Annotated in this window: 207 protein-coding genes and 4 pseudogenes (2 of these 211 only partly in view); 99 read left to right on the top strand and 112 right to left on the bottom strand. The window is 57.4% G+C overall.

Annotation, left to right across the window (positions count from 1 at the left end; all coding sequences use genetic code 11):
• The 12 genes from JT51_RS11385 to JT51_RS11435 all read right to left on the bottom strand — a co-directional run.
• Positions 1–125, bottom strand: the 5' portion of a protein-coding gene (locus JT51_RS11385; protein ID WP_037312504.1) for a bifunctional enoyl-CoA hydratase/phosphate acetyltransferase. 1,270 nt of this gene lie to the left of the window's left edge; the window shows 125 of its 1,395 coding nt (coding positions 1–125); the start codon lies at positions 123–125; its stop codon lies beyond the left edge, outside the window.
• Positions 79–372: a hypothetical protein gene (locus JT51_RS21980; RefSeq protein ID WP_160175181.1), complete on the bottom strand. Its 294-nt coding sequence runs from the start codon at positions 370–372 to the stop codon at positions 79–81. The genes JT51_RS11385 and JT51_RS21980 overlap by 47 nt, the downstream gene beginning before the upstream one ends.
• 49 nt (positions 373–421) lie before the next feature.
• Entirely contained in the window at positions 422–637 is a 216-nt protein-coding gene (locus JT51_RS22425) for a hypothetical protein (RefSeq protein ID WP_152563338.1), read from the bottom strand.
• 108 nt (positions 638–745) lie between these two features.
• Entirely contained in the window at positions 746–1,201 is a 456-nt protein-coding gene (locus tag JT51_RS11395) for a CoxG family protein (protein WP_037312510.1), read from the bottom strand.
• Positions 1,202–1,396: 195 nt separating this feature from the next.
• Positions 1,397–2,176, bottom strand: a complete 780-nt coding sequence (locus JT51_RS11400; RefSeq protein WP_037312513.1) for an XdhC family protein — start codon at positions 2,174–2,176, stop codon at positions 1,397–1,399.
• Positions 2,173–3,354, bottom strand: a complete 1,182-nt coding sequence (locus JT51_RS11405; protein ID WP_037312516.1) for a vWA domain-containing protein — start codon at positions 3,352–3,354, stop codon at positions 2,173–2,175. The genes JT51_RS11400 and JT51_RS11405 overlap by 4 nt, the downstream gene beginning before the upstream one ends.
• Positions 3,351–4,226, bottom strand: coding sequence for an AAA family ATPase (locus JT51_RS11410; RefSeq protein ID WP_037312519.1), 876 nt, complete (start codon positions 4,224–4,226; stop codon positions 3,351–3,353). The genes JT51_RS11405 and JT51_RS11410 overlap by 4 nt, the downstream gene beginning before the upstream one ends.
• A gap of 43 nt (positions 4,227–4,269) precedes the next feature.
• A complete protein-coding gene (locus JT51_RS11415) occupies positions 4,270–6,699 on the bottom strand; it encodes an aerobic carbon-monoxide dehydrogenase large subunit (protein ID WP_037312520.1) in 2,430 nt (809 codons plus the stop codon).
• Positions 6,696–7,190: a (2Fe-2S)-binding protein gene (locus JT51_RS11420; protein WP_037314086.1), complete on the bottom strand. Its 495-nt coding sequence runs from the start codon at positions 7,188–7,190 to the stop codon at positions 6,696–6,698. Before JT51_RS11420 ends, JT51_RS11415 begins: the two co-directional genes overlap by 4 nt.
• Positions 7,191–7,202: 12 nt before the next feature.
• Positions 7,203–8,057 carry an FAD binding domain-containing protein gene (locus JT51_RS11425; RefSeq protein ID WP_037312522.1) on the bottom strand — a complete coding sequence of 285 codons (855 nt, stop codon included), beginning with the start codon at positions 8,055–8,057 and terminating at the stop codon, positions 7,203–7,205.
• Between the two features lie 117 nt (positions 8,058–8,174).
• Complete coding sequence (locus tag JT51_RS11430) at positions 8,175–9,299, bottom strand: MHYT domain-containing protein (RefSeq protein ID WP_037312524.1); 1,125 nt, start codon at positions 9,297–9,299, stop codon at positions 8,175–8,177.
• A 223-nt stretch (positions 9,300–9,522) separates the two neighbouring features.
• The gene (locus tag JT51_RS11435; RefSeq protein WP_037312526.1) at positions 9,523–13,974 is read right to left on the bottom strand and encodes a beta strand repeat-containing protein; all 4,452 of its coding nucleotides are present in this window, start codon (positions 13,972–13,974) and stop codon (positions 9,523–9,525) included.
• 354 nt (positions 13,975–14,328) lie between these two features.
• Here JT51_RS11435 and JT51_RS11440 point away from each other — a divergent pair, with 354 nt between their 5' ends.
• Entirely contained in the window at positions 14,329–16,425 is a 2,097-nt protein-coding gene (locus JT51_RS11440; RefSeq protein ID WP_037312529.1) for a tetratricopeptide repeat-containing sulfotransferase family protein, read from the top strand.
• Positions 16,426–16,515: 90 nt separating this feature from the next.
• On the opposite strand, the gene JT51_RS11445 is transcribed toward JT51_RS11440, so the two are convergent.
• The 3 genes from JT51_RS11445 to JT51_RS11455 form a co-directional block, all read right to left on the bottom strand.
• A complete protein-coding gene (locus tag JT51_RS11445; RefSeq protein WP_235216168.1) occupies positions 16,516–17,775 on the bottom strand; it encodes a YbfB/YjiJ family MFS transporter in 1,260 nt (419 codons plus the stop codon).
• Between the two features lie 127 nt (positions 17,776–17,902).
• Positions 17,903–19,462, bottom strand: coding sequence for a class I adenylate-forming enzyme family protein (locus JT51_RS11450; protein WP_037312532.1), 1,560 nt, complete (start codon positions 19,460–19,462; stop codon positions 17,903–17,905).
• Between the two features lie 558 nt (positions 19,463–20,020).
• Positions 20,021–20,731, bottom strand: a complete 711-nt coding sequence (locus JT51_RS11455; protein WP_037314093.1) for a GntR family transcriptional regulator — start codon at positions 20,729–20,731, stop codon at positions 20,021–20,023.
• A 232-nt stretch (positions 20,732–20,963) separates the two neighbouring features.
• Between JT51_RS11455 and JT51_RS11460 the strand changes: the two genes are divergently transcribed.
• The 6 genes from JT51_RS11460 to JT51_RS11485 all read left to right on the top strand — a co-directional run bounded on the left by JT51_RS11460 (position 20,964) and on the right by JT51_RS11485 (position 26,301).
• Positions 20,964–22,151, top strand: a complete 1,188-nt coding sequence (locus tag JT51_RS11460) for an ABC transporter substrate-binding protein (protein WP_037312535.1) — start codon at positions 20,964–20,966, stop codon at positions 22,149–22,151.
• 99 nt (positions 22,152–22,250) lie between these two features.
• Positions 22,251–23,120: a branched-chain amino acid ABC transporter permease gene (locus JT51_RS11465; protein WP_037312540.1), complete on the top strand. Its 870-nt coding sequence runs from the start codon at positions 22,251–22,253 to the stop codon at positions 23,118–23,120.
• Positions 23,121–23,139: 19 nt separating this feature from the next.
• Complete coding sequence (locus tag JT51_RS11470; RefSeq protein WP_037312543.1) at positions 23,140–24,111, top strand: branched-chain amino acid ABC transporter permease; 972 nt, start codon at positions 23,140–23,142, stop codon at positions 24,109–24,111.
• Entirely contained in the window at positions 24,108–24,890 is a 783-nt protein-coding gene (locus JT51_RS11475; RefSeq protein ID WP_037312548.1) for an ABC transporter ATP-binding protein, read from the top strand. The genes JT51_RS11470 and JT51_RS11475 overlap by 4 nt, the downstream gene beginning before the upstream one ends.
• Positions 24,891–24,902: 12 nt before the next feature.
• On the top strand, positions 24,903–25,616 hold the full coding sequence (locus JT51_RS11480; protein ID WP_419177307.1) for an ABC transporter ATP-binding protein: 714 nt from the start codon (positions 24,903–24,905) through the stop codon (positions 25,614–25,616).
• Positions 25,617–25,623: 7 nt separating this feature from the next.
• Complete coding sequence (locus JT51_RS11485) at positions 25,624–26,301, top strand: aspartate/glutamate racemase family protein (protein ID WP_037312554.1); 678 nt, start codon at positions 25,624–25,626, stop codon at positions 26,299–26,301.
• 376 nt (positions 26,302–26,677) lie between these two features.
• Here the strand turns inward: JT51_RS11485 and JT51_RS11490 are convergent, their stop codons facing one another.
• The 3 genes from JT51_RS11490 to JT51_RS11500 are packed head-to-tail and all read right to left on the bottom strand — an operon-like array spanning position 26,678 to position 29,738.
• Positions 26,678–27,721, bottom strand: coding sequence for an ABC transporter substrate-binding protein (locus JT51_RS11490; RefSeq protein ID WP_037312557.1), 1,044 nt, complete (start codon positions 27,719–27,721; stop codon positions 26,678–26,680).
• A complete protein-coding gene (locus JT51_RS11495; RefSeq protein ID WP_037312560.1) occupies positions 27,691–29,073 on the bottom strand; it encodes a sensor histidine kinase in 1,383 nt (460 codons plus the stop codon). Before JT51_RS11495 ends, JT51_RS11490 begins: the two co-directional genes overlap by 31 nt.
• The gene (locus tag JT51_RS11500; protein WP_037312562.1) at positions 29,070–29,738 is read right to left on the bottom strand and encodes a response regulator transcription factor; all 669 of its coding nucleotides are present in this window, start codon (positions 29,736–29,738) and stop codon (positions 29,070–29,072) included. The genes JT51_RS11495 and JT51_RS11500 overlap by 4 nt, the downstream gene beginning before the upstream one ends.
• Before the next feature lie 295 nt (positions 29,739–30,033).
• Between JT51_RS11500 and JT51_RS11505 the strand changes: the two genes are divergently transcribed.
• The 16 genes from JT51_RS11505 to JT51_RS11580 all read left to right on the top strand — a co-directional run bounded on the left by JT51_RS11505 (position 30,034) and on the right by JT51_RS11580 (position 46,167).
• Positions 30,034–31,008 (top strand): tripartite tricarboxylate transporter substrate binding protein, encoded by a 975-nt coding sequence (locus tag JT51_RS11505; protein WP_419177308.1) that lies wholly within the window; start codon positions 30,034–30,036, stop codon positions 31,006–31,008.
• Positions 31,009–31,074: 66 nt separating this feature from the next.
• Positions 31,075–31,557, top strand: a complete 483-nt coding sequence (locus JT51_RS11510; RefSeq protein WP_037312569.1) for a tripartite tricarboxylate transporter TctB family protein — start codon at positions 31,075–31,077, stop codon at positions 31,555–31,557.
• Position 31,558: 1 nt separating this feature from the next.
• Positions 31,559–33,073 carry a tripartite tricarboxylate transporter permease gene (locus JT51_RS11515; RefSeq protein ID WP_037312572.1) on the top strand — a complete coding sequence of 505 codons (1,515 nt, stop codon included), beginning with the start codon at positions 31,559–31,561 and terminating at the stop codon, positions 33,071–33,073.
• Positions 33,074–33,312: 239 nt separating this feature from the next.
• Positions 33,313–34,548, top strand: a complete 1,236-nt coding sequence (locus tag JT51_RS11520; protein WP_037312575.1) for an ABC transporter substrate-binding protein — start codon at positions 33,313–33,315, stop codon at positions 34,546–34,548.
• Positions 34,545–35,528 carry a GntR family transcriptional regulator gene (locus JT51_RS11525; RefSeq protein ID WP_037312578.1) on the top strand — a complete coding sequence of 328 codons (984 nt, stop codon included), beginning with the start codon at positions 34,545–34,547 and terminating at the stop codon, positions 35,526–35,528. The genes JT51_RS11520 and JT51_RS11525 overlap by 4 nt, the downstream gene beginning before the upstream one ends.
• Before the next feature lie 250 nt (positions 35,529–35,778).
• Positions 35,779–36,861: an ABC transporter ATP-binding protein gene (locus JT51_RS11530; protein ID WP_037312581.1), complete on the top strand. Its 1,083-nt coding sequence runs from the start codon at positions 35,779–35,781 to the stop codon at positions 36,859–36,861.
• Complete coding sequence (locus tag JT51_RS11535; RefSeq protein ID WP_037312585.1) at positions 36,858–37,727, top strand: ABC transporter permease; 870 nt, start codon at positions 36,858–36,860, stop codon at positions 37,725–37,727. The genes JT51_RS11530 and JT51_RS11535 overlap by 4 nt, the downstream gene beginning before the upstream one ends.
• Positions 37,728–37,729: 2 nt before the next feature.
• Positions 37,730–38,581, top strand: coding sequence for an ABC transporter permease (locus JT51_RS11540; protein WP_037312587.1), 852 nt, complete (start codon positions 37,730–37,732; stop codon positions 38,579–38,581).
• Complete coding sequence (locus JT51_RS11545; protein WP_037312590.1) at positions 38,578–39,300, top strand: SDR family NAD(P)-dependent oxidoreductase; 723 nt, start codon at positions 38,578–38,580, stop codon at positions 39,298–39,300. Before JT51_RS11540 ends, JT51_RS11545 begins: the two co-directional genes overlap by 4 nt.
• Complete coding sequence (locus JT51_RS11550) at positions 39,297–40,052, top strand: SDR family NAD(P)-dependent oxidoreductase (protein WP_037312593.1); 756 nt, start codon at positions 39,297–39,299, stop codon at positions 40,050–40,052. The genes JT51_RS11545 and JT51_RS11550 overlap by 4 nt, the downstream gene beginning before the upstream one ends.
• A 67-nt stretch (positions 40,053–40,119) precedes the next feature.
• Entirely contained in the window at positions 40,120–41,337 is a 1,218-nt protein-coding gene (locus tag JT51_RS11555; protein WP_037312597.1) for an ABC transporter substrate-binding protein, read from the top strand.
• Between the two features lie 82 nt (positions 41,338–41,419).
• A complete protein-coding gene (locus JT51_RS11560) occupies positions 41,420–42,526 on the top strand; it encodes an ABC transporter ATP-binding protein (RefSeq protein ID WP_037312600.1) in 1,107 nt (368 codons plus the stop codon).
• Between the two features lie 12 nt (positions 42,527–42,538).
• Positions 42,539–43,891 (top strand): amidase, encoded by a 1,353-nt coding sequence (locus JT51_RS11565; RefSeq protein ID WP_037312603.1) that lies wholly within the window; start codon positions 42,539–42,541, stop codon positions 43,889–43,891.
• 45 nt (positions 43,892–43,936) lie between these two features.
• Positions 43,937–44,839: a polysaccharide deacetylase family protein gene (locus JT51_RS11570; RefSeq protein ID WP_037312605.1), complete on the top strand. Its 903-nt coding sequence runs from the start codon at positions 43,937–43,939 to the stop codon at positions 44,837–44,839.
• A 56-nt stretch (positions 44,840–44,895) separates the two neighbouring features.
• Positions 44,896–45,192 (top strand): hypothetical protein, encoded by a 297-nt coding sequence (locus tag JT51_RS11575; RefSeq protein ID WP_037312608.1) that lies wholly within the window; start codon positions 44,896–44,898, stop codon positions 45,190–45,192.
• The gene (locus tag JT51_RS11580; protein WP_037312610.1) at positions 45,193–46,167 is read left to right on the top strand and encodes a CobW family GTP-binding protein; all 975 of its coding nucleotides are present in this window, start codon (positions 45,193–45,195) and stop codon (positions 46,165–46,167) included.
• Positions 46,168–46,187: 20 nt separating this feature from the next.
• On the opposite strand, the gene JT51_RS11585 is transcribed toward JT51_RS11580, so the two are convergent.
• Genes JT51_RS11585 through JT51_RS11605 form a run of 5 tightly spaced genes read right to left on the bottom strand, consistent with a single transcriptional unit; the run spans position 46,188 to position 50,448 of the window.
• Entirely contained in the window at positions 46,188–47,159 is a 972-nt protein-coding gene (locus tag JT51_RS11585; RefSeq protein WP_037312613.1) for a biotin-dependent carboxyltransferase family protein, read from the bottom strand.
• Positions 47,149–48,024, bottom strand: a complete 876-nt coding sequence (locus JT51_RS11590; RefSeq protein WP_037312616.1) for a 5-oxoprolinase subunit B family protein — start codon at positions 48,022–48,024, stop codon at positions 47,149–47,151. Before JT51_RS11590 ends, JT51_RS11585 begins: the two co-directional genes overlap by 11 nt.
• A 14-nt stretch (positions 48,025–48,038) precedes the next feature.
• Positions 48,039–49,406, bottom strand: a complete 1,368-nt coding sequence (locus JT51_RS11595) for an acetyl-CoA carboxylase biotin carboxylase subunit (protein ID WP_037312619.1) — start codon at positions 49,404–49,406, stop codon at positions 48,039–48,041.
• Between the two features lie 4 nt (positions 49,407–49,410).
• Complete coding sequence (locus JT51_RS11600; RefSeq protein WP_037312621.1) at positions 49,411–49,647, bottom strand: acetyl-CoA carboxylase; 237 nt, start codon at positions 49,645–49,647, stop codon at positions 49,411–49,413.
• A gap of 21 nt (positions 49,648–49,668) precedes the next feature.
• Positions 49,669–50,448, bottom strand: a complete 780-nt coding sequence (locus tag JT51_RS11605) for a 5-oxoprolinase subunit PxpA (protein WP_037312624.1) — start codon at positions 50,446–50,448, stop codon at positions 49,669–49,671.
• A 119-nt stretch (positions 50,449–50,567) separates the two neighbouring features.
• Between JT51_RS11605 and JT51_RS22430 the strand changes: the two are divergent.
• The 9 genes and pseudogenes from JT51_RS22430 to JT51_RS11645 form a co-directional block, all read left to right on the top strand.
• Positions 50,568–50,693, top strand: a pseudogene (locus JT51_RS22430) (LysR family transcriptional regulator); the annotation flags it as partial.
• A gap of 42 nt (positions 50,694–50,735) precedes the next feature.
• Positions 50,736–51,470: a LysR substrate-binding domain-containing protein gene (locus JT51_RS11610; RefSeq protein ID WP_419177309.1), complete on the top strand. Its 735-nt coding sequence runs from the start codon at positions 50,736–50,738 to the stop codon at positions 51,468–51,470.
• A 61-nt stretch (positions 51,471–51,531) separates the two neighbouring features.
• Entirely contained in the window at positions 51,532–52,446 is a 915-nt protein-coding gene (locus JT51_RS11615; protein ID WP_037314096.1) for an AEC family transporter, read from the top strand.
• Positions 52,447–52,678: 232 nt separating this feature from the next.
• Positions 52,679–53,848 carry a 4-hydroxybenzoate 3-monooxygenase gene (pobA, locus tag JT51_RS11620; protein WP_037312630.1) on the top strand — a complete coding sequence of 390 codons (1,170 nt, stop codon included), beginning with the start codon at positions 52,679–52,681 and terminating at the stop codon, positions 53,846–53,848.
• A gap of 93 nt (positions 53,849–53,941) precedes the next feature.
• On the top strand, positions 53,942–54,322 hold the full coding sequence (gene pcaC, locus JT51_RS11625) for a 4-carboxymuconolactone decarboxylase (RefSeq protein ID WP_037312633.1): 381 nt from the start codon (positions 53,942–53,944) through the stop codon (positions 54,320–54,322).
• A gap of 46 nt (positions 54,323–54,368) precedes the next feature.
• A complete protein-coding gene (gene pcaH, locus JT51_RS11630; RefSeq protein ID WP_037314098.1) occupies positions 54,369–55,097 on the top strand; it encodes a protocatechuate 3,4-dioxygenase subunit beta in 729 nt (242 codons plus the stop codon).
• Positions 55,097–55,717: a protocatechuate 3,4-dioxygenase subunit alpha gene (gene pcaG, locus JT51_RS11635; RefSeq protein ID WP_037312636.1), complete on the top strand. Its 621-nt coding sequence runs from the start codon at positions 55,097–55,099 to the stop codon at positions 55,715–55,717. Before pcaH ends, pcaG begins: the two co-directional genes overlap by 1 nt.
• Before the next feature lie 39 nt (positions 55,718–55,756).
• On the top strand, positions 55,757–56,596 hold the full coding sequence (locus tag JT51_RS11640; RefSeq protein WP_037312639.1) for a 3-keto-5-aminohexanoate cleavage protein: 840 nt from the start codon (positions 55,757–55,759) through the stop codon (positions 56,594–56,596).
• 103 nt (positions 56,597–56,699) lie between these two features.
• The gene (locus JT51_RS11645; RefSeq protein ID WP_037312642.1) at positions 56,700–58,013 is read left to right on the top strand and encodes a lyase family protein; all 1,314 of its coding nucleotides are present in this window, start codon (positions 56,700–56,702) and stop codon (positions 58,011–58,013) included.
• Between the two features lie 29 nt (positions 58,014–58,042).
• Here JT51_RS11645 and JT51_RS11650 read toward each other — a convergent pair whose 3' ends face one another.
• The 17 genes from JT51_RS11650 to paaG form a co-directional block, all read right to left on the bottom strand.
• Positions 58,043–60,115, bottom strand: coding sequence for a 3-hydroxyacyl-CoA dehydrogenase NAD-binding domain-containing protein (locus JT51_RS11650; protein ID WP_037312645.1), 2,073 nt, complete (start codon positions 60,113–60,115; stop codon positions 58,043–58,045).
• Between the two features lie 61 nt (positions 60,116–60,176).
• Positions 60,177–61,097, bottom strand: a complete 921-nt coding sequence (locus JT51_RS11655; RefSeq protein WP_051927516.1) for a helix-turn-helix transcriptional regulator — start codon at positions 61,095–61,097, stop codon at positions 60,177–60,179.
• A 64-nt stretch (positions 61,098–61,161) separates the two neighbouring features.
• Positions 61,162–61,608 (bottom strand): acyl-CoA thioesterase, encoded by a 447-nt coding sequence (locus JT51_RS11660; RefSeq protein ID WP_037312648.1) that lies wholly within the window; start codon positions 61,606–61,608, stop codon positions 61,162–61,164.
• Between the two features lies 1 nt (position 61,609).
• On the bottom strand, positions 61,610–62,800 hold the full coding sequence (gene boxA, locus JT51_RS11665) for a benzoyl-CoA 2,3-epoxidase subunit BoxA (RefSeq protein ID WP_037312651.1): 1,191 nt from the start codon (positions 62,798–62,800) through the stop codon (positions 61,610–61,612).
• 25 nt (positions 62,801–62,825) lie between these two features.
• Complete coding sequence (locus tag JT51_RS21985; RefSeq protein ID WP_160175182.1) at positions 62,826–62,990, bottom strand: hypothetical protein; 165 nt, start codon at positions 62,988–62,990, stop codon at positions 62,826–62,828.
• Between the two features lie 64 nt (positions 62,991–63,054).
• Positions 63,055–64,506 carry a benzoyl-CoA 2,3-epoxidase subunit BoxB gene (boxB, locus tag JT51_RS11670; protein WP_037312654.1) on the bottom strand — a complete coding sequence of 484 codons (1,452 nt, stop codon included), beginning with the start codon at positions 64,504–64,506 and terminating at the stop codon, positions 63,055–63,057.
• A 36-nt stretch (positions 64,507–64,542) separates the two neighbouring features.
• Positions 64,543–66,204: a 2,3-epoxybenzoyl-CoA dihydrolase gene (boxC, locus tag JT51_RS11675; RefSeq protein ID WP_037314103.1), complete on the bottom strand. Its 1,662-nt coding sequence runs from the start codon at positions 66,202–66,204 to the stop codon at positions 64,543–64,545.
• Between the two features lie 140 nt (positions 66,205–66,344).
• Positions 66,345–66,788, bottom strand: coding sequence for a DUF309 domain-containing protein (locus JT51_RS11680; RefSeq protein ID WP_081894668.1), 444 nt, complete (start codon positions 66,786–66,788; stop codon positions 66,345–66,347).
• Positions 66,785–68,323, bottom strand: coding sequence for a benzoate-CoA ligase family protein (locus JT51_RS11685; protein WP_037312657.1), 1,539 nt, complete (start codon positions 68,321–68,323; stop codon positions 66,785–66,787). Before JT51_RS11685 ends, JT51_RS11680 begins: the two co-directional genes overlap by 4 nt.
• A 24-nt stretch (positions 68,324–68,347) precedes the next feature.
• Complete coding sequence (locus JT51_RS11690; RefSeq protein WP_037312660.1) at positions 68,348–68,815, bottom strand: DUF4863 family protein; 468 nt, start codon at positions 68,813–68,815, stop codon at positions 68,348–68,350.
• Positions 68,816–68,911: 96 nt separating this feature from the next.
• Positions 68,912–70,408, bottom strand: coding sequence for a TRAP transporter large permease (locus JT51_RS11695; RefSeq protein WP_037312662.1), 1,497 nt, complete (start codon positions 70,406–70,408; stop codon positions 68,912–68,914).
• The gene (locus tag JT51_RS11700) at positions 70,405–70,965 is read right to left on the bottom strand and encodes a TRAP transporter small permease (protein ID WP_037312663.1); all 561 of its coding nucleotides are present in this window, start codon (positions 70,963–70,965) and stop codon (positions 70,405–70,407) included. Before JT51_RS11700 ends, JT51_RS11695 begins: the two co-directional genes overlap by 4 nt.
• 87 nt (positions 70,966–71,052) lie before the next feature.
• Positions 71,053–72,081 carry a TRAP transporter substrate-binding protein gene (locus tag JT51_RS11705; protein WP_037314108.1) on the bottom strand — a complete coding sequence of 343 codons (1,029 nt, stop codon included), beginning with the start codon at positions 72,079–72,081 and terminating at the stop codon, positions 71,053–71,055.
• Between the two features lie 88 nt (positions 72,082–72,169).
• Positions 72,170–72,766 carry a TetR/AcrR family transcriptional regulator gene (locus tag JT51_RS11710; protein ID WP_037312665.1) on the bottom strand — a complete coding sequence of 199 codons (597 nt, stop codon included), beginning with the start codon at positions 72,764–72,766 and terminating at the stop codon, positions 72,170–72,172.
• A gap of 3 nt (positions 72,767–72,769) precedes the next feature.
• The gene (gene paaK / locus JT51_RS11715) at positions 72,770–74,080 is read right to left on the bottom strand and encodes a phenylacetate--CoA ligase PaaK (RefSeq protein WP_037312667.1); all 1,311 of its coding nucleotides are present in this window, start codon (positions 74,078–74,080) and stop codon (positions 72,770–72,772) included.
• Entirely contained in the window at positions 74,077–74,517 is a 441-nt protein-coding gene (gene paaI, locus JT51_RS11720; protein WP_037312669.1) for a hydroxyphenylacetyl-CoA thioesterase PaaI, read from the bottom strand. Before paaI ends, paaK begins: the two co-directional genes overlap by 4 nt.
• 1 nt (position 74,518) lies before the next feature.
• Positions 74,519–75,304 carry a 2-(1,2-epoxy-1,2-dihydrophenyl)acetyl-CoA isomerase PaaG gene (paaG, locus tag JT51_RS11725; protein ID WP_037312671.1) on the bottom strand — a complete coding sequence of 262 codons (786 nt, stop codon included), beginning with the start codon at positions 75,302–75,304 and terminating at the stop codon, positions 74,519–74,521.
• A 96-nt stretch (positions 75,305–75,400) separates the two neighbouring features.
• On the opposite strand from paaG, the gene JT51_RS11730 reads away from it, so the two are divergent.
• A complete protein-coding gene (locus JT51_RS11730; protein WP_037312673.1) occupies positions 75,401–75,595 on the top strand; it encodes a hypothetical protein in 195 nt (64 codons plus the stop codon).
• A gap of 27 nt (positions 75,596–75,622) precedes the next feature.
• Here the strand turns inward: JT51_RS11730 and JT51_RS11735 are convergent, their stop codons facing one another.
• A complete protein-coding gene (locus JT51_RS11735; RefSeq protein ID WP_037312675.1) occupies positions 75,623–76,174 on the bottom strand; it encodes a recombinase family protein in 552 nt (183 codons plus the stop codon).
• A 125-nt stretch (positions 76,175–76,299) separates the two neighbouring features.
• Between JT51_RS11735 and JT51_RS11740 the strand changes: the two genes are divergently transcribed.
• From JT51_RS11740 to JT51_RS21235, 10 genes are all read left to right on the top strand, one after another.
• Positions 76,300–79,200 (top strand): Tn3 family transposase, encoded by a 2,901-nt coding sequence (locus JT51_RS11740; RefSeq protein ID WP_037312677.1) that lies wholly within the window; start codon positions 76,300–76,302, stop codon positions 79,198–79,200.
• 79 nt (positions 79,201–79,279) lie between these two features.
• Positions 79,280–80,059, top strand: a complete 780-nt coding sequence (locus JT51_RS11745) for an alpha/beta fold hydrolase (RefSeq protein WP_037312679.1) — start codon at positions 79,280–79,282, stop codon at positions 80,057–80,059.
• Positions 80,060–80,070: 11 nt separating this feature from the next.
• Positions 80,071–81,999 (top strand): phenylacetic acid degradation bifunctional protein PaaZ, encoded by a 1,929-nt coding sequence (gene paaZ, locus JT51_RS11750; RefSeq protein WP_327285363.1) that lies wholly within the window; start codon positions 80,071–80,073, stop codon positions 81,997–81,999.
• A gap of 184 nt (positions 82,000–82,183) precedes the next feature.
• A complete protein-coding gene (gene pcaF / locus JT51_RS11755; protein ID WP_037312681.1) occupies positions 82,184–83,389 on the top strand; it encodes a 3-oxoadipyl-CoA thiolase in 1,206 nt (401 codons plus the stop codon).
• A gap of 12 nt (positions 83,390–83,401) precedes the next feature.
• Positions 83,402–84,379 carry a 1,2-phenylacetyl-CoA epoxidase subunit PaaA gene (paaA, locus tag JT51_RS11760; RefSeq protein ID WP_037312684.1) on the top strand — a complete coding sequence of 326 codons (978 nt, stop codon included), beginning with the start codon at positions 83,402–83,404 and terminating at the stop codon, positions 84,377–84,379.
• Positions 84,376–84,669, top strand: a complete 294-nt coding sequence (gene paaB, locus JT51_RS11765; RefSeq protein WP_037312686.1) for a 1,2-phenylacetyl-CoA epoxidase subunit PaaB — start codon at positions 84,376–84,378, stop codon at positions 84,667–84,669. Before paaA ends, paaB begins: the two co-directional genes overlap by 4 nt.
• Complete coding sequence (gene paaC / locus JT51_RS11770) at positions 84,669–85,424, top strand: 1,2-phenylacetyl-CoA epoxidase subunit PaaC (RefSeq protein WP_037312688.1); 756 nt, start codon at positions 84,669–84,671, stop codon at positions 85,422–85,424. Before paaB ends, paaC begins: the two co-directional genes overlap by 1 nt.
• Position 85,425: 1 nt before the next feature.
• Positions 85,426–85,884, top strand: a complete 459-nt coding sequence (gene paaD, locus JT51_RS11775) for a 1,2-phenylacetyl-CoA epoxidase subunit PaaD (protein ID WP_037312690.1) — start codon at positions 85,426–85,428, stop codon at positions 85,882–85,884.
• A 12-nt stretch (positions 85,885–85,896) separates the two neighbouring features.
• Positions 85,897–86,970 carry a 2Fe-2S iron-sulfur cluster-binding protein gene (locus JT51_RS11780; protein ID WP_037312692.1) on the top strand — a complete coding sequence of 358 codons (1,074 nt, stop codon included), beginning with the start codon at positions 85,897–85,899 and terminating at the stop codon, positions 86,968–86,970.
• A gap of 70 nt (positions 86,971–87,040) precedes the next feature.
• Positions 87,041–87,817, top strand: a complete 777-nt coding sequence (locus tag JT51_RS21235) for a PaaX family transcriptional regulator C-terminal domain-containing protein (RefSeq protein ID WP_160175183.1) — start codon at positions 87,041–87,043, stop codon at positions 87,815–87,817.
• Positions 87,818–87,958: 141 nt separating this feature from the next.
• On the opposite strand, the pseudogene JT51_RS22435 reads toward JT51_RS21235, so the two are convergent.
• Together JT51_RS22435 and JT51_RS11790 are read right to left on the bottom strand one after the other, a co-directional pair.
• Positions 87,959–88,066 (bottom strand): annotated as a pseudogene (locus tag JT51_RS22435) (tyrosine-protein phosphatase); the annotation flags it as partial.
• Between the two features lie 216 nt (positions 88,067–88,282).
• A complete protein-coding gene (locus JT51_RS11790) occupies positions 88,283–88,795 on the bottom strand; it encodes a hypothetical protein (RefSeq protein WP_037312694.1) in 513 nt (170 codons plus the stop codon).
• Between the two features lie 102 nt (positions 88,796–88,897).
• Here JT51_RS11790 and JT51_RS21240 point away from each other — a divergent pair, with 102 nt between their 5' ends.
• The gene (locus JT51_RS21240; RefSeq protein WP_081894670.1) at positions 88,898–89,266 is read left to right on the top strand and encodes a cupin domain-containing protein; all 369 of its coding nucleotides are present in this window, start codon (positions 88,898–88,900) and stop codon (positions 89,264–89,266) included.
• Positions 89,267–89,641: 375 nt separating this feature from the next.
• Positions 89,642–90,057 (top strand): annotated as a pseudogene (locus JT51_RS11800) (DDE-type integrase/transposase/recombinase); the annotation flags it as partial.
• A gap of 181 nt (positions 90,058–90,238) precedes the next feature.
• On the opposite strand, the gene JT51_RS11805 reads toward JT51_RS11800, so the two are convergent.
• The 3 genes from JT51_RS11805 to JT51_RS11815 form a co-directional block, all read right to left on the bottom strand.
• Positions 90,239–92,410 (bottom strand): Tex family protein, encoded by a 2,172-nt coding sequence (locus JT51_RS11805; protein ID WP_037314124.1) that lies wholly within the window; start codon positions 92,408–92,410, stop codon positions 90,239–90,241.
• Positions 92,411–92,479: 69 nt separating this feature from the next.
• Positions 92,480–93,502: an Ldh family oxidoreductase gene (locus JT51_RS11810; RefSeq protein WP_037312697.1), complete on the bottom strand. Its 1,023-nt coding sequence runs from the start codon at positions 93,500–93,502 to the stop codon at positions 92,480–92,482.
• Between the two features lie 85 nt (positions 93,503–93,587).
• Positions 93,588–94,526, bottom strand: a complete 939-nt coding sequence (locus JT51_RS11815; protein WP_152563339.1) for a c-type cytochrome — start codon at positions 94,524–94,526, stop codon at positions 93,588–93,590.
• A 96-nt stretch (positions 94,527–94,622) separates the two neighbouring features.
• Here JT51_RS11815 and JT51_RS11820 point away from each other — a divergent pair, with 96 nt between their 5' ends.
• From JT51_RS11820 to JT51_RS11830, 3 genes are read left to right on the top strand one after another with little or no spacing between them, the layout of a single operon-like run.
• Complete coding sequence (locus JT51_RS11820) at positions 94,623–95,132, top strand: RNA polymerase sigma factor (protein ID WP_235216169.1); 510 nt, start codon at positions 94,623–94,625, stop codon at positions 95,130–95,132.
• A gap of 11 nt (positions 95,133–95,143) precedes the next feature.
• Positions 95,144–95,890, top strand: coding sequence for a hypothetical protein (locus tag JT51_RS11825; RefSeq protein ID WP_037312703.1), 747 nt, complete (start codon positions 95,144–95,146; stop codon positions 95,888–95,890).
• Positions 95,891–95,949: 59 nt separating this feature from the next.
• Entirely contained in the window at positions 95,950–97,029 is a 1,080-nt protein-coding gene (locus JT51_RS11830) for a hypothetical protein (protein WP_037312707.1), read from the top strand.
• A 37-nt stretch (positions 97,030–97,066) separates the two neighbouring features.
• Here the strand turns inward: JT51_RS11830 and JT51_RS11835 are convergent, their stop codons facing one another.
• Complete coding sequence (locus JT51_RS11835; RefSeq protein WP_037312710.1) at positions 97,067–98,371, bottom strand: UDP-glucose dehydrogenase family protein; 1,305 nt, start codon at positions 98,369–98,371, stop codon at positions 97,067–97,069.
• 148 nt (positions 98,372–98,519) lie between these two features.
• Here JT51_RS11835 and gmd point away from each other — a divergent pair, with 148 nt between their 5' ends.
• Together gmd and fcl are read left to right on the top strand one after the other, a co-directional pair.
• Positions 98,520–99,644, top strand: a complete 1,125-nt coding sequence (gene gmd / locus JT51_RS11840) for a GDP-mannose 4,6-dehydratase (RefSeq protein WP_037312714.1) — start codon at positions 98,520–98,522, stop codon at positions 99,642–99,644.
• Positions 99,645–99,655: 11 nt separating this feature from the next.
• Positions 99,656–100,633 carry a GDP-L-fucose synthase gene (gene fcl / locus JT51_RS11845; protein ID WP_037312717.1) on the top strand — a complete coding sequence of 326 codons (978 nt, stop codon included), beginning with the start codon at positions 99,656–99,658 and terminating at the stop codon, positions 100,631–100,633.
• A 33-nt stretch (positions 100,634–100,666) separates the two neighbouring features.
• Here the strand turns inward: fcl and JT51_RS11850 are convergent, their stop codons facing one another.
• From JT51_RS11850 to JT51_RS11880, 7 genes are all read right to left on the bottom strand, one after another.
• Complete coding sequence (locus JT51_RS11850) at positions 100,667–101,743, bottom strand: DUF2793 domain-containing protein (protein ID WP_037312721.1); 1,077 nt, start codon at positions 101,741–101,743, stop codon at positions 100,667–100,669.
• A 261-nt stretch (positions 101,744–102,004) separates the two neighbouring features.
• On the bottom strand, positions 102,005–102,898 hold the full coding sequence (galU, locus tag JT51_RS11855; protein WP_037312724.1) for a UTP--glucose-1-phosphate uridylyltransferase GalU: 894 nt from the start codon (positions 102,896–102,898) through the stop codon (positions 102,005–102,007).
• 303 nt (positions 102,899–103,201) lie between these two features.
• Positions 103,202–105,007 carry an ABC transporter ATP-binding protein gene (locus JT51_RS11860; protein WP_037312727.1) on the bottom strand — a complete coding sequence of 602 codons (1,806 nt, stop codon included), beginning with the start codon at positions 105,005–105,007 and terminating at the stop codon, positions 103,202–103,204.
• Position 105,008: 1 nt separating this feature from the next.
• Complete coding sequence (locus JT51_RS11865) at positions 105,009–105,938, bottom strand: ABC transporter permease subunit (protein WP_037312730.1); 930 nt, start codon at positions 105,936–105,938, stop codon at positions 105,009–105,011.
• Positions 105,939–105,948: 10 nt separating this feature from the next.
• Positions 105,949–106,872, bottom strand: a complete 924-nt coding sequence (oppB, locus tag JT51_RS11870; protein WP_037312733.1) for an oligopeptide ABC transporter permease OppB — start codon at positions 106,870–106,872, stop codon at positions 105,949–105,951.
• Positions 106,873–106,939: 67 nt separating this feature from the next.
• Entirely contained in the window at positions 106,940–108,568 is a 1,629-nt protein-coding gene (locus JT51_RS11875) for a peptide ABC transporter substrate-binding protein (RefSeq protein WP_037312735.1), read from the bottom strand.
• A gap of 401 nt (positions 108,569–108,969) precedes the next feature.
• Positions 108,970–110,205: a lytic murein transglycosylase gene (locus tag JT51_RS11880; protein ID WP_037312738.1), complete on the bottom strand. Its 1,236-nt coding sequence runs from the start codon at positions 110,203–110,205 to the stop codon at positions 108,970–108,972.
• Between the two features lie 202 nt (positions 110,206–110,407).
• Between JT51_RS11880 and JT51_RS11885 the strand changes: the two genes are divergently transcribed.
• Genes JT51_RS11885 through JT51_RS11910 form a run of 6 tightly spaced genes read left to right on the top strand, consistent with a single transcriptional unit; the run spans position 110,408 to position 116,905 of the window.
• A complete protein-coding gene (locus JT51_RS11885; protein WP_152563340.1) occupies positions 110,408–111,331 on the top strand; it encodes a ubiquinol oxidase subunit II in 924 nt (307 codons plus the stop codon).
• A complete protein-coding gene (locus tag JT51_RS11890) occupies positions 111,328–113,418 on the top strand; it encodes a cbb3-type cytochrome c oxidase subunit I (protein ID WP_051927521.1) in 2,091 nt (696 codons plus the stop codon). The genes JT51_RS11885 and JT51_RS11890 overlap by 4 nt, the downstream gene beginning before the upstream one ends.
• Positions 113,415–114,047, top strand: coding sequence for a cytochrome c oxidase subunit 3 (locus JT51_RS11895; RefSeq protein ID WP_037312741.1), 633 nt, complete (start codon positions 113,415–113,417; stop codon positions 114,045–114,047). Before JT51_RS11890 ends, JT51_RS11895 begins: the two co-directional genes overlap by 4 nt.
• Entirely contained in the window at positions 114,040–114,366 is a 327-nt protein-coding gene (locus JT51_RS11900; RefSeq protein ID WP_037312744.1) for a cytochrome o ubiquinol oxidase subunit IV, read from the top strand. The genes JT51_RS11895 and JT51_RS11900 overlap by 8 nt, the downstream gene beginning before the upstream one ends.
• A 35-nt stretch (positions 114,367–114,401) precedes the next feature.
• Complete coding sequence (locus JT51_RS11905) at positions 114,402–115,385, top strand: HlyD family secretion protein (protein ID WP_037312748.1); 984 nt, start codon at positions 114,402–114,404, stop codon at positions 115,383–115,385.
• Positions 115,382–116,905: a DHA2 family efflux MFS transporter permease subunit gene (locus tag JT51_RS11910; protein ID WP_037312751.1), complete on the top strand. Its 1,524-nt coding sequence runs from the start codon at positions 115,382–115,384 to the stop codon at positions 116,903–116,905. Before JT51_RS11905 ends, JT51_RS11910 begins: the two co-directional genes overlap by 4 nt.
• Here the strand turns inward: JT51_RS11910 and JT51_RS11915 are convergent.
• The gene (locus JT51_RS11915) at positions 116,902–117,264 is read right to left on the bottom strand and encodes a fluoride efflux transporter FluC (RefSeq protein WP_037312754.1); all 363 of its coding nucleotides are present in this window, start codon (positions 117,262–117,264) and stop codon (positions 116,902–116,904) included. The genes JT51_RS11910 and JT51_RS11915 overlap by 4 nt on opposite strands.
• Complete coding sequence (locus JT51_RS11920; RefSeq protein ID WP_235216170.1) at positions 117,261–117,668, bottom strand: fluoride efflux transporter FluC; 408 nt, start codon at positions 117,666–117,668, stop codon at positions 117,261–117,263. The genes JT51_RS11915 and JT51_RS11920 overlap by 4 nt, the downstream gene beginning before the upstream one ends.
• Before the next feature lie 218 nt (positions 117,669–117,886).
• Here JT51_RS11920 and JT51_RS11930 point away from each other — a divergent pair, with 218 nt between their 5' ends.
• The 3 genes from JT51_RS11930 to JT51_RS11940 all read left to right on the top strand — a co-directional run bounded on the left by JT51_RS11930 (position 117,887) and on the right by JT51_RS11940 (position 122,023).
• Positions 117,887–119,467 carry an FMN-binding glutamate synthase family protein gene (locus JT51_RS11930; protein WP_037312763.1) on the top strand — a complete coding sequence of 527 codons (1,581 nt, stop codon included), beginning with the start codon at positions 117,887–117,889 and terminating at the stop codon, positions 119,465–119,467.
• 61 nt (positions 119,468–119,528) lie between these two features.
• Positions 119,529–120,068, top strand: a complete 540-nt coding sequence (locus JT51_RS11935; protein ID WP_037314135.1) for an RNA polymerase sigma factor — start codon at positions 119,529–119,531, stop codon at positions 120,066–120,068.
• Positions 120,065–122,023, top strand: a complete 1,959-nt coding sequence (locus JT51_RS11940; protein ID WP_037312765.1) for a vWA domain-containing protein — start codon at positions 120,065–120,067, stop codon at positions 122,021–122,023. Before JT51_RS11935 ends, JT51_RS11940 begins: the two co-directional genes overlap by 4 nt.
• A 47-nt stretch (positions 122,024–122,070) precedes the next feature.
• Here the strand turns inward: JT51_RS11940 and JT51_RS11945 are convergent, their stop codons facing one another.
• Genes JT51_RS11945 through JT51_RS11960 form a run of 4 tightly spaced genes read right to left on the bottom strand, consistent with a single transcriptional unit; the run spans position 122,071 to position 125,981 of the window.
• Positions 122,071–122,721, bottom strand: a complete 651-nt coding sequence (locus JT51_RS11945; RefSeq protein ID WP_037312768.1) for an ABC-type transport auxiliary lipoprotein family protein — start codon at positions 122,719–122,721, stop codon at positions 122,071–122,073.
• On the bottom strand, positions 122,718–124,034 hold the full coding sequence (locus tag JT51_RS11950; protein WP_037312771.1) for an MlaD family protein: 1,317 nt from the start codon (positions 124,032–124,034) through the stop codon (positions 122,718–122,720). The genes JT51_RS11945 and JT51_RS11950 overlap by 4 nt, the downstream gene beginning before the upstream one ends.
• A gap of 5 nt (positions 124,035–124,039) precedes the next feature.
• Positions 124,040–124,855 (bottom strand): ABC transporter ATP-binding protein, encoded by an 816-nt coding sequence (locus JT51_RS11955; protein WP_051927522.1) that lies wholly within the window; start codon positions 124,853–124,855, stop codon positions 124,040–124,042.
• Between the two features lies 1 nt (position 124,856).
• Positions 124,857–125,981, bottom strand: a complete 1,125-nt coding sequence (locus JT51_RS11960) for an ABC transporter permease (RefSeq protein WP_037312774.1) — start codon at positions 125,979–125,981, stop codon at positions 124,857–124,859.
• A 360-nt stretch (positions 125,982–126,341) separates the two neighbouring features.
• Between JT51_RS11960 and JT51_RS11965 the strand changes: the two genes are divergently transcribed.
• The 4 genes from JT51_RS11965 (at position 126,342) to JT51_RS11980 (ending at position 132,620) form a co-directional block, all read left to right on the top strand.
• Positions 126,342–127,874 carry a sulfatase-like hydrolase/transferase gene (locus JT51_RS11965; protein ID WP_037312778.1) on the top strand — a complete coding sequence of 511 codons (1,533 nt, stop codon included), beginning with the start codon at positions 126,342–126,344 and terminating at the stop codon, positions 127,872–127,874.
• Between the two features lie 97 nt (positions 127,875–127,971).
• A complete protein-coding gene (locus JT51_RS11970; RefSeq protein WP_037312781.1) occupies positions 127,972–129,867 on the top strand; it encodes a PAS-domain containing protein in 1,896 nt (631 codons plus the stop codon).
• Positions 129,867–130,568: a response regulator transcription factor gene (locus JT51_RS11975; RefSeq protein ID WP_037312784.1), complete on the top strand. Its 702-nt coding sequence runs from the start codon at positions 129,867–129,869 to the stop codon at positions 130,566–130,568. The genes JT51_RS11970 and JT51_RS11975 overlap by 1 nt, the downstream gene beginning before the upstream one ends.
• A 381-nt stretch (positions 130,569–130,949) precedes the next feature.
• Positions 130,950–132,620 (top strand): ABC transporter ATP-binding protein, encoded by a 1,671-nt coding sequence (locus JT51_RS11980; RefSeq protein WP_235216186.1) that lies wholly within the window; start codon positions 130,950–130,952, stop codon positions 132,618–132,620.
• 128 nt (positions 132,621–132,748) lie between these two features.
• Here JT51_RS11980 and JT51_RS11985 read toward each other — a convergent pair whose 3' ends face one another.
• Genes JT51_RS11985 through JT51_RS12005 form a run of 5 tightly spaced genes read right to left on the bottom strand, consistent with a single transcriptional unit; the run spans position 132,749 to position 142,327 of the window.
• On the bottom strand, positions 132,749–134,059 hold the full coding sequence (locus tag JT51_RS11985) for an HlyD family type I secretion periplasmic adaptor subunit (protein WP_037312790.1): 1,311 nt from the start codon (positions 134,057–134,059) through the stop codon (positions 132,749–132,751).
• Positions 134,043–136,190: a type I secretion system permease/ATPase gene (locus JT51_RS11990; RefSeq protein ID WP_051927524.1), complete on the bottom strand. Its 2,148-nt coding sequence runs from the start codon at positions 136,188–136,190 to the stop codon at positions 134,043–134,045. The genes JT51_RS11985 and JT51_RS11990 overlap by 17 nt, the downstream gene beginning before the upstream one ends.
• Positions 136,187–137,530, bottom strand: a complete 1,344-nt coding sequence (locus JT51_RS11995; RefSeq protein WP_160175184.1) for a TolC family protein — start codon at positions 137,528–137,530, stop codon at positions 136,187–136,189. Before JT51_RS11995 ends, JT51_RS11990 begins: the two co-directional genes overlap by 4 nt.
• 7 nt (positions 137,531–137,537) lie before the next feature.
• A complete protein-coding gene (locus JT51_RS12000; protein ID WP_081894672.1) occupies positions 137,538–138,356 on the bottom strand; it encodes a SapC family protein in 819 nt (272 codons plus the stop codon).
• A 59-nt stretch (positions 138,357–138,415) separates the two neighbouring features.
• Positions 138,416–142,327: an Ig-like domain-containing protein gene (locus tag JT51_RS12005; protein WP_235216171.1), complete on the bottom strand. Its 3,912-nt coding sequence runs from the start codon at positions 142,325–142,327 to the stop codon at positions 138,416–138,418.
• A gap of 156 nt (positions 142,328–142,483) precedes the next feature.
• On the opposite strand from JT51_RS12005, the gene JT51_RS12010 reads away from it, so the two are divergent.
• Positions 142,484–144,535, top strand: a complete 2,052-nt coding sequence (locus JT51_RS12010) for a dockerin type I domain-containing protein (protein WP_037312796.1) — start codon at positions 142,484–142,486, stop codon at positions 144,533–144,535.
• 14 nt (positions 144,536–144,549) lie between these two features.
• On the opposite strand, the gene JT51_RS12015 is transcribed toward JT51_RS12010, so the two are convergent.
• The 10 genes from JT51_RS12015 to JT51_RS12060 form a co-directional block, all read right to left on the bottom strand.
• The gene (locus JT51_RS12015; RefSeq protein ID WP_037312798.1) at positions 144,550–145,866 is read right to left on the bottom strand and encodes an HlyD family type I secretion periplasmic adaptor subunit; all 1,317 of its coding nucleotides are present in this window, start codon (positions 145,864–145,866) and stop codon (positions 144,550–144,552) included.
• Positions 145,866–147,587: a type I secretion system permease/ATPase gene (locus JT51_RS12020; protein ID WP_152563365.1), complete on the bottom strand. Its 1,722-nt coding sequence runs from the start codon at positions 147,585–147,587 to the stop codon at positions 145,866–145,868. Before JT51_RS12020 ends, JT51_RS12015 begins: the two co-directional genes overlap by 1 nt.
• Before the next feature lie 173 nt (positions 147,588–147,760).
• Positions 147,761–148,642 carry a LysR substrate-binding domain-containing protein gene (locus JT51_RS12025; protein ID WP_037312801.1) on the bottom strand — a complete coding sequence of 294 codons (882 nt, stop codon included), beginning with the start codon at positions 148,640–148,642 and terminating at the stop codon, positions 147,761–147,763.
• Between the two features lie 93 nt (positions 148,643–148,735).
• Positions 148,736–150,091: a TRAP transporter large permease gene (locus JT51_RS12030; protein WP_037312804.1), complete on the bottom strand. Its 1,356-nt coding sequence runs from the start codon at positions 150,089–150,091 to the stop codon at positions 148,736–148,738.
• 3 nt (positions 150,092–150,094) lie between these two features.
• Entirely contained in the window at positions 150,095–151,426 is a 1,332-nt protein-coding gene (locus tag JT51_RS12035) for a TRAP transporter small permease subunit (RefSeq protein WP_037312807.1), read from the bottom strand.
• 74 nt (positions 151,427–151,500) lie between these two features.
• Positions 151,501–152,601, bottom strand: a complete 1,101-nt coding sequence (gene dctP / locus JT51_RS12040) for a TRAP transporter substrate-binding protein DctP (RefSeq protein ID WP_037312810.1) — start codon at positions 152,599–152,601, stop codon at positions 151,501–151,503.
• Between the two features lie 238 nt (positions 152,602–152,839).
• The gene (locus JT51_RS12045) at positions 152,840–153,613 is read right to left on the bottom strand and encodes an ABC transporter permease (RefSeq protein ID WP_037314153.1); all 774 of its coding nucleotides are present in this window, start codon (positions 153,611–153,613) and stop codon (positions 152,840–152,842) included.
• Positions 153,610–154,356 (bottom strand): ABC transporter permease, encoded by a 747-nt coding sequence (locus tag JT51_RS12050; protein WP_419177310.1) that lies wholly within the window; start codon positions 154,354–154,356, stop codon positions 153,610–153,612. Before JT51_RS12050 ends, JT51_RS12045 begins: the two co-directional genes overlap by 4 nt.
• 15 nt (positions 154,357–154,371) lie before the next feature.
• Positions 154,372–155,145 (bottom strand): transporter substrate-binding domain-containing protein, encoded by a 774-nt coding sequence (locus JT51_RS12055; RefSeq protein WP_037312816.1) that lies wholly within the window; start codon positions 155,143–155,145, stop codon positions 154,372–154,374.
• 24 nt (positions 155,146–155,169) lie between these two features.
• Positions 155,170–155,949 carry an ABC transporter ATP-binding protein gene (locus JT51_RS12060; protein WP_037312819.1) on the bottom strand — a complete coding sequence of 260 codons (780 nt, stop codon included), beginning with the start codon at positions 155,947–155,949 and terminating at the stop codon, positions 155,170–155,172.
• 258 nt (positions 155,950–156,207) lie between these two features.
• On the opposite strand from JT51_RS12060, the gene JT51_RS12065 reads away from it, so the two are divergent.
• Positions 156,208–156,993 (top strand): dimethylarginine dimethylaminohydrolase family protein, encoded by a 786-nt coding sequence (locus JT51_RS12065; protein ID WP_037312822.1) that lies wholly within the window; start codon positions 156,208–156,210, stop codon positions 156,991–156,993.
• 108 nt (positions 156,994–157,101) lie between these two features.
• On the opposite strand, the gene JT51_RS12070 is transcribed toward JT51_RS12065, so the two are convergent.
• Genes JT51_RS12070 through napF form a run of 8 tightly spaced genes read right to left on the bottom strand, consistent with a single transcriptional unit; the run spans position 157,102 to position 163,608 of the window.
• On the bottom strand, positions 157,102–157,359 hold the full coding sequence (locus JT51_RS12070; RefSeq protein ID WP_037312826.1) for a hypothetical protein: 258 nt from the start codon (positions 157,357–157,359) through the stop codon (positions 157,102–157,104).
• Positions 157,360–157,372: 13 nt separating this feature from the next.
• A complete protein-coding gene (locus tag JT51_RS12075) occupies positions 157,373–158,074 on the bottom strand; it encodes a NapC/NirT family cytochrome c (RefSeq protein WP_037312829.1) in 702 nt (233 codons plus the stop codon).
• A 29-nt stretch (positions 158,075–158,103) separates the two neighbouring features.
• Positions 158,104–158,541, bottom strand: coding sequence for a nitrate reductase cytochrome c-type subunit (locus JT51_RS12080; RefSeq protein WP_037312832.1), 438 nt, complete (start codon positions 158,539–158,541; stop codon positions 158,104–158,106).
• Positions 158,542–158,553: 12 nt separating this feature from the next.
• Complete coding sequence (gene napH / locus JT51_RS12085; RefSeq protein ID WP_081894673.1) at positions 158,554–159,471, bottom strand: quinol dehydrogenase ferredoxin subunit NapH; 918 nt, start codon at positions 159,469–159,471, stop codon at positions 158,554–158,556.
• Positions 159,468–160,286, bottom strand: a complete 819-nt coding sequence (gene napG, locus JT51_RS12090) for a ferredoxin-type protein NapG (RefSeq protein ID WP_037312835.1) — start codon at positions 160,284–160,286, stop codon at positions 159,468–159,470. Before napG ends, napH begins: the two co-directional genes overlap by 4 nt.
• A 27-nt stretch (positions 160,287–160,313) precedes the next feature.
• On the bottom strand, positions 160,314–162,806 hold the full coding sequence (gene napA / locus JT51_RS12095) for a nitrate reductase catalytic subunit NapA (protein WP_037312838.1): 2,493 nt from the start codon (positions 162,804–162,806) through the stop codon (positions 160,314–160,316).
• Positions 162,803–163,096 (bottom strand): chaperone NapD, encoded by a 294-nt coding sequence (locus JT51_RS21495; protein WP_081894674.1) that lies wholly within the window; start codon positions 163,094–163,096, stop codon positions 162,803–162,805. The genes napA and JT51_RS21495 overlap by 4 nt, the downstream gene beginning before the upstream one ends.
• On the bottom strand, positions 163,093–163,608 hold the full coding sequence (gene napF, locus JT51_RS21500; RefSeq protein WP_081894675.1) for a ferredoxin-type protein NapF: 516 nt from the start codon (positions 163,606–163,608) through the stop codon (positions 163,093–163,095). Before napF ends, JT51_RS21495 begins: the two co-directional genes overlap by 4 nt.
• A 1,228-nt stretch (positions 163,609–164,836) precedes the next feature.
• Between napF and JT51_RS12105 the strand changes: the two genes are divergently transcribed.
• From JT51_RS12105 to JT51_RS12155, 12 genes are all read left to right on the top strand, one after another.
• Positions 164,837–166,084 (top strand): branched-chain amino acid ABC transporter substrate-binding protein, encoded by a 1,248-nt coding sequence (locus JT51_RS12105; protein ID WP_037312844.1) that lies wholly within the window; start codon positions 164,837–164,839, stop codon positions 166,082–166,084.
• Between the two features lie 77 nt (positions 166,085–166,161).
• Complete coding sequence (locus JT51_RS12110) at positions 166,162–167,118, top strand: branched-chain amino acid ABC transporter permease (RefSeq protein WP_037312847.1); 957 nt, start codon at positions 166,162–166,164, stop codon at positions 167,116–167,118.
• Positions 167,115–168,401 (top strand): branched-chain amino acid ABC transporter permease, encoded by a 1,287-nt coding sequence (locus tag JT51_RS12115; protein WP_037312852.1) that lies wholly within the window; start codon positions 167,115–167,117, stop codon positions 168,399–168,401. Before JT51_RS12110 ends, JT51_RS12115 begins: the two co-directional genes overlap by 4 nt.
• A complete protein-coding gene (locus tag JT51_RS12120; protein ID WP_037312855.1) occupies positions 168,398–169,162 on the top strand; it encodes an ABC transporter ATP-binding protein in 765 nt (254 codons plus the stop codon). Before JT51_RS12115 ends, JT51_RS12120 begins: the two co-directional genes overlap by 4 nt.
• A complete protein-coding gene (locus JT51_RS12125; RefSeq protein ID WP_037312858.1) occupies positions 169,162–169,863 on the top strand; it encodes an ABC transporter ATP-binding protein in 702 nt (233 codons plus the stop codon). Before JT51_RS12120 ends, JT51_RS12125 begins: the two co-directional genes overlap by 1 nt.
• Entirely contained in the window at positions 169,848–170,252 is a 405-nt protein-coding gene (locus JT51_RS12130; protein ID WP_051927526.1) for a type II toxin-antitoxin system ParD family antitoxin, read from the top strand. The genes JT51_RS12125 and JT51_RS12130 overlap by 16 nt, the downstream gene beginning before the upstream one ends.
• A gap of 41 nt (positions 170,253–170,293) precedes the next feature.
• Positions 170,294–170,536, top strand: coding sequence for a type II toxin-antitoxin system RelE/ParE family toxin (locus tag JT51_RS21505; RefSeq protein ID WP_235216187.1), 243 nt, complete (start codon positions 170,294–170,296; stop codon positions 170,534–170,536).
• The gene (locus tag JT51_RS12135; RefSeq protein WP_152563341.1) at positions 170,523–170,774 is read left to right on the top strand and encodes a hypothetical protein; all 252 of its coding nucleotides are present in this window, start codon (positions 170,523–170,525) and stop codon (positions 170,772–170,774) included. Before JT51_RS21505 ends, JT51_RS12135 begins: the two co-directional genes overlap by 14 nt.
• A 75-nt stretch (positions 170,775–170,849) precedes the next feature.
• A complete protein-coding gene (locus JT51_RS12140) occupies positions 170,850–171,953 on the top strand; it encodes an efflux RND transporter periplasmic adaptor subunit (RefSeq protein ID WP_051927527.1) in 1,104 nt (367 codons plus the stop codon).
• A gap of 8 nt (positions 171,954–171,961) precedes the next feature.
• The gene (locus JT51_RS12145) at positions 171,962–175,078 is read left to right on the top strand and encodes an efflux RND transporter permease subunit (RefSeq protein ID WP_037312865.1); all 3,117 of its coding nucleotides are present in this window, start codon (positions 171,962–171,964) and stop codon (positions 175,076–175,078) included.
• A gap of 294 nt (positions 175,079–175,372) precedes the next feature.
• Complete coding sequence (locus JT51_RS12150) at positions 175,373–175,672, top strand: hypothetical protein (RefSeq protein WP_152563342.1); 300 nt, start codon at positions 175,373–175,375, stop codon at positions 175,670–175,672.
• Between the two features lie 267 nt (positions 175,673–175,939).
• Positions 175,940–177,577 (top strand): di-heme-cytochrome C peroxidase, encoded by a 1,638-nt coding sequence (locus JT51_RS12155; protein ID WP_152563343.1) that lies wholly within the window; start codon positions 175,940–175,942, stop codon positions 177,575–177,577.
• An 86-nt stretch (positions 177,578–177,663) separates the two neighbouring features.
• Here the strand turns inward: JT51_RS12155 and JT51_RS12160 are convergent, their stop codons facing one another.
• The 4 genes from JT51_RS12160 to JT51_RS12175 form a co-directional block, all read right to left on the bottom strand.
• A complete protein-coding gene (locus JT51_RS12160; RefSeq protein ID WP_037312874.1) occupies positions 177,664–178,806 on the bottom strand; it encodes a patatin-like phospholipase family protein in 1,143 nt (380 codons plus the stop codon).
• A 569-nt stretch (positions 178,807–179,375) separates the two neighbouring features.
• Entirely contained in the window at positions 179,376–180,851 is a 1,476-nt protein-coding gene (locus JT51_RS12165) for an NAD-dependent succinate-semialdehyde dehydrogenase (RefSeq protein ID WP_037314165.1), read from the bottom strand.
• Positions 180,852–180,912: 61 nt separating this feature from the next.
• Positions 180,913–182,025: a P1 family peptidase gene (locus JT51_RS12170; protein ID WP_037312877.1), complete on the bottom strand. Its 1,113-nt coding sequence runs from the start codon at positions 182,023–182,025 to the stop codon at positions 180,913–180,915.
• 36 nt (positions 182,026–182,061) lie between these two features.
• Positions 182,062–182,865, bottom strand: a complete 804-nt coding sequence (locus tag JT51_RS12175; protein WP_081894678.1) for a nitrilase-related carbon-nitrogen hydrolase — start codon at positions 182,863–182,865, stop codon at positions 182,062–182,064.
• A 250-nt stretch (positions 182,866–183,115) separates the two neighbouring features.
• On the opposite strand from JT51_RS12175, the gene JT51_RS12180 reads away from it, so the two are divergent.
• The 9 genes from JT51_RS12180 (at position 183,116) to JT51_RS12220 (ending at position 190,876) form a co-directional block, all read left to right on the top strand.
• Positions 183,116–183,736 carry a helix-turn-helix domain-containing protein gene (locus JT51_RS12180; protein WP_051927529.1) on the top strand — a complete coding sequence of 207 codons (621 nt, stop codon included), beginning with the start codon at positions 183,116–183,118 and terminating at the stop codon, positions 183,734–183,736.
• A 252-nt stretch (positions 183,737–183,988) separates the two neighbouring features.
• Positions 183,989–185,035 carry an ABC transporter ATP-binding protein gene (locus JT51_RS12185; RefSeq protein WP_081894708.1) on the top strand — a complete coding sequence of 349 codons (1,047 nt, stop codon included), beginning with the start codon at positions 183,989–183,991 and terminating at the stop codon, positions 185,033–185,035.
• Positions 185,035–185,958 (top strand): ABC transporter permease, encoded by a 924-nt coding sequence (locus JT51_RS12190; RefSeq protein WP_051927530.1) that lies wholly within the window; start codon positions 185,035–185,037, stop codon positions 185,956–185,958. Before JT51_RS12185 ends, JT51_RS12190 begins: the two co-directional genes overlap by 1 nt.
• Positions 185,955–186,755, top strand: coding sequence for an ABC transporter permease (locus tag JT51_RS12195; RefSeq protein WP_037312880.1), 801 nt, complete (start codon positions 185,955–185,957; stop codon positions 186,753–186,755). Before JT51_RS12190 ends, JT51_RS12195 begins: the two co-directional genes overlap by 4 nt.
• Before the next feature lie 12 nt (positions 186,756–186,767).
• Positions 186,768–187,790, top strand: coding sequence for an extracellular solute-binding protein (locus tag JT51_RS12200; RefSeq protein ID WP_037312883.1), 1,023 nt, complete (start codon positions 186,768–186,770; stop codon positions 187,788–187,790).
• A gap of 15 nt (positions 187,791–187,805) precedes the next feature.
• The gene (nthA, locus tag JT51_RS12205; protein ID WP_037312887.1) at positions 187,806–188,402 is read left to right on the top strand and encodes a nitrile hydratase subunit alpha; all 597 of its coding nucleotides are present in this window, start codon (positions 187,806–187,808) and stop codon (positions 188,400–188,402) included.
• Between the two features lie 12 nt (positions 188,403–188,414).
• Entirely contained in the window at positions 188,415–189,098 is a 684-nt protein-coding gene (nthB, locus tag JT51_RS12210; protein WP_037312890.1) for a nitrile hydratase subunit beta, read from the top strand.
• A complete protein-coding gene (locus tag JT51_RS12215; RefSeq protein WP_051927531.1) occupies positions 189,088–189,447 on the top strand; it encodes a nitrile hydratase accessory protein in 360 nt (119 codons plus the stop codon). The genes nthB and JT51_RS12215 overlap by 11 nt, the downstream gene beginning before the upstream one ends.
• 37 nt (positions 189,448–189,484) lie before the next feature.
• Positions 189,485–190,876: an NAD(P)/FAD-dependent oxidoreductase gene (locus JT51_RS12220; protein WP_037312893.1), complete on the top strand. Its 1,392-nt coding sequence runs from the start codon at positions 189,485–189,487 to the stop codon at positions 190,874–190,876.
• A 242-nt stretch (positions 190,877–191,118) separates the two neighbouring features.
• Here JT51_RS12220 and JT51_RS22230 read toward each other — a convergent pair whose 3' ends face one another.
• The 10 genes and pseudogenes from JT51_RS22230 to JT51_RS12265 all read right to left on the bottom strand — a co-directional run bounded on the left by JT51_RS22230 (position 191,119) and on the right by JT51_RS12265 (position 200,837).
• Positions 191,119–192,000, bottom strand: a complete 882-nt coding sequence (locus JT51_RS22230; protein ID WP_235216188.1) for an amidohydrolase family protein — start codon at positions 191,998–192,000, stop codon at positions 191,119–191,121.
• A 36-nt stretch (positions 192,001–192,036) separates the two neighbouring features.
• Positions 192,037–193,572 (bottom strand): annotated as a pseudogene (tnpC, locus tag JT51_RS22235) (IS66 family transposase); the annotation flags it as partial.
• Between the two features lie 55 nt (positions 193,573–193,627).
• Positions 193,628–193,981: an IS66 family insertion sequence element accessory protein TnpB gene (gene tnpB / locus JT51_RS12230; protein ID WP_037306766.1), complete on the bottom strand. Its 354-nt coding sequence runs from the start codon at positions 193,979–193,981 to the stop codon at positions 193,628–193,630.
• Positions 193,978–194,373, bottom strand: a complete 396-nt coding sequence (locus tag JT51_RS12235) for a transposase (RefSeq protein ID WP_037306764.1) — start codon at positions 194,371–194,373, stop codon at positions 193,978–193,980. Before JT51_RS12235 ends, tnpB begins: the two co-directional genes overlap by 4 nt.
• Before the next feature lie 249 nt (positions 194,374–194,622).
• Positions 194,623–195,090 carry an Hsp20 family protein gene (locus JT51_RS12240; protein WP_037312896.1) on the bottom strand — a complete coding sequence of 156 codons (468 nt, stop codon included), beginning with the start codon at positions 195,088–195,090 and terminating at the stop codon, positions 194,623–194,625.
• 122 nt (positions 195,091–195,212) lie between these two features.
• Positions 195,213–196,028, bottom strand: a complete 816-nt coding sequence (locus tag JT51_RS12245) for a trypsin-like serine peptidase (protein WP_051927532.1) — start codon at positions 196,026–196,028, stop codon at positions 195,213–195,215.
• Positions 196,025–196,816, bottom strand: a complete 792-nt coding sequence (locus tag JT51_RS12250) for a trypsin-like serine peptidase (RefSeq protein WP_037312899.1) — start codon at positions 196,814–196,816, stop codon at positions 196,025–196,027. Before JT51_RS12250 ends, JT51_RS12245 begins: the two co-directional genes overlap by 4 nt.
• Before the next feature lie 119 nt (positions 196,817–196,935).
• Complete coding sequence (gene glcF, locus JT51_RS12255; RefSeq protein WP_037312902.1) at positions 196,936–198,258, bottom strand: glycolate oxidase subunit GlcF; 1,323 nt, start codon at positions 198,256–198,258, stop codon at positions 196,936–196,938.
• Positions 198,259–198,262: 4 nt separating this feature from the next.
• Positions 198,263–199,363, bottom strand: a complete 1,101-nt coding sequence (locus JT51_RS12260) for an FAD-binding protein (protein WP_037312905.1) — start codon at positions 199,361–199,363, stop codon at positions 198,263–198,265.
• Between the two features lie 25 nt (positions 199,364–199,388).
• The gene (locus JT51_RS12265) at positions 199,389–200,837 is read right to left on the bottom strand and encodes an FAD-linked oxidase C-terminal domain-containing protein (protein WP_037312908.1); all 1,449 of its coding nucleotides are present in this window, start codon (positions 200,835–200,837) and stop codon (positions 199,389–199,391) included.
• An 81-nt stretch (positions 200,838–200,918) separates the two neighbouring features.
• On the opposite strand from JT51_RS12265, the gene JT51_RS12270 reads away from it, so the two are divergent.
• Both JT51_RS12270 and JT51_RS12275 read left to right on the top strand, forming a co-directional pair.
• Positions 200,919–201,617 (top strand): DUF599 domain-containing protein, encoded by a 699-nt coding sequence (locus JT51_RS12270; RefSeq protein WP_037312911.1) that lies wholly within the window; start codon positions 200,919–200,921, stop codon positions 201,615–201,617.
• Between the two features lie 35 nt (positions 201,618–201,652).
• Complete coding sequence (locus JT51_RS12275) at positions 201,653–202,000, top strand: hypothetical protein (protein ID WP_037312913.1); 348 nt, start codon at positions 201,653–201,655, stop codon at positions 201,998–202,000.
• A 2-nt stretch (positions 202,001–202,002) separates the two neighbouring features.
• Here JT51_RS12275 and JT51_RS12280 read toward each other — a convergent pair whose 3' ends face one another.
• The 4 genes from JT51_RS12280 to JT51_RS12295 form a co-directional block, all read right to left on the bottom strand.
• Positions 202,003–202,488 (bottom strand): flavodoxin family protein, encoded by a 486-nt coding sequence (locus JT51_RS12280; RefSeq protein ID WP_037312916.1) that lies wholly within the window; start codon positions 202,486–202,488, stop codon positions 202,003–202,005.
• Between the two features lies 1 nt (position 202,489).
• Complete coding sequence (gene rlmH / locus JT51_RS12285; RefSeq protein WP_037312919.1) at positions 202,490–202,960, bottom strand: 23S rRNA (pseudouridine(1915)-N(3))-methyltransferase RlmH; 471 nt, start codon at positions 202,958–202,960, stop codon at positions 202,490–202,492.
• A 44-nt stretch (positions 202,961–203,004) separates the two neighbouring features.
• Complete coding sequence (rsfS, locus tag JT51_RS12290) at positions 203,005–203,364, bottom strand: ribosome silencing factor (RefSeq protein WP_037312921.1); 360 nt, start codon at positions 203,362–203,364, stop codon at positions 203,005–203,007.
• 165 nt (positions 203,365–203,529) lie between these two features.
• On the bottom strand, positions 203,530–204,882 hold the full coding sequence (locus tag JT51_RS12295) for a mechanosensitive ion channel family protein (RefSeq protein WP_037312924.1): 1,353 nt from the start codon (positions 204,880–204,882) through the stop codon (positions 203,530–203,532).
• Between the two features lie 252 nt (positions 204,883–205,134).
• Between JT51_RS12295 and leuC the strand changes: the two genes are divergently transcribed.
• The 5 genes from leuC to JT51_RS12320 all read left to right on the top strand — a co-directional run bounded on the left by leuC (position 205,135) and on the right by JT51_RS12320 (position 209,964).
• Positions 205,135–206,538: a 3-isopropylmalate dehydratase large subunit gene (leuC, locus tag JT51_RS12300; protein WP_037312928.1), complete on the top strand. Its 1,404-nt coding sequence runs from the start codon at positions 205,135–205,137 to the stop codon at positions 206,536–206,538.
• A gap of 37 nt (positions 206,539–206,575) precedes the next feature.
• Positions 206,576–207,130, top strand: a complete 555-nt coding sequence (locus tag JT51_RS12305) for an HdeD family acid-resistance protein (protein ID WP_037312931.1) — start codon at positions 206,576–206,578, stop codon at positions 207,128–207,130.
• A gap of 42 nt (positions 207,131–207,172) precedes the next feature.
• On the top strand, positions 207,173–207,778 hold the full coding sequence (gene leuD / locus JT51_RS12310; protein ID WP_037312934.1) for a 3-isopropylmalate dehydratase small subunit: 606 nt from the start codon (positions 207,173–207,175) through the stop codon (positions 207,776–207,778).
• Positions 207,779–208,108: 330 nt separating this feature from the next.
• Entirely contained in the window at positions 208,109–208,939 is an 831-nt protein-coding gene (locus JT51_RS12315; RefSeq protein WP_037312937.1) for a hypothetical protein, read from the top strand.
• Positions 208,936–209,964, top strand: a complete 1,029-nt coding sequence (locus JT51_RS12320; protein ID WP_037312940.1) for an endonuclease/exonuclease/phosphatase family protein — start codon at positions 208,936–208,938, stop codon at positions 209,962–209,964. Before JT51_RS12315 ends, JT51_RS12320 begins: the two co-directional genes overlap by 4 nt.
• 15 nt (positions 209,965–209,979) lie before the next feature.
• Here the strand turns inward: JT51_RS12320 and JT51_RS12325 are convergent, their stop codons facing one another.
• Complete coding sequence (locus tag JT51_RS12325) at positions 209,980–210,507, bottom strand: redoxin domain-containing protein (protein ID WP_037312943.1); 528 nt, start codon at positions 210,505–210,507, stop codon at positions 209,980–209,982.
• Positions 210,508–210,598: 91 nt separating this feature from the next.
• Between JT51_RS12325 and leuB the strand changes: the two genes are divergently transcribed.
• On the top strand, positions 210,599–211,702 hold the full coding sequence (leuB, locus tag JT51_RS12330) for a 3-isopropylmalate dehydrogenase (protein ID WP_037312945.1): 1,104 nt from the start codon (positions 210,599–210,601) through the stop codon (positions 211,700–211,702).
• Positions 211,703–211,750: 48 nt separating this feature from the next.
• On the opposite strand, the gene JT51_RS12335 is transcribed toward leuB, so the two are convergent.
• Positions 211,751–213,964, bottom strand: coding sequence for a transglycosylase domain-containing protein (locus JT51_RS12335; protein WP_037312947.1), 2,214 nt, complete (start codon positions 213,962–213,964; stop codon positions 211,751–211,753).
• 257 nt (positions 213,965–214,221) lie between these two features.
• Here JT51_RS12335 and JT51_RS12340 point away from each other — a divergent pair, with 257 nt between their 5' ends.
• The gene (locus JT51_RS12340) at positions 214,222–214,560 is read left to right on the top strand and encodes a P-II family nitrogen regulator (protein WP_037312949.1); all 339 of its coding nucleotides are present in this window, start codon (positions 214,222–214,224) and stop codon (positions 214,558–214,560) included.
• 33 nt (positions 214,561–214,593) lie between these two features.
• Entirely contained in the window at positions 214,594–215,919 is a 1,326-nt protein-coding gene (amt, locus tag JT51_RS12345; protein ID WP_037312951.1) for an ammonium transporter, read from the top strand.
• A 71-nt stretch (positions 215,920–215,990) separates the two neighbouring features.
• Here amt and JT51_RS12350 read toward each other — a convergent pair whose 3' ends face one another.
• The 4 genes from JT51_RS12350 to JT51_RS12365 all read right to left on the bottom strand — a co-directional run bounded on the left by JT51_RS12350 (position 215,991) and on the right by JT51_RS12365 (position 218,971).
• On the bottom strand, positions 215,991–217,175 hold the full coding sequence (locus JT51_RS12350) for an aromatic amino acid transaminase (protein ID WP_037312953.1): 1,185 nt from the start codon (positions 217,173–217,175) through the stop codon (positions 215,991–215,993).
• A complete protein-coding gene (gene sseA / locus JT51_RS12355) occupies positions 217,175–218,029 on the bottom strand; it encodes a 3-mercaptopyruvate sulfurtransferase (RefSeq protein WP_037312956.1) in 855 nt (284 codons plus the stop codon). Before sseA ends, JT51_RS12350 begins: the two co-directional genes overlap by 1 nt.
• An 80-nt stretch (positions 218,030–218,109) precedes the next feature.
• Complete coding sequence (locus JT51_RS12360; protein WP_051927533.1) at positions 218,110–218,379, bottom strand: CBU_0592 family membrane protein; 270 nt, start codon at positions 218,377–218,379, stop codon at positions 218,110–218,112.
• Between the two features lie 28 nt (positions 218,380–218,407).
• Positions 218,408–218,971 carry a helix-turn-helix domain-containing protein gene (locus JT51_RS12365; protein WP_037314184.1) on the bottom strand — a complete coding sequence of 188 codons (564 nt, stop codon included), beginning with the start codon at positions 218,969–218,971 and terminating at the stop codon, positions 218,408–218,410.
• 106 nt (positions 218,972–219,077) lie between these two features.
• Between JT51_RS12365 and ilvD the strand changes: the two genes are divergently transcribed.
• The gene (gene ilvD, locus JT51_RS12370) at positions 219,078–220,910 is read left to right on the top strand and encodes a dihydroxy-acid dehydratase (RefSeq protein WP_037312958.1); all 1,833 of its coding nucleotides are present in this window, start codon (positions 219,078–219,080) and stop codon (positions 220,908–220,910) included.
• 159 nt (positions 220,911–221,069) lie between these two features.
• Here ilvD and JT51_RS12375 read toward each other — a convergent pair whose 3' ends face one another.
• Positions 221,070–223,100 carry a DEAD/DEAH box helicase gene (locus JT51_RS12375; RefSeq protein WP_037314186.1) on the bottom strand — a complete coding sequence of 677 codons (2,031 nt, stop codon included), beginning with the start codon at positions 223,098–223,100 and terminating at the stop codon, positions 221,070–221,072.
• A 341-nt stretch (positions 223,101–223,441) separates the two neighbouring features.
• A complete protein-coding gene (locus tag JT51_RS12380; protein WP_037314189.1) occupies positions 223,442–224,260 on the bottom strand; it encodes a sulfotransferase family protein in 819 nt (272 codons plus the stop codon).
• A 143-nt stretch (positions 224,261–224,403) separates the two neighbouring features.
• Between JT51_RS12380 and JT51_RS12385 the strand changes: the two genes are divergently transcribed.
• The gene (locus JT51_RS12385; RefSeq protein ID WP_037312961.1) at positions 224,404–225,981 is read left to right on the top strand and encodes a DUF5928 domain-containing protein; all 1,578 of its coding nucleotides are present in this window, start codon (positions 224,404–224,406) and stop codon (positions 225,979–225,981) included.
• 36 nt (positions 225,982–226,017) lie between these two features.
• Here JT51_RS12385 and JT51_RS12390 read toward each other — a convergent pair whose 3' ends face one another.
• The 3 genes from JT51_RS12390 to JT51_RS12400 all read right to left on the bottom strand — a co-directional run bounded on the left by JT51_RS12390 (position 226,018) and on the right by JT51_RS12400 (position 229,939).
• Positions 226,018–227,514, bottom strand: a complete 1,497-nt coding sequence (locus JT51_RS12390; protein ID WP_037312964.1) for an aldehyde dehydrogenase family protein — start codon at positions 227,512–227,514, stop codon at positions 226,018–226,020.
• A gap of 18 nt (positions 227,515–227,532) precedes the next feature.
• Positions 227,533–228,639, bottom strand: coding sequence for a saccharopine dehydrogenase family protein (locus JT51_RS12395; protein ID WP_037312966.1), 1,107 nt, complete (start codon positions 228,637–228,639; stop codon positions 227,533–227,535).
• Positions 228,640–228,763: 124 nt separating this feature from the next.
• Entirely contained in the window at positions 228,764–229,939 is a 1,176-nt protein-coding gene (locus JT51_RS12400) for a 2-aminoethylphosphonate--pyruvate transaminase (protein ID WP_037312969.1), read from the bottom strand.
• Between the two features lie 375 nt (positions 229,940–230,314).
• On the opposite strand from JT51_RS12400, the gene JT51_RS12405 reads away from it, so the two are divergent.
• Positions 230,315–230,686: the 5' end (the start) of a flavoprotein gene (locus JT51_RS12405; protein ID WP_037312972.1), read on the top strand. It continues 3,207 nt past the right edge of the window; only the first 372 of its 3,579 coding nucleotides appear in the window; its start codon is at positions 230,315–230,317; its stop codon lies off the right edge, out of view.

Below are 230,686 nucleotides of genomic sequence, written 5' to 3' on the forward strand. Positions count from 1 at the left end.
AGCGGATTGTGATCCCCCGAGGCCGAGGCAAAGGCATACAGGTCGTCCACAGTGCACAGCCGCGTCAGCTGCGCATTGTCACCAACTTTCAGCTGAGAGAAAGTTCGATTTTCGTGAATTTTCATTTGAAATGACCTTGTTTGGCGCAGCCGCATTGCGCGCCCCTACTTTGAAACTGGCAACCAAGTTCTGTTTCGGTTCACCGAGATCAAGCGTTTTGCACAGCGCACACACCTTGTCCATGTGACCCTCTGTCGGTTCCGGGCTCTTTCCCAGAATCCGCTGAATCAGATCACCCGGCCGGTTTCTGTACTTAGCTTTTGGCAGCAATCCCGACAGGGTATCGGCCGCCTTTTTTGTCACAGGTTTCAATCACGGCCTGTTCGCGCAACAAGCGTTGGCGTCGCATCCCGGGCAGCGATCACATGGCTTCGGGCACAGGCAGGGTCCGCTTTGCGGCATACCCCTGTCCGACCCAGGCGGGAATGGGGCCGCCCCAAAGCTTGCCATTGTCAGGATGGCCGAAGCGGTTGATCCACAGCCGTGTTGCTTTGCCGCTGACAATCAAGCCTCTCGCAGCCAACAGACCCTCAACGTCAGCGATGCGCAATGCAATGACAACGCTCAATCCGCACAAGCAATGACCTCATGAGGAAGGCGAATGCCCTTCAGACACAGCAAAAACGTTAGGATGTTAAGGCCGATCAGCCTGGCCAACTTGGCAATGGCAGTCTGACGCAGGTAGTCAGGCTGCGACATCCTCGTCGATAACCTCTGCGAAAGATTTGAAGAACTTGGCTGCCAGCTTTTTGGCGGTGCTTTGGATCAGGCGGCTTCCCAATTGGGCGAGTTTGCCGCCGATTTCGGCCTTTGCCTCGTACCGCAGAATGGTGGCGCCCGAATCTTGGGCGGTCAGCGTTACATCTGCGCCGCCTTTGGCAAAACCCGCTGGCCCGCCATTGCCTTGCCCGGTCAGTGAAATTGCATCAGGGGCGCCAGCCGTATCCAGTTGTACGTTGCCACTGAACTTGGCTTTGACGGGTCCGACCTTCAGGACGACTTTGGCCTCTAGTTCCGTGTCTGAAAGTTTGATCAACTCTTCGCAGCCCGGGATGCATTGCCTCAGGATTTCAGGGTCATTCAACGCAGCATAAACCCGGTCTTTTGATGCGTTGATGACGATTTCGTCTGCCAGTTCCATGGGGTGTCCTTCTTAACAACAGGGAAATTTAATTGTGGCCAGGTGTTCGGATTGTTCGGGTGTCAGCGCCCATTTGCGGCGCAAGCGGGCAGCGATCTTCCTGAGGGTTTTCATGTGCTCTCCTGTAAGAGGTATGTGTGCGGGTTCAGCGGCGGCAAAGCACGCAGACCTGCGGCCTGTATGATCGCCGGGCCTTCACACATTTTGCTGCTTTACCGTTGCGCGCCGTTCCTGCACGAGTTGCGCAAGGATCGAGAGGGCGATCTCCTCGGGGGTGACGGCCCCCAGATCAAGACCTGCGGGGGCTTGCACAGCATCAATCGCGGATTGCGCGATGCCCGCTGCGGCCAGTTTTTCCGCCAGAGCCGCGTATTTTCTGCGGCTGCCGACAAAGGCGACAAAGCTGGTTGAACGGCCGAGGGTTGATTTCAGCGCATCCAGATCACCCTGACCCTGTGTCGCGATCACAACAAAGCGGTGCTGATGCGGCTTCCTCTCACTCAGGCTGGCTGCGACCGACCACTGGAACTGTGGTGCCAGGGCGCTGAGCGCCTGCGCGACCGGCGACGCGCCCAAAACCACGAGTTGCGGTAAAGGCAGGCAGGGTTCAACAAAGATATCAACCGTGCCGCGCGATGGGCAGCCATTGCGGGCAAAGCGCGTGCCATCGACCTCATCTCCGGCGGTGACGCCTTTTTCGGCCAGCAGATCCTCGGGCGCGACCGATACCAGTTGCGGTGTGCCGTCCTGCAACGCCTGCAAAACCGCGCGTTTCACAGCCCCTCGTGTGCAACCGCCGCCCAACCAACCCTGCAATATCGTCCCATCAGCGCTAAGCAATGCCTTGGCACCCGGTTTTGCCGCCGTCGGCCCTGCTGTTCTTACGATGGTGGCAAAAGCGAACGGTTCGTCCTTGTCGCGCAGTTCCTGCGCGGCCTCGGCCAGATCAGATGAGAGGATTTCGGCAGGTGTCATAGCGTTGCCAGTTCCTGTTCCAGCGCAGCCAAATCGCCAAGTGTGTTGGCCGCCTTGAACAGATCCAGATACGGCATCGCCGCCGACATACCCGCCGCGACGGGAGAGTAATCAGCCCACCCCTTCAACGGGTTAAGCCAGATCACCTTGCATCCCCGCTTGCGCAGCTTAGCCAGCGCATCCGCGATCATCCGGGGTGCTTCGGTATCGTATCCATCCGACAGGATCAGAACGACACTGCGCCCGTCGACGAACCGTTTGGCGTAGGTATCGGCAAAGCGCATCAGGGATGGCCCGATCTTCGACCCGCCGCCAAACCCGTCAGCCATCAGTGACAAACGTCCGATGGCCCGCAACGCATCCTTGTCACGCAAAGCTTCGGTGATACGCACAAGGCGGGTGTGAAACAGATAGGCATCGGCGGCGCTGTCTGCCCGCATCAGCCCGGCAAGAAAGGCCAGAAATACCTGTGCATAAACGCTCATGGAGCCCGAAACATCGCAAAGCGCCACGATCTTGCGGGTTCTGTCCGGCCGTTTCCTGCGCAGCAGTCGCAGCGGTTCACCGCCGGTGGACAGGCTGTGCCTGATGATTTTGCGGAAATGCAGCCGGTCGCCCTTGCGCGCAGCAATCCGGCGGCGCGAGCGTTTGTCCCGCAAGGCAGCGCCAATCTGGCGGGCGACCTCTTCGGCGGCGGCAATTTCCTCGGAGCGGACCATGTCGCGCAAATCCCGGCGGCGCATATTGCGCTGATTGGTGGCGATCAGCTTACCGGTGCCATCGGCCTCGGCTTCGCCGCCTTCGATGTCAGGTGCCGTGGCAGACCCTGACGCCCCGGCATCCCCGCCATTGGCATCCCGCGAGGAATGCACATCATCGTTGGTCGGGCTTTTGGCTTTTGGCACCACCTTTTGCCGGACCCGGCCCATATCCATCCAATAGCTGTCAAAAAGGTCGTCAAACCGTTCGGCTTCTTCCTTGCATCCGGTGCAAACAGCCCGCAAGGCGCGGCGGCTGTCACCGGGCCGGATTGCATCGACATGGGTCAATGCGGCCAACGCGACATCCGCCTCTGCCACGCCAAGCCGCAGACCGTTTTCGCGCAGATGCGCAATGAAACCCGCCACGCGGGCGGCGGGGCCGGGATCGCGGCTGGCAAATTTTGTCACGCGGCTCATGCCGCGCGCCCCGCTATGCGGCCCGCGACCTCTGGTGTGATCCGGGCCTGATCGCTTTGGGTTTTGAGCAATGTTGTAAGGGTCGATTGCAGCACGGCAGGATCATCGGTGAGATCTGCAATACCAAGCCCCATCAAGGCCGCCGCAAAATCCAGCATCTCGGCGATGCCGGGCGATTTCTCAAGGTCTTCCTCGCGCAATTTCTGCACAAATCCCACGACCTGATCAGCCAGCCGCGCCTCAACCTCTGGACAGCGGGACTTGAGGATTGCCAGCTCAGTCGCGCGATCCGGGTAGTCCACATAGGTGTAAAGGCACCGCCGGCGCAATGCGTCCGACAGATCGCGCGTACCGTTAGAGGTCAGGATGACAACAGGCCGGGTGACCGCCTTGATCGTGCCAAGTTCAGGGATCGAGATTTGAAAGTCGGACAGGATTTCCAACAGATACGCCTCGAACTCCTCATCTGCGCGATCAATCTCATCAATCAGCAGGACAGGTGGAGCTTGTTGCGTAATGGCCGCCAGCAATGGCCGTTCCAGCAAAAAGTCGCGTGAGAAAATGCGATCTTCAACCGCTCTGCCCGTCTCGCCGTCTTCAGCGGCTGCACGAATGGTCAAAAGCTGGCGCTGGTAGTTCCATTCGTAAATGGCCTGCGCCGCATCCAGCCCTTCGTAACATTGCAGCCGGATCAGGCGCATATCCCGCGCCTGAGCCAATGTGCGCGCAATTTCGGTCTTGCCGACACCAGCCGCTCCTTCCAACAGCAGCGGGCGACCCAGCGACAGGGCAAGCTGCAGAGCAACGGCCAGATCGTCAGAGGCGACATAGCCTTCGGCGGCCAGGGCGGTTCTTAATTCGGTCCAGGTCATGTGTTTCTCCGGCGGGCGGGATGATCCCCGCCCGGCCATTGCCTCAGCCGTGCAGGCCCAGTTCGTTGGCGGTTTTCCAGATGCGCCAATGGTCATGCGGCATGTTGGTATGCGTGTTGCCAAAGGCGCGGAACGCATCCTGCACCGCGTTTGAAAAGCACGGCACACCGCCCACATGGGGGCTTTCACCGACACCTTTGGCGCCGATCGGATGATGCGGGCTTGGGGTGACGGTATAGTCGGTCTCGTAATTCGGGACCTCCCACGCTGTGGGCAGGAAGAAATCCATCAGCGTGCCGGTCTTGCAGTTGCCCATGTCGTCATAGGCAATCTCTTGCCCCAGAGCGACGGCAAGCGCCTCGGTCAAACCACCGTGGACCTGACCTTCGATGATCATCGGGTTGATCCGCGTGCCGCAATCATCCAGCGCATAAAAGCGGCGGATTTCCGGCACGCCTGTATCCACGTCAATGTCCATGACACAGACATAGGCCCCGAATGGATAGGTCATATTCGGCGGATCATAATAGCTGACCGCCTCCAGCCCCGGTTCGAGCCCTGGAATGGCCTGATTATAAGCGGCAAAGGCGATTTCCTTCATTGTCTTGAACCGCTCGGGCGCGCCTTTGACAACGAACCGATCCACATCGAAGGTGACGTCATCATCATGCACCTCCAGCAGGTAGGCCGCGATCATCTGTGCCTTGGCGCGGATTTTGCGACCTGCCATGGCGGTGGCGGCCCCGGCCACAGGGGTCGAACGGGACCCGTAAGTGCCAAGCCCGTAAGGTGCGGTGTCTGTGTCGCCTTCTTCAATCGTGATGCTGTCGGCAGGCAGGCCAATTTCCGACGCGAGGATTTGCGCGAATGTCGTCGCATGACCCTGCCCCTGAGAGATTGTGCCAAGCCGCGCAATCGCCGATCCGGTCGGGTGAATGCGGATTTCGCAGCTATCGAACATGCCAAGGCCCAGAATATCGCAATTCTTGACCGGGCCAGCGCCCACGATCTCGGTGAAGAACGACAGGCCGATCCCCATCAGCTTGCGGGTCTTGCCAGCCTTGAAATCCTCGACCCGCTGCGCCTGCTCGGCGCGCAGACCGTCGTAATCGACCGTCTTCAGCGCCTTGTCCCAGGCGGTGTGATAGTCGCCGCTATCATATTCCCAACCCAGTGCCGCAGTGTAAGGAAACTGGTCCTTCCTGATGAAATTGATCCGGCGCAGTTCAGCCGCGTCCATGTTCAGTTTGATCGCAAGAACTTCGATCATGCGTTCAATGAAGTAAACGGCCTCGGTCACCCGGAACGAACAGCGGTAGCTGACGCCGCCGGGGGCCTTGTTGGTATAGACGCCGTCAACCTCAAGAAAGGCAGTCGGGATATCATAGGACCCGGTGCAGATATTCATGAAACCCGCCGGGAACTTGGTGGGGTCCGCGCAGGCATCAAACCCACCGTGATCGGCTGTCACATGGCAGTGCAGCCCGGTGATTTTACCCTCTTTGGTCGCGGAAATCCTGCCCTTCATCCAATAGTCACGCGCAAAGGCTGTGGTCATCAGATTGTCCATCCGGTCCTCGATCCATTTGACCGGTTTCCCGGTCACGATCGAGGCAACGACCGAGCAGACATAGCCCGGATAAGCGCCAACCTTGTTGCCGAAACCGCCGCCGATATCCGGCGAAATCACGCGTATATTATGCTCTTCCAGACCAGAAATAAGCGAGACGATCGTGCGGATTGCATGTGGTGCCTGGAACGTGCCCCACAGCGTCAGCTTGCCGTTGACTTTGTCCATCGACGCGACGCTGCCGCAGGTTTCCAGCGGACATGGATGGGTGCGGTGGTAATACATCTCTTCTTCGGCGACGATGTCAGCGTTGGCGATCACCTCTTCGGTGGGGGCCTTGTCGCCCGCTTCCCACGTGAAGATATGGTTGTGATGTTTGCGGGGTCCATGGGCGCCGTCGGGAAGAGAGCCATCTTCGGCAACAAGGTCTTCGCGCAGAACAACGTCGGAATTCAGCGCCTCGAACGGATTCACAAGCACGGGAAGCTCTTCATAGACGACGTCTACCGCCTCGATACCATCAGCGGCGGCATAACGATCCTCGGCCACGACAAAGGCGACCTCTTGCCCCTGAAACAGCACTTTGCCGTCGGCCAGCACCATTTGCTTGTCACCGGCAAGTGTGGGCATCCAATGCAGGCCAAGCGGTTCCAGATCGGCGGCGGTCAGAACCGCAAGCACGCCGGGCACTTTCAGCGCGGCCGCTGTATCAATACTTGTGATGCGCGCGTGGGCGTAGGGCGAGCGGACGAAATCACCGAACAACATCCCGTCCAGCTTTACGTCATCAACGTAATTGCCCTTGCCCTGGGTAAAGCGGGCATCCTCGACCCGCTTGCGCGAGCAGCCCATACCCTTGAGGTTTTCAACACGTTCTTCGCGGCTTGTGACGTCGTCTTTCATTCTGCCGCCTCCTTGGCTGCATTCATCTCGGCCGCAGCCGCGCGAATGGATTTGACGATATTCTGATACCCGGTGCAGCGGCAGATATTGCCGGCCATGCCAAAGCGGATTTCCTCTTCGGTCGGGTCAGGGTTTTCTTCCAGCAGTTTGGTCGCCCGCGTGATCATCCCGGGGGTGCAAAATCCGCACTGCAGCCCGTGATGTTCCTTGAACGCAGTCTGCAAAGGGTGCAGCTCGTCCGCGCCACCGATGCCTTCGATTGTCGTGATCTCGGCACCGTCGGCTTGTGCGGCAAACATGGTGCAGGATTTCACCGACTTGCCGTTGATTGTAACGGTGCAAGCCCCGCAATGTGACGTATCGCAACCGATATGCGGGCCGGTGATGTTCAGCCGTTCGCGCAAGGTATAGATCAACAGCTCGCGCGGTTCGGCCAGGAATTCTTCGTCCTTGCCGTTCACGTTCAGCTTGATGTGCATCTTCTTTGACATGTCCATGCTCCGTTAAGCCCGCGACCAGGCGCGTTCGATGGCGCGGCGCAAAATCACACCGGCGACGTGGTTCTTGAAGGCAACCGGGCCGCGATTGTCCTCTGTCGGGTCGATGTCACCCAGCATCGCGGTGGCAGCCGCTTTCAACGCGGCGTCATCCACCGACGTTCCGACCAAAGCTGTGCCAGCCTCCTCGGAGTAGATCGGCGTATCGCTCAGGTTTGTCATTGCGATGGATGCGCTTGCACAAGTGTCGCCATCCCTGACGATCTGCACAGCCGCCGCCGCTGTCGCGTAATCCCCGATTTTGCGCTTTTGCTTTTCATAAGCGTACCCGCCCCTGGGCAGTGGGATCGTGACGGCGGTCAGAACCTCTTCGTCTTCGCGTGCGGTCATATAGGCCGCCTCGTAAAACTCGCGCGCAGGGATGTCGCGTTCGCCATCAGGGCCGATGACCGCGAAGGTGGCGTTGAGACATTGCATCAGGCCGGGCATGTCATTGCCCGGATCACCATTGGCCACATTGCCACCAACGGTACCCATGTAGCGCACTTGCGGATCAGCGATTTGCAAAGCTGCCTCGCGCAGGATCGGCGCGGCAGAGGCCAGCCCGGCATGATCAATGATGTCTGATTGCGTAACCATGGCCCCGATGCGGATGCTGTCAGAGCCGATGTCGATACCGGACAGGCCGCCCACATCCTGCAGATCAATCAGATGGGGCACGTCGGCCATGCGCAGCTTCATCAGGGGAATAAGGCTGTGCCCCCCTGCCATGACGCGCGCATCGTCCCCGTGTTCCTCAAGCAATGAAAGGACACCGGCCATGTCTTTGGGGCGATAATATTCGAATACCGCTGGAATCATCGGCTTTCTCCTCCCTTAAAGCGAATGTTCTGGCTAAGGAGGATGAGTGCATGCGACCGCATACGGCGGCACTAGAAAATCAATGAAACACGGGTGTTTTGCACGAAATGCGCGTGATTAAGCACGAATTGCGCTGGCCTGCGACGCAAGCGCATCTTGAATCGCCTTTAGCTTCGAGCGGCTCACAGGTGCGGGGGGCAAATCGGACCCATCAAAGATACATCGCCCCTTGTCTTTGGTGCGTTCAAAACGCGAGACGCGGGCGGGGTTGACCAGATAGCTGCGGTGCGTTTGCAGGAAGCCGACCGGCAACAACCGATCCAGGGCTTCCGTGACCGGCCAGGCGCAAAACAGACGTTCGTTGTTGGTGTAGACCTGCGTATAATGCCCATCCGCCCGCACGAATGAGACATCTTCTGACCGAATAAAGATTTTGCCGCCATCCCGCTCACATGGGATTTGCAGCCCACCGACAATCTGGACGGTCTCTGTCTCTTGTCGCTCGGTTTCTTCAGTTTTCCCCTGATCCGGGGAGATGAGATAGGTCACACTTACCCACAAGCAGGCCCCGAAAATCACAAAGCTGAAAAAGATCACTCCCAGGGCAAGGGTCTCGTTGCTCATGGATGGTCCGAAATCAGAGGTGTTCGGTTCTGACACAAAGTTGGTTCCCGCCATCGCCAGAAAATGAACAGAGCATACGGCCGCCGCAAAACATATCGTCCCCAGCAGGATGTTGCGATTGGTCCGTTGCCCATAGGCGATTCCGAAGGCCAGTACGCACAGGCCGATCGCAACGATGGAGGACAGCACAACGCCCGACGTTGTGTAAACGGCGCTACAAAGCTCCAGACCGGCCATGCCAATGTAGTGCATGACCAGAATACCCACGCCCACGATGCCACCGGCAGCCGCAATGATTTTTGGCGTACGTTCTGCAAAGTGCAGCAAGATCAGCGCGGCACCGACAATCAAGATAGCTGACAGAGCCGAGACAAGCGTAATCGCAGCGTCATAGTAAAACAGAATAGGCAGTTTCAGCCCCAGCATCGCAACAAAATGCATTGCCCAGATGCCGCCGCCCAGGGCGACCGCCGCAAGCGCGATGGATGCTTTTTTCTGAAACAGCGGCTTTTCCGACAAATCCCTGGTCAGCGAAAGACCGGTAAACCCGGCAACAAGCGCGACCAGGCAGGACATCGCGACCAGAAAACTGCTATGGTTGACGTTCAGGAATTCCATGGACTGCAAGATGACCAAGTCTTAGTCACTTTGCAAACATTGCTGGCCAGTCATCTTGGCCATTTCACTGTCAACGTGGTGAGGACCGACACAACATACCTGCTAGCCCTTTGTACGGCACGCCGCAGACGGCATGTATGCCAAAATTGCGGCAACCGGGATCAACCCAATGACCCCGGCACCATCGTTTTGGTTTTACCTCACTTTGTGAGGAAGCCGGTCCTTAGAAGGACCACCTCAGCCCGGCCTGAAAGAACGGGCCTTGCGCGTCATCACCGATTTCCTGCTCGGCCGTGACTTCCAACTGGATGCCTTGCTGAACCTCATGCTCATAGCCCAGCAGCACGCTTGCGCCGGTGAAATCGGTGGATGCAAAGGTCACGTTTTGCGTAGAAGAGAACACGGTGACATCTGTATCGTTGTCCCCAAGATCACGCCGCAATACGCCGCTCAGCTGTCCGACCACAAGGCCACCAGTGCCAACGGACATCTCGGCTTCGACCCCCAGACGGGCTTCGATAACTTCGGTCGTGGTATCTGCGACTGTGGCGTTCGCGATAGAGCCGGTTTCAGTGTAGCCATCGTTTTCCTGGCGCGTGTACCGAACGTCAGTAAAACCAAGCATGTTGACCGTGTCGCTGACCTCAAAGGTCCGTTCAACCCCGACATAGGCAGTCAGCAAGGTGCTGTCATAGTCGGCCTGTGCATCCGCGCTGCCTGTGATTTCACGGGTGCTGTCCGTCGACAACCAGCCATAACCCAGACCGGCCTCGAACGTGTAAGCCCCAAACTGACGACCCAAAGCTGCATCCAGATAGAACCCGTCCGTATCAAAGTCTGCGGCGTTGTCGCCGTCGGCTCTGAACACGCCCAGCCCCAGGGCAAGTGCAAGACCGTTTTCCAGTTGGCCAGAATAGCCCGCACTGCCGTTGAAGACCGTCACATCGGTATCGGAACCTGGCGCAGTCTCGAACCGCCGGGCAGAAGCATCGATCTGCACGAAGGGGCGGAAAGCATTGAAAGTGATGCCTCGCGCCGCGTCAAATGTGCCGGATCGCGTGACCTGATCCTGCGCCCCAAAGCTTAGTGCGCCACCCGAGCTTCCGACCAGGTCGCCATAAAAGGCAACCACATCCCCTGACACGGCAAATCCTGCGCTATCGACGACCGTATAGATCGGCGCGTCCCCGTTCTCGTCCTGCACGAACCATGCTGAGTTCGGGCTTGAAACGGTGGTGACAAAGTCTCCAACACCGGGTGCGGCATCTTCAAAGTTAAACACCGCGCTGCCACCGTTGGCATCCAGATTCACGTTGTGATCCTGTACGCGGATCAGGCCGGAAACGGTGTCCTGACTGTCAACATTCAGCGTACCTGCTCCGGTGCCCAAAAAGATGGCATAGGCGTCCCCATTGTCGGACGTCGCCGAAATCTGACCAACATCTGTAATCACACCGTCGAAGTTTTCGAAATACAGGCCGTAAGCGTTCGATGGTGCCCCACCTGTGGCAGACGCCGTGATCACCCCGGTGTTCGAAAACGTGCCCTGCATGTCCTCGGCCCAAACGCCAGCCGCAGTGGCCTTGGCATTGGATGTTCCGTTTGCGATCGCTGCCGTTGCTGTCAGCGTGCCGCTGTTTGTGACATTCGCAGAAACAACGCCGGTCAAATAGATGGCATATGCATCGGCCTCGGTTGCGCCCGTTGCCGAGGCAGTGACCGTATTGCCGTTCAATACGCTGCCGTCCACACCACTGCGCAGATAGATCCCGCGCGCATCGGCTTCTTCGGTGGTTGAAACAGACGTCGTGGTGATGACACCCGAATTGGAAAGATCACCATCATACCCGCCCCTGGCGTAAATACCATATGCGGTGGCATAAGCACTGGTGCGTCCTTCCGAGGTCACGGTGATCGATCCGCTGTTTCTGACATTGCCAGTCAGACCGCTGCTGACATAGATACCATAGGCTTCGGCTGAACTGGTTTTGTCCGTGGCGCTTACCGTGATCGAACCGGAATTCGAAACATCGCCGGTCAGACCACCAGAGATGTAAATGCCAGCCACCGTCGCTTCGGTAGACCCATCGCCACTGGCGGTGATCGAGCCCGAGTTCACGATGTTTCCGGTCATTCCACGGCTGACATACAGGCCATAGGCCTCGGCTTCGTCGGTCTGATCTGTTGCAACAGCGATGATCGAGCCGGAATTTGAGAAATCCCCTGTCAGCCCACCGGAGATGTAGAAACCAGCAACGGTTGCAGACGAATACCCATCGCCGCGAACGTCAACCACACCGGTATTGACAATGTTGCCGGCCATCCCGCTGCTGACGCTCAGCCCATAGGCATCGACTTCGTCGTCAACCTGATCGCTTGAACGAACGGTTATTGATCCGGTGTTAACAAAGCTCCCGGTCAGGCCACCATCCACTTCAAACGCAACCGCAGTCGCCGAAGATACACCAACTGCATTGATGCTGACGTTGCCGCTGTTACGAATGTCGCCGATCATGGCACCGTCGACGTACAGCCCATAGGCCTGTGCTTCGCCGTCCGTCGAATTGGCCGAAACTGAAACAGAGCCTGAATTGACGAAGGTTCCGTTCAGATCTCCGTCTACATAAACCCCTGCGGCGGTAACATTGTCTTCGGCCGAGGCCACTGCGTTGATTGCACCCGTAGTAACCATATCACCCGTGACGGTGCCATCGATATGGACACCGGCGGCCTGAGGGCTGGTCAGGAACGGCGGCCGCGACGGACCCCGAGGGCCGGATGGCGTAGAAGAAGAAGTGACGCTGCTGCTGGCGCTGATAACCCCTGAATTGATGAACAACCCGTCGAAAGAACCGTCTACTTCGATGCCTCGTGCGGTCGCTGAATCTGCACCAATTGCAGTGGCGGATATGCTTCCGGTGTTTACGATGTCCTCTGACATCTGATCACCAGAATAAAACCCGATAGCAGAAGCATCATCCTCAATTGCGGTGGCTTGCGCAGCAATTGTGCCGGTGTTGGTGAATGCTTCGGTAACACCGTTGGACGCATAGATTCCATAGGCATAAGCATCGGATTCCTGGGCGACAGACTGTACGTTGATGGTTCCGCTGTTTTGAACGGTACCATCCAAAACGTCGGACACATAAAGGCCATACGCCTCAGCTGATTCCGTTTGATCTGATGCAAACGCGGTAATTGAGCCGGAATTGACGAAGTTGCCCGTTAACCCATCGTTGACATAAAACCCGGCAACAGTGGCGGAAGAATACCCTTCGCCCCGCACGTTTACGGTGCCGGTATTGGTGATGTTTCCGGTCATGTCGCCTGAAACATACAGGGCAAAGGCTTCGGCCTCATCGTCCGTGACATCTATCCCGACGACGTCGATTGAACCTGTGTTGGTGAAATTTCCATTCAGGCCGCCCGTGACATAATAGCCGATTGCCGTCGCTGAGGATGCACCTTCCGCACGGATATTCATGCCACCCGAATTCAGGATGTTTCCGTTCAAGGTACCGCCGACAAACACGCCATTTGCTTCCGCATCATCTTTCGTCGACAGCGCCGTCACGTCGATGGTGCCTGAGTTGGTGACGTCGCCAGTCATTCCACCACGGATATAGAATCCTGCCGCGGTTGCGCTGGCGTCTTCGCTGTTTGAAGATGTCGCAGTCGCGATGATCGAACCGCCGTTCGACAAATTGCCGGTGACGCCGTTCTCAATAAATACGCCTGCGGCATCAGCCAGACCAGATTCCGCGCTTGCGGTTGCGGTCAGTGTTCCGTTGTTCGAAAAATCACCAACCAGGCCATCCTCTAGATGATATGCCCAGGCCTCGGCCGTTGTGAAGGCATTTGCGTTGACGGAAACAGTACCGGAGTTGTCGATAATCCCCGTCACCTGCCCTTCGATCCGGACGCCGATCGCTTCGGCAGATGTTGCATTATCCGTCGCGGTGGCCTGAATTGTTCCGGAATTGTTGAGGTTTCCGGTCAGCGCTCCCTCGACAAGAATGCCAAAGGCCGTGATCGAAGACCCGTTTCTGGCGGTTGCCCGGATCGTTCCGCTGTTCGTGATGTCTGTATTGACATCCAGATCGAACAACATCCCGATGGCACTGGCAAAGCTGGACGACGCGGCCGAGGCCGACGTAGTAATCATTCCGGTGTTGCGAACACTGGACGTCGCGTCCACGACGCTGTCAAAAACAGCCCCGATAGCGACCGCCCTGCCACTTGACGTCGAAGACGTGTTTACCGTGATCGTGCCGTTGTTTTCAAAAGCACCTGCGATGCGGCCGTCAAACACCAGCCCCGCCCCGATGGCGAAAGTGGACGCATCAACGTTGATCGCAATCGTTCCATTGTTCACAATCTGCCCGGTAACTTCGAGGTCGCTGTCAACAAGTACCCCAATGCCAATCGTGCTGGACGTGGCCGGGCCTGTGATCGTGCCATTGTTGGTGAACGTGCTTGAATAATCCGGTTCAATGACAACCGCCGGACCGCCGCTGGTCGTAAGATTAACGGCCCCTGTGGATGTTATCGTGTTGTCTTCATCGTTGGCAAAGACGGCCCGGGTATTCTGCGGTGCCGAGATAACCTCGGCTGTTGCGACCCCCACGGACAATGCGGCAACCGATACCGACGCAAGGAACAGCGACGGCGACATGCTTGCCACTTGTCCCTTCCATTTAACAACACGACCCCCGCGCGCCACACGACAACGTGTGCGCTTTGCTGCGCATTCACTCATATCCCGAAATCCCCCTGCGGATTTTACTAGTATTTTTTTCAAATTTGTTAGCTAGGCAGGAATTCGGGCGCAATTGTGGAGTTTGGGCATTATGACTAAATATATTGTGCTATTGCTTGAAAAGCACACAATATATCGATTTGATACTAACATGGCTTTAACAACACCAGTGGATAGACTGCGCAATCAGAATGCTCTACCACGGGTTCGGCCTGCGGCAATTCCGTTGGTATTCGTTCCAGAAAACAAGCCCTTTCAACGGTGGACTGCATGACAGATCAGCAGCGGCAGATTTCGGTACAGGACGCGTTTGCGCAGGGTATGTCGCATTACGAAGGCGGGCGGCTGAAACAAGCGGTCGGGTTGTTCTCAGAAATTGTCCGCGTGGCGCCACAACATGCGCATGCCCACCACATGCTTGGGCTCGTCGCCTTTCAGACAGGGCAGTTCGATCCGGCCGTGAACGCCGTTGGCCAGGCCGTGCGGCTGCAACCAGAGAATGTGAACTTTCTGACCAACTTCACCGAAATTCTGCGCGGCGCAGGACAATTGGAGCAGGCCCGCGAAATTGGCAAGCGCGCGGTGCGGCTTGCACCTGGTCACGCTGCGGCACATTCCAATCTGGGGTTGGTGCATTACGACCTGAAGGATCTGGCATTGGCGCAGGCTGCGCAGGAACGCGCCCTTGCGTTGGCGCCAGAGTTTGACCGGGCGCTCAACAACCTGGGCAGTATCGCGCGCGACAATTCGGACCGCGATCAGGCCGCCACATGGTATCGGCAGGCGTTGCGGATCAATCCGGCATCATCCGAGACAGCCAACAATCTGATTTCGGTTTTAATCGAAGCCGAGCGGATCGCCGAGGCCCGCACCGTGGCCCAGGCCCATCTGGAACGCGCCCCGCGCGATGCCGAACTGCACCGCAATTTTGGTCGGATCTTTATGTTGGAAAATGATCTCGACAAAGCCGAAAATGCGTTTCGTAACGCGATTTCCCTGAACGCGGACAAAGCGGAAAACTTTGTGGGCCTTTCTCAGGTCCTGTTCGAAAAAAACCATCCCAAGCTTGCTCTGATCGAAGCCGAACAGGCCCTGCGGCTTGATCCTGACAATGCGGCGGCGTGCCATCAGACGGCTATTATCAAAGCCCATCTTGGCGATGTCGAGACGGCGAAATCGCTTTACCAAAAGGCAATGGATCTAAAGCCTGACCTTACCGCCAGTCGTCTTGCCCTGGGGCATCTGGCGCTGGAGCAGGGCGATTTCGACACGGCCCGCGCGCATTTCAAGACGGCTGAGGATTCTGCCGATGATGCGCTAAGCGCCCAGATCGCCTTGGCCCGGCTGGACAAGATTACCAAAGACAGTCCGGTTTTTCAGGCACTCGAGGCAGCCTTGCCCGAGGCAAAATCCATGCTGCCGCAGAAGGCGACCGCCTTTCACTATGCTTTGGGCGATTGCTATGAAAAGCTGAAGCGCCATGATGAGGCATTCGCGCAGTTCGAAACAGGCGCGCGGATCAAAAGGTCGCTGGTGTCTTATGATCCGGCAGATACGGACCGCCTGACGGATGATCTGATTGCCACCTTCGACGCGGACATGATCGAACGATTGCGCGGTTCGGCCATAACCAGTGCTAAGCCGATCTTTGTCCTCGGCATGCCGCGTTCCGGTACGACGCTGACCGAATCCATTCTGGACGCGCATCCCGATGTCGTGGGCGCAGGAGAGTTGAATGATCTGCAAAACCTGTTCGGTCGGCTGGACAACGGTCAATCGAACGTGCCGCAAGCCCTTCGCACGATGTCCGATGACGTGTTAAGCCGCCGGGCCGAGGATTACATTCAGGTTCTGTCCGGTCATGCCCCGGATGCCGCACATGTGGTCGATAAAATGCCCGCGAATTTTCAGCAGATCGGCTTGATCCATAGCCTGATGCCCAATGCGCGGATCATCCATATCTCGCGCGATCCATTGGATATCTGCCTGTCCTGCTATACCCGCCTGTTCGAGCGCAGCCAGTTGCACAGCTACGATCAGGTCGAACTGGGCCGCTATTTCAACAATTATGTCCGGGTCATGAACCACTGGCAAACCACGCTGCCTGCCGGGGCGTTCCACAGTATCCGCTATGAGGCACTGGTGGATGACATAGACACGGTTGCACGGGGTATGATCGACTTCTGCGGTCTGGAGTGGAATCCTGCGTGTCTGGAGTTCCATTCGGGTCAGCGACGGGTCAGGACAGCCAGCGTGCAACAGGTGCGGCAGCCACTTTATACGTCATCGAAAGCAAAATGGCGGAAATATGAAAACCATCTGCAGCCTCTGATTGAAACCATCGGGAACAACCGTATCTCGTTTTGATTTCAAGCGGCTAACCCATACAGACGACTGGATGGTCCGGTCGGCACAGCACGCTGATGCAACATTTCCAAGTGGTTCTGCCAACGTGGGCTACGCCAACCCAAGCTTGAGCGGCTTTTGCGTCACGGCACAAAGAGCGCCCACCAGCAGGACGGCAGAGGCCACGATAAGGCTGTCTCCTATTTCTCCGGTTATGTCCCCTATGACGCCGGCCCCGATAGGACCCAAAGCCTGTGAGATGGCAAATACCACTGTAAAAAAGCTTATGGTTGCGCCCCAGTCCTGTTGGTCGACGTTCTGGCGAACAAAGCTGGTGACAGCAGTGGGTGGCATAAAGACCGACAACCCAAACACAAATGCCGACATGATCAACCCATAGCCGTTTGGAACGAGGATCGGCAGGGCAGAACCAAATGCGACCCCGGTCAGGATCAGCGCCATTGGTGTTCCGGATGCAAAGCGGGCCAGTATTCCGCGCCAAACAAACGGAGACGCCATAATACTGAACCCAAGGGCCATCCATGTTGCGGTGGTCAACAAGACACTAGAGTGTTGTTCTTTCATCCAAACAGAGATGAACGTGACATATACAATATAACCCATTCCAAACAGCGCGTATCCGCCAAGTTGGCCAAACATCCTGCGCACCGGAGGAAGAGAAGGAAGCGCGGCGTCGTGCTTTGTTTCGCTCAAACTTGTGGAAGCCCAAATAGAAAAGGGGCAAATGGCCAGAGCTGCCAATCCAATCCCGATCCACGCCCAATCCCAGGATTGCGGCCCGAAAACGTCCAGCATGGCCGGAAGGGTTGCGCCACATAGCGCGATGCCCAATCCACCGCCGCCGCCAAAGTACAAGGCGATGGCCAAGGCATTTCTTCGGGCGCAACTCTGGAACAGCGATGCCGCCAGAACGCCACCGGACACAAAAGAAAGGGCACCGAACAATCCCACCAAAGTACGACAAGCGGTTTGAAATACGAGGCTCTCATCAAACCCGGTCAGCAAAAGGCACAATGCGGTCGCCACTGTACCACCAGCAAATAGCCGCGACGGCGAAAAATGCCGGATCAGTAACAGTGTTAGGATTGAGCCCATGATGTAGCCAATCGAATTGGCCGTGTTTAGCCAACCCGACTGAGTGAGGCTCCAGCCGAGGCTACTTTTCATTGATGGCAGAATAAGACCGTATGCAAAGCGACCAAAGGCGTTGGATACGCTGACCCCAAGCGCAAGGCCCAGCAATATGAGCCAGGGGTTGGTAGGTTTTGTCGAGGCCATGAATATCCTTCCAGGTTGTACAATCACCGTGCCCCAAGGTTTGTGATCGTGCAATCCCAGCAAATCCGCCATAGCCGTTTACAGTCAGGCTTTCATAGAAAGTAAGCTGAAGGAGCCAGGTTCATAGTTCCGTTGCCCGTAACCGTTGCTTCCGAACTCAGGGCAGCAGCCCGCAACTATGGCTTGTTCGTCTACGCTGTCACAGCACGTGCGCGGCGCCGCTCTCTTCTGCGGCCATCTGTTTCAACGCCATCCGGTCCAACTTGCCGCCCATCGTAAGGGGTAGCGTACCTAAGACTCGAACCACGTCCGGCGCTTTGTAGCCAATCCGCTCTCTCACAAAGTCGATGATCTCTCCGGCGCGCACGGGTGGCAAGCCCTCGACCAAGCTCACGAACCCCCAAACATCCTCTCCGTGCATGTCGTCTCGTACGCCAACCGCCACAGCTGCCGCAACGGCTGGGTGCGCTGTCAGCGCATCTTCCACCTCTGCCGGGCTGATGTTCGAGCCATCATGCACAATGATCTGTTTCCGCCGCCCCCGAAACCAGAAATAGCCATCCTCATCCTGTCGCATCAAATCACCGGTATCGAGCCAACCATCCCGAAACGCCGCCGCCGTCTCCCCTGGGTCCTTCCAATATCCCGTCATCATGGTCGGGCTTTTCACCCAATGCCTGCCGTCCACCCCTATGGGCACCTCTGCCCCGGTCTTGTCGCGCAACGCCGAGGCATAGCCCGGATTGTTCAATCCCACAGCGCCAACTTTCGCAGCGTCCCCATGTGTGTTGGAGTGTGACGTCCCCATTTCTGTCATCCCGTAAAACGCCCCAATCGGCACACCAGCCAACGCGCCGAACGCATCGACCAACGTTTGCGATGGCTTATCCCCACCCGCCATCATCGTCTTTAGAGAGCCAAAGTCTTCGCGCACCGCCCCGTGCCCTGTGACCAGCGCCGTCAATGGTGCGGGCAAGATCTGCGCCACCGTTGGTCGTGTCTGCCGCAAGAGACCCAGCAGTTCGTCCGGCGTAAACCGCCGCGCTATATCCGTTCTGGCGCCAGCCCAAAGCCCTGCAAACGTCAGCCGCAACCCGGCAGTATGTGATATCCACGAAGCTGGCAGCACAACGTCCTCGGGCCCCAGCCCCAGCCCTTGCGCATTGCTCGCCACCATATACCCCATGCTGGCATGGCTATGCGTCACCCCCTTTGGCTTACCCGTGGTCCCAGAGGTGAAAAATATGAACGCCGGTGCCTCGGCCCTGACCGTCGGCAACGCCCCTTCACCTTCTCCGTCCAACAGATCCTCGAAGAGGACCGCCCCGTCCACTTCGCCTGCGTAGGTAATCACCCCCACTGGCAAACGCGCCACGCCGGGAACTTCGGCCACATCCTTGGCCCTCTCGCTATGCATCAACAAGGCCGCCGGTGTCGCCAGCCCCAACGCATAGTCAATATCCGCAGCCGTGTAGCGATAGTTGAGCGGCATCGCGATCAGACCGGCCCGCATACAAGCCAGATAGTGGATCACAAGTGCCGTCCGGTTCGGCATGATCGACGCCACCCGGTCACCCGGGATCAGCCCAAGGCTCAGATACCGCCGTGCCAGCCGCGTACAGGCGGCGTCCAGCTCCTGCCACGTCCAGGTTCCATCCAATGCGAAAAGCGCTGGTGCCTTGGGATTGGCCGACAACCCCTTACGAAACAAGTCCGTCAGATCAGCTGGTGCGTCCAGCGGCGGTCCGGATACCGGCATGCATTTCCCCCCAAAAACCAAGCCTGTCTATAGACTACAATACGCCGCCCGGACTAAAAAGAACTCCAGATACTCCGATGCAACTGCATCCGAAGATGCCCGTCAATTTTATTCGGCGGTTACGAATTAAGGGCCGACCAAATACCAATATAGTTGAACGAATATTCTGCGCTTGCACTCAGTGCCAATAACAGCGCTGTCACATGAACTTCCAGCCTGCACAGAAGTCCCGATGCCCGGGTTTCAAGCAGCTCGGGTAGCGGCAATCCAAGCGTCGAATATCTGGCGGCGATGGTAACGGATAGTTAAGGTGGAGCAGCGGTGAGCAGGCGGCGCCATAGGGCCGCAGTTTGTCCGTGATGATCCGCTTGGAATGAACCCAAGACGCTTCATAACGTTGCGCGAAAGCCGTTTTACAACCTGTTTGTCCCGTTTCAGTGGGAGTTTTTCGTCCAGCACGACGCCATGCTCATCGACGATAAATTCATCGATGTCACCTGCGTCCAATTCCAACCATGGGAACCGAACGACCGTAAGCGGGACGACAATTTCAAAACTTCACATTCGGCCGGTCAAAATCTTTGCAAGATCCGGCTCAGCTTTTTGGGATTGATTAAGGTCCAAACCGTTCTGAACATGCAGGATATGATGTCGGATGGTGTCTTCGGCTGACTGCGGGTCTCCGCTGACGATGGCATCGATAATCGAAGCGTGCTCATCATCCGGACAAGTTGAGGCTTGGTTTGTCCCAAACAACGCGACGATCAGCGAGGTTCGGGTAACCAGTTCTCGTACGACACGGATCAATACCGAATTTTCATGGCACTTTGCCAGTTCGACATGAAAAGCGCCCGAAAGGCGAATTATTTCGGGTCGGTCGTCAGTTCGGCGGGCGACCTCTTCTTTTTCAACATGAGAGCGCAGGATCTGAATGCCGTCGTCTCTGATGCCACGGGCCAGTTCGCGTACAATTCCAGTTTCGATTGTCAGCCGGGCAACAAATACATCGCGGGCCTCATCGGCACTGGGACAGGCAACGTACGCGCCACGGTTGGAGCGGAGATCGACGATCCCCTGACTGCTTAGCAACAGCAGGGCGCGGCGCACGCGCATACGACCGACACCGAAGGTTTCACATAGGGCCAGTTCGCTCAGCTTGGTTCTGGGCGCAAGTTTCTGCTCCATGACCGCAGAATAAATCCGGTCGACAATCATTTGCTCGTTCGGATCGGTGTGCAAGGTGTCCAGCTTCGGTTCAGCTTCGTTCATCATCTCGTTTCGTACCAATGGAAATGGCCTGAAAATCGTTATTAGCGGCCCGGTCAATTTCTGACAATATATCGGGTTTGTGTCGACAATATCAATCTTTGTGCCAACAAAAAATGTTGACACAAATTGTTAACAATGCAGAACTTGACGTGTTCGATGGGATTCGACCCGTGACACACCTTGTATTCCAAGCGCCCGGCAGAGGCGCCGAGATCTCAATAGGGAGGAAACAATGAAACGCAGAAACCTGATGAAATCATCGGCTGCCCTGGCGTTGGCCGCATCCGTACTTGGATCGGCAGCCTGGGCCGAAAATCCGGTGCTGAAGATCGGCTTTGTCGGAGTGACATCCGGACCCGCCGCAGCCTGGGGAATTTCCAACCAGCGCTCGATGGAAGCGCGGGCCGACTGGATCAACGAAGCCGGCGGATACAAGATCGGAGACACCACTTACGACATCGAGATCGTCTCGTTCGACGATCAGAAGGACCCCAAGCGCGCGATCGCGGGCATGGAGAAAATGGCGCAGGAAGGCATCCACTATGTGGTCGGCCCCAACGTCGATGACGGTGCCGCAGCGGTGCGCCCCGTAGCCGAGGCGCAGGGGATCATGTACTTCCCTTATGCTTTCCCCAAAGAGCTTTATTCCGCACCCGCGTCGAACGCGGTTCTGGGCATGGTCGCCAACTATCAGTCCGGGCCTGCGATTTATAAGCACCTGCGGGATGATAAGGGCGTAAAAACGGTTGCCTTTGTGGCGGCCAATGAATCCGATCCGCTCAGCCAGCGCGACGGCGGCATCGAAGCGGCCAAATCGCTGGGGCTGGAGGTTGTGTCCGACAACGTCACTTATCAGGTAGACACCACGGATTTTACCCCGGTGCTGACGCCTGTCATGCGCACCCAGCCCGATCTGCTGGTCTTGTCCGGTGTCTCCCCTGCCAATGCGCCGCAGCTGATCCGTTCGGCGCGTGAACTTGGGTTCCAGGGCCTTATCTCGACCGAAACCGCGCAGGATGCGACGGTTCTGCGCGAAGGCGCAGGGGATCTGGCGAATGGCTTCATTTCCGTTGGCGGTGCATCGACCCCCGAAATCGCGTCGGATGACATGAAGGAATTCGTAAAGCGCTATACCGATATGTTCGGAGAATATAACGACGAATCCAACACCAAGGTCTACGCGCTGGAATACATTCTGGCGACGCTGAACGCCAACCCCGCCGGGTTGGACGACGTCACCGCGTTCCAGACAACGATGGACACGTTCGAAGCCCCCAACCCCTTTATGAAAGGGGACGCTAAGATGCGCTATGTAGGCACGACCTCATTCGGACAAAAGCGTCAGCTTGCGGTGCCGCTGGTGGTAAATGTCTATCAGGACGGTGAGTTCCAGACGCTGTTCGTCGCGGAAGTGGACTGAATTCCCCAAGGGTGGCTCTCTCTTACAGGCAAAAACTGAATATCCCAATCCCGGGCGTGAAAAACCGCCCGGGATAATCTGCACAAACAAGGTTCGTAAATGGAACAGATACTTGCGAATGGCATCTATCTAGGCGCGCAATATGCGATGATCGCGCTTGGTCTGACGCTGATATTTGCGCTTATGAACGTACTGAACTTTGCCCATGGGCAGATGTATGTTCTGGGCGGTTTCGTCACCTATACCTTCTACGGACAGCTTGGCTGGCCATTTGTGCTGGCATTACTGGCATCGTGCATCACGTTGGCTGTTCTGGGCGCGCTTATCGAGCGATTTCTGTTTGCGCCGGTCATCCGGCGATCTTCGCGTGAGGAAAGCACGATGCTGCTGGCGGCAGGGCTTGCGTTCTTTTTCGATGCGGTGATCCTGCTGGTGTTTGGCGAAAAGCAGCGCGGCGTGCCCAAGATCGTCAACGGCGTGTTCAACTGGGATTTCAAGCTGATCATGCCTTATGACCGCATTTTGATCTGCGTTCTGGCCATTCTGTCGATCGTTAGCTTTATCCTTTTCATGCAATATTCGAAAACCGGCCGCGCCCTGCGGGCGCTGGCGCAGGATCGCACGGCGGCGCAGTTGATGGGTGTCAATGTCGCCCGATATTCGATGATCGGATTTGCCTTGGGCGCGATGCTGGCCGGGCTGGTCGGCGGGCTGTTGGTGACCATCACGGGCGTCAATCTGGGCATGGGCGGGCCGACCTCGATCAAAGCCTTCATGATGGTGATGATCGGCGGCGCGGGCGTGATTTCCGGTGCCATTGCCGGCGGGATCATTCTGGGCTTTATGGAGGCCATCGGGCTGGCGGTTCTATCACAATATGGCGACATCACCTATCTGCTGATCTTCGTCTCACTGATGATCTTCCTGGCCATCCGCCCGCAGGGGCTGATGGGCAAGCCGTGGGGTTAGTGCCGTGCCAAAATTGAACATGATCCAATGGGCCGGTCTGGCTGTGTTCCTGCTGGCGATCTTTGTCGCAGTTCCGGCTTTCATCGGGGCATCGGGGCGAACCGACTTCTACTATACTCTGACTTCGGTGGCGCTGTTGTCGATCGCCAGTGCGGGTGTCTGGCTGACCTTCTATATCGGCCGCATTAACATCGGTCAGGGGGCATTTGCCCTGATCGGGGCATATGTCTCGGCTATCCTGGTGACCAAGGCGGGCATGTCCTTCTGGCTGTCACTGCCGTTAGCGGGGCTATTCGCCGCCGGAGTGGCGGTCGTGATCGGCGTGCCGATCCTGCGGCTGCGTGGGGTCTATTTCGCGATGATCTCACTGGTGCTGACGCAGGTGGTGACGCTGACCGCGCTAGCGCTGCCGATCACCAACGGGGCCAAGGGCATCACCTCGATCCCTCTGCCGGGCGGGGTGTCCATCTTTGGCCTGACACTGATCCCGGATTTCGCGACGTTGGAAAACCCCAGGCTGGCCTTCTACTATGCGGCCTGCGTGCTGATGGTCCTGACCTTCGCGGCAATGTACCGGCTGGTGAATTCACGGCTAGGCCATCTCTGCCGGTCGATGCAGCAGAATGAGGAACTGGCCAGTTCCATTGGCGTCAACATCTCGTACATCCGGGTCATTGTGTTTGCGATTTCCTCCTTTCTGGGCGGCATTGGCGGGGCCATGTTCGGCTCCATCGCGCAATCGGTCTACCCGTCCAGCTTTCAGGTCGCCGACAGTGTGAATTTCATGCTGAACTGCTTCCTTGGCGGGCTTGGCTATGTCTTCGGCCCAATGCTGGGCACGTTGGTTCTGTATTTCGGTTGGGATCTGCTGTTCGAGCTCGGTCGGTTCCAGTTGCTGGCCTATTCCAGCCTGCTGATCATCCTGATGCTGGTGCTGCCCAACGGGTTGCTCAGCCTGCGGCTGCCCGGCCGGAAAGGAGCGGACAAATGAGCCATCTGCTGGAAGTCCGCCATGTCACCAAAAAGTTCGGCGGTCTGACCGCCAACAGCGACATCTCGTTCAACGTCAACGAAAATGAAATCCTTTCGGTGATCGGACCGAACGGCGCGGGAAAAAGCACGCTGTTCAAGATGATCTCGTCCTTCTTGCCCACCACAACAGGCGAGGTGCTCTACAAGGGCGAGCGGATTTCGAACCTGAAACCACATATTGTGGCACGCAAGGGCGTTGTCCGCACGTTTCAGGAAACAACGATCTTCAAGTCGATGACCGTGCGTGAAAGCATTATCGTGGCCCAGCATCTGCGCGCCCGCGCCTCGCTGGCGGGGTACTTCTGGGGCTCCCGCACGGCGCATGAAGATGTCAACAGTTTTGGCCAATATGCCGATGACCTGATCGCCTTTCTGGGCATGTCAGACATTGCCAATGAGCAGGCCTCGAACCTGCCGCAGGGCAATCTGCGCGCGCTGGGGATCGCCATTGGTCTGGCCACCGACCCCAAAGTTCTGCTGCTGGACGAACCTTTTGCCGGGATGAACCATGACGAGACCATGAAAATGGTCAACCTGGTGCGCAAGGTCCGCGATGACCGGGGCGTGACCGTGATGCTGGTGGAACATGACATGCCTGCGGTGATGAATATTTCCGACCGGATCGTGGTGCTGAACTTTGGCGAAATGATCGCCGAGGGCACGCCCGCGGAAATCCAGAACAACGAAAAGGTCATCGAAGCCTATCTGGGCAGCGCCGATGACGAGATCGGGATCTGAGCCATGAGCAAGATGCTGGAATTCAAGGATGTCGAGCTCTACTACGATCACGTCTATGCGCTGAAAGGTGTGTCGATTGATCTGGAACAGGGCGAAACCGTCGCCCTGATTGGTGCCAATGGCGCGGGCAAAAGCTCGATCCTACGGGCCATCACCGGGCTGGCCGGGATCAGATCCGGCTCGGTCGCCTTCGAGGGCGAGATGATCGCCGGTACAAACCCGGCCGGGATCGTCTCGAAAGGGATTGCGATGGTGCCCGAGGGGCGACGCGTCTTTCCCTATATGTCCGTGAAGGACAACCTGTTGATGGGGGCATTCACCCGGTCGGACAAGGCGGGCATTCAGCAAACACTGGATTCGGTGTTGGACCGGTTCCCGCGCTTGAAGGAACGCTATTCCCAATCCGCCGGAACGCTGTCGGGCGGCGAACAGCAGATGATGGTGATCGGGCGCGCGCTGATGGCGAAACCGCGCCTGTTGCTGCTGGACGAGCCATCGCTGGGTATTGCGCCCAAGCTGGTACAGGACATTGCCCGATCCATTGTTGCCATCAACCGCGACGAAGGCGTATCGGTTTTGTTGGTCGAACAGAACTCGCGCATGGCTCTATCGATCTCGCATCGTGCCTATGCGCTGACAACCGGCAATGTGGTCATCTCAGGAAACTCCAAAGAGCTTCTGAGCGATCCGCGGATCAAAGCTGCCTATCTGGGCGGAGAAGTGTGAGAACGTTGTGAAACTGCTTGTCGTCAATCCCAACACTACCGCTTCGATGACGCGAAAGATCGCGGCAGCGGCGCGTGAGGCCGCGCATCCCGAAACCGAGATCATTGCTACGAACTCTCAGGTTGGCCCGGCCAGTATTCAGGGTTATCTGGACGTATCGACCTGCGTGCCCGGATTGCTTGATGTCGTCAAAGACTACCCGGATGCGGATGCCATCGTGGTGGCCTGTTTCGATGACACCGGCGTCGATGCCGTGCGGTGCGTAACTTCGGCCCCGGTCATCGGGGTTGGGGAGGCGGCGTACCACGCGGCGTCCATGATCAGCCCAAAATTCAGCGTCATCACCACCTTGTCGCGCTCACTTGCCGGGTTAGAGGCCAATCTGTTGCGCTATGGTTTGGATCGTCGCTGCGTCAAGGTTCGGGCTTCGGACGTACCGGTTCTGAAGCTTGAGGAAAATGACCCCAAATCCGTCGACAAAATCCGCGCCGAAATCCGCGCCGCCATTGACGAGGACCGCGCCGAAGCCATCGTTCTGGGCTGCGCGGGGATGACAGATCTGATGTCGCACCTGTCCGAGGAATTCGGCCTGCCGGTGGTCGATGGCGTTGCCTGCGCCGTCACCTTTGCCGAGGCGCTGGTGAAGGCCAAGCTGAAAACCTCAAAGCTGTGTTCCTATGCTTGATAGACACCGCCAACGTAGCGCTTCAGAGAAACAGAACGCTTTGAACGATCAACAATTGCAAGTTCAAAAGCTATAGATCTGGGGTAACGTTCAAGAGTACCGTCACCGTAACTTCGCTGTCTGAGTGCGTTAAGCAAACCGCTAGACTTAACATTGCATAGGTTATCAATGCAGCGGGCTCCCGCGAAGACCAGAGCGCGTTGTCCTCAGCCTCTCCAAAGGAAATTAGCCATGTCACGCTTTAGTGCCGCCCATGGGTTTTCTTGTCTGCTATCGCTCTCGCAGCTACCGTTATGTTCTGGCTATGGAACAAAATGAATTCGGGACCTAAGCCACCTTTTTTTATCAAGATTTTCCCGGTTTTTTAGGCAGGAGCTCAGTGTTGTTCGATCGAACTCTCCCAAGCGTCGATAAAACGAAGTCTTTTTAGTTTATCCAGAAATACCAAAAGGTTGGGTCCAAGTTTGATCGTATTCAGGGATTCACCACCCGTCAGGTTCGACCCTTTGATCGAAGAAAACCCGGTTGCGTCAATAATGTCTGGATGCTTGTCGAGATTGGCCAGAAAATCGATCATCTTGCCCGAGACAGCAGCGTTTTTCGACGTCGCAGGAATGAGTGCCGTTCGCACCATGATCGTCGAGAAATCGGTGAGGCTTACAACCTGAACGTTTTGTTCAAGCGGGCTGGTTTGGGCGTTCGAATAGCTGCCGAGGACGTTGTAGGCGATTGCAAGTTCGCCACTTTCGACTCTCGCGATCATGTCTGAAGAGCAACAGAAAAGGCGCACGTCCAGTTGTCCCATAAGTTCCATCAACTGCCAGAAGCTCTCTGAGCTACGGGAATCCTGGGTGGCAAAAAGATAACCAAGTCCAGATGATCGTATGTCATAAGTGCCAATTTTACCCCGGAAACGTTCTGGGTTTTCTCGTAATATCCGGATCAGATCGGATCGGTTTGACGGGACAGGCAACCCATCCAAGGCCACCTTTGAAATCAACAACACGGCCGGTTCCATTGTGAATGCGAAAATCTGATTTCGCCAACCAGCCCAGTCCGGTAGCCCGGTAATCTGGCTAGAGTCGTACGACTGAGCATAGCCGTCATTGACAAGCTTGGTTTGCAGGTCCATCGCCGACGAAATCACCAGATCGAACCGGCCGCTATCCGTGTAAACGGCGTTAAACACTTCAAGGCTGCTTGCTACGGTATAATGCACTGATATTTCGGGGTTATCATGCTGAAACCCGGTGATGATCGGTGTAAAAATATCCAGGTCTGCAGTTGAAAGTATATGCAACTCTGCACCGTCAAAAACAGCGGGAAAGTGCTTTTCTGCCTCGATGTCAAGAGACTGCGCGGGGCGCGCCAACACGATAAGAACAACAGCTAGGAGGTTGGCAATATGATGGAAACGCATGCGCCCTCTCCTTCCTTGGAATTCTCGATTTCAAGCTGACCCGCATGAGCAACGAGAACATCTGAAACGATTGTTAACCCCAGGCCCGAACCGATTGTACCCTCGGCATTGGATCCCCTGGTGAACCGGTCTGCCAGCCCCTCGATTTCTGCCACTGGGAAACCTGTCCCTTCGTCCTCAACCGATATCCGAATCCAATCTCCGTCGCTTTCCGCTGAAACCGTGACACAGGTATCGTGCGGTGAGTATTTGATTGCATTGTCCAGAACATTGCCCAACGCGCTTTCCAACAGCACAGGATCACCGGCACATATCAGGTTCTCGGCTGGGCCTTGGAAGGAAATACCAATCCCCTTCATCTCAGCCACCGGTAAAAGCCGGTCGAGAACAGCTTCGATCAATGCTGTCACAGGAACTTCCTGGCGCTGCAAATGATCAGTTCGAAACCCGACGGTCGCATGATCGAGAATCTGGCGCGCCGAACGAGAGGTTTCTTCTGCAGCTTCAATGATTTCGCGAATTGCACGTCGGCTTTGCGTGGATTTGGTCGTGCGCAGCGCGATTTCCGCATTTGTTTGCACCAGCGCCATGGGCGTGCGGATGCGGTGCGCAGCTTCTGCAATGAAATCTTCGGACCGGTCAAGCGCCTTACTGAAGCGCACCATCAGGCGATTAAGCGCGGTAACCAGCGGTGCGATCTCGGAAGGTACTTTTTCGTTGACCGGGCGCAAATCCCGGGGGCCACGTCTTTCAACGGCAGTTGAAACGTCTTGCAATGGCCGTATGGCTGATTGTGCGGCGAGCAGCACCAAAACCACAGCAGTCGCAAAGAAGGCGATGCCCACGGCGGTTGCGATCGTGCGAACCCCCGAGGTTACCTCGTTGAACCCCGATCGTGTCTGGGCGACAGACACAACAGCGCCAACGGACCTTTCCAAGGTGCTAAGCGGCCGGATGACACTTGCAATCCGAATTTCCGCGCCCCGATATTGTGTCGACGAAAAGGACGGTTGGCCGACACTTTCCGGCACAAGCTCAACAGGTAGGTCTTCGTACCCGGTTACGGCTTCACCCCCGACATCAATACGATAGAACACACGATCATCGCTTAGCGCGCCAAGCATCGAGAACGCAGAATATGGGATGTCCACCACCAGTTCACCGCTTTCAGATCGGATCGCATCCGCGATTGATGTCGCAGCAGAGGCCAGAACCTGATCCTGGGTAATTTGCGCAGTGTTTTCGCCAATAACCTTGACCGAATAGGCAAATAAAACCGATAGAAGGGCCGCGACGATTGAAAGTTGAAAAACAAGCCGCCTGCGGATGGAATGTGTGGTCAGGATGTTCATTCACAAATGTTTAACCGATAGCCACGCCCGCGCACAGTTTCGATTTCCAGGTTGGACTGTGCCAGCTTTTTGCGCAGCCTGCCGATGTAAACTTCGACGGCATTGTCGGACCCTTCGGACCCGAAGGCAAAAAGCCTGTCCAGCAAAAACGACTTTGATTGTAACCTGCCGGGGGCAGAGAACAGCGCCTCGAAAAGACGAAGTTCCTGATTGCGCAGAGAGGTCGATTTTCCCTCGATGCTCAGCGTACCTTCCAGGGTGTCAAATTCGACATTGCCTAGCGCGGTTTTGTTTGATGCATCACCGCGCTTGCGCCGCAAGACCGCGCGGCAACGCGCCTCCAACTCGGCAAACGCAAATGGCTTGACGATAAAATCATCCGCACCAGCGTCAAGCGTTTCAATTCTGTCGGTCAGTTCCGAGCGAGCCGTGATGACAATGACGGGGCTTTTGTCGGCCCTCGCCCGAAGTGATTTCAGCAAATCCCACCCATGCCCGTCCGGTAACGTCAGATCCAGCAATATCATGTCATATTCGGTAGAGTGCAGCATCGCCTCGGCCGCGCCGATATCGGAAACGGAATCCACCACGTGCCCATCCAGCACCAAGCGTTCCGAGATTGCTCTGGATAGCTTTTCGCTGTCTTCGACCAGCAGGAACCGCATTTCTTTGCTCCAAATTTGTCAGATCAGAACGTCTGCAGGGCCACGCCTGGGTGGATACAAGCAATACTATCGCTGCATTCCATGCGCATGCCCGGGTTCTGTCAACCGTACACAATTGCAGGGTACATTCATCACCTGACAATTACCTGTCGCGTCGGTTCAACTCAATAAATTGACGAAATCAGGGCGCGACAGGAGTTTGTCAGGTTCCACACGTAAGATTAAGGCCTCGCGACTGAAACGCCATAGAATACAGACGTTTCATGATAACAAATGGGAGGAAACCGTGAAGAAAATTCACTTTACCCGGCGCATTGCTTTGGCCGCCGCAGCATCACTGGCGCTTGTGGCGCCCGGATTTGCAGATGATCAAAAGGTTTTGGACAGCATCCATTTCCTCATTCCCGGCGGCGCAGGCGGCGGATGGGACGGAACCGCCCGCGGCACTGGCGAAGCACTGACCAAATCCGGCCTCGTTGGTACGGCTTCCTATGAAAACATGTCAGGCGGCGGTGGCGGGAAGGCCATTGGGTTCCTGATTGAAAACGCCGACAGCAACCACGGAACACTCATGGTCAATTCGACACCGATCGTGATCCGGTCGCTGACAGGTGTGTTTCCGCATAACTTTCGCGACCTGACTTTGGTTTCGGGAACGATCGGGGACTATGCGGCGCTTGTTGTCGGTAAAGACAGCCCGATCAACTCGATGGACGATTTGCTTGCCGCCTACGACGCTGATCCATCCAGCACCGCCATCGGTGGTGGCTCCGTACCTGGGGGCATGGATCATCTTGTTGCGGCCATGGTCATGGAAGCGGCTGGCAAGGATGCACTTGGCGTCAAGTACATTCCCTATGACGCAGGCGGAAAGGCCATGGCGGCCCTTTTATCCGGGGAGATTGCGGCGCTTTCAACCGGCTTTTCCGAAGCGGTCGATCTTGCAAATGCAGGCGAAGTCAAAATCATCGGTGTGACATCGGATGAGCGCGTCCCTGCGGCACCAGACGCAATGACCATGAAAGAGCAGGGGATCGATACGACCTTTGTCAACTGGCGTGGATTCTTCGGGGCACCCGGGCTGCCAGCAGAACAGCTGGCCGAATATCAGGACGCGATCGCAAAAATGTACGACACACCTGAATGGGAAGAAGTACGTGCGCGCAACGGATGGGTGAACATCCACAATTCGGGCGATGACTTCCAGTCATTCCTGGAAGCTCAGGAACAGGCCATCGGCGACCTGATGAAAAAGCTGGGCTTTCTCTAAGATCGGTCAAATGTGAACTTGGCAAAGCGGCCCCCCCGCTTTGCCGCTTCTTTCTGGGAGGAAACGATGGCGCTGGATCGCTGGATCGCTTTGTTATTGCTCGGGGTTTGCCTGGTTTATGGGTATACAGCCTGGTTCACAATGGATGCTCAGCTTGCTCCTTTCATGCAGCGAAACCCAATCTGGCCCAGCACATTTCCAAAAGTGCTGTCGATTTTGGGCGTCGTAGCATCAACCGTAATTCTGTTGGGTTTGGAAAGCAGCGAGCAAAAGGTCGGTGACATCGATTACCGCCGTCTGGGTGATTATCACCTTGGGCAAGCCCTGCTTCTGCTGGGGTTGATGATAGTCTACGCACTTTCGTTGCGCCCCGTCGGATTTCTTGTCGCGACATCAGGATTCCTGATCTTGGGGTCATATATTTTGGGCGAACGTAAGTGGCATATCATGGTGCCGATAGCCGCCGTCGCGGCGGTTTTCGTCTGGTATCTTGTGCAGCAGGTTCTTGGCATCTATATGCGCCCGCTCCCCGGATTTGTTGGAGGCTGATATGTTAGAGGGACTATTAACCGGCCTGCAAACGGCACTTTCAGTGCAAAACCTGCTGATGGTCATCGGCGGGTGTCTGATTGGGACATTCATCGGCATGTTGCCGGGTCTTGGCCCAATGTCGATTATCGCGATCATGATCCCGGTGGCCATATCCATCGGCGATCCGTCAGCCGCACTGATATTGCTTGCCGGTGTTTACTATGGCGCGATCTTTGGCGGTTCCACCTCGTCGATCCTGCTGAATGCACCGGGGGTTGCGGGTACAGTCGCCAGTAGCTTTGATGGGTATCCGATGGCCCGAAAAGGCAAGGCGGGCAAGGCGTTGACGATTGCAGCGATCTCCAGCTTTGCCGGTGGCTCTATCGGGGCACTTTTGCTGCTGGTATTTGCACCGGCCTTGTCCTCGGTTGCGCTGCTGTTTCATTCCGCCGAATACTTTGCCTTGATGGTTGTCGGCCTATCGGCGATTGCCGCATTTGCCGGAACCGGTCAGGTGGCCAAGGCGCTGATGATGACATTGTTGGGCCTTATCATGGCGACGGTTGGCGAAGGGGCCCTGTTCAATCTGCCGCGCTTTACCATGGGGATTATGGATCTGCAGTCAGGTTTTGGTTTCATTACCCTGGCGATGGCGATGTTCGCATTACCTGAGGCGCTGTTTTTGGTGCTGAAGCCAAAAGAGCTTGGGGGAAGTGGCGACAGTGAGATCAAGGATTTGCGGATAAGCCGGTCAGAGGCGAAATCCATCGCACCCGTTATCGGACGTCAATCAATTCAGGGTTTCTTTATCGGCGTTCTACCCGGTGCTGGTGCAACCATCGCCAGCTTTCTGGGGTATGCGGTTGAACGAAACATCGCGACCAAGGAAGAACAGGAAGAGTTCGGCAAAGGCTCGATCAAGGGTCTGGCAGCGCCGGAAACGGCAAATAACGCGGCCTGTACCGGATCGTTTGTGCCTCTGTTGACCCTTGGCATTCCCGGCAGCGGCACGACAGCAATTTTGCTTGGCGCTCTGCTCGCTCTCAACGTTACACCCGGGCCACGCCTGATGATCGACGAACCGCAAATCTTTTGGGCGGTGATCATGTCGATGTTCATCGGCAATCTGGTTCTGTTGATCCTGAACCTGCCGTTAATCCCCTACATCGCCAAGGTTCTTTCGGTGCCGCGAAATTACCTGATCCCATTCATTCTGTTCTTTACCTTGATGGGTGCCTACATCGGCCAGAACAACGCCACCGAACTGTTGCTGCTGGTGGTGTTCGGTATCTGCGCAACAGCGCTGAAGTTTGCGGACTATCCGTTGGCACCGTTACTTATCGGCTTCATTCTGGGCGGCATGCTAGAGGACAACTTCTCACGCTCCATGCAGCTCTATGATGGAATAGCCTTTATCTGGGAACGCCCGATGACACTGGGACTGCTGGTAATCGCTGCGATCCTTGTCATCTTGCCAAGCTACCGCGCCCGCCGGGCAAGGGCGCGGGCAGAAGGCGTCGCAGACGGAGATTAAGTAATTCTTGGCTCGTCATGAGCAGCCCCATTTGAATGATCCAAATTGAAAGTTAGCGCATAGTGGCAACGGGCGGGTTCCAGAAATGGCAAACCCGTCCTGGTAAACTTGATCAGTGCCGCCAGCCTCCAGACCGCAATGCTGATGTGGGCCACAGTTCTCGGTGTTTACCTGCGAAACTCCGCCCGTTAGGTTTGAGCACTGGCTGCTTTCGCGTTGAATCGTTAACAGGATCCTGAATGCCCATTGATCTCTCCGTTGCGCATAGGCTTGCCGCTCCTCCGCGCGTCAAGCGTCGTACGTTGCGCGTTATCGGTACGGACGTCACCCTTTTGGAAGGTGTCCGGCAAGCGGCCATCGCAGACCTTCAGTTCGACATCGAATATGAATCTCTCGACTTTCTAACATGTCAGCGCCGGGCGGCGATGAACCCCGAGCATTATGACATTTACGAGCAGTGTTTTCATAACCTTGATATCGTCTGGTATTGGGGCGCACTTCAGCCCATTGATACGCAGCGTATCGCGGAATGGGACAATATCGGTGACCTGTCGAAACTTGGCGGTGTCAGTAAATATATGCGGCAGGGTTATGGCGACGCGCCGGTTCGCAAACTCTATGTGCAACCCGATGGTGTTTTGGGGCAGCAACCCATGCAGTTCATCTCGATGTTGCCCACCGCGCATAATGTGGATTCCTTTGGCTTTGATCGCCGGGTCTTTGGTGACGAAGGGCCAGAGGGCGCAAGCTGGGCCTGGCTTTTGGACAGGCGGGCCAAAGGACGTATTGCCATTGTGGATGAGCCTGCGATTGGGTTGTTCGATGCCGCCTTGTCGGCCGAGGCCAACGGCGATCTCAGTTTTTCCGATATAGGCAACATGACGGTCGATGAGATCGATAGCCTTATGGCGCTGCTGGAAACGCTCAGACAGCGGGGGTTCTTTTGTGACAGTTGGAAATCCGCACAAGATGCCGAGGCCCTACTGCACGCTGACAAAGTGTCCGCCCAAAGCATGTGGTCGCCCTCATACGGAAATCTGGGGCCGATGCAGGATCACTTTGTTGAAAGCGTACCGCGCGAAGGTTACCGCGCCTGGCATGGCGGGGCCTCGTTGGCCAGACATCTGACCGGGACCAAGCTGGGCATGGCCTATGAGTACCTCAATTGGTGGCTGACCGGGAAAGCCGGGGCGATCATGGCCCGGCAGGGCTATTACATGACGGTTCAGGAAAAGACCCGCCAGTATCTGAGCGAGAACGAGTGGGACTATTGGTATGACGGTCAGGTCGCCCGGTCGGACCTTGTTGGGACAGAAGGCCAGACAGTTGTTCGTAAGGGGCACCGACGTCCGGGAGGGGCCTACCATGAACGGGTAAGTCGGATTGCGCTTTGGAACACCGTGATGGATGAATACAATTACGCCGCCCGGTCGTGGAACCGATTTATTGCTGCCGTACGCGAGAACCGGTCATGAGCAAATCTGAGATAAAGCGGGGTCAGGAACCTCTGTATGAGGTGATCAGCGACATTCTGAAACGCAATATCCTGTCTGGTCGCCTGCCGGTGGGTCTGGTTCTGATCGAAGGCCCGATAGCAAACCTCATGAAGACAAGCCGCGCACCGGTTCAGGTGGCTTTGCGAAAACTGCACGAAGAAGAGTTAATTCATCGCTTCCGCGGTCGAGGCTATCTAGTGGGCGATGCCTCGGCAGACGCCGAGCCGATCCGGCAGCCGATTGATGAGTTTCAGCTTGAAATCCCCGACCAATCCAAATCAGCCCTTGCCGTACGCGGCACATGGTTGCGCGTCTACGATCAGGTCGAAGCGGATGTTGCGGCCTGCCAGGTGTTCGGCGAATTTCGCCTGGTCGAAACCGAACTGGCTGATTTTCTGGGCGTCAGCCGAACGGTCGCACGCGATGTTCTGAGCCGCCTGAACGAAAGGGGGCTGATCCGCAAGGGCGCATCTTCGCACTGGCTGGCCGGCCCGTTGACGGCACGTGTTCTGCGCGAAAAATATCAGCTGCGCGCTATCGTCGAACCCGCCGCACTGCTGTTGGCCGCCGATCACATTGAACCCGCAGAAATCACGAAAGTGCGCGAAGAAATCCGACATGGGCTGACCCGCGAAACCGACGCCTATGAGGCGGCATTCCAAAAACACTGCCTGGAACGCGCACCAAATGCCGCACTGGTCGAGATGATCCGCAACAACCGCCTGCTTCTTTCGTCAGTCAACGAAGCATTGAACCGCCTGGGTCTGCCGCCGGACCGGGTTGCTTTGGATCAGTATCAGATCCTGTTTGATCTGATTGGTTCACGTCAGATCAACGCAGCAGCAGAATACCTCAAGGAACATTTACGGCTTCTTGCGGACAAGAATTTGGCACGTCTGAAGATCGTCGCGCTGGTGCCAGAGGCAGAGGCGATTCCGCGCTACCTCTCTCCCTTATAAATGCATTAAGAACACATTAATCATTTTTAATCTTTAAAAAATTGAACGGAATTTATAATTCTGAGTAGTTTTGTTGATTTTTGACGTATTTATTAAAGAAAGATGGTTGTTGACCGCCATCTAAATCCAACTTTTCATACGATATACGTTTTTACAAGGCCGCACCCAGTGCGCCACAACATCCTTGTGAAAGCGTCTGCCGGGGCGTTCACGACGCATCCAGTTGTTTGAATATCGAGTGGGGACTTGAATGGCCAAGAATGAATCCATTTTCAGGCTAGAAAACATCACACGCCGCTTCGGCGCATTGACTGCGCTGGACAATATCTCGTTCGATGCACCGCGGAACGAATACATCTCTTTGCTTGGACCGTCAGGTTCAGGAAAGACCTCACTTTTGCGGGTCGTAGCCGGATTTGAAAAGCCTGATACCGGTCGGATCCACTTTATGGGCCGCGACATCACGGACTTGCCGGCACACAAACGCGGCATCGGTTTCGTGTTTCAGAATTTTGCGCTTTTTCCACATCTGACGGTGTTTGAAAACATCGCGTTCGGCCTGCGCAACGGAACAGATGACGTCACCGATGCAGAGATCAACAGCCGGGCCCAGGACATGGTTGAACTGGTTGGCCTTGAGGGGCTTGAAGATCGCGTCCCCGATCAGATTTCAGGGGGTCAGAAGCAGCGTGTCGCCCTGGCCCGAACGCTGATCATGCAACCCAAGTTGGTTCTATTAGACGAACCCCTGGGTGCGTTGGATGCTAATCTGCGCGGGCGGATGCAGACCGAGCTGCGCCAGATTCGCGAACGCCTCGACGTTACATTCCTGCATGTCACCGGCAGCGAGACCGAATCCCTGGCCATGGGCGATACCGTTGCCGTGCTGGACCGCGGGCGGATCATTCAGTCGGGCACGCCGGAACAAATCCATGACACCCCGTCCAGCCCGGATGTGGCCCTGTTTCTGAACCGGTTCAACCTGTTTGACGGAAGGCTGTCCGCACAGTCCTTTCAGGGCCCGTTTGGCACCGTGCCGGTAAGTTACGTGTGCCAAAACCCGAAAGATGTCTACGCCGTTCGATATGACCGCACCAAGGCGTTCAGAAAAGGCGATGCCCTGCCCGGCCCGGCCCTGCCAGCCAGATTTCTTGCCAGCGAATATCTTGGATCATCCATCATCTCATTTTTTGAAACCGCCGACCACAAACAGGTCGAAGTGGATCACCATCTGAGTTTCGGCGACCCCGATGATTACAACGTCGGAGAAGAATACATCCTGTCCTGGGATCCCCGTCACGCCATCGTCTTTGGATCGGAGGTTGCGGCATGAGTACCGGAAGCCCTTCGACCCAACGAAACACGTTCACCGGCTGGCTCTTGGCGCCCGGAGTGTTCTGGATGATCCTGTTTCTGGTCGCACCGATCATGATGATCGTCTACGTCTCCTTCTGGACGCAGACGACCTTTGCCATCAACTCGACCCTGACGCTGGACAGTTGGAAGAACTTCTTTAGCTCCGAGGCGTATGTGGGCGCTTTGTGGACCACGCTTCGATTGTGGCTGATCGTTCTCGCGCTGACCTTCATCATCGGCTATCCGGCAGCGCTGTTCGTCGGGCTTTTGGTCAAAAGCAAGACCGTCTCGACCATTCTGCTTGTGCTGTGTGTGATCCCGTTCTGGACGTCCTTCCTGATCCGCGTTCTGGCCTGGCGGCCGATGCTGGGCAAGGAAGGGGCGATCAACATCATCCTGCAAAAGCTGGGCCTGATCGACAGCCCGATCGAGGTTCTTTTGTTCTCGGAACTTTCGGTGATCATCGGCATGACACAAATCTATGTCGTGTTCATGGTCGGTCCCATCGCCTTTATGCTGGGCCGGATCGACCGAAACATAATCGAAGCAGCGCGCGACCTTGGCGCAGGTTTTGGCCGGATTTTCTGGAAGATCATCTTTCCGCTCAGCCTGCCGGGCGTAGTCGTGGGGGCCATTTTCGTCAGCGTGATGGTTCTGGGTGAGTTCGCGACATCCGGGGCGCTTTCGGGGCGCAAGGTAAATCTGCTGGGCAACATCATCGTTACCCAGGTCGGGTCGCTCAAATGGGCAATGGCCTCGGTCGTGGGCGTGATCCTCACCATACTTCTTGGCATCGTCGTCGCCGGTTTCCTGCGCATCGTCGACCTGAAAAACGAGCTGTGATCATGGAATCCAAAACTCTCAAACCCATCCTCGCAGTCTACGTCGCAGCGTTCATCCTGTTTCTGTATGGCCCGTTCATCGTGTTGGGCATCCTGTCCTTTCAGCAAGGACCCGAAGGCGGGCCACAATTCCCGATCATCGAATGGTCAACCTACTGGTACAAGCATCTTTTCGGCCTGACACCGCCATCGCGCATCGCGCCCTTACCGGTGGGAGAGGCCCTGCTGCGGTCGCTGACATTGGCTTTCATGACAATGGTCACGGCCACAGTGCTGGGCGTGATGGCAGCGCAGGCATTCCGTCGCCGATTCCGCGGGGCAGGCATCGTCTTCTATCTGATCGTTCTGGGCATGATGGTGCCGGGTGTCCTGACCGGGCTTGGTACATCCTTGCTGGCCAACAATGTCGTCGGCATTGAGCGCCACTGGTGGACCACCGCCTTTGTAACGCATGTCGTCTACACCTTTCCCTTTGCGTTCCTGGTAATGCTGGCAATCCTCAACCGGTTCGACGGCTCGGTCGAAGAAGCAGCCTGGTCCTTGGGTGTTTCACCGGCCCGGACATTCCGCAAAGTGACCTTCCCTCTGATCTTTCCGGGTGTTTTGTCTGCAATGCTGTTCGCCTTTACACTCAGCTTTGACGAATTCCCGCGAACGCTGTTTGCATCGGGCCGGGATCAGACGTTGCCGCTGGCGATTTACGGCACTTTCTCGGTCGAAATTCACCCCAATATCTTTGCCTTCGGCGTGATGACGACGCTGTTCTCATTCGCGCTGCTGACCGTCTACGGCATCCTGATGGGCCTGAGCGTGCGCAGAGCCAAAAAGATCGCCATGCAGGAAGACATCTCATGAGCATCGCGATCATCACAGGCGCCGGTTCCGGCATTGGTCAGGCAATCGCCGAAAATCTGGCGGCCAGCGGGTTTAAGGTTCTGGTCAATGATTTTGACGCCGACGCCGCCGCGAAAACAACCGCCCGGATCGGAGCAAATGCCGCCGCGCATCATGGTGATGTCTCGAACCCGGCGGATGTGGCGCAGATGATCGAACACTGCGCACGGGAATTTGGGGCCCCGACACATTTAGTGAACAATGCCGGTCACGTGCATCAGGCGGCGTTCACCGAGCTAACGGTTGATGAGTTCGACCGCATGATCGCGGTGCATCTGCGCGGCACGTTCCTTTGCACTAAGGCAGTTCTGCCGGGCATGTTGAACGCCGGTAAAGGCTGTGTGGTGAATGTCGCCTCGCAGCTGGGGCAAATCGGTGGCGTCGAGTTGGCGCATTATTCTGCCGCAAAGGCGGGCATCATCGGCATGACCAAGGCACTGTCACGCGAAGTGTCCGCCAAGGGCGTGCGCGTCAACGCCGTGGCACCCGGGCCGATCAACACGCCGTTGGTCCGGGCCCTGTCACCCGACTGGCAGGCGGCGAAGGCCGCTGAACTTCCACTGGGTCATTTTGGGGAACCCGAGGATGTGGCCGACACAGTCGCATTTCTGTGTTCGGATGCCGCGCGCCTTTACGTGGGACAGACCCTTTGCCCGAACTCAGGAGACGTGATGCTATGAGCGATATCGTGTTCATCACCGGGGGCAGCATCGGCATCGGCCGCGCCTGTGCGATCGCATTCGCGGCCCGAGGCGACACCGTCATCGTCACGGATGTGATGGAGGCTGAAGGACGCGCTGTTGTCGCCGAGATCGAAGATGCCGGAGGCCGGGCCGAGTTTCACAAATTGGACGTTCGATGCACGGACCAAGCCAACGCCGTGATTGCCGATGTCGAAACGCGCCATGGGGCCATCGACACAATCGTCGCCAACGCGGGTATCGCGCACCGGGTGCCGCTGGACCAGCTGACCGATGAGAAATGGGACCACACCTTCGACATTGACCTCAAGGGAATGTTCCGCGCGATCCGCCCGGCCCTTGCCGGGATGAAGGCGCGCGGCACAGGCAGCATCGTCTGCCTGTCGTCCATCATGGGTGTCGCCTATGGCTGGGACGAACACGTTCACTATTCAGCCGCCAAAGCGGGGGTCGTCGGGCTTGTGCGCGGGCTGGCCGTGGAACTAGCGCGAAGCGGGGTGCGTGTGAACGGTGTGGCACCCGGCTACATCCGCACTGCTCAACTGCTTTCCGAAGAACACTCGCTGGGGCCCAAAGGGGCTGAAACAGCGGGCGAAAACATTCCGATGGGCCGGATAGGAGAACCTGACGACATCGCCGATGTTGTTGTTTTCCTTGCCTCAAACGGGGCGCGATACCTCACCGGACAAGTGATTGCTGTAGATGGTGGCCTGTTGGTCGGACGGTACTGAATACAGCGGGGCCTGCCACCCCAAAACCAAGAAAAAGACACTCGACCTCAACAAGGAGTAAACAGAAATGAGTACGTATTCACGACGGAAATTCCTTCAGACAACCGCAGGCAGTGCAGCACTTGCTGCTGGTGGTATGCCGTTTTTGGGGGCACAACAGGCCTTTGCAGCGGACCTGGCCAACCAGGAATTGCGCACTGTCGGCCTGTCCGTGACGGTACAGGAACGCATCCTCAACGATTTCCAGCAAAGTTCGGGCGTTGGGGCCGTGAATGGCAAGGCGGATATCTTCCCCAACACTCAAACCGAAATCCTGTCTGGCACTGACGCATATGACTGCTGGGAAATCATCGGCGAACGTCTGGCCGCGATGGTTGCCACCGACAAGCTGGCGCCTGTGGCGGCAGCCGATCTGAAAAACTGGTCTGGCATCCGCGATACGTTTACCACGGCGTCGGATCGCTGGGATCGCAACCGTCAGATCGTCGGGCAGATCTGGGAAGACGAAAGCCAGACGCGCCTGAACATGGTGCCGACAGTCTATAACTATGACTCGATTGGCTATCGCCCGGACCTTGTCGATGCCGAGGAAGCCTCGACCTGGGCGGCGCTGTTCGATCCCAAATTCAAGGGCAAAACCGGTTTGAACGTCGATCCGCTGATCGCCTTTGGTCAGGCAATTCTGGCGATGAACGCTTTGGGTCTGCTGGAGGTTGAGAATCCCGGAAACCCGGATGCCGCATCAATCGAGGAAGCGTCTAAATTCCTGATCTCGAAGAAGAAAGACGGCCAGTTCCGCGCCCTTTGGGGTGACTTTGGCGAGCTTGTGAACCTTCTGGCCTCGGGCGAAATGGTCATCGCGGATGCCTGGCAACCGGCTGTGATGGCGGTCAAGGCACAGGGCGTTGAATGTTCCTATGCCACAATGAAGGAAGGTTATCGCGGTTGGTCCATCGGTGTATCGCCGCTCAAGACCTCGAACAATCTGGAAGCTGTCACTGCCTATGCCGATTACTGGCTGTCCGGCCCGCCAGCAATCGCGGTGTCCGAGCAGGGGTACTACTCGCCCACCGTGAACGTCAAAGAGGTCATGGACCCGGATAAATACGCCTTCTGGTATGAAGGCCAACCTTGGGTTGGCGCAACGGAACGCGGGATCAAGGAAGGCGATTTGCGTGATGGCGGATCACTGGAAACTCGCGCTGCCAATGTTGCCTACTGGCACCAGTGGCCGGATGAGTACGACTTGCTGATCCGCAAATGGGACGAGTTCCTGTCGGCCTGATCCCGTAGTGGTTCAGCCGGACCCGTTCGGCTGAACCACATCCCTGATCTTCAAAAACTCACATCAAAAGGATGCGACGTCCTTGGCCTACGATCTGCAACTCAAAAATGTCGGAAAAGTCTATGACAACGGCACACCAGCCGTCATCGACTTTGATCTGAACGTTGAAAAAGGTGAGTTCATCGCCTTTCTGGGCCCGTCCGGATGCGGAAAATCGACAACATTGCGCATGATCTCGGGGTTTGAGACGATCACAACCGGCGACTTGTTGATCCGGGGTCAACGGGTCAATGACCAGCCACCCGAAAAGCGCCCGACCTCGATGATCTTCCAGAACTACGCCCTGTTTCCGCATATGAATGTGCGTCAGAATGTGCGGTTCGGATTGGAGGTCAAAGGCCTGCCCAAGGCCGAAGCTGACCAGAAAGTGGACGGCATCCTGGACAAGCTGGGTCTTCTGGACATCTCAGAGATGCCCACAAACCGTTTGTCCGGCGGCCAACGTCAACGTATCGCATTGGCCCGTTCGCTGGTCGTCGAACCGGATATCCTGTTGCTGGATGAACCGCTTGGCGCGTTGGACGCAAACCTGCGCAAAAGCATCCAGAACGAGCTGAAATTGCTACAGCGCGATCTGGGCATCACCTTTGTTTTCGTCACTCATGCCCAGTCAGAGGCGTTGGCGCTGTCGGACCGCATTATCGTGATGAATGCCGGGCGGATCGAACAGATCAGCCCCCCGCATGAGCTTTATACCAGGCCCACCAACGAATTTGTTGCCCGCTTCATCGGATCGAACACCATTATTCCCGGCACGGTCAAAGCGACCCAGAAAAACACCGTCACTCTGGACACTCCGTTCGGCGCGATCTCGGGGACAAACCGGATCAATGCCGCCCATTCTCAGGGCGAAATGATGAGCATCGTGCTGCCCGCCGAAGCTGTGGAACTGATCCCCGGAGAGACTGACCTGGGTCAGCTGCGGGAAACATTCGGGCCGAACACCATTCCCTGCACGATAGAACGGCTGCAAGTGATCGGTCACATCATGCAAATGCTGGTGAGGCTCGAAAATGGCGAGACGATCAATATCGAAGGACACGTCGATAAATACCGGGGTCGATTGACCGTTGGTGCCTCTGCTTATGTTGCCTGGCAGTCCGCCGGGGCAACGATAATTGCGCAGTAAGGGCGGGTTGAGATGTCCTTGCAAACCGTCACCCAACTCGCCACTGATCTCAAGGCCGGACGCACCGATCCAGTTGAATTGGTCGAGGCCGTATTCGAACGGATTGAGCGGCACAATGACCCTGCGCTGTTTATTGATGTTCTTAAAAAACGCGCTCAGGCTGAGGCCCGCGCCGCTCACCTGCGGTGGCGCACAGGCACACCTGCAAGCCCGATCGACGGTGTGCCAATCGCATGGAAAGATCTGTTCGATTTGAAAGACCGCGTGACCACGGCCGGTTCGATTGTCCTGAAATCTGACCCGCCCGCCGGGGCTGACGCACCCATCGTGGCCCGCGCGGCGCAGGCCGGGATGACGTCGGTCGGCACCGTCAACATGACAGAGTTTGCCTATTCCGGAATTGGCCTGAATCCACATTACGGAACACCCCGCAACATCCATGCTGCCCCGGATGCACCGCGCAGTCCGGGCGGGTCGTCCTCGGGTTCCGGGGCCGTTGTTGCAGCCGGCATCGTGCCGGCGTCCATGGGGTCCGACACGGGCGGTTCGGTTCGTATCCCGGCCTCGTTCAATGGTGTGGTCGGGTATAAGACATCCATGGGGCGCTACCCGATGCAGGGTGTGTTTCCCCTGGCGCAGTCGCTCGACACAATCGGGCCACTGGCGCACACCGTTGCCGATTGCGTTCTGGTCGATGCAGTGCTGCGCGGGCGACAGCACCCCGATATTGAACCAGAGGATATCAGCGGTCTTTCCTTCGTGATCCCCGATCAGGTGATGTTCGATGACGCCGATGCCGACGTGGTGGCCAATTTCTATGCCACCGCCGCACGGTTAGAGGGTGCAGGCGCGCGCATATCCCGCATTTCCTTGCCTCAGCTTCAGGAAATCCTTGATCTGATGGCGAAACACGGGTTCCTTGCCGGGGCTGAAGCCTTGGCTATTCACCGTGACCGCGTGGATGGCCCGCAAGCCGAACACATGGATGCGCGGGTGGTGCGCCGCGTGTTACAGGCCAGCGCCATGACTGCGGTTGATCTGGTGATCCTGCAGCAAGCCCGAACGCGGTTGATGGCAGAAACCACTGCGCTGATCGGTGACAACGTGCTGTTGTGCCCGACCACAGCCACAACCGCGATGGAGATCGCCCCGCTCGAGGCCGATCAGGATGAGTTCTTCCGACATAACGGCCTGACCCTTCGCAACACATCATTGGGAAATTTTCTGGATTGGGCGGGCGTATCGATCCCCAACGGGACAGATCGAAATGGCCTGCCAACCGGGTTCCTGTTGTCCACACCGCATGGGCGAGACGAGGCCGTGTTGGCAGCGGCATTGGCGACCGAAGACATCATACGCGGCTGACATCCAATTCACTCAGCGACTTTGAATGCACAGAGGAGAAATATCATGACAAAGAAAATTCTATGCGCCTTTGGGACGGATATCGACTCCGTCGCGGGCCAGATTGGCTCTTACGGCGGTGGAGACTCTCCGAACGATATTCAACGAGGTATTTTTGCGACCGAGGTCGGCATCCCCCGCCTGTTGCGATTGTTCAAGAAATACGACATGCGCACGTCTTTCTTCATTCCTGGCCATTCGCTGGAGACCTTTCCCAAGGAAATGGACATGATCGTTGAAGCGGGCCACGAGATCGGCGCGCATGGCTATATGCACGAAAACCCTGTGGCGATGACACCGACGCAGGAAGAGGATGTTCTGGTCAAATCCATCGAACTGATCAAAGGTCTGACCGGCGAAGCGCCCAAGGGTTATGTCGCGCCCTGGTGGGAAATGTCCAATGTCACGGCCGCTTTGCTTGGCAAATACGGGTTCTCATACGACCACAGCCAAAGTTACCGTGACTTCCAGCCGTTCTATGCCCGTGTTGGCGACGAATGGAATGTCATCGACTACTCCAAGACGGCGGGCGAATGGATGCATCCCCTCAAACACGGGAAAGAGATCGACCTCGTCGATATTGGTGCCAATTGGTACGTGGATGATCTGCCGCCGATGATGTTCATCAAGAACGCGCCCAACAGCCATGGCTTTGTAAGTCCGCGCGATATTGAAGAACTTTGGAAAGATCAGTTCGACTGGGTCTATCGCGAAATGGAATACGGGGTGTTCCCGATCACCATTCACCCCGATGTTGCAGGGCGCCCGCAGGTACTGCTGATGCTGGAACGACTGATCGAATACATCAACGGTCACTCGGGCGTCGAATGGGTGGATTTCAACACTATCGCCGACGATTTCCGCGCGCGCTTCCCGTTCGATGGCGACGCCCGCCCCGAGGTCATCTGATCCGACCATCGGCCAGAGGGACCACCCCTCTGGCCCATTCCCAAGGAGAACGCGCGATGTGCAGTGCCTGTGGCTTCCCCACCAAACCGGGACATTGGACAGATGCCGGGGCAGATGCCGCCGGTGACAAATTGCAACTGAAATTTCGCCGCGCCAAAATCCTGAACAAAATCCTCAGCGGGTATGGCCTTGCGGTCCATGATGACGGCCTAACGCCCGGGCTCCAACTGCGATCCTTCACTGGGCGCACCGTGATTGTCCCCGATCTGGAGGCGGTGTGGTCAGAAGCAGAGGCGCAGACCGGGACGGCGCTTGATCCGCTGGATGCGCGATTCTTACGTGCCGCTGCTTAAATGGCAGGTCGAGAAACACGCACAGACAATCGGCTGCGACTAACCATATTGGGGGGTTATCTGGGATCGGGCAAAACAACCTGGCTGCGTCATCAGTTGTTTCATAGACGCTATGGTCGGGCCCATATTCTGGTCAATGAGGCCGCAGAGACACCTGTAGACGACACCTTGTTGCAGCAACACGCTGACGGATTGACCCTTCTGGCGGGGGGGTGTGCATGCTGCGTTGGGCGCGATGAACTACTTAGGTCGCTGCGACGCCTGTGCGATCACCGAAGTCAGCAGGCATCGCACACACCGCGTCTTGAAAGGATCATATTAGAGACCAGCGGCCTGGCCGATCCCGGTTCAATCGCTGAGGCCATTCAGGCGGACCCGATGCTGGTGCATCATATTTTGCTGGATGACATTATTGTACTGGCCGATGCGGCCAACATTATCCATCAACTTGGAACCGAGCAACTGGGACGCGCCCAGATTGAGGCCGCCGACAGGATCATACTGACCAAAGCCGATCTGCAATCCCACTCCATGCTCAGTACCGTCTACGCCACACTGTCACAACTCAATCCTGGTGCCTCTGTATCGGCGGCGATCAAAGGTGAGGAAATTGATCCTGCGTTTGACCCCAATGCCCCTCCGGTCCCTCTTCCGGCGTTGGGAGAATTGTCTGGTTTACCGGCCATTGAACCCACGCGCCTGAAAATTGACAACTCTGTCGACTGGGCCGCGTTCTCCGTCTGGCTGTCTGCTCTGCTACATGCCCGCGGGCACGATATCGTTCGGGTCAAAGGCGTGTTCGACACGCCCGCAGGGCTCTTGCTGCTGCAGGGCGTGCGCAATTCAGTACAGGCGCCAGAAATATTGCCCCCATCCTCGACCCAGCGCGCCAATGAAATTGTATTCATTGGCCGGAATTTCGCGAAGGAAGACCTTGGAAAGTCGCTCAGGTATTTTTCACTGAGCGACGGCTAAGGGCGCTCAGGACATTCTGGCTAACCCAGATGGGCGCGAACATCCCGTAGCATATTTTTCCGTGCGTGACGTGCCTCCAATGCCTGATCCATGTCGACCTGCCTGAACTTCACAGGTGTATGCGGTTGCAACTGCCCGATCAGGTCCATGTCCGCTGAGATGATCGCGCCCAGCGTAAAATACCCGCCGCCAGACACGGCATCGCGATGCAGCACAATCGGTTCCAGCCCGCCGGGCACCTGGATCGAGCCGTAGGAGTAGCACCCGTCAACAATATTGGATGGATCGGCACCCGCGCCAAAAGGCTGTGTGCGGTCGACAAATTCCAATGGCTTGCCACCTTTGAAACGATAACCCATGCGATCCGCCTCAGGCGCGACGGACCAGTCATCCGCAAAGAAACCTGCCTGCGCCTCTTTGGTCAGGCGGTGCCAGTACAGGCCCGGCAAAACGCGCAGCTCGGCAGGGGTGCCGATGCCACGGCGTAAACTTTCAGGCACGCTGAAGCCTGGCTCGATCGCGTCGGCTTCACCAATCGGTACCATATCCCCGGCTTGCACGGCGCGCCCATCGATACCGCCCAACGCACCGATCGGATAGGTGGACCGGCTGCCAAGCGCGGGCGGCGTATCAATGCCGCCGCTGACAGCGATATAGGCGCGCGCGCCGGACTTGAGAAAATCAAACCCAAGTTTCTGGCCCTTTTTGACGGGAAACGCGGTCCATGTCGGTTGCGGTTCGCCATCGACCTTCGGCGGCAACTCGGCGCCGGTGACGGCCACCAGCGCATCACGACCAAACTCGATCTCGGGGCCCATGAAAACAACTTCGAGCCCGGCGGCACCTTCGGGGTTGCCCACCAGCATGTTGGCGCATCGCAGTGCAAACCGATCCATGGCACCGCCAATCGGAATGCCCAAATGGAAAAACCCCGGGCGTCCCAGATCCTGAATAGATGTCGATAAGCCGGGAGAGAGTATCTTAAGCGTCATTGAGAGCCTCCATCAGCTTGGCGTTGGTTCCGGCCATGTCGGCATTGAATGCATCAAGATCGAAATCGACCTCGGCAATGCGTGGCGCATATGTGCCCGCTTCGACTTCGGCCAAGATGCGGTCGTATTCTGCCCGGTCGATCGGTTTCCATTTGACGATGTCACCGGGTTTGAAAAAGACCATGAAGTCGCGCAAATAACTGACCTTCTGCGTGGGATCGAAGATGGTCATCGGCGTGATACCGAACATCTGGTACCCCCCTGCCCCCCTGACCGAATAGATGCACGAAAAGCAGCCGCCATATCCGACGGTCTGCTTGGGCGTATCGGTTCGGGGTCGCAGGTATTTCGGCACCTGCAACTGCTTGTCCCGTTCGACCAGTTGATACAGAAAGGGCAATCCCGCAACAAAGCCAACCATTGAAACAAACCACGGCTGGGCATGGTGGGCTTCGATGAACGCATCGACGCTGTCAAACCCGTTGATCCGCGCGGCATAGTCCAGATCGGTTCCGTTCGGATCCTGATGGCGCTCACGAAACCGCATCACCGTTTCATGTGTCCAAGGGTCCTGATAAAAAACAGGGATTTCGATTATGCGGGTCTTCAGGCGCTTGTCGGCGTCTTCTGCCTTGTGTTCCAGGTTTTTTATCTGCTCCATCATCTGGGCCGGGCTGATCACATCGGGATCGTATTTCACCTGAAACGACGCATTGGCAGGGCAGATTTCGGTCACCCCATCGATCTTCGCGTCCCGCACGGCGTTGCTCATCGACAGGGATTTGAAGAAGGCATCCAGCGACATCTCATCATCCATTTCGACATAGATGTGCTCGTCACCCCCATAGGTATAGCGTGTTTTCACTGTGCGTCTCCTTGTTACGGTGTCGCTGTCAGATTGCCCGCATCCAACCAGGGTTCGAGCCATTGCGTGTGAAACTCGTCGGCCAGCACACTGGCGTCGGCGACCAGCGCTTGATGCAGGGGAACAGTTGTTTTCAATCCTTCGATGGACAGCACATCCAAGGCTGCCGCCAGTTTTGCGATGGCATCGGGACGTGTCTTGCCGTGGACGATGAGCTTGCCCAGCAGCGAGTCATAAAATGGCGGAATCTGATAGCCTTCGTACAGAAAGTGATCGAACCGGATGCCATCACCTGCAGGCAAGTGCATTTGGCCGACCTGACCGGGAAACGGCATGAATTGCAGCGCGGGGTCCTCGGCGTTGATGCGCACTTCGATCGCATGCCCGTTGCGCGCGATCTGATCCTGCGTGACCGACAGCTTTTCCCCGCCCGAGACCCGGATCATCTCCTGCACCAGATCAACACCTGTGATCATTTCTGTCACAGGATGTTCGACCTGAATACGGGTGTTCATTTCGATAAAGAAGTACTCTTTTGTTGCGCTGTCATACAGGTATTCCAGCGTTCCAGCGCCCACATAGTTGACGGCCTTGGCCAAGGCGACCGCGGATGCGCACAGCCTGTCGCGGGTCGCATCATCCAGACACACGGCCCCGGCCTCTTCCCAAACTTTCTGGCGGCGGCGCTGCATCGAGCATTCACGTTCAAAACAATGCACCGCGTCGGTGCCGTCCCCCAGAATCTGAACCTCGATATGTCGCGGTGACCGGATGGCGCGTTCCAGATACAAACCGCCATCGCCAAAGGCCGCCTTTGCCTCGGCCTGCGCCTGCGGTGCCAGCTGCGCCAGTTCATCGGCATTTTGTGCAACGCGAATACCTTTGCCCCCACCACCTGCCGAGGCTTTGATCATCACGGGATAGCCGATCTTGGCTGCGATACCCAAAGCGGCCTCGGGCGACCCGATACGCCCTTTTGAACCTGGCACGACCGGTACACCAGCGGCCTGCGCGGCCTCGCGCGCGGAGACTTTGTCGCCCATGCGATCGATTGTGCTGGCGGATGGGCCGACAAAGTTCAGGCCTGCGTCCTCGATGGCGCGCACAAAATCCGCATTTTCCGCAAGAAAACCATACCCGGGATGCACCGCGTCTGCGTCGCGGTCCTGTGCCGCCCGCAACAAAGCCTGGATATTCAGATAGGATTGCGCCGCTTGCGCGGGTCCGACACAGACCGCTTCATCCGCCATGCGAACCGCCAGCATATCTGCATCGGCTTCGGAATAGGCTTGAATTGTGTGAATACCCAATCCCTGAGCGGCGCGGATAACGCGTACGGCGATCTCACCCCGATTTGCGATGAACAAGCGCTTGATGGTCATGAGATCAACCGTCCAATTGCGCCAGTGTTTGACCGGCCATCACCGCCGCTTCGTTTTCTACGGAATATCCCGCGAACGTCCCGGCGACGTCCGATTTAATCTCGATGAACGTTTTCATGACTTCGACCAGTCCGATCACATCGCCCACAGCCACTGCATCGCCTTTGGTCTTGTAGACAGGCGCATCCGGCGTGGCCTGGGTATAGAACGTTCCGGGCACGGGCGATTTTATCTCTGCCATCAGTATTCTCCTGCATGTCGATTAAAGCGTCGCCGCGATTTCGTCGGCGGTTGCGATCCGAATTCCGTTGTCGGTCAGGCCCTTGCGAATGGCGCGTCCCATCTCCAACGCACCCGGCGTGTCGGAATGAAAGCAGATCGACTCAAAGTCGATCTGAAGCTGGTCGCCTTCTACCGTGGTCACTGTCCCGGTCTTGCATGCCTTGACGCATTTTGCCGCGATCTTTTCCGGGTCGGGCCGCCCTACCTGTCGGGCAAATACGATTGACCCGCTATTGTCATAATCGCGATCCGCAAAGAACTCTTGGATAACCGGGTGTCCAGCGCGCTTTGCGGCGGCGTAAGTCTTGGAAATGCCCATGCAAAACAACAGCGCATCCGGGCTGGTGACCCGCAATGTATCGACCAGAAACTGAGACAGATCTTCGTTCTCTGCCGCCTCCATATAAAGCGCACCATGCAATTTGATGTGCTGCAAAGCCACGCCATACCGGCGGCCAAATTCACGAATAGCACCGACCTGATAGATGACATCGTTGATCAGTTCGGCAGGCTCTGTTCTGATGTACCGGCGGCCAAAGCCCTTCAAATCCGCGTAACCGGGATGCGCGCCCAGCCCGACACCGTGGATCTTGGCCAGCTTGACCACGCGGTCGATGGAATTCGCGTCACCAGCATGAAAACCGGCCGCAATATTGGCGCTACTGATGATTTCCATGATCTTGTCTTCGGGCGCATCACCCAGCACCCAGTGGCCAAAACCCTCACCCATATCGCAATTCAGGTCGACGACCTCTCGCATCCGCCATCTCCTTTGTTGCAGACCGCAGCGCAATCATTGGTGATTTCACAAAAATTGGTATTTCTTTTTTTGGGTCATGCGTTATCAAAATTATTGATAATCTTAAGGGCGGTCGTGCCGTGAATTTCAAACATCTGAAATACTTCGTTGCCACAGCAGAAACCGGGCAAGTCAGCCGCGCGGCCAAGCTGCTGTCGATCTCACAATCCGCCGTCACCAGTGCCATCCGCGAACTGGAGGCCATTCTTGGCGCAACCCTGTTCATCCGCCGCGCACAGGGAATGCAAATGACCGAAGCCGGGCAGCAATTCTTGCAATCGGCCCGCGACATTCTGGAAAGGATTGATGCCGCACGCGTTCTGGACCAACGCGACTCCGACGTATCAGGGGTGATCAGGCTGGCCGCGACCTATACGGTGATCGGGTACTTCCTGCCCTACCATCTGGGCCGTCTGACACAGTTGTACCCGGGTCTTGATATTCAAATTGTCGAACTGAACCGCCAAAGCATCGAACAGCAATTGTTGACCGGTCAGATAGATCTGGCGGTGGCACTGACCTCAAACATCCAGAACGCAGCGATCGAAACAGTAACCCTGCTGAAATCCCCACGGCGGCTTTGGGTCCCGATTGGTCACCCGATGTGTGATGAAAACCAAGTGACCCTTCAGGACATTGCGCGTGAGCCGTATATCATGCTGACCGTCGATGAGGCCGCGCATACCAGCATGAAGTACTGGAACACCCACAATTGCACGCCCAACGTTAAACTACGGACCTCTTCGGTTGAGGCCGTCCGCTCGATGGTGGCAAACGGACATGGGGTGACGATCCTGTCCGATATGGTCTACCGTCCCTGGTCTTTGGAGGGGCGGCGTATTGAAACCGTGCAAACCAGCGTTGAGATCCCAACCATGGATGTCGGTTTGGCCTTTCAACGACAGGCTTCGATTTCCGAAGCAGCGCGGGTTTTGCGCGATTACTTCACCACCTCTTTCCTGTCGCCCACGCCTGCCTTCTGATCAAGCCAACATGGCTAACATGCCTTGCAGTCCGTTGGGTTTCTTGTAACGAATGGCGGCAATGATTGTTGGCCTCGGGCTCGTCGCGCCCTTTTTCGTCTATATTCTCGCAGGTATTGCCGCGCAAAAACTGCTCAGGCATTCGGCCGAAGGGCAGAAATGGCTGGACGCCTTTGTGTTCTACATCGCGCTTCCGGCCCTGTTGTTTCAATCGGTCCGGGAACTGCCCCCGGGGGTATCCAGCCTTATGGGGTTTCTGGCGCTGACAACGGCGGCGACCGGCCTGATGTTTTTGTTTGGGTGGTGTGTGGGCCGCAGCAGCACATCCACTCAATCTGCTGCGGTTTACGGTCTTTCGGCCAGCTATTCGAATATCGGCTATATGGGCCCAACCTTGACCGTCGCTGTCCTGGGCCCTGCCGCAGGTGCCCCGGCCGCCTTCATATTTTGCGCCGATGTCTTGCTGATCTTTACCATTTGGCCTGCGATGATCAGCGCCGATGGCCCAACGGTAAAAGGCTTGGGCAAGTCACTGATAAAGGTCATTCAACACCCGTTTATTCTGGCAACCCTTGCAGCGCTTGCGTTTGCCGCCAGCGGTCTGACGTTGCCGGGCTTTATCGATACACCTTTGGACGGGTTTCGGAATGCCGCTGCGCCAACAGCGCTTTTTTCTCTGGGCCTCACCCTGGCGCGCCGCAAAGCCAATCGCCTTGAATTACCCATGGGGGTGTGTTTGGCAGGCAAACTTGTGGTGCACCCCTTGCTTGTGGCCGGTTTCTTTCTGATTTTCCCCAATTTCGACCCGATCTGGATCGCCACCGCCATAATCATGGGTGCCCTGCCCCCAGCAGCCAACATCTACGTCATGGCCCGGGCAGAAGATATCAGCGTCCAACTTGCCGCACGGGCCGTCTTGTTCGGAACCGCGTTTTCCGCGCTTACTTTACCGATCGTGATTGCGATCATCGGATAGCCGATCACAATTCTTTGAGCCACTGGGGAACTCCTCGGCTTTTTTGGTCTCGATCCTCGTGTTCAACAATCCATTGACAAACCTGCCTATCGGGACTGGCGGCTACCGCGTGATCTCGACGCCATTTCGCAAACAAATTCCGAATGGTACCGGCTTTGCAAATTGAAAAGCTCATTTTACTTATCCCCAAAATAATTTCACTATCCGCCCAATGTTGAAGCGGAGATCATCCATGCGCACGCAAGTCGCCATCATTGGTGGAGGGCCATCGGGTTTGCTGCTGAGCCAGCTGTTGCACCGCAAGGGGATCGACACGGTGGTTTTGGAGCGCAAAACCCGTGACTATGTTCTGGGCCGTATCCGGGCGGGTGTTCTGGAAACCGGCATGGTCGTGCTGATGCGCGAAGCTGGTGTATCTGCGCGGCTGGATGCCGAAAGCTTTGTGCATGATGGTGTGATCATCTCTTACGCTGATGAGAAATTTGACATCAATTTCAAAGAACTCACAGGGACCAGCGTTGTCGTTTACGGCCAGACCGAGGTTACGCGCGATCTTTACGATGCGCGCGAGGCCATGGGCGGCAAGATTGTGTTCAACACAGAGAATGTACAGATCCACGCTGCGGAATCTGACGCGCCATACGTGACCTATCGGGTTGCGGGCACCGAGCATCGTATTGACTGTGACTATGTGGCAGGGTGCGACGGATTTCACGGCGTCAGCCGGAAAACCATTCCATCCACGGTGCGGCGCGAATATGAAAAGATCTACCCGTTTGGCTGGCTGGGCATCCTGTCCGAAACCCCGCCGGTGAATGATGAGCTTATTTATGTCAACTCGGACCGGGGATTTGCTCTGTGCTCGATGCGCAACGCAAACCTTAGCCGGTATTACATCCAGTGTTCGATGTCCGACAGCCCTGAGGATTGGACGGATGAGGCCTTTTGGGACGAGTTGAAGCACCGCCTTCCCAGCGCCGAGGCAGAGAAATTGATCACCGGCCCTTCCATCGAAAAGTCCAATGCGCCGCTCCGCTCATTTGTGACAGAGCCGATGCGATGGGGACGTCTGTTTCTATGCGGCGACGCGGCCCATATCGTTCCACCCACCGGTGCCAAGGGGCTGAACACGGCGGCAAGCGATATCCATTACCTCTATCACGGATTGATACAGATGTTTGAGACCGGCGACAGCGAAGGCATTGACCGATATAGTGAAAAGGCGCTGGCCCGCGTTTGGAAGGCAGAACGCTTTAGCTGGTGGATGACCAACTTGCTGCACCGTTTTCCGGATCAGAATGCATTTGATCTGAAGATGCAACGGGCAGAGATCGAGTTTCTGCGATCGAACCGGCAGGCACAGGCGGTTCTGGCACAAAATTATGTGGGGTTGCCCTATTGATGAACATCGTCCGGCCAGATCACTTCGCGCTGCTGCCGCAAACCCTCCGTTCTTGTGCTGGTTTTCTGACCGCATTTTTGAAGGATCTGAATTATGTCTGAACGATATGATCAAGGGATGAAAATGCGCCGCAAGGTCTTGGGGGATGAACATGTCGACCGCGCCGAAGCGAGCAAGACGGATTTTGACGCGCCGTTTCAAACCCTGATAACCGAAGGGGCCTGGGGGTCTGTCTGGGCCGGTGACGGTATCAGCCTGCGCGAACGCTCGATGCTGACCCTGGCCTTGCTGGCCGCGACGGGTAATTTCGAAGAGATCCCGATGCATATCCGTGCCACAGCCCGGACAGGGGCCAGCAAACAGGATGTGCTTGAGGCGTTTCAGCATGTGGCCATCTATGCCGGTGTCCCACGGGCCAATCATGCGTTGAAGCTTGCCAAACAGACCTATGCCGAAATGGAAGACCAAGACTGACAGCCGGGAGCAACCAAGCGTTGCCAACGTCTGAGAGGAGCCAATGATGCCAAAGCCAGGTAAATTTTATCAGCGCGACCGCGAATGGCACCCGCCTGCATTGACGCGGGACTACAAGACGTCGGTTACGCGCGCGCCGCAATATTCCCCGATCAGTCTGGAGAACTCGGCATCAGAACTCACCGGGCCTGTGTTCGGGCAAAACGATATCGACCCAATTGATAACGACCTGATCCGGAATTACGCCCAGCCCGGCGAGATGCCGATTGGGGAACGCATCATCGTGCACGGCAAGGTTCTGGATGAAAATGCTCGACCGGTTCCAAATACGCTGGTCGAGGTTTGGCAGGCCAATGCGGGCGGGCGGTATCGGCACAAGAAAGACACCTATATTGCGCCGATTGATCCCAACTTTGGCGGGTGTGGCCGCACAATGACCGATGATGACGGGTATTATTACTTTCGAACCGTCAAACCGGGTGCCTATCCCTGGCGCAACTGGATCAACAGCTGGCGGCCCGGGCATATCCATATCTCGGTTTTTGGCACTGGCTTTGCGCAGCGCCTGATCACCCAGTTGTATTTTGAGGGCGATCCGCTGATCGCTAAATGTCCGATTGTGAACACGATCCCCGATCCCCGGGCTATTGAACAGCTGACTGCGCGGCTCGACCTCAACGCCTCCATTCCGCTGGATACGATTGCCTATAAGTTCGACATTGTCCTTCGGGGGCGTCGTTCAACCTTGTTCGAAAACCGGCTGGAGGGGAACTGATGCCGCAAGAACTGGACTATCTCAAAGAGACCCCTTCGCAAACAGCAGGTCCTTACGTCCATATCGGGCTGGCCCCGGGTGCTGCGGGGTTCGATATCTACCGTCAGGAGCTGGGCCATGACATCGCCGGTCCCAACGCAGCCGGGGACCGCATCCGCGTCGAGGGGATCGTGATTGATGGCACCGGCAGCCCGGTCAAGGATGTCTTGTTGGAAGTGTGGCAAGCGAATGCCGCAGGGATTTATGCGCATCCTGAACATCCGGGCGAGGTCGAAGACGGCTTTCGCGGCTGGGGCCGTGTCATCACGGATTTTGAAACCGGGGAATGGGCCTTTGAAACGATAAAGCCGGGCCCTGTCATGGGGCGTGATGGCCGGATGATGGCACCGCATATTAATCTTTGGATCGTTGCACGGGGCATCAATCTGGGCCTCAACACGCGGCTGTATTTCGAAGACGAGGCCGATGCGAATGCCAGGGACCCGGTGATGAACCTGATCGAATGGGAACGCCGCCGGAAAACCCTGATAGCGACACGTTCAGATAGCGGTGGACAACAAGTCTATCGGTTCGACATTCGGCTTCAGGGCGAGGACGAAACTGTCTTTTTCGACATCTGAAGTTGAACGAAACCCGGCTTGTATTGCGAGACTGAGACCATGAGAAAACCTTGCATTATCTGTGTTGCGATCACCGGATCGCTGCCCACCAAGGCCAATAATCCCGCTGTCCCCATCACGGTTTCAGAGCAGATCGAAAGCACGCACGAGGCCTTTGAGGCCGGGGCCACCATCGCCCATTGCCATGTGCGAAATGATGATGAAACACCCTCGTCCGATCCCGGCAGGTTTGCGCGCCTTCTGGACGGGCTGCGATCCCATTGCCCCGGCATGATCGTGCAATTGTCGACCGGCGGGCGGTCCGGCGCGGGCCGCGAACGCGGGGGTATGCTGCCGCTGGCACCGGATATGGCATCGCTGTCCGTAGGCTCGAACAACTTCCCGACCCGCGTGTATGAAAATCCGCCCGATCTGGTGGATTGGCTGGCTTCGGAAATGCGGGTTTATGGCGTGAAACCGGAAATCGAGGTTTTCGATCTGAGCCATATCCATCAGGCCGCCCGTATGAACAGCGACGGGCGGATCGCGGGTAAGCTGTATGTTCAGTTTGTCATGGGCGTGAAAAACGCCATGCCGGTGGATCGGGACGTGTTCGATTATTACGTCAAAACCGTTCAGCGCCTGAGCCCCGATGCCGAATGGTGCGCCGCCGGGATCGGTCCGCATCAGCTTACGTTGAATGAATGGTGCGTCGCGACCGGCGGCCATTGCCGCACCGGGCTTGAGGATAACGTCCGCCTGGACCGCAACACGCTGGCCCCCTCAAACGCGGCGTTGGTCGAGCGGGTTACCGCGCTGTGTGATCAATATGAACGCCCTGTCGCCAACTGGCGGCAGGCACGTGAAATTCTCGGGTTGCCTCTGGCAATCACAGCCTGATCCGGCAATCCGGGCCGCGCTTTGATTAGGTCGTGGGCCAGTCTGCGGATGTGATATAGAACTCAAAACGCCCAAATCGTCCGGGCGAATTAAAGGCAAGAGCATGGTCAGAAATTTCCTTACAGAACCCGTGTTTGGCGATCCGGAACTTGAGGCACTGTTCAGCAGCCCGGCCCTCGCGCGGGCGCATGCAGACGTGGAAGCGGCGCTGGCGCGCGCGCAGGCCGGGTTGGGGATCATCCCGGATGAGGCTGCGACGGCAATTACCCTCGCCGCTGAACGCCTGGAGTTTCCGCCTGGTGCTCTGGCTCAGGGCGTGGCTGACACTGGTATTCCGGTCCCCGCGCTTGTCAAACTGGTGCGTGCGGAGGTCGGGGAACCGCACGCCGATTGGGTCCATTGGGGGGCGACCAGCCAGGATATTATCGACAACGCCATGACGCTATGCTCGCGCGCCGCGCTGCGCGTTTTGAGTGACCGCTTGTCCCAGTTGATCGGTGCGTTGTCGGACCAAAGCGCCAAACACGCTGACACGGTCATGGCGGCCCGCACGCGGGGGCAGTTGGCAACACCAACGACATTTGGATTGCGGATCGCGCAATGGGCGCAGCCCCTGATCGGATCAGAATCCGAGATTGAGGCTGTCAGCAAACATGCGTTTCGGGTGCAGTTTGGCGGTGCTTCGGGCAATCAGAGCGCAATTGCGCCGCACGGGCCGGATATTGCGGATCGTCTGGCGGCTCAGCTTGATCTGCCGCCAAGCCCGCCGTGGCACACGGACAGAACCGGAATTCGCGCTCTTTCAAACTGGTTGGTCGATGTCGCCATAGCGCTTGGCAAAATCGCCACGGACCTCATCTTGCTGTCACGCGGAGAGGTTGCTGAGGCCTTTGGCGGGTTGGGCGGCGGCTCTTCTACGATGCCGCATAAATCCAATCCGGTGACGGCCGAGGCCGTAGTCGCGCTGTCACGGATGGCAGTGATCTATGGCTCGGGGTTGACCGATACCGGCATTCACAGCGAAGAGCGGGATGGCCCGCATTGGACGCTAGAATGGAAACTGTTGCCCGATTTGTTCATCTGCTGCGGGCGCGCGCTGTCGCAAAGCCAAGTGTTGATCCAGACTCTGTCGGTGAACAAAAACACGATGGCTCAGCGCATAGAAAGCGCCCCGGAAATAATGGCCGAAGCGGCGGTATTTGCACTGGCAGAACGTCTAGGGCGGCAGAAGGCTGCGCAAGTTGTGGCGCAAGCTTTATCGCAGCCTGACCCCTTGCCGATGGCACTTGGTGCGGTAGCGCCGGATGTGGATTGGGCGCAGGTGCTTGACCCGAATAAGGTGATCGAGGCATCGCAGCGCGTTGCCGACGGTGTCTTTGCCCGCAGACGGAATTCCGACACAGACCACAAGTCGTAAATGAGCTGAACCCCAGGCCGGGGTTCGCCTTACTTCTTACCTGAAAAGTGCTGCGCGAAAGAGGTTCCTGTTTGGGCACAATCTCTTATGGCCTGTCTCGGCGACCACACAAGCGCGTCCTCTTTTGCCAGCTTTTCCAACGTGGCCAGAATATTCTTGGCCCCGATCTGGTCTGCATAATGCATCAGGCCACCACGCCAACGCGGGAAACCATAGCCAAACACTGTCACCAGATCGATGTCACTTGCAGAGGCGGCGATGCCTTCCTCCAGAATGCCGACGGCTTCGTTGATCATCGCGCACATCAACCGCTCGCGGATTTCAGACGGTGAATATTCACGGCGGGTGATTTTTGCGAAATGCGCCTCTTCAATGGCCAGATCCGCGACGATGGGGTCTTCGACCTTACCCGCGCCGCCGGGATATCGATACCACCCTGCCCCGGTCTTTTTGCCCAGTTTCCCAAGCTCGACCATTCTGTCGGCGATTTTGATATATCGCCGGTTTGGATCGCGCGTGGCGTCCAGACGGCGGCGATTGGCATGGGCGATGTCCAGACCGGATAAATCCTGAGTCTCATACGGCCCCATTGCATAACCGAACTCGACCATCGCCTCATCGATCTCCCATGGGGTCGATCCCTCCAGAAGAACGGTATCCGCAACCTCGCGGTAATGGGCCAGAATTCGATTGCCGATAAAGCCGTCGCAAACGCCCGACAAGACAGGCACTTTCTTCAGATGTTTGGCCAAGGCGAACCCTGTGGCAAGGGCGCGGTCGCTGGTCCTTTCGCCCTGAACGATCTCAAGCAGTTTCATGATATGTGCGGGCGCAAAGAAATGCAGTCCGACAACCCGCGACGGATCATCCAGTGTTGCGGCGATTTCATTGACATCCAGATAGGAAGTATTGGTCGCCAGAACCGCGTTTTTTGGCAAATGCTTTTGCAATGCGGTGAACACGGATTTCTTGACATCCATGCTTTCGAAGGCGGCCTCAACCGCAAGTGTTGCATCGCTGGCGCTGGCGTAATCAAAAGACACGTCAAGCCGCTGGCGACGGTCCGTCGCCCCGCCATCGGAAATCAGGCCGCGTTTAAGACTGGCCGCAATGATCCGCTCAACGTTGTCCTGCGCGCGCGCTGTGGCTTCGGCATCGGTTTCCAGCAATGTAACCCGCAGACCGGCATTCAGAAAGGCGTAGGCGATGCCCGCCCCCATCGTTCCGCCGCCAACGACGGCGACATGATCGAACGCGCCCGGGTCTGCCGTCAGGGAACGAGGGACCCGCGCCCCGCGTTCCGCAAAAAAAATGTGCCGCAGGGCCCGGGCCTGTTCACCCTGCCGAAGTTCTACGAAAGCCGCCCTCTCTTGCGCCATCCCATCCGGTAGATCTGTCGTGGTCGACAGGGTCACAAGATCAATGGCGCGCGCGGGTGCAATTTGATTGGTGGATTTACTGCGTACCAAAGTTCGCGCCTGTTCTACAGCAGTTTCATTTGGTTTGGGCCGTTCGAGGTTGCCGACCCGCGGCGACAGTTCGATCGTACCAAGATCCAGATGGTGTGCCGTCTCAACCGGATCATCTGCCCGACCATCGATCAGGCCCAGTTCCTCGGCGCGTTCGGCACTGACGGGTTTGCCGGTAGAGATCAGATCAAGCGCCGCTTTCAGCCCGATCAAACGTGGCAGCCGTTGTGTGCCACCGGCCCCCGGCACTACGCCCAGCGTTACCTCGGGTAGGCCGATCTGTACCCCCGGTTTTGCAATGCGATAACGGCAGGTCAGCGCCAATTCGCAACCACCCCCCAGGGCGACGCCTGTGATCGCCGCAACCCACGGCACGTCGCAGGCTTCGATCCGGTTCAAAACGTCGGGTAAATGAGGCGCGACGGGGGGTGCATCGAACTCTCTGGCATCCGCTCCGGCAGCAAAAGCGCGGTCCAGCCCGTGCAGGACAATGCGCGACAACCCGTCTTGTGCCTCGGCCCATTCCACCGCATCAATCAGGCCTTTCCGGGTATCCAGACCTATTGCATTCACCGGTGGGTTATTCAGCTTTACAAAGCCCACGGCACCTTCGCGCCAGACATCCACACTCATAGGAATCTCCTTTTGCGGTATAGTGCATACTGTGCGCTATTGTGCAATGCAGTGGGCCGCTTCAGGACTCAAAAAACCTTTGCAACTCCAACGTGGAGATCAGATCGTCCAGAGAATACTCGAGCGAGTGATTAGATGTATCCACCATCACGTCTGCCCGGGCATACAGCGCCTCGCGGCTGGTCAGGATGGATTTCAACTGCTCCATCGCGTCGGCATTGCCTTCCATCGGACGTTCATCCCCCTGCGCCCGCACGCGGTCCATATGTTCCTGTGGTGAGGCTTTGAGCCAAACGGTGTGAAACCGGGACAACAGTTTGTTGTAAGTCTCTGGCTCGGACACGATACCGCCCGCCACCGCCAGGATCACCCGGTCGTAGTTCTCGGTAACGCGGTCCAGCGAGCTGGCCTCAAGCCGGCGATACCCTTCCTGACCATAAAGCGCCAAAATCTCGTCCATCGGCATGCCGCCATACAGCGCAATTTCCTTGTTTAGTTCAAGAAACGGGATATCCAGCTTTTCTGCGGCCAGCTTGCCCAAAGTCGATTTTCCAGCCCCGCGCAGCCCGATCAGACAGACACGTTCGGCCCGCCCGGATTCGTGGGGTGCAGGGCCAAGGGCACGCAACACCAGTTCGCGGGTCTTTTTGTCAGCGCTTGAAAACAGTTCTGCAACACGCAGGCTGGTTGAATTCCAGGGGTCATTCTCGCCCACGAACCATTCGATCTTGTGATCAAGTGAATGGGCGACACGCAGCAATAGACCGATTGAGATGTTACCGGTTCCAGCCTCAAGCTGCGCCAGATACCGCTGAGACACGCCGGAGCTTTCGGACAGAATGCGGCGGGAAATCCCCTTGCGCTCGCGCGCGCTGCGCACCCGCTCACCGACCTGCACCATCAATTCCGATATGGTGCGCTCCATCTCGGATTCCGTGTCGATCTCTGTCGCAACCCCACCGAATGTCGTGATCTCGGCCATTTCCTGTAATCCCAATCATGTATAATAATGCATAATACTTTCTGTATATGAAAAAGGGAAATGCTTATGTGCCTAACTCTGCGGCATGTTCCAAAAATGGTTGAAGGAGACCTTTTATATCATCAGGCGGGGCGCGTTTGTTGAAGACGTCGGCGACAACAAAAACGCTTAAGGTTTGCGCTGAGAAGCATATCCTGCCGTCTTGTTCCCCATCAACGCGAAACCCGATGGAGCTTTGGCCGAGATTGCTGGGCCAGACATGACATATCAGCCTGTGGCGCGGGGTGACCGGGGCCTTGAAATCCATTTCCAGCCGGACAAACGGCGTTCCGATGTTGCGGTCCAGTTCAAGTTGGTACCAGCCCTGACCCAGATGTTCTTCCCACCAGGCGTTGATCGCGTCGAGTACAAAGCCCGGCAAGCGACCGGTATAGGCAATCTTTGCCGGATCGCAGTCGCCCCAGGTCACCCGAATGACATGTTCATAGGCTGACCCCGGCCGGGAAGGCATCTCAGTAGGTTTCAACGTGATATCGCCCCTCTTCACGCATCGTATTGCGCAGCTCATCCCAGTTCTGGCCAATCTCTTCGGCAATGCGGGTAAACGTGGCCTCGACCCCGCCCTCCATATCCCGCAGCCCGCAGATGTATACGTGCGTGTTCTTGTCCCGCAGCATGTCCGCGACCGAGGCTTTCTCGGTCCACATCCGGTCCTGAACGTATTCCTTTGGCTGACCCTCTTGCCTGCTGAACACCAGATGCCGTTCCAGCAGGGTTGTCGGAACCTTCTTCAATGGCCCGAAGTAAGGCAGGCTTTCCGGTGATCTGGCACCAAAGAACATGGTCATTCCGCCATGAACTGTTCCTGCCTTGCGATGGCGACGCATCGTAAATGCACGCATCGGGGCAGACCCAGTTCCGGTACAGATCATCATGATCCGGGCGTCCGGGTCGTCAGGCAGCAGGAAGGTCGCCCCAAACGGGCCGGTCACATGTACGGTGTCGCCTTTTTGAAGATCGCAAACAAAGTTCGAGCACAGGCCTTTGTCCTCGCGCTTGACCGTCAGCGAAACGTTGTTGTAGCCGGGCCGCTCGCCATCGCGCGGGCTTGAGACGGAATAGAGCCGCGGCAAATGCGCGTTTCCATCGGCATCGGTTCCAGGCGGTATGATCCCGATTGACTGCCCTTCCAAAACGGGCATCGGATGGCCCTGAAAATCAAGGATGATGTGGCGCACGTCACTATCGGCGCCCTCATCTGTAAGACGGTAGTTGCCCTGAACCACAGCTTCGATCGGTTTGCTCAGGCTATAGAGGTTGATGGTCGGTTTAGGCGCAGACACAGGAGCCTTTGACTTGCCCCCGGCCCCTTTATGCGCCTCTGCCAGCAGGGCGGCCACGGTTTCATCCAGCGCCTCAAGGCCGGTTTCCGCCTCATCCCCTCCCAGATCCTCCTGTTCCGGCAGTTCCGACCATGAGAATTGCTCCTCCATACTGTAGGCGTCGTTGACCACGCGCCATTCATCAATGGATCCGGTTGGGCAGACCGGAATACAGTCCATGCAGAAGTTACAGAGCTCGGCATTGACGACCACGTTGTTGTCATCGTGGTCGATGGCGTTCTCGGGGCACGTCATCTCGCAGGTGTAACAGCGGATGCAGATTTCAGGATCGATCAAATGCTGCTTCAGGGGCTTGTTCATTTTTCGGTCCTTTCGACTGCTAGGTTCAGGTTTTGCGCAAAATGACAGCCGGGGTCATCAGGGCCTCGATCAGCGCGCGACAAGGGCCATCGCACCCGCGACAGCCGAGGCAAAAATCTTTCATTTCGGCGATGTTCCGGGGCAGCGGTACGTTTTGCGCCCGGTATCCGACAATGCGGTCGACTTGCATATCCTGATCCTCCGTCTGGATTGTCCGGCAGCGCAAGTGGCAGGACCTGCGCTGCCAGTTTCGATCACGCCATGTGAAGTTTTACATATTCGTAATCACCGGGCTTGTTGTCGATGCCGACCTTCGGGGCAGCAATCCAACCGGCAAACTTGCCGGGCTCGTAACAGGGCACCATCAGCGACTGGATATAGGCGCCATCCTCTTTGGTGGGCAGCCAGTTGTCCACATTGGCCGACCACTCGGCCTCGGAGATGATATCGCCCGACGGGTTCGCCTTGATGGCAGCAAAAACGCCGATCTGACGGTGGAAAGCCTCGTGCGGCAGGGCCAGTGCAAAGTCGATGCCCGCCTTTTCCAAAATTTTGTTCCAGCGGCCAACGCCCCCGGCGGCGTCACGGACATAATCATCGCGCAGACGCATATTGATGGCGGTTAGGGCCGGGACTTCCTCGGCAACGATCTTGCCGTCGACAATATTACGCACAATGTAAGTGTCGCTTTGCAATTCGTGGTCGTCATCAATCCGATTTTCCATGTAACGACCCTTGATGCCAGCGTTAAACGCATTGGCGGCGTTGGTCGAAACCTCCTGCCCGAACAGGTCCAGCGACAGGGAATAGTGCAGGTTCAGTTTTTTCTGGATCGTTGGCAGATCAATGACACCCAGATCGCGCACCTTACCAATGTCGTAGGGGTCCGTCAGCCCGGCCTCATTCATGGCCTCACAAGTACGCTGGATCACGCGGCTGACGCCCGTTTCGCCGACAAACATATGGTGGGCTTCTTCCGTCAGCATAAAGCGGCATGTCCGGCTCAGCGGGTCAAATCCGGATTGCGCCAGACTCTCAAGCTGCATCTTGCCGTCGCGGTCCGTGAAATACGTGAACATGAAGAAAGAGAGCCAGTCCGGCGTATCTTCGTTGAATGCACCCAGCATCCGCGGCGCTTCTTCTGATCCGGACGAGCGGATCAGCAAATCATCCGCTTCCTCCCGGCCATCTTTGCCGAAGTACTTTTGCAGAAGATAAACCATCGCCCAAAGGTGACGGCCTTCTTCGACATTCACCTGAAACAGGTTTCTCATGTCGTAAAGCGAGGGCGCGGTCAGACCAAGGAACCGTTGCTGCTCGACCGAGCCGGGCTCTGTATCGCCCTGAATGACGATCAGACGCTTGAGCATGTTACGGTATTCGCCGGGCACTTCCTGCCAGGCTTTCTTGCCTTTGTGCTCTCCCATCGGGATGACACGGTCTTCGACCTGTGGGGCCAGCAGGACACCCCAACGGTATTCGGGCATCTTTACATAGTCGAACTTGGCCCAGCCCTTGGGGTCAACGCTGACCGCTGTGCGCAGGTACACCATGGATTCCTGAAAGTTCTGCGGGATCAGCCTGTTCCACCAGTCGATGTAACCGGGGTGCCATTTTTCCAGCGCCTTCAAGACCTTGCGGTCCTGGCTCAGACCTACATTGTTGGGGATCTGCGTGTCGTAACTAACGTTGATAACGTCGAGCATGTCTTTCTCCTGCTGAAGGGTCGCCGCCGGGGCCGGTCAGACCCGTTCCATGTTGTAGGTTCCGCGCACACCCGTGCCATACCGTTGCAGCGCGCCATCAGGGCCAACGGCGTTCGGGCGGTTGAAAATCCAGTTTTGCCAAGCGGTCAGTCGGCCGAAGATGCGGGTTTCCATGGTCTCTGGCCCGGCAAAACGAAGGTTAGCCTCCATTCCGGTCATAGCGTCCGGGCTGAACGAGGCGCGCTCTTCCTCGAAGATGCGGATTTCGTCCTCCCAGTCGATGTCGTCCAGGATCATCGTGACCAAACCCAGCTCGTTGGCCATTTCGGCTTCCAGCGCGGCGCCCTTTTCGGCTTCTGCTGCGCTTAGCGCCTCGGGCTCACCCAGAAAACGGGTTCCAAGCCGCGTCAGATCATTCCCCATCGGGAAGAGGCCAAAGTTCGCGTCAGTCAGCGTGATGGCCGCGGTCGGGCGGTTGTCGCCTTCAAACTCGTCCTCCATCATGTAAGTCCGATCGACGGCCCAAAGAAGCTCGGCCAGAACCCCGGTGAAGCAAGACCCGTGTTCGACCAGAGCGGACAGCGAACGTGATGTGACATCGACCCGTTTCAGCAGGCGCTTCCAGTATTTGAGCACCTCATTGGCCAGCCAGCTGTCCTTGTTGTTTATCAAAAGCGCTTCATGCGCCTGAACCTTTTCGGGGTCTCCCTGGCTGCGGAACACCAACAGGCCCAGCTCCATCTCGTTGAGACGCAGGTGCAGGATTGCGTCATCAAGCTCGCGCACAAGACGCAGCAAATATGCCTGATCCCCCTGCGCTGTGAATGCATCCATATCCGCAGGCGCATCGTCTTGCGGGCCATTGATCGTGATCGTGGCCTTGCGGGCATCGCGGTCAACGGACACTTCGACCAGGCTGTATGTGACCGAGCCATCTTTGCCGATCTTCTTGTCCAGCGGGCCAAGCGTGATCCCCCCCGCAACATCCGGCTTTGACGAACTGGTCGCAAATTCCCGAGCCCGCTGCTGCACGGTTTCGTCGAATTTCGAGTTTGGAATAACTTCGTCCACCAGCCGCCAGTCGACGGCCCGTTTGCCCTTCACACCCTCTTCGATCGAACAGAAGATATCTGCCAGATCCCGGCGCACTTTGCGCTTGTCCGTCACACGCGTCAGGCCGCCGGTTCCGGGGAGAACGGCCAAGAGCGGCACTTCGGGCAATGCAACAGACGAGGTGCTGTCATCGGTCAGCATGATATGGTTGCAGGCCAGCGCCAGCTCGTACCCGCCACCTGCGCAGGCGCCTTTGACGGCGGCTATATATTTCTGCCCGCTGTCATCCTCGGCCGCTTCGAATGTGTTTCGCGTCTCGTTCGTGAATTTACAGAAGTTCACCTTGTGACTGTGTTCCGCGCCGCCCAGCATGCGGATATTTGCACCCGCACAGAACACCTTTTCCTTGGCGGACTGCATCACGACCACTTTGACTTCGGGATGTTCGAACCGCATTCGCTGGACGATATCGGACAATTCAATGTCAACGCCCAGATCATACGAGTTGAGTTTCAGCTGATAGCCCTCAAACAACCCTGCATTCTCGTCGACATCCATGTAAAGATTGGCGATAGGCCCATCGTATTCTACACGCCAATGGCGGTACTTTGAGGGGTCGGTTTGAAAGTCAATGACCTTGGTCATGGGAAACTCCTGTAGGCTGATATGCATAATAATGCGGAATCGGGGTACGGTAAAGAAAAAGATGCATGATAATACATCTTTTTAAGATTATCGCAGTATTTCTGGGAATAATCCCATTTGAATTCTTCTTCTTGTGTATTTTATTGCATAATTTCTGAAGCGCAGCCCAACACGCGCCCACCGGCACGCTCGACAGCCTCACGGGCCAGATCACTGGACTGGGCCTCCAGACGCTGCGCCGCACGACCCATCCCCATCTTGGCCTTGAGCTTGGCATTCGCCTGTTGAATGACGGACTGAACCATCAGACGTTCGGGCGCGTTTGGTGGACAGGCCATCCAGACCGCTTCAAGAACCTCATGCGCCTCCCAGAAGAAACCTTCGCGCAGAAAAGCCTGACCATACGCCCAGGCCGGGGTTTCATTCAGGCGATGCGTGGGAACACCACAAAGACCGGTTTTCAGGTCCTCAAACATCCCTTCGGGGTGGCGTGGCGTTTGTCCGGGGACATAGGCATGGGGCGGACGCCACAAGATATCCGGGTCGGACCATACCGTATCAGAACTGCCACCCGGGTTGGTCATGCGCCTGCCCGCAGCTTGAAGCGTTGAATCTTACCGGTTGCGGTTTTGGGCAGATCATCGACCACATCCACCCAGCGGGGGTATTTCCACTTTCCGATCTTTTCCTTCACAAAGTCCTTCAGGTCAGTGATTGCCTCGCGGCTCTGACCCTCTTTCAGCACAACAAACGCCTTTGGTTTGTCCAGACCGTGTTCATCGGCATGCGCAACAATTGCCGCCTCAAGGATCGCCGGATGCTCGACCAGCGCCTGTTCGATCTCGAACGGGCTGACCCAGATGCCTGAAATCTTGAACATGTCGTCCGTTCTTCCGCAATAGACATAGCGGCCATCTGGCGTTCGTTCGTATTTGTCGCCCGTGCGCGTCCATTCCCCTTCGAAGGTTTCGCGCGATTTCTCGCGCCGGTTCCAATACCCCTCGGCGGCTGAAGGACCACGCACCAAAAGCTCGCCAACTTCGTTGTCGGCAACACTTTGGCCTTCTTCATCGACAAGACGCACGTCATAGCCGGGCACGGCTGTGCCGGAGGTGCCATAGACGATGTCACCGGGGCTGTTGGACAGGAAGATGTGCAGCATCTCGGTCGACCCGACACCATCCACGATTTCGACACCCATGCGTTCTTGCCATGCTTCGCCCACGTCACGCGGCAATGCCTCACCGGCGGACACACACAGCCTTAGGTTCGACTTGGGCCCGTTATCCACGCCATCGAGGCTGGCATTCATGGCCGCAAACAAGGTTGGAACGCCGTAGAAAACCGTCGGAGCATGTTCCCCGATAATGCCAAAAGCGGCGTCCGGGGTCGGGCGTCCGCCGAGCAGTATGGTGGTGGCTCCGGTTGACAGCGGGAAGGACATTCCGTTGCCAAGCCCGTAGGCAAAGAACAGCTTTGCCACCGAATAAACCACGTCATCTTGGCACATGCCCAGAACCTTGGCACCAAAGGTATCCGTTGTTGCCCTGAGGCTGGAATGGATGTGACGAACCCCTTTTGGCAAGCCGGTGGACCCGGACGAGTACAGCCAGAACGCCGTCTCGTCACCCCCGGCTTCAACCGCTTGCATGGGCGCGGCGCCTTCCACGAACCCGGCATAGCCGGTCGTGCTTTCCGGCGCGTCGCCGATCACGACGATGTTGCGCAAGAAGGCGTTGTCCCTGATAGCAGGTGCCACCGTCCCCCACAGTTCAGATGACACGACAAGCGTTGTGGCACGGCTGTCGTTCAGGATGGTTTCATAGACCGAAGTGGACAGAAGCGTGTTCAGGGGAACCGGGACGGCCCCGGTCTTGAGCGCGCCCCAGAACACGATGGGAAACTCGATCTGATCCAATACAATCATCGCCACGCGCTCTTCGCGCCGCACATCGCTGCGGATCAAGGCTCCGGCAAAACGGGCGCTGCCGTCGGCCAGTTGGCCATAGGTCAGATCGCGCTGCTGGCCATCCGCTTCACGAAAGGCGACTTTGTCGGCACGCCCCTCATCAATATGCCGGTCCACAAACCAAAGGGCCGCGTTGTGGTTTTCTGCCATTGGTTCCTCCTCCCGTCTTGGCGATTACTTGCCAGTGAATTCGATCGCCCCATCAGGCAGGAAATAAAGGATGTAAGCATCGCCGCCCTTAACAGTTGGGTGATGCTCCGAACCGGGTCCGTAAACATACCACCCTTCAGGTCTGTCATCGAAACGGGGCGCGCCTTCCAGCGGGAAGATCGCGCCAATCTCGCCGGTGGTATGGACATGGTGCGGGCCGCGAACGTCTTTCATCTGCACCACATCGACACTGAAGTTTCCGGCTATCATACCGGGCTTGACCGGGCGGCCGAATTTAATCCCACCTGCTTCGCGCGCCATCAGCCAACCATCCCTTTCCCCTTCGGCGCACAGGTTGCCCAGTGCTTTGAAGTCATCTGTCGAGGCCGAAAATTCCGTGTTCAGTTTAGCTTCCAAATCCGCATCCAGCGCATCATCTGCGATTGCACTGGCGATTTTGTCGACGAGTTGGATGAATTCCTGTTCCGGCATAGTGTGTTCCCTGGCGGTCTTATTTTGCGTTATAATGCATATTTTAGCGCTGCTTCACAACTATTTTTTAAGTTTTATGCATTTTTATGCAGAAAACTACCCAAAGGGGATCAAGAATAGGGTGATTGCGGGGAAGAGAACAAGCACTATAACGCGCACCAGGTCCGAGCCGACAAAGAAAAGCACGGCCTTGTATGTATCAAGCATCCGCGTACTGCGATCCATCGCGTTGATTACAAACAGATTCATTCCCACCGGCGGCGTGATCAATCCAACCTCGACCACGATCAGCACAAGAATGCCAAACCAGATGGCCGTCCGCTCCAGTGCGATCCGGTCCGCCATTCCCTGAGTGACGCGAATTCCGATTTCTTTTTGCAGATCCCTGCTGATTTCAGCACCGGAAGCGATCAGAGCTTCCACCTGCGCCCGTATGTCCGGTGCCAGATCGGCCGCCCCTGCCAGCGCAGTACGGGCTGCATCATGTTGCATTGCGATCAGATCGACCAATCCGAAATCCAGTACCGATATCACCGGAAAGAAGATCGGGATCGTCAGCAGGATCATACTCAGACTGTCCATGACACAGCCCAGAATCAGGTAGAAGATCAGAATAAGCGTGAGGATTGTCCACGGGCTGAAACCCTGATTCAGGACATAATTCGCCAGTTCCTGCGGCACGTTGGTCAATGCCAGAAACCCGTTATAGAAGCCCGCACCCAGAATGATGAAGAAGATCATCGCGGTGGATTTCGCGGTGACAATGAAACTTTCTTTGAGCGAACCCAAGGTCAGCCCGCCATTCACCAGCGCGATCAGCCCGGTTCCGGCAGCCCCGACTGCGGCCCCTTCGGTTGGCGTGAACCAACCGGCGTAAATGCCGCCGACGACGCCGCCGAAAACCAGCAGAACCGGCCAGACGTCAAACAGCAGTCGGAAGCGCTCGCGATATGGAATGGCCTCGCGCGTGCCCGCGCTGTTCGGATAAAGGCGCACATAAACTGATATGGCCAGAACGTATCCCAGCGCCGCCAGAATGCCCGGGATAAAAGCCGCCAAGAACAGTTTCGCAATGTTCTGCTCGGTCAAAATTGCGTAGATGACCAGAACAACCGAGGGCGGGATAAGGATGCCCAGCGTTCCGCCAGCGGCAAGTGTAGCGGTCGAAAACCCGCCAGCGTAGCCATACCGGCGCAATTCCGGCAGGGCCACGCGCCCCATGGTTGCTGCTGTCGCCAGCGATGACCCACAGATCGCGCCAAAACCAGCGCAGGCACCGACCGCAGCCATAGCGACACCGCCCTTGCGGTGACCCAGGAACCCTTCTGCGGCTTTGAACAAGGCCGTCGACATTCCCCCCAAAGTCGCGAAATGCCCCATCAGCAGGAACATCGGCACAATCGACAGCGAGTAGCTGGAGAAGGTGGTGTAAGTTTCGGACTTCAACCGCCCCAGAGGAATGTTGAAATTGCCGGTGACCATGAAGATGCCGACCAGCCCCGTCAGGAACATAGCCAATCCAATGGGCACGCGGATGAATATCAACAGAAGCAGCGCCGGAAAGGACAGCAACCCAATTGCCAGATCGCTCACAACAGAGTTTCCTTTCCCGTCACGCAATCACGAACGCGCGTGGCCGCAATGTAAAGCCCGACAATTGCGGCGACCGCCGCCGCAACCAGGCTGGCGGCATAGCCCCACCAGACTGGGAATTGCAAAATGAACGTGTTTTCACCAAATCGGAACTTCGACATCGTTCCCTGATACAACTGAACCGCGATCAGCAGCAGAACTGCGGCAAACAGAATCTCCGTCACCATGGACAGAAACCGGTTGATGCGGGGCGACAGGTTAGAGGTCAGGATATCCACGACAGCGTGTCCCGAAGTCAGCTGGCAAATCGGCAGAAAGGCAAAGATTGCAAAGGCGACTCCCGCCTCCACAATCTCAAAATCGCCGTTGATCGGGCCAATGCCCAACCCCAGAGCCCAACTTGAAAACCCGGGCATCACCTGCCCGAACCAGCCGTGAAGAATGGTGTTCATCGACCGGCCCAGCACAGACACACAGATCAGAATGATCAGACAGGTCAGAACTGCACCGCCCAGCAACGCCATGCCATAAGCCAGTCGTTCAACAATGCGGCGCATTCCGTCCCCCTAGACGATACACAGGCAGTATTATGTGTTCTGCCGCGCACGTCCAAAAGACCGCGCGGCAGATCGGTTCGGGCGAATTTAGCTGCCGTGTTCCGCCATAAGGGCCTTGGCGCGGTCGATCAGCGCCTGTCCGTCGATCCCCTTTTCGCTCATCTCTGCCAGCCATGCGTCATAGACCGGCTGGGAAGCAGTGGCCCAGACGGCGGATTGCTCTTCATCCAGGGTTACAATGTTGTTTCCCCGATCCAATGCGATTTCACGCGCGGGGTCATCGTTGGCTTGCTGAACCTCGCCTGCAAACACTGAAAATTCCAGGCCGGAATGCTGGTCCACCACGGCTTTCAGATCATCGGGCAGCGCGGCGTATTTGTCCTTGTTCATCGCCAGAACAAAGGTCACGGTATACATCATCGGCCCGCTGAATTCGGTATGGTTTTCAACCAGTTCCGGAACTTTCAACGCCTTGGTGACTTCCCATGGAATGGTCGTGCCATCGATCACGCCCTTAGACAGCGCCTCTGGGACGGCCGGAACCGGCATGCCAACAGGGGTGGCCCCCAAGGTGCTGAGCAATGCGTTCACCTGACGGGACGCGCCGCGGACTTTCATGCCGTTGAAATCATCGGGTGTGACGATCTCTTTGTTGGAGTGGATCACGCCGGGGCCGTGAACCCAACCGCCAAGGACTTTGACGTCGGAAAACTCACGCTCGGCAATATCTTCTTCCAGCAGGGTCCAGAAGGCAGCTGATGCCGGTTTTGCGTCGCTGACCAGGAACGGCAATTCAAAAACTTCGGTCGATGGGAAACGCCCCGGCGTATAGCCAATCACGTTCCAGGTGATGTCGATCACGCCATCAATAACCTGATCCAAAAGCTCTGGCGGCTTACCGCCCAGCTGCATCGAGGGGTAGCGGGTGATTTCGATGCGGCCATCTGAATCGGCCTCGATCTTGTCGGCCCAGACATCGATGATCTGTGCGGGAATGGTCGCCTGTGCCGGCAAGAAGCTTTGCAGGTTAAATTCATATTCCGCCGCTGTCGCGGTTGTACCCAGACTTAGGGCAACGGCGCTGAGCGCACCCATCACCTTTTTAGAGATGTACATGGTTTCCTCCTCCTCTGTCGCGTTGATGCGATTTAATGCATGTTGTGCAACATAATGCAACTTCTTTGTCTTTACATCCTCGGATCACCTACAAACCTTTGACACCATTAAGTGTAAGCCTTGCCACAAGGTCCGAGTATTCGCGCCTTTCGGTTTCGTTTGCACCACTGTTCCACATGTAGAACCAGTTCAGCATCCCAAAAACCGACATGGTTGCCGAGCGTAACTTTTCCTGATTCCCGGCAAACACATCGGGTGCAAGGTCGTTCAGAACTTCGGACAACAGCCGGACCATATCGCGCTGATAGCCACGCAATACGGTTTGCTGCTCGGGGGCGAGCAGCGGAATGCCCTCGGTCTGAATTTTGTGCTCGTTGTCCATACCTTCATAGGCCAAAAGAACCTCTGAAACGATCCGGTGCAGCTTTTCCCCCGCACTCAAGCCATCCAGCGGTAGTTCGCAGATTCGGCTGCGGAGCGCCGAAAGATATGTTTCCAGTATGTCGTACAGCAACGCATCCTTACTTTCATAGTAATGATAGATGTTCGCTTTGGAGATGCCGCATTCCCTGGCCACGTGATTCATCGACGCGCGTGCGACGCCTTCGCTGGCAAACACGGTGGCTGCCGTCTTCAGAATATGCCCCCGCTTTTCGCGGTGGTCTTTTGCAATCGTGCGTGCCACGGTCTACTCCTTGGGCCGATTGTCGATGACGCGCACGGCCTTCCCTTGGGACCGGGCCACGGTGCCGGGCATTTGCACATCGACCTGACAGCTGATCCCGACCATATCCTTGATGCGCTGGGTCAGGGCATTGCCGAGGGCTGATCGACCAACCTCGTCAACCGCGCTGCTATCGACCTCGACCATCACGCGCATCGCGTCCATGGGGCCAGCGCGGGCCAGTTCGATCTGATAATACAGGGCAAGGCCGCTGGTTGCCATGACCTGTTCTTCAATCTGTGTCGGAAAAACATTGACGCCCCGCAGGATGATCATGTCATCGGACCGGCCGGTGATCTTTTCCATCCGGCGCATACTGCGCGCGGTTCCAGGCAACAGCCGGGTCAAATCACGGGTGCGATAGCGGATCATCGGCATGCCTTCTTTGGTCAGGGTGGTAAAGACCAGCTCTCCCTCTTGCCCATCCTCCAGGACCTCGCCCGTTACCGGATCGACTATTTCGGGGTAGTAGTGATCTTCCCAGACATGGAGGCCGTCCTTGGTCTCGACACATTCGTTGGCGACGCCGGGTCCCATAATCTCTGACAGGCCGTAGATATCAACGGCGTGCATGTCAAAGGCGGCTTCGATTTCTTCCCGCATAGCGTTTGTCCAGGGTTCGGCACCGAACACACCCACCTGCAAGGGTGAGGTCCGGGGATCAACGCCGATCTTTTGGTACTGCTCAAGGATGTTGAGCATGTAGGACGGCGTTACCATGATGCCGCTGGGCCGGAAATCGGTGATCAGATTGACCTGCTTTTCGGTTTGCCCCCCACCCATAGGCACAACGGTCGCGCCAAGACGTTCGATGCCATAATGCGCACCCAAACCGCCTGTGAACAGGCCATAGCCATAGGCGTTGTGAATGATATCACCCTTGCGCAGACCTGCGGCACGCAGGCTGCGGGCCAGAGTGTCCGACCAGACGTCGATATCGTTACGGGTATAGACAACTACGGTTGGCTTTCCGGTTGTGCCGGACGAGGCATGGATACGAACTACCTGATCCTGTGGCACGGCGCGCAGGCCAAAGGGGTAATTGTCCCGCAGGTCGTCCTTGTACGTGAAAGGGAACTTCGCCAGATCACTGAGATCTTTGAGGTCATCGGGATGCACCCCGGCCTTGTCGAACCGGTTCCTGTACATCGGCACGTTCTCATAGGCATGTGACAGCGACCATTTCATCCGGCTTAGCTGGAGTGCTGCAATCTCATCCCGGCTGGCCGTTTCGATTGCGTCCAACTCATTCGGTTTCGGACCAAGATCCTTCATCCTTCCCCATCCCTCTCGTCGAAAAGCGTGCCGGGCACCGCGCGGGAGAACCCGCGAAATTCGGCAATCAACTCGTCGTTCTGATTTGTGACACGCACATCATAGATGCCGTTGCGGCCGTTCAGCGACACTTCGCGCGCTTTGGCCCGCAGGACATCGCCCAGCCGCCCCGGTGCAATGTAACTGATGACATTGTGCTGGGCGACGGTGGCCTGATTGCGGCTGTTGCAGGCAAAGGCAAAGGCGCTGTCGGCCAGTGAAAAGGTGATACCGCCATGGCAGATCCCATGCCCGTTGCAGTGATGCCGGGCGACCGCCAATTCCAGCGTGGCCTGCCCCTCGTCCACCTCGACAAGCGACATTCCCACCCATTGCGACGCTGCATCTTCGGACCACATCGCTTGTGCTGACGCTTCGGCTCTTTCCTTCGGGGTCATCTTAATGGCCTTTGAACGCCGGGGGCCGCTTTTCCAGAAACGCAGATACGCCTTCGGCATAATCCGCGCTTTCCCCACAGCGCTTCATCATATCGGCCTCCATCTCCAGGTGATCTGACAACGTGTCGGTCGCGGCGGCTTGAATGGCTTGTTTTGTCAATGCCAGCCCAAGCGTCGGTCCGCTGGCTAGTTGACCGGCCAGCTTGCGGGCCTCCGGCAGTAGATCTGCGTCCGGCAGGGACTTCCAGATCAAACCCCAGTCTTCTGCCTGTTTCGCCGTCAGCGGCTGCGCGGTCAGGGCCAAACCCTTTGCCCGGGCCTCGCCCAAAAGGCGCGGCAAATGCCAGCTGCCGCCAGTATCGGGGATCAGCCCGACCTTGGAAAAGGACTGAATGAACTTCGCGCTTTCAGCGGCCAAAACAATATCGCACGCCAACGACAAATTGGCCCCCGCACCCGCCGCGACGCCGTTGACGGCACAGACAACGGGACAGTCCAGCGAGCGGATCAACCGCACCAAGGGCGCATAGAATGTGCGTACCGTTACGCTCAGATCCGGCGGTCCGTCCAGCTTCGACGGATCACGGTCCCCCAGATCCTGCCCGGCGCAAAAGCCGCGCCCTGCCCCGGTCAACAGAACTGCGCGGGCCCCAGTGTCGCGGGCCGTTTCCAGTGCAGCGTACAGACCCCGATGCATTTCCTCATTGAAACTGTTGAGCCGCTCGGGGCGGTTCAGCGTGATCTCTGTCCAGTTCTCATGGGTATGTACAAGGATTGTCTCGGTCATGTCGGCGCGCGCTCTTGGGGACTTTAGTTGACGCTTGCATAAACCGACCGGTTGGTCAATGTTAAAGGATAAATCGATTCACCGAGAGGATTGGCAATGGGCCTTCTGGATGTAAGCAGCTTTGTTGGCGGAACCTGGATTGCCCCCGGCGATGGTGCGCGCGAGATCGAAAACGCTGTGACCGGCGAGATCATGGCGCGGGCCGGCAATTCCGCATTGGACACCGCCGCCATGCTGGCACATGCCCGCACCGTGGGGTCGAGTCCGGCTGAGTGCAGAATAGGGCGTTAAGCTCGGATTGGGCTTCTGTGATTGCGCTCAAGCCTCGTCTTCAGCGAGATATCGATAAATAGTGGCCTTAGAGAGGCTGTATTCAGCCATGAGGTCCTTGATTAAGGTGCCCTGCGCGCGTTTTGCGCGCAGTTCTACGATCTGATTGGTTGTAAGCGCAGGCCGCTTCCCAAACTGAACGCCTTGATCTTTAGCCTTCTTGATCCCGTCCATTTGGCGCTCGGCGCGGATTTCGGTTTCGAACTGACCGATGGCTCCCAGCATGTTGAATAGCAGTCGCCCGGTTGCGTCTGATGTGTCGATATTTTGATCAAGGACCACCAGATCAACGCCTTTGTCGCGCAGGGTCTCGGCGATCTGGCACAGGTGTAGAGTTGAGCGCGCCAATCGGTCGATGCGAGTCACGATCAGCTGGTCACCGTTCCGAACGTATCCCAGACACCGTTTGAGCTGAGGACGGGCATCGGTAGTGCCGCTGCGCTTTTCTTCGAACAGCTTGTCGCATTCGTTCAGCTTTTCCCGCTGTACATCTAATGATTGCCCGACTGAACTGACACGGGCGTATCCGACTTTGGCCATTGGGTCTCGAATAGATTAAGGGTTTTTGCGACAGCCATATTGAGACATTGAAAAAGACATGGCAAGTGGATGGTCTCAGTATGTCTACTTTCAGAGACCCCATCCCATAAAGAAAGAACAATCCGATGGCACACCGAGCGGTTCTGACCGCGCGACAACGCGCGGCGCTCTTTGATCTTCCAACTGACGAGATGGCGTTGCTTCGACATTACACCTTGGACGATGAAGACATCGAGAACATTCGAACGCGGCGACGGCCAGAAAACCAGATCGGCTTTGCCCTTCAGCTTTGTGCCTTCCGATATCCCGGTCGGTTGCTGAAGGCTGGCGAAGTGATCCCCGAGCCGGTGTCCCGCTTCGTGGCTGCACAGCTCGGATTGAAGACGAATGATCTACTGCCATATGCCACTCGGGAAAAGACCCGCCGGGAGCATCTGGATGCTCTGCGCAAGATGTACGGGTATAAGATGTTTTCCGGCAAGCGCGCCAAGAAAATGCGGTGCTGGCTGGACCAGAATGCTGAAGCGGCGCAATCCAGCGAGTTTCTGGTGCGCGGGTTCGTGGAAGAATGCCGCAGACGGCAAATCATTTTGCCAGGGATTTCAGTCATAGAGCGTCACTGCGCAGATGCGTTGGTCGCTGCTGAACGCAGGGTAGAAGCACGCATTGCGGCTCGTCTCGACGCAAAAATGCGTGTCCAACTCGACAACTTGCTGACCGAAGAGGTGGATGGTCGGCTCAGCCGGTTCATCTGGTTACGGCGGTTCGAGGTGGGCAAGAACTCCGCCGATATGAACCGTCAGCTCGACCGGTTGGAATTTCTGCAACGGATCGCGTTGTCTCCCGCAATCCTGGACGATGTTCCTGCACACCGGGTCGCGCAATTGCGCCGCCAAGGCGAAAGATATTTCACGGATGGGCTTCGGGACATCACCAGTGATCGTCGTTTGGCCATCCTCGCCACCTGCGTCGTGGAATGGTCGGCCGCCATCGCAGATACCGTTGTCGAAACACATGATCGGATTGTTGGCTCAATCTGGCGGGAGGCAAAGAGGATTTGCGATGCCCGTGTTGCCGAGGCGCAATCGGAGATCGCGGCGACCCTGGCCGGGTTCGAGACATTGGGTACGGCATTGTTGTTGGCCAAAGGTGATGAAGTGGCTGTTGCCGGTGCCGTGGATGCTTCCTGTGGTTGGGGTGTGCTGGAAAACCTCGTCGCAACGGCAGGGGCACTCGGTAAGACCGTCAAGGCGGATGCGCTGGCCTATGTCGAACAGGGCTATCATCGCTTCAAACTCTATGCCCCGCGAATGCTGACTGCGTTGGACATCACGGGAGCCAGTGTGGCTGAGCCTTTACTTGCGGCGGCCGATGTGATCCGCGACAGGCGGGATATTCCATGCCGCTCTGCGCCATTTCTTCAGCCGCAGTCAAAATGGCGGGGCCACTTGCGGAATCCCGAGAACAACCGAGACCGTCTCTGGGTTGTCGCGGTGCTGTTCCAACTGCGCGAAGCCTTCAGATCTGGTGACGTCTGGCTTGCTCATTCCCGTCGCTACAGCGACATGAAACAGGCTCTGGTTCCAGTTGAAGCGGCACAGACTATGGGCCTGTCGATGCCATTGGAACCGGAAGTCTGGCTTGCAGATCGCAAACAACGGCTGGAAGACGGGCTGCACAGGCTTGCGATGGCGGTCAGGAACGGGGCCCTTCCCGGTGGTATCATTGAGGGTGGTAGGTTGCGCGTCGAACGGCTTGAAGCAGATGTGCCCGCTGAAGCTGATAGCCTCATCCTTGATCTCTATCGCCGCCTGCCAGAAGTTCGGATCACGGATATTCTTATGGACGTGGCCAATGATACGGGCTTCACCGACGCCTTCACTCATCTGCGCACCGGGGCACCCTGCAAAGACAAGCTTGGTTTGCTGAACGTCATTCTGGCAGAGGGGCTGAATCTCGGCTTGAGCAAGATGGCTGCGGCCAGCAGCACGCATAGTTTTACTCAGTTGGCACGGCTTTCAAACTGGCACGTGGAAAGTGACGCCATCAATAGGGCCTTGGCCGCGGTGATTGAGGCACAGGCGCGGTTGCCAATGGCAAAATGCTGGGGTGCTGGCGAAACTGCTTCCAGTGATGGTCAGTTCTTTCCCACCACGCGTCAGGGCGAGGCGATGAATCTGATCAATGCGAAGTACGGCCACGAACCAGGTCTGAAAGCCTATACCCACATGTCAGATCAATACGGCCCATTTGCCACGCAGGTCATTCCCGCAACAGTAAACGAAGCCCCATATATTCTGGATGGGTTGCTGATGAACCTGACCGGGAACAAGATCAAAGAACAATATGCTGATACAGGAGGCTTCACCGATCTCGTATTTGCCGCTACTTCGCTGCTTGGCTATCTGTTCATCCCGCGCATCAGGGACCTGCCCTCAAAGCGGCTGCATGTCTTTGACCGTCGCAGCGTCCCGACTGAGCTGAAGGGCTTGGTGGGCGACAAAATCCGAGAAACCACCATCATCGCCAACTGGCCGGATGTTCTGCGCTGCATCGCAACGATGCTCTCAGGCAGATTGCAGCCCAGTCAACTTCTGAAGAAACTGGCCGCACGGCCACGACAACATGATTTGGCCGTCGCTCTTCGCGAAATCGGTCGCGTTGAACGAACGCTGTTCATCATCGAATGGCTGCTCGACACTGACATGCAGCGCCGCGCTCAAATTGGTCTCAATAAAGGTGAGGCGCATCATGCCCTAAAGAGCGCTCTGCGGATTGGTAGGCAAGGGGAAATCAGGGATCGCACGACCGAAGGCCAACACTTCCGGGTCGCCGGTCTCAACCTTCTCACTGCTATCATAATTTACTGGAATACTAAGCAGCTTGGCATAGCGGTCGCGCAGCGGAAAAAGGGCGGTTTGAAAACGCCAGGATATCTCCTATCGCACATATCGCCTCTTGGCTGGGCGCACATCATCCTCACGGGCGAATACAGGTGGCGGAAGATGAAGGCGGGAAATCCGTGAAGGCCACCCGGCGAAAGCTCCCAACATCCTTCGACCGTTCGATTTGACAAGGCTTTACTATGCAGGTGACGATCACAAAATGTCCAAGTTACTACAAGATGTTCGGCAATACGGCAAAACTCCCTCTCGCGTTGTCGTGCTTCACGGCGGGCCTGGCGGTGCCGGAGAGGCAGAACCGTTTGCGCGTGAACTTGGGCACATGGGCTATGATGTTCTTGAACCCTTCCAAACGCGCCAATCAGTGGGTGGACAGGTTGATGAACTCAGATCGCAGATCGAACAATATTGTGAGCCTCCTGTGCTTGTCATCGGTTGGTCTTGGGGTGCCTGGCTCGGATGTTTGCTTGCTGCGCAACACGAGGATTTGGTCCGTGCACTCATCCTTGTCGGGAGTGGACCACTCGAAGCGCGTTACACTGAAGCAATCCGAACCACAAAAAAAGTGCGCCTGTCAGACGAGGAGCAGGCCGAATTGCTGACTTTGCGCTCCATGGCTGAGAGTCCCACAGACGCCGCTCGCTTCATTGAACTCAGTGATATGGCAGACACCTACTCACGAGACACGTCCGCGCAACCCAATGTTGTTTTTGATGAAGTTATTCACAAGGCAGTTTGGCCCGAAGCTGATGGCATGCGCAAAGACGGCTCGCTTCTGGAAGCTATTTCCACCATCCGATGCCCTGTCCTGGCGATCCATGGTGATTACGACCCAAGACCGTCAGAAGGTGTGAGGTTGCCATTGCAGGCAGCACTTCCTTCTGCTGAATTTGTTGAAATCAAGCGGTGCGGACATAAGCCTTGGCAAGAGATATACGCCAAAGATGAATTCTATCGTTTGGTTGAGAAAACGATCACATAGGTGGCGGCAATATCGGACTCCGGGCTAAACGCCCTATTCTGCACTCAGCCGGACTCGACCCCACCGTGGGCGGCCCGGCCCTGCGCGCGCTGACTTTCCATGATCGCGCCCGCATGATCAAAGCGCTGGCGATGGCCCTGAATGCGCGCAAGCAAGAGCTGTATGATCTGAGCTTTTCGTCTGGCGGCACCCAGAATGACCACATGATCGATGTGGATGGCGGCATCGGCACCATGTTTGTCTTTGCCTCGAAAGGCCGCCGCGAGCTGCCGGATGGTCAAATCTATTTGGACGGTGAACCCGAGACGCTGTCCAAGGGCGGGAACTTCCTGGGCCAGCATATCTGCACCCCGATGCAGGGTGCCGCTGTCCACATCAACGCGTTCAACTTCCCGGTCTGGGGCATGCTGGAAAAGCTGGCGCCCACTTTACTGGCCGGGGTCCCGGCGATTGTGAAGCCCGCAACAGCGACTTGCTACGTTACAGAGCGCGCGGTCAGAATAATGCTTGAAAGCGGCCATTTGCCGGATGGCGCGTTGCAGCTTGTGGCGGGTGGCCTTGGCGACACGTTGGATCAACTGACCTGCCAGGACATTGTCAGCTTTACCGGCTCGGCCGATACCGCGCTGAAACTGCGCGCGGCCCCGGCCATCCTGAAGAACTCGATCCGCTTTGTGGCCGAACAGGACAGTCTCAACGCGTCGATTCTGGGACCTGACGCGGAACCCGGAACGCCTGAATTCGACCTGTTCATCAAGGAAGTTCAGCGCGAGATGACTGCGAAGGCCGGGCAGAAGTGCACTGCCATCCGGCGCATTCTGGCCCCACAATCGCAGGTCGATGCGGTAATCCAAGCCCTTCAGGGACGCCTTGCGAAAACAGTCATCGGTGACCCGCAGGCCGAAGGCACACGTATGGGTGCACTTGTGTCGAACGCCCAAAAGCGTGACGTGCTTGCAAAGGCTGCCCTACTCGCAACCGAGGCCGAGCGTGTCTTTGGTGACCCCGACAATTTCGAGGTCAACGGAGCCAGCGCTGAAACCGGCGCGTTCCTGCCCCCCATGCTGTTTCACTGTGCTGACCCGGACAAAGCACAACGTATTCACGATACCGAAGCCTTTGGCCCTGTCTCAACAATCATGGGGTATCGCGATCTGGATCACGCCATTCAGCTGGCCAACCGCGGCGAGGGATCTCTGGTGGCTTCCGTTATCACACATGACCCGCAAGTGGCGCGCCAGGTTGCCATGGGCGCGGCCGCCTATCATGGGCGCCTGTATTTCAACAACCGCGACAGCATGAAAGGGTCAACCGGCCACGGCTCGCCCCTGCCGCACCTTGTTCACGGCGGCCCCGGCCGCGCAGGCGGTGGCGAGGAAATGGGCGGCATACGCGGTGTCATGCACTACATGCAAAGAACTGCGGTACAGGGAAGCCCGGATCTGATCGCGGCGATTGGAGAGCAATGGGTGCCGGGCGCGGCCGAGATTGAAGGGCCTGCGCATCCGTTCAAGCGCAGGTTCCACGAACTGCAGATTGGCGAAACGCTCCATACCGCATCACGCGAAATCACGGTTGAGGATATCGAGCACTTCGCGGATTTCACCGGCGACACATTCTATGCCCATACCGATCCCGAGGCGGCAAAACGCAATCCGTTTTTCCCCGATCGTGTGGCCCATGGCTATCTGCTGCTAAGCTTTGCCGCCGGTCTGTTCGTTGATCCGGATGAAGGCCCGGTTCTGGCCAATACGGGCCTTGATAACCTGGCATTCATGAAACCTGTGGTCGCTGGGGACAGCCTCAAAGTGCGGCTGACCGTTAAGCAAAAAACTCCGCGCAATGACGAATATGGTGAGGTTCGGTGGCATGTTACGCTGAAAAATCAGGATGACGAACCGGTCGCCGAATACGAGCTTTTGACCATGAACGCATTCTAATGCTGCCATGACCTCAGATTGCCTGGCTTCCAGTGATCAGTTCCCCATATCGAAATCGGTGCGCTAAGCAGGCCAACTTTAAGTTACCGAAATCTATAACGTTACGATTATCTGTAACATGAAACTTGTTGGATAACCATTTTGGCCTATACTTACTTCAGGAACGAAAGCGGCGGAGACAGGTGTGACGGAAGCGTTTATTTGTGATGGCGTCAGAACGCCGATTGGACGATACGGCGGCGCTCTGTCGGCCGTGCGAGCAGACGATCTTGCCGCAGTACCAATTGCGGCGTTGATGCAGCGCAACCCGGACGTGGACTGGTCAACTGTGGATGAGGTGATCTTGGGCTCGTCCAATCAGGCGGGGGAAGACAACCGAAATGTCGCGCGCATGGCCGCCCTGCTGGCAGGCTTGCCCGAGGGTATTCCCGGCACGACCATCAACCGCCTTTGCGCCTCGGGCTTGGATGCCGTGGGCTTTGCCGCGCGCGGCATCAAGGCCGGTGATTATGAGCTGACGATAGCCGGTGGTGTGGAAAGCATGAGCCGCGCGCCCTTTGTGATGCCCAAGGCCACAAGTGCTTATTCCCGCGCGAACACGATTTACGACACAACATTGGGCTGGCGGTTCGTGAACCCCAGAATGAAGGCGCAATATGGTGTGGATTCCATGCCTGAAACGGCGGATAATGTTGCGGAAGATTACGGCGTCTCACGCGCGGATCAGGACGCCTTTGCCCTCCGCTCTCAGGAACGCTGGGCTGCGGCGAATGCAGCAGGCTTTTTTGCGGATGAGATAACGCCGGTTGTTGTGCCCCAGCGCAAGGGTGACCCAATCACCGTTGACGCGGATGAACATCCCCGTCCGGGCATGACGCTGGAAAAACTGGGTGGGTTGCGCGGCGTGAACGGCCCGGACCTGACCGTGACCGCAGGCAATGCAAGCGGTGTCAACGACGGTGCCGCCGCCTTGCTGGTGGCTAGTCAGTCGGCGGTAAATACACATGGATTGACCGCCAGGGCGCGGATCATCACGACGGCAAGCGCCGGTGTTGCCCCCCGCGTTATGGGTATTGGTCCGGTTCCCGCCAGCCGCAAGGCGCTGGACCGGGCGGGTCTGACCATCGACCAGATGGATGTGATCGAACTGAACGAAGCGTTTGCGGCACAGGGTCTGGCCACCCTTCGGGAACTGGGCGTCGCGGATGACGACCCTCGGGTCAACCCCAATGGTGGTGCGATTGCAATCGGCCACCCGCTGGGCATGTCGGGCGCACGGCTTGTGCTGACGGCGGCCAATCAATTGCAGCGGACTGGCGGGCGCTATGCGCTGTGCACCATGTGCGTTGGTGTCGGGCAAGGTGCCGCAATGATCATTGAACGTGTGTAGAGGAGATCGCCCATGTATGCTCAGATGGTAAAATCCGAAGCGTCACAGGAAGATCCCGAAAAACTGGCCGCGTTTCAGAAACGCATTGACGCGAATGAGAAAATCGAGCCCAAGGACTGGATGCCCGAAGGGTATCGCAAAACCCTGATCCGCCAGATTGGGCAGCATGCGCATTCGGAAATCGTCGGTCAGCTGCCCGAAGGCAACTGGATCACCCGCGCCCCAACGCTGGAACGTAAGGCCATTCTTCTGGCAAAAGTTCAGGATGAGGCCGGGCACGGTTTGTACCTGTACTGCGCAGCCGAGACCCTGGGCGTCAGCCGCGATGAACTGACGGAAATGTTGCTGGACGGGCGTATGAAATACAGCTCGATCTTCAATTACCCGACATTGACATGGGCCGATATGGGCGCGGTTGGTTGGCTGGTGGACGGGGCTGCGATCATGAATCAGGTGCCCTTGCAGCGCACGTCATATGGCCCCTATGCCCGCGCGATGGTGCGCATCTGCAAGGAAGAGAGTTTTCATCAACGTCAGGGGTTCGACATCATGATGAAGATGGCCAATGGAACTCCTGCGCAAAAGCAGATGGCGCAGGATGCGCTGAACCGCATTTGGTTCCCGGCCCTGATGATGTTTGGCCCATCGGACAAGGATTCGGTTCATTCCTCGCAATCCATGGCCTGGAAAATCAAGATGAATACCAATGACGAGCTTCGTCAGAAATTCGTCGATCAAACCGCGCCGCAAGCTGAATATCTGGGGCTGACCGTTCCGGATGAAACACTCGCCTGGAACGACGAGAAGGGTGGATATGACTTTGCCGAACCCGATTGGTCGGAATTCCACGACGTCATTCAGGGCAATGGTCCCTGCAACGCCGACCGGCTGGAAGCCCGCAACCGTGCCTGGAACGACAACGCCTGGGTACGCGAGGGCATGATGGCCCATGCCGCCAAGAAACGCGCACAGAAGGTAGCAGCACAATGAGCGATCCCAGAAATGAGTGGCCGCTTTGGGAAGTTTTCATTCGTGGGCAGCACGGTTTGAGCCACCGCCATGTTGGCAGCCTGCACGCGGCCGACGCTGAAGGCGCGCTGAAAAACGCCCGTGACGTTTACACCCGTCGCAATGAAGGTCTGAGCATCTGGGTGGTCGAGGCCGCACAGATCACGGCCTCATCTCCATCGGACAAAGGCCCGCTTTACGAACCAGCCGAAAGCAAAGTCTATCGCCACCCGACGTTTTTCGACATCCCCGACGAAGTCGGAGCGATGTAATGAACAACGCCCTGTTCGAAAGCTTGCTGCGCCTTGGCGACAACACTCTGGTCATTGGTCACCGTGTCAGTGAATGGTGCGGTGTCGCGCCGGTGCTGGAGGAAGATATCGCGCTGGCGAACATGGCGCTTGATCTGATCGGTCAAACCCAGATGTGGCTTGGCCTTGCCGCAGATGTCGAAGGTGAAGGACGCAGCGCCGATGATCTGGCGATGCTGCGCGATGTCTGGGATTTCCGCAATGTATTGTTGGTCGAGCAGCCCAATGGCGACTTTGGCCAGACCATCATGCGTCAGTATCTTTTTGATCAGTTCCACCTGCTGCAATTACAGCACCTGACCCAAAGCACCGAGGATCGGATCGCCGCCATTGCCCAAAAAGCAGTGAAAGAGGTGACGTACCACGTCGACCGTTCCCGTGATACGGTCGTCGCGCTTGGCGACGGAACCGAGGAAAGCAATCGGCGTATGCAGGCCGCGCTGACCAAACTGTGGCCCTACATTGGCGAGATGTTCGCAGCCGATGCGATCGATCTTGAAATGGCTACTGCCGGTGTAATCCCCGACCCGGCCAGCCTGCGCGCGGATTACGATGCCGCCACACGCGTGGTTTTTGCCGACGCAGTGCTTACCCCACCCGCCGGTGACTTTGCGCATGGCGGTGGGAAGACGGGCTTTCGCCACTCGGAACATCTGGGCCACCTGCTCACGCAGATGCAATGGCTTCAGCGCGCCTACCCCGGGGCACGGTGGTAGGATGACGGTCAGCGTCGCGCAGGTATGGCAATGGCTGGACGAGGTTCCGGATCCGGAAATCCCCGTAATCTCGGTGGTCGATCTGGGCATCGTACGCGACGTGAAATGGGATAATGAGACGCTGGAGCTGGCGGTAACCCCGACCTATTCGGGCTGCCCCGCCACCAGAGTCATCGCGATGGATATCGAAACCGCTCTGCGGGACCACGGGCTGTCCGACATTCGGATCAAAACCCGGATCTCACCGCCCTGGACCACAGATTGGTTGACCGAAAGCGGGCGCGCGAAGCTGGAAGAATATGGGATTGCACCGCCGTCCCCTGCGGGAGGCCCCGAAAAATGCCCACAATGTGGGTCAGGAAATCTAAGCAAAATCAGCCAGTTCGGATCAACACCGTGCAAGGCGCATTGGCGGTGCGACGATTGCCTGGAACCGTTCGACTATTTCAAATGCCTCTGAGGGGATCGCCCGATGCCGCGTTTTCATCAACTTACAGTCACCGAAGTTCGCAAGACCATCCGCGATGCGGTTGTGGTCAGCCTGAAGCCGGAAAACGGCGGGAATTTTGACTTTATACAGGGTCAGCACCTGACTTTTCGCCGCGATTTTGACGGTATTGAAGTCCGGCGCTGTTACTCGATCTGCACCGGCAAGCACGAGGGTCTCCTGCAGATTGGTATCAAAAAGGTTCAGGGCGGCGCGTTTTCAACGTGGGCCAATGAAGAGTTGCGACCGGGAATGCGCCTTGAAGCCATGGAACCCACCGGGGCGTTTCACATCCCGCTGACGCCGGAAGACCCCAAATCCTATCTCGGGTTTGCCGGCGGCTCGGGGATCACGCCGGTACTGTCGATCCTTAAAACCACGCTGGTCGCCGAACCGCAGTCGAAATTCACACTGGTCTACGCCAATCGCGGGGTCAGTTCGATCATGTTTCGCGAGGAATTGGAGGACCTGAAAAACCAGTTCATGCATCGCCTCAACATCATCCACGTTCTGGAAAGCAACGCGCAGGAAATCGAGCTGTTCCAGGGTCGTGTGGACGCCGAGAAATGTAAGGCGTTGTTCGATCACTGGGTCGATGTCGAAAGCGTCGCGACCGCATTTATCTGCGGACCAGAGCCCATGATGCTGGGTATCGCGGCGGCGCTGAGAGATCACGGCCTGAGCGACGAACAGATCAAGTTCGAACTGTTCGCATCCACCCAACCCGGGCGGTTGGAGCGCCCCCAAAGTACAACGGCCGATGCCGCAGAAGCGGAAGGATCGGTCAAAGCCACAATCACCGTCGATGGCGCGACACAGACCTTTGATATGTCGCGCAACTCGACCGTTCTGGATGCTGCGCTGGACAACGCACTGGGTGCGCCCTTTGCCTGTAAAGCAGGCGTATGTTCGACCTGTAAATGCAAGCTGTTGAAGGGCCAGGTGGAAATGGTCGCCAACCACGCGCTTGAGGATTATGAGGTTGAGAATGACTTTATCCTGTCCTGTCAGTCCTTCCCGTTAACGGACGAGATTGTCGTTGACTATGACCAACACTGATGCACCCGGCCCATCGCCCAGATCGTCGAAGGCGATTGGCAATTTGGCAGGTGCAGCATACCCTGACCCGATGACTGACGCAGCCATCGACACATTCCTTTCCGAGTACCTTGCCGATAAACCACCCCGGGTCTGGTCCCTGGTAGTGACATTGTTCGGAGATCTTGCGCAGGATCCCGGCGCAAACCTGTCGGGGGCGCTGCTGACCCAGATGTTCGAGGCAATCGGCATCAAGCCTGATGCCTTGCGGGTCGCCCTGTTTCGGTTGCGCAAGGACGGGTGGATTGTCAGCGCACGAACCGGACGTGCCAGCAATTATGCCCTGACAGATTGGGGGCGTGCGCAGTGCGTCACCGCGAACCCCCTTATATACGGGACACCGTCTGCAACCCAAAAAGCCTATCTGGCCATCGCGGATCCGGCCGTTCCGCTGGATCACAAAAAGCTGGGCCTGCATCCGGTTAGTGGCACGCTGTACCTGTCCGACAAACCCCTGTCATCTTCATCCGCTCTTGTGGTCGAACTGACGCGCGAACAAGCCATTCCTGAGTGGGTTTCGGATCGGTTGTGCCCGCCTTCACTGGTGCAGGCGGCGGCTGAATTTCTGGACCGGCTAGAGCTCATCGAAACGCGTTTGGCGGTCCTCAAATCTGCCCCGCCGCTTGAGGTGGCGCTGATCCGTGGGCTAATTGTCCACGACTGGCGCCGGATCGCACTGAAGATCCCCCAGATCGGAGAGTTTCTGCTGTCCGAGAAATGGAAGGGGGATCAATGCCGCAGGCGCGTTCATAAAATCCTGAAAGAGTTGGAGCTGCCACCGGCGGCCAGCCTTAACCAGTGCATTTGAACCCTCTCGCCACCAAGTTTGAGTGAGAACGCAAAGGGTTAGTCGAGATCGTGACGACAGTGCGGGACGAAGTTAACTTTCGCCGCATTTGCCCCAAGGTCTGCTTTCTAAAGATGGTCAGTGGGCATATTGCCCGACCACTTAGCCGCCTATCAGAAGGTTTTGGCGGATTGCGGCAACTTCTTCATCCGAAACCGCAAGAACGTTGCGGCGATAGTTCTCAAACGATCCATACTGATCCTTAAGCGTGACAACGGCACCCCTCGGAAGCTTCTACACATAGTTTGCCAATAATTTATATTGACGATCGAAAAAACAACTTAGCTCTTTGACATCGTTAATATTTTTTGCAGCCGAGTAGTCCACACCTCTGCTGGTCGTTGTGGAAATGCGTACATTCGCCATCAATTGATGCGATTACTTCTTCCGCCTTAAGTAAAGTCAAATTTGCTTCGTTGAATAAATCTATCCGATGAGTTCTGGCAGATTCTTTTGTCGTTCAGTCTTCAATCTCGGCCGCAGATCAAGAAAGTGGACTGTTATCGACAAGGCACCTACCGACGCATTTTCTATCCGTACCGCTTCCTCACGGAGGAGGAGAAACAATTCGTCGACATTGATCCGGCAGCTTTTGTCCGGGTGATCCCACTTCCGATCTTTCGAAAGCGTCACCATTAAGGCTCCAGATCGACTGTGCTCTGCTGCCATGTACTTATTCACGAGCTGGCTTTCGATCGTATCGCGCAAGTCTTTAGCTGTACGTCTATCGCCTAACTTGAGCTCGATCACTGCTTCATGGGGCGAGTTTACCGAACGCAATCTGATATCGGTTTCCTTTTCGTCTGCTGTAACAGCCTCTTGGTCCACCGTGTATATCGAGTTCGCCGAATGGCTTAGCTCGCGGGCGATTTTCGAAAAAATCTGTAAGGAGAAGTCCGCGACGTCTATGATCTGACCTGAATCAACAATATGAAACACATACCCCGCTCACACGGGCAGTTTGTCGGGGCAATCATCATCGGCAGCACCCACCCGCCCCTGATTCCGCGGGTCACCTACACAACTACATGAGGACGATACATGACGCTGACACCAATTCGAATGACTGCTGAAGGTGATCCCAAAAAGGGATTTGTTCCCGGCGACGCCGTCGCGAAAGAGGATTTCCTCACGGACGACAAAACCGAGATTTTCAGCGAGCTATACACCTCGGACGACAAATACGTCACTGCCGGTGTCTGGGAATGCGCCCCTGCGCGCGAAGCGTTCGACGCCTATCCCGTCGATGAGATGATGACTGTCATTTCGGGCTCAGTCACTATGACCAGCCATGACGGAACCAAGCAGACCTTTTCCGCGGGTGATACGTTTTTTATCGGCAAGGGAACGCCGTGCGTGTGGGAGAACACCGAAACCATGCGCAAGTACTATATGATCGTGGAGCGTTGATTATTTGAGGCCATGAATGGCACCTGTCAGGGAAGATCAGCGCGCTCGCGTGACCGGACGCGAACGATCTGCGCATGTCGCCCGCTTGGCGCGTGCGATGCCACACCTCGGATATGGCATGACAACGGTAATCTTGTACACGCCAAAACGTCGGCTGCTGCCTTGTCCGAGGGGTACATTAAAACTGATATGTAATGCGGCTAGATCCCGATGATCGGCAGAAAGCATGCAAAGGCAAAAGCGGAGGTGTGCAGGCCAAAAGCGTATGTGATGGACGCGGTTGTTATCGGTCGTTTGAAGTCCGATTTGGCGAAGACCCAGCCCTGGATTTGGGCGATGATGGCAAAGCAGAGGAAGGTGGGCAGGCCTGATGGCGCGGTCGATCAGCATGGTGCCGTGCTGGACGAAATACTCCAACCGAAACGGGACAAACGGGCCGCAAAACGGCTGTTGCGCCGCCTGATAAAGCGTCTTGGGTTCATTCCAAAGCGGATCATCACGGACAAGCTGTGTTCTTATGGTACTGCCAAGCRAGAGGTTGCACCGGGCCTGGATCATTGGTCGCACATGGGCCTCAACAACCGTACCGAGAATAGCCATCTGCCGTTCCGCAAACGGGAAAGAGCGATGCAGGGATATCGGTCTCCGGGCGGATTACAGCGGTTTGTGGCCACCCACTCAGCCGTCCGTAATTGCTTCAGCGCCCCCGCTCACGCCGATCCGCCGCAACAATCCGATATCACCGTCTCGAGGCATTTGACGCTTGGAATGCCGTCACTCAAGTTGCTTGAAATCCGTAAATCAACATTCCCTGGTCGACCGGAAGTTAACGTGACAACACCCCCTCGGGAAGTGCGCGCCTTTAAAGGAGATCATGAGCTGGCTTTCGACTGGATGTGACCGGTGGTCATTCACGCGCTAACTCTTCCAGCGTCAATGGTCAAATTTTTGCAACAAAACCCCGGCACGATCCTAGCGCGCTGACGTACCCCCATCCTTGCGCATTGTCAGGCCAATCCGCTTGCGCGGCACGTCCACTTCCACCACGGTGACTTTGACGACCTGCCCGGCCTTGACCACCTCATGTGGGTCCTTGACGAAACGATCGGCCAGTTGGCTGACATGAACCAACCCGTCCTGATGCACGCCCACGTCCACAAATGCGCCAAAAGCCGCGACATTGGTTACGGTGCCCTCTAATACCATGCCGGGTTTCAGATCCGTGATCTGTTCGACGCCGTCGGTAAAGGTAGCGGTTACAAAACTTGGGCGCGGGTCCCGGCCGGGTTTTTCCAGCTCTGAAAAGATGTCCAAAACAGTCGGCAGCCCAAACTTGTCGTCGACGAATTGCTCAGCCCGCAGTCCTTTCAGCGTCCGGTCATCACCCATGATCTGGCGAACATCCCGCCCGCAGGCCGCAACGACCCGGCGGGCAACGTCATATGCTTCGGGATGAACCGAGGATGCATCCAGCGGTTCTGTTCCGCCCCGAATGCGCAAAAACCCTGCGCATTGCTCAAAGGATCGAGGGCCAAGGCGTGCAACACCCAGCAGATCCTTGCGCGATTGAAAGGCGCCCTTCAGCTCACGATGTAGAACAATGGCTTCTGCCAGCCCCGGCCCCAACCCCGAAACACGGGACAGCAAGGGGGCGGAGGCGGTGTTCAAATCCACGCCAACGGCGTTCACCACATCCTCGATGACCGAGTCCAGCGACTGCGACAGACGGTGTTGGTCCACGTCATGCTGATACTGGCCGACGCCGATGGACTTGGGCTCGATCTTGACCAGTTCGGCCAAAGGGTCCTGCAATCGGCGGGCGATTGAGACCGCGCCGCGCAAGGACACGTCCAGATCGGGAAACTCGCGCGCGGCAAGCTCGGACGCGGAATAGACCGATGCGCCGGCCTCGGACACCACAACCTTGGTTGGGGCTTTCACGGTTTTGGGCAGCAGTTTCAGGGCATCGCCGACCATCTTTTCGGTCTCGCGGCTGGCGGTGCCATTGCCGATAGCAATCAGCTCGATCTTATGCGCTGCGATCAGGTTCAAAATAGCCGCCTCTGCCCCGCGCAAATCCTTCCTGGGTTGGAAAGGGTACAGCGTGTCGGTGGCCAGAACCTTGCCCGTGCCATCGACAACTGCTGCCTTCACGCCGGTGCGAATACCCGGATCCAACCCCAGAGTTACGCGCGTCCCCGCAGGCGAAGAGAACAGTAAATCTTTGAGGTTGCGGGAAAAAACATGAATTGCATCGTCCTGCGCACGGCTGCGCAGGTCTGCCATCAATTCGACCATCATTGCCAAAGACAGCTTTACCCGCCAGGTCCAGCCTGCCACCTTGCGCAGCCAGATATCACCGGGGGCATTGCTGCGGGGGTGTAGATGGGCCGCCACGATGGACTCGGCCCGGGCGGCCCCGGTTTCGGGTTCGGGCGCAATGTCCAGCGTCACAATCCCTTCTTTTGACGCGCGCAACATCGCCAATGCGCGGTGCGACGGGGTTTTCGTCCACAATTCGGAATGTTCGAAATAGTCGCTGAATTTCGCACCTTCCTGTTCCTTGCCTGCGATTATCTTGGATGTCAGCACCGCCTCGCGCTGCATAAAGCTGCGCAGCTCACCCAGCAGCGCGGCATTTTCTGTCAGACGTTCGGCGATGATGTCGCGCGCCCCGTTCAGCGCATCTTTTGGTGTCGGAACGGCCTCGCCCAGATACCCCTGGGCAAGCGTTTCGGGGTCAACGGTCCGATCCGACAGGATTGCGTCTGCCAGAGGTTCCAGCCCGTTTTCCCGCGCGATCATCGCCTTGGTGCGCCGCTTGGGTTTGTACGGCAGGTAGATATCTTCCAGCTGGGCCTTGGTATCGGCCTGCGCAATGGATTTCGTCAGATCATTGGTCAGCTTGCCCTGATCCTTGATCGAGTTCAGGATCGTTTCGCGACGTGATTCCAGGTCACGTAGATAAGTCAGGCGGTCGGACAAGGTCCGCAATTGCGTGTCGTCCAACCCGCCCGTCACCTCTTTTCGATAGCGGGCGACAAAGGGAACTGTCGCCCCTTCATCCAACAGTTTGACTGCGGCGCCGACCTGTTCCGGGCGGGCGTCAATCTCGGTGGCGATGGTGCGGGCGATGCGGTCCAAGGGGGCCTCCTGACGATGGTTGGAGGGACTTCTTAGCCACCCGTATCCCCGAGGGGAAGGGGGGAGCGATTACCCCTGTTTACCCAACGCCCTCAAATCATCGTGCAGCGGCTTTGCGATCTCAACATATCCTCGTGCGGTGTTCCGGGCGCGGGCGGCAAACCGTCTTTGTGAGGGCAGGCGCGCGCCCTGATCAATGATATCGGAAAACAGACGTTCGGCCCGGGCGTCATTTTCAACCACCCTGCCACCGCTGAACTGTTCCGGATCAAAGGCCAGAATGACCTCACCATGATAGGGCGCGCCGCCTGCGCCGGCGGCGAACTCCATGCTTTCAAGGCTTGTCAGATCGTCGATCAGCGGTCCGGCCAGAAGTTCGATCATGATGGACAGGGCCGATCCCTTGTAGCCGCCGAAGGTCAACATCGCGCCATCCAGCGCAGCCTGCGGATCGGTTGTCGGATTGCCATCCCTGTCGATGGCGACACCCTCGGGCAGGGGTTTGCCTGCACGGTGGTACAGCTCGATCTCGCCGCGGGCAAAAGCGCTGGTGGCAAAATCAAAGGTGAACGGGTCCTTGCCCCGGCGCGGCCAGCTAAAGGCCAAAGGGTTGGTGCCCAGACTGCCCCGCGTTCCCCCGGCGGGCGCAACCCAGGAATGACTGGGAACCATGGCCATTGCGGCCAGACCGGCAGCGGACAGGCGTTCGACCTCGGGCCAAAGCGCCGAGAAGTGAAAGCAACGGTTGATCGCCATGGCCGCGATACCGTGGGCGCGGGTCTTTTCGATCAGTACCGGCAAGGCCTCCTGAAATGCCAACAGGGACATTCCGCCCTGCGCATCGACCCGGACAATGGCGTTGTCCGACGGGGTAACAACGGGCGCGGCGTGCCCGTCGATTTTTCCCGCCTGCATGGTTTGCACGCACATGAACAGGCGGAACAGGCCGTGGGACTGGCAGTCATCAATCTGACAGGTGGTCAGCATATCGGCGATGGCGGCCGCATGGTTCGCGCCGAACCCGGAATTTGTCAGAACCTCCAGGCTCAGCGCGCGGACCTCATCCAGTGTCAGTTTGACCGTTTCGCTCATGACCCGTTTCTCCCTGTTGGGTGTCACCATAAGGGATAGCGTGGCCGCCCGGGGAAAGGGAACCCGGTTTGCAGCGGGGCGGGCATCAGCCCTGTGCTTCGGCTTGCAGATAGGCGATGACGTTGGTGATGTCCTTGTCCTTTTTCAAGCCAGGGAACTGCATCTTGTTGCCCGGAATCGAACCTTTGGGGTCGCTCAGAAACGCGGCCAGAGTTTCGGCGTTCCAGACAATGCCAGAATCCTGCAGCGGGCCAGAGTATTTGAACCCGTCCGCCTGTCCGGCAGAGGCACCGATGATCCCGTGCAGCGACGGGCCGACCGTGTGACGGCCTTCTTTCAGCTGATGGCAGGCTTTGCATTTGCGAAAGACCTTTTTGCCTGCTTTGATGTCGCCCTCAACAGCGGCCACAGCAACGGGGGCCGTTGGCGCGGCCTCGGCTTTCTTGTCGTCCATATTGAACATCAGCCGCGCCGTGATCGGCACTGACCGGGTGATGCCCGGCAGACTGGCCAGTTCCATCAGCTTGTCGACGCCCGCATTCACGCCCGCGTCTTCGGTGCTGAGGAACACCATGTCGTTGGTCGACACCATCACCGAAGTTTCGGACACGCGCAGAACAAACATTTCGGCATCAAACTCGATATCCGTTCCCGCCAGCGACAGAACGGCTTCGGCATCAATGATGGCGCTTTCGCCGATTCCCAGCCCCGAGGCTTCCTCCATTTCGAAATCTGCGGTCAGCGAGGCGGTGCCCGCGTTGCGGAACACGTATTCGATCATGCGTTCGTTGCGAATGTCGATGTTGGTCTCGACCGAAGACAGGTCGATTTTGATCTCGGCCTTGCCATCCGGGCTGACATGGCCGGACAGGCCAGAGAACGAATTGACCTCACCCACTGTGTCTTTTTTGATCGTACCATAGGCCAGATGAGAGCTCTCGGGTGCAAGGGTCCAGCTTTCGGCCAGGACCGGAGTTGCAACAAATGCCGACGCAATTGTGACCGCTTTCAACAGAAGTTTCATTTCTTTCCTCCAAAGTTTGTGCCAGTCCTGACCTCGCGGGCCCGGTCCGTGAATTGCAAACACACACAGGTCGCGATTTATTCGATGGGTGTTGAAATGAGTTCCGAACAAGCCGTGCGCGGCGCGATCCAGACGTATTCCAAACGCGTCTGGCGGTTTGGCCTTGCCCTGTCGGGTGCCTCAGACGTCGCCGACGATCTGATGCAGTCTACGTGCTTGCGTGCGCTTGAGCGTCACCATCAAGTGACGTCGCATGACCGACTGGACAGTTGGTTGATGACGATTTGCCGTTCAATCTGGCTGAACGAAGTGCGCGCGCGTTCAGTGCGCAAGGCGCAGGCGCTGTCAGTGACCCCCGAGGCGGAATTAATTTCGACCGGATCGGATTCAGAAACGAATATTTTCGCCACTGAAGTGTTTACACAAGTAATGCAGCTGCCAGAAGCGCAGCGGGAAACGGTAATGCTTGTGTTCGTTGAGGGCTACAGCTACCGCGAAGCCGCCGCGCTGCTGGAGGTGCCGATTGGAACTATCATGAGCCGGTTGTCCAACGCCCGGCAAAAACTGAAAAACGTGATGCAGCATGATGCGGCGGACGCCGTTTGACGGAGTGGCAAATGAAGTTTTCCGACGAGACGCTAAGAGCGTATCTGGAAGGCAATGTGGATGAGGCTGAGGCAACCGCGATCGAACACGCGGTTGAGGCTGATCCCGATCTTGAACAACGCCTGATGGCGCTGGACCCGTTTGCGCCTGTGGTGCAGACAGTTTTTGAGGCAATCCCGGCCGAGGCGCCGCAGATAAATCTACCTGACGCCCCGTCGGAAGCCGCAGTTCACCCTGCGGGTGGGGCTTGGCGTTTGCTGGCCGTTGCGGCGTCGGTCGCGGTTGTGGCCGTATCGGCGACGTTCTGGGCAACCCGTCCTGCGCCGATGGGTTGGGCCGAGCAGGCCGCGATTTACCAATCGTTGTATGTGCCGGACACGATTGCGTCGCTGGATAATTCCAACCAGGTTCTCGACACGCAGTTCGCGTTGGCCGAGGAGCAGCTTGGTCGTTCGTTGAACCGCGATGCGCTTGAGACACTTCCGGGGATGGAGTTGAAACGCGCGCAGGTTTTGTCGTTTAACGGCAAGCCGCTGATTCAGATTGTCTTTGCTGATGAACAGGGTCAGCCTTTTGCCTTTTGCGTTATCCGTCAGGGGGCAGGGGCCTCGGACAAGGACGTGAAACAAGCAGTTCTCAGCGGGTTGGCCACTGCGTCCTGGTCGCAGGATGGGTATGGTTATATGTTGATCGGCAGCAGCGATCAGTCTGAACTGGACGGCAACCTCGATATCCTGACCGCGACTTTTGCAGGTTGATGGCGCAGGGCGCAGAAAACGCCTTGTGATCCGGTCAAAATGCCCGAATTATAGCGGGCATGATATCGAAACCTGTGACGTCTGATCCGGATGAGGACGCCGATACGGTTGGTCCTCCCAGTATCTATGACACCGACCCCCCCGAGGATGAGGATCTGTGGTTTCTGCCCCCCGAGGGGGAAGAGGCACAGGATGTATTCCTGCCGCCCGGACCGATGGCCGACCAACGTCTGTTGTTTGATCCGCGAGACTGGCGCGCGGCTCAGTCGGATTTGTCCCTTGAATTGGCCGATCTTGCCGTCACGTTTGGTGCATTGGATGAACGTCTGCGCGCGGGGCCCAAAGGCTGGACCCACCGGTTGGCATTGATGGACGTGTCCGATCTGGGCTGGTGGACCGGGGACCGGATCAGTGTCGATCGCCTGGCTTTGTGGACGGGTCTGCGGATTGGGGCCACCGGTGACGATGTGCAGGCCTTGTTTCGCGCGGGTTGGGCGGTACGTCGGCTGATTGGCGGCGCAGGCCCCACAGAAGGCGGATGGGAGGCCGGGTTGACCGCGTTTCTGGATCGCATGGCGCAGGGCATCGAAGAAGTTCCCGAAGCGGTCGCCGATCTGGCCGAAGTAATGCGCAACGCCGACGGTCTGCATCCCGTGACACAGGCGGCGATTGGGTTTCACGCGTGGCGAGCTTTGTCCCAGGGGATCGGTCAGGACACTGAGGCGGCAATCATAGCCGCGCGCCACGCTGCGACGATGGGGCGGGGTGGGGCGAAGTTCATGCCTTTGGCATTGTCCGGTCCGGGCGCGCTGCGCGGGGCAGGGACACCGAATGAAAAGCTATCGGCCTGGATCAGAGGCGCAGGGCAGGCCGCGCTTGCCGCCCTGCTGCATCTGGATCGCATCAATGCCTGGGAGCAACGCGCGCATGAGGCGACCCGCGATCTGAGCGGGCGGACGCCCCCTCATCTGATTGATGCATTTACCGCATGGCCGATGATTTCGGCCCCGCTGGCCGAGGATTTGACCCATGCCTCGCGGGCAGCGGTGCAACGCAACATTGACGGGTTCACCCGCCGTGGCCTCATCCGCGAGGTGACGGGGCAGGGGCGTTACCGGGTCTGGACAGCGGCGCTGTAATACAGAAACCGGTTGGCGGGTTCAGGCCGTCCCGCGTTTAACGTCCAACCCCCACGTATGTATCGAACCCCGATTTCAAGACTGTGCTTTCGGAATATATGTTGCGCAGGTCAACCATTCTGGGCGTTTTCATCAAACCGGCAAGATCGCTGAGGTTCAGGGCACGGAATTCGTTCCATTCTGTCAAAAGCACAACCGCATCCGCGTGTTTTGCCGCCGTGTATGGATCGGTTTCCCATTCGACGCCCGGCAACAGGGCTTCGCCTTCGGTTTTGCCCTGTGGGTCGACGACGCGAACCCTGGCTCCTCCTCCGATCAGCGCCGGAACAATTGTTAGCGACGGGGCGTCGCGCATATCATCTGTGTTCGGCTTGAAGGTCACACCAAGGATCGCAATTGTCTTGCCGTTAAAGCTGTCGTCGCAGGCGTCACGGATTTTTTCGATCATCCGCTTCTTGACCTCGTCGTTCACACGAATGACGGTTTCGGTAATCTGCATGGGATGGGCGTGCTCCTGCCCAATCCGGGCCAGGGCTGCAGTGTCTTTTGGAAAACACGACCCGCCATAACCGGGGCCTGCGTGCAGGAACTTGTTTCCGATACGACCATCCAACCCGATGCCACGGGCCACTTCCTTGACGTCCCCGCCCACCCGTTCGCACAGACCCGCGATTTCATTGATAAAAGTGATCTTGGTCGCCAAAAATGCGTTTGCCGCATATTTGATCATCTCGGCGCTTTCCAGATCGGTGGTCAGGATCGGAAAATCACGCAGATATAAAGGGCGATAGACTTCTGCCATGACCTCAGCCGCGCGATCGTTTTCGATACCCACAACCACGCGGTCAGGGCGCATGAAATCGTCGATGGCTGCACCTTCGCGCAGGAACTCGGGGTTTGATGCCACGTCGAACTCGGCGTCAGGGTTGGCGGCGGCGATGACGTTTTGAACCTTGCGGTTGGTTCCCACCGGAACCGTCGATTTTGTTACCACCACGGTATAGCCGCTTATGGCATGTGCAATTTCTTCTGCTGCGGCCATGACATAGGTCAGATCGGCGTGCCCGTCGCCGCGCCGGGTCGGGGTGCCGACGGCAATAAAGACCGCATCCGCATCACGGACTGCGGCGGCAAGATCGGTGGTAAAACTTAGGCGACCGGCAGCAACATTTTTTGCCATAAGGGCATCCAGACCCGGCTCATAGATCGGGACTTCGCCAGCCTGAAGTGTTTGGATCTTCTGCTCGGCCTTGTCGACGCAAATGACGTCGTGACCAAAGTCAGAAAAACAAACACCCGACACCAGACCCACGTACCCGGTGCCAATCATAGCAATACGCATATTCTAAATCCTTCCTGCAAATAGTTGCCCATACATTCAAGAAAGTTTCGCCGGATTCAATGCTTGTAACGAGCCTTGGGTTGCATTCCAGAGATTCTTGCTGTTTTTGAGACGTCAATCAGACACACAGGGTTTTGTGGGAAGAATTATGACAAAAAAGGCATTGATTACCGGAATTACCGGGCAGGACGGATCATACTTGGCCGAGTTTCTGCTTGAAAAAGGGTATGAAGTTCACGGGATTAAGCGCCGTGCGTCATCCTTTAACACACAGCGGATTGACCATATCTATCAAGATCCGCATGATCGGAACCCCAAGCTGCACCTCCACTACGGTGACCTGAGCGATACGTCGAATCTGACGCGAATCATTCAGGAAGTGCAGCCGGACGAAGTTTACAATCTGGGCGCGCAGTCTCATGTGGCCGTCAGTTTTGAATCGCCAGAGTACACGGCTGACGTGGATGGCCTTGGGACTTTGCGGTTGCTGGAAGCGATCCGTTTTCTGGGTTTGGAAAAGAAGACACGGTTCTATCAGGCCTCGACATCCGAGCTGTATGGTCTGGTGCAGGAAACCCCACAGCGCGAAACAACGCCGTTTCATCCGCGTTCACCCTATGCGGTGGCCAAGCTGTATTCCTACTGGATCACAGTGAATTATCGCGAAGCCTATGGCATGTATGCCTGCAACGGCATCCTGTTCAATCACGAAAGCCCGCGTCGTGGCGAAACCTTCGTGACCCGCAAGATCACCCGCGGTTTGGCGAATATCGCGCAAGGTCTGGAAGACTGCCTGTACATGGGCAATATCGACAGCCTGCGCGATTGGGGTCATGCAAAAGACTATGTTCGGATGCAGTGGCTGATGCTGCAGCAGGACAACCCCGAAGATTTCGTGATCGCGACCGGCGTCCAATATACTGTCCGTCAGTTCATCGCATGGTCGGCGGCTGAATTGGGCATCACGCTAGAGTTCTCTGGCGAAGGCGTCGATGAAACCGCGACGGTCAAGTCGATCGAAGGTGACAATGCTCCGGCCCTGAAACCGGGGGACGTGATCATGCGCATTGATCCGCAGTACTTCCGCCCGGCCGAGGTGGAAACGCTGTTGGGTGATCCTACAAACGCCAAGATCAAGCTGGGCTGGGAGCCCGAGCTGACCGTGCAGGAAATGTGCGCCGAGATGGTGGTCGAAGACCTGAAAACAGCCAAACGTCATGCCCTGTTGAAAGAGCACGGGTATGACTTGCCAGTTAGCCTTGAAAACGGTTGAGGGGAACGACCATGCGTAAAATCTATGTTGCCGGTCACCGTGGCATGGTTGGCGGCGCGATTCTGCGCCGTTTGAAAGAACGGCAGGCAGCGGGCGAAGCGTTGGAGGTGATAACCCGTACGCATTCCGAACTAAACCTGACCGATCAGGCCGCCGTACGTGATTTCATGCAGTCCGAACGCCCGGACGTGGTCATTTTGGCTGCTGCCAAAGTGGGTGGCATTCACGCCAACAACACCTACCCGGCTGATTTCATTTACGAAAACCTGATGATCGAATGCAATGTGATCCATCAGGCCTTTGCCGCCGGGGTCAAGAATTTGCTGCAACTGGGCAGTTCCTGCATCTACCCGCGCGCGGTGCCGCAGCCGATGCGCGAAGATGCCCTGCTGACCGGGGTGTTGGAGCCCACAAATGAACCCTATGCGGTCGCTAAAATCGCCGGGATCAAACTGTGTGAAAGCTATAATCGGCAGCATGGGGTTGATTATCGTTCGGTCATGCCGACCAACCTCTATGGGCCGGGTGACAATTTCCATCCGGAAAACAGCCATGTGCTGCCGGCGCTGGTCCGCCGCTTTCACGAGGCGCAGCGCGATGGGCTGGACGAAGTGGTGATCTGGGGTACCGGCAAACCACGCCGCGAATTCCTGCACGTGGACGACATGGCCGAGGCATCGCTGTTCGTGCTGGACCTTCCGCGCGACATCTATGAGGCAAACACCCAACCGATGCTGAGCCATATCAACGTCGGCTGTGGCGAGGATGTCTCGATCGCCGAACTGGCAGCGCTTGTTGCGAAAACGACCGGTTTCACCGGGCGGATCACGCAAGATGTCAGCAAGCCGGATGGCACTTTGCGCAAGTTGATGGATGTATCTCGTCTGGCAGATATGGGCTGGCGTGCCCGCGTCGGGCTTGAAGACGGTGTTCGGGAAACCTACGCTTGGTTCCTTGACCAGACGGATGGGGATCTACGCGCCAAGTGACCGCCCGGACCGAAGCCCGGGCAGTATAATGGATCAGAACCAACGGCCGATTGCCATGGCCGTTGGTTCGCGCGTCGTCGTATCGCTTGCGGTGGACAGCACTTTGAAACCCACCTGAGAATGAGTTGGTGCATCGAAGCCCATAAACCGGGTGCTTGCGCCGCCGCCGCCACTGATGGCAACCGGTGTGCCGGTGGCAAAAGCGATCGGGAAATCCCAAAGCGCGGCATCGCTGGCGAACAGCGCGCCTTCGGCAGTGGTACACCCGGTTGCGGGTAAAGTGGCCGTGCAAATTTGCGTGCCGTCGGCAAAGCGCACGTAATCCCCATTGGCTGTTGATCCGCGTTCGATCACAGCACCACTCGGCGTGCCGCCATTCTGCGCCACAGACCCCAACAGGTTGCCGGGGCCATACCCATAATCTGCACGCATCAGGCGCCCGGCGGTTGTATCGTCGGCGCTGATCTGAACGGCCGAACCGCTTGCGGTTCCAGTTGCCGGATCAAAGCTGAGCGCATCGGTCCAGGAACTGCCGTCAGGTGACACCTTGATGGAAAAGCCGGTGTTGCCGGACAATCCCATCTCGGCATGACCGGTCCAGTTGGATTGAAACAGCAAAGATGCGGTGTCGCCCGCGTTTGCCTTGTTGATTTTCAACTGGTGGCCATTGCCCTCATGGCTGAGCAATGTTGCCGGAGACCGCACCGACAGACGGTTTGTACTGTCATAGCCGGTGGCAACGCCGACCCCGTCCAAATTCTGTGTGGCAACTGGCGGATCAATCCAAGTGCCGCCATCCCAGATTTTCATTTGTCCGGTGCTGTCGTCCCATGCACGCCAGCCCGTATCAGGTGTTACAAAATGCCAGGCGTTGTCCAGCCACGCGGCAAGCTGTCCGGCATGTCCGGCCCAATCACCGGTTGGAGAAGCGCCAAGCGCGTGAACTTCGCCGGCGTCCGGAACTGGGGGTGGGTTCGAGGCATTTGTTGAAGCGACGCTGAGCTGTACAACCAAATCCAGATGGCGCAAGGCTTCGTTATGGGTCACATGTTTCTGGGCCTGCGACGGCTGAATATACGGCAGGTTCAATCGGGGTGAGTTCTGGTTCACGGGGCGTCCTCCAATAGCTGTCGGTCCGACAATTGCATTGCGCGCAACATTGCCGTGACGCGCATAAAGCTTGTCTGACCGGGGCGGACGCCTGTGAAATTGTTTGCTAACTTTCAGCCCTCAAACCGACCACAAGACGTTGAGATTGTGGAACTGGTTTGCCATTGGCTCTGATTGAAAGTCACAGCCACAGGACCTTTATGCCCCCCGCAAAGAACAGGGGGGCAGGGTCTATTGTTGGTGGCTGAAAAAGGTGGGCTGCTATTGAGCCGCCTGATCGGTGGCAATGATATCATGCAGGTACTGGCTCAGATCTTCGCGCAGATCATCCCGGGCCAGCGCGAATGCCACGGTGGCTTGCAGGAACCCTGCTTTTGATCCGCAGTCGAACCGCTGACCGTCGAATTTATAGCCAAACACCGGCACGCCGTTGCCGATATCCTCGGCTATCGCGTCAGTCAGCTGAATTTCGCCACCGCTGCCTTGTTTCTTTTGATTGAGGTTATACAGGACCGACGGGCCAAGAACGTAACGGCCGATAACGGCCAGGTTGGACGGCGCCTCCTCAGGCTTTGGTTTTTCGACCATGCCTTTGGCACGAACAACCGTACCGATGTTTTCGCCCACATCCAGTACACCATAAGCGCTGGTCTTGTTTGCCGGAACTTCCATGGCGGCAACCATATTGCCACCTGTATCTTCATAGGCTTCGATCATCTGCTTAAGACAGGGTTTGTCCGCTGCGATGACATCGTCGGGCAGCATAACCGCGAATGGCTCATCCCCGATCAGGCGGCGTGCGCACCAGACTGCGTGCCCCAACCCCAGGGCTTTGTGCTGCCGGATGTAGGCAATCGCCCCGCTTTCCATATTGGTCGCATTCAGGGTTTCCAGAAGGTCGTCTTTACCCTTGGACTTCAGCTCCTGCTCAAGAACGAGATTGTGGTCAAAATAATCCTCAAGCGCGGATTTGCCGCGTGATGTTACAAAGATGAACTCTGTAATGCCTGCTGCGCGGGCTTCGTCGATGGCGTATTGCACCAATGGGCGATCAACCAGAGTCATGATCTCTTTCGGGACCGATTTTGTTGCTGGCAAAAATCGGGTGCCCAACCCCGCAACGGGGAAGATCGCCTTTGTGACCTTGCGTGCCATGTTACCTCTCAAACTAAATAATGCTTGGTAATTTTACGTTCGTTGGGTTTTTTCATAGGCGCTGTTGGCCAAACAATCAACGTCGATGGACAATCGACGACAAACCCGGAGGAATGGTGCCGTCCAAAGGGCAGCGATGTCAAAATTTACCGGCTTCGCGTTACAGAACGTTGTGGTATTTGGTCCTGATCCGAGGGGCAAACCAAGGTCTGGTTTTCCTATTGGCATCACAAAAGGTCGGTCATGGTTCACGCGATGGTGGATTCGCCCCAAAGCCAGCCAACTGGCTTTGGGGTCATGATATCAGCCCCCGGCCATGATGGTCTCAAGCGGGTCATGCTCGGCCACGAAATGGTCAGGCTTTACCTCGCTTAGCTGGGGTATGTAATCCGTCTGGCCTGCATTTAACCGGCTGGGCAGAAACCGCAGCGCGGCTTTCGAATCCATGGGCGAGGGTAACTCGCCGGGGATCTTAAGCCGCGTGCGACTGCGTTCGACATCTGGATCAGGGATTGGTACGGCCGAAATCAGGGACTTGGTATAGGGGTGGATCGGATCAGAACAGATCACCTCTCCGTCACCAAGCTCCACGATTCGGCCAAGATACAGAACCATGATCCGGTTCGAGACCGCCCGCACCACCGACAAATCGTGGCTGATGAAGATCATCGACAGGCCAAACTCTTGCTGCAACTCGCGCAGCAATTCCACGATCTGCGCCTGAATCGACACGTCCAGGGCCGACACGGCCTCATCACAGATGATCAGCTTGGGTTTGTTGATCATCGCCCGCGCAATACCGACCCGCTGGTTCTGACCGCCGGACAGCTCGTGCGGATAGCGGTTGATCATGTTGGCCTTCAGGCCGACCCGCTCCATCATTTCGGCGACCATCTCTTTGCGCTCACGCTCGGTCAGGTCCGGGCGATAGGTTTTCAGCGGTTCGGCGATCGAGGCTGAAATCGTCATCCGCGGATCAAGGCTGGCCAGTGGGTCCTGGAACACGATCTGCAGGTCCTTGCGGTATTTGTTCAGCTCGGACCGCTTCAGGCCGACAATCGGATGCCCCAGCCAACTGACATTGCCGCCACTGGGTTCGATCAACTGTAGAACAGCCCGCGCCAATGTGGATTTGCCGCAACCGGATTCCCCCACTACGCCCAGCGTTTCACCCTTTCGGATGTCAAAGCTGACGCCATCGACTGCCTTAAGCGGCACCTTGCGCCCAAACAGCCCGCCTTTGACGTGGATTGGGAAATGCACCTTGACGTCATCAACCCTAAGCAGCGGCTCCTCGACCTTGTCCAGCGCCTTGGGTGCGTCACCTGCATCAATTCGGGGCATCGCGTCCAGCAGAGTGCGGGTATAGTCGTGCTGCGGCGCGCGGAAGATTTCGCGTGTGTCTCCGGCCTCGACAAACGCGCCCATGCGCATGACCTGAATGCGGTCGCACATGCGCGCCACCACGCCCATGTCATGGGTGATCAGGGCAATCGCGGTGCCCTCATCCTTTTGCAGGCGCACCATCAGGTCCAAAATGTCGGCCTGAACCGTCACGTCCAACGCGGTCGTGGGTTCATCCGCGATCAGCAGCTTGGGATTGCACAGCATCGACATGGCGATCATCACGCGCTGGCGCATGCCGCCTGACAATTCGTGCGGGTATTGATCCAGACGCCGTTTGGCCTCGGGGATGCGCACACGATCCAGCCACTCCAGACAACGCGCTCGCGCGGCTGACCCTTGCAGGCCCTCGTGTACCTGAAGAACCTCGCTCATTTGCTGGCCAACCCGAAGATGCGGGGTCAGGGCGGTCAGCGGGTCCTGAAAGATCATGCCGACATCGTCGCCACGGATCTGGTTCAGCTTGCTTACCGGCAGGTTAAGGATTTCCTGACCGTTAAGCGTGGCGGACCCAAGCGCCCGCCCGGCAGGCGGCAGCAACCCCATCGCGGCCATGAAGGTCTGGCTTTTACCCGACCCGCTTTCGCCGACGATACCCAGGCATTCACCCGGATGGATGTCAAAGCTGATGCCTTTGACCGCCTCGACGACGCCATCGGGTGTATTGAACTGGACGCTCAGGTCCTTAACAGAGAACAGGCTCATATCAGCGATCCTTCGGGTCCAGAGCGTCACGCAGACCATCTCCGATAAAGAACATCGAGATGATGATGGCGACGTAGATTGTCAGGGGGTACATCAACTGCCACAGGGTGCCGTAGCCCATCGTGCCTGCGCCTTCGGCGATCAGTCGACCCAGCGAGGTATAGGGTTCCGAAATCCCAAGACCCAGGAACGAGATGAAGCTTTCAATAAGGATCATTTCAGGCACAAGCAGAGAGGCATAGACAATCACTACGCCCAGCAGATTGGGTAGAACATGACGATACATGATGGTGAATTCGCTGACACCTGCAGCACGCGCGGCTTCGATGAACTCGCGGTTTTTCAGGGTCAGGGTCTGTCCGCGCACGATCCGCGCCATGGTCAGCCAGCCGACCGCGCCAAGGGCGATGAAAAGCGTGAAAAAGGACCGTCCTGCCACGACCAGCAACAAGATGATGATCAAGGTTGTGGGGATCGCCAACAGGATATCGACGAACCGCATCATGATGCTGTCAGTGCGCCCGCCGATGTAGCCGGCTGCGATGCCGTAACATGTACCCACGATCAGCGCGGTTGCAGCCCCGATCAGACCCACCAGCAAAGATATGGTGGTGGCCTGAATGACGCGGCTGTAAAGGTCGCGCCCCAGATCATCGACCCCAAAGAAATGCCCGGTTTCAATCGAAGGCATCCCCATGCCACGTACGTCACCCATGACGTTCCAGTCGATTTCCTCGTTGCTCCAGACGGCAAAATACGGGCCGATGATCGTGAACAGCACGATCAATCCCAGAATGAACACGCTGACCATCGCGGCCTTGTTGCGGACAAACCGGATACGCGCATCCTGCCAGAGTGAGCGCCCCTGAATGACCGTGAAGTCAGTGATTTCTTCGGCCAGCTGGGTGGTTTTTTGTGAATTTCCAAACATTGCCAGCCCCTCAGTACCGGATTTTCGGATCGAACCAGGCATAAGCCAGGTCGGTCAGCAGGTTCACGACAACGGTCAGCGCGCCATACAGGATCGTGACCCCCAACAGCACCGCATAGTCCCGCGACAGGGCCGAGCCGACGTAAGCCTGACCCAGACCACCGGTCGAGAAATAGATGTCGACAAAGACCGAACCGGTCAGCACATAGACAAAGACCGGACCCAGATAAGACACGACCGGCAGCAGCGTGGGTTTCAGCGCATGACGCCAGATCACGGTTCTTGTCGGCAGCCCCTTGGCCCGTGCGGTGCGGATGAAGTTCGAGTTCAGAACCTCCAGCATCGACGACCGGGTGATCCGCGCGATGGACCCCATGTAAGATGTCGCCAGGGCAATCACCGGCATGATCAGATACGGCCACTGGCCGCCATTCCATCCGCCACCCGGCAGCCATCCCAGCCACAGGGTGAAGGTCAGGATCAGGATTGGACCCATGATGAAGTTCGGCAGTGCCTGCGCCGCGATCCCCAGACCAACGGCGAAATAGTCGATCCAGCTGTTGTGCCGGATCGCCGCCGCAATCCCCAGGCTAACTCCAACCACAGTCGCCACCAGAAACGAGAGCGATCCGTAGGTCAGTGAAATCGGGAAACCCTGCGCGATGATGTCATTCACGTCCCGGTCCTTGAATTTGAAGGACGGGCCGAAATCGAAATGCACAACGATGTTGTACAGGTAATCCCACAGCTGCTTCCACAGCGGTTGGTCCAGCCCATACCGCGCCTCGATATTGGCCAGAACCTGCGGCGGCAACGGCCGCTCCGAGGTAAAAGGCCCGCCGGGCGCGTAGTGCATCAAAAAGAAACAGGCGACGATCAGCAACAGGATCGTCGGAATGGCGACCAGCAGTCGCCGCAGACTATAGGCAAGCATTTCATGCCCCCGTGTTTATTGGCCTTGCCCCAGGGTGGCCCCGGGGCAAGGCGCGATCCAAAGATGATTACTCGGCGGTTTTGTAAAGGTTCCGAGAGTACCAGTTCTGCTCGACGTTATCGACCGGCCAGTTTCCGACATCGGTGTCCATCATGTAGACGCCAGCATAGTGATAGATCGGGATAACAGGGGTTTCCTGCGCAATAATGCGTTCCACCTCGGTATACAGAGGGGCCGGATCATCCGAGGTCTTGGCTTCCGCCAGCAACTCATCAACGCGGGCGTTGTTGAATTTGCCATCGTTGTACCCGGACTGGGACTGCAGCAGATCGAGGAAAGTCGAGGCTTCGTTATAGTCGCCACACCACGCGCCACGGGCCAGATCAAAGTTCTGGTTGCCGCGCTCTTCCAGGAATACCTTCCACTCCATATTGGCCAGCTCGACCTGAACACCCAGCTTTTGCTTCCACATCTGGCTTAGCGCAACGGCGACTTTCTTGTGGTCTTCGTTGGTGTTGTAAACCATGTCAAAGCTCAGCGGATTGTCTGGGCCAAAACCGGCAGTCGCCAGCAGTTCCTTGGCCAGCTCATCGCGTTCCGCCTGGGTCATGGATGCCATTTCGACCTCGGGAACGGTGAATCCTGCGGTTGCTTCGGGGGCAAAAGTATAGGCTTGGGGTTGGCCACCAGCCATCACTTTTTCAGTAATGATATCGCGATCCACGGCAAGCGACAGGGCCTGACGGACGTTTGGATCCTTAAAGGCTTCGGGGCCGCCATCAGACAGGTTGAATGTGTAGTAATAGTTGCACAGACGCGGGAAGCTGATGGCCTCTTCCGGGTGTTCCTGGCTCAGGCGGGGGAACTGGCCAGCGGGAACTTCGGTGCGGTCCAGCTCACCAGCCAGATAGCGGGTCAGGGCCACGTTTTCGTCGTTGATGATCAGCGCGACAACTTTGTCGAGAATGGTGTTCTCGTTGTCCCAGTACATTTCGTTGCGCTCACGCACCGAACGTTCCTGCGGCAGATGTTCGGTCCAGATGTAGGCACCGTTCGAGACAATGTTCTCTGGCTTGGTCCAGGCGTCGCCGAATTCTTCGATGACCTTTTGCGGGGCCGGGAAGGTGGTCGAATGCGTGGTCATCTGTGGGAAATACGGCAGCGGTGCGCTCAGGCGAACCTCAAGTGTATGATCGTCGATGGCTTTGACGCCCAGATCATCAATTGGCGCGTTACCCGCGATGATCTCTGCCGCGTTTTCGATCGACATCAGTTCCATGAACCATGCGTAAGGAGAGGACAGCGCCGGATCGACTGCGCGCTTCCATGCGTATACGAAATCACCTGCCGTGACCGGATCGCCGTTGGACCATTTGGCGTTGTCGCGCAAGGTAAAGGTATAGACGTCTTTGGTGTCGTTGGCGGTGTACCCAGTGGCAACGCCGGGGACCAGATTACCTGCTTCGTCCTGATTCATCAGACCTTCAAACAGGTCGCGCACGATTTCGGCGCCGTATGTGTCTTCGACAACCTGCGGATCAACCGAGGTGTGCTCGTCTCCAAGGCGATAGATGAAGGTCTGGTCATCCGCCAGCGTCTCGCCGGTTTCCGGATGGGTGCCTGCGGCAAAGGCGGCACCGGTGATCATGGTCGAGGTCAGCAACCCCGCCAGAGATGTCCGAATGTGTTTGTTCATGTTTTATTACTCCCGTTTTTTGGGGCTAAATACGCGCATCCTGTCAGGATGACCGTTGGCCACCATGTTTGTCCGACCCTGAACAAGACCGGGGCTGGTTCAAATTTTGCTTTTTCAGATCGCAATGAACACCGCGTCGCAGTCTTTCGGTTTGCAGTCGGGAACGTGTTTGCGAAAGTCGCCTTTCACTGACGTCGAAGGTGGCACTAATTCAAAAAAGGATAAAGCCTTTGCCTGTAAATTGGGCAGTCAGGGTAGGATTACGCATGAATTCGGGATCGCCGTGGAAATATAATAATGAAACCTGGCGGCTCTATGACACTTTTGTGAAGGTCTGTTAATTGCGCATGGCTGCAAAAGGTGAATCAACGACGCTGTCGGGGCTGAAACAGGGCGAATCGCTATTGGTTCAGGGTGGCTTTCAGACCTGCATCAGGGAAGCAGGTCGGCGCAAAACCCGAAGCTTGTTGCCAGCGTCCAATCGAGCGCCGGGTCTTGAACCCCGGCAACCCGTCGGCGCCGCCGACGTCATGGCCCTGGCGCTCAAGCGCGCGCTGCATGGCGGCGATATCCGACCTGTACAGCGCGCCAATCTTGTCCCAGCGGGCTTTGAAATTGCCCACGCCATATTGAATGCGATCGCCGACATGGCCCACGAACAGGGCGTAGAGGTCACTTTTGTTATAGTCTTTGAGAACGTAGAAATTCGGCGTTACGACAAAAGCGGGCCCGTGACGTCCTGCGGGCATCATCAAATAGCCCTCGCCTGCCAGTTCATGCTTTGGGAAAGGCTTGCCCGAAACCCGAGTGATTCCCATCGCGGCCCATTCCTGAATCGGCTTGCCCTGATCTGGACCCTCCAGTGCGCAAGAAACCGATGCGGGAACGTGAACTTCGAACCCCCAGTCCCGCCCGGTGATCCAACCATGCTGGGCAAGATAGTTCCCGATTGACGCAATCGTGTCATCCTCTGATGCCCAGATATCGGCGCGCCCATCGCGGTTTCCGTCCGCCGCGAAAGTCAGAAAGCTGGACGGCATGAACTGCGGCTGACCCAACGCGCCAGCCCAGCTGCTTTTCATCGTGCCGGGTGGGGCGTGGCCGGCTTGGGCAATTTGCAGGGCGGCAATCAGTTCTTTGGTGAAATAATCCGCGCGTGTACTCATGAAGCCTTTGGTTCCCAGAACCCGAAAGACGTTATGAGGGATGGGAACCTGACCATAGCCGCTTTCGCGTCCCCAAATGGCCAGAATGATGCGCGCGGGCACGCCGGAGTCCGCCTCGACACGGTTCAATGTCGCGGCATGACGGCGGGCCATCTGGCGGCCGACAGAGGTGGCCCCTTGTACCGAGCCTGCATTAAAGTAACGGCCGGACGATCCGAATTCCGCCTGTTTTTGCTGTTTGGGTGTTTGTGCGGCGCTGCCCGGTGGCACCAGATCCGGCAGCTTCCAGTTCAGGGTGATCCCGTCAAACGCCTGCGTCATCGTCTGACGAGACACGCCTTTGGCTTTGGCTTGCGGCCAGACTGTATCCTGCAGCCAAACCTGAAACTGCTGTTCCACCGCAGCACGGTCTTGCGCGCTTGCGGTTGTTGAAAAGACCAAAAGGCCCAAGGCTATAATTATCCAGTGCATCGTCAAAATGTCTCGCCTGCAGTCGATGACAAGTCAACAGCGCCTTATGCTAGGGTTGAGTAGGCACTGCGGCAGACAATTCCCGGTTCCGGAAAAAACCTTGTGAAATTCCGTGACTCTGCCGATAGTTGGCCAAAAGCGAAAGCATAAGAGGACATCTGGTTTGACCCTGTCGCGCAAGTCACCTGGGATACGGTCGTTTATGGCAGCAATCGCAATTGTTGCGATGTCGGCGCAGGTCGTGGTCGCAGGCGACAGTTTCATGGACCCGCAGGGACCAATTGCTGCGATTCAGAAAACCCACCTGTTTCGCGCAACGCTTCTGATCCTGATTGCGGTTGTTCCAGTGCTTGTTTTGGTGCCCCTGATTGCGCTGCGCTATCGGCGGCGCAAGGGAACACACGCCAGCTATCGGCCCAAATGGGATTTCTCGGCCAAGTTGGAATTCGTCATGTGGGGGGTGCCGGTTCTGATCGTGGCGATCTTGTCGTTCTATCTTTGGAAGGCGACGTATCGGCTTGATCCGTATACTGCACCATTTGGGGATACACCCGCGATGAAAGTTCAGGTCGTCGGGTTGGATTGGAAGTGGCTGTTTATCTACCCGGACCTCGGCATTGCCAGTGTCGGAGAGTTGGGGATTCCCGTCAAACAGCAGGTCGCACTGACGCTGACGACAGATACGGTGATGCAATCTTTTATGATTCCCGCGCTCGCCGGTCAAATCTATGCCATGCCGGGCATGACAACAAAGTTGCACATCGTGGCGGATGCGCCGGAAACGATGCTGGGTGAAAATACACAGTACAACGGGCGGGGTTTCACCAAACAGAAGTTTGAAGCAAAGGCCATGTCACCCGAAGAATTCGACGCGTGGGTTTCGGACGTTCGCGCAAATGGTATTCCGCTGGATCAGCCGACCTATCGCACATTGGCCATGCGCACTGACCGGGATGAGGTTCAGGCCGCACTGGGAACGTCGCAAATGCCGGACGACGCCCTGTATTTCACTTTGGAGGACAGCGCCCTGTTCCATACCATTCTGCACCGGTATCACGGCGGTAAGCCACTGTCAGCGGATCAGCAACCGGGAACCACCGGATACGGGCAGGAGGGCGTCCAATGACAACGGCCGAGACTGGTTTCTTTGGCCGCCTGAGCTGGGATGCATTCCCGATTGCAGGTCTGATTCAGACACCAAATGCAAATGAAATCGTTGCGAACTCGGCTGCGGCGGTGGTGCTTGTCGGCGTTGTTGCCGTTGTCGGCTTGCTAACATGGTTCCGCTTGTGGGGGCCGCTGTGGCGGGATTGGCTGACTAGCGCAGATCACAAGAAGATCGGCATCATGTATATCGTCTTTGCCATCGTGATGCTGGCGCGGGGCGTTCTGGAAGGCGTGGTCATGCGCGCCCAACAGGCGGCGGGGCCGGGTGACGGCTTTCTGGAGGCCGAACATTTTGCCGAACTGTTCAGCACCCATGGCACCATCATGATCTTTTTTGTTGCCGTGCCATTTGTCTTTGGCCTGGCAAATTTCCTGATCCCGCTGATGATCGGTGCGCGGGATGTGGCCTTTCCGGTAATGAACCAGATCAGCCTTGGGCTGACCGTCTCGGCGGGGATGATGCTGATGGTGTCGCTGGTGGTCGGAGAGTTCTCGACCGGTGGGTGGACCGCCTATCCCCCTTATACCGGCGCGGCGTTCAATCCAGGTGTTGGGCCGGACTATTGGATATGGGCCATCGTCGTATCAGGCATCGGCACGACGCTGACGGGCATCAACTTTGCGGTCACAATCTATAAGCTGCGCGCGCCGGGCATGAAATTCATGCGGTTGCCGATGTATTGCTGGACGATCATCTGCAGCTCAATCCTGATTGTCTTTGCCATGCCGCCACTTGGGGTTGCCGCTCTGATGCTGGCCGCCGACAGGTATCTGGATTTCCACTTTTTCACCAATGATCTGGGCGGCAACATGATGAACTATGCCAACCTGTTCTGGCTGTTCGGCCACCCCGAGGTCTATCTGCTGGTGCTGCCCGCCTATGGCATCTATTCCGAGGTATTCTCGACGTTTTCGGCCAAGCGGCTGTATGGCTATAACTCTCTGGTGATTGCCACCATGTCGATTGCGGTGCTGTCTTTTACCGTCTGGCTGCACCATTTCTTTACCATGGGGCAAAGCGCGCTGATCAACGCGGTGTTTGGGATTGCCACCATGCTGATTGCGATCCCGACTGGCGTAAAGGTCTATGACTGGATGGCCACGCTGTACCGGGGGCGCATCCGGTTTTCGGTTCCTATGCTTTATGGTCTGGCCTTCCTGATGCTTTTTGTCATCGGCGGTCTTTCGGGTGTGATCCTGGCCAACCCCACTGTCGACTATCAGGTGCACAACACCTTGTTTCTGGTGGCGCATTTCCACAATGTTCTGCTGCCCGGCGTGTTGTTCGGCCTGCTGGCTGGGTACAACTATTGGTTCCCCAAGGCCTTTGGTTTCCGTCTGAACGAATTTTGGGGGCGGATCACGGTCTTGCTTTGGACCTTTGGGTTCATGCTGACTTTCCTGCCGCTGTACTTCGTGGGCCTCATGGGGATGCCGCGCCGGTCGTTCAGTTGGGAGAACCCCGATTTTCACCCCTATATGATTGTTGCGGTTTTGGGCGCGCTGGTTATCCTGCTGGCCTTGTTGTCGGTGATCGTGCAGCTGTGGATCAGCATCCGCGACCGCGAAAAGACCCGGGTTCCGGTCGGGGACCCGTGGGATGCGCATACGCTGGAATGGTCCATCCCCGCACCGCCGCCGCCCTATAATTTCGCTATTATCCCACAGGTCACTGATCGGGATGACTTTGCCGCCGCAAAAGAACGGGGCGCGGCCTATCCGACGCCGGACGCGTATGAGGATATCGCGATGCCGCGTAACACCGGGATCGGCTTCTTGCTGTGTGTGCTCAGTGGGATATGGATGTTCGCGCTGGTCTGGTGGATTTGGTGGCTGGCCGCGCTGATGACGGTTCTTATCATCCTGTCCTTTATCGCATGGACCTTCCAGACCGATACAGAAGAGGTCATCCCAGCCGACGAGGTGCGCAAACAGCACCAAGCCTGGCTGGACCTTGTCCACAATTCGACACCGGTTGATCGCGATTATGAAGCCGCCCCGGAAAATCGCGGCCTTGCCCGCCCTGATCTGGAGGCGGCGACATGAAACGTGCACCGACGCACAGCTATCCGGGCCTGAACCTGGGCAGGCGGCACGCAAGCGCGGATAAAGCCAGCGAAGTCGTCACCTTCGGCTTCTGGGTCTTTCTGATGAGCGATCTGGTCTATTTCGGCCTGATGTTCGCGATCTATATTACCATGATCGACGCGCAGGCAGGTGGGCCGGGGCCGCATGAGCTGTATGATCTGAAAAGCATCTTCGCCCAAACCCTGATCTTGCTGACCAGCAGTTTGACCGTGGGGCTGGCAATGCTGGCGCTGAAATACAACCTGCCGCGCGCGCGAATTGTGCTGTGGTTCGGGGTGACTTTGGTGCTTGGGCTCAGCTTTCTGGTGCTGGAAATCCGTGACTTTATGGCCATGGCGGACAAAGGCGGCATTCCCCAGCGCAGTGGGTTTCTTTCGGCATTTTACGGATTGGTGCCGCTGCATGGTTTGCATGTTGCGACTGGTTGTATCTGGTTGATTGTGTTGGGTATTCAGCTGCGGCTGTTTGGTCTGACCGATCGGTTGATGTCGCGCGTGGTGCGGTTAGCGTTGTTCTGGCATTTTCTGGACCTGATTTGGATTGGCATCATCACCATCGTCTACTTTGGGGGGCTGTCCTATGGATAAGCGCAGCGAGATGCACCGGCGTGAGCGACGTCGTTATATCGTCGGCTATGGCGGCTCGCTGCTGCTGACGCTGGCGGTGTTCACGATAGCCTATAAATACGGCATCCAGACCAAAGGGGTCTATCTCTCGATTGCTCTGCTGGGGTTGGCGCAACTGATCGTACAATTGGTCTATTTCCTGCATATCGACCGCCGCCGCAGCAGCCGTGAAGATCTGGACCTAGTCCTGTTTTCCACGCTTGTACTGTTGATCATCATACTGGGAACGGTGTGGATCATGGGCAATCTGGCGGTGCGAATGCACACATATCCAATGTGATGACGGGTCCGCGCGAAACATAAAGGTCCAAGCCTATGAAATCCCTGAAAACCGTCGCCGTTATTGTAATGCTGGGCGTCATCGCGATTGGTCTGTTCCTGTATTGGCGTCATGAAGAGCGGTTCCCATCGACCAAAGACGCGTATGTCGGGGCGAACATAATTTATGTGGCTGCCCAAGTGACGGGTCAGGTTGCGGATGTACCGATTTCAGAAAATCAGCAGGTAAAGGCCGGTGATCTTCTGTTTACGATTGACGACACGCAATTCAGCGCCTCGGTCGATCAGGCCAGTGCCGATCTGGACAGCGCGAAACAGCAGGCTCAGGCCTATTCCACCCAGATTACCGCGGCTGAGGCGGCGGTGAAATCCGCGCAGTCGGCTTTTGATACCGCGAAAAACAACCTGGAGCGGGCCAAGGCGCTGTTTTCGGATGGGGATCTGGCACAGGCGTCCCTGGATCAGACGACGTCGGAATTCGCGCAGGCCTCGGCCCGGCTGACCGCCAGCCAGTCCAGCCTGTTGGCATTGCAAAGTGGGTTGGCCGCGAAACAGGATGATGTCCTGTCTGCCCGCGCCCAGCTGGAGATCGCCAGGGCGGATCTGGCGTGGACCAAGGTTTACGCAACCGCTGATGGCTGGATCGCCAATCTGACCCTGCGACCCGGATCGGCGGTGGCGGCGAATGCACCGCAGTTTTCGATCGTGGAATCTTCGGATTGGTGGGTGGATGCGAATTTCAAGGAAACATCGCTGCCGCGAATTCGCCCGGGTCAGCCGGTCACGATGCAGATCGACATGTTGCCAGGGGTGACCCTGACGGGCAAGGTGGCCTCAATCGGGCGCGGGTCCGGGGACACATTCTCGCTTTTGCCGTCCGAAAATGCCAGCGGCAACTGGGTCAAAGTCACCCGCAGGTTCCCGGTTCGCATCGCACTTGATCCAACAGACGCACCCTTGCGCGTGGGGGGCAGCAGCAAAGTGACAGTGGACACCACAGCGACCCAGGCTGGGAAATGACAGCTACGGCCGCAAGCCGCATCAATCCGGTGATTGTTGTCGCCGTTGTTCTCAGCGCCATTCTTGAGGTGTTGGACAGCACCATCGTCAATGTGGCCTTGCCACATATTCAGGCCGCGTTTGGGGCGACAACCGATCAGGCCACATGGATTTTGACCAGCTATATCGTTTCAGCTGTGGTGGTCATGCCGCTGACCGGCTTTGTGGCCCGCCGGGTCGGGCGGCGTCGGTTGATCCTGACCGCTGTGACCGGCTTTGCCACCATGTCCATCATGTGTGGACTGTCCTGGAGCCTTGAGACCATCGTCATCTTTCGGCTGGCGCAGGGTATGTTCGGGGCGTTCCTGATCCCCTTGTCGCAGTCCATCCTGTTCGATGCCTTCCCGCGCGAAAAACGAGGGCAGGCGATGGCTGTTTTTGGTCTGGGTGTGGTGGTCGCCCCTGTGCTGGGTCCAACGGTCGGGGCGATCCTGACCGAGTACTTTTCATGGCGGATGGTGTTTTTCGTCAACCTGCCGGTGGCGGCAATGGCGCTGTTGCTATTGGCCGGAGAGCTGCCCGAGGACAAAACCGAAGACGTCCAGATCGACTGGAAAGGGCTGGCGTTGCTGGCGATGGGGATCGGTTGTCTTCAGTTCGTTCTGGATCAGGGTGAAACCAAGGACTGGCTGTCATCGCATGGCATCCAGCTTGCGGTGATCGTATCCGTTCTGGGTGCGCTGGGGTTCATTATTCATGCTCTGACCGCCAAGCGCGCGATTGTTGACCTGCACTTGTTCGCGGATCGCAACTTTGCCCTGTGCAATCTGGTGATTGCGGGTTTTGCCATCTCACTGTTCGGCAGCATCGCCATATTGCCGACTTTTGTGCAAAACCTGCTGGATTACCCGGTTATCGATTCCGGTCATTTGTTCATCCCGCGCGGTATCGCTGCGGGTGGGTCGATGGTCATTACCGGTACGGTGCTGGTGACGCGGTTTGACCCGCGGGTACTGGCCGGGTTGGGGATGCTGTTGACGTCCGCTGGGAATTTCATGCTGGGCGCGCTGAACCTGAATGCAGGGTTCTGGCAGCTGGCCTGGCCTGGGGCGATCAGCGGTTTGGGTATGGGCCTGGTGTTTGTGCCAATGTCGATCCTGGCTTTTGAGAGCATCTCGAAAGCAAAACAGGACGAAGCATCGGGCCTATTCAACGTGACCCGGCAGCTTGGTTCATCCGTCGGAATCTCACTTGTGGGCACATGGATCGTGCGTGGGTTACAGACGAATACTGCGGTTCTCAGCCAGAATGTGACACCTTATAATCCGGCAGCACAGGCTTATTTGCAGCCGCTTGGCCTGACACCTGACAGTGCGCAAGGCGCGGCCATTCTAGGACAAGAGATCGCGCGGCAGGCCGAGTTGATTTCGTACCTAACCGTCTTCAACAACTTGGGTCTGCTGGCTCTTTTCACCATTCCGCTGCTGTTTTTCTGCAAGGCCCAAAAACCGGGAACACAGGCCGCGGTTCAGGCCCATTAGCGCATCAGAATAAGGCCCAGTCCCAGCGCGCCCCAGCACAAAACAAGGCTGACTAGGATGTTGCCGGCCGCCAGCGCAATCGTGCGTTCGCGTCTGAGTTCGAGCGATTGATAAGCAAAGCTGGAAAATGTCGTAAACCCGCCGCAAAAGCCAAAGACCAGTTGCTTTTCCTCTTCTCCCATCTCCACCGGTCCCCCAAGAAAGCCGATCCACAGGCCCAGCAGCAAACTGCCAAGTAAATTCACGATCAGGGTGGACACTGGCAGGTCATGATTGATCCGTAATGCAATCCAATGGCGCATTATCGCGCCCAATCCGCCACCCAGCCCGAACATGGCGTGCAGGAAAAGCGCGCTCATTCCAGCGACCTTGTCGAATGCAGCCGCCGCCCGATGGCTTCGCCAAGGATGGCGGCGGCAAGGCCAAAGGTGATTTCCAGCCCGGCTGCCGAACCCGCAGCCCAGAGGTCGACGCCAGCCAGACGCTGCAATTCGGCAACGAACGACGAAAATGTGGAAAGCCCGCCACAAAAGCCGACAGCCCCCAGATGCAGCACGTGGACATGAACACGGTGCCGAACGGAATACAGCCAGCCCAGTACAAAACACGCCACGACATTGATGCCAAAAGTTGTCGTCAGCACTGCATGCCCGGTGATTTCGACCGAAAAGCTCTCGCGCAGCAAAGATCCCGCCGCGCCGCCGAAGAATACGACCGTGAACATCATGGCAGTGTTTCGGACTGTGGGTCGGGACTTTGTCACAGCCTTTGATCCTGCCTGTGTTCACCTTTCCTTTGGAATACAGACTGCTGCCGTTTCGATCAACCTTGGCCTGAACTGCGGAGTGGATCAAAATTACACCCGATTGCGTGAAGGTTGGCACAAATGCTTGCAATCAAAAGCCGGAATGCTTCACCTATGGCACTGGGAAATTCTGCCCGAACCGGTCATGTAAGCTGACACTCAGAGGAGAGCACGAAATGGTTATACGCAGACTCTATTATTTTCTGAGCTATGTGTGCCTGCCACTGACCCTGTTGTGGGGTTTTTTCTGGCCGCCAGCACATTGGTTGCTGATCGTTCTCATCCCTTATGCGATTATCGGCCTCTATGATATGCTGACCACAAAACACAATGTGCTGAACAACTATCCTGTGTTGGGCCATTTCCGGTACATGCTGGAATTCGTCAGCCCGGAAATCCGGCAGTATTTCGTGGAAACCAACGAAAGCGGCCGTCCCTACAACCGGATTATTCGCGGGTTGGTTTACTCTCGCGCCAAGGGGCAGGTGGATACGCAGGCCTTTGGCACGCAGTATGACATCATGACCGTCGGCTATCACCGGGCCAACCATTCACTGGCACCCAAGGAGGTCGCCGAAAGCGAAGAGCGCGTGATGCTGGGTGGGCCGCAATGCACACAGCCCTATAGTGCGTCGCGCCTGAATGTGTCCGCCATGAGTTTCGGTGCCCTCAGCGCCAATGCGATCCGGGCCCTGAACGGTGGGGCCAAGGACGGAGGTTTTGCGCATAACACCGGCGAGGGCGGTCTTTCCCCGCATCATTTGGCCGAAGGTGGCGATATTATCTGGCAGATCGGAACAGGGTACTTCGGTTGCCGCACGTCCGAGGGTGGCTTTGACAAGGATCTGTTCGCCGAAAAGGCCAGGAAGGATGTGGTCAAAGCGATCGAAATCAAACTGTCCCAAGGTGCGAAACCCTCGCATGGCGGGGTGCTGCCTGCGGCCAAGGTGGACGAAGAAATCGCGCACATCCGCGGTGTGCCCGAACATCAGGACGTTATTTCCCCCCCCACCCATTCCGCCTTTGACGGCCCGACCGGGTTGCTGCATTTCGTGCAGCATCTGCGTGAAATGTCGGATGGCAAGCCCATCGGGTTCAAACTGTGTATCGGCCGGCCGTCCGAGTTCATGGCGATCTGCAAAGCAATGCTGGAGACGGGTATTCTGCCTGACTTCATCACCATCGACGGTGCCGAAGGAGGCACGGGTGCGGCTCCGGTCGAATTTACCAATCGCTTGGGTATGCCCCTGAACGAGGCGTTGATTTTCGTCAACAACTGCCTGCGCGGCGTGGGTCTGCGTGACAAGATCCGCATAATATGTTCGGGCAAGGTGGCCACCGGATATGACATGGTCGAGAAATTCGCCCTGGGTGCGGATATGTGCAACGCAGCCCGGGCGATGATGTTCGCCGTGGGCTGTATCCAGGCCTTGCATTGCAACACAAACCGTTGCCCGTCGGGTGTGGCCACTCAGGACCCAATCCGGGGGCGCGCGGTGAACGTGCCGCAAAAACGTCAGCGCGTGCATCGCTATCATGACGCTACGCTGGAAAGCTTTCGCGAGCTTCTGGGCGCAATGGGCAAGGAAAAAGTATCCGAACTGCAGCCTGTCGATATTCGCCGCCGCACAGCGGATGAGAGCGAGCGATCCTATGCGGAACTCTACCCCTTTGTTGCAGAGGGCGCTTTTCTTTCGGCAGACATACCAGATCAGTTCGCCGCTGACTGGAAAATGGCGGCAGCAGACCGGTTCTGATTTTTTTCATGCCGTCGCCAAGGATTGACCATTTCGATCCGTCTTACCAATTGTGATGCGCATGAAGACATCGGATGAGGATCTGGCAAAAGCCGCCGCTAAGGGGGACGTGGATGCGTTCACCACGTTGCTGGCGCGTCATTATGATCGGGTCTATCGGCTGGCCTTCCGTCTGACAGGGCGGGCTGATCAGGCCGAAGATCTGACCCAGGACATCTGCGCGGCCTTGCCTGCCAAAATCGCGGGATTTCGGGCGCAGGCCAGATTCACGACCTGGCTGTACCGGGTGGTTGTCAACGCGGCCGAGGATGCCCGTCGCCGACACGCCAGCCACAGTCGGGCTGCTGCCGGGTGGGGGGATGTCGAACAGATGCGCCGGGCCGAGGCGGCAGAAACGGCAGAGGCGATGGATTGGTTGCACCGCGCCATGCGATCCCTGCCACAAGAATTGCAGGACACGCTGGCGCTGACCCTTGAGGACGAGATGACCCATGCCCAGGTCGCCGAAGTGCTGGGCGTTTCTGAGGGCACGGTATCGTGGCGAATGTCAGAAATCCGCAAACGCCTGCGTGCCCATCGGCAAGAGGAGCTGGCAGAATGACAGACGATCTTGAACAGTTGAAAACGCTGATGGACGCGGCCACGCCTGCGTCGGATGCGCGGCGGCGGGCGGAAAATCTGGCTCTGGCCCGAAATAATTTCGCGCGCGCCCAAGGATCAGGCGACCAGATGCGTCCGACTGTTAAGCGAGGCCCGATAGCCCGCCTGACAGAAGGAGCGAAATCCATGTTGAATGCCCTCTCCCATCGCGGAGCGTTGACTGCGACCACTGCGATTGCCGCCGTGGCACTGGTGATGATCGTGCCGCAAACGCGGGATTATGTTGTGAATTCGAACGGTCGAACGCAAAGCCGGGTCACAGAGCCTCAGGTTCAGACAGCCGAAGCGGATCAGGATGCAGCCACGCTTGAGGAACCCGTCGTTGAAGCCCCGGTTGCAATTGAAGAGGCGATCACCTCTGAGCTGCCTTCGGCGCCATTGCCCAAACTACGTTCTTATGGCTTGGTGCCCGAGGGCGCAGCCCCGTCTGGTGATGCAAGCGCGGGATTATATGGCGCGACATCCGCGCCGGTTCAGCGCGACTTTCAAGCTGAGCCAGAGCAGAATACCGAGGCATTTGCCAACGCCGATACCAATCTATTGAAGATCACTGCCAATGACCCGGTTTCGACTTTCTCGATTGATGTCGATACCGCATCCTATTCGATTGTCCGGTCTTCGCTGATGCGTGGCCAGTTGCCGCCCAAGGATGCCGTCCGGATCGAAGAGATGGTGAATTACTTCCCTTACTCTTACCCGGCGCCCCAGGGGGATGCGCCGTTCCGCCCGACCATCACGGTTACGCCGACCCCGTGGAATACGGGCACGCAGCTTGTTCATATCGGCGTTCAGGGCGCGTTGCCGCAGGTCGAAGACCGCCCGCCACTGAACTTGGTGTTTCTGATCGACACCTCCGGTTCGATGCAGGACGCCAACAAGCTGCCGCTGCTTAAGCAATCCTTCCGCCTGATGCTTTCCGAGTTGAGGCCCGAAGATCAGGTCTCGATTGTCACCTACGCAGGCAGCGCCGGTCAGGTTCTGGAGCCCACGTCAGCCTTGGACCGCAGCAAAATTCTGTCCGCACTGGACCAGTTAGAGGCCGGAGGGTCAACAGCCGGGCAGGCCGGTTTGCAACAGGCCTATCAGGTTGCTGAAAACATGGCCGCAGATGGGGAAGTGACGCGAGTGATCCTGGCGACGGATGGTGATTTCAACGTTGGCCTGTCGGACCCGGATGCGCTGAAAGACTTCATCTCTCGCAAACGCGACAGCGGTACGTTCCTAAGCGTGCTGGGCTTTGGTCGGGGCAATCTGGATGACGCGGCAATGCAGGCGCTGGCGCAGAACGGGAACGGGCAGGCCGCCTATATCGACACGCTGGGAGAGGCGCGCAAAGTGCTGGTCGATCAGCTAACGGGCGCACTGTTTCCAATAGCCAATGACGTCAAGATACAGGTTGAATTCAATCCGGCGCAAATCGCCGAATACCGCCTGATCGGGTATGAAACCCGCGCGCTGCGGCGTGAGGATTTCAGCAACGACAAAGTGGACGCAGGCGATATCGGGGCGGGTCACACCGTCACTGCCATTTACGAGGTCACCCCGGTAGGTTCGGACGCGATCCGGAATGGCCCACTGCGTTACGCGCAACAGCCGGGTTCGGATGGGGCCGAGGAAATTGGGTATTTCAAGCTACGTTACAAAGCCCCCGATGCGGACCAAAGCCAGCTGATCGAACAGCCGATCCTGCCTGCGCAGGGCGAGGTGTCGGATGATGTTCGGTTTTCCTATGCAATCGCGGGTTTCGGGCAAGCGTTGCGCGGGGGTGAGTATCTGGTGGATTGGTCATATGAGGACGCGATTGAACTGGCCACTTCATCCCGGGCGGCCGATCCGTTCGGCTATCGGTCCGAGGCCATCACTCTGATGCGACTTGCCGCGTCGCTTGCCCAATGACGCCTGTATCGGGCGCAGCTGTCATGCTGCGCCCACAGGTCATCGGATCAATACGATCTTGGGTTGTTGGCTGTGTGCGTGTGTATTTTTCGAATGCTCCATTCCACGGCGTCTCGCATGGTCTTTCCCAATGCGTCGTCAAACGCGGTGACCAGATCAGGGGTCTGATCACTGGCGGCGAGGATGCTTTCCTGGAATGAGCTTGAGGCGATGATCTTGTCTTCAATCTCGTCAATGATCTTGATGTTCATGCGAACTTCGACCCGTACGGTCGACGACGTTCCGGTGTTGTTGACCACCATTCCCTGAAATTCGCGCAAATCTGGCACAATCACGTAATCAGCACGTAGACCAACAGTAGACCGACCCACAGCGGCCACCTTGCCGCTGTTTTCATAGCTTTCGACCATCAATGTTTGCACAATCAACGGCGCCCGATCGACCCACCGTGCCCGGGATAGGTATTGCACCTGCAACGGTGTTGGCTGCACAGCTATCTGGTCGGTGTTGACCGCGGCTGTTGCCGTAGGTTCCTGTACGACGATTTGTTTTTGAACGCGTGGCAATGTCGACGAAAACGTGCTTTTCGGCGTCAACAGGTACAGGTCATTCGGTTTTGAGGCCTGCCTAAGCGTTTCCAGCCCGGTACAGCCCGTGATGGTTGAAACAGCCAGAGCCGCAAGTAAAAGCCGTATCATTGGCGGAACTCCGATGCTTGTGTTCCCAAAAGAAAGCGCGCGGGGTCACGTTCGACGCGGTCCACCAACCGGTCCAGATTGATAACCAGGCGCTGGGATTCCTCGATGAAGCGTGTGAACTGCGGCAGGCCGACACGCATGAAATCTGACAGCTGACGCCGGTTCTCCTGAACAATTCCGTCGATTGTGGCCAGCAGGTCCGAGGCGGATTTGGATGCGCTGAGGATATCGCTGGAAATCGCATCCAGCCGTTCCGTGACCTGTTTGACAGTTGTGGCGACCTGATTGGCCGCATTCCGAATGTCGGTGACCACTGCGCCGACGTCTTCGTTTATGACACGATCAGCCGAGTCAAACGCCCGCTCTGCGGATTGTAATGTGCCTTTTGCAGTTTCCATCGCCCCTGTGATTGACCCAAGCGTCTTGTTGGCATTCAGGAAGGTTTCGGTAATGGTTGCCAGCGCCACGCTGCCCTCGTTGGATAGGCCGGTCACGTTTTCGGCCAGCTGTGACGCCCGGTCGATAAAGGGCTTCACATCCTGCTCAATAACTTGGTCGACGGTTTCAATTGTGCCCCTTGCGCTGGTCAGGGCGGTGGTCGCGGTTTCGGAAGCCGTCTTAATGCTTTTAAGGGTGTCCGTACCGGTTGTCAGAGTGGTCTCGGCCGTATCCGCCAGTTGATCCAGCCGGCTGGTAAAGTCACCGATTTTTTTGGCTGCGCCACCCAAATCCGACGAAAGGCCTTCGAAATCTGTCAGTGTTTTGTCCAACCGACCTGATGCAGAGGCAAGGTTGTCCAGAATATCGCTGACGGCTTTGCGGTTCTTGTCGTCGACAACGGAATTGAGGTTTTCGAGCAGGGTAACCGCCTCATCCAGCACTTTTGGGGCGCCTTCAAACAGCGATTGAATGGTGCTGCGTTTGCTTTTTATCACGCTGTCCTGCGGCAGTTTTTTACCCTTGGACGAACCACCGGATAATTCCACATAGCTGACCCCTGTAACGCCAAGGGATTGCAGCTGGGCGATCGTTTCTTCGGTCACGGGGATATCGGCGTCTACTTCAAGTTTTACGCGTACTTTTGAGGGGTCGTCATCATCCAGCCTCAGGGAAATGACCTGCCCGACGGGCAAACCATTGTAACTGACGCCGCCAGCAGCTGACAGGCCCGACACGTTGTCGAACAGAACGTCGTAATAGGCGTACTGCCGCGATACCTCGAATTTCGCCAGCCATAGGAAAAAGCCGAACGCCCCGAGGATACCCGCAAGGGTGAATGCGCCGATCAGGATGTAATTTGCCCGGGTTTCCATAGCCTCTACCTATCCTGCCCCTTCTCTTGCGCCGCACGCGCCCGGGGGCCAGTGAAATATTCCTGCACCCAAGGATGATCGACTTTGGTCATTTCTTCAATCGGACCTTCAACCAGCACGCGTTTTTCTGCAAGCACTGCGACGCGATCGCAAATCGCATAGAGGCTGTCCAGATCATGCGTGACCATAAAGACCGTTAGGCCAAGGGCGTGCTGCAACTCGCCAATCAGTTCGTCATAAGCGGCGGCCCCGATCGGGTCCAGGCCAGCGGTCGGCTCGTCCAGAAATACAATTTCGGGGTCCAAAGCCAGCGCGCGGGCAAGGGCTGCCCGTTTACGCATCCCGCCCGACAACTCTGACGGGAACTTGCCGCAGCTTAGCTGAGGCAACCCAACCAGGCTGATTTTCAGGCTTCCAAGCGCCTGCATCAGGCTTTCGCTGATCTTCGTGTGTTCGCGCAGCGGTGCCATGACGTTCTGCAAAACAGTCAGCGACGAAAACAGCGCCCCATCCTGAAACGCCACGCCCCAGTGTCGTTCGATCCGGCGTCTTTCCTGCTCGGGGCCGTTCAGGACATCAACACCCAGCACGTCGATACTGCCTGCGGCAGGTTTGTTCAGCCCTACGATAGTGCGCAACAGAACAGACTTCCCCGTGCCCGAACCGCCGACAATCCCCAATACCTCACCGCGCCAAACATCGAGGTTCAGGTCCTGATGCACGACCTGCGGACCGAACTGGTTCGTCAAATTGCGAACGCGGATCACGGCCTCACGCTGTGCGTCGGCACTGGCCTCCGGTTGCAGCGCTGTTCCCTCCACGTCAGACCCCCATCACCGAGAAGAAGATCGAGAACAGAGCATCCAGCATAATAACCATAAAGATGGATTGAACCACCGATGCGGTCGTTCGCTGACCCACACTTTGGGCCGAGCCTTTGACCTGCATTGCCTGCCAACAGGCGATGACGCCGATAACCAGCGCAAAAAACGGTGCCTTGATCATCCCGATGGCCAATTGCCAGATGCCGGTATTCTCTTTCAGCCGCGTGACAAACATGCCGGGGCTGACGCCCAGGTCGATCCAGCTCATTAATCCGCCGCCAAGCAGGCCTGCGATATCGGCGATAAAGCCAAGGATCGGAAGGGTGATCAGCAGGGCCACAACACGCGGGATCACCAGAACCTCGATCGGGTCCAGGCCCAAGGTTCGCATGGCGTCGATTTCTTCCTGAACCTTCATCGAACCGATGGACGCGGTGAAGGCCGATCCGGATCGACCCGCAACAATGATGGCGGTCAGCAGGATGCCCAATTCACGCAGGACCGAGATCGAGATCAGCTCGACCACAAAAATCTCGGCTCCGAATTGTTTCAGCTGGGTGGCACCCTGAAAAGCCAAAACAACCCCGATCAGAAACCCCATCAACGCGACAATCGGGATGGCTTTGAAGCCCGTCTCCTCCATCTGGGATACCAGCGCGGCACGTCGCAGGCGCCAGGGCATCACAATGGTGCGGACAAGCCGATGTAATGTCAGGCCCAAAAACCCAAGAACAGAGAGCGTGTCTTTCCAGGCACCAACTGTCTTAGCGCCAACGCTTGCAACCCAATCGACGAAACTGCGGCGATCGGGTACGGAACCCGGTTTGTCCGGTATGTTGTGCGAGACTGTTTCGATCAGAGCCGACTGCGCAGGCGTCAGGCCCAGAAATTGTACATCTGCGCCTGCGTTTTTCACACGATGGGCCAAGTCGGCAACCAGCCAGGCGCCACCGGTATCCAGCGACTCGATCCCGGTCAGATCAAGGACGACATTCTTGCTGTCGGGCGTGTAGGTCGCAAAGTCATCCTCAACGCTGGCCAGTGACTGCGTCACCAGTTCACCCGCAATGCGCAGGCGAATGCCATCAGAGTCGGGATCAGAGGTAATCGTCGGCTGCGTCATGGGCGTATGTGATGTGAAACAGACAGGTGCTGCAACGGGTTTTTACGAACCGGCAGGGATTTGTTGCCGCACAATGGCGTTGGGGTGACAATATCGCAGGGCGGGGCGGTTGGAGAGGGCGTAAATGACCGGAAATGGTTGTTTCAAATAGTCTAATTTCTGTTTTTGACTGAACACGACGGATCAGATCTGGTGACTGGAAATGCCCGGATTGACCTTGGTCGCAGCCAAGCAGGACGGGTCAGAATCCAGGGTGCGGCACGAGGTTTGGTGCAGGGCCTGACTAACCTGTTGCAAGGGCAAGGGAACCGGGACACAGTCCACAACTGAATCCACTATTGCGGAATCGAGGGGGGCGACATGCAGCAGGCTGGAAATGTCCTATTCATCATCATCGACCAGTTGCGGGCCGATTGTTTGAATGGCGCGCTGGCTGCGCATGTCAACCTGCCGAACCTCCGGGCCTTTATGGCGGATGCGGTCACTTTTGATCGGCACTTTTCGGTCACCAACCCCTGCGGTCCGTCGCGTGCGTCGATCCTGACCGGGCAATATGCGATGAACCACAGGTCTGTGCGTAACGGGACGCCGTTGCGGCATGACACGCCGAATATTGCGACCGAAATGCGCAAGGCGGGTTATCTGCCCCTGCTGTACGGTTATACCGACACCTCGGCCGATCCGCGTGTGCACGATCCAAACGACCCGATCTTACGATCATACGAACACCCCATGGCCGGGTTTCACGAGGCGCTTGAGATGCGGCTTGAGGAATCCTTTCCCTGGCGGTCTCATCTGATGCAAAAAGGGTATGCCTTCGACAACTATTGGGATGTTCACAAGCCGGTTTCGCCCACTGGTGGAACGCCTCGCCTGAACGATCCAGCATTGTATCGGGCCAAAGACAGCGACACGGCTTTCCTGACCGACGCGTTCCTGAACAGTATCGCCCCGCTTGATGGGCAAAGCTGGTTTGCACACCTGACCTATATCCGACCGCATCCGCCATTGGTGGCCCCGGCTCCTTACAACGATATGTATGATCCATCGGCGCTGCCTATGCCCATGGGTTTGCCGGATGCGTACGGTGAACGGGCGATGCACCCGTTCTTTGGCCCGACGATGGACAATCAAACGGCGGCGGATGTGGTTCTTGGTTTTGATGATGTTGCGCCCACGTCCGAGAATATTCAGGCCCTGCGGGCGGTGTATCTGGGCCTTGCGACCGAAGTTGATCACCATATCGGTCGCGTCATTCGCCATCTGAAGGACAGCGGCCAGTATGACGACACTCTGCTGGTGATCACTGCTGATCACGGAGAGATGTTGGGCGACCACCACAGCTGGGGTAAAATGACAGTATATGACGCGGCGTATCACACGCCCCTGATGATCCGGGTGCCGGGCAATCAGCGCCGGGCAGGCAGCGTGATTTCTGTGCCGACGGAATCCGTCGACATTACCCCGACGATATTGGACTGGGTCGGGCAATCCGCGCCGAACTCAATGGACGGCCGGTCGCTGATGCCACTGTTGCAGGGGCAGATACCAGACGACTGGCGCAGCTATTCCTTCAGTGAACTGGATTTTTCGAACCCGCAGGATCCAACGCTTTGGCAGCAAAGATTGGGTGCGGGAAACAGCGACTCATGCCTTGGCATTTTGCGGGATGCACGGTTCACGCTTGTTGAATTTGCCGCCGACCTGCCGCCGATCCTGTTCGACCACAACGGCCGCGGAGAGCTTGAGAACGTGGCAAACGACCCGGACTATGCGGCGGACCTTATGCGTCTTGGGCGGCAAATGTTGCGGCATAGAATGCGCAATATGGATCATACGCTGTCGTTGCATTCGATCACGAGGGAAGGTGCAAAAATGAATGTCCGGTATTGATGACTGCTGCCCGTGTGTCGGGCCTGATCTGTCGCGTTCATTCCCTCTACACCTGCAACACATCCGATGTTACGCATAGGCTGCGGAGAGGGCGATTTTGAATATCACCGAACAGCATGTAAAGGCGATGACAACCGCTGGCTTGAACCTGATCGGGCAGGGGTTGTCGATCTATGACAGCCAGTTGCGGCTGGTTGTCAGCAACAGACCGTTTCAGTCGATGTTCAATCTGCCCGATGAACTGGTCCGACCCGGTGCCCAGTTCCGGGACACGATCCGCTATCTGGCCAACAAAGGTGAATATGGCGATGACGGCGATGTCGAGGACATGGTTGAACGGCGGGTCGCGCAGGCACTTACGTTTGAACCCCATTACCTGGAACGCGTGCGCGCCAACGGGCAGGTCATTTCTGTTGAAGGTGCGCCCTTGCCCAGGGGGGGCTGGGTGGCCGTCTATACCGACATCACAAACACCAAACACGCCGAAGCCCTGCTGCGCGCCCGGTCCGAGGAGCTTTCAGACCAGCTGCTGAATCGGGCAGAGGAACTGTCAGCGGCGAACCGCAAACTTGCCGCAACCAATGCCGCACTGGAAGAGGCCAAGCGCCAACTGACCGAGATCGAAGCGCGCACCCGCATGACGACCGAGATGATGCCCGCCCACATTGCGCATCTGGATCGGGACGGGTTGTATGATTATTCGAACCGCCGCCTCAGCTCGGTTCTGCCGGGCCGCCCGTCGGACATTATGAACATGCATATATCCGAGGCCCTGGGCGCAGCCGCATACGGGCGCGTCGAACCGCATCTGCAAAAGGCGTATGAGGGCGAAACATCGGTGTTTGAATTCACCGAATATCTGGATTCCCGGCGCATCCGGGTTTCATTCACGCCTGATGGTGAAGGCGGCGTTTACGTGATGTCCGTGGATATCACCGAAGAAACACAGGCCCGCGTAGCCCTGCAGCAAACCCGCCGTCGGGCAATGGCGGCGCAGATGACCAGCGGGTTGGCGCATGACTTTTCCAACCTGCTGACGATTATCCTGGGTATGCAGGCCCGGCTGGACAAAATGGATTTGCCCGAAGGCGCGCGCGAACTTGTTTCGGCCACGCAGCAGACCGCCCGCAGAGGGGGGCAATTGCTGAACCGTATCGCGGATATGACCGGGAACCGAACGCCGCAGCCAAAAGCGACCGACATGCGTGGCTTGTTGGAAGACCTGCGCATTCTGGCCTCGCCCTCTTTGCCGCGAGGGGTCGGGCTGTCCGTGGTCAATACTCTGCCGGATGAGGCGCTGATGCTGGATCCAGGGATGGTTCAGGACGCCTTGTTGAATCTGGTTTTGAATGCGCGCGACGCGTGTGGCGGGTCTGGCCAGATCACGATCAGCGCCCATACAATCGGCGCGATCTGGATCGAAATCGCAGTGTCTGATACCGGCCCCGGCTTTTCGGCCGAGGCGTTGGACAAAGCGCTGAACCCGTTTTTCACCACCAAGGGCAGCAAGGGATCGGGGCTGGGGTTGCCGATGGTCTACGACACGGTGAAACTGGCGGGCGGCGACCTGAGTTTGCGCAACACACCGTCAGGGGCATCCGTTGTCCTGCGTTTGCCGTATCGTCCCGCCCCGCCGGTTCGCGAAGGTCTGGTGCTGCTGGTCGAAGACAATGATGATCTGCGCGGCCAGTTCCGGGAAATGCTGGTCGATCTTGGATTTACGGTGATCGAGGCAACATCGTGTGATGAGGCTCTGGCCCTGACGGCCGATATCGACGACATTGCGCTGGTGCTGTCGGATATCCTGTTGGAAGGGCAGGGAACCGGCCTGGATGTGCTGGCGCAGTTGAAACCTGCACTGCCCTGTATCCTCATGACCTCCCTGCCATATTCCGATCCGCTGCACCGGCAGGCGCTGACGCAGGCGCCGGTGTTGCGCAAACCGTTTACACGGGCACAACTTTCTGCCCTGATCCGAACCGAGGCTGCCTGATGACAAAACCGCTGGTCACCATTGTCGATGATGAGCCGGAAATCCGCCGTATCCTGACCGATGCGCTGGAAGACGCAGGTTTCCGAACCCAAAGTTTTTCCCGCGCGCGAGAGTTTGAAGCCTCGCTGAAACGCGTGACACCGGATGTTTGTCTGGTGGATCTGTCTTTGCCGGACACTGACGGGCTGGCGCTTGTCCACCGGCTGGCGCTGGAACAGGGGGCGGCGGTCATCATCATATCGGGGCGCGCACAGGTGCAGGACCGCGTCACCGGGTTAGAGCTTGGGGCGGACGATTATATCACCAAGCCGTTCGACCCGGCCGAAGTGGTGGCGCGCATCCGTGCCAGATTGCGCTCGCCGCGAGTACAGGGCTCGCATTCGGATGTGGCCGGATTCAACGGGTGGACCGCGCATTTTGATCGCTATGTTCTGGAAGACGGAAGCGGTGCAGAAATCCCATTCAGCCACGCAGAAGGCGAGGTTTTGCGTCTGTTTCTGGAAAGCCCCAAGCGCCTGATCAGCCGCGCCCAGATGCAAGAAGCACTGGGCGGAGCCGTCGGCGACAGTTTCGACCGGGCAATGGATGTGCGTATTTCCCGGTTGCGTACAAAGCTAGGCGAAGATCCGAAAAACCCCCGTCTAATCAAGACGATCTATGGCGCCGGGTATATATTTCTTGGCGATGTCGAATGGCGGTAATGCGCTGGTCTGGATTAAGGGAAGAGTAATGTGTTTGGTTTGGAAAAATCTATATTTTATTTCAGATAGATAGCTGTCGACGTGGTGGATGGCAAAGGATTCGGCGACAGATCACAAAACACTGGTTTTCATTATCTTTGCGTCAGCTATGGATTCTCAGCCCAGTCCCGCATAACTAACAGCATCCTGTCTATTTGGCTGTTGCCGGGTGGACAAACCAAATGGGATTGAATTTGGGTATGACCCTGTCAGGCATCGAATCTACAAGTGGTTTTGGAGAATGGAATGATTAAAGAAGCCTGGGCCAAATGGCGATCTGGCCACATAGGCCGCCTGCTGGGTGAAAGTCTCCGAAATCAGGGGTGGTTGTACGGAATCGCGATGCTCGCGATGGTGGTTGTGGCTGGCACCACGGCCGGTACGGCGTGGATGATGGAAAACATCGTCGACACGATGATCGCACCCGATATGGGTGCAGAAGTGTTTCTGATCGCCGGGGCTGTGATTGCGTTGTTTTTTAGCAAGGCCGCCGCATCTTATGTTCAAGCCGTTTTCTTGGCACGCGCCGGAAACCGTATCATCGCTGTTCAACAGGAAAGACTGTTTGAAAAGCTGATAAAACGGGGTGTCGGCTTTTTCGCCCAAATGGAATCTTCTAATCTGCTGATGCAAGTTACGCAGGGTGCACAGGCTGCTAGGCGCCTGGTCGACGTTGTAGTCACGGGCTTCGTGCGGGACGCCTTAACGTTGGTCGGCCTGGTTTTTGTGATGGTGTATCAGGAACCGCTGTTGTCGATTCTGTTCTTTGTGGTCGGTCCGATTGCTCTTTTGAGCGTTCGGTTGTTGTTGAGAAGCGTCCGCGCGATCATGCAGTCCGAAATGAAGGCGCTTTCGGAAATCTTCAAGGTTCTGCAGGAAACCTCCGCCGGCATTACTATTATCAAAGTCTTTGCTCTCGAAGATCACATGATTGACCGCATGAACGGGGCGATCAGATCGGTTGAAAACCGGTCGAATTCAATCTCCAAACTTCAATCTGTTGCCAGTCCCTTGATGGAGTTTTTGGCAGGTTTGGCAATTGCGGGTATCCTGTTGATCAGCACCTTGGATTTTGGTGGACGCGAGCCGACGACAGCGGGTCAGTTGATGTCGTTCATCACTGCGCTTTTGATGGCTTATGAGCCCGCCAAGCGGCTGTCGAAGATGCGCGTTGTCATCGAAACAACGCTGGTCCCGATCGGCATGATGTTTAATTTGCTGGATCAAGAAGACCTGATGCGCGAAAATCCCGACGCCCAAGAGCTGAGCCCCGGCCCGGGAAAAATTCGGCTTAATGAAGTTACTTTTGGCTACCTGGGTAACACGACGGTCATTAACAACATGGACGTGACCTTCGAAGCTGGAAAAACGACGGCTCTGGTTGGGCAATCCGGTGGTGGGAAATCAACAATTTTCGGTCTAATCATGCGGTTTTACGATCCCGACAGCGGGAAGGTAGAAATTGATGATCAGGATTTGCAAGATGTCAGCTTCGCCTCGTTGCGCCGGAAGATTTCTTATGTCGGGCAAGAGACCTTCTTGTTCTCAGCTACCGTGATGGAAAACCTTCGGTTTGCACGTCCTGACGCAACTGATGAAGAGGTGGTGGAAGCCGCCCGTGCGGCCCATGCACATGATTTCATTGTCAAGCTGAGTAACGGTTATGACACGGAAGTCGGGGAAAACGGGGCTTTCCTGTCTGGCGGACAGAAACAGAGGCTGGCCATTGCGCGCGCCATTCTGCGCCGGTCTGAAATCCTATTGTTGGATGAGGCGACAAGTGCCCTTGATGCGGAATCCGAAGCTCTGGTGAAAGCAGCCTTGGACAAACTGACCGAGAATGTAACAACGATTGTCATCGCCCACCGCCTGTCGACGGTTCTAGAGGCCGACAATATTCTGGTTGTTCAGGAAGGCGAGATCGTTGAGCAGGGCGATCTTGACACGTTGATCAAGAAAGATGGCGCATTCCGGCAATTGTTTGATCAGCAATTCAAACAACCGGCGTCGTGAGCCGCCAGTTTCTGGCGGGATGAAACTGGCCACAACGCTGCGGAAACAGTTGGTGCGATGTGGCTCGCGTTACGACAGTGACGGCAGGGCTTGCCCGATGTGAACAGGCAAGCCGGTCGGATGGGTGTTCACTCTCGCAAAGCTCTGTCTTTGATTTTCGCCACGGGTTGAAGCAAATATTCCAAAACCGTTTTTCGGCCAGACAAAATGTCGACCTCGGCAATCATGCCGGGGATAATTTCAACCGCCAAGCCATCGGCATCCAGCATCGAGTTACTGGTTTCAATCTCAACCACGAACACTTCTTCATCGTTTCGTTCTGACCGGGTGATCGTGTCTGCGCCGATGCGTGTGATCTGCCCGCTCAAAGCGCCATATCGAGCGAAGTCATAGGCAGTTATCTTAACCTTGACCGATTGGCCCGCATACAGAAATGCGATGTCGTCTGGTCGCACATATGCCTCGACAAGCAGCGTGTCGTTCAGCGGGACGATTTCAATCAGCTCTTCGCCACTGTGCGCCATCCCCCCGATAGTTGTGCGATGAATGCGGTTTACGATACCGCGGACCGGGGATTTGATTTGGGCCCGGTCCGCGCGGTCCTGCAATGCGGGCAACACCGGTTGAAGCGCTGCAAGTTCGCTTGTTGCCAGGGCCAAGTCGGTCAAAGCTGCGCTGCGAAACCGGCTGCGAGTAGCGCGGATCCGATCGTCTATCTCCTCCAGACCGGTTTTCAACCTGCTCGTCACCGCTTCCGCCCGGGTCTTGCGACCAGTCCATTCGGCTTCACTGCGGCGAAGGGTCAATAGTGTCGTCGCAGGTTCCATCCTTTTTTCAACCAGCGGTTCCATCAGGGCACGTTCTTCGGCCAGCAAGCCCAATGTTTGGTTGGCCGTCACCCGATCAACAAGACCCTCTTCATATTCCCGATGCCGTTGTTGCCGCTGATTTTCAAGGATCGCTATTTCAGCCTGCAGCTCTGATTGCCGACCTTGGTACAGCGCTGTTTCCGATCTTACGACTTCGGGGGCTCCTTCGATCAGAACCTGCGAGAACCCCAGTTCGGTGCCATCTATTTCAGCCTGCAAACGTTGGACGCGGGCCATCAGACCAAAGGCGCGCTGGCGCTCCTGACTCAGCTGGCTTTCGATCTGAGTTGTATCGAACTCCATCAGCAACATACCTTTGTCGACCACCTGTCCTTCGCGAATGTTCAGGGATTGCAGAACACCTGGTTCGGTTGCTTCGATCACCTGCACGTCCGCTGACGGAACAATTCGCCCATCGACCCGCGTCACATCGTCCAATTCGGCCCAGTGCGCCCAAAATCCCATGGCAACCAGACAGGAACCGATCACCAACAACAGCAAGGAGCCCCGTAGCGGAGACCGGCCACGCATTTCACGTGCAAGTTGGGCAAGGTCAGGATGTCGCGACATTCAGATGCCTCCCTGCTTTTCGGACATGTTGGGTGAGAATGTGTTTCGGACCGTCTGCTCCGATCCGCCCGCCTTCGATTACGATCACCCGGTCGACAAGCTCCAACAAACTGGTTCTATGTGTCACGATTACCACCGTCGTGTCCTGGGTCGCCGCTTTCAGACGGCGGATAACTTCGGCCTCTGTTTTGACATCCATCGCACTGGTCGGTTCGTCCATCAGCAATATCGGGGGGCGTCCAATCAAAGCTCTGGCCATTGCGATGGCCTGCCGTTGACCACCGGAAAGACCCTCGCCCCGTTCTGCCAGCATCAGGTCATATCCATGGGGATGCCGCGCCACAAAATCCTCAACCCCGGATACCCGGCCCGAGTGGATCAGATCCTCATCACGGGGCCTGACGGCACCGCTGAAGATGTTTTCGCGAATTGTGCCGGAAAATAGCCAGATATCCTGCAAAACCGAACCAATGTTTCGGCGTAGATCACCAGGATCAATCTGGCGGATGTCGACACCGTCCAACATGACCGAGCCCGCCCGAGGTTCGTAAAGCCCCAGCAAGAGACGGGAAATTGTACTTTTCCCGGATCCGATCGGTCCCAGGATTGCAACCTTTTCACCCGGCTCAATTGTAAATGTGACCCCTGCCAGAGTGTCCTCTGCTTGGCCCGGATAGGCAAATTGCACATCTTTAAAGGCAATGCGTCCCTCAAAGCTGCGCCGGCTGATCCAGGTTTTCCCTTTGGGACGCTCGCTTTCCGCTTGCATCAGCGCATCCAGATTCCGATAAGCACTCCGCGCTTGATTGACCCGGGTCAAGGTTTGCGCAAGCTGCCCCAAAGGTGCCAGGGCCCGTCCGGTCAACATGACCGAAGCCACTAGGGCGCCCATGCTAGCCTGACCGTCCGTGATCAGAAAAACGCCATAGAAAACGATCAATACCTGGGCTGCTTGCTGCGTGAATCCCGTTAGATTCAGGGCAAACTGCGTCACAGTCCGGCTGCGCGTGCCGTGCAAGGACTGGCGCTCTATCGCGCTTTCCCAACGCTTTCGCATGGACCTGGCCGCCGCCGTGGTTTTGATTGTCTCAAGGCCCGAGACGGTTTCGACCAGCACCGATTGCTTTGACTGGCCGTCCGAAAAGCTTTTCTCGGCCAACCGCGAAAGCACCGGCTGTATCGCCAAACCAGTAAGCAGAACAACCGGGACCGCAAGGGCGGGGATGAGGGCAAGCGGGCCACCCACCAAATGAATCACAAAGATAAACAAGGCGATAAAAGGAAGATCGACCACCGCGACAAGCGTTGCAGAGGTAAAGAATTCTCGCAGAGTTTCGAATTCACGAACTGTGCTGGTCATGGCGCCTGTCGATCCGGTTCGTGATTTCATCCGGATGTTCAGCAGCTGGTCAAAGACGCGCCGACCCATGAACATGTCGGCCTTCTGTCCGGCGCGGTCAATGAAACTGGCACGCAACAACTTGAGAACAAAGTCGAAGACAAGCGCGAGAGCGACACCCGCGGTCAGGGCGATCAGAGATTCCGTTGCCTCGTTCGGCAGCACCCGATCATAAACAACCATGATGAAAATGGACGTCGAGAGCCCCAGAACATTGGCAAGAGACGCAGCAAGGGCCACTTGTATATATGACCACCGGTTCGCTGCCATCGCTGACCAGAACCAGTGCCCGCCCGATTTCACATCCCTGTCCGAGACATCTTCCCGGTGATCGCGCCGAAACAAAATGGCATAGCCCGTATAAGCCATGTGCAACTTTTCTGCGGAAATCTCACCGATATTGTCCCCAAGTTCCGGGTCAAATATCAAAAGCGTGCCGTCCTGCGTACGCCCGTGGAAAACGACGGCTTTGCCCTCTGCCAATAACAAAAGCGCAGGTGCCAGCGCGCTGTCAAATCCTGAGAGACTGTGTTTACCGTACCCAGCTTGTATTCCAGCGTTTTGCGTTACTTCGATCGCATCGCGAATGGTAAGACCCGACCTCGACCCGGATTGAGCTGCGTGCAGGGCAGCCAAAGTGACCGGGCGGTCCAGATGGGCTGAGACGTGCAGAATGCAAGCCTCAATAGCTGTGATATCCGGTGCTATCTGAACAGGCTTGAATTCCGTCATAGGTTCGATCCCCATTTGACCGTTGAAATTCCAAGCAGATCCAGGATGTCACCAGTCAGGCTCAGCGCTGCGTAATTGGTCAGAAAGAAACTCTGTTCGGCCAGGATTAACCTTTCCTGTGCATTCACGTAGTCCCTTTGCGAATCCAGGATTTCGATCAGGCTGCGCCGACCGATAGTGAATTGCGCGCGGGCTGCGGCAACACTGTCGGCATTGGCTTGAACAGCGATCCGGGCTGCCTGTAAACGCTCGGCACCGGCTTGCTGATCGGATCGGACGAATTCCAACTCGCGGCGAATTTCCCGGATCAGCGCCTCGCGGACGAATTCAGCTTCCTTGACCTGGGCCTCGGCGGCAGCGATTGACGCGCGACGCTGTCCGGTACTGTCCAATTCATAGTTGAATGACAGGTCGACGCCGAAGTTGGCGTCATTGCTGTCATCCCGATCAGCGAATGCCGCTATGTGAACGTCGGGCTGGCGTCGTGCAATGGCAGCTGTTTGCGCGGCCCTTGCCGACAGCAAAGCGGCGTCGGCCCTGCGAACCTGCGGGCTGTCCATCACGATCTGAGCGTCCGTTCGGGATAGTTTTGGCGCTTTGACAGGCGCAGGTAACGCATTGGGTGCTTCGTCAAAGAATTCACGGAACCGCGCATCCGCACGATCCAGGCGCGCTTTGGCATCTGCAAGCCGCGTACGGGCATCCGCCATACGGGATCGAGCAGTCAAAACATCCGCGTTCGAGCCGACACCCTGCGCCGAACGCTCGGTGATTTGGCGTACCAACTCCTCATGTACCGCGACATTGCGGGATGAGATATCCAAAATCTTTCGCCTGTCCAGCACCACGACATAAGCTTCGATTGCTGAAAGCGCTGTTGCAGCGGCGACTTGCAACTGAGTACCACGACTTTCCAGAACCTGCGCCTTGGCGGCAGCCAAATCACCTGATGCAGCCCCGCCATCATAGACCAGCTGAGATATGCGTACATAGGGTGTGACGTTTGCAATGTTCGACTGTACACGCTTTGATCGGGCATTCATTCCAACAGAAACCCGCGGAAGAAATGCACCTTTCGCGGCGTCTTCATTGGCGGCAGCTGCCTCAAGCCTCGTAGCACTTTGGGCCACATTGGGGCTGGTTTCGACAGCACTGCGTACCAGCTGTCCAAATCGGCTTTGTGTCAGTCGGGGGGAAGGGGCATTTGCACCGGCACCCACAGAGCCTTTGGAAAAGGATGCCTCTACCCCGGCCAAATCGGGCGGAGGTGCGCAGGCCGACAACACGGCTGCGAATAAGAACAGGGTTACGGCGATGGAAGTGCGGTTGAGTATTAGCATAGGTGTTTCACACCTCGTTGGTTCTGAAAAAAACGTCATTCTGCGCGTTAGCTACGGCATAAAGAAAACCGGAAATGTCTGAATTTTCGGTGTATTTTTCCGGAAATACCTGCTGTGCCAGCTGCTGTTGCGCGCGTGTTAACCATGCGCAATGAGTAAGCGAAATTTGATGGGCGTGGATCAACTGGAACGCTCCGCTGTCGACCAGAATGACCTTTTCAGGTTGGGAAAGCCTTTGTAGCCGCAATGGCGCAATTCCAAGCGCACCTGGAGGCAAATCCACCCCAGCGTGTTGTTCGATAGGTTCAAATAGACCCAATGCGTCCAATGTCTGGCAGAGATGGGCGGTGGTTTCGATTGCGGACTGGCGGGCCTGCAGAAATATCTGAACCTCTTGTAGTTCTGGCGACAGCCTGCCGCTTTCGTCAAAAAAAGCCTGATCATCCGGGTTACTTGTTACAAGTTCTGATGTCTCATCAACGCAGAGCACGAACTGGCGGATCTGCTTCAGGCTTTGCGGGCTTACACCTTCAGCGCGGAACGGGTGGCAGCGTAATGCCGATGGAATGTAAGCTGCCAACCAGCGCCCGTCCTGCGATACAAAAGGGGTGCGCGTATGGGGTGGCAGGGATAATAAGGCCAGCGGCTCTATACCTCTCTCAGAGGTTTTGAACACAATGGGAAAGGCGGCGGCGATTTGCAGAATCTCAGGCATGACCACGGCGCACTCAGCGCGGTCCGCCGCAAATTCGAATGAGGTGAATCGCCTCCAATACCGATGCTGGTGACGGGTGTAAGTTACTGGAAACAGGCCATTCTGTGCCATTGTTTTTCCCAAGCTGTTAAGGGGGCTGCCAACCAGATGACTGGCAGCCAAAGATGTGATCAGGCGGACGCCCCGGTCGGATCGGTATGCAGGATGTTATCCGCGGTCAGGCCGCTCAGATCGTTCAGGCCAGTGAACTGGGCAACGGTTTCAACCGCCGCTGCATTCGACGCGGAATAGTCGACCTTGACCAGAACGCTGTTCGACCCGTCGGTCGCCATCACATAGATCTCGTCGCCTGCCTGCACCCCGGTGAGGCTTTCAACAGCGGTTTCGATTGTTCCGGCTGAAAGGTCACTCAGCACTGTTGTTAGCCCGACGATCCCGGTATCTGACCCAATTGCGTCGCCGATGGTCAGTGTTTCAAAGCCCGTTCCGTCGCCACGCAATGTTGCGACATTCAATCCGCTGAACATCAGCGCATCTGTCACATCTGCGGCAGGACCGACTGTGAAGCCGGTGATTGTATCGACCCCGTTTGCGGTCGGGTCCGCTTCGAATACAACAACGTCCCGCCCGGCCTCTGACACGTCGATGGTATCGTCGCCGTCCTGGCCGCGGATGATGTTGTCCACGTTGGTGGCGACCAGCGTATCGTTACCGTTGGTTCCAAGCTGGAAGACAGCCGGCCCGCCGTCCGGTGTCGTTAATGTCAGCTCGATCGGCTTGGTGGGGTCCTGGAGGGTCATGGTAAAGGTCATCAAAGGCTGGTCCAGGTCCGAAAACGAGGTTGTTATCGCGCCAAACCTGATCACCGATCCACCGACGGGGTTGGTCAGAAACAGCCCCAATTCGCCATTTTTCACCACGGATGGGAGGTCGAAGGTGGCGACGGATGGGTCAAAACCCAAATCCAAATTCATGTTGAGCCCGCTTGAAATATCCCGATCTGGATCGGCAAAAACCGCAAAGGTTACGGTCGATCCGCTGCTGCCTGTCTGTGCAATGGTATAGGCAGAGGGTACATGCGCGGCGTTTTCGTCAGTTGCGGGCTCAGGATCCCGCCCGCCCGCGACAGTGGCTTGCGCCGAGAAATTCAGATCTCCGCCGGCATTGATACCCGAAAACTCCGAAGCTGGAACAGACAGAGACCAAGTGCCATCCGCGCCTACGTTTGCCACGCCAACGGATACATTGTTCAGTGTCACATCCACAGTTTGGCCCGGGGCAAGCCCAACCGAATTACCCGATACGCTCACGCCTGAACTTTGAGCATCGGCCAGTGAGACAGCGTTGTTGGCCCCGACCGCGTTCATGTTGAGGATCGGTCGCAAGTCCGTTGTCAATGTGGTCGTGGCCGGGTTTGATGCATTCCCTGCTGCATCGCTGACCGTGGCGGATATCGGAAAACCCGTGCTGTCAGCCAGGACAGCAAGATCACCTGACGGGACAGTTGCAGACCAGGTTCCCCCGGATGCAGCGCCCGTATAGGTTTGGCCGTTCAACGTGACGGAAACGATTTGCCCGTCATCTGCGGTTGTCGTCCCCGAAATGATCAGATTAGCGCTTTGTTCGACCACATCCAGCTCGTTACCGACGGACAAAGGATTAAGCGTGACCGAGGGGGCGGTGAAATCAGTGTCAAAGCTTGAGGTCTCGGTGGTGATGTTTCCTGCCAGGTCAGGCACCGATGCGTTCACATCATAAGAAAGCCCATCCTGTAGCCCGCTCAGAGCCGAGGCAGGCGCGGTATAGCTCCAGGTTCCGCCACTTGCTGTCGCGGTGCCGGTAACGTCGACCGTGCCATCCGGCCTGACGATTTCTACGGACACTGTCGTACCGTCCGGCGCGTCGGTTGTGCCGGTTACAATCAGGTCTGTGCCTTGTTCGGCCGCATTCATCACTGCGCCATCGGACAAGCCGGTGATGGACGCAGATGGGGCTGTGAAGTCGGTATCAAAACTGTTGCTGGCCTGAACTGCGGGGTTCCCGGCTGCATCGGAAACATCTGCGGCTACCGCCACGGTTGCTCCGTCGGTCAGCCCCGCCAGATCAGCGGCGGGTACGGTAACGGACCACGCGCCGCCCATGGCTGTTCCGGTATAGGTTTGGCCGCTCATCGAAACAGTCACGGTCTGCCCATCTTCGGCGGATGTCGAACCTGTGATGCTCAGATCCGTTCCCTGTTCAGCCGCATTCAGAATCGCGCCGCCCGAAACACTGTCGATGCTCAAGGCGGGTGGGGTGACATCTTTTGCCAGCGGCACGTCGGCCTGTGGGGCCGGCAGACCGTTGGCGTCCGAGACATCTGCCGTTATCGTAAAGCTGCCACCGTCTGGCAGCGCTGCCAGATCAACGGCGGGTACAGTCACGCTCCAACTGCCGCCCGAGACCGTGTCCGTGTAGGTTTGGCCGTCCAAAGTGATCGTCACCTGCTGACCATCTTCCACGTTGCCTGTGGTCCCTGTGATCGTCAGGTTCGAACTTGTTTCGACCCCGTTTAGAACTGCCCCGACCGACAACGGAGATACCGAGACCGATGGGCCGGTTAAATCCACGGGCACAGATGCTGAGACCGGAGGAGAGATGTTTCCGGCCGGGTCAGCGACAGTGGCGGTAAATGAGGCTGGAACCCCCGTGGTCAACCCGCCAAGATCTGCGCTTGGGATGGTCGCGGTCCAGACACCGCCAACGGCTGTGCCCGTGTAAGTCTGACCTCCGAATTCCACTGAAATGGGCTGCCCGTCAGTTGCTGTGGTCGTGCCGGTCAAGATCAGATCGCTGCCGATATCAGCCAACCCAATTGACCCGCTGGATACTGGGTTCATAGTAATCGTTGGTGCGGTGAAATCGGTGTCGAATGAGGTGTCGACCTGAGCCGCAGGGTTGCCTGCCTGATCCGATACGTCCGCAGTGACCGTGATTGTTGTGCCATCGGCCAAAGTGTTCAGGTCAGACGCGGGCACCGTGACGCTCCACTGCCCGCCAGCGACCGTGCCGGAATATGTCTGACCATTGATCGCGACTGTTACGGTCTGGCCGTCTTCCGCGTTTGTTGTGCCAGTTACCGTTAGATCGGTCGCCTGTTCGGCCGCATTCATCACGGCCCCGTCGGAGAGGCCTGAAATCGCCAGGGTTGGCGGAATAGTGTCCACGTTGAAGGTGACAGTTTCGACAGTCAGTTCTTCACCATCGCTATCGAGATTGCGGATTGTCACGGTTTGAACGCCCTGAGGAAGGTTCGATGCCTCATCTGGTGTCAGTGAAACGGTCCAGGTTCCGTCGCCGTTTGGTGTCACCGTTTTGATAAGTGAACCAACGGAAACCTCGACTGTATCGGTGCCATCCGGGACCAGTACATTTGTTTCGGTACTGCTCAGGGCATTGGCTTGTGCATCCGCCAGGTTGAGGCTGGGGTAGCTGGGCGTTGGGGCGGGTGGGGTAGGTGGGGCAGGTGGCGGTGCGGCTTCCCCGTCATCTCCGCCGCCACCTCCACCGCCGCCCGCTGCTGCGGCCGCAGCTCCGGCCAAGCCGACGCCGCCCAGGACTGCGCCGACACCGCTGACACCGCTGGCAGCCGCAGCGCCCCCTGCTTCTGCCGCAAGGCCGAATTGGGCGATTTCCGACACCGCGTCTTCGGCGATCATGATCGCACCGCCCTCAAGCACCTGAACGTTCTCGGCCGCGACAATCATTGTCCGACCATCGGCCAGTTTTAGAAGAACATCACCGTTTTTCAAAAGCTTGACCGAACGCACGCCGGGGATTGTTTCGGCAAACTGAAACTCATAAAGCTCTTCAATCGTGGCTTGCGCCAAGACAGGCAGCGCCAACAGGGTTGAGCCGAGCCCCCCCGCGATACCGCGCCCGGCCCAGCGGCGCATTTTCCCGTCAATCCACTGTCGGATTTTCCGTTTACCGTCAGCGTCTGGCTGGATTTCAGTCGCAGTGAAGTTTGGATCAGGTTCTTTGGTCATCTTGCCCTCACATGTGGTTTCCGCGTCCGCCCGAGGGGGCCAGGTTTTGTTCATCTGTCTTTCCCTTCGGTGACTCATGCGGTTGGACCAGAAAAAATTGAGTTAAACTGATGTCGAACTCCTCGTTTTCACCACATTCCCGCTTTGGTACCGGACCTTGCATCGGATCATCCTGTTTCGGGTGCCAAGTGCGGCGTAGGGTGATTTGATATGATGCTTCAATTCGATGGAGTGGTTGCAACGGGGAGCGCAACGCTCGATTCAGGTATCGGCGATACGGCTTTAAAAACGTTTAACGGGGTCACGTATCTGTACAGCGTGACAGGGCCTGGTGGCGGTGTTGCGGTGTGGAAACTGGTTGAGGGCGCGCTTCCTCAGTTGCAGGATACTGAATACTTCAGCGGTTCGATCTCATTACAGGTCGGTCGCAGTGGAACGCCGGTTTCCCTCGCCGGAGAAGAACAGCTGATTCTGGACGTCAATTCGGCAACGGGTCTGGTCGGGTATGAGCTGAACCCGAACGGAACGGTCGGTACCCTTCAGGAAACCGGAACATTGGCAGGGGGCGGGGATATTTCCGCCCTTGTTCAGCTGTCCACCGGATCGGGCGATCTTTTGACCATCGCGCACGAGGCGTCAGGCCAAATCGCAACCTATTCTGTGCAGGGTGACGGAACGCTGAGCTTGATGGCGTCAGTAACAGGGCAGGCCGATTCGATGCAGGTCTTGCAGGCCGGAGCGGATCACTATGTAATCGCCGCCGATGCGGCGACCAACGGGATTACCACCCACAAGATTGATGACAGTTCAGGCGCGCTGACCGTTGTCGACAACAGCAGCGCGCTAAAGACTTTAGGGATCGCAACGCCGACCGCTGTTGAAACAGTGCAGGCTTACGGTCAGTCCTGGGTTGTTGTGGCGGGGGCGGACAGCAACTCTCTCAGTGTTATGAAACTGACGGCTGATGGGCGTTTGATCCCGACCGATCATGTCCTGGATTCATTGAACACGCGGTTCGAATCTGTACAGGATCTTGCTGTCATCAATGCCAACGGGCATGTCTTTGTAGTCGCGGGGGGCGGCGATGACGGGGTCACGCTGTTTACGCTGACCCCGGACGGCCAGTTGGTTCATCTGGATAGTTTCGCGGATACGGTTCACAGCGGGTTGCAGAATGTCGAAACGCTTAGCGTTGCCCAAGTCGGGGATGAATTGCAGATCCTTGCCGGCTCGCAACAGGACCCCGGGCTGACGCAGCTTTCTGTTTCAATCGCTGATTTGGGAGTTGTGCGTGACGGGTTTGGGTCGGTCATCGGGACTGCGCAAAACGACATGCTAAGCGGTGGTATTCTGGATACGACCCTATCGGGTGGATCAGGTGACGACATCCTGATCGCCGGCACTGGCGCAACCACCATGACCGGTGGATCCGGTGCAGATATTTTTGTCATGAAGTACGGCAGTAACCTAACAACGATAACCGATTTTCAGGCAGGTACTGACAGGCTGGACCTGTTTGATTACCTGTTGTTGCGGACCCCGGAACAATTGACGTTTTCCCCGACAGCGCAAGGGGCGCGGGTTGAATTCTTTAACGAGGTGATCGAAATCACCTCGGCAACCGGGGGGGCATTAACCAGCGCCGAAGTCTTTGGGGCTGGATTTGGAGGCCCCGACCACATACCCGTTGATTTCGGAGATTTTGGCGGATTGAAACCCGACAGCTCAGATGGGGTGCAGGGGGATGTGTCCATCAACTCCGAGGGGGCCAACCCGGGTGTGACGAATGCAGAAATCCTGTTCACTCCTGATGGGGGTGGAACGGTCAGCGTCAGGACGGATGAAGAGGGGCGGTTTGATCTGGACCTACCAGACGGTTCAATCGCGGGTGAGCTGGAGATTGTCAAAACCTATTCCACAGCCAGTTCCGAGATTACGGCACTGGACGCTTTGCAGGTCTTGCGCATTTCTGTCGGGCTGGACCCGACCTGGGGGCCTGCATCTCCAGAAAACCTGATTGCCGCCGACATCACACGGGACGGGTCCGTCAATGCACTGGACGCTTTGGCGATCCTGAAGGTTTCTGTCGGGCAGGCGACAAACTACGAACCGGAATGGATGTTTCTGGACGATGACGCAGATCTAACAGGCATCACCGCAAACAATGTCGCGTATGAGACCGGTGTGAATGTTGTGGCGGTCGACGGCGTCATCAGCACAGATATGACGTCAATTCTGCTGGGAAATCTGGAACCTGTCTGACAGCGATGGCCGGGTCACTCGCGGAAGGCGCGGTTGAAATAGTCGGCCATCGGTTTAACCAGATAGGACAGCGGTGTTCTTTCGTCGGTCTTGATCATGGTCTCAACCGGCATGCCGGGCAACAAGGCTTGCCCGTTCAAGCGGTCGATCTGACCTTCGTCAGGTACGACTTCGGCGCGATAGAAAGTCTGCCCGGTGTTGTCATCCGTGAAAGTATCAGCCGAAACAGTGATGACATGGCCGTCAATTTCAGGCGTTTCCCTTTGATTGAACGCAGGGAAACGCAGCGCAACAGGTTGACCGATGTGCAGCTGATCCACGTGGATTGCATCCACCCGCGCGGCCACAAGCAAGGGAGTGTCCTGCGGAACGACATACATCATCGGTTCAGCGGGCTGAATGACAGATTGCAGCGCAAACACCTGACTGTCATAGACCCGTCCTGCGACGGGCGCGCGAATATCCAATCGTGACAGGCGCACATCCAGTGACAGGCGGCGTTCTGCCAGCTCAGAAATCTGAGTCTGCGCATCCCGCAGTGCTGTGATCGCCTCTTCCCGCCGTGTGGCCGTTAATTCCACGATCTCGATTTCAGTGGCCGCGATTTGTCCCTTCAGACGTGCGATCGAGGCTTCCAGCCGACCAATCTCGCCTGTCAGGCTGGCTTCTTCGCGCAGCAGGGCCGACACGCGACTGGCCTGGGTCAATCCACGGTCGTACAGGCTTTGCTGATCTTCCAACTCTTCCTTGATCAGTTCGACCTGACGGCGCAGCGACACAAGCTGAGCCTCGGTGCCGTCGATCTCGCTTTCGATCTGCACCCGCTGTTTGCCCAATTGCTGGGTCTGTTGGGTTAGCGTTTCCAGTCGGGCCTCAAACAGACGTTGCTGACCGGCAATCAAATCCGGCGTAATGTCTTCCTGCTTTTGAAGGTCGTCCAACTGAACCTGCAGATCGTTGGCAGCTACGCCATCACGTTCGGCCTCAAGCCGGATTCTGCGCGCCAGGAGTTCGAAAAGCTGAGATTCAACGATCGTTTTTTCAGAGGACAGGAACGTATCGTCCAGGCGAACCAGCAAGTCCCCGCTTCCAACTTCATCCCCGTCACGCACAAAAATCTCGCCGACTACACCACCATCGAGGTGTTCAACCACCTGCCGGTTGCTTTGAACCTCGATGTTTCCTTGCGATATGATTGCGCCGGCCAGACGGGTCTGGACCGCCCAGACGCCCAGACCTCCAACCAGAATGACAAGGGCCGCAAAACCAACCAGAGCCGGGATTGTAATGCGCCAAACCGGGCGCGAGTCTTTGGCTTTTGAACTCTGCATTATTCGCCCACCTGGCTAAGGCCTCGTTTGATCGCGCTGGCATTTTGCACCATGGTGCCCAACACCTCATCGCGGCTGCCGAATTTCACGACCTGACCTTTTTCGACAACTGCCAGGTCATCGCATTCAGAAATCGCTTGTGGGCGGTGTGTCATGATGATCGCGGATTTCCCCGTCGCTTTGAGACCCCTGACAGCGGCATTCAACGCCTCGGTCCCTTCGGCATCCAGTGCCGAGTTCGGCTCGTCAAGAATCAGCAATACGGGGTTTCCATACAGCGCGCGCGCCAAGGCGATGCGTTGCTTTTGCCCGCCTGACAGCTGACTGTCATTGCCTTCCAAAAAGGTATCATACCCTTTCTCGAGGGTCAGAATAAGATCATGGGCCTTTGCTTTTCTGGCCGCCTCGACAACGCCTTCCGGGTCGGGGCTTTCGGACATGCGGGCGATATTCTCTGCCACTGTGCCGTTGAACAGGGTGACCTCTTGCGGCAGATAACCGATATGTTGGCCCAGATCGGTTGAATCATATTGGTCCAGCGTGGCACCGCCCAACCGGATTTCGCCTGCCGCTGGATGCCACAGACCCAACAAAGCTTTGGCCAATGTCGACTTTCCCGACCCACTTTTCCCGATAACCCCAAGGGCCTTGCCGGGTTCAAGGCGCAGCGCCACGTTGCGCAATGTAGGTGTGGTCGCGCCAGGGGGAATAACCGTCAGACTTTTGGCGGTAAGGCGCGCTTCGGGCACAGGCAGTTTGGTGCGCGGGGCCTCTGGCGGGGTCGCATCCAGAAACTGGTTCAGCGAAGCCCAGGCAGTGCGGGCGCGTTCGATCATGCCCCATTGGCCAACGGCCTGTTCCACCGGGGCCAGCGCCCGACCCAACAGGATTGACCCGGCAATCATCGCCCCCGGCGTCATTTCATTGCGCAGCACCAGCAACGCGCCAAGCGCCAACATTGCCGACTGTAGAAACAACCGCAACGATTTGGTCAGCGAGGTAAAGCTGCCGGTCCAGTCGCTGGCGGCAATCGTTTGTTGCAACGCGTTGGACCGCTGCTGTTGCCACCGCTCTATGATGTCGTCTTGCATACCTTGCGAGCGGACCACCTCGGCGGCCTGTCTGGCATGTTCCGAAAATGCATTGGCCCGCGCCGATGCCGCCTGCGCCGCTGCGACCTTGCGGTGGGTCAGGGCCTGGTTCAGCAAAGCGATCACAATCAGCAGGGTTCCGCCCCCGACGGCCAACCACCCCAGCAAAGGGTGGAACAAAAAGATCGCAGCCAGAAAGACCGGAGTCCAAGGGATGTCCATCACGGCCAGTAAAACGGGCGAGGAACAGAGGTTTTGAATGGCTTCAAGATCGCGCAATGCCGTTGCCGGGGCTGACCGGGCTTGCGGGAACAGAGACCGGCGCAGGGTTGCCTCGAACACACGCTCGTCCAGCTGTGACTGGAACCTTGCCCCAAATCGCGCAACAATCCGGCCTCGGGCAAAATCCAGCATCGCCATCAGGCCGTACAGCAGTGCCACAAGCAGGAACAGCGCCGCCAACGTTTCCACCGCCCGGGACCCCAGCACCCGGTCATAGACCTGCAACATAAACAGGGGGCCGGTCAGCATCAGAAGGTTGACGAAAACACTGAACAGGAAAGCCAGTGCTAGAAAGGCCACGCCTTGATTGCGCACCTTCCTAAGCTCGTGGCGGGGTGGCATCCACATGCGTTTTTCGGTGTTCACGAATTGAGCCTTTGGTAATTGTTAGTGCGCAAGCAAGTTCACCTGCAACGCGCAATATCATAAATTGTTTCTGAAGTACTTAAAACGCGAGAGTTGCTGGATCGGCGAAAAGCCACTGGCTGTCAACTTATCGACGGCAAAGCAAACCCTTATGGCTAAGTTGAACCGGTGCCCAAGCTGGTTTCCATCGCGGTTTCGCAAAATGACCGCACCAGTTTGGAATCAGCCCGATCATTGAGATGTGCCAGATAGTATCTGGTTTCGACGCGGGTATCCCTGATGGGAATCGCACGCAGATTGGGATGGGCGACAAATTCAAAATCAGCGACAAACCCGATGCCGATGCCTTGCTCAACCGCCTTCCAGATCGCTTCTCTGCTGCCCAGTTCCAAGATCGGCTCAACCTCGATGCCGCGTTTTTTGGTCTCGGCCTCAATCGCCGACCGCGTGGTCGATCCGGCCTCGCGGCGGACTACTTTTTGTTTGTGCAAGTCGGTGATCAGGATCGAATCCCTGCTGAAAAACGGATGGTCCGAATTCACAAAGGCGACCACCTCATGCGTGCTGTAAAGCTGGGTGGTGACGCGAGGGTCTGACCGGACTTCAGCCAAAATCGCCACATCATCTTCATAAGACAAAATACGTTCGAAACATTGCTGAGAGTTGCCGAACCACACGCCAAGGTCGATGGCTGGGTATTTGGATTTGAATGCTACTATCATGTCCGTGGCATGAAATGGCCCTACGGCGGCTATGCTGAGCCGACCGGCGTGAAACCCCCGGAATGAATCCAGCAGAGCTTCGGCATCGACCTCGGCCTGATGCAACCGCGAGGTGATGGTCAGCAACTCGCGACCGGCATGGGTCAGATGCACCTCGCGCCCGACGCGGTTGAACAGCCGAACATCATATCGGTTTTCCAGGTCTTTCACCTGCGTCGACAATGTCGGCTGGCTGATGTTCAACTGATCGGCGGCTGCCGAAAAGCCGCGGTATGTTGCGACGGCGTGGAATGATCTGAGTTCAGACTTTAGCATAGATGTAGAATATGGATTGAGGAATTGAAATCAATTCCATCAATGGGCGAAAAGCGTCTGTGCTGAGGTGGCGGCCCCCAGAGGGGCCGCTGTTTATCCGTAAACCAGGTTTGGCAGCCAGGTAACGACCCAAGGGAACAGCATACAAATAGCCAGTCCGACGATCTGCAGGAACAGGAACGGCAGCGCCGCCTTGAAGATATCCGTCATGGGAATGGACGGCGGCGCCACGCCGCGCAGATAGAACAGCGCATAGCCGAAGGGTGGCGACAGAAAGCTCATCTGCATGTTCACCAGGTACAGCACCCCAAACCACAGCACCAGATCGTTGGGATCGTCAAACCCGAAGGCCGCCGCCCCCAGCGCCTTGATGATCGGCACGAAGATCGGCACGCACAGCAGCAGTATGCCGACCCAATCCAGGAACATGCCCAGCACCACCAGCAGAATCTGCATCACGATCAGGATGCCCCACGGGCCAAGACCGGCATTCTGCATGGTTTCCTGAACAAATTGCTGACCGCCTTCCAGAACATAAAGCCCAACAAAGATGGTGGCACCGAACATGATCCAGATCACCATGGCCGAGGCCTTGAGCGTGGTCAGACAAGCCTCGCGCACGGTGGGCCAGTCCAGCTTGTTGTGGATCGCGGCCACGATGAAAGCGCCAAAGGTGCCGATGCCCGCCGCCTCGACCGGTGTCGCCACGCCTGAGAAGATCACACCCAGCACGATGGCGATCAGGACGATCGGGGCGGACATCTTGCCCAGCAGCCTGACTTTCTCGGCGTTCGAAATCCGTTCCTCCATCGGGATCGGCGGGCCAAGCTGCGGATTGATATAGGACCGGACCACCACATAAAGGATATACATCCCCGACAGCATCAGACCGGGCACAACCGCACCGATGAACAGCTCACCCACCGACTGTTCGGCGACCACCGCATAGATGATGGCCAGGATCGACGGCGGGATCAGGATGCCCAGCGTTCCGCCCGCCATGATCGAGCCCATCGCGATCTTGGTATCATACCCGCGTTTCAGCATGGCCGGCAGTGCGATAATCCCCATCGTCACCACCGCCGCGCCAATCACACCAACCATCGCGGCCAGCACGGTCGAGGCCAGAATGGTTGCCGCCGCCAGACCGCCTTTCAACCCGCCCAGAACCTTGTAGATCACATCGAACATGTCGTTGATGATCCCGGCCCTCTCCAACATGGCGGCCATGAAGATGAACAACGGAATTGCCGATAGCTGATAATTCGTCATCAGCGGGAAAATCCGGCTGGGCACGATATTCAGCGCCCTTTCATCCCCCAGGACGAACAGGAACACACAGGCCAGACCGCCGGTGACAAAGGCCAGCGGCAGACCTGCCATCAGCAGCACCAACAGCGAACCGAACATAACGAGCGTCAACAGCTCGATGGATATATCAAGACCCATCGGTCAGTACCCCCGTGCAATCGTTCGGATGTCTTTGGATAGTTTCGACACCCCTTGCAAAATCAACAGCAGCCCACCGACCACCATCATCCATTTCATCGGCCACAATGGTATTTCCCATTCGTTAAAGCTGATTTCACCCCATCTGACATTCGGGTCCGTCCAGTTGCCGAATGTCAGTGCGCCGAACATCTCAAAGAACCCCAGATTGCCCCGGGCCCATTCCGATACGACAGAGTTGCCGGTCGGAACTGCAATCGCGTCCATCGCAAAGATGTAGGACGTCACCAGCAGCGTACCCGCGAAGATGAAGAAGAAGATTGAGGTGAACAGATCGACCCAGGCTTTGCGGGGCTTGGTCAGCGGTGCGTAAAAGATATCGACCCGCACATGGCTTTCGGTCAGCATCGCGTATGATCCCGCGATCAGATATTGCATCCCGAACATCAGATACATGGATTCATGCGCCCAGTTTGTCGGCGCGTTGAACACATAGCGGACGATCACCTCGTAGTAATAGACAAAGACCGCGATCACCGCCCAATAGCTGACGAATTCACCTGCAAACAGCGCCAGTCGATCAATCCAGTTCTCGGCATATTCATGATCGGCCTTGCGCGCGCTGGGGTCCAATTCCGCAGCCCGAGCGGCGGTCTCCTCGTCGATCTCCATCTCCGGTTCTTCCGGTTCCGCATCTGCTTTTGCCCGTGCGCTGGCGACCAGCCGTGGCAGCATCAGCGCGTCAATGGCGAGGAAGGCCAGAATGGTAAAGAATGAATACCGGGCCACGGAATTCCAGAAGGCCCGCGCGGCCCCGGCTACTTTCGCGACTGGCTGTGCCTGGGTCAGTGCCGCTTCGGACTCTGCTATCCGGTCACCACCGGTTGCAATTGCTTTTTCGGCACGTTTGAGCGCGCGTTCTGCACGCCTTTTTTGCAAGGCTGTGCCATCCTGTGTGTCATCAACGGCGGCGCGCAACTTGTCCAGATCAGATTCGGCTGTCGCGACCCGACCGGTTTCACGTTCAATGGTACGCTCGGCCTGACGGACGGTGTTGATGGCATTGGAAAATTCGTTTCGGGCCGTACGCTCCTCGCCATTGGCGTAGAGGATCAGCAGAAACACAGGTAAATAAACCATCCCCAAAAGACTGCGCAGGTAGAACCGGTGCAGGCCCAGCATCCCGCCGGTCACAAGGATCAGGTAGCCCAGCGGCAAACCATAGGTTCGTTTTTCGGGTTGGGCACGGCGCGCCAGCATCATGGCAAGGATGGGGAAGACGATCAGCCCGATCCAATAAAGCCAGTGCGGCAGCGTGAAATCGACGCTCGGCATGTTACGTTCCGAATTTCCTGAGAAAGACAGGCCCGCGCGAAACCCGCGCGGGCCATTGGATTGCGTTCAACGGATCACAGATCCAGCGTGTAGCCTTCGATCATCTCGGGCGTCACATAGCCCAGCGAACCGGACATCATATAGTCGAGCTGGATCTTGAACACGCGCGCCGCATTCTTGTCGCGATTGGCGTATTTGAACCAGATCGGCACGGCGACCTCGGTCATCAGCTCGACATCGTCCTGTGACAGGCGCGTGATTTCGGTGCCTTCGGCCTCGAACTTTTTCCAGGCTTCCTGGTCGGCGGCCTGAACGGCGGCGTGGTGCAGGTCGGAATAGACATGGGTTTCCATTTCCACGAATTCCTGCATCTGCGGGCTCAGCTTGTTCCAGGGGTCCAGGCCGACCGTGATATCCATGATATCGACCGGCTGATAGACCGACATGAAACCCGGAGGTCCCATTACGATGTAATCGGTCACCTGGCTGAACCCCAGCGCATGGTTGACCGCGGGGCCAACATAATCGGCCACGTCGATGGTGCCTTTTTCCAGCGCCGGGAAAATCTCGGACCCTGGCAGAACCGTGGTTTCCGCACCCAGTTCCGAGAAGATTTCGGCGACCATACCACCCGGCAGACGCATCTTGCGCCCGGCGAAATCGTCAACCGAGCGGATCGGAACCTTGGAGTGAATGATGTTCGGCCCGTGATGCACAGGCCCGACGAAATGCAGGCCCTGTTCCCGCAACAGTTCGCGCGCGATCTCAAGGCCGCCCAGACCGTAGTAGAACGTGTCATATTCATGTGGCTGGCGCAGGCCCAGCGGGTACGAGCTGAGGAATACGGCGGCCGGGATGATACCCTGATAATAGATGGTGAACGGGTTGATGGCATCGAGAACGCCGTTTTTCACTGCATCCGCCAGTTGGAAGTCGCCAACCACGTCATTGGCACCGAACGCCTGAAAGGCCAGCTCACCCCCGGTCTTTTCCTCGATCGTGGCGCACCAGTCCTTGAACACCTGCAACCCGATACCGCCGGGCCATGAGGTTTGAATTTTCCAGGTGGTCCCTTCACCAGCGGCGGTTGCAAGATGCGGTGCAGCCAATGTGGCAGCTCCGGCGCCCGCGAGGCTTTTGAACGCGCTGCGGCGTGTAATAAGCTTTTTGGTCATTTGTTCCTCCCATAGATCACCGCCATGTCCTTGTGAAAAGGATGTCGATGTTGCGTTAACATAACTCAGCATCGAAATATTGGTAATATTATTTTCCCAATTTTCTAATTGCTCACTTTTACGTGAGAAAAGGGGAGGGGCAAAATACGGCCTAGGGTGACGGGCCCACATAGTTTATCGGCGCGCCATCAAGTAAAAGCGCGCGGTTGTTTTGGTAAGAAAGTGAGGCGATAAACGCTTACCGTGTGGGGACTTGTCTTTCGATGTACCCAAACGCAAGCGTGATGATCCCAGCGATGATCATATAGATCAGGGCCAGCAACAGCAGCGGTTCATAGACCACGAATGTATCCGCCCGCACTCGCGACGAAACCGCATATATTTCAACTACCGTGATCGTGGCGACCAATGGTGTGGCCTTCATTTGCAGGATCGTCTCGCCGCCCAGCGTCGGTAAAACACTGCGAATGGCCTGCGGCAACCAGATGCGGCGGAAGACCGTAAAACGGGGCATCCCAAAGGCGTTTGCAGCCTCAAGCTGGCCCTTGTTGACGCTGGAAAACGCGCCCCGCATGACCTCGCCCTCATACCCTGCGTATGACAGGGTCAGCGCCAGAACCGCATAGGGCCAGGCCTGCCGCAGAATGGGCCACAGCTCACTGGCGCGTATCCACGGGATCTGTGGGAATAAGGACCCCAGACCGTAATACAGCAGCCAGATCTGCAGCAGCAGCGGCGTGCCGCGAACAATGGTGCAAAAGACCTTGGCCGGGGCAGAAAGGTACCAAGGCCCGACTGCCTGAGCCAGACCAAGCGGGACCGCCAGCAGAAAGCCCAGAACACAGGTGACAACCAACAGCCAGATCGTGCGCCATAGCCCTTCAAGGGCAAGCGGCGCGTATTGCGGTATCCAATCCCATCTCAGCGAAACCGCACACCACACTACAAAGGCGATGAACAGGCCCATCAGAACGATCCGATGTGGTACAAACAATGCGCGCAAGCTGGTCATCGTTTGCTCCTTTTCAACGAGGGTTGGCCGCGTCGCGCCCATTTTTCAATGCGCCCGAACACAAAGCCCGAACACAGAGTCACCGTCATGTACAAGGCTCCGGCGGCCAGGAAGAACGTGAAATAAGCGCGGGTTGACGCCGCAGCCTGGCGCGTTTCCAGCGTTAGCTCGGCAAAACCTACGATCGCCAGCAGGGCCGTGTCCTTGGTTGCGATTAGCCAAAGGTTGGCCAGACCGGGTGTGGCAAAGGACATCATCGCCGGGATCGTTACCCTGCGCAGCAACATCAGGGGTGGCATACCATAGGCCCGCGCGGCTTCGATCTGGCCGGGTGGAATTGCCTGAATGGCACCGCGCAGCACTTCGGTTGCGTAAGCCCCCTGAACGATGCCCAACACCCAAATACCCGCGACAACACCGCTGATTTCTACCCGGCCATAGCCAAGCGTCTGCGCGGCCTTGTTGATAAGATCAGTGCCGACGTAGTACAGGATCAGGATCAGGACCAATTCCGGCACCGCCCTGATCACTGTTGTGTAGATGGCCAGAAGGTCGCGTGTGACCACCCCGCCATGCAGTTTCCCATTGGCCCCGAATAGCCCGATCACCAACCCGAACGCAAACGCCCCAAAGGCGATCTGCAACGAATTGGCCAGCCCGCGTAACAGGTTGCCACCCCAGCCCGGCGGGCTGAGGGACAACAGTTCGGCAGATTGGGCAAGCCCCAGCGTTTCGAGGATCAGATCCAAAGCCGCGTCTTACTGGCTGTAGATGCTGGTGGTGAAGTACCGCGAGGTGATCTCGTCATGGGAGCCGTCGGCCAGTACCTTGGCAATGCCTGCGTTCAGCTTTTCACGCAGTGCGTCATCGCCCTTGCGGACGCCTGCGCCGACACCGCGGCCCAGAACGCCTTCGTCATTGGCGACCGCCCCCTTGATCTCGCAGCAGGCACCAGTGTCCGAGGCGATGAAGTCTGCCATTGCGATACTGTCGGCCTGTGTGGCGTCGATACGGCCCGAAAACAGGTCCTGATTGGCCTCGTCCTGCGTTTGATAAACGCGAATTTCAGCGGCATCGCCGAAATGTTTGTTCGCATAAGCCTGGTGGATGGTCGACGCTTGAATGCCGATGATTTTACCAGCCAGCGATTCCGGTGTCGCCTCGATATCCATGGATTTGTCGGCGACGATGACGGCCGGGGTGTTATAGTATGCATCGCTGAAATCGATGGTTTTCTGGCGTTCTTCGGTAATCGACATCGAAGCCATGATTGCGTCAATCTGCTGGCCGGTCAGCGACGGAATGATACCGTCCCAAGCGACCGGCGTGATCACGCATTCCAGTTCGGCTGCGGTGCAGACAGCGTTGATCAACTCGACCTCCCAGCCGATCCATTCGCCTGAGGCGTCCAGCGAGGCAAAGGGTGGATAAGGTTCGGCTGCGATACCTATTTTGACCTCTTCGGCGGCGGCGAGATTGGCGCTGAACGCTGCGACGGCGACCGTCGCGGCAAGCACTGTCTTGTATGTCATTGAAAATACTCCATGTTGATTGGATTATCCGACTGTTTTCAGAAACTGTTTCAGCCGTGCAGATTTTGGATTCCCGAAAAGCTCGGCAGGGGGGCCTTGCTCTTCGATCCGACCCTCAAAAAGGTAGACCACATGGGTCGCGACCTCGCGGGCGAATTTCATTTCATGCGTGACCAGCAGCATGGTGCGCCCCTCAGCGGCCAGATCGCGGATCACGGTCAGCACTTCGCCAACCAGTTCTGGGTCCAGCGCGCTGGTGGGTTCGTCAAACAGCATTACGCTGGGATCAACCGCCAGTGCCCGGGCAATCGCGGCGCGTTGCTGCTGTCCGCCCGACAGGAATGACGGATAAGTGTCGGCCTTTTCGGCCAGACCGACCCGTTCCAGCAACTGTCGTGCGCGGGCAACAGCATCTGCGCGGGGCACCTTAAGGACATGAACCGGCACCTCGATCACATTTTCCAGCAAGGTGCGATGGGTCCACAGGTTAAAGGCTTGAAAAACCATCGCCAGACGTGTGCGGACTCGTTCGATCTGACGCCGGTCAACGGGTGTTCCGTCCTGGCGCATCGCGATCGGCTCTCCGTTTACCACGATCTCGCCGGAACTGGGGGTTTCCAAAAAATTGATGCAGCGCAAAAAGGTGGATTTGCCGGATCCGCTGCCGCCGATGATGGCAACCACATCGCCTTTGTGCGCGGTCAGGGAAACGCCCTTGAGCACTTCGAGGTTGCCGAATGATTTATGCAGATCAGTGACGCGAATTGCGTCCGCTTGTTCGCTGGCTGAGACGGTTTCGCCCATCAAGGTCTCCCCGTAAGTCTGAACACTAAAGAGGCAAACATCCGTCTATGCAAGGATATTGTCATGATCGGGGGCTGGCTGACCGAGTCGTGAACTAAAGCTCGGCTGTGGTAAGGTGTTTGGGCGAACGCGACGGGGCGGGCGGGTATCAGGTGTCATCGAAGGAAAAGAACGCGACAGGATGCGTATCATACAATATAACGCAGATCACGTCACCTTAGATATATCCCCGGTTGGGCTTTCCAAAACGAGACATATATGACCGATCCGACCTATCAGTTTTCGCGGGCGATCACGCGCCGCCCCGCCGACAGTATTGTAAACGGCTTGCGAGCCGAAGACATTGGCACGCCCGACCTAAGCCAGATGATGCAAGACCATGCCCACTATGTCGCCACGCTCAAGGAAACCGGCGCCGAAGTGATTGAATTGCCTGCGCTTGATGATTTTCCCGATGCCGTGTTTGTCGAGGACACCGCCCTGTGTCTGCCGCAGGGCGCGGTTCTGATGCGCCCCGGTGCCCCCAGCCGGATGGGCGAAGTCGCGCAGATGGCCCCGACGTTGCGCGAATGCTACGATGATCTGCGCGAAATCAAAGGGCCGGGCCATATCGAAGGTGGCGATATTCTGGTGACCGCGCGCGAAATTCTGGTCGGCCGCTCAGACCGCACCGACGCCGAGGGTGTGGCCGAATTGCGCGCCATCGTCAGCGACTGGGGCCATTCCCTGCGCGAGGTGTTCACCCCGCCGGGTGTGCTGCATTTCAAAACCGATTGCTCGCTGTTGGACGGAGAGACGATCCTGTCGACCAAGCGCCTTGACGCGTCCGGCTGTTTCGAAGGTTATCGCGTGCTGCACGTGGCCGAAGGCGAAGAGGCGGCGGCAAACTCGATCCGGTTCAACCAGTTCGTGTTCTCCCCTGCGGGTTTCCCACGCACGACGGAAATGCTGCGTCGCCACGGCTATGACGTAGTCGAGATCAACAACACCGAGTGCGCCAAACTGGACGGCGGCATGTCGTGCCTTTCGCTGAGATTCCAGTAAGCGCCCAAGACGGTGTGTTTGGCCGCGCGTTCGGTTAAAGACAAACTCCACCCGGTGGTTGCCACCGGATGGAGTTCTATGACTTGGGATTATGTGTATTTGCGCGAATCAGACCGTTGCGCCCTTGATGCGGATTGCGGACCCTACGGTTCCCGCGCAAAGACCCACAACCACGGAAATCATAAGGTCCACGGCCCCGATACCGGCAAAGTTCCCGTGGGCAAAGATCAACGTTTCAAAGACGCCGACCAGACCGCCCATAAGCGCACCCAGCCAAAGCCGGCGTGTCATCATGCCCAGAGCCAGGCCAAGAATGCCCGGCAAGCTAATGATGTTGGCCCCTAGTGTTCCCAGAAATTCCAGCATGTCTTGCCCCTTTTCAGTCTGCCCGTGTGGTCAGGAATGACCGGATTTCTTCACTGTCCGACGCAACCTGCTGATGTGAAGACTCTGTATCTTTGCCTGCCAGTTTTTCCGTAACACTTTGGTATTCTTCAAGATACCCCGGTGGCAGGCTGTGCGCGATGCCCTGGTGACAATCGATACAGGTCATGTTTTCGTCAATGGCGCGCTGGTGTTCGGATGCGGCACGAGTTTCCTGAATGGTGAAATCCATATAGTCAAAGTTGTGACAGTTGCGGCACTCGCGGCTGTCGGACGCCTTCATCTTCTTCCAGACGGCAGAGGCCATGCTAAGGCGGTGTTCCTCGTACTTTTCTGGTGTGCTGATTGTGCCTGCCAATTCATGATAGATATCCTTGACGGCCATGATCTTGGCTTTGATCTTGTGGTTCCATTCGTGCGGTACGTGGCAATCGGAACAGATCGCACGCACGCCAGAGTGGTTGTTGTAGTGGATCGTCTCGCGATATTCACCCAGATTGGTTTCCATCGTGTGGCACGAGGTACAGAATTCTTCGGTATTGGTCAGTTCCAGTGTCCAGTGGAACCCACCCCAGAACAGGATACCGGCCAGAAACCCGGCCAAGACCAGAAAACCGGTGCTGAACACTACTGTCGGTGTCCAGATTGCGTTCCAGATGCGGCCAATCCAGCCGCGTTTTTCGGGGGAGTCTGCCATCTTGGTGCTCCTTTCAGACAAGCGTTGGATTAATTGCCGGACGAGGGTTCGAACACATTGTCGACCAACGCAGGCGCGTTTGCCTGGGGCACGTGGCATTGATTGCAGAAATACCGGGTTCCCGCGATGTTATCCAACTCGTTGCCATCGCGGTCCAGATAGTGGGTCATCGACAGGGTTGGCGCGTTGCGTTCACCGGCCTTGGTCCAGTCATGGCAGGACAGGCACTGATTGGTCCGCAGATCAATCTGGTATTGCTCGATCGAATGCGGAACCAGCGGAGGTTGCTGGCGATAGTTGCGCTGAATGCGACCTTCGACATTGCGATGGATTTCGTCCAATGGGACGGGTTCGTCAACATCGGCACCACGCAGTGCTTCGACCTGGGCTGATTGCGCAAGGGCGAACCCGCTCAGGAGTATAACGGGGATCAGGGCGGCGGCGCCTGTCATTAGTGGCTTGTTCATCTTGGCACTCCCTTAAATAGGTCTGGCTGCGCGCGGTTCTGGCGCGGGAACTGGATCGGAAGGTGCGGCGACGTGGTCGTCGAACCGGTGAGTAAACTTGAAGACATCGACCGCGCAGACATCAATGCAGCGGCCGCAATTGGTGCAGTCCGGGGACAGGATCATGGGGGTCGTGCCCGGTTTGCCCTTAAGTGCGGGTGAAATGATCTGGTTTTCGGGGCAGACCGCATAGCAATCCATGCAGTCGTCGCAGGCGGCCCGGTTTGCGGCGCTGACCCGCAGCAGGCTTTTGCGGCCGATCAGGCCATAAAACGCGCCGACCGGGCAGATATGCCCGCACCAGCCATGGCGCGAAACCACCAGATCAAAGATAAAGATTGCAGCGATCATGGCCCAGACAAAGCCCATGCCAAAGATCAGCCCCCGGTGCAGCATGGTGATCGGGTTGATCAGCTCCCACGCGATCACGCCGGTCAGGCTCGAAACGACAAGAACCGTAGCCATGACCCACAGGCGCGTGCTGCGTTTCGGTTGCCATCCTTTGGGCAGGTTCAGCCGCCGGTGCAGCCAGTTGGCAGCATCAGTAACCGGGTTGATCGGGCAGACCCAGGAGCAAAAAACGCGACCGCCGATCAGCCCATAGGCTGCCAGCACGATCAGCCCGCCAATCAGCGCAGTCAGTTCGGGCCATTGCCCGGCGACCGAGCTTTGCAACAGGATGAAGGGATCTGTCAGGGGCAATACGCCTAACGTCAGTGATCCCGCCAGCGTGCCCTGAACGATCCAGACGCCAAGCCACGGACCCATCAGGAACAGCACCAGAAAGAACAACTGGCTGGTGCGGCGCAGGAGCAGGAATTTATGTGCGCCGATCCAGCCTTTGACCTCAATCGCCTCATGACCAACTGGCATATGCGCGCGCGCGCTCATTGTCCCGCCCCCGGAAGGTTGTAAGACGGTGCGAACCCGCCGGGCGTCGCCAGATTGTCGGTGCCCGGCCCCGGCAGGCGGTCGGGCAGATCGATGAGACCATCCACAAGAGGCCCGCCATTGGCGTCTTTTTCTTCCCAACCTTTGCGATAATGGTCGGCGGAGCTGCCACGGGCCAATCTGACCGGCAGAACCTTGATGGCCGCTTCGGGCAGAACGCAGCTTATTTCGCACATGCCGCAGCCGGTGCAATGATCGGCATGTACGGTCGGCGCAAAGATCGCGTGATGGCCCGAGCGGGGGTTATGCGAGGTTTCCAGCGTGATCGCCTCGTCAATCGCGGGGCAGACGCGATAGCAGACTTCGCAGCGCAGGCCCAGAAAGTTCAGGCAGTTTTCCTGATCGACCAGAACCGCAACGCCCATTTTGGCGTCGTCGATATTATCCAGCCCCGGGTCCAGTGCCCCGGTGGGGCAGGCGGCGACACAGGGGATGTCGTCACACATCTCACACGGCACTTCGCGCGCCGTGAAATAGGGTGTGCCGGTGGCCACGGCGTCGACGCCAAGTTCGGCCAGTTTCAGCGTATCATAAGGGCAGTCCCGCACGCACAGCCCGCAACGGATGCAGGCCGACAGAAACTCCTTTTCGGGCAACGCGCCGGGGGGGCGCAATGCCTCGGCTGGCAGGGCACGGGCATCGCGGGCCAGAAAGGCCAACAATGACCCGGCCACAACACAGCCGCCAGCCGCGCGCGCCGAATCCTGCAGGAAACGGCGCCGTTGCGGCGAAAGGGGAGTACCGGCGAGGGGCATGGGGGCTACCTTTGCGATCCGTGCCGGTTACGCGCGCTCGACCTTGCAGGCGCACTTCTTATAGTCGGTCTCTTTCGACAGCGGGCAGGTCGCATCCAGCGTCAGCTTGTTGGTCAGCTGGTGTTCGTCGAACCACGGCATAAAGACCAGACCGCGCGGCACCTTGTTGCGGCCACGGGTTTCAACCCGGCTGGTGACTTCGCCGCGACGGGTGGACAGAACGATCTCTTGCCCGCGGCGCAGACCGCGATCCTTGGCATCCTGCGGGTGCATGTAGACAACTGCCGACGGGAAAGCGCGGTGCAGTTCCGGCACCCGGCGCGTCATCGAGCCCGAGTGCCAATGCTCCAGCACGCGGCCTGTGGACAGCCACAGATCGAATTCTTCATCCGGTTCTTCGGCTGCGGGTTCATAGGGTGCAAAGATGATCTTGGCCTTGCCGTCCTTATGGCCATAGAATTTCACGTCCGAGCCTTCGGGCACGTAAGGATCATACCCTTCGCGGAAGCGATACAGCGTCTCTTTTCCGTCCACGACAGGCCAGCGCATACCGCGTGCCTCGTGATACATTTCGAACGGTGCCAGATCGTGCGCGTGACCGCGCCCGAAATTTGCATATTCTTCAAACAGGCCTTTTTGAACGTAGAAACCGAAATGTTCGGATTCGTCGTTGTCGAACCCTTCGGCTGTCTCGGACACCGGAAATTTGTCGACCGAGCCGTTTGCATACAGCACGTCATACATGGTCTTGCCGCGATGTTCCGGCATCTTGGCCAGCAGCTCTTCGCCCCAGACCTCTTCAACGGTGAAGCGTTTGGCGAACTCCATAAGCTGCCACAGGTCCGATTTCGCCTCACCCGGGGCTTTCACCTGCTGCCGCCAGAATTGGGTGCGGCGTTCGGCGTTGCCATAGGCACCTTCCTTTTCAACCCACATGGCGGTGGGCAGGATCAGGTCGGCAGATACGGCTGTGACCGTCGGATAAGGGTCCGAAACGGTGATGAAGTTTTCCGGGTTGCGATAGCCGGGATAGCCTTCTTCGTTGATGTTGGGCGCAGCCTGCATGTTGTTGTTGCACTGCACCCAATAGGCGTTCAGCTCACCGTCCTTCAGCTTGCGGTGCTGCAACACGGCGTGGAAACCGGGCTTGGGCGGTATGGTGCCTTCGGGGATGTTCCAGGCGGTTTCACAGATTTCGCGGTGCTCGTCATTGGCCACAACCATGTCGGCGGGCAGACGGTGGGCAAAGGTGCCAACCTCGCGCGCGGTACCACAGGCCGAGGGCTGACCGGTCAGCGAGAAGGGCGAGTTGCCGGGTTCGGAAATCTTACCCACCAGCAGGTGCACGTTATACATCAGCGAGTTCGCCCATGATCCGCGGGTGTGCTGGTTGAAACCCATGGTCCACAGGCTCATGACTTTGCGGTCGGGGTCGGCGTATTGCTTGGCCAGCTTCTCAAGCTTGTCGGCAGGTACGCCGGACAGTTCGGCGGTGTATTCCAGCGTGTATTTTGAAACTGCGTCAGCATAATCTTCGAAGCTGATGGTTTCCAACTTGCCCGAGTTCGGATTTTCAGCCTCTTGCTGCAACTGATGCGTGTCGCGCAGACCATAGCCGATGTCGGTGGCGGTTTTGGTGATGTTGACGTGTTTGTTGACGAAGTCTTCGTTCACTGCGCCGTTTTGAATGATGTAATTGGCGATATAATTCAGGATCGCCAGATCGGTCTGCGGTGCAAAAACCATGCCATTATCGGCCAACTCGAACGAGCGGTGTTCGTATGTGGACAGCACGTGCACTTCGCAACCCGGTTTGGTCAGGCGCGTATCCGTCAGGCGCGACCACAGGATCGGGTGCATCTCGGCCATGTTCGACCCCCAGAGCACGAATGTATCCGCATGTTCGAAATCGTCGTAACAGCCCATCGGTTCGTCGATACCAAACGTCCGCATGAACCCCACAACGGCCGACGCCATACAGTGCCGCGCGTTGGGGTCGATGTTGTTGGACCGGAACCCGGCTTTCATCAGCTTGGATGCGGCATAGCCCTCCCAGACTGTCCATTGGCCCGAGCCGAACATGCCCACACTGGTCGGGCCTTTCTTGGCCAAAGCCTCTTTCCACTTGGCGGCCATGACATCAAAGGCTTCGTCCCAGCTAACCGGTTCGAATTCGCCATTCTTGTCGTATTCGCCTTTTGTCTTGCGCAGCATCGGCGTGGTCAGACGGTCTTTGCCGTACATGATCTTGGACAGGAAATAGCCCTTGATGCAGTTCAAGCCGCGGTTCACGGGTGCGTCCGGATCACCTTGGGTGGCAACAACGCGGCCTTCCTTGGTGCCGACCAGCACCGAACAACCGGTGCCGCAGAACCGGCAGGCGGCCTTGTCCCAACGGATATCGGGAACACCGATTTGCGCGTTGGCCTGGCCCGTGGCCAGAGGGATACCTGCTGCTGAGGCGGTTGCTGCGGCCGCTGAGGCCTTTAGAAAAGTCCGGCGAGATTCTGAGATAGTCATAGCGTGGGCCTCCGGCTGGTGGTTTGGCTTGGGGCATCGGGGCGTGGACGGGTTTCCGCGATATCCTCGAAATGGTGATAAGTCAGCGTCAGCGAGACCACACCAGGGACCAGATGCAGATCCATGATGGTTTCGGACGCCAGGCGTGTAGGAGTATCTTCTACGACGACGACGAAACGGCCATCATCGTCCTGGGCGTGTACTTCGACACCCGGTGTGTCATTAAATGTCTGAGCCGCGGCTTGCGCCTGTTCGGGTGCGACATGTGCAAGGCAACCGCAGATGTTCATGTGTTCGCTTCCGTTAAGGGTTTGGTTTGACGTTCCAAAGTGACGGCGTCGACAGGGCAGAGCGCTACACAGGCCCCGCAGCCGGTGCAGGTATCGGTGTCCAGTGACGGTTCAGCCCGCCCGCCTTGCTGTAGCCTGAAGCTGATGGCGTTGTGCTCGCAATTGTCCTGACAGACGCGGCAGCTGACACCGTTCATGGAAAGGCAGGATGCAGCGCTGAGCGACGCGCGCCAAGGCCAGTTTGACAGACGCTCAAGTTCAAGTGCCTCTGTCGGGCAGGATTGCGCACATTCGCCACAGAAGGTGCAAGGGCCGTTGTCCGAGTATAACACCGGAAACCCGTCCGCACCAATTACGATCACATCTTCAGGGCAGGCTTTGGCGCAGTCACCGCACTTGGTGCACAGATCGACAAATCCGGGCACCACAGATCCCGGAGGTCTGATAATACTTAAGTCCTCTCCTCGGACTTTGGCGCTGAGAAACGCGCGTCGGCTGGTCAACTGGCTCATATTACGGCGACCTGGCTGCACTTGATTCCTTGTTCAAGCCTACCGCATAGCGTTAGTTAAGCCGACGCTTTTTGACCCAGATCATTTTTTAAGCTTTTTTCATCATTTCGAAAACTTGCCGCGCTTTGCGACCCGTTGGAATGGAGCATTGCGTACGCGTCAAAAGCTTTGTGGCGCAGCTCGCGCAACACTCAGGTGACTGGCGGGTCAGGATCACAGAGGTTGGGGGTGTCACAATTGGCTGTTACGAAGTGCGGCAGCGACATCGTCGGGGTGCTGCTGCCTGGAAATTGAGACTAGCTTGAGCCCAAGGTGCCACTGCACTGTAGAAAGACCGGAGAGATCATGTTGTGTTCCAGCTGAAAGGATTAAGGACGGCTGTTGTGGTGGTGGCCAAAGCCCCTCAATGCTCTGGAAACGCACCGCCTTCATCGCTAGCCATGCCGCCTATTGTGACCGATAGTTCCGCGCCTGAAGGGTCTTTGTTTTGCTCGTGAAGTCATCGCTCACTTGGTCTGGCCACCGGTGAATTCACCAAAACGACCCATGCTGAATTCCTGTTTTGATCGGCCGAACGAAGGTTAACATGACAACATTTAATTCGGATCAACAGAAGGTTGATTTTTGATTGACCGTGATCATGGATTTCTCACCCGGTCAGAAGCAGCCAGCTTCGGTCAGGTATGTTGCGCTGGGATTTGCAGCGCGCCCGTGGGCGTATCCCGGAAAATAGAGAGTCACCTTAAAGCTTTGCGAAAACCTTTTGTTGGCGTCTTTTGTCTGTTTGGATTTTTGACCGTTAATCAATCTTGTGTGGATCGCCGGGTTCAGTTTGGGCAGGTAAAAAAGTTGCAGGTGTTGGCATCTGCAGGGATGTCAGGCGGGTACAATGCGGCAAAAATCACGAGGAGAAACGTAGACCTGTCGGGCGACGTCTGGACATCGCATTTGCGTGTGGGCGAAGTTCTGATTTCCTGACTTTTTTCACGGCAACATCCGCTGGTGGGCTTTCATGTACCCTGCCAGAGAGAAACCCAAGCTTCAGGAATTGAACAATTTTACCATCCCTTGATGGATTTGCACCGTGACCGTTCAGAAGTTTTCAGAACTGCCGGTAAGTCATTGACACACTAACGAACCACAATGATGATCATGACTGATCCCCCACCCAAGTGCGGATCATTTGGCAGGTTGAAACCAACCGCCTGACGTCAATAGGGAGGAATAAATGAATAAGTTAAATATATTGATGGCCACTACGATTGTTGCGAGCCTGACTGCAGGATTCGCGGCGGCGCAAGAGAAAGTGCAAATTGCTTACATCGATCCGCTGTCCGGGCCATTTGCCACAACCGGCACGCAAGGGTTGGCGATTTATCGACATACCGTCAAAGAATTGGTTAATGAACCTGGCGCGCTGTTGGATGGGCAGGCTGAGTTTGAGATGGTGCCCTTTGACAATAAAATCAGCGCGAAGGAATCACTGATACAGCTTCAGGTTGCCATGGATCAGGGGATTCGCATTATTGCCCAGGGTGCGTCCTCTGGTGTGGCCAGCGCGCTGTCCGAGGCTGTTGCCAAACACAATCGGCGCAACCCGGACGATCCGGTCATCTTCCTCAATCACTCGGCCGTAGATCCGGCGCTGACCAATGACAAATGTCAATTCTGGCATTTCCGGTTTGATGCGAATGCCGACATCAAGATGGACGCGCTGACCGACGACATCGCCGCCAACCCGGACATCAAAAAAGTCTATGTGATTGGCCAGGACTATTCATTTGGCAAGGCAGTCGCGGCAGCGGCGCAGCGGTTCCTCAAGGAAAAGCGCCCGGATATCGAAATCGTCGGGAACGAATTGCATCCGATTGGCAAAGTCAAAGACTTCACGCCTTATGCGCGCAAGATTGTGGGCTCGGACGCGGATGCGGTGATCACCGGCAACTGGGGCGGTGACATGGTTGGTCTGGGCAAGGCTATCATGAGCGCGGGCTTCGACCAGCCGATCTACACCTACTATGGGGCAACGTCGGGTATCACGGCGGCCTTCGGTGAAGAAGGCGACGGCATCGTCAAACTGGTCGGCGCAGGACAGGTCAATCCGCCCGCGACGCCGGAAGGGCAGGAATTCATCGCCACATTCTATGAAAGCTTCCCTGATCTGGATTTCGGCCAACCCCAAATGGCCAATGTCGCGCCGATGCTGGCTGCAGCAGTCAACGAAGTCGGCAATGCCACGGATATCAAAGCGATTGCCTACGCCCTTGAGGGGATGGAGTACGACAGTATCATAACCGGCAAGACCGTAATGCGCGAAAGCGATCACCAGGTGATCCAGACCGTGACAGTACAAGGGCAGACGCCCGAGAATATCCTGTTCGAATTCGACAAATCGGGTCGTGGCATGGCTGCCGAGACAATTGTGGAATTGGCGTCCAAGGACTCGGCCACCACTTGCGAGATGAAGCGCCCCTGATTTTCTGACCACGCTGGCGGTCCGTCTGTTTCAAGCCGGGCCGCTGGGCTTCATTTTTCAAAGCAGGGAGACAAGCAATGGCACTGTTCCTCGTGAACGTGTTGGATGGGCTCGTGACAGGATTGTTGCTGTTCATGTTATGCAGCGGCTTGACATTAATCTTTTCGATGATGGGCGTTTTGAATTTTGCCCATGCCAGTTTTTACATGCTGGGCGCCTATTTTGCCTATCAGATCAGCCTTGTGACCGGGTTCTGGGCCGGTCTGATCATTGCGCCGCTTGTCGTCGGGGTCATCGGGGCCGGGATCGAGCGATACGGATTGAGGCGGGTGCATAAATTCGGGCATGTGCCAGAGTTGATATTTACCTTCGGTCTTGCCCTGCTGATCGAAGAAGCGGTGCAGTTCTTTTGGGGCAAAAGCCAGCTTCCCTTCTCGGAGCCTGAAGCGCTGGATTTTGCGGCTTTTGCCATCGCCGGAAACGCTTTCCCTGCTTACAAGGTATTCATGATCTTTGTGGCAATGGGCATCTTCCTGACGCTGTTGTACATTCTGACCAAGACGCGGATTGGCATGACCATTCAGGCCGCGCTCAGCTATCCTGAAACCGTGCAAAACCTGGGCCATAACGTACCGCTGGTTTTCATGTGCGTGTTTGGTGTCGGTACGGCGATGGCCGGTTTGGCGGGCGTGATTGCTGGCCCGGTTCTGGGTGTCTTCCCGGGCATGGCCGTGCAACTTGGGTCCATCGTCTTTGTCACAATCGTCATTGGCGGATTGGGTTCCCTTTGGGGCGCATTGGTGGCGTCTCTGATCATCGGCTGGATGCAGACCTTTGCCACAGCCTATGACGTCACGGCCGAGCAGATTCTGACCGCCATTGGCTTTACCAAGCCTGAACTGATCTGGGATCATCCGCTACAGGATTTGTGGACGCTGACGCTGCCTCAGCTGGGTCCGATCCTGCCTTATCTGCTGATGGTCATCGTGCTTGTCCTGCGTCCGCAGGGTCTTATGGGGAAACGTGAATCATGAGCCTTGCAAGCAAGACGCCCCTGACTGCGGGTACTTCGCGATTGATATCGCTGTCAAACACCATGCCTTGGGCCTTTGCGGCGTTGTTCCTGCTGTGCCTTCCGTTCGTGTTTCAATCAAACTCGGCCCTGACGATCATGAACCAGATGGCGATCACCATCGTCTTTGCGCTTAGCTACAACATGTTGTTGGGGCAGGGTGGGATGCTGTCTTTTGGCCACGCGGTCTATATGGGCTTGGGCGGGTTCTTTGCCATGCATGTTATGAACATGGTCGAGGGAGGGCTGTGGTTGCCTCTGCCGCTGCTGCCAATTGTTGGCGGGCTGTTCGGACTGATCTTTGCCTTTCTGATCGGCAGCTTTTCGACCCGACGCGCGGGCACGGTGTTTGCCATGATCTCGCTGGGTGTGGGTGAGCTGATCGCCGCATGCTCGGTTATCATCGTGGTGTTCTTCGGCGGTGAAGAGGGTATATCGGGCGACCGGACAATGGGGCCGCCGGTGTTCGGCTATGAATTCCTGACCCAGCAAGAGGTCTATTATCTGACCATCTTCTGGCTGCTGCTGGCGACCTTGCTGATGTATCTGTTTTCCCGCACACCGATCGGACGGATCACCAATGCTGTGCGTGATAACGAGGAACGGGCCGAGTTTCTGGGCTATTCCCAACGCAATGTGCGCTGGATATCCTTTTGTGCATCGGGGTTTTTTGCCGGCGTTGCCGGGTCCTTGTTTGCAATTAACTTCGAGATTTTGACAGAAGAAAACCTGAACCTCGCAACCTCGGGTTCAATTCTTTTGGTGACATTCATCGGTGGCGCCGGGTTCTTTGTCGGGCCGATCATCGGCGCGGTTGTCTTCACGCTGCTGCAAACAGTGCTGGGGCTGCATACCGAGCTTTGGTCGCTGTATCTGGGCATCCTGTTCGTGTCCTGCGTGATGTTTTTCCCGTCAGGATTTGCTGGTCTGGTTGCGATGCACCGCCGCCCGTTTGCATTGGGTAAGCTGCACCTGTTGATCAAGCCATACCTCAAGGCCGCAATCCCTGTGGTTACAAGTGTGTTGTCGTTGGCCGCCATTCTGGAAATTCTATTTCACAAGCGCCACGGCTATGGCGGCGACCACGAGATGGTTCTGTATGGCATTGCCTTTGACAGCAGCGGTTATCAGGCCATTGCAATGGCGGCGGTCATTGCCGCGATCTCGCTGTTTCTTGTGTCCCGCATTTTGCCGGAAATTCGCGCAGCCTGGGACAGTGCAAACCATGCGGAGAGTCGGACATGAACGCGCCCGCCATTGAACTTAGAAATCTTGAGAAAAGCTTTGGTCTTGCTCGGATCATACAAGGTGTGAACTTGAAGATCGCAAAGGGCGAACGCCACGCCGTCATCGGGCCAAACGGTGCCGGGAAATCCACCCTGTTCAACCTGATCACCGGCCGCTTTGCGCCAACCTCGGGCGGGGTGTTTCTGCATGGCGAAGATGTCAGCGGGCTAAAACCGTTCGAGATCAACCGCCGTGGGCTGAGCCGCTCATTCCAGGTCACCAACATCTTTTCCAACATGACCGTGTTCGAGAACATCCGATGCGGTCTGTTGTGGACAATGGGATATCGGTACTCTTTCTGGCACATGATCGGTCGGCAGGCAGATGTGACCGAGAAAGCGGATGAAATTCTGGCCCAGATCAACCTGACCCAGCGCCGCAATGAGCTGGCGGGCACATTGGCCTATGCCGAACAGCGCGCGCTTGAGATCGGGATTACCATCGCGGGCGGTGCCGACATTATCCTGCTGGATGAGCCTTGCGCCGGGATGAGCCATTCGGAAACCGATCTGATTGTCGATCTGATCCGCAAAGTGACCGAAGATAAGACGCTGCTGATTGTCGAGCATGATATGGGGGTGATCTTCGATCTGGCAGACAGAATCTCGGTTCTGGTTTACGGCGAGGTGATCGAGTCTGATACGCCCGACGTGGTGCGCGCCTCGGCCAGGGTAAAAGAAGCTTATTTGGGCGCAAGCTTGGAAGAGGAGGCGATGTGATGCTTCAGGTCACCGATCTGCACGCCTATTATGGCAAAAGCCACATCCTGCAAGGCGTAAACCTTGAAGTCGGCGAGGGTGAGATCGTCTCGCTGCTGGGGCGCAACGGGGTGGGGCGTTCCACCACTTGCAAGGCGATCATGGGCGAGGTCGCGCCGCACGGCTCGATCCGGTTTCGCGGCAAGGAAATCGCGGGACGCAAAAGTTTTGAAATTGCCAAGGCCGGAATTGGCTATGTGCCAGAGAACAGGGACATCTTTCCCGGCCTGACCACACGCCAGAACCTGATGCTGGGGCTGAAGCCCGGGCAAAAGGATGGCGACGGGCGGTGGTGTATCGAAGATATGTTCGAGATGTTTCCAAATCTGCGCAACCGTGCGGATGTGGATGCTTCGGTCATGTCGGGTGGCGAGAAACAGATGCTGACCATCTGTCGCGCCCTGATGGGAAACCCCGACTTTATCATGATTGATGAGCCGACCGAGGGTCTGGCGCCAAAGATCGTCGAACAGGTCGGGGACCTGCTGACGCAGATCGCCGAGCGCGGCGTGTCGATCCTGCTGGTCGAACAAAAACTGACCATCGCGCTGCGTGTGACCAACCGGGTTTATGTGATGGGGCATGGGCATATGGTCTACGAAGGAACACCGCAGGGGTTGCGTGAAAATGACGATATCAGAAAGGAATGGCTGGAGGTCTGAGGCAGCTTGCAGCGTTGTTTATCGCCGGGGCCAACCAAACTGACCCCTTAGTTGAACACTCTGCCGATGTAGCATATATTGCCAATGTGAGCATAGGAGTGAACAAAATGGCGAGAAATCCCAGTGTTTCGCTGACGGAGCATCAACAAGATTTCGTTCAATCTTTGGTTTCCAGTGGTCGCTATCACGGCGTGTCAGAGGTGGTGAGAGCTGGGCTGCGCTTGCTCGAGGATGAAGAAGATCGGCGCAAGGCCGAGCTTGATAGACTTCGCGAGGGGGTCGAGGCTGGCTTGGATGATGTTCGGGCTGGCAAAATTTCTGAATTCGATCCTGGGCGCATCATCGCAAAAGGGGAGGCGTTGCGATCCGACCGCTTGCCCTCCGAATAACCCGGACGGCCGAAAACGATCTGGCAAAAATATGGGCATACATCGCAGAGGATTCCCCAAAACGCGCCAGTACTTTTATCGAAGAAATTTCAGCACGTTTCGAACCGCTACTGTTTCACCCTGAGATAGGACCAGCGCGCGACCAACTTTCCCCGAACCTAAGAGTGCAGTTTCACAAGAAATATGCGATCTACTATACGTTCACGGATACAGAACTGATCATCGTGCATGTCGTACATAGCGCACGAGACGCAAAAGCGATCTTCCCTGATGATTGCGATTAGCCGGTTCTGTTTCATCATCCGACGCCTCATAAATCGCGATGACTTGAGCGTCTTCAGCAGTGAGGTCGCCGGCCAATTTGCGTCGCTGGCCAATCCGCAAGCCGAGGCCGCCCGGACGCTTGGCAATATCGTCAGTGTCGATACAAGCATGGCACACCTTCCTTATGTCAGATCCGGACATCATACCCGCGTCAAGGACAACGGCCCGTGGCAGCAACTGAGCGGCTACAGTCCCTAAATTTGCGTTGCGCCATCGCAAAGAGGTGTGAATAGTGAAATTGCAGCAACCCAAATGTGAATTGTCGAGCGACGGATGACCCCAACCGGCCTGTTTTTTTGCACCCTGACCGCGATTGGTTTAGCAGGCCAAGTAGCGGCGCAGTCGGATGCCTCATCACCACCCAGCGTAGTCGTTGCACAAGCGACAATGGACGATTTGCAAAAACAGGATCAGTTTGTCGGACGCGTGGTCGCTGATCAGAGTGTTGATCTGCAAGCCCAGGTCGACGGCGTGTTGCAAGAGGTCAACTTTGCCGAGGGCGGCACTGTGTCCAAAGGCGATGTTCTTTTTAGGATCGAACAAAGGAAATATGCCGCCAGCGTTGAAAGTGCCCAAGCAGCCCTGAAAAGTGCGCAGGCCAGCGCCCAGAGCAACAAGGCAGACCTGGACCGCCAAAAAACCTTGTTTGATAAAGGCGACATTCCCCAGGCCATTCTGGATTCAGCATCAGCAACCTACGCAGAGGCCCAAGCCGCAGTGGACGAGGCCCGTGCCGATCTGAAGATTGCGCAGATTGACCTCGACCACACTGAAATCACCAGCCCGTTGGACGGGCGCATCGGGCTGTCAGCGGTAGATGTGGGTAACATCGTGGATACCGACAGCGGAGTGTTGGCGACTGTCGCCAGTGTCGACCCAATCCTTGTCAGCTTTTATGTCAGCGAGCCGGTTTTGCTGCGCGAACGTCGCAAGGGTTTGATTACGCATCAAGATAACAAACTGACGACAGAGATCACACTTGCTGATGGCGGAACCTATCCAACGCCGGGCAAGATCACGTTTGTTGGCGCTAGCATCAATCAGGACACCGACACCGTGGAACTGCGGGCAACGTTTGCCAATCCACAGGGTCTTTTGATCCCGGGTCAGTTTGTAGCTGTCAGCCTAAGTGGGTCTGAGGCCGCCAAAGTCCTGACCGTGCCGCGCAACGCAGTGCAGTTCGACAAGCAAGGGTATTTTGTTTTTTCTGTTGATGACAAAAGTACGGTTCACCGAAAGAACATCGAGATTGGCACACAATCCGCGACCCGAACCGAAGTCAGTTCTGGCTTAACCCAAGGAGACCGTGTCGTCGTGCAAGGCCTACAGAAAGTCCATGATGGATTGGTCGTGAAAGCGGTCGACAGCCAAAGTTAGGTGTTCGCTTGATTTCGCAATACTTCATCAACCGACCACACTTTGCTGCTGTAATTGCAATTCTCATGGTTCTGTTCGGCGCGGTATGCGTGCGATTGATACCGATCTCGGAATACCCCGACATCACCCCACCGCAAGTGTATGTGACAACTGCCTACCCGGGTGCTGACGCCAAAGTCATTCAGGAATCCGTGGCCACCCCTATTGAAGAGCGTGTGAACGGCATCCAAGGCATGTTGTATATGTCTTCCAAGAGTTCAAATGACGGTACTTACAAATTGGCTGTTTCATTTGAGCTGGGTACTGATCCTGATGTTGCCGCGGTCGAAGTCCAGAACCGGATAGCTCTGGCAGGTTCGGAATTGCCGTCAATTGTACTGCAACAAGGGATCGAAGTTACAAAGCAATCTGGCAATCTGATCATAGTGATCAACATCACATCGCCGGACGGGTCGCACGACGAACTCTATCTCAGCAACTATGCAGCTGATTTTCTGCATGATCCTCTGCAACGCTTGCCCGGTGTGGGGAATATTTCGCAATTTGGCCAACTGGAATACAGCATGCGGGTGTGGATCAACCCCGTTCGCATGGCCGCGCTAAACATCACTGCGGCAGAGGTTGCGGACGCCATCGAAAAACAGAACTTTGTTGCAGCGGCGGGCCAGGTAGGAGCGCCTCCATTTGGAAATGCACGCACTGACTTTCAGTTCAAGCTGCGGGCCGAAGGGCTATTGCGCGATGCAGAAGAATTTGGGCGTATCATCGTCGCGTCCAACTCAGACGGATCAATTACTCGTTTGGAGGACGTGGCGCGTATCGAACTTGGTTCTGCCACCTATGCCGGGTCCACGAAACTGAACGGAAAGGAATCCGCGACGATAGCAGTACATCAGGAAAGTTCGGCCAACGCGCTGGACATCTCGGAAAGCATCCAAAGCCTTTTGGGTGAGCTTTCCCAAAAGTTTCCTGACGGGGTGTCGTATGAGATCACATATGACGTAACTGATGCGGTTCGTGTGTCGCTCAGGGATATCATGACCACATTGGCCCTGACGGCGGCGCTGGTTATCGCGGTGACGTTCCTGTTTCTGGCCAGCTTTCGCGCGACCATTGTTCCTGCCATCGCCATTCCGGTTTCATTGCTTGGTGCCGTCGCACTGATCTTTGCTATCGGGTTCAGTGCCAACATGATCACGCTGTTTGCGCTTGTGTTGGCGATCACGCTGGTCGTCGATGATGCGATAATCATTATCGAAAACGCCCAGCGTATCCTCACCGAAGAAAATCTGGACCCGCGCGAGGCGACGCTGAAAGCAATGTCACAGGTCCACCGACCGATCGTGGCGACAACCTTTGTTCTCGCCGCAGTCTTCGTTCCTGTCTGCTTTTTCCCGGGCGTGACCGGAACGATTTATTACCAGTTCGCCGCGACAATAATCTTTGCCTTTGTTTTGTCTGCTGTAAACGCTCTGACATTGGCACCTGTTCTCTGTGTGATGATGTTGAAGTCTGGCGCAAAACCAATCGGGCCATTGGCTTTTGTACCGGCGGTGATTTTCTGGATAAGGCGTCAGTACTTGCGGCTCGTAGCCCTTATGCTTCGATTTACAGTGGTATCGCTCTTGGTTTTTGCCTGTGCTGCCGCGGCAACTGTGTACCTGTTCAAAACTGTTCCAACCGGATTGATCCCTCAGGAAGATAATGGTGTCTTACTTGCATCCATGGAGCTGCCTGACGGCGCGTCTTTGCAACGCACGCAGGCTTTCATGGATAAGGCCGGTGCGTTGATCGAAAAGACCCCGGGCGTGGAAAACGTGTCCATCGTGTCAGGGGCAAGCATGTTGGCTGGTGGCCGCTCGAACGCCGGTATGGCAATTGTCACGCTCAAACCTTGGGATCAGCGAAAAGCGCCGGATTTGCAGTTGGGCGCAATTTTGCGAAACCTCGACCGCAAACTTGCAACTTTGCCCGAGGCTGAAAGCTATGTGTTTCCTTTCCCGACCATCCACGGGCTGGGATCGACAGGTGGTATATCGGTCGAGCTGTTGGATCTGGAAAATGGAGACAGCGGCAAATTGGATTCCGTGATGAATGCATTTGTCGCCGCGTTGAACGCAGCCCCAGAGTTTGTTCGCGCAAACGGTAATTTCGCGGGCCAGACTCCCCAGTATCGACTGTCTGTCGATCGCGACCGGGCCGAGACTTTGGGGGTGAGCGTCGCCGACATATTTACAGCGCTGCAGGCCAATCTCAGCTCGTATTTCGTGGACAACTTCGTCCTGTCCGAGAGGGTGTACTGGGTGGTTATTTCTGCCGAAGCCGAGTTTCGGCAAACGCTTGATGATGTGGACAATATTTACGTCAAGAATGCGTCTGGCGACTCGTTACCACTGCGCAATTTTGTCAGCTATGAACCCGTGTTGGCGCCGGACTCAATCCCCCGATACAACCTATTCACTGCCGCGTCGGTCAGTGCACAATTGGCCCAAGGTGTAAGTTCCGGAGACGGGATCAAAGCCATGCAGGCGATTGCTGAGAACACCCTGCCGGATGGGTTTCGGATCGAGTGGTCAGGCGTAACCCAGCAAGAAGTGAAATCACAGGGGCTGGTGGTTTACATCATGCTTTCTGCCGTCGTGTTGGCCTATCTGTTCCTGGTTGTATTGTATGAAAGTTGGGTATTGCCCCTGTCTATTGTCACCTCAACAGTCTTTGCCCTTCTTGGAGCACTTCTCCCTCTGGCACTGTTGCCTTTCCTGACTAGCAATATCTTCGCGCAGGTTGGTATGGTTCTGTTGATTGGGTTGGCAGCAAAAAAAGCAATCATGGTCGTCGAATTTGCCAATCAGCAACGCGAAAGCGGAGTAAGCATCCGAGACGCCGCCCTGAAAGCCGCAGAGATCCGATTCAGGCCGGTTACAATGACGGGCCTTTGTTTCATTATCGGCGTTATTCCCCTGGTTCTTTCGAGCGGTGCCGGAGCGGCCGCCCGCGTATCCATCGGGTTTCCTGTGCTATTTGGCATGATACTGGACAGCACCCTGGGGCTGCTCATGATCCCTGTGCTGTATGCTGTATTTCAATCACTCAGCGAACGGCTTGCAAAAATCGGCATCCGTTGACCAATGTGATCTGCTACGTGCTGTGGCGTCGTCCGCTTTGGATGCCTCAACTGACAGGTTCCTTAATACTTGCTAGTAATCTTGCATCTGCTCCTATGAAGGGAAATGAGATGCTCAAGATGACCAAATCACCTTTATCGTATCGTTATCGGAGCATTGTTTTTGGCGGAATAGCCCTTCTTTCTGCACTGTCTCTGGGGGGTCGAGGTCGCTGCCCAAAGCCTGCCGAACGTCAAAGGAACATGGACGTCCCGCGCCGAAGGATTGATCCGTGGCGAACAAATAGAATGGCCCTTGGCCTTTGACATCAACTGGCAGGAAGGCCGCTTTTTCACAGGAACCTATTTCTGGAGCGTTGACGAAAACCTGGGCGTTCAAGAGCAATCCGGCGGCGGAGCAACGCTGAGCGGAGAAGTGCGTTTTCAGGGTGTGATCGCATGGGACAATAGCAGCATCATAATGGTCGACCTTGGCGACACGGGCACTGTGTCGGGATCTTTTACCAACGATGACACCTTGCAGCTAATTGGGTACGAAGCTGGCGAACATGCCCTGGTCGCGGCGGCAATATGCGTTCGCAGCAAAGGCGACTAACCCTCTGATCCATTGCTCTGCTGTTGACCATAGATCGAGTTCACACCAACAGAAATAGCATTGATTTGAGCATCGGATATTGCGCGTGAAATTGGGTGTCGATGCTGCTCACAACAATACGCGAAACCGAATTCTCATATCTTGCGGTGGGGCGGCCAAGACCCTCTTATCTTATCGTTGGACATCACCACGGCCGAGTGCCTATTTTGTTAGGGTTAGGTGGCAAAATGGTTCTCGATAATACATGAGCTTTGAGGGAGAGATGACTTGCGCAACGCCTTTGTTTTTTGTCTTTTAATGTTCTGTCCACATGACTCGTTCGCTGACTCGTCGCTGGCCAAGGTCACCTATTTTGAACAAGGCTGGTCCGCATCCGAACGCGAAGAGTTCTACTATACCCCTCAGGGTTCGCACCTCATTCCCGCAGATTGGTTTGCCGTTCTTGAACGAGCGGACGGGCAGGGCAAGTTTAGCGATCCAAACTACCTCAGTCAGTTTGGATTTCTTGCGTCAAATGGTGCGTCACAGGCAAACCCCGGGGCATATCCGGTGGGGTTTTCCGTTGACACTCAAGCCAATCAGATCGGATTGACTTGTGCTGCCTGTCACACTGCCGAAGTTGAATTGGGCGGTGAAGTCTTGCGAATAGACGGTGCACCGGCCCATCTGGACGTTGACGCTTTCTACCAATCATTGGCACAAGCTGTCTCGTTAACGCTTGTCGAGGCCGAGCGTTTCAAACGTTTCGCAGTTGCGCTCAAAGTGACCGACGAAACGTCAATCAAGGAACTCAAGGCGAAATTCACTGCGTTCAACTTGCACATAACAAGCGATGCAATTGTCCGTAAAGCGAGCGTTGAGGCAGGTTTTGGCCGTGTTGATGCATTGACCCAGATTGCGAACGCGCTGGCAGTGCGAGATCAGGTTTTACCTACCAACATTTACCCGGTTGAAACTCCTACCAGTTATCCACCTTTGTGGCTGACACCGCAGTTGGAGTATGTGCAGTGGAACCCGATTGCCGCCAGCCCCATAGGGCGGAACTTCGGAGAAGTACTGGGCGTCTATGGTAATACCAACCTGGCACCTGATGCTGGCAAAGATGCGTATAAATCCAGCGCAAACCTGGAAAACCTTCATCAATTGGAACAATTGGTGTCCACTCTTCAGCCACCTGAATGGGACCCATCGCGCATGGGAGAGATTGATGCCGATATTGCCGCAAACGGTAAAACTCTATTTCAGGATCACTGCGCGACATGCCACAACATCGCCCCCTACACGTTGACGGACCCTGCAAAAAATTACTTCAAGAAAACGTTTATCAAGATCGGTCGGGTGAACTTCCGCGAAGTCGGCACGGACCCAGCCTATGTCGAGAATTTCGTTACCCGCCGCATCATGACAAACGCAACAACGGCGCCTCTCTTCCAAGGTAACTCGATTGTTCCCGGTCCTGCATTCACTGAGTACACAGTGGCGGCCTCGCTCAAGCGTGCCATCAAAGAAGCCAGTCTAAGCGAAGAGGCGACTTTTGCAGTCAACGGCTTTCGTTATGGCACCGGAGACGACGGTAAACCGACCCCATACACCCCACCAAGCCTGACAGACCTAAAGGCCAGCCCTTTGGCTGGCGTTTGGGCAACCGGTCCCTATCTACACAACGGCTCGGTTCCCACAATTTACGAGTTGCTATCACCGGTGCAGGAACGTCGCACGGTATTTTGGACCGGTGGTCGCTCGTTGGACCTGGAAAAATTAGGCTATCAAAGTTCTGAGGCACCTGGTCTGTTCCGCTTTGATACCGGGCTGCGTGGTAATGGAAATGGCGGGCATCTTTACCCCAAAAAAAGTCTCCGTCATGATGAGCGTGTGGCAATTATCGAATATCTTAAGACACAATAGCAATCGATCAGAGGAACTACTGACTCACTTCTTAGCGATGGTTAACGACGCGCGGTTGGTGCAACACGTCAAGGTGTTGAGGTGCCCTAATTTCCATCATTGGTCAAAATGTGGATTACTTTTTCCAACTCGTCGTCATTTGTCTTTACAAAGTCCTGTCCCGCCTTGCGTATCATCGCGATATTCTGATCAGAGGCGTCAAACGCATTGGAATTGGCTGGTAAATGGGGTGACAAGAAAAATGCCTGAACATCAACGCCGGATTCAAACTCTCCATGACGTTCCAGAGCGTGTGCGCTGACACTCGACTCGCCCGTCGTGACCATGTTCATCAATGGTAAGAACCATTGGACGAGACCGCCATCGGCAACGGTTTGTTCAGCAATAGATCTTTCCCGGCGAGAGCCAACTGAGATAATTACAAAATCCTTAACCTCAGGCAGGTGCGTACGGGCATGCAAGTACGCTGCTTCGCCCGGAGCGTTCAATATCATCGCGCCGTCACTAACATAATCTTCTTCAGACTGGTTGCCGACCAGTTTTATGGCCGGAAAATAGATTGGTGCACTTGTTACAGCCGTCACAAGCGCGCGCAGGTACATGTTGGCGTCGCTCTTGTCCCAATTGCGAAACAGCCTCAGACCGTTGCTCTTTTGCGAAAAGGAAGGAAACATGGTCGGGAGTAACAGGTCATTAAATTGACCGTCCCCAAACAGCTTTGTTGCGACCGTTATTCGGGACTTATTCTGAAGAACAGGCCCGTAGACCCCATTTGCCGTCAGTATCGTGTGATAGGCCGGGGCGTTTAGGACTGTTGCGGCGAAATCTGTGTAGACGTCTATTGCCTCATTTGCAGTCATCGGCTCGTCTGACTGGCTATCGGGGTGAAGAAGTAGTGCGGAAATGATAGCACCGGTTGACGCGCCGGCAACAAAATCAAACATCTCGTAAATGCGCTTGCCGGATTTTTCTTCAAGGGCTTTCAGAACTTCTAGTTCGGCGAGCCCATGCATCGCGCCGCCCTCGATAGACAGAACGAAAACACGCTTCGGGTGTTGGGTTTTCCAGCCTCTTGGCGCGCTGAATTCTGAGGCCTCCGGCCAAGCGACCATTTCGGATTCTGAATCAAAAATGTAATGATTGTATACGAGGATGCTGAAACCGTAGAGAAGCGCAACGACAACAAATAACAACGCTACAGAACCGGCAAAACGAATGATCCTTCGCATTTTCACCTCTGGCCAAGCAATCCCTTCGGAATTCTGTCACCGTTGAGAACGGTAAACAACCATTTGTTAGATTGGGGAAACATTCAAGAATCCGCTGCCAATTGGTTTTGACTTCTGAAAGGGGCCCAAGCCAAGTGTGCCCTGGCTTTGGTGCACAAATCACCTGCAGGAGGTCATGAGTAACTGGCTCTTTACGCAATACAAGAATGCGAACTGGCTTTCGTATAACGCAGTATTGAAGCAATGCGGGCAGATAACCGGATTCGTGGAAAGCCTGTTGAAGCTCGAAAGACTGGGTCGCGCCTGCTTAAATATGCATGTCCCTTTAGGGTGGAGGCGGGGTCGTACTGGCGACTTGAAACCATACTGAAACCCGGCTCATTTCCGGCCAGGTTCCGCTGCACCCAGATGATAGAAAGAACGATCCAACCCGTTTCCGTCCTAATGCTGGCGCATTCAGCATTAGGACGCAGGAACGTTCCTGGGTGTTGGCAGCAGTAGCTCGGAAGCCCGATCCTTCTGAACCGGTTCGAGTGGAACAAACCAACTGCTGGCCAAAAGAAGACTACTTACTTGATTTCGCCCATGCAGAGGTACTTGATCTCGAGGAAGTCATCGATGCCGTATTTGGAGCCTTCGCGGCCCAGGCCCGATTGTTTGACGCCGCCGAAGGGGGCGACTTCGGTTGAGATCAGGCCGGTGTTGATGCCGACCATGCCCGATTCCAATGCCTCGGCCACGCGCCAGACGCGGGCCAGATCACGGCTGTAGAAATAAGACGCCAGACCAAACTCGCTGTCGTTGGCCATGGCGATCACGTCGGCCTCGTCCTCGAACTTGAACAAAGGTGCAACCGGACCGAATGTTTCGTCCTTGGCCACAACCATGTCGCGGGTCACGCCGGTCAGAACCGTGGGCTGGAAGAAGGTGCCGCCCAGGTCCGAGCGCTGGCCGCCTTCCAGAACCTCGGCGCCTTTGCTGACCGCGTCGGTGATGTGCTCTTCGACCTTGGCCACAGCCGCACCGTTGATCAGCGGACCGGTAGTGACGCCTTCGCCAAAGCCGTCGCCGACGTTCAGCGCGCGGGCTTTTTCCGCCAGCTTGGCCGCAAACTCATCGTAAACGGCGGCCTGCACGTAAATGCGGTTGGCGCAGACGCAGGTCTGGCCATTGTTGCGGAACTTGGCGATCATCGCACCATCGACCGCGGCATCCACATCAGCGTCGTCAAAGACGATAAACGGCGCGTTGCCGCCCAGCTCAAGGCTCATCTTCTTGATGGTGTCCGCCGCCTGACGCATCAGGATCTGGCCCACCCGGGTCGAGCCGGTAAAGGTGATCTTGGCGACCTTGTCGTTGGTGCACAGTTCCTCACCCACRCCCGAGCTGTTGGTGCCGGGGATCACGTTGAACACGCCTGCGGGGATGCCCGCGCGTTCGGCSAGAACCGCCATCGCGGTGGCTGACAGCGGGGTCAGCGTCGCGGGGCGGGCCACAAAGGTACAGCCCACGGCCAGCGCCGGAGCCACCTTGCGCGCGATCATCGCATTGGGGAAATTCCACGGCGTGATCGAGCCGACAACACCAATGGGCTGTTTCAGCACCACGATACGCTTGTCGCGCTGATGGCCGGGGATCACGTCGCCATAGACGCGCTTGGCCTCTTCGGCGAACCATTCGATGAACGACGCGCCATAAAGCACCTCGCCGCGCGCTTCGGGCCAGGGTTTGCCCATCTCGGCGGTCAGGATGGTGGCCAGATCGTCGGCGTTTTCCACCATCAGATCGTACCACTTGCGCAGGATCGCAGCGCGTTCCTTGCCGGTCTGTGCGGCCCAGTCGGCCTTGGCCGCATCGGCAACGTCAATGGCGCGGCGCGTGTCCTCGACCGACATGTCGGCCACCTGGGCAATCACCTCACCGGTGGCCGGGTTGGTCACCGGAAAGGTCTTGTCGCCGTCAACCCACTCGCCATTCACATAGGCGCGGCCTTCCAGCAGCGAGGGATCGTTCAGATCCAGTTTCACAACGTCCTGATCCAGCATCATGCGGCTCCTTTAACAGCGTCAATCGACGCCTTTGTTTTACGTTTTTCGGTGGGCGAAACTAGCTGAAAGCCTCTCGCACCTTGCTATGCGGCAAGGCCGGTACGAAATTTCCGTCCCGCCCGGTTACGTCACTATTGACTGTCATACTGTTGACGATGGCCTCTTCAACAACCTGCGCGACCGCATCGAAGAAAGGGTCGATACGCTCATCTGGAATAAAGCTGGCGGAACATAGTTCATCCTGAGAGCCTGCGGCAATCTGTGTGTTCGCAGTCGAAAACGCGAGAAAAATATCGCCCGAACCATGATGCGCAAGCCCGCCCACGCGCCCAATTCCAAAGGTCGACCGTCGTGCCAGACGCTTGAGTTGATGCGGCATAAAAGGTGCGTCCGTGGCAAGAATCACGATGATCGAACTTTTGCTCAGATCATCTGTATTTCGGCGCATCTCGGGATGTTCCAGTTCTGCGCCCAGAGGCCGACCCAGAAGAGTGAGATTGCGACGCTCGCCAAAATTGGCCTGCACGAACGCCCCGACGACAAAGGTTTCGTCGCCGTAGCCGACACGCCGTGATGCAGTTCCCGACCCGGCCTTGAAGTCGAAACACTTCATGCCGGTTCCGCCACCGACGCTGCCTTCTTCGATCGGGCCGGTGGTGGCGCTTTGGATTGCCTCGACGACATGTTCCGGCTTTACGTGAAAGCCATTGATATCATTCAGAAACCCATCATAGGTTTCCGCCGCCACAGGCAGGGCGAAATCATCTTCAAGCGCATCCGGAAAGTGTTGCGCGGCCCACTGGATCGTTGCATCGCGCGCGGTTCCACAGGAATGGGTGTTGGTGATTGTGATCGGCAAACTGAATTTACCAACTTCTTCGATGATATGCGAGCCGGTCATTTCGCCGTTTCCATTCAGGCTGAACAGCCCTGCAAAGACTGGCTCGCGCGTGCGCGATACCGGCCTTGGCAAAATGGCGGTCACACCGGTGCGAACCGGGCCGGTGCCGACCTCAAGCTGTCCTTGCCCGTCGATCAGGGTGCAGTAGCCGACCGACACTCCGTCGACATCGGTGATGCTGTTGTTTGACCCCTTGGAGCCATCAAAGCGCAGGCCCAGGCCATGGGCCCTCAGCTTACCTGCGGGTGTGCGCGTATAGGGGTCATTCATCGTTCTTGTTCCGGAACTTTGGTCAACGGGAGCGGGTCAGCCCCGGTTCACGATCTTAATTTGCGGGGCCAGTTCGACATATTCCGAGTGCTGGCGCGCTTCTTTCAGCAGGTCGGGCGACAGTTCAGCCAAAAGGAATGCATCCTCGGCCCCCGCACGTGCCAGATCTATGCCATCGGGGCCGACGATGCAGCTGCCGCCCAAAAAGTTCAGATCCCGATCCGGGCCGCAGTGATTGGCATATGCGGTGAACACGCAGTTCTCAAAAGCCCGCGTGGGCACCACTCTTTCCGATACCACGTCCCATTCATCCGTCAGGGCTGTCGGGGCGACGATCAGGTTCGCCCCCTTGGTGGCACAGGCGCGGGCAATTTCGGCAAATTCGATATCATAGCAAATCACAATCGCGACGTTCCAGCCGTTCAACTCGAACAAAGTCAGATGTTCGCCGGGACCAAACCATTCACGTTCGTAACTTTCCCATGGAACCAGCTTTCGGTGGTTTGCCAGCACCTTACCCTCGCTCGAAATTGCCAGGGCAGAGTTATACATCTTGTCGCTATCATCCGAATGCTCGGGATAGCCGTACACGATACAGCATTGATGTTTTTGGGCCAGCTTTGCCACCGCTTCGGCGAATGAGTCCGCCTTTGCGGCGTGGTCCGGCAGCAGATCGCCCGCACAATAATCCGATTGGAAAAGTTCCGGGGCCACAAGGATATCCGGGCTGACCGAGGCGTCGCTCAGGTCCCGATCCAGGCGCTCAAGCTTCTGTTCCATGGTAAAGGTGGATGTGTTCGATTGATGAACGGCGACGGTAAGAGGAGAGTTGGGGGTCATTGCCACAGATCTTTCGAAGGGTTTGAATTGCGCGGTGGTCGCAGCGTCAAGCGCGGTCGATATTCACCGTTTCATTTTTGACGGTACTTGACAATCAAAATTTTCAAAAAAGTGCATGACACTTGCCCAGACCTTTCAAATTATGTAAAACGCGGATGGCAAACATGTTTCGCCCGAGGATGCCAAAGCCAATTCTGGATGTATGGTGATGGTGTGTGCCGGGTACCCCGCACGAGCGTATGAGGTGTAAATGGACGGAGTAGGCGAGCAGTCAGAGGCTGAGGTTCTGCTTGGACCCAAGCTCAGGAAGCTGCGCAAGAACAATGGATTGTCGTTGCAGGAACTGGCGCTGCGCTCGGATGTCTCGGTGGGCGCGCTCAGCCAGATTGAACGCGGGTTATCGCAACCTTCTGTGCGCACGCTGCAAAAGATCGGCCATGCGCTTGGCGTGCCGTTGACATGGATGTTCGACAAATCCGGTGCCGAAGATGACGCGGCTGACGGGATTATCGTACGCAAGGGCAAGGGTGCCACGCTGAAAGTGCCGTCAAACGGTATAAATAAGGTGCTTCTGACGCCTCTGAACTTTCAGAACCTGCAATTGATGGTCGTGAAAATGGAGCCGCATTCCACCTCGGGCGATGGCGCATATACGCACGAAGGGCTGGACGCGGGGTTGGTCCTTTCGGGATGCCTGAACCTTGAAGTCGATGGTAGAATTTATGTTCTGGGCGTTGGCGACAGTTTTGCTTTCGACAGCAACCGACCTCATCGGTTTGAAAACCGCGGCGGTGCGCAGGCTGAGATTCTTTGGGTCAACACAGAAAGTGCGCCTGAGTTCATCGTCCTGGACGAACCTGATACCCGCTGATCGCGCGCCGACGCCAGCCTAGATACGAATCTGTCTTTCGCCGCCTCCTTTGGGGGCGGTTTTTTTGTGTTGGATTTTCAAGACGCAACCTTCAGGTTTGCGCGTAACAAGCAAAAAAATGAAAAAAAACGTTGATCTTTTTCATTTCCCTGTCAATCATGAGCCAACAACATGCAAATGACAGTATGGACTGTGGCAGCCTGATGACAGGGCGTCCATATGTGCCGCGTCGCAGGTCAGGGCCGTATCGACATGAAAAATCTTCAGCTTATTCCCGCCTCATCGCCTGATCCGACTGCAGATCAGACGGCCCCATCAGATTTTATTTCGATCCGCAATGTTACCAAACGGTTTGGGTCAGTTACCGCGCTGGAAGATGTTTCGTTGGATATTGCCGAGGGTGAGTTTTTTACGCTGCTTGGCCCATCGGGCTGCGGCAAAACAACATTGTTACGGCTGTTGGCCGGGTTCGAATACCCAAGCACGGGCGAAATCAGCCTGTCTGATTTCGACCTGACACGGATGCCGCCCAACAAACGTCCGGTAAACACCGTGTTTCAGTCTTACGCGCTGTTTCCGCATCTGGATGTGCTGACCAATGTGGCCTTTGGGCTAGAACGCCTTGGCGAAGGTCGCAAGGCCGCCAAGCAGCGCGCTTTGGAGATGCTGGACATGGTCCAGCTGACCGGGTTCGAATACCGGCTGGCCAATGAACTGTCCGGTGGTCAGCAACAACGGGTGGCGCTGGCGCGCGCACTTGCGCCCCGCCCGCGCATTCTGTTGTTGGATGAGCCGCTTTCGGCGCTGGATCTGAAACTGCGCCGCGGGATGCAAAGCGAGCTAAAGCGCCTGCAGCGCGCCACCGGGATTACTTTTGTTCTGGTCACTCACGATCAGGAAGAAGCTCTGTCTATGTCCGACCGGATTGCGGTGATGTCCGACGGCAAACTGTTGCAGGTGGGCGCGCCGCTGGATATTTACGACGCCCCGCGAAACCGGTTTGTGGCCGAGTTTGTGGGCGAAGCAAACGTACTGCCCGGCCGGATGCTGGGATTGGCATCGCCATATGGGGCAATCCGGCCCGAGCGTGTGATTGTACGGCAGGGCGGCGCGGGCTCCTGCCCGGGGCGGGTTCTATCGGTGGTCTTCGTCGGCTCGGTCGCCGAGGTTGAGATACAGCTCAACACCGGGCAAGAGGTTAAGGCGCGGCTGGTTGATGGCTGGCAATCCCTGAATGCAGGCGAGGTGGTGCAGGTGGAATTCCCACATCAGCACGCCCGCACATTGGAGGACCGCTAATGGCATTGGCCGAGCCATTCACCGCCAAGGATAAGGTCGCTGCATCAGCAAAACGGCGCAATCTGATACCGTTTCTGGGTCTTCCAGCGGTGGCCGTGATCGTCTGTTTCATGGTCGGGCCCATGCTGATCGCCCTGTCCTTCTCGTTTCTGACAGCCGGGGTTTATGGCGGAGTGGACCTGCCCTTTACCATCGAGGCGTATCGCCAGTTTTTGTTTGAACGCAATCTGGACGACAGCCTGAGCTTTGATAACTCATATCTAGTGATCTACGGGCGGACGATCCTTTTGGCGGGGCTGACCGTGGTGATCAGTATCGTCATTGGTTTGCCAACCGCCTGGTACATGGCCACCCGCACACCCAAAGTGCGCGAAAGACTGGTGTTGTTGGTCACGATCCCATTCTGGACCAGCCTGTTGGTGCGGACCTATTGCTGGGTCTTGATCCTGCGTGACCAGGGGTTGGCCAACGGGTTGCTGCGCGAAATTGGGTTGATCACAGAGCCTTTGCCGTTGCTGTATTCCTACGGCTCGATCCTGTTCGGGCTGGTTTATTCCTTTCTGCCTTTCATGATCCTGCCAATATATGCGGCGCTAGAGAAGGTGGATTTCCGCCTGATCGAGGCTGCTTATGACCTCTATGCGTCGCGTGCCGCCATCTTTTTGAAGGTCGTCCTGCCGTTGGCAAAACCCGGTGTCATTGCTGGGTCAATGTTGGTTTTCGCGCCTTCGGTCGGGTCTTTCCTTGCTCCTGACCTGCTGGGCGGTGGCAAGAAGCTGATGATCGGCAGCCTGATCCAGATGCAATTCACCACCTCGCGAAATTGGTCGTTTGGAGCGGCCTGCGCGATGTTGCTGATGGCCGTGGTTCTGACCGTATTGGTCTTTGCTGTCAGACAGTCCAAAAAGGAGCGACACGCATGAAACATCGCCCCTTCAGCTGGAGAACGATGCCAGCCTTCACAGCAGTCAGTTGGGTTGTCATGGTCTTTTTCTACGCGCCGTTGATTATCCTTGTGATCTATGGGTTCAACGCCAACGATCTCGCCACCCAATGGGGTGGGTTCAGCACCAAATGGTTCGTGAAGGCCGCGCAGAACGACGACCTGGTCCGGTCTGCCACCAACAGCCTGATCGTTGCGACATCCGCAACGCTGGGGGCGACCTGTCTGGCCATCCCCGCCGCCATTGCGTTCGAACGCGGCGGCCGGTTCTTTGGCAGAACCCCCGGAGAGGGTGTGCTTTCACTGCCCTTGATGGCGCCGGATATCGTGACCGCGATCTCGACCCTGATGTTCTTTTCGTTTGTTGGCATCCGGCTGGGTCTGGGCAACGTCATTCTGGCGCATACCGTGTTCTGCATCCCCTTCGCCGTATTGCCGATCCGTGCGCGGCTGCGGGAAATGCCCGCCGACATCGAAGATGCCGCCCGCGATCTGTATTCCGGCCCGTGGGAAGTGTTCCGGCTGGTCACCTTGCCTGCGCTGATGCCAGGAATCGTTGCGGGCGCGCTGATGGCGTTTGTGATTTCGCTGGATGATTTCATCATCACGCTGATGGTGGCTGAGGCAGGATCAACCACCCTGCCGGTCTATCTGTACGGGATGCTGCGGCAGGGTGTGACGCCCGAGGCCAACGCCGCCGCCGCCATCCTGCTGGTTGTGTCTGTCACCTGCGTGGTGCTGGCCCATGCTTTCGCCAAACGAAAATCAAAAACCTAACGGGAGGATACGATGAAAAACCTACTGATTGGCCCCATTGCCGCCTTGTCGCTGACGACGGCTGCCTATGCCGAAGGCGATCTGTTCATCTTCAACTGGACCGATTACACCCCGCCGGACCTGATCGAAAAGTTCGAGAAAGAAACCGGCATCAATGTCACTATCGACACCTACGATTCCAACGAAACGGTTCTGGCGAAGCTGAAAAGCGGCTCGACCGGGTATGACATCGTGGTCATCGCCAATCCTTGGGTCAATGTAATGGCCGAAGAGGGGCTGATCCGTAAGATCAACGCCAGCGAGCTGCCGGGTTACGACAATCTGGACGATCGGTGGAAAAGCCCGACCTGGGATCCGGACAATGCCTATAGCGTCCCCTACCAGTGGGGGCTGACCAGCTTTGTGGTGAATACCGATGTGTATGACGGCGACATTGATACGCTGGACGTGCTGTTCAACCCGCCAGAAGAATTGCAGGGCAAGATCGGCATGCTGAATTCGCCAAGCGAGGCGGTCACATTGGCGCAAATCTATCTGGGTATGGATTTCTGCCAGACCGATGTTGAAAATATGCAGAAGGTGGAAACAGTCCTTCTGGATCAGGCACCTCATGTCAAAGTCTACAACTCGGCCGGAGTGATCGAGCGGATGGCGTCAAACGAGACGGCTGGCCACATGGCCTGGAACGGCAATGCCATGCGCGCACGCGGATTGAACGACAAGGTCAAGATGTCCTTTCCCAAGGAAGGCATCGTTGGCTGGATGGACAACCTGGCCGTACCGACCGGTGCCCGCCATCCTGAAAATGCTGAAAAGTTCATCTCATATCTGATGCAGCCCGAAAACATCGCTATGGTGTCGAACCATGCCCGGTTCGCCAATGCGGTACCTGGGGCCGATCAATATCTGGATGCCGAACTGCGTGACGCACCAGAACTGGCGGCACCCGATGGGGTGGACATCAAGTTTCTGGTGACCTGCGGCGAAGATGCCAATAGGCTGATCGACCGTGTCTGGACCAAAGTGAAAAAGTAACCGAAGGGATCAACAATGCCGCATGACCACCATCACCACGACGAAGAAGAAACCGGCATGGCGCTGAAAGTGAAGGCGCTGGAACAGGTGCTTGTGGCCAAAGGTGTCGTTGATTCCGCAACAGTCGACGTGTTTGTCGAAACCTATGAAACCAAGGTCGGCCCGCGCAATGGCGCGCGGGTCGTCGCCCGCGCATGGTCCGATCCCGACTATAAGGCGCGTTTGCTTTCGGACGGTAGCGCGGCAATTGCCGAGCTGGGCTATTCCGGTTTGCAGGGCGAACATATGGTGGTTCTGGAAAACACGGATACGGTGCACAACATGGTCACCTGTACCCTGTGTTCTTGCTATCCTTGGCCGGTTCTGGGTCTGCCGCCGGTCTGGTACAAAAGCCCTGAATACCGCGCCCGTTCGATCCGCGAGCCGCGCAAGGTGCTGCAAGAGTTTGGTGTCGATCTGCCGGACGATATTGCCGTAAAGGTTTGGGATTCCAGCGCCGATATCCGTTATCTGGTGTTGCCGCGTCGACCAACCGGCACAGATCATCTAAGCGAAGAAGAACTGGCCGATCTTGTCACCCGTGACGGTATGATCGGCACAGCATTGGTTTAGGAGGTAGGCATTATGGACGGCATTCACGACATGGGCGGCATGCAGGGGTTCGGCAAGGTCGTACCCGAAGCCGATGAGCCGGTGTTTCACGCCCCCTGGGAGGGGCGCATGTTTGGTCTGGCGCTATCAAGCTCATTTGCGCTGGCCTATTCCGACGACAAGTTTCGCCGCAATATCGAACGGATGGACCCGGCGCATTATCTGCAATCCAACTACTATGAAAAATGGTACGAATCTGTGACCGCGCTGATCATCGAAGCAGGCGCCGCCACCCGTGACGAGTTGGATGCAGGCGTCGCCAAAGACGCAGGGCCCGGCGGCTGGGCCAAAGCTGATCCCGCCATCATTCCCGAGGCCATCGCTGCAGGCGCGTCGCAGGAACGACCCTCGGACGACGCCCCTCGCCCCCGTTTTGCGCCCGGTGACCGTGTACGGATGTTGACGACACGGGGTTATGATCACAATCGCCTGCCAAGATATGCACGCGGTCGCGCAGCAACCATAACGGCCTGCCGGGGGCGGTTTATTCTGGCGGACAGCCACGCTAAATCAGGCGAGGAAAATCCAACCTGGCTTTATACCGTCGCATTTGCCGCCCGCGATCTGTGGGGGCCTGATGCCGGTGAAAATGACGCCGTGACGCTGGATATCTGGGAAACCTACATTGATGACAGTGAGGTGCGCGATGCCCGGTGAAATCTCAAAACGCTCAGCCTTGTCCACATTGCCCGAAGGCATCTCTCTGCCCGGGGGTACGGATGAGCCCGTGTTCCGTGAACCGTGGGAAGCACGCATCTTTGCCATCGTTGTGGCCCTGCACGATCAGGGTCGCTTTGACTGGTCCGTTTTCCAGAAACGGCTGATCGCCCGGCTGAATCAGGCCGAAGGGTGCACACCCGCTGACGCCTATTACGAAGGTTGGTATGCCGCCGCTCAGGATCTTATCGCCGAACTGGATCTGGCAACCGAGGCCGAGGTAGAGGCGCGGGCCAACGTCCTGCGCCCGGATGACCGCACTGTGACCCTGCCGCGGGCGGCTGGGTGATACGGCAACAAACAAACCCAGCACCAGGAATCCGAATATGAAGGTCGCTCAAAACGGCAATGTGTCGTTCTGGTACGCCGAACTTGGCGGCCCGCCAAAGCCGCGCGCGCCCCTGCCCGGAGACCGCGAGGTTGATGTCTGTATCATCGGAGCCGGATTCACCGGGTTATGGACCGCATGGTACCTGAAACAGGCTGATCCGGACGTGTCCGTGGCTGTCGTCGAACGTGAATTCGCCGGGTTCGGGGCCTCGGGGCGAAACGGAGGTTTCCTGACCGGGGCCTTCCCCTGGGCTCGTGATCGTTACCTGCAACACGGACATACCCGCGAGGGTGTGATCGCACTGGAACGCACTCTGCGCGGCACGGTTGACGAGGTGATCGCGGTTGCTGATGCGCAAGGCATCGACGCGGGCATCCATCGCACCGACGAGCTGTTCGTTGCCTGCACGCAATCGCAATTGGCCCGGATCAAGGCCGATCATGCAAACGCCATGCGTTGGCAGGTTCCACCCGAACGCCTGACCCTGATCGGGGCCCGCGAGGTTGCCGACCGCGTTCGGGTTCACAACGCATTGGGGGCCATGGCCATACACGGTGTGGCCCGTGTGCAGCCTGCCAAGCTGGTTCGCGGTCTGGCTGATGCGGTGGAACGCGCAGGTGTCGCGATTTACGAAAAGACCACTGTGCAGCGCTATGCCAAGGGCCGCGTTGACACCGACCGGGGCACGATCCGCGCCTCGCGTATCATCCGCGCGACCGAAGGATATACGGCGGGCTTTCCGGGTGAAAGCCGAACCTGGCTTGCGATGAACAGCGCCCAGATCGTGACCGAACCGGTGCCGGAGGCCATCTGGGATCAGATCGGCTGGCGCAATGGTGAACTTTTGGCGGATGCCGCGCATACGATCTGTTATGCGCAACGCACGGCGGACAATCGGATCGCAATGGGCGGACGCGGAGTACCATATCGTTTTGGAAACGCGACCGACAAAGCCGGGGAAACGCAAGAGACAACCGTTCGAAGCCTGCACGCCATCCTGCACCGGTTGCTGCCGCAAGCAGCCCGGTTAAAGCTGGATCATGCCTGGTGCGGCGTCATGGGCGTGCCCCGGGACTGGTGCGCCAGCGTCGGGTTCGATCCGGCGACCGGGATTGGCCATGCTGGCGGTTATGTGGGCGTCGGGGTTTCGACCTCAAACCTCGCGGGTCAGACACTGGCCGATCTGGCATTGGGTCGGAAAACCGAGCTTACGGGCCTGCCATGGGTAAACCACACGGTCCGCAAATGGGAGCCCGAGCCCCTGCGCTGGCTCGGGGTTCAGGGCATGTACGGGCTCTATTCCATCGCGGATCGGATTGAAGCGCGCGGTCAAACTGCGGACACCTCTCGTCTGGCCCAATTGGCCAATCTGCTGACAGGTCGGTGACATATTGCAAGGGGCTATGGCTGATGAAGTACCGATGCGGCCTCAGAATAAGAACGAGCGGTTCAGCGGGGCGGTGTCCGATTGAACGCTAGACAACTCGATCCTGAAGGAAGCTTCAACGGGAACTTCTGAGCATCGTTCGCCGCCGGGCTGGTATTGACCACGTTTTTAGCCAACTGACCGCCGGTGACTGCCGGGTTTTATTGTCGATCGCGCAAACAATGCACTCTTGCGCGCGAGATCTACTTTCTTTGTCGGTATGCTCTCTTTGCTGTTGCAAAGTGCAAGTCATCCCTGTCTTTAGCGGTCAATCTAGAAAAGAGGTCCCGATATGCTGACCATACTGAGGCATAGGTCGACGTTGGTTTCTCGACCGGGAAATTACTACCCAGCATGCATCGCTTCGGACCGAACGCGTCCAATAGACTACCGATCAGTGGCCTGATGCCGTCGACGTCCCAATGTGGATCCGCTTGGGATAGGCCCGAAATCTTCATGAATGTGTTAGGCAGCGCAGCAAGCGCGTTGATGCCATCCAGCCATATTTGCAACTCACCATCGTCACCCGGCACCGGTGACCCCATATGGTCGATGATAACGGGTGTATTCGGGTGGTCTGCAAGAAACGCGGCGAACTGACTGAGTTGAGAATGCCAACAGGTCAGATCGAAAGATGCATTGACGTTGGCAAGCGCGGCGAAACCGCGACGCCATGCAGGTTTTTTCAGTAAATCCTCCTCAAGAATATCTGGGCGCGGGGAGGGTTTTGCCCACCAGAGCTCTTGTCGGATACCAACGAAAACGTCGTGGCGCGCGTGTCGCTTAAGAATGGTTTCAACGTTTGGTTGGGAAAGATCTGCATAGGCGACAAAACCTGCAATCCGATCCCCGTTGGGATGCGTATCGACGGTTCTTTGAATCCACGCAGTCTCTTCGACCGGGTCATTCGCGTGATCGACTTCGGCTTGCACAACTATGAACGCGGTTTCGGCTGCTCCTTCCTCTGCAATTGCATCATCTAACTGATAAGCATTGGGCAGCGCGGTAAACGAACCGCTCTGACGCCACGAGTAGTCAAAACGTGCGGTGTCCCATAAGTGAAGATGTGCATCTATCAGCTGCATCGTAAGCGGCGTCTGAAGACCGTCTGCTATTGGCTTGAAGTTCCACGGGAGCAGATCGTCGATCTTGTTTTTGGGGTGACCAGTTGCGATGGCTTCGAGCGTGGCCTTGAGATATGCGAAGGGTTCGACACCGTTGATTTTGGCGGTTTCGATCAGAGAGGCTATGCGACCCCAGGCTTTGCCGCCCTCATCGTGCCCCGCAAACAATGCGTTCTTTCTGTTCAGGGCAATTGGCCTGATTAAATTTTCGACCTGGTTGCTATCGATCTCGACGCACCCGTCATTGAGGAAGGTTTGCAGGTCATCCCAGTGACGGTGGATATATGCCAGTTTTTCGCCGAGGCGAGACTTGGCCGAGACGCGGATGCGCTGAGTTTGCAGCCAGTCGCCGAAGGCAGCGACCAGGGGCGCAGATCGGGTCTTGCGTGCCGAGAGACGCTGGCCGGGGGATGTGCCTCGGATGTCTTTTTCGATAGCATAGATTTCGGCGATCTGGCGCAGGCCTTCGGCGGCGATCTCGGATTTGTCGCGGTCGTGGATTTCCTTGAGCTTGCGGCGGGCGTGCGCCCAGCAATGGGCCACGACGATGGGCTCGCCGCCCTTGCGCGTGGTGCGGGTCAGACGATTGTATCCGGGGTAGCCATCCAGTTGCAGGATGCCGTCGAAGCCTGTGAGGAACTTTTCCGCATTCTCGCCCCGCCGGTCGGGGGCGTAGAAGAACACGACCCCCGGCGGGTCATCGCCGCCCCAATTGCGATCATCGCGGGCCAAAGCCCAGAGATATCCGGTTTTGGTCTTCTTGCGGCCGGGGTCGAGGATCGGGGCTGTCGTTTCGTCCATGAAGAGCTTCGTGGAGGTCTTCAGGTGCTCGGCCAGCCGGTCCACGACCGGGCCCAGATGGAAGGCTGCCTTGCCGACCCAATCCGCCAGAGTGGATCGGTGAATGTCGATGCCTGTACGACCCAGGATTTGGGATTGCCTGTAAAGCGGACAGTGATCGGCATATTTTGACACCAACACATGCGCGATGGTGCCCTCTGTTGGCAGCGCTCTTTCGATCAGGCGTGCTGGTGCCAGGGCCTGGGTCACGCCATCGGTGCAATGGCGGCAGGCGTATTTTGGACGCACGGTGACAATCACGCGCAGTTTGGCGGGCACGATATCCAGCCGCTCGGATCGGTCTTCGCCGATCTTGTGCATCTCCCCGCACCCGCAGGGGCAGGTCAGGCTATCGGGTTCGACAATCTGCTCGATGCGTTCCAGATGCTCTGGCAGGGTGCCCAGATTGCGGCGCGCCACCTGTTTGCGTTTTGGCCCATCTTCGCCGGGGGCTTGGGTGTCTTTACGCTCCTGAACCTCGGCGACAGCAACTTCGAGTTCTTCGAACAGGAGCTGGCGTTCGTCCTCATCCAGCTTCTCGGACTTCTTGCCATGCACCGCATGGTTCAGTTCCGCCACCAGATGCTCAAGCCGTTTGTTGACCTCCTTGAGTTCCGCGACCTGCGCCTCGAACAGCACCCGGAACTCGGGCGGCAGCAGGCTCAAATCAAGGTCTTTGGCAGCGTCGGACATGGCTTCCGCATAGCACGAAAGCCCAGGTTTGACGCGGCCAAAACAAGCCCCTGATTCACTCAGCCGCAGCCGGAGGGCGGCTTTCCAAAGCCTTCACCTTACGCCAGTCCAACCCCGCAAAAAGCGCCTCAAACTGGGCATGGTTCAGCGCCATCGCACCGTCCCGAATGGCGGGCCAGGTGAAACTCGTGTCTTCCAGCCGCTTGTACGCCATCACAAGGCCCGTCCCATCCCAGTAAAGCAGCTTGAGCCTGTCAGCACGTTTGGAACGGAACACAAAGACAGTGCCTGTGAAAGGATCCTTGCGCAGAACAGATTGCACCAGCGCTGACAACCCGTCATGGCCCTTTCTAAAATCCACCGGATTGGTCGCCACCAGGATCCGCACCCGGTTCGAGGGGAAGATCATGACCCAACCCCAAGCGCCCGGACAATCTCAGCAATCCGTACCGCCGGAGTGGCCCCATCCAGCTTGATCAAGAGGTCTCCAGCCGCGATCTCGATGGGCTGGGTAGAAGGCATAACTTCCAGAGCAGGCGGCTCCTCAAAAACCACCAGCGGCGCAAACGCAGCTTCCTCCTCCAAAACCGGAAGAACAAGATCACCATCTTTGGCCATCCGCCGCCACGACGAGACGTGGTTCGGCTTCAAGCCATATTTGGCAGCAACATCATTCACTGCCGCACCCGTCAGCAGCGTCTCAGCCACAATCCGCGCCTTCAAATCATCCGGCCACCGCCGCCTCCCATCAGATGAGAAGATAACGCCAAGCCCAATGAGATACTCTCTTGTACTCTCCATGGAGAAACTCACCTCAAAAAAACACTCCAAGGCGGAATCTCAGATCAACCGAAGGGCTGGAAGGTGATCGTCACGCACCGCTGTACTCTATTGCCGCCATTCGCGCAGCCGCATTGAATTCACAATTTGCCCTGCTCAGCAGACAAACCGCGCCTCAAAAAAACAACGCCCCGCGTCTGGAGGAACGCGGGGCGCTTGGTGCGATAGTCCAGAGAGGAGGAGACTATCGCGGTGTAAGGATCGGCCGTCTTAGTTTACGGCCTTGGCGTCAACCACGTCCTTTTCGATGGCCTTGGACGAGGAAATCTCGATCCGGCGCGGTTTCAGGGCCTCGGGGACCTCGCGCTTGAGGTCGATGTTCAGCATGCCGTTCTCATGGCTCGCGCCGGTGACGCGGACATGGTCGGCCAAGGCAAAGCGGCGCTCGAATGCGCGGGTGGCGATGCCGCGGTGCAGATAGCTGCGCTCTGTGTCCTCGGCGGCTTTCTTGCCAGCGACGATCAGGGCGTTTTCCTTGACTTCGACCGTCAGGTCATCTTCCGAAAATCCGGCGACAGCGACCGAGATGCGATAGGTGTCGACATCGGTTTTTTCGATGTTATAGGGCGGATAGCTGGGCTGGGCCACGTCGTTGGTCAACACGCGATCCATCATGTCGGCGATCTGGTCAAAGCCAATGGTGGCGCGGTGCAGCGGTGCAAAATCGAATGTACGCATGTGTTGTATCCTCATGTCTGAGCGATCAGTGTTTTGCCCTCCGTTCGGACGGGCGGTGGAATATGCCAGGCCCCGTTTGCGGCGACCCGGTACAATTCACATGGGTAGCTGTTTGGCCGAGTTCAAGACCCGCCGGAGGAGATGAATTTCGCGCCGGAACTGGATTTCCCGGACCCCACCTGCAACCGGCGGATGGTGGCCTTGGGTTTTGGCGCGTCACGGCGCAGATCAGCCTTGAGGTCGGCCACGATGCCGGTCAGCTCCATGCCGAATCCGACCTTCTGACGCCCATCGGTTCCAACTGCGGATACGACGGACAAAATCTGCCATCGCGGGCCGTTTCGCGCCAATAGGGCAGAGCCTGAAGACCCAAATGTGATATCGCAGTTAAAGGTGATCAGCCCCTGTCGCCGCTGCAAAATGCGGCAGGACCGTTCCCGGGTGATCGCCTCGGCCCGGCCGCGCCCGTATGAGGCAATGCTGACCTCATTCCCGGCCACACGCCCGCTGTGCAGGGCAAAGGGATCGGCCACGGAATAAGGTATCGGCTGTTCTAGCCGCATCAGGGCGACATCAATGCGGACGGCCTCGGCCGACAGTTCCGCATGGCGGGTGTAATCCGGATGGACCGCGATCTGGGCGACCTTACGCTCAGCCAATGCCTTGCCGTTGCTCAGCCCGGCCCGGAATGTCACCGCGCTGGGGACGTAGGTCTTGCCCGTTTTTTCGTCAATCGCGCAATGGGCAGCGGTCAGAACCAGATCCTGGGCAATCAATGTGCCGGTGCAGAACCCCTGGTCGCCGATATCCAGCCGGCCGATGGCCTCCCAACCGTACAGGTCCTCGCGGTCTGTCAGCTTGCGCTTGTTGCTTTGGGCATGGGACGCAGTCGACAGGATCGACAGGCACATGAGGATATACAGAAAACCCCGGATCATGGCTTGATGAACCGGGCACCAATGTTGCTTTGTGCGCCGCCCTGAGTGGTTGAGGCGACAAAGCCGCGGCCCGCCGACAGTTCGGATTGCAACAGGGTCAGAGACCCTTCGACAACCGTGCCGATGGCGACACGTTGCCCGTTGTATTCAGCCTTTGCCGCAACCACGGAAACGATGCGCGGGCGGTCGCCGTCAAAGGAAAAAACCGGCGCGCCCGACGATCCGAATTCCACGTCGCACGACATCACCAGAACGTCCAGGTTTCGGGTCATGACAGAGCAGACCTCTTGCAGCGACGGGGCCTCGGCCCGGTCTTGCGCGTAAGAGACCACGCCAACCTCTTCGCCGCGCCTGGGGCGGTTTCCGGTTTCGAACGGGATGATGGATGTGTTTCTGATCGGTTGCCACAGCTCGATCAGGGCAATGTCGCTTTGCAGTGCCGCTGTGGATGCGTCACCGCCGAATTCATAGTCGGGGTGAATGACAGCCTGACGGGCCGCCCGGTAAGCCGAAGCGCGCCCCAACCGCCAAGCGGCCAGGAATTCGACCCGCGACAGATCGATCCGCTGACCCGTCACTTTGTCATACAGGCAATGTGCAGCGGTCAGAACAAGGTTTGGGGAAATCAGCGTGCCCGTGCAAAACCCCGAACCACCTATGTTCAGACGACCGACAGCCATCCAAGCCCGCCCGGAATCGGTGGTTTCCAGGCTTTTCAGCCCGGTTTCCTGCGCCATGGCAGCCAAGGGCATGACCGCCAGCGCAAAGGCCCTGATCCAGTTTCGCAAGCGGTTCTCCGGCGTTGCTGTTGGCCTATCTTTATATGCCGGGGGTGCGGCGAAAATAGGGCGGTCACCTTTCCGACGGTTTGTGATCAAATCTGATGCGCCCTTGCATCAAGCGGCATCTATGTCAGGATCGGAACGTCCGGGGTGCGCCTCTGCTTTTGCTGCAACGCCGTTGGCTTTGGCCCGCCCGTGGCCCAATCCAGCAGCTCAACGGTATGCACAACCGGCACCTCTGTCCCCGAGCCGATCTGCATCATGCAGCCAATATTGCCAGCCGCGATCACATCGGGATTTTTCGCCTCAAGCGTTCGGACCTTGCGCTGCTTCAACTGGCCCGAGATTTCGGGCTGCATCAGGTTGTATGTTCCGGCGCTGCCACAGCACAGGTGACTGTCTGCGGGCTCTAACACAGTAAAACCGGCTTTGATCAGCAAATTCTTGGGATGCGTTTTGATCTTTTGCCCGTGTTGCAGGGAACAGGCGGCGTGGTAGGCGACGACCATTTCCCTGTGTGCGCCTTCGGGCAGGTCCAGTTGCACCAACAGCTCGCTGATATCCATTGCAAGGGCTGACACCCGGGCGGCATCCTCGGCCAGCGGGTCGTTGCGGAACATGTGGCCATAGTCTTTTACCGTGGTGCCACAGCCCGAAGTGTTGATGACAATGGCATCCAGGCCTGCGCCATCCATCTCGGCACGCCAGGCTCTGATATTGGCCTCTGCGGCTTTGTGACTGTCGCGGGTCTTGCCCATGTGATGGGTCAGCGCACCGCAGCAACCGGCCCCTTCGGCGATCACAACCTCGCAACCCAGCCGCGTCAGCAGGCGGATCGTGGCATCGTTGATATCGGTGTTCAGCGCCTTTTGCGCGCAGCCCGTCATCAGCGCCACGCGTTTTAGGCGTGGGCCTTTGGGTTCAAAGCTTTGCGGGTCGTCATTGCGGCTGACCGGCGGGATATGTTTCGGCGCCATCTCAAGCATGGCCCGCAGGCGCGCGTCCGGCATCAAAAATTTGAGCGGGCGGCCCAACCTTGCCCCGATCAGCGCCCAGCGGAATCGCATCGGATAGGGCAAGATCTGCGCCAGAATCCAGCGCAGCGCGCGGTCCGTAAAGGGGCGCTTGTAATTTGCCTCGATGTATTCCCGCGCGTGGTCCACCAGATGCATGTAATGTACGCCGGACGGGCAGGTCGTCATACACGCTAGGCACGACAGGCAGCGGTCGATATGTTTGACCGTTTTCTCATCCGGTACACGCTCGTTCTCCAGCATGTCCTTGATCAGATAAATGCGCCCGCGCGGGCTGTCCAATTCATCGCCCAGCACCTGATAGGTGGGGCAGGTCGCGGTACAGAATCCGCAATGCACGCAGCTGCGCAGGATGTCGTTCGACCTTTGGATCGCCGGGTCCTGCAACTGTTTTTCGGTAAACGTAGTCTGCATCAGCTTACCCCATCAGCCCCGGATTAAAGAGGCCACGCGGGTCAAAACGCCGCCGTACCCCCTGTGTCAGAGCCTTGATTCCGGCATCTTCCGGCTGAAACCGACCCAGCGCTTCGGCGGTTTCAGCATCGGCCCGCACAAGCGTTGCGTGCCCGTCAAACGCACCCAGCCGGTCCCGCAGGTCAATACCACCCGGCACCCGCGCCCAGATCAGGCCGCCACCCCAATCAAACAAAGTCTGGTCTGCCCCTAGCCGCGCCGCGATATCGGGTGCGTCGGTTGGTTTGACCGATATCCGCCAAATGTCTCCGTCCTGACCTTCAAAGGCCCTGACATCCCGCAACGCCCGCCACAGGTCAGCCGGTTGCGCAACCTCGGCGATTTCACCAAACCCGGACAGCGCAGCTGTCAGTTGCTGGCTGCGATACGCCACGGACTCCAGGCCCCCCTCAACCCGCAGCAGCACGCGTCCGGTTTGCGAGTCGTATGCGGCCCCGCTGACCTCAAACGGTGATTTCAGCGCTGCGGACATGACCTGAACGGCATCCGCAACCTCAGGCACCCCAACGGCCAGAGTTGCCACCGTTTCGGGCTTTGGCAGCACCTTCAACGATACTTCGGTCAAAACCCCCAACGTCCCCCAAGAGCCTGCCATCAACTTGACCAGATCATAGCCGGTCACATTCTTCATGACCCGACCACCATTTTTGATCACCTGCCCCATGCCATCGACATAACGCACACCCAGCAGGAAATCCCGGCACGCCCCGGCCTGAATTCGGCGCGGGCCCGAGATATTGGCAGCCACCACGCCACCGATGGTCGGCTCGCCTTGCGTGCCCAGCAACCCCCGGTGATCCATCGGCTCAAAGGCAAGCTGCTGGCCTTCGGCCTCCAGCGCGGCCTCAATCTCGGCCACCGGCGTTCCCGCCCGCGCCACAAGGGTCAGCGCGCCGGGCTCATACAGCGTGATGCCGCGCAACCCCAGGGTTTCAATCACCACCTCGGGCCCGCCAATACCACGGGTGCCACCCCCGGCAATGCGCACCGGCCCATTCAGCCCGGCCACCATCTTGGCCAGTTCAGCCTCAGTCTCAGGTTTCATCGCATTTCTTCTTTGTTAGAGCCGATTATTCCGCAGCCGCCCGCATCTTTCGGCGCGCTTCAGAGGCGTCCAGCGGGAACACTTTGGCAGGGTTCAGCAGCCAGTTCGGATCAAACACATCCTTCACGGCCATCTGTGCCTCAAGATCCTGATCGGCGTATTGGTGCGACATCAGATCCCGTTTTTCGATCCCCACCCCATGCTCGCCGGTCAGGCAGCCCCCGACATCAACACAGAGCTTCAGGATTTCAGCCCCGAACGCCTCGCATTTCTCAAGATCACCGGGCTTGTTGGCATCAAACAGGATCAGCGGGTGCATGTTGCCGTCGCCCGCGTGGAATACGTTCCCCACAGGCAGACCGTATTCCGCACTCATCTCTCCGATCCGGCGCAGCACTTCGGGCAGCGAAGATACCGGGATCGTCCCGTCCAGGCACATGTAATCATTCATCTGCCCCATTGCGCCAAATGCCGATTTCCGTCCCAGCCAGATTTTCGCGCTTTCCTCGGCCGATTGGCTTTCGCGCAGTTCAACCGGATTATGACGTTTGGCGATCTCGATGATCTTTGACAGTTGATGGTCGATTTCCGCGTCCGAGCCTTCAACTTCGACGATCAAAAGGGCCGTGCAATCCGGATAGCCCGCGTGGGCAAAATTCTCGCAGGCCCGGATGCACAGCGTGTCCATGAATTCGATCGCCACCGGCAAAATGCCCGATTTTATGATGTCCGAGACGCATTGCCCCGCCACCTCATTGTCATCGAACCCCATCAGCACGGGCCGGGCGCCTTCGGGTTTGCGCAGGATGCGCAGCGTCGCCTCGGTCACGACGCCCAGCTGCCCTTCAGATCCGCAGATGACACCCAGTAAGTCCAGCCCGCCCGCATCCAGATGCGCGCCGCCGATTTCAACCACACTGCCATCCATCAAGACCATCGTGACACCCAGCAGGTTGTTGGTGGTCACACCGTATTTCAGGCAATGCGCGCCCCCGGAATTCATCGCGATATTGCCTGCAATCGCACAGGCCAGTTGCGAGGACGGGTCCGGGGCATAGAAAAAATCCTCTTCCTCGACCGCGCCGGTCACGCTCAGATTGGTGCGGCCGGTCTGAACCCGGATGAACCGATTGTCATAGTCGGTTTCCAGAACCTCATTCATGCGGGCGACGCCGAGGATGACACAATCCGCTGTCGGCAACGCCCCGCCTGCCAGCGAAGTCCCCGACCCGCGCGGCACAACCGGCACGCCCTCTTGATGGCAGATGCGCAACACATCCGCGACCTCTTGCGTGGTCGAAGGCAAAACCGCCAGCATCGGTGGGCACCGATAGGCCGTCAGCGCATCACATTCATAGGCGCGTGTCTCGGACGGGTCATGAATCACCGCGTCCTTGGGCAGCACCCGCTGCAACCGCTGCAAAACCGCAGCCTTGCGGCGCAGGACATCAGGGTTAGGCGTCGGCATTTCCATGGCTGAACCTCCAGTTGGTAAAATAATATTACCAATTTTACGATCTAGCAAGTTGCAACCCCAAGACGTAGTGTCGCGCTTATGTCCTGGATCGAACAAACTCTTCTTTTTTCGCCGCTCGACTATGGTGGCATTGCGCTGTTGATCGCGGCCTGGCTGTGGATCGGTTGGCGGATCGAAAACGCGTCACCGCAAAAGCCGTCGGTCGGGCAGCTTATGGATGATTACCGCCGGGATTGGATGAAGGAAATGGTGACACGTCAACCCCGCATGTTCGATGCGCAGGTCGTGGGCACCATGCGACAAGGCAGCACGTTTTTTGCATCCACCACGATGATCGCCATTGGGGGCGGGCTTGCCTTGCTGGGCAATACCGACCGTCTGGCCGGGGTCGCCAAGGATCTTGCGCTGGGCGCCGCCCCCGCGCTGGTGTGGGAGGTCAAGATCCTGATCATCCTGCTTTTTTTGGCCAACGCCTTTCTGAAATATGTCTGGGCGCACCGTTTGTTCGGCTATTGCGCGGTTCTGATGGCGGCTGTTCCGAACGATCCCGATGAACCCGGGGCCTATCCCCGTGCCGCACAGGCCGCCGAAATCTGCGTGACAGCGGCGCGCAGCTTCAATCGCGGATTGCGGGCGACCTATTTCGCATTGGCGGCGGTGACATGGATGTTAGGCCCGGAGGCCCTGGTTCTGGGCACGCTGATCACACTTGCCATGCTGTACCGGCGGGAATTTGCGTCTCATTCACGGGCGGTCCTGCTGAACACCGGAACGTGATCGCAATTGCGCTTGTTAGAGGCTAATTTCACATCATGAGATATCTTGTTCTGACCGCCCTTCTTGGCACCCCGGTACTGGCCGACGGACCCGTGATCGAAAATGTCACCGCCCAGCGCAACGGCGAGACTTGGCGATTCGACGTAACCGTGTCCCACCCTGACACGGGCTGGGATCACTATGCGGATGGCTGGCGCGTTCTGGATATGGACGGTAACGAGCTGGGTATGCGGGTCCTGCACCACCCGCACGAACAGGAACAGCCCTTTACCCGATCCCTTGGTGGCGTGGCGATTCCTTCGGAAGCAACACAGGTTCAGGTGCAAGCGCGTTGTAATCAGGACGGGTGGGCCGATCAGATGTTCACAGTCACGCTGCCCTAGGATCAGAACACGCCCATTTCCAACCCGGCGGCCATGGCCTGTCCGATCTCACGGCAGGTTTCCAGCTGATCGTCAGGGATGGCCTTTTCGGCCAGAATCGCGTCAGGCGTTTGCGCGTGGGTGCAGATGATCAGCGGCGGCTGCACCTGTTTCAACCGCCAGCCGGTGGCGATGCGGGCGATTTGACGGGCGGCATTTTCCCCGTCGGACCCGGCGCAGATCATCTGGGCATAGGGGCGTCCTTCGATACGACCCAGAACCGGATAATAGCAGCGGTCGAAAAACTCTTTCATCAGACCCGAAATCGCGGCCAGATTCTCAGGCGCGCAGAACAGATAACCATCGGCGCGCAGCAGATCGTCAGGCTCGGCCTGATCGGCGGGTTTGAGGATGGTTTCGGTCTCATTCCGCGCGGCCTCAGCGGCGGCTTCGGCCATCTGCCGGGCTCCGCCGGTGCGCGAATGGTAAACGATCAAAAGCTGCGCCATGTCAGACCCGGTGATAGGGGCCGCCCGACAGGATGGTTGCGGCCCGATACAATTGCTCGGCCAGCATCACACGGACCAGCATATGCGGCCAGACCATCGACCCGAAAGAAATGGAAAAATCCGCCTGCGCCCGCAGATCAGGGTCTATTCCGTCCGCGCCGCCAATGATCAGTGCCAGATCCTGCCGACCGGCATCGCGCCAGCCGCCCAGTTTTTGCGCAAAATCCGGCGAGGACATCACCCGCCCGCGTTCGTCCAGCGTGCAGATTACAGCGCCCTTGGGCAATGCCTTGCGCAGCAAGGCGGCCTCGGCCCCCATGCCTGCGTTTTTCTTGTCCTCAACCTCGACCACACGGGCAGGCCCAAGGCCCAACGCGCGGCCGGTTCGGTCAAAACGGGTCAGATAATCGTCAAGCAGGGTCTTCTCCGGTCCGGCGCGCAATCGCCCGACCGCAACTATGCTGATTCGCATATCACTCTCGCCTCCGGCCCGTTAATGCGGCCCGGGATAGCGCCTCAGCTCGCCGAGGCGCTGCCGCCCTGGGGCAGCCACATCTTTTCCAGCTGATAGAATTCGCGCACTTCGGGGCGGAAGATATGGACGATCACGTCGCCCGTATCGATCAACACCCAATCGCCGGCATCCTTGCCTTCGACCTTGGACGTGAAACCGAATTCCTGCTTGATGCGATCCGTCAGTTTTTCCGCCATGGCCGAGACCTGACGTGTCGAACGCCCGGACGCAATAACCATGTGATCCGCGACGGACGACTTGCCCTGCAGGTTGATCTGCACGACGTCTTCGGCCTTGTCATCGGAAAGTGAGGAAAGGATTCGTTCAAGCAGCCTATCGCTGATTGACTGAGAGTGGGCCATTACACTGGCCCCTTCATCGGCGGGCAAACCCGCCTGGGTATGTAGAGACAGGACATGGTCCTCCTTTGCTGCGCGCCGTCAAACCTTCGGCGCTGGGGTACTATAAAGGTAACAAGGGGAATGCAACATTTCAATGAAAGCGCGCCCTAGGGGGTGCACGATGGCTCACTCTTTGGCGATCTGTTGCGCGTCTGCGCTGTCTGACAGCAGCCGGACCTCGCGTTGCGGGAAGGGCAGAGATATCCCTTCAGCCTGAAACGCGTCCCATAGCGCAAGGTAGACATTGCCCCGGATATTGGTCAGCCCCTTGGTCGGATCGCTGATCCAGAACCGCAGCACATAGTCCACACTGCTATCGCCAAACCCGGTGATATGGCAAACCGGTTCATGTGAGCCGCCGCTGAGCACGCGTTTTACTGTCTTAACCGACCGGATTGCCGTTGCGCGCACTTTGTGCGGATCATCGCCATAGCTGGTGCCGAACTCCAGATCCAGCCGCACAAAGCGGTCCGAATGCGACCAGTTTACCACCTGATTGGTGATCAGATCTTCGTTCGGGATCAGATATTCCCGCCCGTCCCGCGTGACGACCGAGACATAGCGCGCACCCAGCGCGTTGATCCAACCAAACGTATCACCCAGCGAGATCACGTCGCCCGGTTTGATCGAGCGATCCATCAGGATAATGATCCCGGAAATCAGGTTTGAGACCACCTTTTGCAAGCCAAAACCGATGCCCACACCGATGGCACCGGACAGCAGCGCAATGCCGGTCAAATCAAACCCAAGCGTTCGGATCGCGGCCATGAAGACCGCGCCGTACAGCAGCACCTGAATGCCCTTGGCCAGCAAAACCTGCATGGACGGGGTGATGTCGTCGTTACCCTTCAGCCCGCGTTCAGCCGCGCGTGTCCCCACGCGGGCCAGGGTCAACAGGATACCAATCAGCAGAACGGCCTTTAGAATGCCCAGTGCCGAAATGTGCAGATCGCCGATGGAAATCGCCAGCCCATCCAGAAAATCAGCCACGTCATCCGTCAGATTCAACGCAACCAGCGTTGCATAGACCCACATGGCCCACTTGAATATCCGCCGCAGCGTCCGGTTACGCACCAGCCGGGCCACCAGCGCAATGGCCAGCCACGCGGCGGCCAAAGTCGCGATCACACCGATAATATAGCTGCGGGACGGCCATGTGATGTGCTGCATCAACAGATACAGCCCCCAGGCCAGCAGCACGAAATAAACCAGCGTCAGGCGCTGCATCAAATGCACCAGCGTCCGCAAGCGCCATTTGGGCCAACCGGTGCGGGCGCGGGCCCAGGCGTCCCAACGGGATTGCGTCAGAACCTTCAGAACAAGGGCCAAAGCCCATAAAAACAAGATGATGACCAACTGGTATTGCCGCCAACCCGGAGTGACGATCAGTTCGACAAATTTTCCGATTTGCGAAGAAAAGCCCGTGACCATGTTGGCATAGAGGTCCGACAGTGAACTGGGGATCAGGTCTTGGTTCATGCACGTCTCCTGTACCTCAACTTGAACAGCGTTGCCGCGCGATGCAAGCCTGACACCGGATTGAACCTTGATTGACGGTAGAACGCGATATATCTGGGGCACATGAGACTCAACCTGGCCCCAGCTCCGACACTGCAAGACCGTACGCGCCTGCGTGAGCGGTTCTTTGGGGCCGCCCGCACGGTTCTGGCCTGCCTATAAGCGCGTCCAGCCACTCGCCAGCTATTTCTCATTACATACGGGAGAGGACCGATGTCCCCCAAAACACTCTATGACAAGATCTGGGATGCCCATGTCGCGCATGAAGCCGATGATGGAACCTGTTTGCTGTATATCGACCGCCATCTGGTGCACGAAGTGACCAGCCCGCAGGCCTTTGAAGGGCTGCGCATGGCGGGCCGCCCGGTGCGCGCACCGGAAAAGACCATCGCGGTACCGGATCATAACGTGCCCACCACCGCCGACCGCGTGAACGGGATCGAAAACCCGGAATCGCGCATTCAGGTCGAAGCGCTGGACAAGAACGCCAAGGATTTTGGCATTCACTATTACCCGGTGCATGACGTACGTCAGGGCATCGTCCACATCGTCGGCCCGGAACAGGGCTGGACCCTGCCCGGCATGACCGTTGTCTGCGGCGACAGCCACACCGCCACGCATGGCGCGTTTGGTGCGCTGGCCCACGGCATCGGCACGTCCGAGGTTGAGCATGTTCTGGCCACGCAAACGCTGATCCAGAAGAAATCCAAGAACATGAAGGTGGAAATCACCGGCAAACTGCAGCCGGGCGTGACCGCCAAGGACATCACGCTGGCCGTGATTGGTGAAACCGGCACCGCCGGCGGCACCGGCTATGTCATCGAATATTGCGGCGAAGCGATCCGCGATCTGTCGATGGAAGGTCGCATGACCGTCTGCAACATGGCGATCGAAGGCGGTGCCCGCGCGGGTCTGATTGCGCCGGATGAGACCACCTTTGAATATGTCAAAGGCCGCCCACACGCGCCGAAGGGTGCCCAGTGGGAAGCGGCTCTGAACTGGTGGAAAACGCTCTACACCGACGAAGACGCGCATTTCGACAAGGTCATCACCCTGCGCGGTGAAGATATCGCACCCGTCGTCACATGGGGCACCAGCCCCGAGGATGTTCTGCCGATCACGGCGACCGTGCCACATCCCGAAGATTTCGAAGGTGGTAAAGTCGACGCAGCCCGCCGTTCTATCGAATACATGGGACTGGAAGCCGGTCAAAAGCTGAGCGATGTGGAAATCGACACCGTCTTTATCGGCTCCTGCACCAATGGCCGGATCGAAGATCTGCGCGCCGCCGCCGAAATCCTGAAGGGTAAAAAGATCAAGGATGGCATCCGTGCCATGATCGTGCCCGGTTCGGGTCTGGTCCGTGCCCAGGCCGAAGAAGAAGGTCTGGCCGAGATTTTCAAAGAGGCCGGATTCGAATGGCGTCTGGCAGGATGTTCGATGTGTCTGGCCATGAACCCCGATCAGTTGCAGCCGGGCGAGCGCTGCGCCGCCACCTCGAACCGCAACTTTGAAGGCCGTCAGGGCCGCGGTGGGCGCACCCATTTGCTAAGCCCGGCAATGGCTGCCGCAGCGGCACTTACAGGACGGCTGACAGACGTCCGAGAATTGATGTAAGGTGCCCTCATATCTAGATATTTGAGGGATTGAAGACATGAGTGACTGGATCAAATGGCTCCTGCTGGGGCTTCTATCCATAGCGTTCGGAATTATTGTCTTGGGCGCGCCTGTGGTGGCGTCGGTTGCCGTGACAGTGGTGACCGGTGTGTTGCTGCTGATCGCGGGCGCGCTGCAGGTAGTTGGCGGCTTTACCGTCGACGGCACAGGCAACAAGATCCTGTCACTCATCATGGGTGCGGTGATGCTGTTTCTGGGCTGGTCCTTTCTGGATCACCCGTTGCAGGGCACGCTGACGCTGGCGACAGTGATGCTGATCCTGTTCATGGCAGGCGGCATCGCGCGGGTCATTCTGTCGTTCCAGATGAAAGGCACGCAGTTTTTCTGGCCCACGATGATCTCGGGCATCCTGTCGATCATCCTTGCGGGCATCATCTGGTCTTATGCGGCCAGCGAACCAGCCGCCTTGCTTAGCCTGCTTGGCATCCTGCTGGGCATCGAGATGCTGTTCAACGGGTTCGGATTGGTCTTCATGGCGTTCTTCATCAGGAACGCACCCAAAGACGAAACAACAGAAGCGAAACAAGCTTAAACGCGGGGCATGGGCGCGGCCCTCTCCCGCAGGAGTGTGAACATGGAAAAGTTTGACAAAGTCCACGGGGTGGCCGCCCCAATGCCATTGATCAATATCGACACCGATATGATCATTCCAAAAGTACACCTGAAAACCATCAAACGGTCCGGCCTTGGCGTCGTGCTGTTTGACGAGATGCGCTATCACGATCATGGCGGCGAGAATGAAGAGTTCATTCTGAACAAACCCGCCTATCGCAACACCGAGATTCTGGTGGCGGGCGATAACTTCGGCTGCGGCTCGTCACGCGAACACGCGCCTTGGGCGATCAAGGATTTCGGCATCAAGGTTGTGATCTCGACCAGCTTTGCCGATATCTTCTTCAACAACTGCTTCAAGAACGGCATTCTGCCCATCGTGGTCGCAGAAGAACATCACGTGGTTCTGATGGATGACGCACATAAGGGCGAGAATGCCCGCATGACCGTGCATCTGGAAGACCAGCAAATCACCACCTCGGATGGTGTTGTGATCGAATTCGAAGTCGACCCGCATCGCAAGCACTGCCTGCTGAACGGTCTGGACGACATCGGCCTGACGATGGAAAAGAACCACCACATCGACAAATTCGAAGATCATGCAAGTCAGGCCCGCCCCTGGGTCTGATTCTGTGGATAAATATGGGGACAATCAACTTAATGGGATCGCACCTGCGGTCCCATTCGCGTTCTTGGTGATTTAACTCCGACAACCACAACATGTAGGGGTCACGCTTCACCGCACGTCGGCTTTGCGTCAAAAATGATGCAAAGCCGCACCAGTTTCGCCATCTTTTTGCCCGAAAATATGTGTTTTCTGCACCTTGGCTTGAGCGTAATACCGCTTATCGTCCATGTTGGCGCTAAAGAGGTATCCGTCAAAACACTCGGAAGACGGGCACAAGCAGGTACGAATCCGGCGCAGAACCGGTACGTCCAGTTTGAAAGGTTTGGGATAGTGATTGCGCGCACAACAGGGGCGGCAATTCGGGGATTGTTGGTAGCGCTGATGGTGCTGACCCCCGCGTTGTACCTGCCCGTATCGTCAACAAATGGCACCGAGATTGTCGTCTTTCTCGCCATTCTCGCATTTTTCCTGACGTTCGCGGAATACAACTCCGCTTTTCCCAGCTTTATTGAATTCCGCGATGCGCCGCCTGCGAATCGCCTGCGGTTTGTCGGGCTGGTTTCAATGGTCACCTTCCTGACACTGATCTGCAAAGATGCCTATGCGCCAACCGAGCTGACATCCGCCTTTTATGCAATCGGGCTTGGCGTGGCCAATGTGGTTGATTTCCCCTATTCGCCCGTGCGTTTGATCGTTTTGATGCTGCCGGCCGACGCAAGCCCCCCTTTGGTCGATCTGGTTCGCAGTTCGGCCAGCGTGGCCTATGTCGCAGCATTGGTGACAATCGGCAGCTTTGCCTATGCAGTGAAAGTGCGCGGTTGGCCTACGGGCAACGGCGCTTTCAACGTCTGGACCAACCTGCCCCTGTTTGACCCGACCAAGGGTGGTGACGTTGTCACCCGACTGCAACGCGACGGGCGCCTGAATATCTCGATCGGTGTTTTGCTGCCGTTCCTGATTCCGGCCCTGATCAAAATGCTGCCTGATTATGCGACCCCGATCTCGCTGAGCAATCCTCAGACCCTGATCTGGACGCTCAGCGCCTGGGCGTTTCTGCCCGCAAGCATGATCATGCGCGGCATGGCGACATTGCGCATCGCAAACCTGATCGTTGAAAAGCGTCGCGCATATTCCACGGCCGAGTCCACACAAACCGCATGATCCGCGTCCTGTTCCTGCTGCTGCTGCCCGTTGTGGCACAAGCAGAAACCTTGCGCGTCGCCACATTCAACACGGAACTCAGCCGCGATGGGCCAGGCCTGTTGCTGCGTGACATTCAGCGTGGCGATCCTCAGGTGCAGGCCGTTGTGGATGTCCTGCTGGCCACGCGCCCTGACATCGTCGCCCTGCAAGGTATCGACTGGGATCTGGACGGCCGGGCCTTATCGGCTCTGACCCAAGCCATCGACACCGCCGGGTTGTCGTATCCACACAGCTTTTCAGCACAGCCCAATTCGGGTCTTGAGACTGCCTATGATCTGGATGGTGACGGCCAGACCGGCGGCGACGGGGACGCACAAGGCTGGGGTCGCTTTAATGGCAAGGGTGGTTTGGCCGTCCTGTCGCGCCACCCAATTCTGACAGGCAAAGTCCAGAACTTTTCCGGCCTGCTGTGGCAGGACCTGCCCGGCGCAACCCTGCCGCGGATCGACGGCAAACCATTCCCGACGGCGCAGGCACAGGCAATTCAACGGCTGTCCTCGACTGCCCATTGGGTCGTGCCCATTGCGACCTCGGGCGGGCGCATGGATCTGTTGACGTTTCACGCCACGCCGCCGGTGTTTGACGGCCCCGAAGATCGCAACGGCCTGCGCAACCGGGACGAGGTGCGGTTCTGGTCGTTGCTGTTGGATGGGGCCATAGGGCAAGCCCCCGAACGGCGGTTCGTTATTGCGGGTGACGCCAATCTGGACCCGGGCAAGGGAGATGGGCGAAACCAGGCGATCCGTGATCTGCTGTCCCACCCCCGGCTACAAGACCCTGCCCCCCAAACACCGTCAGGTTCGGATACGACAGTCGTTTGGAAAGCGGTTGGCGAGATGCGGGTGGACTATGTGTTGCCATCCGGGGACTGGGCGGTTGTCGACGCAGGCATCCATTGGCCCGACGCCGACACACCCGACGGGGCGACCGCAAGGGCCGCCAGCCGTCACCGTCTGATCTGGGTCGAATTGGCGGCAGAGTGACCCCGCCACCCGGTGTTACAGCGCGCCGGTATAGGTCCCGCGCGGCGGATAATTGTTGCCCAGCGTGAATTTCAGGCCGCCGATTACATCCGACATGGCAGGGCGGGCAAATGGTGTTGTCTGCTGCCACGCGTAATACAGCGTCTGATCGGGGGCGATATAGAAATGCCCCGGCTCGGCAAACAACGCGGGCTCGGCACTGCCTTCGCGTGCCTGTGAAATCTGCAGGCCCCAAGCATCCCGCGCCGATGACAAAGGCAGGCTGTGCCCCACACGCAGACGTGACACCCCGGCCTTTTCCGTCGTTTCGGCGGCCCGTTCGGCGGTATCGGTCGTGATCATGATCACCTCGATCCCCAATTCGGCGAATTCGTCAAGCGCAGCTTCGACCTCGGTCATCTGCTTGATACAGATCGGACAGTGAAGGCCGCGATATTGAATCACCAGCGTCCCGTTTTCGCCCGAGGCACCCGCAAGATCGAAGGTCCCGTGGGCGACGGTCTCGATTTTCAGCGCAGGAACCGGATTTCCAGGTGTCAGCATGTGTTTTCCTCATGAATTGGCGGGTTCGTCTCATTGACCCGATGCGACACAGACGCTAGGGCGATTGGAACGAAACGCAAGGAGATCCTTCATGTCCAACCCCTCGCTCCTCATCCTGCCCGGAGACGGAATTGGCCCCGAAGTCATGGCCGAAGTGCGCAGAGTAATCGACTGGTTCGGTGCGAACCGTGGTCTGGAATTCGACGTGAGCGAGGATCTGGTCGGCGGCGCAGCCTATGACGCGCACGGCAAACCCCTGTCCGACGAAACCATGGCCAAAGCACAAGAGGCGGACGCGGTTCTGCTGGGCGCCGTGGGTGGCCCGAAATACGACGATCTGGATTTCAGCCTCAAGCCCGAGCGCGGGTTGCTGCGCCTGCGCAAGGAAATGGACCTGTTTTCCAACCTGCGCCCGGCCCAGTGTTTTGATGCGCTGGCGGACTTCTCGTCGCTGAAAAAGGACATCGTCGCCGGTCTGGATATCATGATCGTGCGCGAGCTGACCTCGGGCGTCTATTTCGGCGAGCCGCGCGGCATCTTCGAAGAAGGCAACGAACGTGTGGGCATCAACACCCAGCGTTATACCGAATCCGAGATCGAACGCGCCGCGCGCTCGGCCTTTGAACTGGCGATGCGCCGGAACAAAAAGCTGTGCTCGATGGAGAAAGCCAACGTGATGGAATCGGGCATCCTGTGGCGCGAGGTCGTAACCCGCGTCAGCGCGGATTACCCCGAGGTCGAGCTGAGCCACATGTATGCCGACAACGGTGCGATGCAGCTGGTGCGCGCGCCCAAGCAGTTCGACGTGATCGTTACCGACAACCTGTTCGGCGATGTCCTGTCTGACTGTGCGGCCATGCTGACCGGCTCGTTGGGAATGCTGCCGTCGGCCAGCCTTGGCGCACCCATGGCCAATGGCCGCCCGAAAGCGATGTACGAACCCGTGCATGGTTCGGCCCCGGATATCACCGGTCAGGGCAAAGCCAACCCGATCGCCTGTATCCTCAGCTTTGCGATGGCACTGCGGTACAGCTTTGATCAGGGAGCCGAGGCGGGTCGCCTGGAGGCCGCTATCGAAAAAGTTCTGGCGGATGGCGTGCGCACCGCTGACCTGCTGGCCGAAGAAGGGGTCAAGCCGGTCTCGACCACCGAAATGGGCGATGCCATTCTGGCCGCGCTGGACGAAAGCGTCTAACCAAAATTCAGGGCGGTGCCGATGGCGCCGCCCTAATTCTATTCGCGGTCAGAAATTGCCGCCAAAAAGATCCAACAGAAAACTATCGACAGCCTCGGCCAGGCCATCACCCGGATTGCGCCGGCGGCGTTGTTGTTTGGGCTGCACTGTGCGCACCGGCGGGTCCGGGGCCAGCATGGGCAGGGGCGTCGGGGTCATCCCCTCGGTCACGCGCAACATGGTCTCTTTCCAAATCTCGGCAGGCAGGCCGCCACCGGTAACACCAGACAGCGGCGTGTTATCGTCATAGCCCATCCAGACACCGGCCACGTAATCCGCCGTGAACCCTATGAACCAGGCGTCCCGCGCGGCCTGGGTCGTTCCGGTCTTGCCCGCCACCTGCCAACCCGGCAGCTTGGCACGCCCGCCGGTGCCCTCGGACACGACGCGCTCCATCATCCAGGTCAGCTGCTTGGCGGCTTTGTCGTTGATGACCCGCTCACCGATGCCCGTGGTCGTCACCATGACGGGTGTGGCATCGCCCAGCAGCTTCAGTTCGGTCAGGCCATAGGGTTCCACGGATGAGCCGCCGTTCAGGATACCGGCATAGGCCCCGGTCATCTCAATCAGCGTGCTTTCCGACGCGCCCAGCGCCAGCGCCGGACCCTGCGCCAGATCACTTGTGATGCCAAAGCCGCTGGCGACCGTGCGCACATTCTCAAGCCCTGAGATATCGGCCACCTTGACCGCCGGAATATTCAGCGAGTTCTTCAGCGCATCGGCCAGCGTGACCCGCCCATAGTATTTGTTGGTATAGTTCTTGGGGCACCACTGACCCGACCCGGCAATGTTCCAGCAGGTCGGCTCGTCCATCACCGTATCCAGCGGCGAATTGCCCAGCTCCAGCGCGGTGGCATACACAAACGGCTTGAACGACGACCCGGTCTGCCGCAGCGCCTGCGTCGCCCGGTTGAACGCCCCCGACACGCGGGTATTGCGCCCCCCCACCATGGCCCGCACGGCCCCGTCGGCAGACATCACGACAATCGCGGCCTGCGCCTTGGACCCTTTGCGGACTTTTTCCTGAAAAATGTACTTCAGCGCCTCTTCGGCGGATTTCTGCAACCTTTGGTCCAGCGTCGTGCGGATCACCACGTCTTCGGTTGTGTTGCGGGTAAAGAATTCCGGCCCGCTGGCCATGACCCAATCGGCAAAGTAACCGCCAGCCCGCGCGGCAGCGGCGGCAGACAGCTGCGCCGGATTGCTGCGGGCACTGCTGGCCTGCGCCGAGGTCAGATAACCCTGCGCCTCCATCAACCCAACCACCAGCTGCGCCCGATCCTGCGACCGCTTCAGGCTGTTGGTCGGCGCATAACGCGTGGGCGCGACCAGCAATCCAGCCAGCATCGCGGCCTGCGATGGGTTCACCTCGGCGGCGGAAATCCCGAAATAGCGTTGGCTGGCGGCCTCAAAACCACGGGCACCAGCCCCCAGAAACGCGCGGTTCAGATAGATCGTCAGGATTTCATCCTTGGAGTATTTGACCTCCATCGCCATCGCATAGACAGCCTCCTTGGCCTTGCGCAACAACGACCCCTGACGGCAATCGGACTCATAAGCGGCCTCGGACTCCCATTCTTCCGGCTTGTAAGGCACCCCCAGACACAGCAGTTTCGCGGTCTGCTGCGTGATGGTCGAACCACCGTGTCCGGACAGCGGACCCCGCCCCTCGCTCAGGTTGATGCGCACGGCACTGGCCACACCACGAGGGCTGACGCCGAAATGGCGATAGAACCGCTTGTCCTCGGTCGCCACCACCGCATTCTTGAGGTGCGGCGAAACGGTTCCTGCGGTAATGACCCCGCCGAACTGATCCCCGCGCCAGGCAAAGACCTTGCCTTCGCGGTCCAGCAACGTGACCGACCCCCGCGCACGGCCATCAAGCAGGGCGTCAACGTCGGGCAGCGTGGTGTAAACCATCCCCACCGCCAGCGCCAGCAACAGCGCAACAACTGCGCCCACCCGCCAGGTCAGACCCCAGACCATCCGCCAGATCCAGCGGAACAACCGCCGGAAGAACCCGCCGCCGCCGCCCGATGTCTTGCGCGTTTTCCTGCGGGCTGTCTTACGGGTCGCCGTCTTGCGCGCGGTCGCCTTTTTACCAGCGGTCCCCGTCTTGGCCGCCGGTTTCGCAGCACGCTTGGTCGCAGTGGGCTTGCGCCCCTTCGATGGATATCTTCTGTCCGCAACAAGCGGTGATTTGCGGCGCCTGGACTCAGTCATGCTCAAACTCTGCCCGGTTGTTATTTTGGAACACCATACCCTGCCGTTCGCATGAAGTAGAGGTGTGAAATTCGCCTGTGCGCCCTCCGCACAGCGCCCATCTTTTAATCAATCATTCGATTTTGTGCAAAAATTGTGCACCCAAGCGTCGTTTCCCCAACGACGCCCCCACCTGATCGTTCCTTATCACGCTCTAGCGCGTTCTTTTTTCTGCAGGTGCAAACAACCGGGCTCGCCGGACATCAGAGGGGACAGACGTGAAGCTGATCATTGCGACAATCAAACCGTTCAAGCTGGAGGACGTGCGCGAGGCGCTGACCAGCGTGGGCATAAGCGGCATGATGGTGACCGAAATAAAGGGCTTTGGCTCGCAATCGGGTCACACGGAAATCTATCGCGGGGCGGAATACGCCGTGAATTTCGTCCCCAAGATCAAGCTGGAAATCGTGGTGCCCGCCACCATGGCCGATCAGATCGTCGAGACCATCACCAAAACCGCCAAGACCGGCAAGATCGGTGATGGCAAGATTTTTGTCCTCGATGTCGAGCAGGCCCTGCGCGTGCGGACCGGGGAAACCAACGAAGAGGCGCTGTAAGCGCCGCCACCCACATTCATTCGAGGACTAACTATGAACCTGATGAAATCCCTCATCCCTGCCGCCGCGATTGCCGCGTTGCCGCAGATGAGCCTTGCGCAAGAAGCCGCCACTGGCGAGACCGCGCAACACACGCAATTTATCCTGACCTCGCTGCTGTTTCTGGTCGGTGGCTTTCTGGTGTTCTGGATGGCGGCAGGCTTTGCCATGCTTGAGGCCGGACTGGTACGGTCCAAGAACGTCGCCATGCAGTTGGTCAAGAACATGGGCCTGTTTTCCTTTGCCGCCATCCTGTACTGGCTGGTTGGCTATGGGCTGATGTACCCCGGTGAAAACTGGATGATCAGCGGCGTGTTAGGGTCTATTTCACCCGCCTCGCTGGAACCGGTAGGGTTGGACGGCGTCAATGCGGATTTGTCTTACGCCACGGTCGGGTCTGACTTTTTCTTCCAGCTGATGTTCTGCGCCACCACGGCGTCCATCGTGTCGGGCACCATGGCGGAACGCGTCAAACTGTGGCCATTCCTTTTCTTCGTAATCGTGCTGACCGGCATCATCTACCCGATTGAGGCGTCCTGGCAGTGGGGCGGCGGTTGGCTGTCGCAGATGGGTTTCAGCGACTTCGCTGGCTCGACCCTGGTGCACGCCGCTGGTGGGTTCGCGGCGCTGGCCGGTGCCATCGTGCTGGGCCCACGGATTGGCAAGTACAACAAGGACGGCAAGGTTGTTCCGATCCCCGGCTCGAACCTGGCGCTGGCTACGCTTGGAACGTTCATCCTGTGGCTGGGCTGGTTCGGCTTCAACGGCGGCTCGCAGCTGGCGATGGGCACGATCGGCGATATCGCGGATATCAGCCGCATCTTTGCCAATACCAATATGGCCGCTGCTGCAGGGGCTGTCGCTGTCCTGATCCTGACGCAGGTGATGTATGGCAAGGTCGACCTGACCATGGTGCTGAACGGCGCGCTGGCCGGTCTGGTGTCGATCACCGCCGAACCGCTGGCCCCCTCGCTGTTTCAAGCGTTGATCATCGGGGGCATCGGGGGCGTAATCGTCGTCTTTACCGTGCCAATGCTGGACCGCATCAGAATCGACGATGTGGTTGGTGCCATCCCAGTTCACCTGATCGCGGGCTTCTGGGGCACCTTCATCGTGGCCTGGACCAATGGCGATGCGTCTTTCGTGACCCAGATCATCGGCTTCGCCTCTGTCGGTCTTTTTGTTTTCGTCGTCAGCTTTGTCCTCTTTTCGATCCTCAAGGCCACCGTCGGCCTGCGGGTGGGCGAAGAAGAAGAGATCAACGGTCTGGATATGGGTGAACTGGGTATGGAAGCCTACCCCGAGTTCTCAAAGGGTTGAGCCCTTGACCGAGCAAAGAAAAAAACCCGGGCGCGTGCGTCCGGGTTTTCTGCTTTTCAAATGCCTGGGAACTACACCCCGACGTCGACAATCGCCTTGGCCAGAATCGGCACGGTTGTCGCGTTCAGCCCGGCAATGTTCAGGCGGCTGTCGCCGACCATATAGATGCCGTGATCAGCGCGCAGTTGCTCGACCAGCTCAGGCGCGGCCCCAAGGCGCGAGAACATGCCGCGGTGCTGGGCGACAAATCCGAACCGATCCGAGCCGCTGTGCCGCTGCAACTCATCAGCCAGTTGCTGACGCAGGCCCAGCATCGACAGGCGGACCTCTTCCAGTTCAGCGGCCCAATCGGCACGCAGGGCGTCATCTGTCAGGATTGTGGTCACAACCCGCGCGCCGTGATCGGGCGGGAAGGAATAGTTCTGGCGGTTCAAAAAGGCCAATGTAGACTGGTTCAGCGCCGTTTGCGCCGCATCATCACTGATCGCCATCAGCAGGCCGGTCCGTTCGCGGTAAACGCCGAAGTTCTTGGAACATGACGCCGCAATCAGGCAGCGCTTGACGGATGAGGCCACCAGACGGGTCGCCTGTGCATCCTCTTCCAGACCGTCGCCAAAGCCCTGATAGGCGATGTCGATCATCGCAACCAGGCCACGGTCATTGATCAGGTTCACGACCTCTTGCCACTGCACCATGTTCATGTTGGCACCGGTCGGATTGTGGCAGCAACCGTGCAGCAGAACCACGTCGCCCGCTTTGGCGGTTTTGAGGTCCGCAATCATGCCGTCGAAATCGACGCCACGAGTTTCGCCGTCGAAATAGCGGTACTGGACCGTCTCCATCCCCAGATAGTTCAGGATCGACAGGTGGTTCGGCCAGGTCGGGTTCGACACGAACACGCGGGCCGAGGGGTTGGCCATGCGGATCATCTCGAACGCCTGACGGCAGGCACCGGTGCCGCCGGGGGTGGCCACGGCAGCAATATTGCCACGCGGCACGGATGTGCCCAGGATCAGACCGATCATCGCGTCAGCATAGGCCGGATCACCGGCCAGACCGGTATAGGCTTTGGTCTCTTGCTCCTCCAGAATGCGCTTTTCCGCGGCTTTCACCGCGCGCATCACCGGGGTCACGCCTTCGGCATTCTTGTAGACACCCACACCCAGGTCGATCTTCTGATCGCGCGGGTCTTCGCGGTAAGCCTGCATCAGCGCTAGAATCTTGTCGGCGGGCTGCGGTTTGAGGTGTTCGAACATCAGGTCTCTCCGGTTGCGACGGGCAGGGTCGGGAAGGCACCCCATTCAGCCCAGGAGCCGTCATAAAGCGAGTGGTCTTTCTTGCCCATGCGTTCCAACGCAAGGCTGAGGATCGCGGCGGTCACGCCCGACCCGCAGGACGTGATTGCGGGTTTCGACAGATCGACATCGGCAGCCTGAAACACGGCGCGGCAATCGTCGGGGGATTTCATCGTGCCATTCTTGTTCAGCAGATCGCCAAACGGCACGTTGCGCGACCCCGGAATATGGCCCGAGCGCAACCCCGTGCGGGGTTCGGCCTCGGTTCCGGCAAAACGGGCGGCGGAACGGGCGTCGATGATTTCGTGGTCGGTCAGCTTGGTTGCTGCGGACACCTGTGTGACATCGCGCACCAGATGGTTTTGAACCCGCACCGTCATGTGGCGGTCACGAATAACAGGGGGCAGATCCTCGATCTCACGCCCTTCGGACTGCCATTTGGGCAAACCACCATCCAGAACGGCAACGTTGTCCTGACCCATCAGGCGGAACAACCACCAGACCCGCGCCGCCGACATCAACCCGGCACCGTCATAGACAACCACCTGATGACCATCGCCTACGCCCATGGCCCGCAGACGCGACATGAATTTCTCGACCGGCGGTGCCATATGCGGCAGGTCCGAGCGGTGGTCGGAAATGTCGTCGACATCAAAGAACCGCGCGCCCGGGATATGGGCGGCGTCATATTCGGCCTTGGCATCGCGCTCCTGCTGCGGCAGGTACCACGACCCGTCCAGAACCCGCAGGTCCGGGTCCTTTAGATGGGCGGCAAGCCATTCGGTTGAAACAAGGGTTTTTGGATCGTCCTGCATTGAAGTCCCCCCTAAGCGAGCTTGGTTTTTCCCTATACGCGCGCGGATGCGGGTTCAAGACTGGATGGTGTCTGCGGCCGCTACTTTGCGCGCCGCAGTCGCAGAAACTGAACAATCCCCATCAGGCTGATCAGAACCCAGAAACTTTCGATCAACATGGAGGCAAGATTGAAGTTCTCCAGCAGGGAATAAACGATCAGCACCGAACCTGCGAGGTTCAGCACCGGAAACGCCAGATCGTCAGAGTTCATCATCCGCATCTGTGTGGCGAAATAGGCCGACACAACGACCAATGCGCCGAAAGAGCCGATCGCATCGGCCAGGGTAAGCGTGTCAAGAAATTCAGCCACTGTCGGTCCTCGTGTCTGTTCTGGGACATCAGCCCGCTGATGCCAACGCGGCGGGCTGAGCGTAATGATGCATGTTCAAAAAGCCAGCACCTTTTGGACCGGCGCGGTAACCATGCGGAAGATCGGCAGCAAAGCGCAACCCCTGCCCGGCCTGCAGGGGCACCCACGCGCCATCGCGCAAAATGTCCAGCGCGCCATTCAGCACAAAAACCTCTTCGGTCACGCCAGCGGCATGGGCGGCGGATTCGTGACTTTGGTTCGGGGCAAGATCGACGTGAAACGTCTCGGCCCCCAGCGCCGGGTCGAAGGGAAAGACGATCTTGACCTCGATGCTGCCGGGAAAGGTCACGGTCTGAAACACGCTGGCATCCGCTGCGTCATGCGGCGCAGACGATCCGATCAGCGCACTTAACGGCAGTTGAAACCCTTTGGCGATTTTCCACAGGGTCGCGATGGTCGGGCTTGATTCGCCGCGTTCAATCTGACCCAGCATGGCTTTGCTGACGCCGGTCATCTCGGATGTTTTGGACAGGCTCAGCCCCAAGGCCGCCCGCACATCCCTAAGTTTCAGCGTTATGTCGTCCGTCGCCATTTCATCGCCCCGCGAATCCTCTTGTGCGTTATAGCGCACATGTGGTACGTGCGCTATAACGTACGCATCCCGAATATCGCAACCGGGGCAAAAGGGAAACAGCATCATGCCAATGTACCGATCCAGAACCTCCACTCATGGCCGCAACATGGCCGGTGCCCGCGGCCTGTGGCGCGCCACCGGCATGGGGGACGACGATTTCGGCAAGCCGATCATCGCCATCGTCAACTCGTTTACCCAGTTTGTACCGGGCCATGTGCATCTGAAGGATCTGGGCCAGATGGTCGCGCGCGAGGTTGAGGCCGCAGGCGGTGTCGCCAAAGAATTCAACACCATCGCCGTGGATGACGGCATCGCCATGGGCCATGATGGGATGCTGTATTCCCTGCCTTCGCGCGAGGTGATCGCCGACAGCGTGGAATATATGGTCAACGCGCATTGTGCTGATGCGATGGTCTGTATTTCGAACTGTGACAAGATCACCCCCGGTATGCTGATGGCTGCCATGCGCCTGAATATTCCGGCCATCTTTGTCTCTGGCGGCCCGATGGAGGCCGGTAAGATCGACATCGCCGATCTGGACGCCAAGAAAATCGACCTTGTGGACGCGATGGTTGCCGCCGCCGACGACAGGTTTACCGACGAACAGGTCCAGCATATCGAGGAAAACGCCTGTCCGACCTGCGGGTCGTGTTCGGGCATGTTCACCGCAAACTCGATGAACTGTCTGGCCGAGGCGCTGGGTCTGGCACTGCCGGGCAACGGCTCGACCCTGGCCACCCATTCGGATCGCAAAGAGCTGTTTCTTGAGGCCGGTCGCCGTATCGTCGAAATCACAAAACGCCACTATGACCTGAACGAAAAGGGTTTCCTGCCTCGCGAGATCGCCACATTTGAGGCGTTTGAAAACGCCATGAGCCTGGATATCGCCATGGGCGGGTCGACCAATACCGTCCTGCACCTGCTGGCCATCGCGCATGAGGGCGACGTTCACTTTACCATGAGTGACATGGACCACCTGAGCCGCAAGGTGCCCTGTCTGTGCAAGGTCGCGCCCAACACCGAAAACGTGCATATGGAGGACGTCCACCGCGCCGGTGGCATCTTCTCGATCTTGGGCGAGTTGAGCCGCGCCGGATTGCTGCATGAAGATTGCAGCACCGTGCATTCGGGTACGATGGGTGAGGCGATTGCCAACTGGGACATCAAGATCGCCAACAACCCCAAGGCGCAGGATCTGTTCAAAGCCGCCCCCGGTGGCGTGCGCACCACGCAGGCCTTCAGCCAGTCGAACCGGTATAAGGAACTGGATACCGACCGCGAAGGCGGCATTATCCGGTCCAAAGAGCACGCGTTCAGTCAGGATGGTGGTCTGGCGGTTCTGTTCGGCAACATCGCCCGGGACGGCTGTATCGTGAAAACCGCAGGCGTTGATCCCAGCAGCCTGACCTTCACCGGATCGGCCTATGTCTGCGAAAGTCAGGACCAAGCCGTGAATGACATTCTGACCGGCAAGGTCAAAGAGGGCGACGTGGTGGTGATCCGCTATGAAGGCCCGCGCGGTGGGCCGGGGATGCAGGAAATGCTGTACCCGACGTCGTACCTGAAATCCAAAGGTCTGGGCAAAGCCTGCGCCCTGCTGACCGATGGTCGGTTCTCGGGCGGCACGTCGGGTCTGTCGATCGGACACGTCTCGCCCGAAGCGGCCGAAGGCGGTGAAATCGGGTTGGTGAAACAGGGCGACAAGATCGAGATCGACATCCCCAACCGCACCATCCATCTGGCCGTCTCGGACGACGAACTGGCAGCACGACGCGAAGAACAAGACGAAAAGGGCTGGCTGCCCGCCGAACCGCGCAAGCGCAAGGTGTCCACGGCGTTGAAAGCCTATGCCAAGCTGACCACCAGCGCGGCAAAAGGGGCCGTGCGCCAAGTGTAACGGACCCCCGGGGGCCATCCCCCGGGACACATTGTTTTCCGCGTAGTTTCCCAAGTCCGTTTTGTGGAAACTGCGTGGGTTTCGTCTGGCTAGAACAAGCCATCCCGCGCCCAAAGCAGGCATTTGCGGCTTAAACGCGGGATGCCGAAATTATCTGATTTACGGTTTCCGCCGTTTTGGCAGGGCATTCCCACCCTTGCCAGACTTCGCAATCGCAGCGCGGGCGCGGTTTTTCTTGCTGCTGGATTTACCTTTGGGCGGTGGCGGGCCTTTGGGGCCATCAGCGCGAGGTTTAGAGTCGCCATCCTTGCGCGTGCCGCTGCGATCTTTGCGACCTTTTGCCTTGGGACCGTCCGATTTGAATTTGCCTTCCGCCTCACCCTTGGGGGACGCGGTCGTAGCCGCGCGGCGGCGCGCCGGTACAGGCGCGATTTCGTCAGGCCGATCCGCCTTGGGGCGCTGATCCGGCGATTTTCGGGGCTTGCGATCCTCGGGCTTGGGTTTGCGTTGACGCGGAACCGGCGCGTCGTTCCAGTCGATGGGCGCGGCGTCGCTCTTGTGCGCGCGCGGCTTGCCTTTGGGGCCGCGGTTGGATTTGGGCCGCTCGAATGCGGGCAGGTCCGGTGCCTTGTCCAAACGGACAAGATCCTTGGAGCCTTCGATTTTCATGTCTGCCCCGACAGCTTTCAGAAAACCCGCAACGCTGGCCTCGCGAATTTCGACATAAGAGACGTCGTCAGCGATCCGGATTGCGCCGATATCGTCCTTGGTCAGATTGCCCGCCTTGCACACCATCGGCAGCAAGTGCCGCGGAGACGCATTCTGGTTGCGCCCCTCAGACAGCGAAAACCAGACGCTGGGCCCAAATGCGGCGCGCGGTTTTGCGCTATCCGGTTTGACGGCTGCCAGTTCCTCGGGTGCGGAATGGCGCATCTTGTATTGGCGCAAATAGGCCGCTGCGATTTGTTCGGGGGTGAAATCAACGACCAGCTGCGCAACGGCTGCGCGTTCGCTTTCGGTGATCTCGGCCTGCCAGTCATCCGATGCGAACATCCGTTCCTGGTCGCGTGCGTTCACATCTTCTGCTGACGGGGCCAAACCCCAGTCTGCGGTCAGCCGGGCGAATTTCAAAATGCGTTCCGCCTTTTTCCGCGATGCGGGCGCGACAACCAATGCGCTGACCCCTTTGCGCCCGGCGCGGCCGGTACGGCCCGAGCGGTGCAACAGGGTTTCATGGCTGTTGGGCAGCTCGGCATGCACCACCAGATCAAGGTTCGGCAGGTCGATCCCACGGGCGGCCACATCCGTGGCCACACAAACCCGGGCCCGCCCGTCGCGCATGGCCTGCAGCGCATTGGATCGTTCGCTTTGGGTCAGTTCGCCGGACAAGGCCACAACCGAAAACCCCCGGTTCGACAGGCGCGCGGTCAGGCGTGACACCATCATACGTGTATTGCAGAACACGATGGCATTGGGTGCCTCGTAATAGCGCAGCACATTGATGATCGCATTTTCCCCGTCGCGCGGGGCCACCGTCATGGCGCGGTAATCAATATCGGCGTGCTGTGTCTGTTCACTGACCGTACTGACACGTTCCGCATCGCGCTGATACCGCGTCGCAAGGCTGGCGATGGCGCGCGGAACCGTGGCTGAAAACAGCAATGTCTGACGATCCGTCGGCGTTTGATCCAGAATGAACTCCAGATCCTCGCGGAACCCAAGGTCCAGCATTTCGTCGGCTTCGTCCAGAACCACCGCCCGGATCGCCGTCAGGTCGATCGAGCCCCGCATGACATGGTCGCGCAACCGCCCGGGGGTCGCGACAACAATATGCGCACCACGGGCCAATGCACGGCGTTCGTCGCGCATATCCATACCACCAACGCAGGATGCCAGATACGCGCCCGCATCGGAATATAGCCAACTCAGCTCGCGTTTCACCTGCAGTGCCAATTCCCGTGTCGGCGCGACAACCAAAGCCAAAGGTGCCCCGGCCTTATCAAACGAATCCGCATCACCCAGCAACGTGGGCGCAATCGCCAAACCAAACGCGATGGTTTTTCCCGATCCGGTCTGCGCCGATACCAGCATGTCGCGCCCGTCCAATTCGGGCTGGGTCACCGCCGATTGGACTGGTGTCAAAGTATCATAGCCCTTGCGGGCAAGCGCATTTGCGATGGTTTGTTTCACGGTGGTGGTTCTTTGTATCGGTCCGGTGATGTGAGCCATGCGGTATTGCAATCAGCGCATCATCCAAGATTAAAGGCAGCTCCTTATCGGGTGTCGCCTGCATTGTATAGCCAAGGCGTCCGTATCGTCACGAAAATTGCCCATTGCCGCAACCATCAGGGTAGATCGCAGCACCATTTCAGCTTTTGCGTTCAAAACGGGCATACATGCTGGGCCAGCATTCAGATCAGTGACTCGTTCGAACTTGGGCCCGGCGCCGCGCAACGCGCGGCGCCGGGCCCAAACAAAGGAAATGTCTCGTCAGAGACAATGACGATGTGCGGGAGCATCTGCTTTTTGGATCAATCGCCAAGTTTGGCGTGGACCTCATCCAGATCAATTTCGCCAATGGGCATCTTATTGGCCGGGTCTTCGAAATCATATTTGAACAGATCAAAGTCCTGTTTGTAGATTTCATAAACCAGATGCATCGACAGATCGTCAAAATAGTCCTCAACCGGGTGCAACCGCTTGGGTCCGTGACCCTCAGATTCGTTAAAGCGGGGGATTTCCGACAGACTCACCGCGTGCTGCGTGTCCAGATTGTCCAGAACACCCTGCATTCCGTCGTTGAACTTTTCCGTCCAGAATATACGGTCATACTGCCCGCCATTCACAATGAATGTGGACACATGGCCAGACATGGCCGACCAGTGAATATCCGGGTCCATCGGCCTGCGCCACCGGATGGTATCGCGCGCAAACAGCAAGAAACGGCGAAAGCTGGCGATCTGGTCGAATTCACCCTTGCCGTCGTCGCCTCCGACCTCGATCCCGTAGTTATAGGCAAGCGTCGGAACCAGATTGCCCCGGTATCGTTTGCCATTGCGCTGAATTCCGCAAATCTTATCAAAGAACGAGCTGAGGATACGGGTGTACGGGTTGCGCACACAGGTAAAGGAATAAGACGCGTGATTGCGGACGTTGCCAGAGATCATGCTCTGGCTGCTGTCAAAGGCCCATTTGTGCATCCCGTCTTTCGCATCATGGATATCGCCGTCAAAGAACCGTCCATGATCCGAATAATACATGATCTGCCCGATCGTCGAGCAGGCACATTTTGGTACAACACGGTAAACCATGCTTTCGCTCTCGGTCATCCATGTACCGGGAAATCCCATCTGCTGTGCCTCCTTTGCTGGTCCGGTCTCAAAATGACGCGCCAGCATTTGACACCAAAAAACCAAAAATATTCTGTTTATTCAATCGCTCATCCTCAGTATCACGGTTGGAAACGGGCAGAAATGGAAATCGTAGACCCAAAATGGCAAAGATCGCCTATATTTTACTGTGCCACAAAGACCCTGATGCAATCATTGCGCAGGCGGAACAGCTGACCGCTGTAGGGGATTGCATTGCGATCCACTTTGACGCGCGGGCCAGCGCCGTGGCCTATGCGCGTATTCGCGAGGCGCTGAAAGACAATCCGAATGTTGCTTTTGCGGCCCAGCGCGTCAAATGCGGCTGGGGTGCCTGGTCATTGGTTCAGGCGACTTTGAATGCCCTGACAGCCGCCGTCGAAACCTTTCCGCGCGTGACACATTTCTACATGCTGTCCGGTGATTGCATGGCAATCAAGACGGCCGAATACACCCATCATTTCCTTGATGAAAACGACAAGGATTTCATTGAAAGCCACGATTTTTTCGAAAGCAACTGGATCAAGACCGGTATGAAAGAGGACCGGCTGATCTATCGGCATCATTTCAATGAACGCACGCAAAGTCGACGGTTTTACACCTCGTATGAATTGCAGAAGCGGTTTGGGCTGACGCGGCAAATTCCGGCAGACATTCAGGTCATGATCGGCAGCCAGTGGTGGTGTCTGCGCCGCCGCACGGTCGAGATGATTCTGGACTTTCTGCAACAGCGCCCGGACGTGGTCCGGTTTTTTTCGACCACCTGGATTCCGGACGAGACTTTTTTTCAGACCCTGGTGCGCCATCTGATCCCCAAGCAAGAGATCGAGAACCGCACGCCCACCTTCCTGATGTTCTCGGATTACGGGATGCCGGTGACGTTCTACAACGACCATTATGACATGTTGCTGGGGCAGGACTATCTGTTCGCCCGCAAGATCAGCCCCGAGGCCCATGAGCTGAAGGACCGGCTGGGCAAGCTCTATGCGGCTGAAGGGGTCGAGTTCCAGATTTCGGGCGAGGGCCGCAACCTTTACGGATTTCTGACCGGACGCGGCCGCGTTGGCCGACGCCATTCGCAACGGTTCTGGGAGGCGGGCAATACGCTTGGCCCGGACCGCGAAATCTATCTTGTGGTGTGCAAAAAATGGCACGTGGCCAAGCGTCTGGTGGATCAGATCGTGTCGGAAACGGACATTCCCTGCGTCGAATACCTGTTCAACGAAGAAGAAACCGCCCTGCCCGATCTTGGCGGCATTGAAACGACTTTGATCAAGCGATCGCGACACAGGCGCGCCGTTGTGCGGATGCTGTTCGACAGCTTCGATACGGACAAGCTGGTGATCTGTGTCGACCCGTCCAGTCTGGATATCATCCAGGATTTCTGCGCTGATCAGGCCAAGGCCCACGTGCTTGAGATCGAATGCGAGTATACCGACGATTACCTGATCGGGCACGCCCGGCGCGTCGGCCTGGCCGGAGAGCACAGCCCGAAAGAAAGCGTGGCGCATCTGATTCCTGCCCTGAAAAACTCTCTGACCCATGAATCCGAACAAATTCGGGAGGCCGGATTTGACGGGTACTTGCGTATCCGGGAAACCAGCCCACGGTCCGAGAATGAGGCCGCAGTGGCCGAATTTCTGGACGTCTCGCAAGACAAGGCGCAGGCCGTGATGCGACTGGACTATCTGTTTGCGGATTGATCCGGCGGTCTCTTTGGGCACCGCCGGATCACAAGATCAGATATCGAACTTTACGCCCTGTGCCAGTGGCAGTTCAGCGGAATAGTTCACCGTGTTGGTCTGCCGCCGCATATAGGCCTTCCACGCGTCAGAGCCGCTTTCGCGCCCACCACCGGTTTCTTTTTCGCCGCCAAAAGCACCGCCAATCTCGGCCCCCGAAGGCCCGATGTTGACGTTGGCAATCCCACAGTCGGAACCGGCTGCGGTCAGGAACTGCTCGGCCTCGCGCATGTTCAGTGTGAACACGCAGGAGGACAGCCCCTGCGGCACGTCATTCTGAAGCTCCAGCGCCTCGTCGAAATCGTCATAGCCCATGACATAGAGGATCGGTGCGAAGGTTTCAGTTTTGACCGTCGCGGTCTGGCCCGGCATCTCGACAATGGCGGGTTCCATATAGACGCCTGCGGGCACGCCTTGGGTCACACGGCTGCCGCCGAACACGGTGCCACCTTCGGCCGTTGCGGCCTCCAGCGCGGCCGTCATCGCCGCGCCCGCGGCTTCATCCACCAATGGGCCAACCAACGTGCCTTCGACCAGCGGGTCGCCGATGGGCAGACCAGCATAAGCTTTCTTCAGGCGGCTGACCAATTCTGCGCGGATCGAATTATGCACGATCAGGCGACGCAGAGTGGTGCAGCGTTGACCAGCGGTCCCAACTGCGGAAAACACGATGGCGCGCACGGCCATTTCCAGTTCGGCCGAGGGGCCGACGATCATCGCGTTGTTGCCGCCCAGCTCCAGAATGCATTTGCCAAAGCGTTGCGCCACCACCGGGGCCACGGCGCGGCCCATCCGGGTCGAACCTGTGGCCGAGATCACCGGAACATCCTCGCTGGCCACCAGCGCCTCGCCCAGCGCGGCACCGCCGATCAGGGTTTGCAACAGATTGTCCGGCGCATCGCCGAACCGGGCCAGCGCGCGTTCGAAAATCTTCTGGCAGGCCATCGCGGTCAGGGGTGATTTCTCGGATGGTTTCCAGATCACCGGATTGCCGCAGACCAGCGCGATCGCCGCATTCCACGACCAGACAGCGACGGGAAAATTGAAGGCCGAGATCACACCAACCGGGCCTGTGGGATGCCAAGTCTCCATCATCCGGTGACCGGGGCGTTCGGACGCGATGGTCAGACCGTAAAGCTGGCGTGACAGACCCACGGCGAAATCGCAGATGTCGATCATCTCTTGCACTTCGCCCAGACCTTCGGATGTGATCTTACCGGCCTCCCAACTGACCAGCGCGCCCAGATCGTCCTTGGCGGCGCGCAGTTCCTCGCCCAGCAGGCGGATCAATTCACCCCGGCGGGGGGCGGGCACGGTGCGCCACGCTTTGAACGCCGCTTTGGCGCGGGCAAAGATGGCATCCATATCCGCAACCGGTGTCTGGTGCACCTCGGCCAGCAAGCCGCCGTCAATGGGAGAGGTCACCTTGAGGGTGCCGCCTGTCAGTTCGGCCTCGGTCAGGTCCAGATTTGCAAAGGTGGTTTGCGCAGTCATCACGATGTCTTTCATATCTCAGGCCGCCTTGTTCTGTTTGGTTGCGTCACCGGCGCGATACAGCCGGCCAAATTCGGTGTTCAGGAAATCGGACAGGGTCACCTGTTCTTGCCGGACAAACCCTTTTGCGGGCAAAGCCCCCGTGCGCATCAGATCGACCACGCCCAGAACGCCTGCGGCGGTGGTGACCTGAATGGCGCTCCAGACCTGACCGTTGAGAGTGCGGGCAAAGCTTTTGTTGATCAGGGATTTCTCGCGCAGGGCACCGTCGATCATGCCCTTGGCGGTGCAATAGACCAACACAACATCCTGATCAGTGCGCGGCAGGGCGGTTTCGAAGATGTCCTTCAACAGATCACGGCGACGTTCCAGCCCAAGGTCCCTGAGCAGCAGTTTCAGGATATCGCAGTGACCCGGATAGCGGATCGAGCGGTAAGAGACTGCCTGCGCCTTGCCATCCAGCGTTTCGGGCAAGGTGCCCAGCCCGCCCGAGGTGTTGAAACACTCGTACTCTACCCCGTCATGGCCCAGCACTTCGTAATCTTCCAGCGGGGCGGTCTTAACACGCGCGCCGTTCACGATGGCATCGCAGGGGTTGCAGTATTCGTTGATCAGCCCGTCCGTGGACCATGTCAGATTGTATTTCAACGCGTTGGTCGGATAAAGCGGCAGCGCCCCCACCCGCATGTGCAGGCTGTCCAGCGTGTCGAATTCCGCCGCCAGCGACGCCCCGGCGATACCGACAAACCCCGGCGCCAACCCGCATTGCGGCATGAACGCTGTCTGGCTGCCCTGTGCCAGATCACGCACCGCATTGGTGGCCGCGACATCCTCGGTCAGATCAAAGTAATGCGCCCCGGCGCATTGCGCGGCTTTGGCGATCTTTGGTGTCAAAAAGAACGGGGCCGCCGATATGACCGCGTCAAATCCGACCAGCCCCTGGGCCAGTTGCGTATCGTCGCCAACATCAATCTGCCGGGTCGCAATGCCCTGCCGGTTCAGCACTGCCAAAGCCGCCAGATCGCGGTCGGCCACGGTGACCGAATAATTGGTTGATGCTTGCAGCAGGCTTGCGATCATCTGACCGATCTTGCCTGCGCCTATGACACAAATGTTCCAGCTCAAAACGCGCCTCCTCTTTCGTTTTAAGAAAGTATGAGGCGCGCGCTGTTCGATCCGCAGGGGTATTCTTGACGAAAACGCGGAAAGTTACGTCAAATTGACGGCGGTTTCGGCAAATTGATTGCAGTCACGCAGTTTGTGCCATGCGCGCAGCCACAGCCTTGGCCGGTGGGGCGGCGCTGCTGACACCCAGCTTGTCCAATGCCATTTGCGCGGCTGCCACCACGGCCTGCATGACGCTGGCATCCATCCGCCCGATGCATCCGATCCGAAAGCTTTCGGCCTCGGTCAGTTTGCCGGGGTAGATGATAAAACCCTGATCCTTCATCAGGTTGTAAAACCGGCCAAAATCAAACTTCGGATCGGCCGGGCAAAAGAAGGTGACGATGATCGGCGACAGCCATTCATCCGACAAAAGGGTTTCAAACCCCAGCGCCCGCATCCCCGAAACCATGACGTCGCGGTTGCGCGCATAGCGGGCACCGCGTCCGGCCACGCCGCCTTCGGCCTCGTGTTCCTGTAACGCCTGCAGAAACGCGGCGACCACATGGGTCGGCGGGGTAAAGCGCCACTGGCCTGTCTTTTCCATCGCGTCCCATTGCGCGTGCAGATCAAGGCTGAGCGAGGGACAATTGCCCTTAGATTCGATCAGCGCCGTCTTGCGGGCCAGAACAAAGCCAAATCCGGGCACCCCTTCGATACATTTGTTGGCCGAAGATACCAATGCCTCGAACGTGTAATCGCCGGGCTGCAGGGGGATCGCGCCAAAGGCCGACATGCTGTCGATCAGCAGTTTCCGCCCGGCTGCCGCCGTGGCCTTTGAAATCTCGGCCAGCGGGTTCAGGATGCCCGAGCTGGTTTCGCAATGGATCGCAACCACATGGGTGATCGCGGGATCATCGGCCAGAATCTGCGCCACCTCGGCCCCGCGTGGCGGCAGATAGTCGCCCTTGTCCAGCACGACATGCGCGCGCCCGGCATAAGCCAGCGTCTGCACGGCGCGCTTTCCATAAGCGCCATTGGCCAGAACCAGCGCCTTGCCCGACGGCGGGATCATCGAGGTCAGCATCGCCTCGACCGCGAAGGTGCCCGATCCTTGCATGGGCACACAATCATAGGCCGCTTTCCCGTCGCCCAGCAGATCCAACAAGCGCGCGCGCAATTCGGCGGTCATGGCGCGGAAATCACCATCCCAACTGCCCCAATCGCGCAGCATCGCCTGTTTGACAGTATACGAGGTCGTCAGCGGCCCCGGGGTCAGCAGATAGGGCTCTCCAAGTTCGGGGCGGGGAAAGGATGACATTATGCGTGACCTTTTTCACATTGTGGCTGTCGCGGAGGCTATTTGCCTTTTTCCGTTTGCGCCATAGGCCACGGCCTTTTTCCATGAAATGTCTGCCGTCGGGAACCTGACCCAAAACGCCGCCCGGGCCAATGCGCGGCAACTCGTACAATCAAATCAACAGCATCGGTGATTTTTGTGTCCAAATAGGATACGGTGCGACCAAATGGGCCAATTTGTTCGCACTTATTTCCGCGACTATTTGGCCCGGCCAGCACATTGCGACCCGTCGGGCCGGTCCTGAATTTCTATCCGACCGCGAACCCGATGCATGTGCAAAATATGGCGCTGGTTCTTTGACGTTTTTTATATGGCCAAGTTCAGGGGGGAACAGACGTGCCTAAGGATCCGATTGAGAACTGCATTTCCTATACTCCAACCGACAGTGAATGGGCGCTGATACTCGAGATACTGCCCTCGGACGATCCGGAGGCCATCAGAACGCATTTCGAATGTTTCGAGGTGACCGAGAACACGGCCCTGCCCTCGGGTGGCATGTATGTGGTGCTGGACGGCATTGCGCAACTGCGTCAGGACGGGACGGTCCTGGCCACAGCCGACAGGGGCGATTACTTCTACGAAGAACATCTTGAGATTTTCGACATTCCCGTCAGCCTTGAGGCACTGGCCACGCCCGGCACCAAACTGGCCTATCTGTCCAGCAACCAGTGGTTCGATATCCCGACCAATATCCGCGAGGCTTGTTAT

Source organism: Ruegeria halocynthiae (assembly GCF_000743705.1).
GTDB classification, from domain to species: domain Bacteria; phylum Pseudomonadota; class Alphaproteobacteria; order Rhodobacterales; family Rhodobacteraceae; genus Ruegeria; species Ruegeria halocynthiae_B.

Excerpts from the sequence above, each read along its gene's own strand:
- JT51_RS11395 (WP_037312510.1), bottom strand. The coding sequence starts at position 1,201 with ATGGAACTGGCAGACGAAATCGTCATCAACGCATCAAAAGACCGGGTT.
- JT51_RS11400 (WP_037312513.1), bottom strand. The coding sequence starts at position 2,176 with ATGACACCTGCCGAAATCCTCTCATCTGATCTGGCCGAGGCCGCGCAG.
- JT51_RS11405 (WP_037312516.1), bottom strand. The coding sequence starts at position 3,354 with ATGAGCCGCGTGACAAAATTTGCCAGCCGCGATCCCGGCCCCGCCGCC.
- JT51_RS11410 (WP_037312519.1), bottom strand. The coding sequence starts at position 4,226 with ATGACCTGGACCGAATTAAGAACCGCCCTGGCCGCCGAAGGCTATGTC.
- JT51_RS11415 (WP_037312520.1), bottom strand. The coding sequence starts at position 6,699 with ATGAAAGACGACGTCACAAGCCGCGAAGAACGTGTTGAAAACCTCAAG.
- JT51_RS11420 (WP_037314086.1), bottom strand. The coding sequence starts at position 7,190 with ATGTCAAAGAAGATGCACATCAAGCTGAACGTGAACGGCAAGGACGAA.
- JT51_RS11425 (WP_037312522.1), bottom strand. The coding sequence starts at position 8,057 with ATGATTCCAGCGGTATTCGAATATTATCGCCCCAAAGACATGGCCGGT.
- JT51_RS11430 (WP_037312524.1), bottom strand. The coding sequence starts at position 9,299 with ATGGAATTCCTGAACGTCAACCATAGCAGTTTTCTGGTCGCGATGTCC.
- JT51_RS11435 (WP_037312526.1), bottom strand. The coding sequence starts at position 13,974 with ATGTCGCCGTCGCTGTTCCTTGCGTCGGTATCGGTTGCCGCATTGTCC.
- JT51_RS11440 (WP_037312529.1), top strand. The coding sequence starts at position 14,329 with ATGACAGATCAGCAGCGGCAGATTTCGGTACAGGACGCGTTTGCGCAG.
- JT51_RS11445 (WP_235216168.1), bottom strand. The coding sequence starts at position 17,775 with ATGGCGGATTTGCTGGGATTGCACGATCACAAACCTTGGGGCACGGTG.
- JT51_RS11450 (WP_037312532.1), bottom strand. The coding sequence starts at position 19,462 with ATGCCGGTATCCGGACCGCCGCTGGACGCACCAGCTGATCTGACGGAC.
- JT51_RS11455 (WP_037314093.1), bottom strand. The coding sequence starts at position 20,731 with ATGAACGAAGCTGAACCGAAGCTGGACACCTTGCACACCGATCCGAAC.
- JT51_RS11460 (WP_037312535.1), top strand. The coding sequence starts at position 20,964 with ATGAAACGCAGAAACCTGATGAAATCATCGGCTGCCCTGGCGTTGGCC.
- JT51_RS11465 (WP_037312540.1), top strand. The coding sequence starts at position 22,251 with ATGGAACAGATACTTGCGAATGGCATCTATCTAGGCGCGCAATATGCG.
- JT51_RS11470 (WP_037312543.1), top strand. The coding sequence starts at position 23,140 with ATGATCCAATGGGCCGGTCTGGCTGTGTTCCTGCTGGCGATCTTTGTC.
- JT51_RS11475 (WP_037312548.1), top strand. The coding sequence starts at position 24,108 with ATGAGCCATCTGCTGGAAGTCCGCCATGTCACCAAAAAGTTCGGCGGT.
- JT51_RS11480 (WP_419177307.1), top strand. The coding sequence starts at position 24,903 with ATGCTGGAATTCAAGGATGTCGAGCTCTACTACGATCACGTCTATGCG.
- JT51_RS11490 (WP_037312557.1), bottom strand. The coding sequence starts at position 27,721 with ATGCGTTTCCATCATATTGCCAACCTCCTAGCTGTTGTTCTTATCGTG.
- JT51_RS11495 (WP_037312560.1), bottom strand. The coding sequence starts at position 29,073 with ATGAACATCCTGACCACACATTCCATCCGCAGGCGGCTTGTTTTTCAA.
- JT51_RS11500 (WP_037312562.1), bottom strand. The coding sequence starts at position 29,738 with ATGCGGTTCCTGCTGGTCGAAGACAGCGAAAAGCTATCCAGAGCAATC.
- JT51_RS11510 (WP_037312569.1), top strand. The coding sequence starts at position 31,075 with ATGGCGCTGGATCGCTGGATCGCTTTGTTATTGCTCGGGGTTTGCCTG.
- JT51_RS11515 (WP_037312572.1), top strand. The coding sequence starts at position 31,559 with ATGTTAGAGGGACTATTAACCGGCCTGCAAACGGCACTTTCAGTGCAA.
- JT51_RS11520 (WP_037312575.1), top strand. The coding sequence starts at position 33,313 with ATGCCCATTGATCTCTCCGTTGCGCATAGGCTTGCCGCTCCTCCGCGC.
- JT51_RS11525 (WP_037312578.1), top strand. The coding sequence starts at position 34,545 with ATGAGCAAATCTGAGATAAAGCGGGGTCAGGAACCTCTGTATGAGGTG.
- JT51_RS11530 (WP_037312581.1), top strand. The coding sequence starts at position 35,779 with ATGGCCAAGAATGAATCCATTTTCAGGCTAGAAAACATCACACGCCGC.
- JT51_RS11535 (WP_037312585.1), top strand. The coding sequence starts at position 36,858 with ATGAGTACCGGAAGCCCTTCGACCCAACGAAACACGTTCACCGGCTGG.
- JT51_RS11540 (WP_037312587.1), top strand. The coding sequence starts at position 37,730 with ATGGAATCCAAAACTCTCAAACCCATCCTCGCAGTCTACGTCGCAGCG.
- JT51_RS11545 (WP_037312590.1), top strand. The coding sequence starts at position 38,578 with ATGAGCATCGCGATCATCACAGGCGCCGGTTCCGGCATTGGTCAGGCA.
- JT51_RS11550 (WP_037312593.1), top strand. The coding sequence starts at position 39,297 with ATGAGCGATATCGTGTTCATCACCGGGGGCAGCATCGGCATCGGCCGC.
- JT51_RS11555 (WP_037312597.1), top strand. The coding sequence starts at position 40,120 with ATGAGTACGTATTCACGACGGAAATTCCTTCAGACAACCGCAGGCAGT.
- JT51_RS11565 (WP_037312603.1), top strand. The coding sequence starts at position 42,539 with ATGTCCTTGCAAACCGTCACCCAACTCGCCACTGATCTCAAGGCCGGA.
- JT51_RS11570 (WP_037312605.1), top strand. The coding sequence starts at position 43,937 with ATGACAAAGAAAATTCTATGCGCCTTTGGGACGGATATCGACTCCGTC.
- JT51_RS11575 (WP_037312608.1), top strand. The coding sequence starts at position 44,896 with ATGTGCAGTGCCTGTGGCTTCCCCACCAAACCGGGACATTGGACAGAT.
- JT51_RS11580 (WP_037312610.1), top strand. The coding sequence starts at position 45,193 with ATGGCAGGTCGAGAAACACGCACAGACAATCGGCTGCGACTAACCATA.
- JT51_RS11585 (WP_037312613.1), bottom strand. The coding sequence starts at position 47,159 with ATGACGCTTAAGATACTCTCTCCCGGCTTATCGACATCTATTCAGGAT.
- JT51_RS11595 (WP_037312619.1), bottom strand. The coding sequence starts at position 49,406 with ATGACCATCAAGCGCTTGTTCATCGCAAATCGGGGTGAGATCGCCGTA.
- JT51_RS11600 (WP_037312621.1), bottom strand. The coding sequence starts at position 49,647 with ATGGCAGAGATAAAATCGCCCGTGCCCGGAACGTTCTATACCCAGGCC.
- JT51_RS11605 (WP_037312624.1), bottom strand. The coding sequence starts at position 50,448 with ATGCGAGAGGTCGTCGACCTGAATTGCGATATGGGTGAGGGTTTTGGC.
- JT51_RS11610 (WP_419177309.1), top strand. The coding sequence starts at position 50,736 with ATGACCGAAGCCGGGCAGCAATTCTTGCAATCGGCCCGCGACATTCTG.
- JT51_RS11615 (WP_037314096.1), top strand. The coding sequence starts at position 51,532 with ATGATTGTTGGCCTCGGGCTCGTCGCGCCCTTTTTCGTCTATATTCTC.
- pobA (WP_037312630.1), top strand. The coding sequence starts at position 52,679 with ATGCGCACGCAAGTCGCCATCATTGGTGGAGGGCCATCGGGTTTGCTG.
- pcaC (WP_037312633.1), top strand. The coding sequence starts at position 53,942 with ATGTCTGAACGATATGATCAAGGGATGAAAATGCGCCGCAAGGTCTTG.
- pcaH (WP_037314098.1), top strand. The coding sequence starts at position 54,369 with ATGCCAAAGCCAGGTAAATTTTATCAGCGCGACCGCGAATGGCACCCG.
- pcaG (WP_037312636.1), top strand. The coding sequence starts at position 55,097 with ATGCCGCAAGAACTGGACTATCTCAAAGAGACCCCTTCGCAAACAGCA.
- JT51_RS11640 (WP_037312639.1), top strand. The coding sequence starts at position 55,757 with ATGAGAAAACCTTGCATTATCTGTGTTGCGATCACCGGATCGCTGCCC.
- JT51_RS11645 (WP_037312642.1), top strand. The coding sequence starts at position 56,700 with ATGGTCAGAAATTTCCTTACAGAACCCGTGTTTGGCGATCCGGAACTT.
- JT51_RS11650 (WP_037312645.1), bottom strand. The coding sequence starts at position 60,115 with ATGAGTGTGGATGTCTGGCGCGAAGGTGCCGTGGGCTTTGTAAAGCTG.
- JT51_RS11655 (WP_051927516.1), bottom strand. The coding sequence starts at position 61,097 with ATGGCCGAGATCACGACATTCGGTGGGGTTGCGACAGAGATCGACACG.
- JT51_RS11660 (WP_037312648.1), bottom strand. The coding sequence starts at position 61,608 with ATGCCTTCCCGGCCGGGGTCAGCCTATGAACATGTCATTCGGGTGACC.
- boxA (WP_037312651.1), bottom strand. The coding sequence starts at position 62,800 with ATGAACAAGCCCCTGAAGCAGCATTTGATCGATCCTGAAATCTGCATC.
- JT51_RS21985 (WP_160175182.1), bottom strand. The coding sequence starts at position 62,990 with ATGCAAGTCGACCGCATTGTCGGATACCGGGCGCAAAACGTACCGCTG.
- boxB (WP_037312654.1), bottom strand. The coding sequence starts at position 64,506 with ATGCTCGACGTTATCAACGTTAGTTACGACACGCAGATCCCCAACAAT.
- boxC (WP_037314103.1), bottom strand. The coding sequence starts at position 66,204 with ATGACCAAGGTCATTGACTTTCAAACCGACCCCTCAAAGTACCGCCAT.
- JT51_RS11680 (WP_081894668.1), bottom strand. The coding sequence starts at position 66,788 with ATGACCAACCCGGGTGGCAGTTCTGATACGGTATGGTCCGACCCGGAT.
- JT51_RS11685 (WP_037312657.1), bottom strand. The coding sequence starts at position 68,323 with ATGGCAGAAAACCACAACGCGGCCCTTTGGTTTGTGGACCGGCATATT.
- JT51_RS11690 (WP_037312660.1), bottom strand. The coding sequence starts at position 68,815 with ATGCCGGAACAGGAATTCATCCAACTCGTCGACAAAATCGCCAGTGCA.
- JT51_RS11700 (WP_037312663.1), bottom strand. The coding sequence starts at position 70,965 with ATGCGCCGCATTGTTGAACGACTGGCTTATGGCATGGCGTTGCTGGGC.
- JT51_RS11705 (WP_037314108.1), bottom strand. The coding sequence starts at position 72,081 with ATGTACATCTCTAAAAAGGTGATGGGTGCGCTCAGCGCCGTTGCCCTA.
- paaK (WP_037312667.1), bottom strand. The coding sequence starts at position 74,080 with ATGAAGGATCTTGGTCCGAAACCGAATGAGTTGGACGCAATCGAAACG.
- paaI (WP_037312669.1), bottom strand. The coding sequence starts at position 74,517 with ATGACCCCGAAGGAAAGAGCCGAAGCGTCAGCACAAGCGATGTGGTCC.
- paaG (WP_037312671.1), bottom strand. The coding sequence starts at position 75,304 with ATGACCGAGACAATCCTTGTACATACCCATGAGAACTGGACAGAGATC.
- JT51_RS11730 (WP_037312673.1), top strand. The coding sequence starts at position 75,401 with ATGGGCCTTCTGGATGTAAGCAGCTTTGTTGGCGGAACCTGGATTGCC.
- JT51_RS11735 (WP_037312675.1), bottom strand. The coding sequence starts at position 76,174 with ATGGCCAAAGTCGGATACGCCCGTGTCAGTTCAGTCGGGCAATCATTA.
- JT51_RS11740 (WP_037312677.1), top strand. The coding sequence starts at position 76,300 with ATGGCACACCGAGCGGTTCTGACCGCGCGACAACGCGCGGCGCTCTTT.
- JT51_RS11745 (WP_037312679.1), top strand. The coding sequence starts at position 79,280 with ATGTCCAAGTTACTACAAGATGTTCGGCAATACGGCAAAACTCCCTCT.
- paaA (WP_037312684.1), top strand. The coding sequence starts at position 83,402 with ATGTATGCTCAGATGGTAAAATCCGAAGCGTCACAGGAAGATCCCGAA.
- paaB (WP_037312686.1), top strand. The coding sequence starts at position 84,376 with ATGAGCGATCCCAGAAATGAGTGGCCGCTTTGGGAAGTTTTCATTCGT.
- paaC (WP_037312688.1), top strand. The coding sequence starts at position 84,669 with ATGAACAACGCCCTGTTCGAAAGCTTGCTGCGCCTTGGCGACAACACT.
- paaD (WP_037312690.1), top strand. The coding sequence starts at position 85,426 with ATGACGGTCAGCGTCGCGCAGGTATGGCAATGGCTGGACGAGGTTCCG.
- JT51_RS11780 (WP_037312692.1), top strand. The coding sequence starts at position 85,897 with ATGCCGCGTTTTCATCAACTTACAGTCACCGAAGTTCGCAAGACCATC.
- JT51_RS21235 (WP_160175183.1), top strand. The coding sequence starts at position 87,041 with ATGACTGACGCAGCCATCGACACATTCCTTTCCGAGTACCTTGCCGAT.
- JT51_RS21240 (WP_081894670.1), top strand. The coding sequence starts at position 88,898 with ATGACGCTGACACCAATTCGAATGACTGCTGAAGGTGATCCCAAAAAG.
- JT51_RS11810 (WP_037312697.1), bottom strand. The coding sequence starts at position 93,502 with ATGAGCGAAACGGTCAAACTGACACTGGATGAGGTCCGCGCGCTGAGC.
- JT51_RS11815 (WP_152563339.1), bottom strand. The coding sequence starts at position 94,526 with ATGAAACTTCTGTTGAAAGCGGTCACAATTGCGTCGGCATTTGTTGCA.
- JT51_RS11820 (WP_235216169.1), top strand. The coding sequence starts at position 94,623 with ATGAGTTCCGAACAAGCCGTGCGCGGCGCGATCCAGACGTATTCCAAA.
- JT51_RS11825 (WP_037312703.1), top strand. The coding sequence starts at position 95,144 with ATGAAGTTTTCCGACGAGACGCTAAGAGCGTATCTGGAAGGCAATGTG.
- JT51_RS11830 (WP_037312707.1), top strand. The coding sequence starts at position 95,950 with ATGATATCGAAACCTGTGACGTCTGATCCGGATGAGGACGCCGATACG.
- JT51_RS11835 (WP_037312710.1), bottom strand. The coding sequence starts at position 98,371 with ATGCGTATTGCTATGATTGGCACCGGGTACGTGGGTCTGGTGTCGGGT.
- gmd (WP_037312714.1), top strand. The coding sequence starts at position 98,520 with ATGACAAAAAAGGCATTGATTACCGGAATTACCGGGCAGGACGGATCA.
- fcl (WP_037312717.1), top strand. The coding sequence starts at position 99,656 with ATGCGTAAAATCTATGTTGCCGGTCACCGTGGCATGGTTGGCGGCGCG.
- galU (WP_037312724.1), bottom strand. The coding sequence starts at position 102,898 with ATGGCACGCAAGGTCACAAAGGCGATCTTCCCCGTTGCGGGGTTGGGC.
- JT51_RS11860 (WP_037312727.1), bottom strand. The coding sequence starts at position 105,007 with ATGAGCCTGTTCTCTGTTAAGGACCTGAGCGTCCAGTTCAATACACCC.
- JT51_RS11865 (WP_037312730.1), bottom strand. The coding sequence starts at position 105,938 with ATGTTTGGAAATTCACAAAAAACCACCCAGCTGGCCGAAGAAATCACT.
- oppB (WP_037312733.1), bottom strand. The coding sequence starts at position 106,872 with ATGCTTGCCTATAGTCTGCGGCGACTGCTGGTCGCCATTCCGACGATC.
- JT51_RS11875 (WP_037312735.1), bottom strand. The coding sequence starts at position 108,568 with ATGAACAAACACATTCGGACATCTCTGGCGGGGTTGCTGACCTCGACC.
- JT51_RS11880 (WP_037312738.1), bottom strand. The coding sequence starts at position 110,205 with ATGCACTGGATAATTATAGCCTTGGGCCTTTTGGTCTTTTCAACAACC.
- JT51_RS11885 (WP_152563340.1), top strand. The coding sequence starts at position 110,408 with ATGGCAGCAATCGCAATTGTTGCGATGTCGGCGCAGGTCGTGGTCGCA.
- JT51_RS11890 (WP_051927521.1), top strand. The coding sequence starts at position 111,328 with ATGACAACGGCCGAGACTGGTTTCTTTGGCCGCCTGAGCTGGGATGCA.
- JT51_RS11895 (WP_037312741.1), top strand. The coding sequence starts at position 113,415 with ATGAAACGTGCACCGACGCACAGCTATCCGGGCCTGAACCTGGGCAGG.
- JT51_RS11900 (WP_037312744.1), top strand. The coding sequence starts at position 114,040 with ATGGATAAGCGCAGCGAGATGCACCGGCGTGAGCGACGTCGTTATATC.
- JT51_RS11905 (WP_037312748.1), top strand. The coding sequence starts at position 114,402 with ATGAAATCCCTGAAAACCGTCGCCGTTATTGTAATGCTGGGCGTCATC.
- JT51_RS11910 (WP_037312751.1), top strand. The coding sequence starts at position 115,382 with ATGACAGCTACGGCCGCAAGCCGCATCAATCCGGTGATTGTTGTCGCC.
- JT51_RS11915 (WP_037312754.1), bottom strand. The coding sequence starts at position 117,264 with ATGAGCGCGCTTTTCCTGCACGCCATGTTCGGGCTGGGTGGCGGATTG.
- JT51_RS11930 (WP_037312763.1), top strand. The coding sequence starts at position 117,887 with ATGGTTATACGCAGACTCTATTATTTTCTGAGCTATGTGTGCCTGCCA.
- JT51_RS11935 (WP_037314135.1), top strand. The coding sequence starts at position 119,529 with ATGAAGACATCGGATGAGGATCTGGCAAAAGCCGCCGCTAAGGGGGAC.
- JT51_RS11940 (WP_037312765.1), top strand. The coding sequence starts at position 120,065 with ATGACAGACGATCTTGAACAGTTGAAAACGCTGATGGACGCGGCCACG.
- JT51_RS11945 (WP_037312768.1), bottom strand. The coding sequence starts at position 122,721 with ATGATACGGCTTTTACTTGCGGCTCTGGCTGTTTCAACCATCACGGGC.
- JT51_RS11950 (WP_037312771.1), bottom strand. The coding sequence starts at position 124,034 with ATGGAAACCCGGGCAAATTACATCCTGATCGGCGCATTCACCCTTGCG.
- JT51_RS11960 (WP_037312774.1), bottom strand. The coding sequence starts at position 125,981 with ATGACGCAGCCGACGATTACCTCTGATCCCGACTCTGATGGCATTCGC.
- JT51_RS11965 (WP_037312778.1), top strand. The coding sequence starts at position 126,342 with ATGCAGCAGGCTGGAAATGTCCTATTCATCATCATCGACCAGTTGCGG.
- JT51_RS11975 (WP_037312784.1), top strand. The coding sequence starts at position 129,867 with ATGACAAAACCGCTGGTCACCATTGTCGATGATGAGCCGGAAATCCGC.
- JT51_RS11980 (WP_235216186.1), top strand. The coding sequence starts at position 130,950 with ATGCTCGCGATGGTGGTTGTGGCTGGCACCACGGCCGGTACGGCGTGG.
- JT51_RS11985 (WP_037312790.1), bottom strand. The coding sequence starts at position 134,059 with ATGTCGCGACATCCTGACCTTGCCCAACTTGCACGTGAAATGCGTGGC.
- JT51_RS11990 (WP_051927524.1), bottom strand. The coding sequence starts at position 136,190 with ATGACGGAATTCAAGCCTGTTCAGATAGCACCGGATATCACAGCTATT.
- JT51_RS11995 (WP_160175184.1), bottom strand. The coding sequence starts at position 137,530 with ATGCTAATACTCAACCGCACTTCCATCGCCGTAACCCTGTTCTTATTC.
- JT51_RS12000 (WP_081894672.1), bottom strand. The coding sequence starts at position 138,356 with ATGGCACAGAATGGCCTGTTTCCAGTAACTTACACCCGTCACCAGCAT.
- JT51_RS12005 (WP_235216171.1), bottom strand. The coding sequence starts at position 142,327 with ATGAACAAAACCTGGCCCCCTCGGGCGGACGCGGAAACCACATGTGAG.
- JT51_RS12010 (WP_037312796.1), top strand. The coding sequence starts at position 142,484 with ATGATGCTTCAATTCGATGGAGTGGTTGCAACGGGGAGCGCAACGCTC.
- JT51_RS12015 (WP_037312798.1), bottom strand. The coding sequence starts at position 145,866 with ATGCAGAGTTCAAAAGCCAAAGACTCGCGCCCGGTTTGGCGCATTACA.
- JT51_RS12020 (WP_152563365.1), bottom strand. The coding sequence starts at position 147,587 with ATGTGGATGCCACCCCGCCACGAGCTTAGGAAGGTGCGCAATCAAGGC.
- JT51_RS12025 (WP_037312801.1), bottom strand. The coding sequence starts at position 148,642 with ATGCTAAAGTCTGAACTCAGATCATTCCACGCCGTCGCAACATACCGC.
- JT51_RS12030 (WP_037312804.1), bottom strand. The coding sequence starts at position 150,091 with ATGGGTCTTGATATATCCATCGAGCTGTTGACGCTCGTTATGTTCGGT.
- JT51_RS12035 (WP_037312807.1), bottom strand. The coding sequence starts at position 151,426 with ATGCCGAGCGTCGATTTCACGCTGCCGCACTGGCTTTATTGGATCGGG.
- dctP (WP_037312810.1), bottom strand. The coding sequence starts at position 152,601 with ATGACCAAAAAGCTTATTACACGCCGCAGCGCGTTCAAAAGCCTCGCG.
- JT51_RS12045 (WP_037314153.1), bottom strand. The coding sequence starts at position 153,613 with ATGACCAGCTTGCGCGCATTGTTTGTACCACATCGGATCGTTCTGATG.
- JT51_RS12055 (WP_037312816.1), bottom strand. The coding sequence starts at position 155,145 with ATGACATACAAGACAGTGCTTGCCGCGACGGTCGCCGTCGCAGCGTTC.
- JT51_RS12060 (WP_037312819.1), bottom strand. The coding sequence starts at position 155,949 with ATGGGCGAAACCGTCTCAGCCAGCGAACAAGCGGACGCAATTCGCGTC.
- JT51_RS12065 (WP_037312822.1), top strand. The coding sequence starts at position 156,208 with ATGACCGATCCGACCTATCAGTTTTCGCGGGCGATCACGCGCCGCCCC.
- JT51_RS12070 (WP_037312826.1), bottom strand. The coding sequence starts at position 157,359 with ATGCTGGAATTTCTGGGAACACTAGGGGCCAACATCATTAGCTTGCCG.
- JT51_RS12075 (WP_037312829.1), bottom strand. The coding sequence starts at position 158,074 with ATGGCAGACTCCCCCGAAAAACGCGGCTGGATTGGCCGCATCTGGAAC.
- JT51_RS12080 (WP_037312832.1), bottom strand. The coding sequence starts at position 158,541 with ATGAACAAGCCACTAATGACAGGCGCCGCCGCCCTGATCCCCGTTATA.
- napH (WP_081894673.1), bottom strand. The coding sequence starts at position 159,471 with ATGAGCGCGCGCGCGCATATGCCAGTTGGTCATGAGGCGATTGAGGTC.
- napG (WP_037312835.1), bottom strand. The coding sequence starts at position 160,286 with ATGCCCCTCGCCGGTACTCCCCTTTCGCCGCAACGGCGCCGTTTCCTG.
- napA (WP_037312838.1), bottom strand. The coding sequence starts at position 162,806 with ATGACTATCTCAGAATCTCGCCGGACTTTTCTAAAGGCCTCAGCGGCC.
- JT51_RS21495 (WP_081894674.1), bottom strand. The coding sequence starts at position 163,096 with ATGAACATCTGCGGTTGCCTTGCACATGTCGCACCCGAACAGGCGCAA.
- napF (WP_081894675.1), bottom strand. The coding sequence starts at position 163,608 with ATGAGCCAGTTGACCAGCCGACGCGCGTTTCTCAGCGCCAAAGTCCGA.
- JT51_RS12105 (WP_037312844.1), top strand. The coding sequence starts at position 164,837 with ATGAATAAGTTAAATATATTGATGGCCACTACGATTGTTGCGAGCCTG.
- JT51_RS12110 (WP_037312847.1), top strand. The coding sequence starts at position 166,162 with ATGGCACTGTTCCTCGTGAACGTGTTGGATGGGCTCGTGACAGGATTG.
- JT51_RS12115 (WP_037312852.1), top strand. The coding sequence starts at position 167,115 with ATGAGCCTTGCAAGCAAGACGCCCCTGACTGCGGGTACTTCGCGATTG.
- JT51_RS12120 (WP_037312855.1), top strand. The coding sequence starts at position 168,398 with ATGAACGCGCCCGCCATTGAACTTAGAAATCTTGAGAAAAGCTTTGGT.
- JT51_RS12125 (WP_037312858.1), top strand. The coding sequence starts at position 169,162 with ATGCTTCAGGTCACCGATCTGCACGCCTATTATGGCAAAAGCCACATC.
- JT51_RS12130 (WP_051927526.1), top strand. The coding sequence starts at position 169,848 with ATGGCTGGAGGTCTGAGGCAGCTTGCAGCGTTGTTTATCGCCGGGGCC.
- JT51_RS12135 (WP_152563341.1), top strand. The coding sequence starts at position 170,523 with ATGATTGCGATTAGCCGGTTCTGTTTCATCATCCGACGCCTCATAAAT.
- JT51_RS12140 (WP_051927527.1), top strand. The coding sequence starts at position 170,850 with ATGACCCCAACCGGCCTGTTTTTTTGCACCCTGACCGCGATTGGTTTA.
- JT51_RS12160 (WP_037312874.1), bottom strand. The coding sequence starts at position 178,806 with ATGCGAAGGATCATTCGTTTTGCCGGTTCTGTAGCGTTGTTATTTGTT.
- JT51_RS12170 (WP_037312877.1), bottom strand. The coding sequence starts at position 182,025 with ATGAATGACCCCTATACGCGCACACCCGCAGGTAAGCTGAGGGCCCAT.
- JT51_RS12175 (WP_081894678.1), bottom strand. The coding sequence starts at position 182,865 with ATGACCCCCAACTCTCCTCTTACCGTCGCCGTTCATCAATCGAACACA.
- JT51_RS12180 (WP_051927529.1), top strand. The coding sequence starts at position 183,116 with ATGGACGGAGTAGGCGAGCAGTCAGAGGCTGAGGTTCTGCTTGGACCC.
- JT51_RS12185 (WP_081894708.1), top strand. The coding sequence starts at position 183,989 with ATGAAAAATCTTCAGCTTATTCCCGCCTCATCGCCTGATCCGACTGCA.
- JT51_RS12190 (WP_051927530.1), top strand. The coding sequence starts at position 185,035 with ATGGCATTGGCCGAGCCATTCACCGCCAAGGATAAGGTCGCTGCATCA.
- JT51_RS12195 (WP_037312880.1), top strand. The coding sequence starts at position 185,955 with ATGAAACATCGCCCCTTCAGCTGGAGAACGATGCCAGCCTTCACAGCA.
- JT51_RS12200 (WP_037312883.1), top strand. The coding sequence starts at position 186,768 with ATGAAAAACCTACTGATTGGCCCCATTGCCGCCTTGTCGCTGACGACG.
- nthA (WP_037312887.1), top strand. The coding sequence starts at position 187,806 with ATGCCGCATGACCACCATCACCACGACGAAGAAGAAACCGGCATGGCG.
- nthB (WP_037312890.1), top strand. The coding sequence starts at position 188,415 with ATGGACGGCATTCACGACATGGGCGGCATGCAGGGGTTCGGCAAGGTC.
- JT51_RS12215 (WP_051927531.1), top strand. The coding sequence starts at position 189,088 with ATGCCCGGTGAAATCTCAAAACGCTCAGCCTTGTCCACATTGCCCGAA.
- JT51_RS12220 (WP_037312893.1), top strand. The coding sequence starts at position 189,485 with ATGAAGGTCGCTCAAAACGGCAATGTGTCGTTCTGGTACGCCGAACTT.
- JT51_RS22230 (WP_235216188.1), bottom strand. The coding sequence starts at position 192,000 with ATGCAGCTGATAGATGCACATCTTCACTTATGGGACACCGCACGTTTT.
- tnpB (WP_037306766.1), bottom strand. The coding sequence starts at position 193,981 with ATGATCTTCCCCTCGAACCGGGTGCGGATCCTGGTGGCGACCAATCCG.
- JT51_RS12235 (WP_037306764.1), bottom strand. The coding sequence starts at position 194,373 with ATGGAGAGTACAAGAGAGTATCTCATTGGGCTTGGCGTTATCTTCTCA.
- JT51_RS12240 (WP_037312896.1), bottom strand. The coding sequence starts at position 195,090 with ATGCGTACATTCGATTTTGCACCGCTGCACCGCGCCACCATTGGCTTT.
- JT51_RS12245 (WP_051927532.1), bottom strand. The coding sequence starts at position 196,028 with ATGATCCGGGGTTTTCTGTATATCCTCATGTGCCTGTCGATCCTGTCG.
- glcF (WP_037312902.1), bottom strand. The coding sequence starts at position 198,258 with ATGCAGACTACGTTTACCGAAAAACAGTTGCAGGACCCGGCGATCCAA.
- JT51_RS12260 (WP_037312905.1), bottom strand. The coding sequence starts at position 199,363 with ATGAAACCTGAGACTGAGGCTGAACTGGCCAAGATGGTGGCCGGGCTG.
- JT51_RS12265 (WP_037312908.1), bottom strand. The coding sequence starts at position 200,837 with ATGGAAATGCCGACGCCTAACCCTGATGTCCTGCGCCGCAAGGCTGCG.
- JT51_RS12270 (WP_037312911.1), top strand. The coding sequence starts at position 200,919 with ATGTCCTGGATCGAACAAACTCTTCTTTTTTCGCCGCTCGACTATGGT.
- JT51_RS12275 (WP_037312913.1), top strand. The coding sequence starts at position 201,653 with ATGAGATATCTTGTTCTGACCGCCCTTCTTGGCACCCCGGTACTGGCC.
- JT51_RS12280 (WP_037312916.1), bottom strand. The coding sequence starts at position 202,488 with ATGGCGCAGCTTTTGATCGTTTACCATTCGCGCACCGGCGGAGCCCGG.
- rlmH (WP_037312919.1), bottom strand. The coding sequence starts at position 202,960 with ATGCGAATCAGCATAGTTGCGGTCGGGCGATTGCGCGCCGGACCGGAG.
- rsfS (WP_037312921.1), bottom strand. The coding sequence starts at position 203,364 with ATGGCCCACTCTCAGTCAATCAGCGATAGGCTGCTTGAACGAATCCTT.
- JT51_RS12295 (WP_037312924.1), bottom strand. The coding sequence starts at position 204,882 with ATGAACCAAGACCTGATCCCCAGTTCACTGTCGGACCTCTATGCCAAC.
- leuC (WP_037312928.1), top strand. The coding sequence starts at position 205,135 with ATGTCCCCCAAAACACTCTATGACAAGATCTGGGATGCCCATGTCGCG.
- JT51_RS12305 (WP_037312931.1), top strand. The coding sequence starts at position 206,576 with ATGAGTGACTGGATCAAATGGCTCCTGCTGGGGCTTCTATCCATAGCG.
- leuD (WP_037312934.1), top strand. The coding sequence starts at position 207,173 with ATGGAAAAGTTTGACAAAGTCCACGGGGTGGCCGCCCCAATGCCATTG.
- JT51_RS12320 (WP_037312940.1), top strand. The coding sequence starts at position 208,936 with ATGATCCGCGTCCTGTTCCTGCTGCTGCTGCCCGTTGTGGCACAAGCA.
- JT51_RS12325 (WP_037312943.1), bottom strand. The coding sequence starts at position 210,507 with ATGCTGACACCTGGAAATCCGGTTCCTGCGCTGAAAATCGAGACCGTC.
- leuB (WP_037312945.1), top strand. The coding sequence starts at position 210,599 with ATGTCCAACCCCTCGCTCCTCATCCTGCCCGGAGACGGAATTGGCCCC.
- JT51_RS12335 (WP_037312947.1), bottom strand. The coding sequence starts at position 213,964 with ATGACTGAGTCCAGGCGCCGCAAATCACCGCTTGTTGCGGACAGAAGA.
- amt (WP_037312951.1), top strand. The coding sequence starts at position 214,594 with ATGAACCTGATGAAATCCCTCATCCCTGCCGCCGCGATTGCCGCGTTG.
- JT51_RS12350 (WP_037312953.1), bottom strand. The coding sequence starts at position 217,175 with ATGTTCGAACACCTCAAACCGCAGCCCGCCGACAAGATTCTAGCGCTG.
- sseA (WP_037312956.1), bottom strand. The coding sequence starts at position 218,029 with ATGCAGGACGATCCAAAAACCCTTGTTTCAACCGAATGGCTTGCCGCC.
- JT51_RS12365 (WP_037314184.1), bottom strand. The coding sequence starts at position 218,971 with ATGGCGACGGACGACATAACGCTGAAACTTAGGGATGTGCGGGCGGCC.
- ilvD (WP_037312958.1), top strand. The coding sequence starts at position 219,078 with ATGCCAATGTACCGATCCAGAACCTCCACTCATGGCCGCAACATGGCC.
- JT51_RS12380 (WP_037314189.1), bottom strand. The coding sequence starts at position 224,260 with ATGGGATTTCCCGGTACATGGATGACCGAGAGCGAAAGCATGGTTTAC.
- JT51_RS12385 (WP_037312961.1), top strand. The coding sequence starts at position 224,404 with ATGGCAAAGATCGCCTATATTTTACTGTGCCACAAAGACCCTGATGCA.
- JT51_RS12390 (WP_037312964.1), bottom strand. The coding sequence starts at position 227,514 with ATGACTGCGCAAACCACCTTTGCAAATCTGGACCTGACCGAGGCCGAA.
- JT51_RS12400 (WP_037312969.1), bottom strand. The coding sequence starts at position 229,939 with ATGTCATCCTTTCCCCGCCCCGAACTTGGAGAGCCCTATCTGCTGACC.